Here is a 230,686-nt window from a genome sequence, read left to right as displayed (position 1 = left end):
GAGTATATTGATTGCTTAAATCAAGTTCAATTAGAAGCTATTCAAGCATTCTTAGAACACGCTAATGATTTGATTGAAAATCATGCTTAATAAATCACTAAGCTGCAAACAACCCATTTTTTCCTATTTTTAATAAATGCAGGCTTGAAACTTTTCCAAAGTAAGAGTTTCAAGCCTGTTTTTTTATGTGTTTATACAATGAATACAGCATAAAAGCTGATCGTTTTATTCTTCACATGCTTGTATAAAAGAACATAGTATATTTCATGACCATCACCCGTGTTAAGGAGGCGATCTTTTGGTAACCTTGAGCTATCTCCATATTTTATACATTACGCTATTATTCGTTATGCTCTGCCTTATGGCGTTCCGTAAAAGTATAGTACTGCCCTGCATCATCGGCATACTCATAGTTGGCGGTTTTGCTACCCAAAGTGTAATTGGCAGTATTCAATCATTATTCAACGCATTAATCTGGACTGGCAAAGAGTTCTGGAGCATTATCGCTGTAATATCCATTGTAGTGGCAATGTCCAAATCCCTTTCTGCACTCGGCGCAGATGTGCTAATGGTTCGTCCTTTTGTACGTTACATGAAAAACCGTAGTGTCACGTTCCTTTTGCTTGGTTTTGCCATGTTTGCTGTTTCCATTTGTTTGTGGCCCTCGCCAGCAGTTGCACTTGTAGGAGCCGTTATTCTCCCCCTCGCTCTCGAGACGGGCATACCCGTAGTATGGGCAGCTGTAGCAATGAATCTATTTGGCCACGGGATGGCTCTTTCGGGAGACTTTTTCATACAGGGAGCGCCCACCATAACTGCCAAAGCCGCAGGCACAACTGTTGGTGCTTTAATACAAGAAAGCTTTGTGCTCTGGGCCGTGATGGCTGTTGTTACTGCTACGGTAGCGTTTATTATGTTCCGGAGAGATGTTAAAAATCTTCCGCCGGTGACTGTAGACCGTTCTTCCATCCAGGCGGAAAAAGCAAAGCCTGCTGCCGTAGCAATTGCCATTGCAACCCCAGCTTTGTTTTTATTAGATGTTATTCTTATGCTCATTTTTAAATTGCAGGGTGGCGATGCAACCGCCCTAGTAGGTGGTACTGCACTGATTATCCTTGTTGTAGCTACCTGCCTGAATGGTGGAATTATAAACGCCTTGGAGAAAGTCATAGACCATTTAAAAGAAGGCTTTGGCTTTGGTATCGATATTTTTACTCCCGTTATCTTTATAGCAGGTTTCTTCTTCCTTGGCGGTGAAGATTGTGCGAAAGCCGTTCTTGGTTCACAGACCGGCATCATGAATGATATTGGCCTTTACCTTGCGCAAAACGCACCCATGTCTCGCATTCCCGTTGTATTGGCGGAAGCAATGGCTGGGTTTGTAACCGGGCTGGATGGCTCCGGCTTCTCTGGGCTGCCTATTGTGGGTACAACAGCAGCTACCTTCGCACAGGCCATACCTGTGAATAAAGAAATGCTCGCAGCTCTTGGCCAAATTGTTACAATTTGGGTAGATGGCGGTACACTGATCCCGTGGGCAGTAATTCCTGTTGCAGCCATTTGCGGGATTCGTCCTGAAGAATTGGTACGTAAAAACCTTATTCCTGTATTCTCTGGGCTCGCCGCTACAATTATCGTTGCCTGCATCTTAGTTTAAATAGATATAAGTAACAAAAAGCCACCGGAGTTATCCGGTGGTTTTTTGTTTTGGTAGTATTCTGTGACCATAACAATCAAAATAAAATAGCTTATGGTTTCCAATGACTTAATATTAATTCATTTCGTCCACAGCCGTTTTTCCAGCAATTCGTCCAAAGGTAAAAATATCAGTTAACGCATTACCGCCAAGACGGTTGCCTGCATGAATACCTCCAGCAACTTCTCCCGCTGCATAAAGATGTTTAATCGGTTGGCCGTTTTCATCTAATACACGGGCTTCTGTATCAATTCTAAGTCCGCCCATGGTATGGTGAACCGCTGGCTTTCTTGGTGTTGCATAGAATGGAGCTTTCTCCACCTTTAAGCTAAAGGTGTCCTTATGGAACTCAGGGTCAAACCCTGCATCAACATAGGAATTATATTTATCCACCGTATCCCTTAGGACTGATGGCTCCATACCAACTTTAACTGCCAGCTCTTCTATGGTATCCGCTCGAAATAGGGTCCCTGCTTCTACCTGGCGGTCTATCTTTTCCTGACTTGTATTGGCTGCGGTTTTCTTTATCTCATCATCCGCAATGAGGTAGAACAAACTACCTTGGTCAATGGCTGCTTTTGTTAATACATCTCTACCGGAAAATTCATTGATAAAGCGTTTCCCTTCGCGATTGACGATTACAAAGTTTTCCGGTGGTACCTGCAACCCACTGAACAGCTCGCCCGTATCCGGGTCAGATACTGGCATCATCTGAGTAAAGCCCATTCCCGTCAGCGCCGCTCCTACGGATTTACCAAGCATGATACCATCACCCGTCATGGCGTAGGAATTGGTGGTTCTTATGTCATCATCAATATTACTCCAGTAGGTGTTATATTCCTTTAACATCTTTGTATTGGCACCAAAGCCACCGCTCGCAAGAACGACTGCTTTTGCATGAACCGTAATCTTCTGTCCATTCACACCGGTTGCTATAACTCCTGTAATTTCACCGTTCTCTATAATAAATTCCTTTACTGGACTGTCTGTTATAATCTTTCCGTTCTGCTCTTCTACATATTTATGAAGTGCAAGGATGAACGCAGTACCATAGCTTTTAACAGGCTTATGACCGCGGCGCCATAATGCACCAACGGGAGCAAATACAATGCTCTTATCATACTCAACGCCGATTTCCTCGAGCCATTTTACACTCTCTAAAGCTCTGTCTGTCAGAATTTTCACCAGGTCGTATTGACCATATATGGTATCGCCATTTAAATCTGTTCGTTTGCCGCCAAAATAGGTCTGCATTCTGTGAAGAAGAGGGGAATCAAACAAATGACCTTTACCGGTACCAAACTTGTTTTGGTAAGCAGCAAATTCTTCTTTTAAAGCGCGGAAGTCTTCGAGATATTCTGCATGGATTTCGCTTTCATCGGTATTTAGCAGTGACTCAATGGTATGTCTTTCTCCTGGATTCTCATCAAACATGCTCTGCCACTCTGGATCTGCCGCATTCACAGGGCCACCGGAACGAATGGTATTACCGCCTACCGACGGATATTTTTCAAGAACAATAACACTGGAACCATTCTGCAACGCGGTAGCCGCTGCACTTAGGCCCGCACCGCCTCCACCTACAACTACAACATCACAAGTGTATTCTTCGTCTTCTCTGTTACGGCTGCTGGCTGGTTTAGGACGTCTCTTAAGAATATCGGGATTTACTCCGGCAAGCTTCACTGCTTTGGCTACACCATCAATAACTGCATTGCTGGTTTCTGATGCACCAGAGAGAGCATTTACATTTAACGTTTGTCCCTCAAGAATTTTATCTGGAATTCTTATAAAAACTACATCAGCAATGCCTTCTGTTTCACCTTCAGTATCTATGTGAATGCTTTCAATTCGTTTTTCACTAAAGGAAACTTTCATAGGTAGATTTCCGCTGTGGCCGATTGCACTAACCTCATATTCACCAGGTTGGAAGGAGAACTCCTCTTCCTCATTGAGCTGGTTGGCTATTTTTGCAAAGCGCATGAAGCGAAGGAAGCAAATCTCAAGAAAATCTATGGTGCCTTCATTGTTAAGATTACCGGCGTCATCAAATGCCTTACTTGCACTGCCGAGTAAAAACTCGTAGCCTGGCATTACATTGGCATCCACACCTGGTGCGTCAAGAATCTGACGAAGATGGAGCTGTGCACGAGAGGACCCCTGAGTTCCAAGGGAAGCACCAACAATCATCACCGGCTTGCCTGCAAGTGGATGAAGATCAAAGCTCAACCACTCAATTAAGCTCTTAAGACCGGATGGGATGGAATGATTATATTCCGGAGTAGCAATAATAACACCATCACATTCCGTTATCTTATCGTTGAACATCTGTAATACTGGGCCATAAGACTGATTCTCCGATTGGTTAAACATAGGAACATCTGTAATCTCTAAAATTTCTATGTCAGCCTTCGTTTCAAAGTGCTTTTTCATAAATTGGAGCAGTTTTCGATTGTAAGATTTTTTTGAATTCGTTCCAACAACAGCTATAAATTTCATTGGTACTTTTCCCCCTATTCTTGCCAAGTATATTTTTTCGCTTTTTTATTTAAAGCTTTCTCTTCCAATAACTTGGATGTAATTTTCGTAAACAGAACAAACTCTCTGAAAATTTCTTCAAGCTCTAATAGCTTATCTGCATAAATGAGTTTGCCTGAAATATCAAATGCGCCCTGTGATTTTCCTAATAGAAACTCGCTGCTTGGCATAATTCTGGCTGCAAGCTCGGGGGAATCTAGTATCTGTCTTAAATGTGCCTGTGCTCTTGAAGAACCAAGAGTACCATGAGATGCTCCCACAATTAATACAGGCTTGTCCGTAAGTGCCTGACTTGTGTAACTAATCCATTCAAGTGCACTTTTTAGAACGGCTGGAATAGCGTGATCATATTCTGGGGTTGCTATAATGACTCCATCCGCATTCAAAATTTTAGCAGATAGCTCTGTTACCTTTTCTGGAACTTCAGAATCTTCATCCGGTTCCATAAAAGCAGGTAAATCCTTAATTTCATAGACTTCAATCTCTGCTTCAGCAGAAAAATGCTTCTGCATAAATTGAAGCAGCATACGATTGGTAGACATATCTGAATTCGTGCCTACGATAGCTAAATATTTCATAGTATTCCCCTTCCTGTACATTCGGCTTTCACATTAAATATATGTTTGTTATTATTTTAATATATTGTATGCATATTATCTAATAGTAATTTATTGAAGTTTAATAACTAATTTGTTATAATCAAAACAAATTAAAAAAGTATACTTTTTTTAAAGGAAGAAATGAAATGTCTAAATATTCCTCTCAGGACATTCTGTATTATATTGATGCCATTTTAAAATACAGCAATTATAGTAAGGCCGCGAAATCACTTTACATTTCGCAGCCTTATTTGACGCAGGTAATTAAAAGGGCAGAAAGCGAGCTAAACTGTGAGCTGATTATGCGCAACAAACTGCCCTACCGATTAACCGAGCAGGGGAAAATATATTATCAGTATTTAACTTCCTTAGAAAACAAATACTCTCGGCTACTTAAGGATATCTCCGATGCATCCAATATTGACAGAACAGTCATAAAAATAGGGGTGCTTCCCAGTCTAGGTACCTACCTTTTGCCTCTTTTTATCCCAGAATTTCTGGAAAAGCACCCGAACTGCAGAATTGAGCTTACAGAGGTTTTACCGGAAAAAAGTGAGAGGCTTACTCAAAACAATGAATTGGATTTTTGGATTGGACAAAATTCACGAAATATATCTCCGAACCTAAACTCCGTTAGCTGGGGAAGACACAGGTACCGAGCCATAATTCCCCGCTGCTGTGATCTTTATCAAAACGAAACCGCCGTTATTCCAGAAGGAACCATCGACATAAGTAAAATTTTATGCCAAAGATTGGTACTAACCTCCAAGGGGTCTGCCATAAGAAAACAGATTGATCAATTATTAAATATTTATAAGGTGGAGCCGAACATTATAATGGAAAGTACAGATATTAACACTGTACTTAAGCTGGCTACCAGTAATTTAGGGCTTGCCATTGTACCAGAAAGTGTTCATGTTAAGGAGGTCCCATCTAAATACAATATATATCCCATACCCATTGATGAACTGAGCTTAGATTACTTTATGGCATATCACACGGAAAAAAAACTAACCGATATTGAAAATGACTTAATCGATGCCTTTTTAACACATGGGCAGAGCCAATCCTTTATAGGAGACTGAAATGACTGAGCATACGAAAATCTTATATCTTATGGGAACAAAAATCTCCCTTTATGTTAAGGCAAAAGATCCTGAAATTCTGGTAAAAAAAGCGGAAGACCTGCTGAATCATTATAATGAAGTGTTTAGTGCCAACAGGGATGACTCACAGCTTGCCATGTTGAAAAGAAAAGCTGCATTTGCACCCCAAAGGGTAGATAATGAGCTTTATGAGCTGATAAAAATCGGAAAAAAGCACAGTCTTTGTGAAGGCTCTTATTTGAATATCGCAATCGGACCATTGATAAAGTTATGGAGAATCGGCTTTGCCGAAGCACATGTACCAGAGAAAGATGCGATTGAGAACGTGCTAGAACTACTGAATCCTGAGAATATAGAGCTGGACGATAAAAAGAAAACCGTATTTTTTTTAAAAAAAGGCATGGAGATAGACCTAGGAGCCATCGCAAAGGGTTATTTTGCGGATAAAGTCATGGCACTCTTTCGGCAAGAAGGAGCCATCTCCGCAATGGTAGATATGGGAGGCAATGTTCTCGTTTTTGGAGAGCCTCCATCCCATGGAGGTGAGTGGAACGTAGGAATACAAAACCCATTTTTGCCAAGAGGAAATGTGGTCGCAATCGTGAAAATAAAAGACCAATCCGTAGTAACGTCAGGCATATATGAAAGGGTATTAGAAAAGGAAGGTAGCAAATACCACCATATCTTTGACAGCAAAACAGGCTACCCGATGGAAAGTAATATTGCCTCTATCACTTTCGTTGCCGACTCCTCCCTAGACTGTGACATCAACACCACAAAGCTATTTGGATTCGATGCGGCCTCTATCATTCATAAAGTGAATAAAATGAAAGATATGGGAGCTATTGTAATTACTAGAGATGGAAAACTAGCTTATACCGACAATCTTAGAGGAAAAATAGTAATAGGTACAGAAAAACGAGATTAATAGCGTTCAAAGATGACCTTACTATGGCGAATAATGCCATATTTCCTTCTATTTTAACATTTATCTCACTGGTTTTCGCTTTTCTTTCAATTTGCGGGGCTGAAACCAAAGATTTAATGTGGGATGAGAGTATAGATAGGGGTATGGCATAAAAATCTTCGCTTTGGCGGCTTGCTTTTAATCATGAACAGTATTATTTTAATTTTAAGAGAATTAGCTTGTGTCTATGCGGTTACTATTTTAGAACTTCTTTCCATTCTCATCATATTGCTTTATTCTTATATATTTAATAAAGTAGGTGGCTAAATTGTGTAAATGCATTTATTGTAATAAACAAATAGAACAGCCTTATTCAATCACTGCAGGTATAAACAAAGAATTGCTACATTATTGCAGTAACGAGTGCGTAAATCGAACACAAGCTTCTTTTCGATTCCTTAACCGATCTAGGCCATTTTTTACGGTTGGTATTATTATCTCAATCATTTTGATTTTAGTATCCGCTATTTTTTTAACTATTTCAAAAATGTGGATTGGGAGCATACTTTTGGGTACAGGCTTCGCATTATTGGGTCTAACTGTTTTAATAATGCCTCTAGCCACCCCAAAAACATTTTCCATGTTTGGCATTAAAAAGACGTTAATAATTACTCGATTCGTCGGTTTATGTATTATTATTATTAGCCCTCTCCTTGTTCTTTTTTTATTATGAATTTCGGTTCATGTACAGTTTTGAGAGATTTTTAGCACGATTTCCCTGAGTCGAAACGAAAAGCCTTATGATTCTTTTAAATATCTCCTGACGGAGGTTACAAAACATTTGGATGAAAAAGGCAATCGTTACTGCAAAGTTACTTTCGTGGTCGGTAAAACATCTAATTAAATGCAGAAAACCACTGTAAAAACAGCCGCTCGTACGAGCGGCTGTTTTTACAGTGGTACTCAATATGGGAAGATGTATTAAAAAATCACCCTTGGCTCTTTGAAAATGGAGCAAACAAATTTTACTATAACTCTATTTCACCATTTTTTATAAAATGTCCTGGTAAATTTAAAATAAAATAAAGCCACAAGGTATTACCCTTATGGCTTCTACTAATGGTGGAGAATAGCGGGATCGAACCGCTGACCTCCTGCATGCCATGCAGGCGCTCTCCCAGCTGAGCTAATCCCCCATAGGCTGCTCTGCAAAAAACACTGTTTTTCGCTGAACTGCCTGACTATAATACCATGATACGCCTAAAAAAGCAAGGGCTTTTTTAAAAATAATGTCTTTTTATGTATTCTTCCAATCACATATAAAAGGCTTTATTAAATATTACAGAAACAATTCCGGCTCTGCCCTACGAGCAAAACCTTCTTCCAATTCATGCTGATGATATAGGTACCCTTCATCCGTATAGTATTTAGCTCCTTGAGGGCATTTCTTAATGCAGGCTCCACATTTAATACAGATGCCGGTAAATACACGAACATCCTCAAAGGAAATTGAGCCCATGGGACACACCTGCGCACACAACTTGCAATCATTGCAAGCTTCGCTGGTTTGGGGCTTAACCTTTCGAATATCGACCGGGGTGCCTTTTCTGTCTCTCGGCTGATAATAGCCACGATATGGGTACGGTACTCCCTCTACCGCGATGAGAGGTAGTTCTTCCTTAGTCAGCAGTTTTTCAGCAATGCGATGACCAAATTCCACAGCCAAAGACAAATCTTCCGCATCAGGTCTTTTGGCTGCCAAAACACGAGAAAAAGAGTGTTCACCGATAAAAGCAGCAGCCGCTATTGGGTGAAAACCCGTTTTAAGTAGCAAATCACGAAGTTCTATCAAAGCATCGTCATAATTCCGGTTGCCATAAAGCACTACTGGAACTGCCATAGCTTCGTTGCCTTGCAGAGTGTCTAAAAACTTTAGTAGAACATTTGGCACTCGTCCTGCATATACTGGAGTCCCGAAAATTACCAAATCGTCTCTTTCAAACACCAGTGGACACTCTCGGCCTTTGGGTAGGGTAAAATCCTTACAGCTTACAGGTAAACCCAACTTCTCCCCTACTGACTCTGCTATTTTCCTTACCGTTTTTTCTGTGGTACCCGTAGCACTGAAAAACACTGCCTTTATTTTTTTAATCTCACACATTTTCCTCGCTCCTTATTATGTATAAACGTATCTTCCACACTCTTTATGTCATTATAGCACATTTCGTCATTGTGTATTTTTTAAAACTGTAGAACAATTGAATTTTTATTCTAAAAGCTTCATAAACTAATTATATCACACCATTTTAGCTTCTGCCCTTATCATTCGAATTAACAAATCTGTTTTTATGGTAATTTTCACTGTACTTTTGCCACTCTATTTGTTGAGTAATGAATAAGCCTATAAATTTTGGGGCAAAACTTTATACATACTATCTAAGTGGTAAAAAGGAGGTTTTTGAATGGGTATACTTGCTTGGATTATTATTGGTGCTCTAGCCGGCTGGATTGCAAGTAAATTTATGGATACAGATGCCTCAATGGGCGCATTTGCAAACATTGTAGTAGGTATTGTTGGCGCCATGATTGGCGGCTTCATCATGAACATGCTTGGCGGGGTTGGAATCACCGGGTTTAACCTATGGAGCCTACTGGTCTCTGTGATTGGTTCCGTTATTCTATTGTGGATTTTAAGAATGTTCAAAAACCGTTAACACACAAGTTTACACTTTGAATAAAGAGCAGGTAAGGGGCAAACGGAGTTTATCCGGATGCCCCTTACCTGTTTTATTTTAGCTTGATTTGTCATGTGACTTGAATTCACTCTATTTTAATCGCATCACAAAGCTTTCTTTTTCTATATATGGAAGATTGGATTTTATGCCAAATCATGGTAAGATAGAATTATTATTTAACTCATATTTTAAGATTCATTATAGGAGGTTTCAATATGTTTTCTGAACTGCTAAAGAAAAACCCGACTCTCTCCCTGTATCCGGTTACGCATGAATCCTTCCGTCAATATGGGCGAATTGTTACAGAATATGATTTTTCTTCCTGGCTGCAAACAATGGCGGAAATCGCAGTTCCCGATTCTGGCAATATGTATGTGGCTGATGAACCAAGGCTTTCGAAATCGCCCTTGGCTGACGCTGTAAAAGAACGATTAAACGGTTCTATGCCAATTCAGGTTGGTTATTGCAATGGCAATGGGAGTCAATTAAATGCGCTGGAATACCATAAAACTCCCGAGCTAAATCTTGCTGTAACCGATCTTGTGCTTTTACTGGCAGATGTGCGAGATGTTGAAAACAACACACTTGATACCTCTTTGGTGAAGGGATATTACTTGCCCGCTGGAACAGCATGTGAGCTTTACGGTACCACACTTCACTTTGCACCGTGTAAGGTAAGCGACAAAGGATTTCAGTGTGTTGTGGTATTGCCCAAAGGAACCAACCAGCCACTTAAACAACTGCCCGCAAAAGCAGACGGAGAAGAAAAGCTGCTATGGATGCAAGGAAAATGGCTTATCGCTCACCCAGAAAGTGAATTGGCGCAAAATGGAGCCTATGCTGGCTTAACTGGAGTAAATCTATTAGTTGAATATTAAAAATCACTTTATATATAACATTTTAATTTTTATATTTGGGTTGAAAATCGATAACATTTTAGCTATCTACATAAAATAAATTTTCAAAATAACAAAGAGAAGCCAGTGGCTTCTCTTTGTTATTTTCATTTAGTTATATTAAAGTGATTAAACAATAATCTCATATCTAATATCTCACAGTATGGTACGCAAACAACGAGGCCATCATTAGGTAATCATCACATATACAAAGGCCGGTAATAGATATGCAGATATAATATCGTAAACTCCATGTGCAATAATGAGAGGAGTGATACTCTTTCTTTTGGAAAGGAACAAATAGGTACATAGAATGATGGTATTCAATGTTATATTAAAGGCTTCTCCAAACACAAAGCGAACTGGAGGCCAGTGAATCATATAGAAAATGATACAGTTAAAAAGAATTACGATTATCTTATTATTTGTAATCTCTAAGGATTTGTGTAAAATAAATCCACGCACCATAAGCTCCTCTGTAAATCCCACGCAAAAAATACAGTAAAGTGACATTATGCCAATATGTATCCAATCAGGTGGTGATGCAAACATCTTGTAATCCATACCCATCAAAATCAGAGGAATTTGCTGAACAATAAACATTAATATTCCTATAAGTATACCAAATACAATCTCTTTGAAAGTGATCCCTTTGAGTCCGATACTGCTCAATGGTCTCTTTTCTATTTTGATAACGTAAAAAAGAATGATGGAAGCGACTAAAAGATAAAATACAACTCCAGTCCATAATCCATCAATCTTTAGTAATTGCCCCACCCAATTATTAGAAACACTCAGAAGCAAAACTATAAAATAGCAAGCTATTATTTCGATTCCTGCCCTCATTCTTGAGCTGTTTGAATCAGTCATATTTTTCATTTATACCTCCTTTATTGTATTCAAGTATTATATTACCATATTATTCCTAACTGCGCCATGCTTGTTATTCTTTCCCCTCTATTGAAAGGAAAAACGCTCGGTATTTGATAGAGTTAGCGATAGCTGAGGTGTTTAACGGTTTACCCTTTTCATTCAATCTCTTATTTGTATTACGGGCGGGTGCTTTGCTACATGAAAATACCGCCCCGGCACAAAAAGTGCTGGGGCGGTGATTTTTACAATTTGAAATTAGAACAAGCCAGAGATGCGGCCGTTTTCATCCACATCAATGTTTTCAGAAGAGGGCTTCTTCGGCAAGCCAGGCATTGTCATAACATCGCCGGTTAGAGCAACGATAAAGCCTGCACCAGCAGAAACCTTCAGGTTTCTAACGATAATCTCAAAGCCTTCGGGAGCGCCCAGAGACTTTGCATCGTCAGTAAAGCTGTACTGCGTTTTTGCCATGCAAATCGGCAGGTTGCCAAAGCCAAGCTGCTCGAGCTGCTCAGCCTGCTTTGCAGCAGGGCCAGTCAGCACGGCGCGGCTGCCATGGTATACCTTCTGAACGATCGCATTGAGCTTATCTTTAATGGAAATATCAGCATCGTACACATAGCTGAAGTTGTTGGGCTGCTCGCAAAGGCGAACCACTTCTTCTGCCAGCTCAACGGCACCAGCGCCGCCCTTTGCCCATACTTCACTGAGAGCAACCTCAACACCCAGCTCTTTGCACTTGGTGCGAATCAGCTCGAGCTCAGCCTCGGTATCAGTGGGGAAACGGTTGATGGCTACTACGCAAGGCAAGCCATATACCTTAGTAACATTTTCAACATGGCGAAGCAGGTTGGGCATACCATTCTCGAGAGCTACGAGGTTCTCGTTGTTCAGGTCTGCCTTAGCAACGCCACCGTGATGCTTCAGTGCACGAGCAGTTGCAACAATAACAACCGCACTAGGAGCAATACCAGCCATACGGCATTTAATATCGAGGAACTTCTCAGCGCCCAAGTCAGCGCCGAAGCCTGCCTCAGTAACTGCGTACTCGCTCAGCTTTAATGCCATACGGGTAGCCATGAGAGAGTTGCAGCCATGAGCGATGTTTGCAAAGGGGCCGCCGTGAATAAAGGCAGGAGTGCCTTCCAGAGTCTGAACCAAATTGGGCTTAACAGCATCCTTCAGCAGTGCGCACATTGCACCCTGTGCCTTAAGCTGGCCAGCGGTAACAGGCTCATTGTCATAGTTATAACCAATAATCATTTTGCCCAGTCTATCTTTCATATCTGTAATGGAAGAAGAGAGGCACAGAACAGCCATAATCTCAGAAGCAACTGTGATGTCGTAGCTGTCTTCACGAGTAAAGCCGTTGGTACGCGGGCCAAGGCCATTAATAATGCTACGCAGCTGGCGGTCGTTCATATCTACAACGCGCTTCCAAGTAATACGCTTGGGGTCAATGCGCAGCTCGTTGCCCTGGTAAATGTGGTTGTCTATTAGAGCAGCCATCAGGTTGTTTGCAGCACCAATTGCGTGGAAATCGCCTGTAAAGTGCAGGTTGATGTCCTCCATGGGAACAACCTGAGCATATCCGCCGCCTGCCGCGCCGCCCTTAACACCGAAAACCGGGCCGAGGGAAGGCTCACGCAGAGCAACAATTGCCTTTTTGCCAATTTTGCGAAGGCCATCGGTAAGACCAACGCTAGTTGTGGTTTTACCCTCGCCTGCAGGGGTGGGGTTAATTGCGGTTACAAGAATCAGCTTACCGTCCGGTTTGTCAGCCAAATCACTGAGAAGCTTATAATCTACCTTTGCCTTACCGCGACCATACACCTCTAAGTATTTCTCGTCGACGCCTGCGGTCTTTGCAATTTCACGAATGTCTTTCGCTTCGTACTGCTGTGCAATTTCAATATCAGATAAAAAGCCCATTGTTATAATTCCTCCTGATTCTTAGTTAATTCGGCCACCGAACTCTTTGCTGCCCGCCACTCGCGGATCACTCCGTGTTCGAAACCAGTCTTTATTCCAAAATACCACACCGTTTACCGCGTTACAATAAGCAAATTACCGTAAAGCGTCCAATTTGACGATTATAAGACGTAAAACACCATCAATAACAGACGCTAGTTTGAGCAAAAACCCAGCGACAATGCAGCTTAAGCGACAAATCAGCATGTTTGGCACTAACTAAAAGTGCAGAACCCTTGCGTCGAAAACAAAAGGGTGCTGCTTTTATTTCCTGTGCGAAAAGGACGGTAAATGAATCATTCCAAATTGCTGTAAATAAAAAGCTACCCAAATTTTAGCCAATCGATGAATAAATCACGATCCAAAAGACACCTGCGCCACCATTATGCGCACAGAAGTATTCCCAGTACCTAGAATTTTTACTCGCAATGCGGCATTGTCCCCTGCAATTTCTACGCGGGCGGCATCATAAGAAGCGAGAGAGACGCTTTGTTCTCCTGTTGTTAAGTCAGCACTCCCCTGAACACACCAGCACAACAATACGCTGCGCTTACCCATGCTTTCGCAAAATAGTTCCGCAGACTGACCCGCACCAACAATTAGTGCATAAGAATTCCCGCGGCAAACACCCTTTCGCGTCATCAGGTTATAGTCTACTACTTTCCCTTGGCTGCGAGTATACCATGCACCGTCAAATGCATCACATTCCAGTGCATGCAAAACTACCGGCTTTTTGCTTTCATTATAATATAGTTTAAGTTCTCCCTCAACGGGCGCAATAATACGCTCATAATCTGGCAAGGAGGTAAATTCGGATTCTTCCAGCTCCACCGTGGCAGAGCTTAGACGAAAATGAAAATCACGGTTCGCATACAACGCACCTGGCGGGTCAATAATAATTTGTGTTGTTTTTCCACCTGACCATTCACTCACAATATAGTCTTTTGATTCGATTTTTTCTAGTTTAGTCATATAAACTCCCTCTCCTTCTGAAAAACGCTTGGAATAAAGACGGTTTTCTTACACTATATCCGTTCACTCGTCTAATAAACGTCATAAAGGGGTATTGTTGTTCTAAAAAAGCGATTTGGGTGGTTGCACTTGCTTTCATCTTCTATTATGATTGTCTTATAGCAGATTTCCGCTGCCGGATTCCCGTTTTCAGCGCGGATACATCCAAACATAAAAATTCAAAATAAGAAACGGAGCCGATCATTATGATGAACAAAATTTTGGAATGTGTACCAAACTTCAGCGAAGGACGCGACCTTGAAAAGGTTGAGAAAATCGTCTCCTCATTCCGCGGTAAAGAAAATGTTAAGCTGCTTGATTACAGCACCGATAAAGACCACAACCGCTGCGTTGTCACTGTAGTAGGCGAACCCGAAGCCCTGCGTGATGCGGTGATCGAGGCCATTGGAGTTGCCACCGAGCTAATCGACATGACCAAGCACGAGGGTCAGCACCCCCGCATGGGCGCAACAGACGTTGTTCCCTTCATCCCCGTTCGCAACTGCACAGTTGACGAAGCAAGCGAAATTGCCAAACAGGTTGGCGCTGCCATCGCTGAGAAATTCGGCGTGCCGAACTTCTTATATGAAAAGACCGCTTCTGCTCCCCACCGTGAGAACCTCTCTGAGATCCGCAAGGGCCAGTTCGAAGGAATGGCTGAGAAATTGAAGGATCCCAAATGGACTCCCGACTTTGGCCCTGCACAGATTCACCCCACTGCTGGTGTAACTGCTGTTGGCGCTCGTATGCCTCTGGTTGCTTTTAACATTAACCTCGACACCCCCAACCTAGAAGTTGCTAACCAGATTGCTCGTAAGGTTCGCTTCATTGGTGGCGGCTTCCGTTATGTTAAGGCAATGGGCGTTATGCTCGAAGACCGCAACATCGCTCAGGTATCTATGAATCTGACCGACTACACCAAATCTGCTGTATACCGCGTATTCGAGACCGTTAAAATGGAGGCTCGCCGTTACGGTGTAAATGTAGTTGGCAGTGAAGTTATCGGCCTTGTTCCCATGGCTGCTCTGGTTGACTGCGCTGAATATTATCTGCAGATTGAAAACTTCAACATGGAGCAGGTTCTTGAAACCCGCCTGTAAGCAATAACTGGGAGGTTACACATTAATGGAAATGAAAGATATGACCCTTGAGGTCTTTTGTGCCACTACTGCATCCAACGAGCCTGCACCCGGCGGCGGAAGTGTTTCTGCCTTGGCAGCTGCTCTTGCTGCATCATTAACCGAGATGGTTGCCCAGCTCACAATTGGTAAGAAGGGCTATGATGAAGTAGCAGACGAGATGAAAGCAATTGTTCCGGAAGCTGCCGCTCTGCGCGCCGAGCTTTTGGATGAAATCACCCGCGATAGCACTTCCTTTAACGCATATATGGAAGCAATGACTCTGCCGAAGGATACGGACGAGCAGAAGGAAGTACGCAGAAACGCAATGCAGGAAGCTTTGAAGAAAGCTGCCGAAGTACCGTTGCACGTTGCTATTACGGCTGCTAAGATTATGCCGATGGCTGCAACCATGGTGAAAAAGGGTAACTCCAATGCTGTAACCGATGGATTGGTTGCTGCAATGATGACCCGTACCGCAGTTTTGGGCGCACTGCTCAATGTAAAGATTAACTTGGGCTCCATTAAAGATGAAGCTTATGTGGCTCAGATGAATACAAAGATTCATGAGATTGAGACTGCTATTATTCGTGACGAGGCCGCTGTTTTAGCGGAATCGCCTTTGAAATAAGTTTACTACCACAATCCTTTACTTTTATCACACGAAGAAGCGGCCGGAATTTTCCGGTCGCTTCTTCGCATATAAAAACAAATTGAATGCTAGAATAGACTCTCTCATATTTAATTTTCAAATGCTCCCCTAAAAACAGTTTTGCTTTACTCTTAGTTCCATTTTATAAAGTTGAGTTTAGTGTAACGTAATCCAACAGAAATCGCAATCCCTTCTCGAAAGTGAAATTGCTGCTCGAATGTAAATCAGAAACTGATTTCATGTGTTTTATAATTGAGTTAAATTGCTCTTATCCTTATCATTCTTTTTTGGGTTTATTTTTTCAAACTATTCGTTTCGCCAGTAAGAACTTACCACAATACATCTGGTTTTTGTGTAAGCTGCATGTGCTGAAAGTCTTTTATTTCTCAAAAGAAAACTCCAGATTACGCCACATACCAACCCGAAGCCCCAGATTTATGCTATGCTCGGAAATAGATTCATCAAAACATGTTGTGTTTTTAACACCCAATAATTGGAAAAAAGACGCTCTGATTGCCCTATATAATCATTAAAACTTGCTGTTAAAATAGTGCTTTTTTAATTAATCCCATATAATTCTCTCAGAAAACAAAGATGTTAATTTAGAAGTTTTACAAGCGACACTTGCAAAAGCCTAGATTCTATGTGCTTTTTCATCGATTTAAATAAGATCGAAATAAAGTAATAGAAGCGATAGAATATAGTTCTCTTCACCCTACAAATAACACATCATAGCCTTAACTTGCTTTTGGAAGATGTACTTTAAAAATCGTCAACATTCGCTTGTATTCTCAATTTTTTTGACGTATTTTGAATTTTATAGTGGTAATAAATGGCAATTTGTAATTATTATAAGACGCTCAACTATGTTGGTAAAAGATACTATTTTAGTAAAATAAAACAAAAACCTAGGAATAAAGCCATATTTGCTATTTGTTAACTTATTAGCACGATAAAATAGCATCTTATTTCCGTCTTATAAATATAGGCAATTAAAGACTAGCTGCAAGTGTTAATTTAAGAATTATTATAGCTAATTCATGCCAAACTATATAAGATTATGCTCATATAAATATCTAAATCTGCTCATTGATAAAATAGCATACGTGCTTTTTTAATGTGTTTATGCAACCCATTTGCTTCTCCAATTCATTTTCTAGCATTCCGAACTCAATTTATCAATTTATTGATTTAATTAGTTAACTCAATAACCAAATGAATTAATAAAGCAATTTTGGAATATTTCTACTATTTTTCATCTATTAAAAAGTGCGTTTTTTGATTCTTAAGTAGAAGTAAACAGACGCCACATCATTCATCAAGACCCGCATTCCAACTGGTGTTTCCCTTGTTTTTTCGGTATAAAAAGCATGAAAGTAAAATAACAACTTCTTTCTGTTAATCAATATTTTCAATTTTTTTATACCAAACCTCTTCTCTTTTGTATCTTTTCCCCGTAAAATAGGAATGAAAGTATTTTAGAGGCATTTCTTTATGCCGTATTCTCGGTATCTTCACGCTGAAACTTTCTCTGGTAAAATGCTTTTCATCATTTTTTGCCATCGGCATAGTTTTTAACTGAGATTACTTCTTTCTGGATTTCAGTTTTAAATAGCAATTTTTGCAGGCTGTTTTTCGTAATGGCGAAAGAACTTAGTTAGACGTTTCTTTGACATGCAAAGTTGTATAATCTGGTCAAAGTTCAGCAAGTGATTTGTGTGTGAGTTGCAAGTGAATCAAAATGGTAAAAGGAGATTGTACATTATGAAAACAGTAATTTTGACCGGCCAGGATTTGACCCTGGAAGAATTTGCACTGGTTTGCCGCGAGGACGTGCCTGTTGCATTATCCGAACAAGCAAAACAGAACATCATTGAATCCCGCAAGGTTGTAGACCAGATTCTTGATGAAAACCGCGTAGTATACGGCGTAACCACCGGCTTTGGTAAATTCAGCGATGTTGTTATCAGCAACGACGAATGCAAGCTGCTGCAAAAGAACCTTATTATTACCCATGCAGTTGGCGCTGGCAACCCCTTCCCCCGTGCCGCGGCTCGCGGAATGCTGCTCCTGCGTATCAATAATATGGCTAAGGGCTTTTCCGGCATCCGTATGGAAGTTGTTGATGTTCTGGTTGACATGCTCAACAAGGGCGTTACCCCTCAAATTCCTGAGAAGGGCTCTTTAGGCGCTTCCGGCGATCTGGCTCCTCTTTCTCACATGGTTCTTCCAATGATTGGTCTTGGCAAAGCGGAGTACAAGGGTGAGATCCTCGACGGTGCAGAAGCAATGAATCGCGCAGGCATTAATGTAATTGAACTGAGCGCAAAAGAAGGCTTGGCACTCATCAATGGTACACAGGCTATGACCTCTACCGGCGCATTGACTGTATACGATGCACTCGAGCTGCTAAAGGTTGCGGATGTTGCTGCTGCTTTGAGTTTTGAAGCTCACAACGGTGTAATTGATGCTCTTGATGAGCGTATTCACGTTATTCGCCCCCACAAAGGCCAGTTGGATACCGCAAGAATTCTCAAGCAGCTTCTTGTCGGAAGTAAGAACACCACCCGTCAGGGCGAAATTCGCGTTCAGGATGCTTACTCCTTGCGCTGCGTACCGCAGATTCATGGCGCCAGCAAAGATGCGATTAACTTTATTAAGCAGAAGGTTGAAATTGAGATTAACTCCGTTACCGATAACCCGATTATTTTGAAGGATACCATGGAAGGCATTTCCGGTGGTAACTTCCACGGCCAGCCCATGGCTCTTCCCTTCGACTTCTTGGGAATTGCAGTTGCTGAGCTCGCTAACGTTTCTGAGCGCCGCATTGAGCGCCTCGTGAACCCCGCACTGAGCGGCCTGCCCGCATTCCTTACCAAAGATGGCGGCGTAAACTCCGGCTTTATGATTGTTCAGTACTCCGCTGCTGCTCTGGTTTCTGAAAATAAAGTTCTGGCTCATCCCGCCAGTGTTGACAGCATTCCTTCTTCCGCTAACCAGGAAGACCATGTTAGCATGGGTACCATCGCAGCTCGTAAAGCTCGCGATATTCTGTCTAACGCTCGCCGTGTATTGGCAATGGAGCTGATGTGCGCTTGCCAGGCAATTGATATGCGTGGTGATAAGGGCATGGGCGCTGGCACTAAGCCTGCTTACGAGACCGTTCGTGCTTTGGTTTCTAAGTTGGAAGAAGACCGCCCGCTATACGAGGATATTAACCTCTGCGAAAGCACCATTATTGATGGCAGCCTGATTGCTAACGTTGAAAAAGGCGCATCTGCAATCGAGCTGTAATTAATGCTCTAATTTCTTTCAAAGATGGAACCGAACACCGCTGTCATTCCGATTCGCTGCAAAAAGCCTCTTACAACAGAGACTGCGTACACATTTGAAGCGTGGAAGAACAATATGCGTTACGTTGCCTACACTCTTTGCCTTGGGAATCAACCTAGGGAGTGAGCTGTGTTCGGTTTTTCTTAACCCCCCCACATATTCGTGCGGATGGCCCTTTAAGCAATGCGATTTCATAGCATACACAAATAAACGCAACGAAAGGAGAAATGAAGCGCAATATTCCGCTGTGTTTGCTCTCCGGTAAGCTTTAGCAACACCGGAACTGAGAAAGCAATTTTTTCTTTCTCAGGTTGTGCTCTATGAGTCGTGATACACGCTAATTGGGCTTGGCATAAAAGAGGGGATTAATAACTGTATGGTAATACAGGGTTTCCCTTACCCAAAACAAGAGGAGGTTATTTTATGGTATTAACAAACCCGGTACTTATTGCCGTTGTTGTTCTGCTTGTCCTGTGCTTTTTAAGAGTTAACGTTTTGCTTGCTCTGTTTGCTTCTGCTGTTACCGCTGGTGTAGTTGCAGGTATGGGCGTTCCCGCAACAATGACAACTTTTATTACTGGTATTGGCGAAGACCCGGAAACAGCCCTGTCTTATGTGATGCTCGGTGGATTAGCCGCGACCATCAGCTACACAGGCGTTTCCGACATTCTGGCGGTTAAAATCGCCAAGCTGGTCAATGGTAAGTCACTGGTATTTGTATTTTTCCTTGGCTTTATTTCCTGCTTCTCGCAGAACCTGATTCCGGTTCACATTGCGTTCATCCCGATTCTGATCCCCCCGCTGCTAATCGTTATGAACAAAATGAAGATTGACAGAAGAGCAGTTGCTTGCGCTCTTGCGTTTGGTCTACGCGCTCCTTATGTTGCAATCCCTGCTGGTTTCGGTCTTATTTACCACGGTATTATTGCAAACAACATGAGTAAGAACGGCATGACTATTGATAAAATGGATGTGTGGCGTCACACATGGCCTCTTGGCGTAGCCATGCTGATTGGCTTCGTGCTGGTTGTATTGTTCCTGTATCGTAAACCCAGAGAGTACAAGAATGTGGAAGGCTTTGCAGTTGATCTAGATACTGTTGACACCAAAATGACCTTTAAGCACATCTCTGCAATTGTTGCTGCTGTTGTTACTTTGGTTATTCAGTTGGTATTTGGTTCTCTGCCTTTGGGCGCTCTGGTTGGTTTGGGAATTATGTTTGTTACCAAAGCAGTTGCTTGGAAAGACATGGATAAAATCATGGACGAAGGCGTTCAGCTCATGGGCTTCATCGCATTCGTTATGCTCGCTTCCAACGGCTTCAGTGCTGTTCTTCGCGACAGCGGCGGTGTAGACGCGCTCATTAAGAGCTCCTTGGTCTTCATTGGCGACAACAAGTTCCTCGGCGCACTCATCATGATGCTCGTTGGCTTGTTCATCGTTATGGGTACTGGTACTTCTTTCGGTACTGTTCCTGTTTTGGCAGTTCTGTATGTACCGCTTTGCGCATCACTGGGCTTCAGCATTGGCGCAACCACTCTGTTGATCGCTTCTGCTGCTACCATCGGTGACACTGGCTCTCCCGTTTCCGATACTACACTCGGGCCGACGGCTGGACTCAACGCAGACGGACAGCACGATCATATTTGGGATACGTGTGTTCCAACGTTTATTGCATCCGATATTCCGATTTTCGCTCTTGCACTCGTTGCACCTTTCATTATGTAATCGGAATATTACAAACCAAAGAGCCATGGAAGAATTCTTCCATGGCTCTTTTCATTTTATGATGCTTAGACTTATTTATTTTTAAGTCTAGATTATTACTAATAATATCAACAGCCTTAAAATTCTCTTTTAAAAATACATAAATCTTTCTTGTATGAAAGAAGCTCAGCCCTTTGGAGTCAATTATTCACTTGGATATAGCAAGCAGAAAACCACCGGTTATACCGGTGGTTTTCTTATTTCCTCTTATGAAGCTTCAAGATTGAAGTCATCATTAAATTAATTATAAAAGGGTAAAATGATTTACTTCTTTTCCATCAGCTCAACGTCCAAGCCTTCCAATGCACGGTTCATGGTACGAACGGCACACATTTTACCACACATGGAGCAGCTATGCTGGTCTTCCGGCGGAACACTTTCAAAATAGGCTCTTGCTTTTTCACCGTCCAGTGCCAGTTTAAACGTCTCTTCCCAATCGAGCTTTCTTCTTGTTTCACTAATCTGGAAGTCGGCTTCACGGGCATGAGGAACGCCTTTTGCAATATCTGCCGCATGAGCCGCAATTTTGGAGGCAATAATGCCCTCCTTTACATCCGACAAATCGGGTAAACGCAAATGCTCCGCCGGTGTTACATAGCAAAGGAAATCCGCACCGTTAGCAGCCGCAATTGCCCCGCCAATCGCAGAGGTGATGTGATCATACCCGGGCGCAATATCGGTTACAAGAGGTCCAAGCACATAGAACGGCGCACCATGACACAAGCGTTTTTCGAGCTTCATGTTAGCGGCTATCTCATCCATAGCCATGTGCCCCGGGCCTTCAACCAATACCTGTACTCCGCGCTCCCAAGCACGCTTGGTTAAATGCCCCAGTTCGGTCAGCTCAGCAATTTGAGATGCGTCTGTTGCGTCTGCAATGCTGCCTGGGCGCAGTGCATCACCGAGGCTAATGGTTACATCATATTCGTGCAAAATCTCTAGTAGCTCATCGTAGTGCTCGTAAAAGGGGTTTTCATTTCCCGTCATCTTCATCCACGCAAATAATAGGGAGCCGCCGCGAGAAACAATATTCATCTGGCGCCGCTCCCGCATAAAAATATCTACCGCTCGGCGATTGAGCCCCGCGTGAATCGTCATAAAATCCACGCCCTCTTCCGCATGGGCACGAACCACCTTTAAGAAATCCTGCGCGGTAATTTCTTTCAAGTCTTTTTCTAAGTAACCAACCGCATCGTAAATCGGCACTGTGCCAATCATGGCGGGAGAGGTCTCAATCAGCTTCTGCCGAAAGGTATGTGTCTTACCATAGTTACTCAAATCCATAATGGCTTCTGCGCCAAAATGTTCTGCAAGCCGCACCTTTTCCATTTCCACCTGGTAATCCACACAATCGCCAGATACACCAAGGTTTACATTAATTTTTGTGCGAAGCCCTTGCCCAATGCCATACGGGTGCAAAGAGGTGTGCCGAATATTCGCAGGAATAACCACCTTGCCTTCTGCTACCAGTTTTAAAAGCTCCTGTTCCGTTCTATACTCTTCCTGCGCTACCTGATGCAACTCTTTGGTGACAATCCCTTGACGGGCAGATTCCATTTGCGTGAAACGTTTCATAATTTCAACCTCTTTCTTCTGTTAATCCATGCAGGTACAAATCATAAAAATGATGAGTCGGACCACAACCCTTCCCAATTTGCAAGGAATGACGGATTGCGGTTGTAACATACGCTTTCGCCCGTTTCACAGCCTCTTCCATGGAATAGCCCAAAGCCAAATTGCTGGCGATTGCAGAGGAATAGGTACAGCCTGTTCCATGCGTGTTATTGGTGTGGATACGTTCTTCACAAAACCGGTAGAAATTTTCGCCGTCAAACAGAATATCGAGGGCATCCCCCTCTGCGTGGCCTCCCTTAACCAATACATTTTTTGCGCCCATTGCATAAATCTGTTTTGCTGCACGCTCCATATCCTGCGGCGAATGAATAGACATTCCGGTAATCGTCTCCGCTTCGGGTATATTCGGCGTAAGTAAGTCTGCGAGTGGCAGAATCTCACGAATCAGTGTATCCATGGAATCCGGTTGCATCAGTGGGCAACCGTTTTTCGCTAGCATCACCGGGTCAATCACCACATTTTTGGGCTTGTATTCTTTTAATTTTTTCGCAACAGCCAGCATACAATCCGATTTAGACAACATCCCTACCTTTACGGCATCGGTGCCAATATCCTGGAACACGGCGTCAATTTGCTTTGCAATCATATCTGGCGTAATGTCTTGCACGTCGATTACCTCGCTCGTGTTCTCTGCTACAACAGACACAATTACACTCATTCCAAAGGTTCCATGGGCGGAGAAGGTTTTCAGGTCTGCTTGAATTCCTGCTCCGCCACTACAATCAGACCCTGCTATGGTTAATAGTTTTTTCATTTTGTTCCCCTTTCTGTCACATAAAAAAGGATGCCGCCGACTGGCAAGCATCCTTAAAATCGATGTTTCGCTTCCCTACGCCAGTGTTAACTAACAGGTTCAAAGGGTCAGGTTTTAACCTTCTCAACTCCGAAGAGTCCCCCCGCAACAGATTCAGTTGTAAATAAAAAAAGTGCTTTCCCTTGTGAGGAAAGCACAGATTCATTCGTACTCCGTTTGCTTCCCTGCGCCAGTATTAACTGACAGGTTCAAAGGGTCAGGTTTTAACCTTCTCAACTCCAAAGAGTCCCCCCGCAAGTATTCGATTGCTATAACGTTAGCATGTAATTTCTCATATGTCAATACTAATAAGAATCTTGCAATTAAAGCCGGAGCGTTTAACCCCAAATTTCCTTTGCAATTTCTTGTACTAATTGCAGCTTCGCCCACTGTTCTTCTTCCGTTACCTTATTGCCTTCTTCGGTAGATGCAAACCCGCACTGCGGGCTCAGGCAAAGGCGGTCAAGCGGTACATATTGCTCCGCTTCTCGAATGCGCTTTATAATGGCAGCCTTCTCCTCCAGCTTGGGAGATTTGGTTGTAATTAGGCCTAATACCACCAGCTTATTGGCACTCAAGTATTGCAGCGGCTCAAACCCACCGGAGCGTTCGTCATCAAACTCCAGATAATAGGCATGCACATTCTCATTTGCAAACAATTCTTCGGCAACAGCCGCATAGCCGCCGCTGGCTGCCCAGGTAGAGTGATAATTGCCGCGGCAAACATGAGTGGTAAGAATTAAATCTTCGGGTAATTCTGCAATTGCTGCATTATTGAGGCGAATATACAGTTTCTTCAACTCGTCTGCGCTAGCCGTTCCGTTTGTTCTGGTAGCCCAATATTTTGCGTCGCAGAGCATGCCCCAAGTGCAATCGTCAAGCTGAAGATTACGGCAGCCCTCTTTGTAAAGAGCCAAAATAAAGTCGTGGTATGCTTGCGCTAAATCACGGAACAAATCTTCACGGTTTGGGTAAATGGTGTTCAGGTGCTGTTCATTTTCACCACGTACCAATTCTGCTAAAAACTGCGCCGGAGCAGGAATGGTTTGGCGGGCAATTGCTCTCTCCCCAACAACGCCATTTAGAAAACGATAATGTGCTAAAAATGGATGGTCTACAAAACGGATCTTACCAACCACTCTTGCAGAATCTGCTCTGGTTTCTTCCCCTTGGAACAAGTACCCACGCTCCATTGTCACATGGTCAATGCCCTCAAATCCCCACATAAAATCAAGGTGCCAATAGCTGCGGCGGTATTCTCCGTCCGTTACCGCCAAAAGGCCAGCCTCTAGTTCTTTTTGAACAAGCTCCTGAATGCAGTTGTCTTCTACCTCAGTAAGTGCTTCTCTGTTTATGCTACCCTCTTCATACTGTTTTCTCGCGTTTTTTAGGCGTTCTGGTCTTAAAAAACTGCCAACAATATCTGCTCGATAGGGTGCGTGCTTTCTCTCTGTAAGGCTCATAAGGTTATCTCCCTTTCTTATGTGAAAATGATGATTGATTAATAAAGTATTTCTTTTGGAATGCTGCAAGTATAACACAGATTCCGGCATCTGAATAATTCATATGATTTGTGACTAGATATAGAATAAAACTATACCTATTCTTTTATTCTACCGAAAAGAACCATAGGTACAATAAAAAAGCCTGCCAAGGAATGTTTTTCACACGCACTTGGCAGGTAATGTAAAACTTATTCAAAATCGGGAAGCTCAACAATGCACTCATCAAAAAATTGAACGGGGCCGCCCATACGGCAAGCAGTAACTTTGCCATTTAAAACAGTGGCTGAGGCTTCAATTACACCACCGGGCTGCTGCAACGTAAATCGGCGTGTGCCCTCCCCCATTTGAAGTGCCAAAAAAACACCAACTGCCATAGAACCACTCCCACAGCTGCTTTCCCAAATAAGGGAATCGGTATCACAAACATACACAACCGGAACCATTTTTTCTCCGTTTAGGAACATAACTCCATATGCACTGGCCTCTGCGGCAGTACGAACCTTTTCTATCAGCCTGCGCACAAATTCATCATCTTTGGTTTCTCCAGGAACAATGGTATGAACGATACCGTCAAAACAAACAACCGGGTATTCCTGACCTAGACATGAGACCGAGCGGATGGAAGCCGGGAGCGGCATTTCTGTTTCGCACCGGCTTTTCTCTTGGTCTACCTCAACCGTCAAAGGGTGCTGGGCGCCGCTAATTTCTACCGTTACCGTTTTTGGTTTCCCCGGCAAAAGCATGCTGAGCAGGTACCCGTAGCTGCGTGTTGCGTTGCCGCAAAACTCGCCGCCCATCATTTGAATTCGACCCTGCCCACCCATGCGTGGTGGCACCTGAAAGGCTACTTGCTCAGCGTGGAATTGCTCCATAGACAAAAGCTTAGCAGCAATAGCGGCGTACAGCTCTTGCGGCACCTTACTCATTACAAAAATCGTGATATTACCTGCGGGATCGGCTACTCTGATCGAAAGTTTCATTCAAAAGCCCCTTTCCTGCATACCAATATTTCACTGGTATGTTTTATCCAGTATAGCATATCACGACTACGTCTTATTTGCGTTTAAATCATAGGGTCGGCAATCTCCAAAGGCAAGTGTAACTCATAGGCGCCCGGCAGGTGACCCATATGTTTTTCCGCGTTTTCGCAGCAAGCCTCAAAGCCCTCGGGTATTTCCTCCGCAAATTCCTCGGGGTAATTCTTAATAAGTATTGCTTTGATACGCTCCAAAATGCCCAAAGACATAGGAGAAGCCAGCATTTGTGCGTGCCTTACCGCCTCTGCAAGCAACGTTTTTGAATCTTTAAAGTTCCCTTCTGCCGCATACAAAAGTGCGCAATACGATTTTGTAATGCCGCGCCCCACTAAAATGCTGGAAGAATCATACAGCTTGTTCGCTGTAAAGAAACGGTCTGCCGCTTGCTCTTTCTTTCCCATAGCAAGCAGCGCACGCGCCTGATTCGAATAGAATGTGGGGTTTTTGGGGAATTTGCGGTCGCTGCAAATATCCAGAGCACGGTCGTAATACTCTAATGAGCGTTCAAAATTCTGCTGCTTACGCTCAACTTCACCCAAATAATTGTAACAAGCGGCAAGATTAAGCACATAGTTCTGCGCATCCAATGAAGCCGATTCAAAGCGATTAATCGCTTGGTTAAGCTGTTCCCGGCTCTCATCATAACGGCCACACATGAGTAAATACAGCCCATACAGGCGGCACTCGATAGCATATTCAATACCATAGCGGTTTGCCTTTGCAATCTCCATGCTTTTCACAATATTTTCGCGCATCAGCTCGTTGTCCCCCACCTGAATTCCATAGAAGGTAAGCTGGCGCAGGCATGCAATATGAATTTGCGGATGATCTTCTAAATACTCGGTATGTGTAAGGCTACGGTGAATGGCATCCAAGCCCTTTTTGTATAGTCCCTGAGAGATGCAATATTTACCAATCACAAGGTAGAGCCAAGTTTCCATCTCTGCAAAATCCAATACATTCGGTTGGTAATTGTAAAGGCGAATCAGCTCAGCGGTCAGCTCATCAAAATATTTTGTGAGCTGTTTCGGCGCTTTTAAAGCTGTATCCTTCTGTAATTGCAAAATGGGATATAACTCATAATTAAATCGAGAATAATCCGACAAGCTTAAAATCTTATATTGCAGTACCTTTGCATCGTTGCCCGCCTGCGCATAATGGTAAATGACACGCTGGTACCAGCTATTATTGCGAACAAGCTCCTGCGCCTGCTCATAATAGTTGGCAACGCGAGCATGCAAAAGCCTGCGCTTCGACGGAGAAAGCTGCGAATGAACAAAATCCTGCATTTTCGCATGGCGGAACTGAAAACGAATCTGCCCGTCCGATACTCTTTCGCGAATGAGGCTTCTCTGTTTTAAATCATCCGTCAATTCAATAATTTCAAGCGTATTACGATTAAAGATATATTCGATGATGTCCAGCGTAATCGATTCGGGGCAAACGGAAATCGTATCCAGAAGCTGGCGGGAATCCGTTGAAAGCTCCTCCAAACGGGCAAGCAGAATATCCTGTGGATTCGTTGGCATATGGCTTCCGGCAGCGGCAGAATCTTGCGTTAAGTAGCTCATCAGTAAATCGAGGAAAAAGCCGTTGCCCTCGGAATCCTGATAGATATGGCGAATAATTTGGTCATTGAGCGCATCCGGCCCCAAACGGTCAACTAAAATATCTTTAACTACCTGCTCGCTGAAAGGCTCGAGCAAAAGCTGGGTTGCGAACTTTTCACGCAGTAGCGCATTGAGCTGTTTTTGCAGCTGCGGCGTTTGTACATCCAGGCAAGTGCAAATGCACATAATATTAGGGTTTCTTTCCCGAATGATAAGCGAGAGCAATTCCAGACTGAGGTTGTCCATAAATTGAATGTTATCAAAGAATAGAATAATGGGAGTCTCTTCTCCCACCAAAGAAAATAGCTTGAGCACACTGTTGCGTGTGGTGCGGTAGTTGTAAGAAACCATAATATCTTCCGGCACTTGTACCGAAAGAGGGTGATTCCCAAACAGCGGGAAAAGTGTATTAATATGGTTCATGTAGTTTGCAGGAACCGTAATATTATGGCTGCGGATATGCTGGTCTAGTTGCAGCATAATCGTATTCCAAGGCTGGAGAATGAATTCCCTTTCCTCCTGAAAGCAGATGGTTTTCAGTACTATGCAGGAATCCTCACCGATGCTGTCAAAAAAATGGTTGATTAGGTACGTTTTTCCAACTCCGTTGTCTCCCAGAACAAAAATATCCGTGGGAGTACCAAGTAAAAACGAGCGGTAGGACTTCATTAGGTACTGCATTTCTTCCTTGCGGCCAATGATATGCACCATCGGTTGCTCGGGCTCGTCGGTGCTCGATTGTGTCCACCCGCTGAGAAGGTCGCGGTGCAGCTGAGAAAGCTCAGCGCACGGTGCAATGCGTAGCTCGGTATTGAGCAGTTTACTAATGTTTTGGTACACCTTAATTCCTTTATAATAAAGGCCATTACGGTGGTAACACTCCATCATGAGTTGATATACACGCTCATCTAGGGGGTCTTTCTTTACGTATTTCGCAAACAATGTTTCCGTTTCCGAAACATCCTTGCTCGCAGCCTGAACAATACTGTCGAACAGCTGGCGGAGGTAATACTCCTTGAGCTCGGTTCGCTCCATATCCAGCCAGTTTTCAAATACATCTGCGTTTTTCAGGCTAAAGCCCTGCATCAGTTCGCCGTCGCACAATGAAAAATCATGACTTTTCATAAAATTATCGTAATCAATATCATAGCTTAGCTCTGGGTTAAGCGTAAGAAGATGTTTTTTGGGAGAAACTATTAGCTCTAAATCAAACGTCTTTTTAATCGTATACAACGTGTGGCGCAAATTCTTCTTTGCTACCTGAGAGTCATCGGAATCCCACAGCAAGTTTGCGGCCTGTTCCCTCGAAATTGTCTTCTTTAAAGCCAGGCAATACAGCAAGGCCTCTGCTTTTTTGAACGGCAGCAATACCTGTTGCCCGTCTAACAATACTCTGGGGGTCTGTAAAAGCTGAAAAGAAATAGTCGGCATAAGGAAAACCCTCTTTCTCATTATCAACAAAAAAACGGAATAGATTGAATAATTTTTATACTATGAATTTTATTATACACGAACTTTCATAAAAAAGCATCTATGAATTCAATTTTTTTTTAAAGATACCTGCCTATTATAGACGTTATTTAGACATTGCTGTGTTAGTATGTATTTGCAAAGGAGGTTCTACCATATGAACAATTTTGAGATCGGTAATGCTATGACAATCAAACTTGACCCGGTTCTGCCGGAATATCCCACCTTTAAAGAGGGTGTTCGCCGCGCACCGAAGCGTGAGTTGACCTTGAATGAAAGAGAGATCAAACTCGCACTGAAAAATGCACTGCGTTATGTTCCCGAAGAGCTCCATGAGCAGCTTGCTCCTGAGTTTCTGGAAGAACTGATGACACACGGCCGCATTTACGGCTATCGCTTCATGCCGAAAGAGCGCATCTACGGAAAGCCCATCGACGAATATAAGGGCAACTGTGTAGAAGGTAAAGCGTTCCAGGTTATGATCGACAACAACCTTGACCATGCCGTTTCTTTGTACCCCTACGAATTGGTCACCTATGGTGAGACCGGCCAGGTCTGCCAGAACTGGATGCAGTATCAGTTGATGAAAAAATATCTGGAAGCGCTGACTGACGAGCAGACGCTTGTTATGATGTCTGGTCACCCGATGGGCTTATTTAAGTCTCACAAGACAAGCCCCCGCGTAATCATCACCAACGGTCTGATGATTGGTATGTTTGACAACCCGCACGATTGGGCGAAAGCCACAGCGATGGGTGTTTCCAGCTATGGCCAGATGACTGCCGGCGGCTGGATGTATATTGGACCGCAAGGCATTGTTCACGGCACCTTTAACACCCTGCTCAACGCAGGCCGTAAGGTTCTGGGCATTGCACAGGACGGCGATTTGAGAGGCCACCTGTTTGTTACCTCCGGCCTCGGCGGCATGAGCGGTGCCCAGCCCAAGGCTATTGAGATTGCAGGCGGTGTTGGCATCGTAGCGGAAGTAGACGCTTCCCGTATTGAAACCCGCCACAGCCAGGGCTGGGTTGGCAAAGTAGCCGAAACCATTGAAGATGCTTTCGCATGGGCACAGGAAGCAATGGATAAGAAAGAAGTTCTTTCCATCGCATACCACGGCAACATTGTAGATTTGCTGGAATACGCTGTGAACCACAACGTTAAGATTGAACTGCTCTCTGACCAAACCTCTTGCCACGTTCCTTATGACGGCGGCTACTGCCCGCAGGGTATGACCTTTGAAGAGCGTACCGAAATGCTTGATAAAGATAAGGATGCTTTCTGCAAGAAGGTTGACGAGTCTTTGATTAAGCACTACCACTTGGTAAAAACGCTGGTTGAGCGCGGCTCTTACTTCTTCGATTACGGCAACGCATTTATGAAAGCTGTTTTCGATGCCGGCGCAAAAGATATTGCAAAAAATGGTGTAGACACAAGCGAAGGCTTTATCTTCCCCTCCTACGTGGAAGACATTATGGGCCCGATGCTGTTCGACTACGGTTATGGCCCGTTCCGCTGGTGCTGCCTCTCCGGCAAACCGGAGGACCTGCATAAGACCGACTTGGCAGCTATGTCTGTTATTGACCCGAACCGCCGCGGCGCAGACCGTGACAACTATATTTGGATTCGTGACGCAGAAAAGAACAAGCTGGTTGTTGGTACACAGTGCCGCATTCTGTACCAGGATGCTCTCGGCCGCCGCGACATCGCTCTGAAGTTCAACGAGATGGTTCGCAATGGCGAAATCGGCCCTGTTATGCTTGGCCGTGACCACCACGACACCGGCGGAACCGATTCTCCCTTCCGTGAGACATCCAACATTTACGATGGTAGTAACGTAACCGCTGATATGGCGATTCATTGCTACGCCGGTAACGCAGCACGCGGCATGAGCCTGATTGCTCTGCACAACGGCGGTGGTGTTGGTATCAGCAAGTCTATCAATGGTGGATTTGGTATGGTGCTTGACGGCAGTGAGCGCGTAGATGCAATTCTGGAAGCTTCCATTCCGTGGGATACCATGATTGGTGTTGCTAGAAGAAGCTGGGCTCGTTGTGAGCACTCCATTGAGACTGTTGCAGAATACAACGAAATCCGTGAGGGTCAGGATTATATCACCATGCCCTTCATCGCTTCCGATGATTTGATTAACAAAGCTTACGATAAAATTGTGAAATAAGAAACCGGAGGAACCAATCATGAGCAAAAAACTGATCTGCCATGCTGCAGAGCTGGTCACTTGCGCTGGAAAAGGACCGAAATACGGCAAAGATATGTCCGACGTCGGAATCATTCATGACGGCGCTGTATTCATCGATGGCGACAAGATTGTTGCTGTTGGTACTACGGAGCAGCTTAAGCAACAATTTAGCGGAGTTGACTACGAAATCATCGACGCAACAGGCAAAACGGTTTTGCCCGGATTTGTGGATTCTCACACGCACTTTGTTTTTGGCGGTTACCGCGCGGATGAATTTTCGTGGCGCCTAAAGGGCGACAGCTACATGTCCATTATGGAACGCGGCGGCGGAATTAATGCGTCTGTTTCGAAAACCCGCGCGGCTACACTGGAAGAACTCGTTGAAGTTGGCCGTGATCGGCTTAACGGTATGCTAGAGTTTGGTGTAACCACCGTAGAAGGTAAAAGCGGATACGGCCTTGACAAAGACACGGAGATTAAACAGCTTCGTGCTATGAAAGAGCTGAACCGCACACATTGTGTGGACGTAGTCTCCACTTTTATGGGTCCTCACAGTGTTCTGCCGGAATACAAAGGCCGTGAGCGTGACTTCATCGACTTCCTGCTTCATGAAGTAATGCCTTTGGTGAAAGAAGAAAACCTGGCTGAATTTGCGGATATTTTTACAGAGCAGAATGTTTTCTCTGTGGAAGATTCCCGCTACTATATGACTGAGGCGAAGAAGATGGGCTTTAAGCTCAAGATTCATGCCGATGAAATTGTTCAGCTTGGTGGCGCAGAGCTTGCCGCCGAGATGGGTGCAGTTTCTGCTGAGCATCTTCTGCAAAGCTCCGACAAAGGCATTGCCGATATGGCAAAGGCCGGCGTAATTTGCAATGTTTTACCCTGTACTGCATTTTGCCTCAAAGAGCCTTACGCAAAAGCTCGCAAAATGATTGATGAGGGCGCAGCAGTTGCTTTGGGCAGCGACCTGAACCCTGGTAGCTGCTTTACAAACTCGATTCCCCTAATGGTTGCTCTTGCCTGCATTTACATGGGCTTATCCATTGAAGAGGTCATTACCGCTCTTACTATAAACGGCGCAGCCGCAGTAGACAGAGCAGACCGAATCGGTAGCATTGAGCCCGGCAAACAGGCTGATATTATTGTTCTAAAATACCCTTCTATTCATTTCATGCCCTACCACACTGCTATTAACCTGGTCGAAACCGTTATGAAAAACGGCGAGATCGTCCATAAACGGTAACCCTCTCCTATAAAGTGAAAAACTCGGCGGAGTGACAATCTGCCTGAAGCTCCGCCGAACTTTTTCTCTAAATCTCTTTAACTTAAACTTTCTAAATTTGCTAATACGTTCATGCACAAATTGGTGCTTGACTTCTGCCATGGAGCAACATTTTCCTAGTTTTTTTGGCGGCCGGAATACCCGCCAAAGAATGCTAATGATGTTGCTCCTCCTTTATATCCAAAATCAATTCCAGAAAAATGTAAGGTAACCCTCCCCTGCTGCATTTTTAAACTGCCGGTAAAACCGGTGGTTTTTTATATATAGAGTGTAAAGCTATTTCTACTTGAGCCAACGCCCAGGTACTTTTCGTATTACATTCAGGTCTTGGAAGCAGCTCTATCTTGTGAAAAAAACTTTTATCTCATTGCTTATATTATTAGTGTGTAACCACATTCTGTTATGAGCAAAAAGCTGCTTTAAGGCAGAGTAACCGTTTTAATACTCACCTTTTGAGTACTACATAGAAAAAACAATATAATTTTAGACAGAAAAAGGCAGCCCCGCTGGTCTGCTGGCTGCCTTTTTCTGTGAGTTATTTTATGGTTTATGGTAAAAAGTTCTTGTACGCTAAATTAAATTATTCGTTTTCGCGGCTTTTCTTAATCTGCTCTTCAATTTGACCCATGGTGTGCAGCATCATAAGTGCGCCGAGACGAACTGTAATTCCGGAAGGGTCAAACGAAGGAGCGATTTCTACCAAATCTGCCGCGACGATACGGCCCATTTTGGCCACCCCGGAAATGATGTCACACACCTGGTCAAACAGTAGGCCGCCGGGATACGGCGACGCCACGCCTGGAGCAATCGACATATCGAAACCATCAATGTCAACGGTTATATAATAATTTTTTGCTTTCGGTACTCTGGCAAGAATGCCTTCTACACCAATATTATTGGCTTCGCGAGAAGAAATCAAAACACTGCCATAAGCCTTAGCATCCTCGAAATCTGTTTTTTTACTGCTACCAATTCCACGCAGACCAATCTGAATCATAGGGCCAATGTGCTTCATTTCAGACAAACGGCGCATTGGGCTGCCGTTACCTAAACGCAGTGGGCCTACATGGTCGTTCCAGTCTAAGTGCGCGTCAAACTGCACTACGCAAATTTCTTCGCCAAGCTCTTCGAGTGCTTTACCTACCGGCGCACTTATTGAATGGTCGCCGCCAAGTATAATCGGCACTGCTCCGCGCTTGACAATTCCACGCACACCGTCTACAATAGCGTCGAAAGTATGCTGCGGGTCTGCTTGCAGAATATCTGCGTCGCCGCAATCCACAATCTTTAAGGGGGCGGCCAACCGCTGGCAATCGTGTTCAAAATCGTAATAACCTACTTCGCCGCGGCTATACTGAGTAGAAGCCTCTCGAATACGGCGCGGGCCTAACCGGGCGCCGCTCATATACCCTACAGCGAAATCAACAGGTGCACCCATAACAGCAATGTCTGCATCTAGCTGCTCAAGATCAGTGCATATGGGGTATTTGCCAAATGAGCATATTCCGGTAATGGGAAGGTTTAAACGTTGCTGCATTTTAGTGTTCCTCCTGTTAATCGTTCCAAATTTCAGTTGTTATTTTTGTAAGCTCTTCTGAACTTGTATTAATTATAGCATTAAAAATGAGAATCTGTACAGCCAACTCGTTTTGTGGTATAATCCATTTGCTTAAATTTGTTCGGTAAAGTGCGTTTTGCACTTAACAAAATGTTTGCGCGAAAAAGGAGCCGGGTTCCATGGACCAAACGGATATAAAAATAATGAATATTTTGCAGGTGGACTGCAAAACACCTATGCGTGAAATTGGGCGCCAAGTTGGCTTAACTGCGCCCGCTGTTTCGGAACGCATAGCACAGCTGCGCGATTCCGGTGCAATTCGTGCCTTTCGTGCCAAATTGGATTTTGCAGCGGCAGGCAAAAAGCTTTCTGCCTATATTATGATAAACGTTCCACCGGACACATATGCAAAGTTTTGCACTTTTACACAGGAGAACCCTGCCATTACGGAACACCACCATATCATAGGGCCTTACAATGCACTGCTAAAAATTCATGTTACCGATTCAGAAGAGCTGGAAAGCCAATTGGCAAAAATTCGAGCCTTTGGTATGTCGCAAACTGCGGTGGTACTGAAAAGTTATTTTGATCAAAAGCCTTTGCCTGAATAAGATTATGTTTACGTTTAAAAGCGCGAGTTACCACGACTTTCAAGTGGTTCTTGCGCTTTTTTGTTATTTTGTCCTATTTTAGACAAAATATCTGCTTTTAATTCTTATAAGGATGTTACACTCATATACTCTGCGTTACAATGGCTCCGAAAGCTGTGCTGAATTAGGCGCCGTATCCACCGGAACGGCAGCTTAAAACTCACTCTTTCCATATGATAAGCGCATTTCGCGCAAATTTTTGCGCCGCATCCCCTAAGGAGCGGCAGTAAGGAGAAAAAAATGCAAACAAGTACCAAAGCCCTATCCCAACCATCCTTTAGCGCACTACGGCTTACGTTGATGGGAATGATGATTGCCCTAACCGTCATTCTGCTCAACACACCACTGGGAGTCATCACACTCCCCATGATTCGCATTACAATCGCCCATATGCCAATTCTCATAACCGCAATCCTCTTTGGCCTAACCGAAGGACTTATTGTTGGCTTTGCGTTTGGCGCATGCACCCTATTCATCGCCTTAACTTCACCAGTATCTATTTTAGACCCCTTTTTTGTAAACCCGTTGGTTTCCATTCTTCCCCGTGTTCTTATTCCGGTCACTACATATTACTGCTATCAAGGGCTGCAAAAGCTGTTGCCAGCTTTCCGTGGAAAAGATACACTCTCCGTTACTGTTAGCTTGGCAATTGGAAATCTAACAAACACCTTTGGTGTTTATGCCATGCTGTACCTGTTATATGCAGCGCAAATCCTTGAAAAGACCGGTACCCCTGCGCTTCATTTAATTCTTGGTCTTATTTCAACCTCTACTGTAATTAAATGTGTAGGAATTATGCTGATTGGCACTCCCCTCATTTTGGCTTTACAAAAAGCGATGAAGCACTTGCTACGCTAAATATAAAATAGATTCTAGCAAAAAAAGAAGAGATATAGGCAGTGGAATACTATAATCCACTGCCTTTGTCTCTTCTTTTTAATGTATTTGCTTTAACAACGTTTTTGCTTGTTCATATACATAAGATGGTCTATTTTTGTTAAAAAAGTTGATGCAGTTAATTGGTCATTCTTGGAAAAACACTCCGAGCCAATTGTGAGGCTAATTTTATAAGGTACCAATTTCTTTTCATTAAATAAATCCACATTTTGGTACAGCCGCTTGAGTAAATCGTTCATTTCTCCCCGGTTTAAGATTTCTAGTACAATAACAAATTCATCGCCGCCATAGCGCGATATAAAATCGCGACGACGGAAGGTTTTCCGTAGAATTTTTGCCACATAACGAAGTGCTTGATCGCCGCTGTCGTGCCCATATACATCATTAATATTTTTAAAGAAGTCCAAATCAATCATTAAACCCGCTAAAAAATGTTTATCTCTGCTTTTTACTTTTACAGCAAGGTAATGGTCTAAATAACGCCGATTGAATAGCCCGGTTAAATAGTCTGTTCTTAGTTGGTCGTTTTGAATGTTAATATACAGCAACAATATTGACAGTGTGGTGCAGGCCCATATCAAAACGCCGCTCGGCAATACGAACTGAATCAATGCACCGACCCCAGGGAAAAAACCGAATAGAAATAAGCTGATATATTCCTTATCATTTAATCGTTTGCGATTTACAAATAACAGCAAGCAGGTAATCAAAACATAAATAATACAGATGACTAATAGAATAATGACGTACTTTCCCCGGTGATACGCATTGTAACCATCAAAAACAAAGTAGATATTACCGAAAATACTGATAAAGGATAAAATAAAATTTAAAGCAATCGGAATTAACAAATATGGAAGTAATTTTTGAATGTGAGGCCAACTGCCATATATATAAAAATCCACATATAGAAACCAAAGCAAACAGATAATTGGGTTAAGTGAATTATATATTACCATTACCGCCATCGACAAGAAGCGATACGTTAGCCCAGGCCTTCCATCAAAAAGCCACATTAACGTATCCAATATAATCATAACGCCTACGGAACAGATGATGGATAGAAAAAGCCGTTGGTCTGGGTAATACTGGCGGTCTTGACGATACACATTTCGAAATACAAAAAGCAATATAATAAGAGCATAACAATTCAGCACAAGATATTGAATAATTAGATTCACTGGAATGACGACCCCTTCCAGGCAAATTTGTCTTGTTTTTTACCTCATATAAAAAACAGTAAGGCGTGTATTTTTTATAGTATGATAATAACAGTTTTATACAAATATTGCAAATGAATTTTCAAAAATTATGTGAATAAGATATAAAAAGTTAACGATAATAATGGTTTTTAAGAATTTTTGCACAAAAATTTTAAACTTTTCTGCTGTAAAATGCTTTTTCAGTTTTAATTTTATAAAAGGATTTAATATTTTAGGTTGACAAAAGCAGAGTGACCCACTATGATTTAAAACATACATGATTTATATGATATTGTGTTTTCTTCAGTATTTTCGAGAATATTGAACTCAGTATAAAACTCAAATACTGCAATAGCCAATATAAAAACGAGGTGTGACCATGCGAACAAACAAAGAACGCTTAATTCAGCAATTTACTCAGCTCATACATATTAACAGTCCTTCTCTAGGGGAACGGCAAATGGCCGATTACCTGACGCGTGAGTTAACTACTTTAGGTCTTACTGTACAAGAGGATGACGTAGGAAAACAATTAGGCGGTAACTGTGGAAATCTATATGCGTTTTTAGAAGGCGAAAGCAGCTTGCCTCCGATTCTTCTTTGTGCTCATATGGATACCGTTGAACCCTCCATGGGGAAGAAAGCAATTTTAGAGGACGGCGTTTTTCACAGTGATGGAAGTACCATTCTTGGTGCAGACGACTGTTCCGGAATTGCCGCTATTTTAGAAACGCTCCGCGTGATTCAGGAACAAAATCTGAAGCACCGCCCCATAGAGATTCTATTTACAATCGCAGAAGAAATTTACTGCAAAGGCTCAAAGCATTTTGATTTTTCTAAGCTTCACTCCAAAGAAGCCTTTGTGCTCGATTATTCCGGCCCTACTGGCGTTGCTGCCTCGAAAGCACCAACAATTCTCTTCTTTAATGTAGCGATTCACGGGCTGGCTTCTCATGCTGGCTTTGCACCCCAGATGGGGATACATGCAATACAAGCGGCCTCCAAAGCGATTGCCAAGCTTAAGCTTGGGCAAGTTGATTCTGAAACTACCCTGAATATTGGCACCGTGCATGGTGGAAGTGGGAATAATGTGATTCCCGATCTCTGCGCAGTCACCGGTGAAATTCGAAGCTACTCCCATGAAAGAGCACTCTCTCTGGCAAAAGAGGTACACAAACAATTTGAGACTTCCGCCGCTGAAATAGGCGCAAAGGTAGAATTTGAAGAAAGCTTTGCTTGCCGTGCCTATGAGGTCGCTAGTAATCATCCCATCGTAAGTCTTTTTGAGAATGCTTGCCTAAAACTAAATGTGACTCCTGTCTTGGAAAAAACGTTTGGGGGCAGTGACAACAATGTGTTTGCCGAAAATGGAATCACGGGGTTAGTCGTGTCCAGCGCAATGTACCAGTGCCATTCGCTCAATGAATACGCACCTGTAAACGAATTGATTCAGCTGGCCGAGCTAACGCAACTGCTAGTAACTCTAGAAGATTGAGAGAACCCTATTTATGAAAAATCCGCTGAATTACCAAACCACGGAATACGATTGCGGGCCTACCACACTACTCAACGCCCTTAGCTACTTATTCCGGCGGGAAGAAATCCCGCCGGATATCATAAAACATATTATGCTTTACTGCTTGGACTCCTACAATGGTAAAGGAGAATTCGGCAAAAACGGCACATCACGAATGGCTATGATGTTTTTAAGCGACTGGCTGAACCAGTTTGGTAAGGTAAAGAAATTTCCCATCCATTGTGATTACCTGACTGGGCACGAAGTGTGTATTCACCAGAATAGCAAAATTGTTTCTGCTCTTCAGCAAGGCGGTGCAGTGGTTGTTCGGCTGCGATATGGCTACTGGCATTATGTACTTTTAACAGCCGATAATAAAGATAGTATTTCTCTATTTGACCCTTACTACCGTAAAAAGCCCTTTCAAGTAGATGGCATTGAGATAATTACGGACATGCCTTTTAGCCAAAATCGCCGTGTAGCCAATGCTCTTTTAAACAATTCTGGAAAAGGCCCCTATGCACTTGGTCCCATCGATACCAGAGAGGCGATACTATTCTTCAATACTGAAACACAGAAAACTCCGACGAAGACCATAGAATATTTTATTTGATATAAAACGAAGTCTGTTCTTTACCAACGAATAATAAACTACAGCCTTACCAATTGCTTGCAAAAGAGCCTTGTTTCTTTTATAGAAACAAGGCTCTTTTAAATATTATTCAGTTTATTCAGTTTTACAGATTTCTTCCATCCGAAGCCCATTCTGGCATAACGGATTTTGGTTCTATAAGAGTACGAATATGCCCTACATAAACATAGCGGAACATCAGCAAGCTTGCCGCTAGTGAAAACACCTCTGCGATTGGGAACGAATACCAAACGGATTCCAACGAAAGATGTGCCAATAAATAAGCAGCGGGTAGCAGCACAATCATTTGGCGCAGCAAAGAAATCGCAAGGCTGTATATTCCTTTTCCCAAAGCCTGGAATACCGTACTAAATGTAATGCCAATGGCGGCAGGAATGAAGCAAAGACTAATAATGCGTAGGGCAGGAACACCAATGTGTATCATTTCAGGGGATGCCTCAAAGATAAGGAGCAGCTGCTTTGGGTACACCCAGAAAAGGAATACACCCGCAGCCATAATCAGCGAGCTTACCACCAGGCCAATGCGAATGGCTTTTACCATTCTATCTTGCTTTTTCGCTCCATAGTTATAGCCTAAAATTGGCATCATTCCCTGCATAAGACCGAATACTGGCATAAACACAAACGATTGCAGCTTAAAATAAATGCCAAACAGCGTTACTGCTGTATCCGTAAACCGAACAAGAATGAGGTTCATCCCCATTACCATGACCGATGCAATAGACTGCATAATAATTGTGGGGATACCTACGGCGTAAATATCTCGTACTATTTTAAAATTGAAGTGAAAATTGCGGAAGCTAACCTTTACTTCGTGTTTTTTCTTCAACAAAACGGTCAAGGATACTGTCATGGCAATGCACTGCGCAATTACGTTTGCAATTGCCGCACCGGGTACCCCCATTGCAGGAACACCAAACCAGCCAAAGATGAAAATCGGGTCTAAAATCAAGCTGGTTAATGCCCCAATCAATTGGAACACCATGGGGTAAATCATATTGCCGGTAGCCTGCAACGTTTTTTCTACATTGAATTCAATAAACACTCCGAAGGAAAAAATACAAATGATTTGAACAAACCTTGTTCCATCTTCAATTACCGTTGGGTCTGTTGAAAATCCTGAAATAAATTGCCGGGCAAAAAAGAGACCAAATAACGCAAAAATAATCCAGTTTACAAAAGCAAGTAAAATACCGTGCGTTGCTGCACTGCTTGCTTCCTCCCTGCGGCCTTCCCCCAAGCGGCGTGAAACAAGTGAGTTAATACCAACAGCGGTACCAATACCAAAGGCTACAAGCAGGGTCTGAATGGGAAATGCCAGCGACACTGCATTCAGGGCTTCCTCACTGATTTTCGCAACGAAGTAGCTATCAACAATATTGTAAAGGGCCTGAACCATCATAGAGAACATGGCGGGCACAGCCATACCGGCAATAAGCCCTCCTACCGATGCTGTTCCCATTTTATTTTCTTTTAAATCGCTATCAATTGTTTGCATGTATACACTCCTGGCAGACGTTTACTTTTAAACTCGCTAAAAGAAATAAGGGCATTCCCAAACTACAAGTTACCTTTTTTTGGCAGTGTCAGCAGGGAATTCACTTTACTTCTAGACCTGTCTATGCTATAATTTTAGTTCACAATATGAATGATGGGAGGTTGTCAGTTTGAGTAACGAAAACGGAAAAGAGAACACCACAAATTTCCCCACCTACCGCGGAAAGCCTCTGGTTCGCTGCGGAGATGTGCTTTATTATGGAAGCATGAAAGATAAGTATGTGGTAAAATTAGAAATCAAGAGCAAAAAACGCGTGCTGGATATGGATGTTGCCGATAAAGTCGGCATTCAGTTGATGTATACCAACCCCGACATTCGCGCCCGCAAGCAAATTGTTAAATCCAGTGAAAAAGAGGGGCTTTATCTGGCAATGGATATTGCCGATGCTTGGCTTCAAAGGGCTCTCTCAGAATAACCTAAATTGTACCTATCCGTACACTCAAATGCAATGAAACGTTTGAAACCGCCGGGAATGCTCCCGGCGGCTTTTTTTGTCTAAATTAGCACGCTCTGTCACGCGCTGGCTTTAGGCCTTTTCAATTTTACCAATATCACGGCGGTAATGGGCACCTTCAAAATGAATTCTGGAAACCGCTTTATATGCTTTCTCCAATGCCTCTTCCAAGGTACTACCTGTAGCGGTCACACCCAGTACACGGCCGCCGTTTGTTACAAGCTCATTTCCACGAAGCGCTGTACCGGCATGGTATACGGTTGCACCCTCTACTTGAGCCTCTTTATTCAGCCCGCTGATTACCATCCCTTTTTGGTACTGTGCAGGGTAACCGCCAGAAGCCATTACCACACAGGCAGCCGCCTGATCAGACCACTCAATCTCTTGCTGCTCCAAACGCTCATCGATTACCGCTTCCATAATATCAAGCAAATCGCTCTTCAGGCGAGGTAAAACAACCTGCGTTTCCGGATCACCAAAGCGTGCATTGTACTCAATCACACGCGGACCCTTGGGAGTGAGCATCAGGCCAAAATACAAGCAGCCTTTAAAGGGATGTCCCTCTGCGTTCATCGCCTCGATGGTCGGCAGGAAAATGGTCTCCATGCACACGCGAGCAGTTTCGTCATCGTAAAACGGATTCGGGCTAATGGTACCCATGCCACCGGTATTAGCGCCCTTGTCGTTGTCTAAGGCGCGCTTATGGTCTTTGGAAGACACCATTGGCCGTACGCATTTGCCGTCCGTAAATGCCAGAACCGAAACCTCCGGCCCGGTAAGGAACTCTTCGAGCACAATGCGACTGCCGGAATCCCCAAAAATTTTTTCCTCCATCATAGAGCGAACTGCCTGTTCGGCTTCGGCATAATCCTGCGCAATGACAACACCCTTGCCAAGAGCAAGCCCGTCCGCTTTAATTACAACCGGGTAGCTGTTTTCACGGCGAATCTCCGAAAGTGCGGCTTCCGGCTCGGTAAACACCTGGTACCCCGCCGTAGGAATGTTGTATTTCTGCATCAGGTTTTTGGAGAACACCTTGCTTGCCTCAATTTGTGCTGCCGCCTGATGGGGGCCAAACGCACGAATTCCAACTGCTTCAAGCGCGTCTACCATTCCGGCTGCAAGCGGGTCATCCGGTGCAACAACCACCAAATCTACCTGATTTGCTTTCGCGAACTCGACAACTCCGGGAATATCCGTTACCTTTATATCCACACACTCTGCATCATGCGCAATACCGCCATTGCCGGGTGCACACCAAATTTTTGTAAGCTTGGGGCTCTCTTTTAGCTTGCGCACCAACGCATGCTCGCGACCGCCGCCGCCAATTACCAGTACCTTCATAGTTTCACACGCTCCTGTTTTAAACTCATGGCAATTCGCCATTGGAGTATTCCCCTACCGGGTGAGGGGGAACCCATGTTGTTTGGGTCTTGGGATCAATTAGTGGTGGAATAACCGCAAGCCGGTAAATACCATGGCAATGCCATACTTATTGCAGGTTTCAATAACATTGTCGTCTCGAATGGACCCGCCGGGCTGCACAATAAACGAAACGCCACTGCGGTGAGCGCGCTCAATATTATCTCCAAACGGGAAGAATGCGTCGGAGCCAAGCGACACACCGGTAATACCGGAAAGGTAGCGGCGCTTCTCCTCACGGGTTAGGGGCGCGGGGCATTCGGTGAAGAATTGCTGCCAAATGCCGTCTGCCAATACATCCTCCGCGTCGTCCGAAAGGTAAACATCGATGGTATTGTCTCGGTCGGGTCGGCGAATATCTGCACGGAAGGGCAAACCAAGCACCTGCGGGTGCTGGCGCAAATGCCACAAATCTGCCTTATTACCAGCCAAGCGGGTGCAGTGAATACGAGACTGCTGCCCAGCTCCCACGCCAATAGCCTGTCCATCCTTGGCATAGCACACGGAGTTTGACTGCGTATATTTTAGGGTGATTAAAGCCACCAAGAGGTCACGCTTTGCTTCCGGTGTAAACTCCTTGCAATCGGTAGCAAAGTTTGTGAGCAAAGCATCATCAATGACTGCGTTATTACGCCCTTGCTCAAAGGTGATTCCAAATACATCCTTGTGCTCAACAGGAGCAGGAACGTAATCTGGATTTATCTGTATCACACTGTAATTGCCCTTGCGCTTTGTCTTTAGAATCTCTAATGCTTCTGCCGAATAATTGGGAGCAATCACACCGTCCGAAACCTCACGGGAGATGAGCTGGGCAGTCTGCGCATCGCATTCATCGGAAAGAGCAACCCAATCCCCATAAGAGGACATCCGGTCTGCGCCGCGCGCTCTGGCATACGCACATGCGAGCGGAGAAAGCTCTAAGTCATCTACAAAGCAGCTTTTTTTCAGTTCGGGAGACATTGGCACAGCGACCGCCGCACCCGCGGGGCTAACATGCTTAAACGATGCTGCCGCAGGAAGACCCGTTGCCGCTTTCAACTCTTTCACGAGCTGCCAGCTATTGAGCGCATCCAAAAAATTAATATAACCCGGTCTGCCATTGAGAACCGTAACCGGCAGCTCTCCGCCATCCTCACGGTAAATACGAGAGGGTGTTTGGTTGGGGTTACAGCCATATTTGAGCATCAATTCCATTTTTGTCTCCTCCCCTTATTGATTCTTATTGATAATACGGGATTCTGTTTCGCCGTTCGAAAGACGAATGCGGCGGGTAAATAACGAAACCCGATTTTCTACATTGAGAGAGTTCCAAACCTGCTGGGTAAACTCCTCGAGCTCCTGCGGTATATGAACACAAACCGGTTCACCCTGAAAGGACGGAATGGGGCTGCCGTCGCAGCGGTAGGTATGTATGAGGTGCCCTTGTCCGCTCGCCGGAGTTTCATATTCAAAGAACATGCGCTGAGCCGAAGATGGGTTACCGCCAGCACTTTTTAGGATAGACAAACGATAGGCAAACTCGGTACTAGCATTCATCCAACCTGAAATACGAGGTGTAAAATTTGGCTCATCCGGTTCAAAGGTGCGGCTTCTCAGTGCATCCTCAAAGGTTTCGCCACGGCGCAGGTACTCATACACGGTATCGGTTTGATCGCCGTTCGTTACAATCACCTCAGAGCCAATCACGCGCACCGGGGAATAAATAATAAGTGACGGGTCAGACAGCTTCGATGGGTCAAAGGCCTGTGTACGCAGCCCGTCGCCGTCGCGCACGAACACGCGGTTGCGGCTGTTTTCACTGCGCCCCATAATAAAATAGGCAATCAGCGCATGTGTACCCTGTGGTGATTTGCCAAGAATAATACCGCGCCCGGGGTATCCATTGCCCATAAGGGCCTGTTCTATCGTTTTGGTTGTCATTCGGCATCCTCCCGTTGTTCCTTATTTATTTGCATTACACGATTACCGACAACGGAAAGTCGGCCATCACAGAACATTGCCACTGCGCGGGGCAGAATGTTCCATTCTGCTTGCTCCATCACCCGCTTTTGCAGTGTTTCTGGAGTGTCATCGTCCTGAATCTCGACTGCTTGCTGAAGAATAATCGGCCCGCCATCGCACACCTCATTTACAAAGTGAACGGTTGCTCCTGTTACACGCACGCCACGCTCCAAAGCAGCGCGGTGAACACGCTGACCAAAGTAGCCCTCCCCGCAAAATGATGGAATCAAGGAGGGGTGAATATTCATTATCCGGTTGCGGTAACGGCCAATTACCTCATCCCCAATGATTGTCATAAAGCCGGCGAGCACTACCAAATCTGCCTCATAGCGCTCTAAGAGCACCAAAAGGGCGTGGTCATAAGCGGGCTGGTTTTCAAAATCGCCCCGGCGCAGAACCTCACCGGCTATGCCTGCCTGCTCTGCGCGGGTAAGGGCATATGCATCTGCTCTGCTGGAAATGACGCACGAAAGCCGCCCACCGGGGATTTCTCCCCGGCGTTCGGCATCTATTAAAGCCTGCAGGTTGGTTCCTCCGCCGGAAACCAGCACCACAATATTCAGCATAGAACAACGCCCTCCGTGCCCTGCTCCACCTGACCGATTACATATACTGTTTCGCCCGCTTCACGCAGTAAGGCGGCAGCCTTATCCGCTTCTTCACGAGAAACAACGATGCACATGCCAACACCCATATTAAAGGTATTATACATATCGTGCTCCGGAATATTGCCAACGGATTGCAACAAATGGAAAATCGGCAGAGAAGGCAACGCGGCTTTCTCGATTTTGGCGGTCATTCCCTCTTTCATCATACGCGGTATATTTTCATAGAAGCCGCCGCCTGTGATGTGTGAAACCGCTTTTACGTTACAGTTCTTTTGCAGATTCAGCACAGATTTTACATAAATCTTCGTAGGAGTGAGAAGCTCTTCTCCCAGTGTTCTGCCAAGCTCTTCTACGTGGCGTTCTACATTGCCGGAATCCAAACGGAAAACTTTACGCACTAGAGAGAAGCCATTGGAATGCACACCTGAGGAGGCAAGACCCAAAATAACATCTCCGGCCTGCATCTGCGAGCCGTCAATAATCTTCGAACGGTCCACCATTCCAACGCAGAAGCCGGCCAAATCGTATTCATCCTCGGGGTAAAAACCGGGCATTTCTGCTGTTTCGCCGCCAACCAATGCACAACCAGACTGCACACAGCCCTCAGCCACACCGGCAACAATTTTCTCAATTTTCTCCGGCTGATTTTTTCCCACTGCGAGGTAATCGAGAAAAAACAGTGGCTGCGCGCCTCCGCAGATAACGTCGTTTACACACATGGCAACACAGTCAATGCCAATGGTGTCGTGGCGATCCATTAAAAAAGCAAGTCGCAGCTTTGTTCCTACACCATCCGTGCCTGATACAAGCACAGGCTCCTTCATCCCGGTTAAATCGGGGCAAAACAGCCCACCAAAACCACCCAAACCAGACAAAACACCGGGTGTGGTTGTTCTGGCAACATGGCTTTTCATCAACTCTACCGCACGGTACCCAGCGGTTACGTCTACCCCCGCTGCTTTATAGCTTTCGCTAAAACTTTTCATACCCTTCCCCCTACTTTAAATATCCTAACAAATTGATTTACAGAGCATTTACAGCCGCTTGAATGGCATCGTCTTTCTTAGAAACTTCCTCCGCCATTTTTTGCTTCATCTGCTCGAGCTTTTCGGCCAATCCATCATCCGAAAGAGAAAGCATTTGAATTGCCAGCAAAGCCGCATTGTCTGCTCCGTCTATTGCAACCGTTGCAACCGGCACACCACTGGGCATTTGCACGGTAGCAAGCAGAGCGTCAAGACCATCGAGCGTGGAACACTTAATCGGAATCCCAATTACCGGGAGTGTAGTGTGTGCCGCAAGCACACCTGCAAGATGCGCCGCCTTGCCTGCCGCAGCAATAATAACGCCAAAGCCCTCTGCTCTCGCATTTGTTGCGAACTCCGCCGCCATCAGCGGTGTTCGGTGCGCCGACATAACATGCACCTCAGTAGGTACCTCATATGCTTTGAGCCGCTTAATCGCGGCGGAAACAACCGCAAAATCACTGTCACTGCCCATAATAACTGCAACTTTTTTTCCACTTGACATGAAACAGCACTCCTTTTTTCAAATCATAATACTTGATGCCTCAACTGCCAGAATAAAAAGCAAAAAGCAGACCACACCCAAATGGGTGCAGTCTGCCCTGTTTAATCAGAAGCCCGGTTTTGTCCGGCATATTTTTTCAGACTGGTGAAAATCAACAGAACCGATTTCATGCCTTTCCCTCCGGTCTCTCCTGAGTAATCCATCTCCTTCAGTTTAGGTTAAAAAGAAGTAAAATGCAATAGACGCAGCTTCAAAAATCATAAGTTCGTAAGGTTATCATGAGCTTTTCTTTTGAATTACCAGCTATTTTGTCTATTTTGCGCGGTCTTATTTTTCACTCTGCGGATCGCTAGTGAAAAGTTCTTTCATAGAAGTTGCAAGACCGGCCAAACCTTGAATTTCGGAAGGAATAATAATCTTAGTTGCCTTACCGTCAGCCGCTTTTTCAAACGCCTCCAGCCCCTTAAGTGCAATAACACGGTCACTGGGAGCTGCGGCATTTAACAGCTTCAGGCTGTCTGCCAATGCTTCCTGAACTGAAAGAATCGCCTTCGCCTCACCTTCTGCCTCCAGAATATGAGCCTGCTTCTGCGCATCCGCCGCAAGAATAACCGCTTCCTTCTGGCCTTCTGCAATCAAAATCGCGCTGCGCTTCTGGCCTTCTGCATCCAAGATAATGGCACGGCGGTCACGCTCTGCCTTCATCTGCTTCTCCATGGAGTCCTGAATGGCAGGCGGCGGCAAAATGTTCTTAAGCTCCACACGGTTTACCTTAATACCCCAAGCGTCCGTAGCTTCATCCAGAACAACACGAATTTTCGTATTGATGACATCACGAGAGGTCAGTGTGGTATCCAGCTCCAGCTCACCAATAATATTACGCAAAGTGGTGGCACTCAGGTTTTCAATTGCAGAAATTGGGCGCTCTACGCCATAGGTGTAAAGCTTGGGGTCTGTAATCTGAAAATAGACCACGGTATCTATCTGCATCGTTACGTTATCTTTTGTAATAACGGGTTGCGGGGGGAAATCAATTACCTGTTCTTTTAAAGATACTTTCTTTGAGATACGATCCAAAAACGGAATCTTCACATGCAAACCGGTTTCCCACGTTGCGTGGTAGGCACCAAGACGCTCCAAAACATAGGAATGTGCCTGCGGCACAATCTTAATGTTAGAAATAATAACAATAAGAACAATTAAAATGAGCGTTGCAAAAACAATCCATCCCATAGGGTAACCTCCTCTAAAATATAGCATTTATACTTCGGGCACTACAATCAGCTTTACGCCTTCAATACGCAGCACCTGAATACTACTTCCTTCTGGAATTAGCTCTCCTCTTTCGGAACGAGCAGACCAAACACTACCCATTACGGTAACCTGGCCTACACCTTTTTCATTATTTATTTCGCTGATTACAATACCAGATTTGCCAATATAGCGGCCAGCATTGGTATCTACCCGTTTACTGTTGAGCAATTTTTTAACTAAGGGGCGGGTAATTGCAAGTGTAAGCGTAGTTACAATTGCAAACGTACCGGTTTGAATCCAAATGGGCGCGCCCAAAAGGTTTGCGATAAGCGCAGCAATACCGCCTACAACCATCCAAATAGAAACCAATTGAACCGTTACAGCCTCTAAAATGGCTGCACCTACAATTACTGCTAGCCAAATAAAGGGATAATATGCCTCCATTGTAACACCTCCCGAAGAGTACGAAGCTGAAAGCCAGCTTCTCACTTGGAAAAGCACTCATTTTCCACAAAGGTACTTTCCATATGCTTACTTACATTGTTATGGTTTTAGTTTACCATAAATGCTCTTTGAAAGCAAATTTCAGTATTGGTGTCATTCGGGAATACCCTCAAATTATTTCTATTATGTTAGTCATTTCCGTCTTATTTACCGTTTTAATACTTTTATTAAGAAACAAAAAAGCTGTTTAGTCTGCCGCAAGAGAGGAGCCAATGGTTTGGTTCTCCCTCATTTGCAGCTTATGGTAGCTCTCCGTTACTTCGTTTATAAACTCCTGTTCAACCTCGGTAAGCTTTGTATTGCGCTTTGTAATAATACCAAACAGTATTTGCTCGGAACAGTTCATAAGCGGAACAGACACCACTCCATACAAGGAGTTTTGGTCAGAAAAGGCAGAAATACCAATGGTATAAAAGCCACCGGTAGAGATTAGATTCATCTGCTCGGCACGGTCATTTACATACACAATGCGAGAAGAATCGTTTAAATCCAGGTGGAGATTTTCAGTGGTGATATGGTAAATAAAATCCTCAAATTGCCCTAAGTAGCGCACAAAACCGTAATTCTTTAGCTCGGTAATATTGATACTTCGGTTACCGTCAAGCAACTTGTGGTCACTTGAGATACAAACATAGGGCAAAAACATTGCCAACGGCCGGTACTCCAACTCTTTGTCTTCAAATAGCTTTTGCATCATGCTTTCATCATGAGACGCAAAGTGAATAACACCTACATTCGAGCTACCATTAATAACATCTTCAATTACATTCATGGTGGAGTCTTCATTTAATCGGTAAGAATAATGCTCTAAATCCCAATAGCGGCAACAAACGCGATTAAAGCACTCCGCCGTATGCGAAAACTTCGTCATAGAAATGCTCATTATACTCTTGTCCGCCTGAATCTCATTCGTTAGCTTTTTCAGGTTTTCAATTTCTTTTAAGATTACCTCGCAGTGCTTTAAGTATTCTTTCCCGTTTTTTGTAAGCACACACCCTTGTTTGGTACGCTGAAATAGCTCAAAGCCAGCCTCCTCCTCCACCTCTTTTATAATGTGGCTGAGGTGTGGCTGAGATACATACATCACCTTAGCCGCCTGATTGATGGAGCCATAGGCCGCAACAGCTTGAAAGTATTTTAAATACTTTATTTCCATCAAAAGCTCCTCCTTCTTAAACCTCATTACTTATTATAATAAAACAAATATTCTTTAAAATTAATTATTTGATAGAAAATCATGTAATAATAATAACAATTATGTCGATTCATGTGTTTATTATACACTTTATTCGCATTCTATTGTAAAGATATCATAAAAAGATAGCACTTATGTATTCTTACTTATAGGAATTCGCGATAGGCACTATCATGATTAACAATTACCCAAAATTACCCAGTTGTGCTACTATAATAATATTCCATAAAAAACAGTTCAGTCAAGGGGTAATTTTATGTTGATGATACAATCAGTGGATTCCATTTTACAAGATGCATTGATTTACGGCAAAAAATATCTCCCAAGCGGAAAAGTTGCCAATTATATTCCGGAGCTTGCCAAAGCAGACCCCTCGCATTTGGGAATCTGCCTGATGCTCCCGGATGGCAGCACTTACCAAGCAGGTGATTTTCAGGTTCCGTTTACCATGCAAAGCATTGCAAAAACCTTTTCGCTCATACTAGCTCTAAAAACAGCAGGCTACGAAACGGTCTTTAGTAAGGTGGGCATGGAGCCAACCGGAGATTGTTTTGACAGCATTGTTCAGCTTGAAACCAAGCAGCTCCCTCCGTTTAATCCCATGATTAACGCCGGGGCAATTGTAACCGTTAGCTGCATCAAGGCGCAAGACCCATTTGAGGAATTCCTCGCGCTTGTTCGTCAGCTTTGTTTTAACAATACCATTGCGTTAAACGAATCGGTTTACCTTTCTGAAAAACGAACCGGAATGAGAAACCGTTCCATTGCGTACCTACTGCAAAGTGACCAAATACTGGAGGGAGAGCCCGAACAGGTATTGGACCAATATTTTCACATGTGCTCCGTAGAGGTTACAACAGTGGATTTAGCCCGGTACGCGTTAATTTTGGCAAACGATGGTCTAGACCCCATTACGGGAACACAAATGCTGGAGGAATGGATTGTACGCATTGTAAAAACATTAATGCTAACCTGCGGTATGTACGATGAATCTGGCGAATTCGCAGTCAAGGCAGGAATCCCATCCAAAAGCGGTGTAGGAGGTGGAATTGTAGCGACAACCGAGCAAGGCATGGGAATCGCGACCTATGGGCCGGTTCTGAACCAAAAGGGAAACAGTATAGGAGGAACACACATGCTGGAGTATCTCTCCAGTAAATTAAATCTGCATTCTTTTGCAAGCAAAACATACACTGCGGTGTAAATTAAAGGGGTAATAATATGAGTTTTTTTGCGGAACAACTGAATCAACTACTGAACACAACCAATGGCTTTTTGTACGGCAGCGTTCTGCTGGTTTTACTTCTCTTTACGGGCATTTACTTTTCCATACGCACTCGCATCGTTCAATTTCGTATGGCGGGAGAAGGAATTCGCCTTTTATTTCAGGATAACGATAACAAAGAATCAGTATCCGGCTTTCAGGCACTAATGGTATCCTGCGCCTCGCGTTTGGGCGTTGGTAACATTACCGGTGTAGCCTCAGCGCTAATTTTGGGTGGCCCGGGTGCCATCTTCTGGATGTGGATGACAGCGGCTTTGGGCGGCGCCTCTGCCTTTGTAGAAAGCACGTTAGCACAGCTTTACAAAGTAAGAACACCGGAGGGCGGCTTTCAAGGAGGCCCCTCGTACTACCTAGTAAAAATATTCAAACGCCGCTGGGTGGGTGTGGTCTTTGCAATCTCTTTGATTATCACCTTCTCCTATGGCTTCCAAATGCTGCAAGCGAATGCTGTAACTGCTTCTCTGCAGCGCAATTTTGGGAACTCTCCGTGGGTAGCCTATGGCTCCGCCATTATTATGACTCTTCTCACTGCCTACGCAGTATTCGGCGGCCAAAAAATCATCGCCAAGGTCTCTGAAGTAATTGTTCCAATTATGGCTGTTGGCTTCTTGCTCGTAAGCTTAGCGGTTATTGTCTTGAACATACAGAGACTCCCCCATGTATTCGGCCAAATTTTTTCTATGGCTTTTAACTTTGAATCCGTTAGTGGAGGATTCTCCGGCACAGCAATCTCTATTGGCCTGCGCCGTGGTTTGTATTCAAATGAAGCCGGTATGGGTAGTGCGCCCAACGCTGCTGGTACCGTAGACGACACGCACCCCGCAAAGCAAGGGTTGGTTCAAATGCTGGCAGTACATATTGATACCCTTATTCTCTGCACGGCAACTGCACTTCTCATTCTATGCCCCGGCGTTTCTTGGGACGGAAAAGACGGCAGCTACGCTATGCCTTTGGTACAGGCAGCGGTTGAATCACAGTTTGGTGCATTCGGTCTTTGGTTTGTTTCTATTTCGGTCTTCTTCTTTGCGTTTGGCACCATCATTGGCAATGTGTATTATGTAGAGACCAATGTGTATTACATTTGGCACCGTGCCCCCTCCACACTGTTCCGTTTGAGTATTGTAGCTGCGGTTTGCATTGGCTGTTTGATGACTGCAGAGCTAGCTTGGAACGTAGCAGATTTCACAATGGCCATTATGGTTTTATTTAACTTCCCCGCTTTGATGATTCTGGCTAACACAGCCATTAAGGTGTTAAAGGACTACGAGTCACAGAAAAAACAGGGCAAGGAACACATCTATTTTTACGCTCCCAGTATTGGAATTCACGATACTGACTGCTGGAATGAAAAAAGAGAGTCTCTTCCTGAGTCAGAACCAGTTGAAGTTTCTTCCAAGGGATAAATAACTTATTTACCGAGTATGTTACGATCCGATTACTAGCTTTTTACATATTTTATGAAAGCGCCGAGAGTATCGACTTCTGTATTTCTTTCGATATTTCTTGGGTACGCTTTACTCCGCTAAGCAATGCAGCATTGAATGAATCGCCTTTCTCTAAGCTACGGATAATTGCCTCCGTAATGCCCCCTTTGGTAATCATTTTATCTATATATTGCTTCTTTTCTACATCGGACTCAAAATTAGGAAGAACGCTGTTTGCCCAATGATATAGCTCCAAGAACAGAGGGTATTCCACTTTAAGCGTATTTAAAGGCTGCTGCGCATCAATTTGGTCTGTTTTTAATAGTGCGGCGGGCATACACACGCCTGCAGTAAATACATCCAAATCCTTTTCATCTGCACTTTTCACGTACTTCAGGCTCATAAAGCGTAATAGTTGCTTTAAATTATCCTGTTCAGGATACATAGAGGCAACACCATTGTTCTGCGCAATGGTGTCGGGCCCGCTGAACATCATTCGGTAAGCATGACTACCTAATACAGATTGAAGCAAATCAATAGGGACGCCTGCCATACAGGAGGCAAGGAGGGTCTTTTCCGGTACCGCCATGCCCTTTAGCTCTAAAATATCTTGAGGACGAATCGTAATCAATACAATGCCTGCTTGCTCAAAAATCGTTTGATTAGAAGTAAGGTTTTGCAACAAACCCGATGCTTCTAAATTTTCAAGGGTCTTTTGGCTTCCTCTGCTAGAAATCAAAAGGTTTTCTTTTTCCAGCCCATGTTTTAAAAGTGACTGGGCAATCGATTGCCCCAGATGCCCACAACCGATGATTCCTATTTTATGGCGATTGAGCAATTGTATATTTGATTCACCCATCGTATTTTTCACTCCACTTCTCATTTATAAATATAAGCAAAAAGGCGATACCTTTCGGTATCACCTTTTTTACATGCAAGTGTTTGCTATTAGTACATACCACCCATGCCGCCATCAGCGGGCATTGCGGGAGCCGCTACGGGCTCTTTCTTGTCTGCCACCAAGGATTCGGTAGTCAGAATCATTGCAGCGATAGAAGCGGCATTCTGCAGAGCGGAACGAGATACCTTAGTAGGATCAACGATGCCCTGTGTAATCATGTCGCCATATTCCTGAGTGAGTGCGTTAAAACCGTAGCCAACCTTATTCTCTCTCTTCAGGTTTTCAACAATAACAGAACCCTCGAGACCTGCATTTGCAGCAATCTGGCGCAGGGGCTCTTCCAGAGCCTTCAGAACGATCTGCACACCCGTCTTTTCGTCACCGGTTACAGTATCCATCAGCTTCTGTACAGGAGCAATTGCATTGATGAGCGCAACGCCGCCGCCGGCAACAATGCCTTCTTCCACAGCAGCCTTGGTAGCTGCTAAAGCATCTTCAATGCGCAGCTTCTTATCTTTCATCTCAACTTCGGTGGCAGCACCAACTTTGATGACTGCAACACCGCCAGCAAGCTTTGCAAGGCGCTCTTGTAGCTTCTCACGGTCGAAGTCGGAGGTTGTGGTTTCCAGCTGAGAACGAATTTGAGCAACTCTGTCTTTAATTTCATTGGAGTTGCCTGCACCATCAACAATGATGGTGTTCTCTTTGTCAACCTTTACCTGGCGAGCACGGCCCAACTGAGCAATGGTGGTATCCTTTAGCTCAAGACCAAGCTCTTCGGAGATAACCTGACCGCCGGTTAAAACAGCGATGTCGCGCAGCATCTCTTTTCTTCTGTCGCCAAAGCCGGGAGCCTTTACACCAACGCAGGTAAAGGTGCCACGCAGCTTATTGAGAATCAAAGTGGTAAGAGCCTCACCCTCAATGTCCTCTGCAATCATAACGAGCTTCTTGCCAGACTGTACGATGCTCTCGAGCAGAGGCAAAATCTCCTGAATGTTCGAAATCTTCTTATCGGTAATGAGGATATAAGCATCATCGATAACAGCTTCCATCTTATTGGTATCGGTAACCATATAAGGAGTGATGTAGCCACGGTCAAACTGCATGCCCTCTACAACCTCAGAGTATGTTTCAGCAGTTTTAGACTCTTCAACGGTAATAACACCGTCAGAGCTTACCTTTTCCATTGCCTCTGCAATCAGCTTACCAATATATTCATCTGCAGAAGAAACGGTTGCAACTCTGGCAATATCTTCAGAGCCAGAAACCTTCTTGGAGTTATTGATAACAGCCTCAACCGCAGTATCAACCGCCTTCTGAATGCCTTTGCGCAAAATCATGGGGTTTGCACCGGCAGCCAGATTCTTCATGCCCTCACGAACCAAAGCCTGTGCAAGCAAGGTTGCGGTAGTGGTACCGTCACCAGCTACATCGTTGGTCTTGATTGCAACTTCTTTCACGAGCTGTGCGCCCATATTCTCAAAGGGATCTTCTAGCTCAATCTCTTTTGCAATGGTAACACCATCGTTCGTGATGAGGGGTGCGCCAAACTTTTTATCGAGCACTACGTTGCGGCCTTTCGGTCCCAAGGTAATTTTAACGGTATCGGCCAGCTGGTTTACGCCGCTCATCAGAGCTTTTCTGGCTTCTACATCGAAAATAATCTGCTTTGCCATACTGTATTCCTCCTAAATTTAAATATTAAAATGATAAATCATTCCACAACAGCAAGAATATCGGACTGACGTACAATGGTGTACTCTTCACCGTCGATTTTCACTTCTGTTCCGGCATATTTGCTGCTAATCACCTTATCGCCCACCTTAACGTACATGGTAACTTCTTTGCCATCTACCATACCGCCGGGGCCTACTGCGATAACAGCTGCAATTTGGGGCTTCTCTTTTGCGGAGCCAGCAAGCAGGATACCGCTTTTGGTGGTTTCCTCTGCTTCTTCCATTTTAATCAGAACTCTGTCGGAAAGTGGTTTGATCGTCATTTCCTATTTCCTCCTTATAAAAAATCTAAATGATTGATTTGGTTTAGCACTCAATATCCTCGAGTGCTAAGATTTATTTTAGCCGCTGCTCCCATAAAAATCAAGAGGTTTTTTCCTAAAAACGGGAATTTCATAATTTTTTTACAATTGCTTGTCTTCTAATGAGCTTAGCTTTCCTCTCAAATTTTTCCCGATTCATCCAATGGCAATAAACTTCAATGATTACAACTAGAGTAAAGTATTTAATTTTGGCGTATACGCAATTTACTTTAAAAGAAATGAAACTGGAGTTGCCATTCGATGTGCAATAAAAATCCAGAATTCCATGCGGGATTCTGGATTTGAATTAACCTATATTATGCTTTAAAATAGCTAAACAACTGGCACTTAATCATACCGTTATACAGCTTACGGCGTTTGTCCGCAGGGCGGCCAAAGCAACCTTCAAAGGTTTCATCCGGGCTGATAATATGGTAGCTCCAGCCACGCTTGGGTATAAAGTGCTTACCCATTTCTCGGTACAGCTCTTCAGCAGCATTTAAATCGAGCAAACGCTCCCCGTAGGGCGGGTTGCATATTACACAGCCACGCTCTCTGTCCTCCGCAAAATCACGGATGTCGCGCTTTTCTGCACGAACGTGGGCAATGACACCAGCTTTTTTTGCGTTTTCCAGTGTGAGGGCTACCGCAGCGCCATCAATATCGTAGCCAGTTGCTAAGAACGTGCTGTCGCGCTTTACCAAATCCTGCGCGCGCGCTTTCTCCTGCACCCATACACTTGGGTCAATCCCTTTCCAGCTCTGCGCTGCAAAGGTACGCTGCAAGCCGGGTGCAATGTTCATGGCAAGCATGGCAGATTCAATTAAAATCGTGCCCGAACCACAGAACGGGTCATACACGTGCGAATCTGGCCATAGGCGAGCAAGCTTTGCCATGGTTGCGGCCAGCGTTTCTTTAATGGGTGCTTCTGCCGCGTTGGGGCGATAACCGCGCTTATGCAGCCCCACGCCGCTCGTGTCGAGCATGACGCTGACCGTATCTTTTAAAATGAGGAATTGTACTTGATACATATCGCCCGTTTCTTCAAACCACGGTACACGGTGTTTCAGCTTCAGGCGTTCCACAATGGCCTTTTTAATAATAGACTGGCAGTCCGGAACGCTGGAAAGCTGCGAGCTAAGCGAACGCCCCTTTACTGGGAAGCGGTCTTTTTTATCGATCCACTGTTCCCAAGGCAATGCCTTTACCCCTTGAAAGAGCTGCTCAAAGGTAACGGCACGGAACGTGCCGAGCAGCACGAGCACCCGCTCACTGTAACGGGAGCAAATATTTGCCCGCGCCAGTATTTCGGGGCTGCCCGCAAATACTACTCGCCCGTTTTGCGGCTCTACCTGCTGTGCACCCATGTCTCGCAGTTCTTCCGCCACGAGGCCTTCTACACCAAGCAGGCATGGGCATACCAGTTGAAATTGATCCATTGTGTTTCTCTCCGTATTCTGAAAAAGTATAGTAATAAACTCTAAAACAAGATACCAGTGCGCTTTTCTCCCACAAGTGGTGAAATGCCCTAAGCTATCTGTCATTTTATAAATATAAGGGTAAGGTTTTCATCTTACCCAAGAAATAAAACGGAGACCGCAGTCTAATACGGCCCCCGCTGACTCACTCTATTATTCCACGTCTGGCTCTAATAAACCGTAATCGCCATTTTTGCGCTGGTACACTACGTTAATCTCACCCGTAGTACCGTTGCGGAACATGTAAAACTGATGCCCCAACAGGTTCATCTGTAGAATTGCCTCTTCCAAGGTAAGAGGTTTTACGGGGAAATGCTTGGTACGTACGACGCGATATTCATCATCTTCTGCTGAAGCAGGCTCAGCCTCCTCAGGGATTTCCAACACGAGCTGATCCAGTGCCGCAGAATGAATCTGCTTGTCCAAACGGGTCTTGTTTTTACGAATCTGACGCCCTAATGCACTAACGACCTGATCAAGCGCATCGTTCATTTCAAAATCGGTAGCTTCTGCACGATAAATCATGCCTTTGCTCCGGATGGTGATTTCAACCGTCTGGCGGTTACGCTCCAACGTTACCACCACATTGGCATCTGCGTCTTCATCAAAAATCTTGTCAAAGCGAGAGAGCTTTTTTGTTGCTAGGTTCTTAAAATGATCTTTCAGTGTTACCTTACGTCCAGTAATTGTGATATTCATGTACGCATCTCCTTTGCAAATGGAAATCGCTGAGTTTTCGGAACAAATTCCTGAAAATTCACCCGAACTCTCTGAATGTATTATAACATAACTACTGAAAAAATAGAAGTAGTTCGACAGAAAATGATTATTTTTTTATGTGTAAAATATGAGTTATCCATTCCTGTTAAAAGAAACCACAGCTTAAAGCAAATCTTATTTTACTGAATCGAATGATAAATCACAGCCCTATTTATGCTCCCATTTTTTCCATTCAATATAATCATTCTATTAATAATAGTACCTGTATACGCTACCTTTGCTCTATCGTTTTTTATATTTAAATAATCACTTTTTTATGTCGTGTTACATGGCAACCTACATTTACTGCAACCGGCAAACCAGCAATATGGGTTGCATAGGTTTCAATATTTACCCCCAGTGCAGTTACGTCCCCACCAAACCCTTGCGGGCCAACGTTCAGCTCGTTTACGGCTTTGAGCATATTTTCTTCCAGCTCGCGGTAAAATGGGTCATTATTCGGTTCATCCAGCGGGCGGCAAAGTGCTTTTTTAGCCAGCTGTGCGCACAGTTCAAAATCACCACCGATACCAACCCCCAGCACAACAGGAGGACAGGGGTTTCCGCCTGCCAGGCGGACGGTTTCGGTTACAAAGTCGATAATTTGCTGTGGCCCAGCGGCTGGTGTCATCATTTTCAAGCGGCTCATATTTTCACTGCCAAAGCCTTTGGGGCAAGCAGTAAGGGTTACACGGTCACCCGGCACAATGCGGGTGTGCAATATGGCAGGGGTATTATCCTCCGTATTGATGCGACGAAGTGGGTCACCCACGACAGACAAGCGAAGCAAGCCCTCGACATAGCCGCGGCGAACTCCCTCGTTTACAGCATCTTCAAACGAACCGCCGGTCAGGCAAACCTCCTGCCCTATCTCTGCAAATACGACCGCCATTCCGGTATCTTGGCAAATCGGTAGATTCAAACGCCTTGCGGCATCTAAGTTCTCGCACAAATCCTCTAATATAGATTTACCAAGCGGGTTGCTTTCTTTTTGAACCGAACAGCGGATGCAGCTCTCCAAATCACCGGACAGCTCACGGTTCGCTTCGATAAACATGTTGCGCAACTCGTCGCGGATGAGGGAAACGGAAACCTCTCTCATATCTTTCAAACTCCTTTTATCGCACCGAAAAGGCACGCACAAACCGTTATTTTAAAGTACACGCTTGCCGGATACAAATACCATTTCGGGTTTTGTACTAATTTGCAGCGGGTCTTCCCGGAAAATCGAGAAATCGGCATCCTTGCCCGGCTCCAACGAGCCTACACGGTCATCGATATGGCAAATTTGCGCCGGATTAATGGTTATGGCACGAAGTGCTTCCTCTCGGTTTAACCCCTCACGAACCGCCAAACCGGCACAAACCGGTAGATATTGAATGGGAATTACCGGGTGGTCTGTTACAATTGTGATTCGCACGTTGGTCTCTGCCAAAATACCGGGGCAAGCAGGAGTCAGATTTTTTAGCTCCGGCTTTGAACGGTCACATAAAATAGGGCCGCACAGCACCGGTACATCTTCCTCCGCCAAATCCTCAGCGATAAGGTGGCCGTCTGTTCCGTGAACAATCACATAATCAAGGCCAAATTCGCGCCCCAGTCGCATAGCCGTGAAAATATCATCTGCACGGTGTGCATGAAAATGAACGGGAAGCTCGCCTTTCAAAACTGGCATTAAGGCCTCACATTTCATGTCGTATTCCGGAGGATCTATTTCTTCATCCTCACGAGAAAGCTCCAAATCCTCTAAATAGCGGCGGGTTTTAAAAAGCTCCTCACGTATCAACGCAGCCGTTGCCATTCGAGTCGATGGGCTTTGACTTTTACTGTGATAAATAGATTTGGGATTTTCACCCAATGCCATTTTCATTGCAACAGGTGCTTGTACTAGCATCTTATCAATGCGCCGTCCCGCCGTTTTAATTGCAGCAAGCTGCCCACCAATGGGGTTCGCACTGCCCGGGCCGGTAACAACGGTGGTAACACCCGCCGCACAGGCTTCTTCAAAGCAGCGGTCCAGAGGATTTACGGCATCAATACCCCGCAAATGCGGCGTTACCGGATCGGTATCCTCGTTACCGTCATCCCCTTCAAATGCCAAACCATCCTCCCACATACCAAGGTGCGTGTGGGAATCAATAAAGCCGGGGTACACGCAAGCACCTTCGACGTCAATTACCTCTTCTCCTTCGGTCGCCGGCGCAGGCATCTCACCCACAGCGGCAATTTTACCGTCACGTACCAGCAAATAGCCGTTGGGAATCGGCTCACCTGCCATAGTATAAATCATTGCATTTTGAATTAGCATGTATTACCTCCATATATGGGCAAATACCCATACACATATTTTCGCACAAAAAAGCGGAGTGTAACCACTCCGCCTAAGACCGTCGAGAAAGTCGCACAATTGCAAAACCAAACCGTGGCTTTGCGTTCCTGCGCTGGCTGTATCATACAAGCGCTCGTTACATAAAGCAAGTATGCCCAAATCGAGTCACTTGCGGTATGTATTTTCAGAGGCTTCACAAGGGGTTTTTATCGGGAAGGTCCACCATGTTTTGTAAAGCCGCCGCGCTTGGAATCCATGCACCTTTTGAGGTCGGTCATCTTTTCATCGCTGGATTGCTTGAACCGAGACATCATTTCCTCAAAGCTGGATGCTTCTGGTTTTTTACTGGCCTGCCACTCGTAGCTGCCCGGCCTGCCGGCGGGACGCGGCCCAGAAGGACGCGGCGCATAACGACGAACGGCCGGTCCATTGTCGCGAGGCGGCGGCGGAACAGCCTTTTTCATAGAAAGACTCACTTTACCATCATCGCTGATGCTCAGCACCTTCACCTTGACCATCTGATTTTCCGTTACATAGTCTCGGATTTCTTTCACGAAGGTTGGAGCTACCTCAGAAATATGAACCATCCCGGTTTTGCCTTCGGGAAGCTCTACAAAAGCGCCAAATTTTGTAATCCCAGTAACCTTTCCTTCAAGAATTGTTCCTACCTCAAGTTGCATACAGTAATAATATCCTCCTCTTAAATTCAGAGCCGTTTAATTCCCCGCAATATTTACAAAAACACGTTCGCCGGGCTTGGCATAATCCAGCCCCTCCCGCACTACGCGCTCTATGTACTCGTCGCTAACTCCGCTTCCCGAAGATAAACCGTGCTTAATATCTTCGTTTTTGATTTCTTGAATTTGAATCTGCTGCTTTAGTTCGGCTAGCTGACGTTTTCGTTCACTAATCTGCATTTGCTGATTCACAAGAGCAACTGCTATGTAAATTGCAAAAACAAAAATCGCAAATCGAAGCAAAAGGCTTTTCTTTTCTTTTTTTGCTTTCAGCACCCTCATAAAGTCAAACAGCCTCCCTCTTCTGCAGTCCGCTATAATGGGGTAAATTCAGAATCTATATAGCTGATTATACACTATTCGGCGGGGAGGTTTCAAGCGGTTTTTTTCTTTTCTTGCGAAATCTTCCGAAATTTAAAGGTTTTGCTATCACTTTCCAAATTTTTACGCACAGATTTTTAACTCGGTGGAATACCCAACGAAACAAACGGCCAATTGGTTGAAAAACCCAGCGCATGAAAAAGTTTTTCATTGCCTTTAAAATTCGCAGCAAAAGTTTTGCCAAACGAAATGTTATTTCGCCTAGCGTTAGAAAATAAACGCACATACCAATTGCTTCACCTGCCAGCAAATAAAAGCGAATTTCTCCCCAATTGACCGCAAGAGCCAAAAGGAAGCTGGCAACCGCTGCAATAAAGCACACAAAAATATCTTGCCAAATCACTTGGTGCTTCTCACTGCGCGCAAATACCCGATAGATTCGAAATACATCGTAAAATGCACCAAGTGCAAAACCAACCGCCAGAGCAATGAGAAAGCCCTGGCCTTGCTCCTCCAGAGTAAGACCCAACGTGTATCACCCCACTATCGGAACATCTTTGAGAATAGGCCGCCCCCACTACTTTGCTTTTGGTCTGTATAGGTTACAGAAGAGATTTCCCCTGTAATAGTAAGCTCCCCCGTTTCGGTATTGAGCTTTCCTATTTGCAAATTGCGGCCCCGAATTACAATTTCGCCTAAATCTGTATAGGCTACCACTGTTTGATCGTCAAAGCTGTCTACATTCGAAACTCCTGTTGCAGTGAGTGATTTTCTGTTATCCACAATCAGGCTATGAGGCGTATGCACCGTTTTGGCTGCTGGCTTTTTGTCTTCCGCCATGATCGTACCCTCCCGACAGTATAGATTATCACCGTTCCGCATTCCTTGCGTTTTTGCCCACTATGCATCAGGCAAAGCACCTGGTTATAACAGCGGATGGACTATTCTACATATATGCGCGTAGGGAAGGACATATTCTAGGCGAAGCTTAGGAAAGCGCCTCATACATTTCGGCGGCTTCACCCTTCGGGGCAAATTCACTTACACGTACTACTCGAACCTTTAGTGTACGCGCACCAAGCTGCAGCTCGATTAAATCGCCCTCTTTTACTTCGTAAGAGGCACGAGCCACTTTGTCATTCACCAATACTCTGCCTGCATCGCACGCTTCATTTGCAATGGTGCGACGCTTTATTAAGCGAGAAACTTTCAGGTATTTATCCAATCTCATAAAAGAAATCCTTTCTAAGCTTTATAGTTATACTCTATCTAAAAATAAACCGATTATTATAGTACAAACCTTATGAAGATAATACAAAAGGCCACGGCAAACGCTTAACGCCTGTCCGCAGCCTTGTAATTCATGAAAAGAATTATTTATCGGTAGCATCCTTAAATGCTTTACCAGCTTTAAAAGCCGGAATTTTGGACGCAGGGATTGTGATGGGGGAATTGGTTCTGGGGTCGCGGCCTTGTCTTTCATTGCGAGAGCGAACTTCGAATGTACCAAAGCCAACCAGCTGTACTTTCTCTTCGCTTGCTACGGTCTCAATAATCACGTCGATCATTGCGTTTACTGCGCTGTCGGCATCCTTCTTGGAAATAGCGGCTTTTTCTGCCACTGCAGAAATTAATTCTGTTTTGTTCATAAGATTTGTTACCTCCAAAATTTTATTTTACAGTCTGGTTTTCCAGCTGGGGAATGGTACGCTGTTTTACTTCACACCAAAGCTCGTCCAACTCTTCTGGCGATAAAGTGTTCAGTCGCTGTCCTCTTTCCTGCGCCAATTCTTCTGCTGCGGTAAAGCGAGCAATGAATTTGTTACAAGAAATGGTAAGCGCCTGCTCCGGTTCCGTGTTTAGGTGCCGGGCCGCATTCACTACTGAAAACAAGAGATCACCGACCTCCTGCTGGCAGTCTTGCACATTACCCTTCCGGATCGCCTCCTTCAGTTCCGCGGTTTCTTCCTCGACCTTTTGCAGCGTCTGCCAAACATCAGCAAAGTCATACCCCGATTTTGCCGCTTTTTGCTGCACCTTGGCACTGCGCATCAGTGCCGGCAATGCAGGAGAAACGCTCTCTAGCACCTGCGCCTGAGTGGTTTGGTGCTTCGTGCGCTTTTTGATGGCATCCCAGTTCGTGAGAACCTCTGCGGTATCCTGGACATGGACATCCCCAAAAACATGGGGATGGCGAATAATTAGCTTTTTACAAATGCCGTCGGCAACCTGATCAAAACGAAACCTGCCTGCTTCTTCTTCCAAATCAGCATGGAAGACAACCTGAAGCAGCACATCTCCCAGTTCTTCCTGTAAAAGCTCCGCATTCTCAGTGTCGATTGCCTCAACCACCTCGTACGTTTCTTCTATCAGGCAAGCCCGGATGCTGTGATGTGTCTGCTCCCGGTCCCAGGGGCATCCCCCGGGCGAACGGAGAATTCTGACAATTTGCAGCAAGTCTTCAATCGTATAAGTTTCTTTTCTTTGAAAATCCAACCTCACAGGTCCTTTCCTGGAATATAGCCGGCGAAAACTAGTACTATATTACCTTATCCATCCATGTTTTTCAAGTATTTTTGCAATTTTTTGCCCGTTTGGCAGCATCAAAATATCATCTCTGCAAATCGCTCGCAAACACAGCAGGGAAAGTGAATAAACCAGCACTGCCGCACCTACTCCTCCGAGCGTGGAAACATTCTCAGAAAGCACGTGTGAAAGCAGCCCTCGTGTTGACCACGCAGCGGCACAACACAAGACAGAAGCAACGAAGGGTTTGCCAAAAATAGATAAGAAATCCGGCAGAATTCGTGTCTCACGGCACAGGCAAATTAGCGCGGCAACCGTAAGGAAGAAATAGCAGGCCAGTGTACCTGCTCCCGCACCCAGCACATTAATTTTCGGGATGCCCACCAAGTAGTAATTGAGCGCTACCTTGATGGTAAGACCAACGGCAAGTAGTTTAACGGGTAAATCAACACGACCCACGGCTTGCAGCATACTGTTCACCGGTGTGCTGAACGACGCAAAAATCGCGCCCACTCCCATTATGACCAATACATGAGACGTAATGGGCAGTGACGGACGCGCACCAAACACCAAGCGTGCCACAGGCCCTGCCATAACGGCAAGCCCCATGCCCGCAGGGATGCTAAATAAAGCCGTGACCCGCAGAACCGCTTCCATACTTTTCTTTAGGTGCTTTTTTTCACCGCGGGTATATGCGGCGGTTACATTCGGCAGTGCGCTGATTCCAAACGCCTGTGTAACGGCAGGAACGAGCATAAACAGGGTAAGCGCCATTGAAAAGCAGCCAAATAAAAAGTTGGGGACGGTATCTGATTCAATATTGATTTGTGGTATCATTCCCTGATACATGGAAAGTAATACCTGCGGATTTTCTTCCATCACGTTATGAATTCTTGTCTGCAAAAACGTGGTGTCTACCATAGCAGCTACATTAACCGCCATTGCGCCGACTCCGATGGGAATAGCGGTTCGTACTAAGCGAGAAACGGTTTTACGCATGCTGCGCGGCGGCGGTGAGTTCCTTAGATTTTCTTCGGTAATGCCGTCACCCAACAGCTTATGGCGGCAAAACAAAAAGAGAAAGCTTAACAGAGAACCAACAGTAACGCCAAGAATTGCTCCAGCAGCCGCATAAGGGAGCACCGCACTGCGGGCATAATCACGAGAGGCCGCGGTTACACCAAATACGGTGCCTAACGCTTCATACTCCTTCATTCCCCTGTGCAGTACCCAGCAGGCAGCAGAAAGCCCAACCGTGAGCTTACTCAGCGCCTCAATTATCTCAGAAATTGCAGTGGGATACATATTCCGTAGACCTTCATAGTATCCCCGATAAATCGCTGTTAAACAACTGAATAAAATTGCCGGAGCCAGTGTGTACAGTGCAGGAAGAGCATTTTCATTGCCGATAATACTCGCGTAGGAAGCCGCACCAAAAACCATAAGCAAAAAGCCAACCGTACCGGTTCCAATAAAAATGGGCGCGGATGCACGGTGAATGCGCCGTATATCGCGGTAAGCACCGCGGGTGCTACTTTCTGATACCAGGCGAGAAATCGCAATTGGGAACCCCGCCGTGGCCAGGCTGTAAATTGGGCCATAAAAATTATAGGCGGTATTAAAATACCCCAGACCATCCTCCGTTATAATCCATGTGAGCGGTACCTTGAATAAGGCGCCGATTAGCTTTACAATTAAAATGCTCGCGGTTAAAATCAAAGCGCCATGTAAAAAGCTTTGACTCTTCCTGCGGGAAGCTTTCCCCATATCAGCACATCCATTCCCTAAAATCTGTCCTTTCGAAAAATATATTAATGCGTGGGAACAGTTATGCCGCAGAAAACGTATTGGGATGGAATGCAGTAGGTCAATTCATGAACACGCCCAGCGATTCCATTCATTTTCAAAGATTATGTCCGATATAATATAAAAAGAAATATATATTATCAGGAAGGTGAAAAACCATGGGTATGACCGTTTGCTACACACAGGTAACCCCTACCCTGCTGAACACGCTTCGGGAGATTGATGACCCCGAGAAAATGTTGGAAGAGCTGGAGTCTTTGGAAGAAGAAGTGGAATGCTGCTACCTCGACAAAATGTGGGATGGCCTCCACTGCTTTTTAACCGGTGCCTCTGCCAGTACCCCGATAGAAAACAACTCGCTTAGTGAAGCAGTGTTGGGCAAAGAGACTTTTTTCGAAGATGAGGAAGCGGATTACATGGCATACCTAATGCCGGAGGATGTAAAGAAAGCAGCAAAGGCGCTTGACGCAGTGGAGCTTGAGTCAAGTAAGGCGGCTTTTTCACCTCAGGAATATCACGAGAAGGGTATTTACCCCAATATTTGGCTACAAGAAGACTGCGACAGCCTTCTGGAAGAATTGGTCGAAAACTTTGAAGGGCTAAAGAAATTTTACCGTACAACCGCTGAAAACGGAAAGGGAATCATTATCAGCATCTATTAACCCATTTGCCCTATTGCAATACGCGATAGAACAAAAAAAAGCAGACTTCACTACCCGAACAACGGGAGTAAGTCTGCTTTTTATTCATTCATCAATACAGCGGGGGATTACAGTTGTGCGGAGGCTTCCTGAATTTGCTCTTCGAGCGCCTTCATTTGATCCTGAAGCTCATCAATGGCTACCATTGCTTCCGCTACCAAATCCGCAGGATCGCTGTCTGCTTTTTTGGCATCGTATACTGCTTTACCCAAAGCCTCATACTTTTTGTTGATTTCGTTATTCAACTCGGCCGCACTGATTTTCAGTTTGGATACATCCACAAGCTGCCCGGCTTTTTTCCCGACCGCATTCGCTGCCGATTTTGCATTAATGACAACATCTTCAAAAAGGCCCATCGTAGACACGCTCCTTTGTTTTTTGTTTGATTCGATTATACCATCTATTTGGCTAACAATGCAAGAATCTGTCCGTAAACAAATTATAAATAATTCGAGTACAAACTGTGATGAAAACACCGTTTATTTCCATTATTCCACGGTGCTTTGATAAATACTCCCGCCAATGAATTCACGCAAAATAGAATTTTCAGGCACTAAGCTTTCATCCATTGGCACAAACCGCTCCAATTGCGTAAGCAGGTAACTGATGTAATGGTAATTGGGGTGCTCCGGTGAAATTTCACGAAGAAGCGGTATTGCCTTACGGCGCAGAATGCAGGGCTCATACATGTGAATGGAATTAATTGTAATATTACTCACGCTCTTAAACGGGCGAATGTAATTGTTCTCGCCATCCAGAACATTCTGCCACATAGAGAGTGTACGCTCCGGGCCGGCACCGCGAAAGCTAAAATCGCGCACGACTCGGCGGATAAAGCGTAAATCGTTATGTGTAAGCACCACGCCCGCGCTGTCTTTAATATCTTGCTTTACACTGATATACAGCTTGAGCAAACGCTCCTTTGGCAAATGGGCGCTAATACGTGGATTTAGAGCATGAATTCCCTCAAAGATGGCGACGCCGTTTTCCGGCAGCTCTACCGGCTTTGTTTGACCGGTAGGCAGGTGAACCGAAAAATCAAAAACAGGCACTTCGCAGCGTCCCGATTCAATGAGGTCCATCATACAGCTTTCCAAAACGGGTACGTCGAGTGCATCTACCGACTCATAGTCGTGATCCCCATTTTCAAGCAGGGGAGCCTGGCTCTCTCCGCGGTAAAAATCATCCAGCGAAATGGTCGCACAGCGAATCCCACGACTCTGGAGCATCTCTTTCATCACTTCCATCGTAGTGGTCTTTCCACTGCTGGAGGGCCCCGCCAGCAAAATAATTTTGTTGCGCTCCGGGTTTTCTGTAATGGTATTTACAATGGAGCCCAGGTAACGGCGGTAGGCCGATTCAATTTGTTCGATCATACCAACCGGATCGGTTTTAGCCGCCTCGTTAATCTGTTCAAGGTGATCGACATACTTAACGTAGCTATTTGCGAAATAGTTCATACAGTTCTTTCACCTGCTCCTTTCTTGCAATCATTTCCTCATGTCTGCTTACATATTCATACGGAAATTTGAAATTAAAAATACGTTTTAATGTATCGGAATATGGATCCTTTACTTTGCTGACTGCACCTGCGCCGCAAGCGAGAATGGTATGGGTTTCATCCATAATATACACGTTATAGTCGCTGTAACAACCGGGCTTTGCCCAGCCGGTGTTCTCCAAATTACCTACCATGCGGCTTTGCCGATATAAGTAGTATGGTTCATATCCGGTTGCAAACAGATTTTTCGCCGTATCATCAAGCATTTGAGCGGCGGCTGCGGCATCGGGGTCAAAGCCTTCCCGCTCCGACTGATTCAGCCGCGAGGAACGCTTGAGTGCAAGCGTATGCACGGTAACGCTCTCTGGGTTCAGGTGCAATACCTGCTCAAGCGTATTGCGGTAGCCCTCCACCGTATCGCCCGGCAGACCCACAATTAAGTCCATATTAATATTGTCAAAACCCATTTTGCGAGACAGCTCAAAGGCGGAGAGTGTTTCTGCCGTATTGTGGCGGCGGCCGATTCTCTCCAAAATTTCATCGTTCATGGTCTGCGGATTGATGCTGATACGTGTCACACCAAATTCTTTAAGCACCTGCATTCTCTCTGGTGTTACTGTGTCTGGCCGACCGGCCTCTACCGTAAATTCACGGCAGGATGAGACCGGAAAATGCGTGCAAAGTGTGGAAAGCAGCACTCGAAGCTGCTCCGGTGACAGGGTCGTTGGCGTACCACCGCCAATGTAAACGGACTCCAGCTTCAGACCAAGCTCATGCGCCACTTTAGCCGTATGCTCCAGCTCTTTACACAGCAGCGAAACATACTCGGGCATAAGGCGAATTGCCTTATCTACCGATTGAGACACAAATGAACAGTATGCACACCGCGTGGGGCAAAACGGAATGGAAATGTACAGGCTGTAAGATTCCGGTTTCGAACGGCAAAGGATTTTCTGCTCGTTGTCCATCGTTACTACGCTAAGTTTTGTTTTATCTGGAGTGACTAAAAAGCCAGACTCAAAATGCTGTATTGCTTCTTCTCGACCCATTTGTTCGCACAAACGGCGCAGAAGCTTAATGGGTCTTACACCGGTTAAAATACCCCACTGCGGGCGGTAACCACAGTGCTCGGCAAACAGCTCAAACAGCATAACTGCCATGAGGCGCTCCGCTTCTTTGTCCATTTGTAAAATAGATTCTGGGAACGATTTACTGTCTTGCAGCAAACGGCCACCCATATACAGACGAACGGTAATTACAATTTGTCCGTCTTTTTGCTGTATGCCCGTATATACGGTAGTCTCGCTCTCCGGCAGAGCCTCCGTAGCTTCAAATATTGTTTTAATCTCATCATAAGGCAGAAACACCCGACACAGATTTTCCATTTCGTAATGGTATGGGTGTCCGTCAACCAATAGAACCATTAATAAAATTCCTCTTCATTCATAAACGGATTATATTTTCTTTCTCTCTCTAAGGTAGTGGCGGGACCATGACCAGGATACACATAGAAATCCCCATCTAAATCAGAGAGCTTTTTCAAAGACTGCATCATATCGCGGCCGTTACCGGTAGGTAAATCGGTTCTACCCATGGAGCCGCTAAATAGTGTGTCGCCGCTAAAAATCGCATTATTCACAATAAAGCAGCAGCTACCTACGGTATGACCCGGTGTGTACAGCACACGAATTTTCAGGCTGCCCAGCTCGATAATTTCACCGTTTTCCAATAGTTGGTCGGATTCAAAATTCTCGTGCTGTATGGAGGGTAGCATATTCCCCTGGCTAATGGCAGGGTTGCTCGTACAGGGGGCATCTGGGCGAGAGATACATACCTTGCAACCGGTTAGCTCTTTGACTCTCGGCACACCATCAATATGGTCAAAATGGCCGTGTGTTAATAAGCAAAGCGCTACCTTCTCGGCGGGCAGTGCACGAATGGCTTCATCCAGCTTTGCAGAGATAAAGCCGGGGTCAATCACCGCTGAAAGTCCGGTTTCTTCATCGGTGAGCAAATAGCAGTTTTCTTCCAGTAAACCGCCGGTTATTGTTTTGATTTTCATTGGCCGATTCTCCTTCAGTTAGTCGATACGCTTGAAAAAGTAAATTACGACGTATATGCCAGTTTCTTCCCTTGCAACAAGCAAGGGAAGAAACCATAAAAAGCTATAATAAATGCTTTGCTTTTACGAACGGCGAACAGACAAAATGCCCTCAATGCTGCTAATCTTCGAAATAACACCGGCAAGGTGATCAATTCCATTGACGGTAATGGTAGCCGAGATAATGGTCTTTCCATCCTTTGTTTCACGCGAGTTCAGAGAGTGAATAAACAAGCGTAGAGTAAACATTTGCTGGGTGAGGTCTGCCAGTAAACCTGGGCGAACCTCTGCAACAATTTCGAGAGTGGATTTAAATTCTTCCTTAACCTCGCCACCCTCCCAATGGGCAGCAACCCAGCGCTCCGGTTCCGGCGATTCTGCAATATTCCTTGGTACGTTGGGACAAGAACGCTTGTGAACCGACACACCAAAGCCACGAGTGATAAAGCCGATGATTTCATCCCCCGGAAGCGGGTTACAACAGCGTGAAAACTTAATTAGGCAGTTTTCCATACCATCAATCAGCACACCGCCCGCTGCCCGCTTTACAGGGCTTTGGGGCTGCTTGCGCTCCAGCGACTGTACTGGTTTTTTGGTTTTGAGGTACTCCTCACGCAGGCGAGGCATGCTCTTCCAAAGCTGAATACCGCCGTAGCCAATCGCCGCATACACATCATCCATGGTATTGCAGCTTACCTTGCGGCCAATGCCAAGCAGGTAGTTTTTCAGCTCATCATCGGTAAATGCGATGCCGTTGCGCTTAAACTCGCGCTCAACCTCCGCTTTGCCCTCCTGGATGTTTTCGTCTCGGCGTTCGCGCTTGAACCATTGGCGAATTTTGTTGCGCGCCTCACTTGTTTTTACAATTTTGAGCCAATCACGGCTGGGGCCATGGTTAACCTCTTTGGTTGTGAGGATTTCAATAATCTCGCCGTTTTTCACTTTATAATCAATGGGAACAATGCGTTTGTCTACCTTTGCGCCAATCATACGGTTACCAACCGCACTGTGAATCGCATAGGCAAAGTCAATTACCGTTGCCCCCAAGGGCAGGTTGATTACCTCACCTTTTGGTGTAAAGACAAACACTTCTTCCGGTACAAGGTCAGACTTAATATTTCGAACAATATCGGTTGCATCGCTGTCCTTTTGGTTTTCGAGCATCTGGCGAATCCACGCCAAGCGGTTTTCAAGGGAATCGCCCTTGCCCGCAAGGCCAAGCTTATATTTCCAGTGTGCCGCGATACCGTACTCTGCCGTATGGTGCATCTCCCAGGTACGAATCTGCACTTCAAACGGGATTCCCTCCGTGCCGATTACGGTAGTATGAAGAGACTGATACATGTTGGGCTTAGGGGTGGAAATATAATCTTTAAAACGGTTTGGGAGCGGTCGGAACATATCGTGAATAATACCAAGCACGTTATAGCAGTCATTCACGGTATCTACAATTACGCGCACTGCATAAATATCGTAAATTTCATCCATGTTGCGTCCCTGCATAAATACCTTGCGGTAAATGCCGTGAATGCTCTTCACACGCCCTTGCAGGTACACATTGGGAATCATACGAGAAATGCGGTCATACACCAAGGTTTTTGTGTTCTCAATAAAATGGTCACGATCTTTTTTACGCAGCTCCAGTGCATTTTCAATCTCTTGGCACGCAATGGGGTCAAGGTAGCGCAAAGAGAGGTCTTCAAGCTCTTCCTTAATGGCACGAATACCGAGGCGGTGCGCAATGGGTGCGTAAACCTCCATGTTTTCCAGTGCCTTGTCTCGCTGCTTTTGCGGGGTCATGTACTCCAGTGTACGCATATTATGCAGGCGGTCCGCCAGCTTTATGATGATGACGCGAATGTCTTCCGACATGGCAATGAGCATTTTTCGAATGTTCTCTGCCTGCTGTTCCTCTCGTGAGGAATACGGAATGCGCCCAAGCTTGGTAACACCGTCGATTAGATTTGCAATATTGACTCCAAACTGCTTTTTAATTTGGTCAAGCTCTATGGAGGTGTCTTCTACAACATCATGCAAAAGCCCTGCTGCTATGGATTCCGAATCCATACCCAGCTCAACCAGAATACACGCGACCGATACAGGATGAATGATGTAAGGCTGACCGGAAAGGCGCTTTTGCCCCGTGTGGGAGTTTTCCGCAAGCCGGTATGCCCGTCCGATCAGATCCAGATCAAAATCGTGACCGCTCGTTTCCATCAATTGCAATAGATCATCATAGGTTTTTGAAGTTGTATCAGTCATGTGCAACACCATCTTCTTTGATTTGGTTAATATCACATAATATTGGAGACTCGAGCAAATTGACTTTATTTTCTGTTTCGCACAGCTCAATTTTCAGCTGCTCACCGCTTTGCTCAAGCATTAGCAGGCCACGCTCCGCAAAAACCTCCAGTGCGGTTAGCAGCCGTGCATAACCCATTTTGCCGCCGTCAAGCCGGTAAAGCAGCAGTGCTGCTCCACCAGACCAACCGCCACGCTCACGCAGAAAACGGTACAACATTGCAAAATCTGTGTAATCTGGCAATAGCTCCTGTGCGTCTTCGAGCGTAAGGTCGTCTCCTCTTTTATATTTTTCAAATGTTAGCTTTCCCCGAATGAGGGCATCTGTATCCAATGCGGTCAGCTTCATGTCTCGAATAAAGACAGAAAGCTGCATTTCACCGCGGTATTCCTTTGCATCCAGCGTTACAGCTAAATCCAATTCATCTCCCGGTTCATAGGGAAACAGCTTTGCAGGAGTATGGAACAGCATGCAGTTTTGCACCGTACCATCCCTCGAAAATGTAAGCCGCAGGTGTTTTCCTTCCCCTACCGCGGTGATTTTTTCAAGCTTCATCGAATAAAGCCCAAATAGTGGCGGAGGGTTATCGGTTCCAAATGGTTCAAGCGCCTGCAATAGCCCCGGCAATTGCGGGGTAAGGGTAGCAGGCCGTAGCTTGCAATCAATGCGCAGGGTAGGAATTGCCGCCGGAACCGTTGCCGCATAGCGGTTCACAGCCACACGGAAAGCTTCAATATTTTCGGTAGGCAAGCTGATACCCGCCGCCATGGGGTGCCCGCCAAACTTTGTAAAAAGCTCGGAGCAGGAGCAGAGCGCCTCAAACAGCGAGAAACCGTCTACACTGCGGCCAGAACCTTTTGCTTGTTCCTCAGAGTGAGAAATAACCATACAAGGCTTACCGAAATGGTCGACCAAACGCGCCGCCACAATACCAATTACACCGTGGTGCCACTCGCGCCCGGCAACCACCAAAACTCGGTCGTATAAGCGCTCCGGGTGTTCTCTTAAATCTTCGAGAGCACTTTGGAATAATTCGGATTCAATTTGTCGACGACAATCGTTATCATCACAAATTTCTTCCGCCAACTCACGGGCTTCATCGGGGTCTTCGCTCACCAAAAGCCGAACGGCTCTGCTCGGTGAACCAATACGGCCCGTTGCGTTAATACGTGGCACAATGGAAAAGGCAACGTTACCGGCGGACAGTTCCCGCCCAAGCATTCCTGCGTGTTCCAGCAGCTCTCGAATACCAAGACGATCCGATCGAGATAACAACTGCAAACCCTTTCGCACTAAAACTCGATTTTCACCCGTGAGTGGTACAACGTCCCCAATGGTGCCAACCGCAACTAAATCCGCATAGTTTTCAAGCAGACCTTCTAAATCGCAATCGTTCCCCTCCAGCGCCATAATCAGCTTAAAAGCCACACCAACACCCGCAAAATGCTTATAGGGAGAGGTGTCGTCTGGTCGGTGGGGGTCTACTACTGCAACTGCGTCTGGCAGCGCCTCCTGCACTCGGTGATGGTCGGTAACAATCAACTCCATGCCAAGTTCTTTTACATATTCGGCTTCTTTTATAGATGCAATTCCGTTGTCTACGGTAATGATTAAATTTACCTGCCGGTTATGCAAAAATTCCACAGCGGTTTTGTTCAGGCCATAGCCCTCTCCTTCCCGCTCAGGAATATAATACATCACATTGCCGCCACAAGACTCCAAATACGAGTATAAAATGGCTGTGGCAGTCACTCCATCTGCATCGTAATCTCCGTAGATTGCGATTTTCTCAAAATCATCCAGCGCACGGCGAATCCGTTCTGCTGCAACATCCATATCTGCTGTTAAAAACGGGTCGGAAAGCTCCGACCTTTCACCCAATAATTCTTCTATCTGATCTCGCTGGTGTGCGCCCCGTATTTCCAGCAGCATTGCTAAAAAAAACGGGAGACCGTATTCCTCTGCAATTTGCGCCGCACGCTCTTTGTTTAGAGGAGACACCAGCCATTTTTTTAACCTCAATGTGTTCACCTGCCTCATGAAAATTAATTGTACCATTTTGCGCCAGAATATTCAATCATTTGACAAAAATACCACGAGCCAATTGCAAAGAACCAGCCCGATATAAAAATGAACTTACATTTAAACAGATGGTGCGACTTTTATGGGTGATATTCTGTTGCCAGATTTCATTCTGGCAGGGGTTCGGCACGGGTGACGTAGGCAGATTGCGCTGTCTCTATTTCACCCGTAATAAAACGAAAGATGCTTAAAAATACTTCTACCACAAGTAAAAGACGAGAACCGGTATGTTATTAACTCTTAAACCCCATAAAAGCAAGCAGGGTCTACCCTCTATCTTAGAGACAGTAAACCCTGCTTCGTATTGGCAGCCAAGTCATCATAGCGTTTTAAAACGCCTTAGACCCCTACCTTTGCGTCCCCATGATTCATGGGTTTGCCTTTTTAATTATTATTTAAGTTACTTTGTCTTCCTCACGCCGTTTTCATCAACCTCATAGCCGTCCACCTTGGTGCTCTTGGCAAGAGAGCCATCAGCGTAGAAGTAATACCATTTGCCATCAATCTGGAGCCATTTACCGGCAACCAAAATGCCGTAGGTATCAAAATAATAGCGTTCCATTTTTCTCTTTGATTGGATGTCTTTCCATCCGGTAGCAGAACTGCCATCGGAAGTCAAGAACAGCCATTCACCTTTTGCGTTCTGCTTCCAACCGCTTGCAAAGGCGCCGCCGATGCTGTCAAAGCAGTAGATCTTACCATGAATCGTCTGCCATCCAGTGAGAGCTTTTCCATTTTGAAAGAACATCCACTGGCCGGAATCATTTTTCACCCAACCCTGCGCGGTACTACTGAAAGCCGTAAGCTCTACAAAGCGCTTCAGCACTGCTGAAAGCTCGGCACGGGTAGCCGTTCCCTGCGGGTCATAGAAATTGTTGTTTTTCCCGTGAATGATGCCTGCCATCTGGATGCGCTTTACGGAAGGAGCCGCCCACACACTAATCTTAGCATTGTCTGCAAAGAGGTTTTGTGTGTGAACTTCTGGCAGTTTGAATCCGATAGCCGTAGCATACCTGTCCATAATAACCGCCATCTGCTCACGAGTCACAAGACCGTCCGGCGCGAATTTACCGTCCCCAATTCCGGTCAGAATGTTATTTTTCACGCTCCATTCGATATAACCCATGTAATAGGCATCCGCATTTACGTCGGTAAAGCTAGATTTCTTATAGGCACTTATATCGACATTCGACAAACGTCCGAGCGCTGTTACAAACATTCCCCGTGTCATGGAGCTATTGGGGCTGAACGTGGTGGCACTGGAACCGGTCAAAAGGCCACGATTTGCAACAAAGAGAATGTCGTCCTTTGCCCAATGACCGCCTATGTCGGTAAAGTTGAAGCTCGATTTGTAGGCTATGCCGTACGTAGAGAAGTGGTTGGTGGAAAACACCACCGTTCCGCGTTTTGCATCATAGCTGGAACCAGTAAGGAGAGTTGCTTTCCCATTGGTGTCTACATAGACGGCGTAAACATTGCCCGCAATCTCACCCTTTTGCAGGGTATAGGGAATCTCCACGCTGACGCTGCCGTTGCCAAAGTTAGTCACGGATTTACCTCCGCCATAGAGTGCTTTGAGGTCATAGGTGGGGCGGTTTCCGATGGCGGCCTTTGCATCACCGGATAGCTTTGCATTGTCCATACGGGTTGCGGTAAGCTGTACATCGGCATTTGCCTGCCTATTAATCTCCGTCACCGCCGCATGATTCATGCCGATGGTAAGGTCGGGTCGGTCAATGACCAGCTCTACGCTCGCAATGTTGTTACCAATCACCTGCTCCAGCGTGGTCTTGGGCAAATTGACTGTAACTGTGTTTGCATCCTTACCGCCTGTGGAGACATGAATCATTGCTGTGATGTCACCTGTATTCACACCCCTTTTCACGGCTTCTGCTTTTGCGTTCGCAATGGCATCGGTGATATTCTTGTCGGTCAGGCCGACACTAGCATTGCCTTTATTATCCACCGTGGCCTTATTTTCGGAGGTGCCGGTGACTGCCTCGGTGGGCTTCGTGTCGACGGACTTGCTCGGAGTGGAGCTACTGCTGCTGTTCCCATTGCCACCAGTTCCACCCGTATAAGGTGTAGCCGTGATGGTAATGGTTTTCTCCCCGGTTTTATCACTTTGACCGCCTTTTAATACTGTAACGGTAAAGGTATAGCTGCCGTTTGTACCGGTGGGATTTGCAGAAGTTCCCGCAAGCGGTGCGGTGTAGCTAACTTTATTTATGATAACGGTAATATCGCTGTTATTGACTGCCGTTACCGCGGTGTTTTTCACAGACGCTATAATAGCGTCCTCTTCGGCTGCCGCGGTCTGCGTTATGGTAACGTAGTTTGCGCCCTGTGCGGCAGATTTCGCCCCAGCGATAATTGCAATATCCGGGTCAGGTGCAATATTCATGGTGATAGAAAGGCTCTTGCTGCCATTCACGCTGCCCTTAGAGAGGGCAACATCATACTTCCCGGTAGTGCTGTTGTAGGTGACGGTTGCGGTTACCCCTGCGGCATCGCCGGTAAGCAGGCTGCTCACGTAAGCTTTTACAGCAGCTGTTTTTGCAGCTTGGTCTGCACCGAAAGCCACATTAACGGTTCCGTCAGCCAGAGCGTTTTTTGCCGCAGCAACGGCCTGTGCATTAGTAACACCTGTATAAGGCGTTGCCGTGATGGTAATGGTTCTCTCCTCGGTTTTATCACTTTGACCGCCTTTTAATACCGTAACGGTAAAGGTATAGCTGCCGTTTGTACCGATGGGATTTTCGGCAGTTTCCGCAAGCGGTGCGGTATATTTAACTTTATTTATAATGATGGTAACACCACTGTTATTGACTGCCGTTACCGCAGTGTTTTTCACAGCCGCTTCAATAGCGTCCTCATCGGCTGCCGCAGTCTGCGTCATGCTAGCGTAGTTTGCACCCTGCGCGGCGGATTTAGCCCCGGCGATGATTGCAATATCCGGGTCAGGCGCAATATTCACGGTCATAAGAAGGCTCTTGCTGCCATTCACGCTGCCCTTAGAGAGGGCAACATCATACTTCCCGGTAGTGCTGTTGTAGGTAACGGTTGCGGTTACCCCTGCGGCATCGCCGGTAAGCAGGCTGCTCACGTAAGCTTTTACAGCAGCTGTTTTTGCAGCTTGGCCTGCACCGAAAGCCACATTAACGGTTCCGTCAGCCAGAGCGTTTTTTGCCGCGGCAACCGCCGCTACATTTGGGTCAACAATCACCGTGTAGTTGACCGTGTTTGAGGTTGCGGCTTTGTTGAGAGCATTTCCGGGGTACTCAGCGGTTAGTGTGTACGTGTCCGCAGCGGACGGCCTCCAAATATAGGTAGCCACACCTTTATCGTTCAAATTCGCCGTGCCGAGGGTCGTCTCTCCGCTCTTGAAGGTAATCGGCTGCCCGTTTACAGCCGTTCCTGCATAAGAATCCGTGAGGGCTGCTGTCAAGGTGACGTTGTTCCCCGCAGCTTGCGGGCTTACGGGAGACACCGTTAGCGCAAGCACAGTTGTATATCCGACTACTTTGAACGTTATCGCATTGGATGTAATTGTTTTTTCACTGCCGCCGTCGTTGTAGGTTACATAATAGCGTATCTGACGGGTAGCTGCGGTGTCAAGCGGAATATAGCCTGCCGTCCAAGGTACCCAAGCGCCGGAGTTAACAGAATTCTCCCAGCCTTGTGCCGTGATGGTATAGCCGTTAGGGGTTACAGTAGGCTTATAGGACTCAAGGTCACTCATCACAAGGTGACGCCCCGCCGTAAAGGAATCCGGAATAGACAGCGTGCCGATGGTGGGGGAAGATGCCACAAGCTGCACGCTATTGGATGCACCCTTTTGTATCAAGTAGCTGCTATTATCACTGAAAAAATATCCGCTGCAGTCATTAAATATTGAATCTGAATTTGCGACTACTATCGGACTGCCGACCGTAGGTACAGACTCTGCCGTTACCCCAATAGAAGCACCGCTAACGAGTGGGAAGTCTATAAAAATCTGTTTGCCGGTTGGTATCACCGCATTGCGTTCAACGGAGGAAGCTGTCAGAGTGTTACCTTTTACAACTACGCTGCCACCTGCCCTGAAATGTCCGCTGACATAAACGCCGCCGTTTGCACTTTTATTGCCGGTTATGCTGCCGCCCTTCACGTTGAAGGTGCCATTTGAAGTATAGACGCCGCCACCACAAACTGCCGCTTCATTGTCGGCAACACTGCCGCCCTGCATATTAAAAGTGCAGTAAGCCGATATGCTTACACCACCGCCGCTGCTTGTGGTCTTGTTGCCGGTGATGTTGCCGCCCTGCAAGGTGAATATGCCAAGCACATACACACCGCCACCGGTATCATCGGAGGTATATCCCCCGGTGATACAGCCCTGCTTTGAAACATCAGCCGTGCTGCTGTCCTTGATGGTCAAAGAGCCTTTGACAATGATTACATTGCCGTTTTCAGTTGCCGTCGTTAGCCCTCTGTCAATATCATTTCCATTCATATCAAGGATGGTGGATTTACTTTGATCAAATGTCAGAGGCCATGTATTGTGGTTGTCCTTGTTGATATTATCCAAAAGCTGAATGTATGTACCAGTGTTTAAGTTTGCATAACTTATGGCATCGGCCAGTGTGCCTTGTGTCCACGTTGTTGGTACGGCGTCATCGCTTCCCGCCACGCCCCACTGGACTTGGGGGGCAAAGGGAAGGGAATCCGGCTCAACGGTAACATATGGAAAAGCGGAGGCGTCGGATGCGGAAATAAACATCATAGAGTTTTCGCTATCGCCACCTTTAATATTAAAATTTTCAGCGGTCAGTATGCCGGTGAGCGCTTTTCCGTTAGCGCCAGCGCCTGCTAAGGTGACCCTGGCACTGCCTGTGACGGTAAGATTGCCGTCGACGCCCGACTCTTCGCCCATGCCCTCTGCCCTAAGGCTGGCCGTGCTTTTTGCCGTGATGGTCAGTTCACCGGATGCCTTGAGGCCGGGCGAACCGGAGCCGCTTTTCAGAGAGTTTTCGCCAATGAGGGTCAGATTCACCCTCGCACTGGTCGACATATCAAGGGCACAAGCACCGGCCATGCCCCTCACATCAATACTCATATTGTCCAAAGTGATGTTCGCTAGTTGATCGGCTCCCACCTCGATTTTCATGCTAGTGGTCTCGCCGCTGATGATATAATTTCCTCCGTTGCTGATGATGATGGTGTCGGAGCTAAGATCCGGCTCAAAGTCGCTGTCATATTTGACCGTAATGCCGTTGAGAGATATGGTTTTCATCTCTGCCTGCGCCAGCGCCACTGCAAGGGGCGGCATTTTACCCACCGTCACGGTGATTTCCGGCAGGTCGGCACTTACGGTATAGCCTTCCATCACTGGCGTAAAAACATAAACGTCGTTTTTGTTTCCGTCATATTCCGGATCGGCTGTCCATGTAACCGGAATCTCCACGGTTTTTTCTTCCCATTTCGAAGCGGTTGCTACCTCTTGTTGCGGTTCCTTTGGCTCACTCGTTTCCGCCTGTAGGGCAGAGCTGGTGGTTGCCGTTGCCGGATTGTCCGACGTAGCCGTCGCCTCTGGCTCGCCCGAACCCTTTACAGGTTCCTCCGTTGCAGTCGGTATTTCAGACTGCAACGAATCCTTTACAGGTTCTTCCACCGTACCGCTGTACGCGGGCACAGCTGATTCCTCCGTTGCAGTCGGTATTTCAGGCTGCCCTGAATCCTTTACAAGTTCCTCCACCGTATCCCCATCGTTAGGCACAGCTGTTTTTACAGTTGCCGTCAGCATTTCCGGCAGCTCCAAATCCTCAATTGCTGTGCCGGTTGGTACCGACTTTTCTGTTTCGTCAAGCGGGGCAAATGCGATAATTTCTCCGCTCGCACCGGATGCGCCCGCATTCTCTGCCATCGCTGAAATCGGCAGCTGCGTCAGCATCATACACAGTGCCAGTGCGAAGCTCAATAAACGTTTTTTCATTCCCTTGTTCCCTCCTGTTTCAATTGCTTTTTGGGGTAATAGCACACACCCACATCCAAAGCCCGGGGCTTGTCCAGATGAAAATCTGCGTAGCCGCAGTACCAGCAGGTTTTCTCCACCGCACCGACGCGGGGAATAAAGGCCGGGCAAGATTGCCTTGGCCATACGTTACCCTCCGCGTTGGGGGCGGAAAGAACCTGATCATCTTTGCGTCGGTCATTTTCAGTCATAAAAATTGCTCCCTTTTGCTTTGTGATTTCCTGAATGCAGGATAGCACAAAGCATAAGGGAGCAACCAAATTTTACCTAAAAGTCATATTTTTCTACTTAATGTTTGAGGATGAACAAAAATTTCCTCTTGACAAAGGAACTTATTGTGCTCAGATTAGCAACCGCACATTAAAAATACCATTTTCCACCTGATAGAGAAGCTCACCGCCATTTTCCGATGCAAAGGCTCTTACACTCTCGCCTCCCCAACCATGCCCCTCCTCCCGGGCAGTGGGATAGCCATCATCATTTAGCAAGACCTCACCGGAATACGGATTCTCCACCTCCAAAATAAGCTGACCGGTGTACACAGCACGGACACAGAGAATGCGTTCCTCTTGGGAATCAAGCTTTTCACAGGCGTGTATGGCGTTTTCCATCAGATTGGAAATCGCCATACAGAGAGCCAACTCAGAGAACGGCAGCTTTTCGGGAATATCCAGCCTCAAATCACAACGGATTCTCCGCCCCTCCGCCAATGCCGCATAGTAGCTTACGGCAGCGTTTACCGTAATATTATCACAATAGCGCATTGGCTTTTGCGGTAAAGCGGCAATCTGCCGGCGAAGCAAGGCGGCGGCATTTTCCACATCGCCTTTTTGCATTAGCTCCAAAAGGGTAGCGTTCAGGTGACGCTGATCGTGCTGTACAACGTGCATTTGCCCTACCGCTTCTTCCATAAGAGAAAGGCGCTGTTTCATTGTCTCGCCGGACAGCTCCAACAAGGCCTTGTCCTGCTTTAGGCGGTATTCTGCGCCCACGCTTTTAAGGCTGTGAAACACTGAGCCATATGCAGCCAACGTTACAAGGATGAGCCAAAGCAACGGCACGGTTTGTATCGTAAGTGTCTGCACAATATTATCGCTATTGAACATAAACCACGAAAATGCCAAAAAGGCGCTGCCGGCCACATAGAAAAACACTGCCCAATGTTCTGCCACTTGGCGGTAAAGGGGTCGCAGAACCTTGCGAAACAACAGAATAACAGCCGCAAAAAGGAACAACCGCAATACGGTATTTGTATATGCAGGATAAGGTAAGTACCTTGAAAAAATAAAGCTAAGTATCACCACAATAAAGCTTACGTTTATTACAGTGATGTATGAGAACAGCCACTGCATGAAGCTGTCTCGAAAAAAAGGCCGTGCTGCAAAACACAGTAGCGTGAACAAGACGACATCAATCTTTGCAAGCAAGGTAAGATTGCCGGTGGTATAGCAAAAAATCGCTGTCGATAGATTTAATGTAAGTATTGCGAGCATAACAAGGTTTGTAACTTTACGACTGTATTTGGGCTGCAAAAGAGAAATTAACAGCACCACGTTCATGGCAGCAGAAACCACGCCACGCAAGAAGTTTGCATGAAATAATTCCATGATTCATTACTCCTCCCTGCTCAGGCGGTAATTCAAGTAGGCATTTCGTACGGTGGAATACTGCCTTGCGGAAACAGGCACAAAGTCTCCATCACGCAAATAAAAGCCCTCTCGCGTTAGCTTCTCTACGCGACTCATATTGAGCGCAAAGGAGACATGGGGAGAAAGAAAGCGCGCATCACGCAGGAGGGGTGCGATATGCTCGGCAAAGCCGCAGGCAAGCGTGGTCGTTTCCACCTGTTCGCCATTAATAAGCGTATAGCGCACAGCGTGATTCTTATATTCGCAGAAAGCAATTTGATCTGCGGATAAGGTACGCAGACCCTTCTTATTTTTCACAGTAACGGTAATTTCCCTGCCGAAATCCACCTTGGAAAAAGCCAACTCTAGTGTGGAAAACAGAGCTTGCTTTTCCACAGGTTTAATCAAATAATGCAACGGATTGACCGCATAGGCATCGAGCGCATAGCCCGGCTCGGTGGTAATGTAGACAATCTGCGCCTCCCGGCTGATACGGCGGATGCTTTGGCCCAACTCCAGACCGCTGTGCATAGGCATGACAATATCCAGTATGTAAACATGAAAGCTCTCAGTTTCAATTGCAGTGAGCAAATTATCTGGATGAGAAAATGTTTTCACCACTGCATCCCATGGTTGAATGTTAAGATATTCTTTGATGTATTCGCAAAGGATGTCCAGCTCCCTTGGCTCGTCGTCACAGATGGCAATACGCAGCATAGCGGTCACGTCCTAACGGTTTAATCATTCTTTAGGTAGAAGTCTTTTTAGGTATCGGTGGGATTCGCGCAAGGCCGCCCGAAACGGGATACCTACCCAATCGCCTTGGCAGTATTGAGGTACGCACCGTTCGGATACACCCCATTTGTAAGGTGTCTTCCCATTCAGAGAGATACCCCTGCAAACTGCTCAAGCGTTGCCCCTCCACATGGATCATTAAAGGCCTATTCTAATTGTATACGAATATAGGTATCGTTTCAATTTGTTACTCCTATTTTTTTATTTTGCTTATTAAAAAGAAGCTTGAGGGTTCTAAACCGTACAAGAAAAACCGTCCCAGCTACCAACTAATTTATAAGTATTCAACATAGTTGGCAGAGTTTAGGGAAAGAAATTTGCCGTAGGACTTAAAATCCTACGGCAAATCTTAAAAACTTAAAATAATCTTATTATCCCGTCGCTTAACCTAACATTTCTTTTTAACCCTTTTGTTAAGTATGGGTGCTACATAGTCTGTTCACCAATTCTTCGACATCCCCATTCTGAATAAACGGCCGTACCTGCTTGATTGTATCAAAGGGCAAATCCCACCAACTTGTTTGGAGCAGCTTATTTATGGTCGCTTTATCAAACCGTTTTCGAATTTCCTTAGCGGGAACACCTCCCACAATGGTATACGGGGGAACATCCTTTGTTACCACCGCCCGTGCTCCTATGATTGCACCATCTCCAATATGAACACCAGAAAGTATCGTGGCTTCATATCCAATCCAGACATCATTGCCAAGCACAATATCTCCCTTGTTGTCCCATGCACAAGCAATATCCTTTTGTTCTAAACCCCATTCTTCAAAGAACAGGGGAAACGGATAGGTGGATAACGATTGCAACGTATGGTTGGCACTGGTGAAAATGAATTTTGCTCCACAAGCAATGGAACAAAATTTACCAATCACCAAACGGTCATGATTAATGGGGTAATGGTACAGCACATTATTGGTTTCAAAACCCCTTGGGTCAGATACAAAATCGTTATAAATGGTATAGTCGCCAACCAGGATATTGGGGTTTGTAATCACGCTTTTCAAATAGATTGTATTCGTATCATTGGTACGTGGATACACTTTTTCACCTGGAATAGTCATAATAATTCTCCTAACATATTTTTGTTAATCAACTATTCCAGCTGTTACAATGCACCTTTTCACGCAATCACCTGCTTTTCGTTTTATCAGTCAGCTTTTTATAGATTGTTTTTTAATTCTTTGATTAACTCTTTTACATCGCCATCAAGCAGGGGGAATTCCAAATTGAGCTCTTTTAAAGTTTTTACAATAGTACTTAAAACAAAGTAATCGCGAAACCAGCGGCGGTTGGCAGGCACCACATACCAAGGGGCTTCCTCTGTGCTGCAATGGGAGAGCACATCGGAATAGCAATGCTGGTATTCGTCCCAAAACTTTCTCTCTTTTAAATCGGCGGAGGAAAACTTCCAATTCTTTTCTGGATTCTGGAGCCTCTCCTCCAGCTTTTTCTGCTGAAAATCCTTCGAGATATGCAGAAAAAACTTGAGCAAAATTGTGTCGTTATTGACAAGGTAGCGCTCAAAATCGCGAATTTCATCAAACCGACGATCTGCGGTTTCATCATCGATGCTTCTGTGTACGCGAGTAACTAGAACATCCTCATAATAGGAGCGGTTAAAAACTACAATGTCTCCCCGCTTGGGCGTTTTTTGGTGAACCCGCCATAAATAATCGTGATTCAGCTCCAGAGGAGTAGGCTCTTTAAAATTTTCTACGTAAAAACCATTGGGGTTAATTCCGGAAAGCGCTCTGCGCACGGTACCATCTTTGCCACTGCAATCCATACCTTGAAGCACAATTAATAACGCATGCTTTTTTGAAGCATAGAATTTTTCTTGCAACTCTTTAAATTCTTCGTGAAGCTCTTTGCTCTTTTCTTCAACCTCTTCCTTTGAAAGCCCGGCCGTATCGTCTGGGCTAAAGTCTTTTACATTGACGGGTTCTTTGCTGGAGCAAACCGTAAATTTATCAAACAACCATACCCCTCCTTCACATTCACGGATTAAACCGTATGAAATTAGACCCATTATATTCTTTTGCTCCTGGTTTCTCAATATGCAGAGAAATTATGTAAGAAAGCAATCAACATAAATGGTATCAAAGCTAAGCTGCAACTCTTCCCCTTTTTTAGATTGAAGTGGAAATGTCGATTAAAGTTGTCTGTGCCTTTTATACACTTTATTCCGGATAATAAATAACCATTTGAAGAGTACAAAGGGTATTCTCTGCATTTTGGTAGCTATGCGGCTGGTCCGCCTGAAAACGAATGGAATTCCCCTCAGTCACAAGGAACGTTTTCCCCTGTAACTCTACCGTTAATTGACCTTGGTATACAGTTAAAAATTCTTGTGTCCCCTGCAAATGAGGCTCCGTTGATAAATAACCGTTCACATCTAACTCAACCGAATAAATTTCAAAGCGACGTGCGCTATGAAATGGAAAAATGGAGTAAATCCTCACCTTTCCATCGTCTTCAATTAGTGGGGTTAACTGGCCTCGATCCACTAGCTCAACATTCGCTTCTTGATAATGAATGAACTGGGAAAATGAAATTTTAAGTCCGTTCGATATTTTCCATAAAGTAGAAACAGTGGGATTCACCTCACCGCGCTCGATTTGCCCCAGCATACTTTTACTCACACCAGACAGCTTTGCGAGATGGTCTAGGCTCAATTTTTTCTGTTCACGAACTCTTCTTAAGTTTTCAGAGATAACAGCATTTAAGTTATCCAAATGGCTCCCCTCCTTCTTGACACTATACTGCACTTAATGTATTATTATATCGCACGATATAATATACTATTCGTTATGTGCAGTATACCACATATAATTGGAGGGAGAAAGCCAAGATGACTAACGTCACCGCTTTTTTATCGTACATATTCATATTAAATCTGTCGCCAGGTGCAAATACAATTCTTTCTATGACAAATGCAAGTCAGTACAAGCTTAAAAAAAGTGTTACTTTTAACTTGGGTATAGGTGTAGGGGTATTCTTCGTTATGCTCCTATGCAGCATCTTTAGTCTAACGCTTTTGGAGATTGCTCCAGCGATTGTGCCTGCAATGAAATGGCTAGGAGCAGGATACATTTTATGGCTGTCATGGAAAACACTAAAAAGTGAACCCAAGCAAGGTGTAACTGAAAAAAAGAAAGAGCATCTTTTCATCAATGGAATGCTATTGCAATTTATAAATCCGAACACCTTCTTATACGGCGTTTCCACTTTTTCTATGTTTATAACGCCGTATTACCAATCGAAGATTATTTTGCTTTTCTTCTGCCTTTTTCTTTCACTCTCAGCTTTCATTGCGACCGGATTATGGACTGTGTTTGGCTTTACTTTTCAAAAGGTGATTCTCTCGCATGGTAACATCGTGCGCATAGCTATGGCGGCACTTCTCATTTACTGTTCTTTTGCGGTTCTTTTTTCTTAAACCGAGATTGCGAAAAGTACTTCTCCATGCTACTATGTAAAAAAACAAACCACAAATTGGGAGGTTTACCTATGGAGCAATTTCAGAATGTTACGGTAATAAAGAAAGCCAATATTTATTTTGACGGTAAAGTAACCAGCCGTACCGTGCTGTTCGAGGATGGCACACGTAAAACACTTGGCATTATGCTACCCGGCCAATATGAGTTTGGAACAGGTGCCAGTGAGCTTATGGAAATCCTAGCCGGTACAGTTAAGGTGCTGCTGCCCGGGGAAACAGAGTGGCAAAGCATTTCGGCAGGAGAGAGCTTTTCGGTACCTGCTAATAGCAAATTCCAAATTGAGATGCAGGAGCCGGTGGATTACTGCTGCTCTTACGGAGCAGAATAAACCAAGTATATAAAAATACTGGAGGCTTTTCGCATGGGTCTATTTTCTTCCCGTTGGCAGGAGGTCTATTTTAGCACAAATATGGAATCCTTTTTTCGGGGACAAAACATACTGCGAGAACACGGCATACCGTTGCGCACAAAAACAGAGAACCGCACTTTGCGAGAATCCATGAACAACCTGGGAGGAAGAAGCCCTATGCAGACCAGAGTGCGCTTCGATTCGGAGAGCGGGGATACCTACCGGATTTTTGTTGCAGAAGAAAACGCCGCTTCCGCTCGGTTTCTTCTACAAAACAACGAGATAAATCCGCAATGAACGGACGCAAAAACGCACCGGTTTTCCGGTGTGTTTTTTACTTTGCTTTTTTAAATATTAAAAATGATGTTATGCTTGCTTTCATCACTTCTTGGATTGATAAAAATATAGAAAAGAGGGAGCGGAATCGCAATGGATTCCGCTCCCTCTTTTAAAATTGGCTTTTGAATTAAAGCTATAAATTTAAGAAACTTTTACAACGCCAAATGTTGTATTTTCACCGTTAACATCCCATTCCGCGGTGTAGCCATCTACTTCGCCAAGGCGAATCTCATCGGCAAGCACTTCACGGCTGATCTCCTCACGATTCTTCCACAGAAGGTCGGCAAGCTTATCGTTCCCGTTCTGGAATACCACAATTCGGTCTGTAACCTCAAAGCCAGCATCCTTACGCATTGACTGTAGCTTGCTAATCATTTCGCGTACAAAGCCCTCTTCCACCAGCTCGGGAGACAGGGTTGTATCGAGAACAATTGTCACGCCCTTATCGGACATCGATTCAAAGCCTTCTTTTTGCACGGTTTCAATCAGCACTTCTTCCGCCGTGAGAGAAGTTTCTCCGGTAGAAATGGTGAGCGAAATAGAACCGTTTTGGTCAAGTTCCTTCTTTGCTTTAGAACCATTGAGTGCCGCCAATGCCTCGCGAACCTCATTGATTTGCTTACCAAACTTTTTGCCGAGCAGCTTGAGCTGGGGCTTAAAGCGGTAATCTGAGAAGTCAGACGCATCCGACACAAAATGAACCGATTTAATGTTCAGCTCTTCCCGGATAATCTCGCGGAAATCCTCGCCCAAATCACGCTCCGCATGAATAAAGAGAGTTGCTAAAGGCTGGCGGATTTTCATACCGGCTTCGTTTCTGGCGGCACGGCCTAACGTGACAATCTGCATTGCCTGCTTCATGTCCTCTTCCATCTTCGTGTCTACCATCGCTTTATTGCACTCCGGGAAGTTGCACAGGTGTACGCTTTCAGGTGCCTTGGGGTCAATGCTGCACACAAGGTTGCGGTAAATCTGCTCTGTCATAAAGGGAATCATGGGAGCCGCCGCCTTTGCTACGGTAACCAGAGCGGTGTAGAGCGTCATATAGGCACTGATTTTATCCTGAGTCATTTCTTCCACCCAGAAGCGCTCACGGCTGCAGCGCACATACCAGTTGCTCATATCGTCTACAAATTCCTGAAGCGCACGAGCCGCTTCGGGAATGCGGTAATTCTCCAAATGACTGTCAACATCACTCACCATGGTATTTAGGCGAGAGAACAGCCATTTGTCTAATAACGTTAACTTCTCTGTTTCGAGCTTATACTCAGTAGCGTCGAACTCATCAATATTGGCATACAGAACAAAGAACGCATACGTGTTCCACAAGGTAGAGAGGAACTTGCGCTGACCCTCCACCACAGCCTTGCTATAAAAACGGTTCGGCAGCCAAGGTGCAGAGTTACTGTAAAAATACCAGCGAATCGCATCCGCACCGTACGTTTCGAGTGCCTCAAATGGGTCAACTGCATTGCCCTTGGATTTTGACATCTTTTGTCCGTTTTCATCCTGAACGTGACCCAACACTATGACATTGCGGAACGGGGCCTTATCAAACAGCAGCGTAGAAATAGCCATGAGTGAATAGAACCAGCCGCGTGTCTGGTCAACTGCTTCAGAGATAAAGTCCGCTGGGAACTGCTCGTGGAACAGCTCTTTATTCTCAAAGGGATAATGATGCTGTGCAAACGGCATAGAGCCGGAATCAAACCAGCAGTCAATGACCTCTGGTACACGGTTCATCTGCTTGCCGCAGTCTGGGCAGGTAATGGTAACCGCATCAATATAGGGGCGGTGCAGTTCAATATTCTCTGGGCAATTGGGCGACATCTTTTTGAGCTCTTCGATGCTGCCAATTGCATGGCGGCAGCCACATTCGCATTCCCAAATATTGAGCGGAGTACCCCAATAGCGGTTGCGGCTGATGCCCCAATCCTGCACGTTCTCGAGCCAATCGCCAAAGCGACCTTTGCCAATTGACGGGGGAATCCAGTTCACAGTATTGTTATTGCGGATAAGGCTTTCGCGAACCGCGGTCATCTTAATAAACCAAGATTCTCTGGCGTAGTAAATCAGCGGAGTGTCGCAGCGCCAGCAGAACGGGTAGCTATGCTCAAACTTGGGTGCAGAAAACAGCAAGCCCCTCGCCTTGAGGTCATCCAGAATCATGGGGTCGGCATCTTTGCAGAATACACCAGGCCAAGTAGTTTCCTGTGTCATTTCGCCTTTGCCGTCTACAAGCTGAACAAAAGGCAAGCCGTATACACGGCCTACGCGAGCATCGTCTTCACCAAATGCGGGTGCAATATGAACGACGCCAGTACCGTCCGACAGCGTAACATAACGCTCACAGGTCACAAACCAGCACTTTTCTTTGGGCTGTACAAAGGGGAATAGCGGTTCGTACTCCTTGTATTCCAAATCGGTGCCGACAAAGCTTTCCAGAACCTCAGCTTCTTCACCCAGAACGGTGTTAACGAGTTCCGCCGCCATGTAATATATGGTGTCGTCTTTCTTTACTTTTACATATTTCTCATCGGGATTCACGCAAAGCGCAACGTTGGAAGGCAAGGTCCACGGAGTTGTTGTCCATGCCAGAATGTAAGCATCTTCATTCTTCACCTTGAATTTTACAACGGCGGAGCGTTCCTTTACATCCTTATAGCCTTGTGCCACCTCATGGCTGGAAAGCGGGGTTCCGCAACGAGGGCAGTAGGGGACAATTTTAAAGCCTTTGTACAAAAGGTCCTTTTCCCAAATTTCCTTTAACGCCCACCACTCCGACTCAATAAAATTATTGTCGTAGGTAACGTAGGGGTTCTCCATATCTACCCAAAAGCCAACCGTACGAGAGAAATCTTCCCACATGCCCTTGTACTTCCAAACGCTTTCTTTGCATTTGTCAATAAAAGGCTCTAGGCCATAGGCTTCAATTTGGTCTTTGCCGTTAATATGAAGCAGCTTTTCCACTTCCAGCTCAACGGGCAGACCGTGGGTATCCCATCCAGCCTTACGCGGTACTTGCTTGCCTTTCATCGTTTGGTAGCGGGGCAGCAAATCTTTAATAACACGGGTAAGCACGTGGCCAATGTGCGGTTTTCCGTTTGCGGTGGGCGGGCCATCATAAAACACATAAGGCTCCGCTTTGCGGCGGGTCTCCACACTTTTTTCGAATACTTGGTTTTCTTGCCAATACTTTTCTACTTCTTTTTCGCGGTCCACAAAATGCAGGTCTGTGGATACTTTTTGATACATGGTTGTACCTCCTACAATATTACAATCAAAACACACCATAAAAGAATTAACATAATAAAAGCCTTCGTCCAAAATCAGGACGAAGGCTCACTTCGCTATACCACCCTTTTACATACTACCATATGCTATCCCTATAACGGGGGAATCCCGGCACAGCCTACTGTAAATTCAGCCTGCAGCTCCAAAGTGATTTTCGTCTTTTACTACTCTGGCCGGGCTCACACCCTCCCCGGCTCGCTTTGCATTTGGTAAAAAGCTTACTGTCTTTGTCACAGCCTTTTGGTTATTCAGATACTGCTCTAAGGCTACCACCAAACAGGTAATTTGTCAAGAATTCGGCGGCAGTCTTTTCCCCCGCTTTATTTACAGTATTGGCTGCAAAGGCTAAGAATTATACTGCACCATAAATTCAATTCTTTTGGTGTTTCTATTGACAAAAACCACTCCAGAAACCATACTATTCCTAAAAGTATGTACTCCCCAAACTCTACAAAGCGTAGGTTGCTTTAGAATACCTGCTCCAGTATTCTAAAATAATATAGATAGAACAGTAAAACCAATTAGGATACTACACTTGTTCTCTATACCACTATTAAGGGAGAATGGCGATATGATACAGTATGTAACCGGAACCACCATAAAATACTTGCGCGAGAAAAAAGGCTACACCCAAAAGCAATTAGCGGAGCTGCTCACGGTAAGCGACAAGGCGGTTTCGAAATGGGAAAACCAACGAGGCCTGCCAGATATTTCACTGATTGAGCCGTTAGCCAAAGCGTTGGGCGTTTCAGTCGCCGAGCTTCTTTCCGGCGAGCAAATTACAAACAGCAACCGTGCCGGCAATATGCTGCGCACCTGTTTTTATATTTGTCCGGTATGTGGCAACGTGATTCATTCACTTGGTGAAGGTTCTTTTACCTGCTGTGGAATCACCCTGCCAGTTCAAGAAGCCGAAGAAAGTGACGTACCGCATTTACTACAAATACAGCAAATTGAAAACGAATATTATATTACGTTGAACCACCCCATGGAGAAAGACCATTATATCTCGTTTCTGGCACTCATTTCTCCCGACCAAATTCAGTTAAAGAAGCTGTACCCCGAGCAAAACCCGGATGCTCGCTTTGCAATTACAGGCTCAGGGGTGCTCTATGTGTATTGCAACCAGCATGGCCTGTACCGAACTGAGATTTCGTACCAAAGGAGAGCCAGATAATAACGGCTCGCGTTTATAAAAACCTGCATGATGTAATTGAGCTAGAGAAGAGCTGAATGAAAGCTTTCGCTTTTTAAAATAACTTATGATATAATTTAAGTGTTATTAAGGCTCTGGCAGATATATTGCTCCCAGAGTCGTAATCCAGCGACCCTATCCACACAAAAGGAGGAGTTCTTATGGAAAACACTGTTTTTCTTTCGATTAGCATGTTTGATGCCATTCAAAGAATTGACGATATTATTGTACGTGGAAGCTTTACTGGTGAACAGATTGACAGCTATACCTTAAATGCAGGAGGCGCTGGCCAATGTGTGGTACTGATTTATGAAAAGCACTACTGGCGCGCGAGTAACCGCCTGACCCTCACGGTAACGCTGGATAGTTTTGCGAGCAGAACCCGCATGCACTACGTTGGCGGCGGAGGAGGAGAAGGTATCTTCCGTTTTGACTGGGGGGCGGCAAACAGCTTTGAGGCATCCTTACTGGAAGGATTGCAGGACGTAATTATATCTTAAATTCATTGCTTTCTTTAAGTAAACCTATTTTGTTTTGCAAAGCCCGAATTCCAATTGCATTTCGGGCTTTGCAGATTCAGTAAAAAAAATCCTCAATTCCTCTTGTCATTCAAATATAAATCTGCTATAATCCTTTTGTTAGTCACTTCTAACTAAACGATAGAATTGTTTTCTTCCGTATCGCAATTTAAAAAAGTTATTATCTGGCTACCCTCTTATACAAAGAGATACAATTGCAAAATCGATAAACTATCGAAATAGATTACATGCGGTAAGCGATGCCAATCTTAAGTTAGTTATCACTAACCCAAAAATACTGCTTTACTGCAAAAAACAAAACAAAGGAGACATACAGGAATGGCAACAAGAAGAGGCCCTCGTTTTAAAGAATGCCGCAGATTGGGAGTAAATGTTTGCGGACACCCCAAGGCCATGAACCGTGCAGGCGCACCAGCATTTAACAAAAGAAAGAAAGTTTCAGAATACAGCATTCAGCTTACTGAAAAACAAAAGGTGAAAGCCTATTACGGAATTTTAGAGAAGCAAATGCTTCGTTATTACCGCGCTGCGGAAAAAACCGCTGGTAAAACAGGTGATGCTTTGCTGCAAACTCTTGAGCGCCGGTTAGATAATATGGTGTACCGAATTGGTTTTGCCAACTCCATTCGTTTGGCTCGCCAGCAGGTAACGCATGGTCACATTCTGGTAAACGGCAAAAAAATCTCTATCCCCTCTTATTCCATTCAGGTGGGTGATGTGATTACACTGCGTGAAAAATCCAGAAGCAATGGGCTGTTCCGCACCAATTTCCTCGAAGGCAAAGGCTTTGCCGTACCGTATATTGAACGTGATTTCAACGCATTTGGCGGCAAGCTGACCCGCCTGCCCAATCGCGAAGAAATCCCTGTGGAAGTCGACGATCAGTTGGTCGTTGAGTATTATTCGAGGTAATCGCTATGCGCAGCCCGGCCTGTAAATACCAGCAGCCCGACTTCTGGGAGTGGACACTTGGGAAGCAGGATGTATGGAACGACTTATTTGTGCCGCCGGAACAGCTTCGGCAGCCTGTATTTGTGAATGCCTGCGTTGCAGATGAGCAGCGTGTTCTGCTTGACAACAATTGGGCCTGCTACCCAAACACGGAATCTATTTTGGGCTTTGTGCAGTATATTTTTCTTCCTACTGTGTTTTACTATGTGCTTCACCCAGAAAACGACCGCCTCATGGTACCAATTCAATCTACAACGGAGCTTTTAGAGATGGTCTATTCCTCGGAATCTCCACACCGCCTAGCCATGAGCGGCTTTGTATTTGAGCTAAGCTCTATATGGCAGCGCAGCGGAGAGCAGCAAGAACTGGCTTTGCGGCATTTTTGCAGTCGCTTTAACCACTATTGGCAGCAAAAGGGCTTGCAGTTAAGCCTCAATATCTTTTGCTGTGCACAGGAAGTTGCCCTTTACTTAAAGGAGCTTATTTGGTGCGAAGAGCTGTTTTTGGAAGAATTCGGCTATTCTTACGCTCAGCTAGACGAACTGTGCAGGCGTTTTGAAACAGAACCATTTGCGAAGCATTTACTGCTGAACTGGTTAAACACCCGGGTTAGCAGCCTTACTTAGTTTACAACCTAACCTTTGATAAAAAGCTGAAAAACAAGGCTCGGCAGAGAAATCTGCCGAGCCTTGTTTTATTCCATGTCAAATTCTAATTCTATTTATTCTGTTTTACTAAAAAAACTTTCCCCACTTTTTTAAACCAGTTCATAGCATCGATGGTTAAATAACCAATGAATTCAAAATGAAAGTCACGCTTTTGGCTTTGCGCTAAAGATTGCTCTTTCACACTGCCCCGTTTTTGCAATATCCAGTGCCAAACACGCTTTAGCAAATCAACTGCAAAAAATAGAATTACTAGTAGTGCTAGTGTTTTATATTCCAACCAACGTATTTGGATAAAAAAGAACAAAACTGCCGCTAGCAGTATAAAACCGGTAACCCTGCCTATCTGTTTTACGCTCATGCAAATCCGTCCTCTCCTGTATAGAAAACCCAGCTTCATGAGTGCTGCTTACAAAACAGTATAGCATCGGTGATAATTTCATCATTCGAATAAAGAAAATGAAATATAAATATTTTTTATTAAGTAGGAGAAAGAAACTTTAGCCCAACGACTCCGCTGATAATCATCATGACACACAGCACCTGTGGCAGAGTAATGGCCTCGCGAAACCAAACAATACTAAAAATGAGTGTTCCGGCTGTCCCGATTCCCGTCCAAATTGCGTAAGCAGTACCAATTGGCAATTCTTTTAACGAGAGCGACAAAAAATACATACTCGCTATTAGCCCTACTATTGTGACCGCACTTGGAACCAGTTTGCTGAAATTCTCAGACATTTTCAGCCCCACTGCCCATACTACCTCAAAAAAACCAGCTACCAATAAAAATACCCACTGCATACTTACATCTCCTCTCATTGTTTAAAAAAAGCCCAGGAAATCATAAAGATCTCCCAGGCTTTTATCCTTCCGTGAACACAGTATCTTCTGTGCGTTTTATCTTGGTCCAGCCCGGTAACACCGCGGAACCCTATAAAACTTTATTTTAGTATAGCAAAAAGAATAGAGTATGTCAATTACTCATTGGGTCTATTTTTCTCATATAATAGCCGCAGACCCTCCAACAGCAAGTTGCAACAGTACACAATGTCGCGGCGGCAATACGATATAATATCGCGAGACAGCCCACCGGTAGCAATTACTTTGCATTTCACGCCAAGCTCGTCTTCAATTCTGTCACACAGCCCGTCTATCATCGAGGCCTGTCCGTATATCACACCAGAGCGCATGCAATCAACCGTATTGTTGCCGATTACGTTACTCGGTGCTTCCATGCTAATGGCAGGAAGCTGCGCCGTGCGCGCCGTGAGCGCTTCTAGGCTGATTCCCACCCCGGGAATCACACAGCCACCTAGCATACTGCCGTTCGAATCTATAACAGAAACCGTGGTTGCCGTACCCATATCCCAAATTATGCAAGGGCCGCCATACAACGCAATCGCAGCAACACAGCCAGCCACGAGGTCTGCCCCCATGCTGGGAGGGTTCAGGCGAACATCTAACTCCGTAATGGTATTATCATCTACCACAACGGGTTTTATTTTTGTTAGCTTTTGAATGGCTCTTGTTATATAAACGGTAACTGGCGGAACCACCGAACCGATGATTGCACCGGTAATATCTGTTACCTTTACATCGTATATGTCAAGAATATCGCGCAATTCAATCGCATATTGGTCTTCCATTCGGCTGCGATCGGTTGCCATTCGCGATACAAACCGAAGCTTTTTCCCTTCGTAACCACCAATTGTAATATTGGTATTGCCGATGTCCAGCGTTAAGAGCATGAGTTTAAACCTCCCCTGGTTTTTCACGAAGGTTATTATACCCAAATACGACTAAATACGCAATACCCAAATCGGTTCTCCTACCGCATTCCCACTGTTTTTCTTACCAAAAAATCATTCAATTTGTTTTATATTCTAAATTAGAATTAACTTGCAAAAAAAGGTGCAATTTATGCACCTTTTTAGCACCTTTTTTAAATTGTAAAATGTATTTTTATAAGAACAATATGCGAACTGCCCAAACGGATGCTATATAGCCGACTAAGTCCGCTGTAAGTGCCGCAGGAATGGTATGTCTGGTCTTTTTAATCCCCACCGCACCAAAATAAACAGCAATGGCATAAAAGGTTGTTTCGGTTGAGCCGTTCATGACGGAGGCCACTCGCCCAACAAAGCTATCAGGCCCATAGTCCCGGAACAACTGTAACAATAGCGCATTTGAACCGCTGCCGGAAACCGGGCGCATAAGTGCCAGCGGCATAACCTCTGGGGGCAACCCGAGCGCCAATGCCGCAGGGCGCAACGCAGATGAAACCAAATCCAATGCGCCGGAAGCACTGAGCATATTCACCGCCAAAATAAGCCCCACAAGAGAAGGCAGTATATCAAAGCACGACAGGGCACCTTCCTTGGCTCCGCTTACAAACACATCAAACACCGGAACCTTTCGGACAAACCCGAAAATAAGAATAAAGAAAATAGTGGCCGGTACCACCATGCTTCCAATATCAGCCAAGCCTGTCTTCCCGCCTTTCCAGCAGTTTTGCGGTCAAAATACCCAACCCCAAAGCAATAATGGAGGCAAGCCAAACCGCCGGTACAATGTCGAAGGGTTGTGCAGAGCCATACTGCTGCCGCAGAGTTCCCATAAATGTGGGTACCAGCTGAATGGATGCCGTATTAATTACTACAAACATAACCATATTGTTGTCAGCTTCCGTTTTTCTGCCGTTTACCCGGTTCATTTCTTTCATTGCGGCAATGCCCAAGGGTGTTGCCGCATTACCCAAACCAAGCAAATTTGCGGTTATATTCATGCAAATAGCCTTCATTGCCGCACTGTCTTTCTGGTATTTGGGGAACAACGGACGTAATATCGGGTAGAACATCCGGCTTAGAACTTTCGTGAGTCCCCCCTCATCTGCAATCTTCATCAGCCCCGTCCAAACACACATCATCCCCAACAAAACAATGACAAGCTGTACCGCGCTTGCCGCACCAGAAAGCACTGCGTCTGAAAGCTCTGGCAGCCTACCAGTTAGTAAAGCGCACACACAACTAAACAGAATCATTCCTGCCCATATGTAATTCATCATAATTCTTCACCCGTACATACATATGTAGCATATTTGTATTCCATACCCCAAATATCTCATCCCTGCTCGCGAGGGAAAAAAGGTAAAATATTAAGTGTAAATACACAAATTACTGTAATAAAATTAAAGAATAATTCACTGTTTATTGATTGACTTAAATGCCAAAAAAAGGTATTATTAACACGCAATATTACATTATATTGGGACTGGGAACGTTTTGGTGTTAGTGTAAGCATTTGTGTGAGAAGTTAAAGTGAAGTATTTGTGGAGTGAAAAAAGATAGGATTAGGAGGAATCAACATGAAATCTACGGGGATTGTTCGGCCGGTTGATATGTTCGGGCGTATCGTACTGCCAAAAGAACTAAGATCCACCTTAGGTATTACAGAAAAGGATTCATTAGAAATCTTTGTGGAGGATTCTGCAATTATTTTAAAGAAGTATCAACCTTCCTGTATTTTCTGTGGGAGTATGGATCGCATTTCAAAGTATAAGGACCATAATGTATGTTTTAACTGTGTGGAGCGTTTGTCGAAAAGGCTGGATGAAGAGGCCGAATAAAAACTTTTGAATTCAAAAGCAAATAAGCCCTCTAAGCGATGAATCAAAATTTGGACAACCTATACTGAAAGTACATGAAAACTTACCGTTCATGATTTTACTTGACTTTCCGAATTTCGCACGGTATAATGGGGCTACAATTTAAAACCCATGAGGGAGTAGTTTGCATACGGTTGTATGCGGCAAGTCAACATAATGGCTATTTTAGTCTGGCTTGCCTTAATTAACGAGACTCATGTATAACTTTATTGCTATACATGGTTTCTCTCAATTTGTATTTAAACCCAAGTATAGCGGTACAGCTATACTTGGGTTTTTTGTTTGTAATAATATTTTTATTAACGGAGGAAGTAGAATGGGTATTACAGCCTTAGTTTTTTCACTGGGCGCAGTTGTCTTGGCGGAAATGGGAGACAAGACACAGCTATTGGCAATGGCTTTTGCTGCAAAGTACAAAGCCTCAAAAGTTATGATTGGTGTGTTTCTTGCCACTATTTTAAACCATGCGCTGGCCGTGGCCGTAGGCCATATGTTAACACAATTTGATACGATTCAGGTTTGGATTCAGGGAATCGCCGCTTTGTCGTTTATCTTCTTCGGTCTTTGGACCATTCGTGGGGACAAGCTGGAGGGTGAAGAGAACAGAACCAGCAAATATGGTGCTATTGCCACTGTTGCCATAGCTTTCTTTATTGCTGAAATGGGTGACAAAACACAGCTCACTACTGTGGCTCTCGCCGCAAAATTCCCCACCAATCCGCTTTGGATTTTGGCTGGTACCACCATCGGAATGCTCATTGCAGATGGTATTGGAATTGTAATTGGCGTTGTATTGTGTAAGAGAATTCCCGAGCGTACCGTTAAGCTAATCTCTGCTGCGGTATTTATCTTCTTTGGCTTCCTCGGCAGCTATCAGGTAATGAGAAGCGATTTGGCCTTGGGCACTGATGTGATTATGCTGGTTATGACATTGCTTTACGCGCTTACTGCTGCCTGTACTCTATACCTCATTAAAAAAGAAAAAAGTGAAGAAGCAACTGATTCTCTCCCGGCAGCGTGCTGTCAGGTAAACGAGAAAATCTAACCTTTTTTCTCGTATCATCAATCTCTATTTTAATTTTATATTTTTTAAATGCAGAGCCCGGTAGTTATGATACCGGGCTCCTTTTTATTCTAAATTAGCAATTATTGACGATCTTCATTCTCAATCGCTTATCATAGTAAAAATATAAAATATTCTTAAAAAATGGAATGAATGAATTTTCTGATTGCAAAAAGAGAGATACAGAGCCAGTTTTATAAAAGATTTATTAAAAATTGCTTTTAGAGTTATTGATTTTTACTTCTTAAGCTGTTATCCTGAAAGCAGTATTCAAAACAAAGAAGCGTGAATCTTCCACAGGACAGCATTTGTTGATGCAATTTGCAAAAGGAGTGGCTCAGTTGAGGGAAAATGCAAAACCAATATGGAATTGGCAGACCCCTCACCGCCAACAGCTTGAGACTCTGGCAGAAGACTCTTACCAAGAATTTAGTCAAAGGCTCCTTCCTGGTACCTCAAACATTTTAGGAGTACGCCTCCCTATTCTGCAAGCTTTGACAAAGCAGATTTTGAAAGGAGATTGGCGTGATTACCTTTCGAATGCAACGGATGAAACATTTGAAGAAATTATGTTGCAGGGTCTTGTGCTTGGCAGTGCCAACGCAGACACCAATGAGCTTCTTGAGCGAACCGCGAATTTTGTGCCTAAAATAGACAATTGGTCGGTATGCGATAGCTTTTGTGCTGGTTACAAGCTGGCAAAAAGACAACCGGAAGTCGTTTGGAACTTCCTCTTACCATACATTTCGTCCGAGCTTGAATTTGAGTGCCGCTTTGGAGTAGTAATGCTGCTTGATTATTACACCAGCGAAAAAGACATACCGCGCACACTCATTCAATTAAGCCAAACCAAAGCAACCGGTTATTATTCCAAAATGGCGGTTGCATGGGCAATCTCTATTTGCTTTGTAAAAAGCTCGCAGGCTACGCTCCCTTATTTAAAGAAGCCGGTTTGGGATGATTTTACTCATAACAAAGCAATACAAAAGATAATCGAGTCCAACCGTGTACCATTGGGCAGCAAGAGTCTAGTACGTAATTTGAAACGCTCTGTATAAGTTCGCAGATTTTTACATAGAAACAATGATGATGACAAAGGAGGCCTATTATGGAACCGCAGTTAGATCTGGCAATTGACTGTACCTACGCCGATTCCGACATGCCGATTCAACAGCTATACTTTAACGTATATCGTCAGATTTACATTAAGCACGGAAAAATAAAGCTAACGGTTAACGGAGCAAATTATATAATTTCTGCGGGACATATGTTCTTTTTCAGCAATTTGGATGAATGCTCCTTGGAGGTTCTGGAAGCACCGTACCAACGTTACCTTGTAACCATTCAGCCTCTGAAAATCCATCATATTCTGTACGATAGCCCCCTTATGTCTGTTTTTCAGCACCATTCTGACGAGGGCTTCCCCACTTTTGATTTAACAGATTGCCAAGAAGAAGCTGAAAATTTATTTGAAAATATGGTTCGTGAAAGCGCACGTTTTCGCCCTTACCGCGGTGATTATATGGTGTCTTTTTTACAGCAGTCCCTTATTATGGCATATCGCCGCTCAGAAGGGCAGTTTTCTTCGTATGACGGCAGGCATTCTTCTCATATTTACGAGGTTAAAAAGTACTTAGAAGAACATTGCCTGGAGGACATTCAAATTAAGGATTTGGCGGAGCAATTTTATATTAGCGTATATTATTTGTCGCACAGCTTTAAAAACATGACTGGGTACAGCCCCAAGCAGTTTTTGCTAATGAATCGGCTCTCTTACGCCAAAGACCTGCTTTGGAACACCAAAAAACCAATTGCTCAAATTGCGGTAGAATGTGGTTTTGGAAATGCCAATAACTTTATTCGTGCCTTTAAAAAGCATACAGGAGCTGCTCCCGGTAAATTCCGCTCTTCTACTACATCTAGCAATCAATTATAATCTTAAAATTAATATTAGACGCATCAAAAACCCCCGCCATATGGCGGGGGTTTTCAATATCTCATTTCTATTTACGGTAATAGCCTACCAAGAGAGCACCGGGGCCTGCATGGGTACCTACCACGCTTCCCATAATCAGGGTTTGCCCCTCTCCCAGCTCCTGCTTGAGCAGTTCCAAATCAGATGGATTAAAGCTGTGAGAATATGCAATCGGTTTAGAGGAGTCGAAATCTGGCAGCTCACGCAAATGACGAACGACAAAATCAAGTGCTTTTTTCATGCCACGCTCTTTTCCAATTACCTCAAGAACGCCGTCCTTTACCATGATAATTGGTTTAATGCCAAGCAGATTGCCCAGCGTACCTTTGGTGCTGGAAAGCCGCCCACCCTTTACCAAATACCTCATGGTATTGAACACCGCGAGCATTTCAACATGCTTTGTTAACTCGGTAATATGCTCGGCAATTTCTTTTCCGCTCTTCCCCTCGTCACGCATACGAACGGCTTCATTCACGAGCAGAGCCGCACCTGCCGAAACGGTTAAGGAGTCAATTGGGTAAATATCTTCCCGCCCACACTCTTCCTTTGCAATAACAGCAGACTGGTACGTTCCGCTGAGCTTTTGCGCAATGTAAATCCCTACAATTTCATCGTTTGGGTATTCTGCGTATACATCCAAAAAGCTTTGGGGGCTTACCTGCGTAGTAGTAGGCATTTCTGCCTCGGTATTCAGCATATCGTAAAACTGTTCTTCAGTAATGTTATATTTATCAATAAACTGGCGATCGCCAAAATGCACCGTCAGCGGAACAATTCGAACTCCAAGGCGCTCGGCCTCCTCCCTCGATAGGTCTGCTGTGCTGTCAATTAATATTTGAACGCTCATACTGTCAATCCGCCTTCCTTTTTGTCTTCAAAAAAACGACTTAATATTTTAGAGATGCCAGAAGAGAACGAAGGCTTTCTTCGTTTAAAGAATTACCAATCATTTGAACCATCTCTTTGTGAAACAAGCGGTGCTGAAGCTCTGCACGCTCCCCCTTGGGGGTCATAATAATCCAAACAAGGCGGCGATCTTGCTCGCTGCTCTGGCGTTCTAGGCACCCTTTTGTAACTAACACACTAATCGCCGTAGTAAGCGCACCCGTGCTGATGCCAAGCCTTGCCGCAATTTTAGACATCGTATTCTGCTGTATAGGCTGCATTTGTGCTACGGCCTCCAATATGTGCAGCTCTTTCATGCTCAGGCCGGTTGTATCCCCGGTAGAAAGTGCCGCTTCCTCATATTGCAGTATTCGGTTAAAGGTCTCTACAAAGAAGTAATTTAACTCCTCCTGCTGCTCAGAATTCACGAAATAGTGCTCCTTATAAAACTTTTAATATAAAAGTATTTTACCGGAAAATAGAAGCTTCTGTCAAGTAATCTAAAATATTACTTTACTTGTCGTAGTAGTTGTGCTATACTCAAACTACTTCAACAGACGTAGTAATAAGAGGAGGGCAAAATTTTGATTAGCAGCGACATTATGCGCGGCTACAACGATATAATGATTTTGTTTCTTTTGCTCGAACACGACTCCTATGGGTACGAAATTTCGAAAGAGATTCAAACACGCACCAACGGCGTTTACAGCATGAAAGAAACAACCTTGTATTCGGCGATTAATCGGCTTGAGAAAAGCGGTTTTATTGCCAGCTACCACGGCTCTGAATCCTTTGGAAAGCCGCGCACCTACTTTACCATTACGAATGCCGGGCGAGCATATTACCGTGAAAAATGCAGCGAGTGGAAGCTCACCAGACAAATTGTGGACTATTTTACCAGTGAGAAAGAGGAGATTAGCAATGAGCATGGATAAGATTCGCAATTATGTAGAGAATTCCTTTGCATCCCTGCCCCGCACCAAAGAGGTCGCCGAAGTAAAAATCAACATTATTGAGAGCATGGAAGAACGGTATGAAACGCTCTTAGCAGAAGGAAAGAATGAGAACGAGGCACTGGGTGCCGTTATTGCAGAATTTGGCAGCATTGATGAAATTCGGCAGGAGCTAGGGATTGAGGAAGAGCAAGTTGACTCACCTTTCATCGAAGAAGCTTCCTCCCACTCCATCCCCGAAGACCTGATTCGTGCCTACGCAGCGTTTCGCAGCCAGTTTGCCATTGCCATCACAACCGGTGTTATTCTCTGTATTCTTGCGGTGGTGATGTTCCAAGTATTTGAATCTATTTTTGGAAGTGGAGCAATATCAATTGCAGTCTTTTTGCTATTGGTTGCTGTTGGGGTAGGGCTCTTCGTGTATTATGGGATGCAAAAATCCTATTGGGATGAACAAATCGCCTATTACCAGTCGGGCAGCTTACCGGCCTCCCAATTCACACCTCCATCTGCCGCGAAAAAAGGCGAGTCGCTTGCCGAGCGTCTTAGCGGTGCAATTATGCTCCTTGCCACTGCTTTTTTCCTGCTAATTGGTTTCTTGTTTGATATGTGGCACCCAGGCTGGGTAGTGTTCCCCATTGCTGGAGTTCTGTGCGGTGTTGTTTCCGTGTTAATGGGAGATAAATCTTGAATTGCAAAAAATAATTTGAAATGTCCTCTTGACAATCGAAAGGCTTTCGAATAATATGATAGCAACAGAAAAAATGCTTTGATAGGGACACGAATGCGGAATACCGCCCTTACAGAGAGCTGCCGGTTGGTGCGAGGCAGTGGGCGCCCCACAGGACATCACCCTTGAGCAGACGGCTGAACCCATAAAGGGTAGTAAGCTGAGTCCGGGTTTCCTCCGTTAATGGGAAGCATATTGTTAGATATGCAGTGAGAAGCTGCCAATAAGGCAGTAATACAGAGTGGTACCGCGGGAGCTTAACGCCCTCGCCTCTGGGATAACCAGAGGCGGGGGCTTTTTTATTTGCCTTTCCGCCAATACAAAATGGATTACAGGAGGAAAAGAACATGCTGTTAACTGGCGCGCAGATTATTATGGAATGTTTGCTCGAACAAAATGCCACCACCGTTTTTGGGTACCCGGGTGGGGCGGTATTAAACATTTACGATGCCCTGTATGAGTACCGGGAGAAAATCAATCACATTGAAACCTCTCACGAACAAGGTGCTGCCCATGCTGCGGATGGATACGCACGCGCCAGCGGAAAAACAGGTGTTTGCCTTGCAACCTCTGGCCCCGGCGCAACCAATCTTGTAACCGGCATAGCTACCGCCTATATGGATTCCGTTCCCATGGTAGCCATTACTGGTAATGTAACCATTGACCTTTTGGGGTTAGATAGCTTTCAGGAGGTTGACATCACCGGTATTACCATGCCGATTACAAAACACAACTTCATTGTAAAAGATGTAAGCGATTTGGCCTCTACCCTACGTGAAGCATTCCGAATAGCAGAAAGCGGACGCAAAGGCCCTGTGTTAGTTGATATTCCCAAAGATGTAACAGCGCACAAATACGAATTTACACCTCTGCCGCTCAACCAGACCCATCAAGCCACCACACTGGATGAAAGCCGATTTGAGCAAGTATTGGAGTTGCTTTCCCAGTGCGAGCGCCCCTACGTTTATGCCGGCGGCGGTATTATTTCAGCCGAGGCGTCGAACGCTCTGCATGAGTTTGTTGAACTACTGGATGCTCCTGTCTCCTGCTCTTTAATGTGCCAAGGCGGGTTCGACCAAACCAACGAGCGTTACCTTGGAATGCTCGGCATGCACGGAACAGTTCCCTCTGCAATGGCCCTTAAGGAATGTGATGTACTCTTTGCTGTGGGCACCCGTTTTTCAGACCGTGTGATTTGCAATGCGGACTTATTCGCGCGCGGCTGCCGCGTGGTTCACATTGACATTGACTCCGCAGAGTTCAATAAAAACATTAACGCAGACTTTCGCCTGAAAGGCGATGCCCGCAGTATCTTAGAAAAGCTTGTTCGCGAGCTTAAACCCGCTAGCCACCCCGAATGGATGGAGCAGGTAAAGGCGTGGAAGCAGGAGTACCCACTGGTTCAAAAATCCAACTGCGAGGGCGGAGTAACGCCTCAATACCTGCTTGAAACCCTGGCAGAACTGGGCGGCGAAGACCTTATTCTTTCTACCGAAGTTGGACAGCACCAAATGTGGACGGCACAATACTTTCCGTTCCAGAAGCCTCGCCGTATGATTACCTCTGGAGGGCTTGGAACCATGGGCTTCGGCCTGGGAGCGGCACTTGGTGCGCAAGTGGCAAAGCCTGAGCTGCGAGTGGTAAACGTAGCGGGTGACGGCAGCTTCCACATGAACTGTGCCGAACTGTCAACTGCCGCAAAGTACAACATTCCCATCATTGAGCTTATCATGAACAACAATGTTTTGGGTATGGTACGCCAATGGCAGAAGCTGTTTTACGATGGTCGCTTTTCTCAAACCACACTCAACAAACCCACCAATTATGAGCTGTTGGCAGAGGCCTTCGGTTTAAAGGCCTTTACCATTCGCACCTGCCACGATGTCGTGCCTGTTTTAAAAAAGGCGTTGGAATACAAAGGGCCGTGCCTCATTAATTGCCTCATCAACAGTGATTTTAACGTTCTCCCCATGGTACCGGCAGGCTCTGCGGCGGAAGAACTCATTTTAGAAATGGACGAAAAGGAGCAGCAGCAATGAGTGAAACAAAAGCAACCGAGTACATCTTGTCGGTACGTGCAAAAAACACCCCCGGCGTTCTTCTGCGTATCTCCGGTCTGTTCAGCCGCCGGTGCTATAACATTATCAGCATTGTGGCTGCTCAAACAGAGGATGAGCAGTATTCTGAAATGATTATTGTCGTGCAAGGCGACGACCGTATTGTGCGTCAGGTAGACAAACAGCTTAGTAAGCTGGAAGAAATTGAGCAGGTCACCGTACTGGAGCGAGACAGCGCCGTTGTGCGTGAACACCTGCTGCTGCGTGTTCGCCGCACACCGGAGAACAGTGAATTCCTTGTTACGCTTGCAAATGCCTTCCACGCATCCATTCTGCAGGTATCCCCCACCACAATGATTTTAGAACTGGTAGGTGACGCCACAGCATTAAACAGCTTAATTGAGCTGTGCAAGCCGTACCAAATTGAGCAAATTCTGCGCACCGGAGCAATGGCCATGAGCACACAAGGGGGAGAACCATGCTAACCTTAGATAAAATATACCATGCCGCATTTGTACTAAAAGATGTTATCCGCCAAACCGATTTAATCTATGCTCCAAAAATCGGCGACGACTGCGAGGTTTACCTGAAAACAGAGAATCTTCAGGTAACCGGCTCTTTTAAGGTTCGCGGTGCTTACTATAAAATGTCCCGCCTAAGTGAGGAAGAAAAGGCACAGGGAGTAATTGCCTGCTCCGCTGGGAACCATGCGCAGGGCGTTGCTTTGGCTGCATCTCGAATCGGTATCCCCTCCTGCATTTGCATCCCCAATTCCGCCCCCATTTCCAAAGTGGAGGCAACCCGTTCATACGGTGCCAAGGTGGAGCTAGTAGACGGCGTTTACGATGATGCGTACCGCCGCGCGCTTCAAATTCAAGAGGAAAGCGGCAGCACCTTTATTCACCCGTTTGACGACGAGGATGTAATGGCGGGTCAAGGAACCATCGGGCTTGAAATTTTAAGCCAATTACCAGATGTTGACGCAGTGATCGTACCGGTTGGCGGCGGCGGGCTAATCTCCGGCGTAGCGTATGCCATTAAGTCACTCAACCCAAACTGCAAAGTATATGGCGTACAGTCCAGCGGTGCTCCCTCTATGGTGCAGGCTCTGGCGCACCACCAAGTGGAATGTCTGAATGGCGTATGCACCATTGCAGATGGAATTGCTGTAAAACAGCCGGGAGATTTAACGTATTCCATCTGCGACCAGTATGTGGATGAAATTGTAACCGTAACCGATGATGAAATTTCAACTGCCATTTTGACCCTCATCGAGCAGCAAAAGCTGATTGCCGAGGGAGCCGGTGCCGTTTCCGTGGCTGCTGCCCTGTTTAACAAGCTGGATTTAAAAGGTAAAAAAGTGGTGTGTCTTGTTTCTGGAGGAAATATTGATGTTACGATTCTCTCCCGCATTATTAACCGTGGTTTATTAAACGCCGGTCGCTCCTGCGATATGACTCTCGAGTTAATTGACAAACCCGGCCAGCTGAAAGAGGTCTCGGCCATTATTGCCGATTTGGGCGGCAATGTGGTGGCAGTTCGCCACGACCACTCCGGTGAAGGAAGCGACATTAACGGCTGCACCCTGCGTATTGTAATGGAAACACGAAATCACCAACACATTGCCGAAATCCGCCAAGCCCTCCAGTCCGCTGGGTACCGCATGGTAGAGCATTAAGCATGTGAAACAAGCTACAAAAAAAGGCGGTTCCTCACTCCTTACGGTGCGGGAACCGCCTTTTTTCTGGCAGCCAAAGAAAACCGGTTGCCTGAATAAACAACAGAACACATCAGTCTTTTTTGTATTTCATTCTGGTAGCCATTCCGCCACGAATATGGCGCTGGGCTTTGTTGATCTCCAGTACATTCTTTACTTCTTTGTACAGCTGCGGATCAACATACTTCAGACGTTCCGCTACATCTTTATGTACAGTAGACTTACTAACGCCGAATTTTTTCGCGGCTTTGCGAACGGTCGCGTTGTTCTCTATGATGTATTCTCCCAGCTCTACGGCTCGCTCTTCTACTATGCCTTTCACAGCTCTGCCTCCCAAACTAATCTGATTGGTTATAGATATGCGGCCGTGAAACAGAATATGAAAACAACCTGCGAAGAAAGCAGTTTCTTTCTTTCATACTCTCTATAAATCTTCTTCCCAATTGTAATTTGCCAGTTTGTATGTTATAACTAACAAGGAAGATACCACCGCAATCTATAAACCAGAAAATGCACCTGCATACTTTACAGCTTTACACACGGAGGTTTCATTATATGAAAGTAAGTCACATCATTATGAAAGTCAGCAATTTAGAAAAAGCGGTGGAAGAATACCGCAAAAGGGGATTTACCGTGGAATACGGTACCAAAAATAAACCTTACAATGCCATACTTTATTTTTCAGATGGCCCTTACCTTGAGCTCTTGGCGTCCACCGGTATGCCAGAATTTGTAAAGCGCGTGATGCGCTTGTTCGGTAAAGCTAAACTGGCAGAGCGTATGGACATATGGGATTCTCACGCTGAAGGGCCTTGCGGACTTGCATTGGAAACATATGAAAAAAATTTAGACCGAGAAAAAAAGCTATTGAACCAGGCAAACGAGCATTATGTGGAAATCCCCTCCCGCAGAAACGATACCAAAGGGCGAAAGCTTCGTTTTACTTGTCTTTTTCCAGATAATCTAAACATACCATTTCTCATGACTTATTTTAATATTGACCCTAAGCCACAAAATTTTGTTCACCCCAATGGTGCAAAAAGAATACGCAGTGTAGCTTTTGGCACGAGCAAAGAATACATGCCGCTTATTTGTGCCCTGTGCGACGACCCCATACTGGTTTTATTTGAGGGAAATCACATTCATAGTATTGAACTCGAATATCAACAAGGTGAAACACGCTTGCTGCCTTAAAACAAAAAAGCACCGGAGCAAACTCATATTGAGCGCTCCGGTGCTTTTTTATATTTGTTTTTTTCTTTTAATTTGCAATGGTCATATAGATATAAATTTTATCCGTGCTTTATTTCTAAATACGCTTTCACCAGCCTTACGCACTGATCCCAAGAAAGCTGACTGCTGTTAAAGCTTAAATCGTAATTATCCGCGTCTTTCCAATGTTTGCGAGTAAAATATTCATAGTATTCTGCACGGCGCTTATCAATCTTCTGAATCAAGCGGCGCAGCTCTGCATCTGAAAGATTGGGATGAAACGCTCTTGCCCTCTCAACGCAGGACTCCATCGGCGCATGAACATAAAGCTTTAAAACATGGTCCATATCACGCAAAATGTAATCTGCACAGCGGCCTATGATCACACAAGACTGCTGAGCCGCTAGCTCGCGAATCACTTTAGACTGCAATTGAAACAAATTGTTGTTTGACACAAAATCTTCGCTGTCTGGCGGAATCAGCTCACCGGAATACGATTTACGAAATGCCTTCCACAGCATAGTACCTTTTATGGTTTCATCCGCTTCTGCAAACAGTGTTTCGTTAATTCCGCTTTCGTCGGATGCTAAGCGAAGCAGCTCCCTGTCGTAAAACGGAACACCCAATTCTTCCGCTAGTAATTTGCCGATGGTTCTGCCACCGCTGCCATACTCACGTGCAATTGTAATCACAAACTTATTCATCGTATCACTCTCCTGCCTGATTCCAAGGTATATTATCTATTTCCAGTATAAGGGATTCTAAGGCCATGGTCAACACCAAAGCAAATGATAATTCCAATACAGTCTTTTCATTGTTGTTACTTTTCTTGCAAAAATTTCCCTCGCATGGTAAATTATACTTATATTTATGTCAAATAAAGTGTAAATTATATATTTTTAAAGGGAGCGTGTTTTTATGAAGAAATACAAACTGCTGACCTTGGTCATCGGTTTCGTATTGGCTGCAACGTTTTTCTCCGCACCTCGTGTATTTGCTGCATCCAGTGATTTTAAAATCTCGAATGGTGTGCTCACCAAATATTCTGGAACCGATACAACCGTAAAGATTCCCAACACAGTAAAGGAAATTGGGGATAACGCGTTTTCGGGGAATAATCGTGTTACTTATGTTACCATTCCAGACTCTGTACATACGATTGGCGATAAAGCTTTTTATGATTGCGGCCGTCTAGCCACAGTCAATATCCCAAGCAGTGTAGAATCCATTGGTACACGTGCTTTTTCAGATAGCCCGAAGCTTCGCTATGTTACGCTACCCAAAAAGCTAACAGAAATCAGCAGCGGACTTTTCAGCGGCTGTACTTCTCTCAACGACATTTCCATTCCTTCCAATGTAACCTCGATTAGTGATGCTGCATTCTACAATTCCGGCATTACAAGTATATCCATTCCGCCAGATGTAAAGACTATTGAAGAGAACGCATTCAGCTATTGTTCCAAGCTTACCAGTGTAAGCTTTCGCAATGGCCTGACTAGCATTGGTAAAGAAGCGTTCAGCTATTGCAAATCTTTAACCTCTGTTTCTCTTCCCCGTTCCATCTCTGAAATGGAAGATTCTGTATTCACCTACTGCACTGCGTTAACTAGCGTTAGTTTGCCCGATGGCATGGAGAACCTGCCCGAAAAAACCTTCTTTAACTGTACTGCATTAACTAATGTAAATATGCCTCGCTCCTTGTATTCGATTGGAGAACGTGCATTTTACAACTGCCGTGCTTTAACAAACATTTCTCTTCCCTCTATGCTGGAAGAGATTAAATCTGAGGCTTTCTCGTATTGCGTGAATTTGCAAACCGTGAAATTGCCCCAGTACCTCTCCACCTTAGAGGATGGTGCTTTCTCGTACTGCTCGCGTTTGCAGTCTGTCAATATCCCCAAAGAGCTGGTTACAATTGAAGACGATGTATTTGCGTACGATCAAATGCTTAGCACCGTTACCATTGAAGATGGATTAAAAGGAATTGGTGACGGCGTTTTCTATGACTGCAACAGACTGTATACTTTGGTTGTTCCAGACAGTGTACTGGAAATCGGCCGTAACGCTTTTTCGGATAATACCACACTACGTGGTTCCTCAGACTCTTACGTGCGCGCTTATGCCAACAGCAAGGGCTACAAATTCAAGCTTACTTCTGACTATTCTTCCGATATTCCTGCTGGAGCAACCCCAAACCCAACTCCCAATCCGAATCCGGGATCAAATACAAATACCGACTTAACGTATAACGGCGTAAATTATGCTGGCTCCGTAATGATTGATACTAATTTTTACACAATGGCGCCCGGCAACATTTACGATATTGGCGTGTCCTTGGCAGGCAACGCTTACACCAAAACCATTAATGTTTATTCCAGCCGCACTGGTATTGCCACTGTGCATAGGCTGGCGAACGGCAATTACCGCGTAACGGGAAAAACTCCCGGCACCTGCTACGTTGTGGTAGATGTTATGAGCGGCACAACTGTACTGAACCATGTTTCCATTCGTTTCGATGTAGCAAACAATGTGGTACAGCATGGGCAAGCCGCCCGTAACCGCAGCTACTTTAACTAGTATTTTTCTGTAAATGCAGAATATGGGGCGCAGCACCTGCGGAGTTTCCGTAGAGGGCTGCGCCCCATTTGCTATTATGTTCTGAAAGCTTCCGGCAAATCCGGAAGCTTTTTGCATACATTGCATAGACTTTTCAAAATCACTTTACTTTTTGGGTGTAACCGAGTAGAATAAAAAACATTATTTCAACCGCTTTCTAATACTACCATGCTAAAGCGAGAGGTTTATCAAAGGAAGGACTGTTTATTATGAAAAAATTATTGGCTCTTTTCCTCGCACTTACGGTATCTGTTGGCATTACCGCCTGCGGCCAAGGAAATCAGTCCGCTTCATCTGCGGAGAACAAAGACGAATCCTGGAGCAAAATCCAAAAAGCTGGGACACTGGTGCTCGGTTTGGATGACGCGTTCCCGCCTATGGGCTATAAAGATACAAAAACCGGTGAGATTATTGGCTTTGACATCGACCTTGCCAAAGAGGCCAGCAAGCGCCTGGGCGTAACACTCAAGCTTCAGCCGATTGATTGGAACAACAAGCAGGCAGAACTGGACAACGGCAACGTAGACTGCCTATGGAACGGTTTTAGCAAAACCCCGGAGCGTGCAAAGGCCATGGCTCTTAGCATTCCCTATATGAGCAACAACCAGATTATCCTGGTTAAAACGAGTTCCACTTACCACTCTTTAAAAGATTTAAGCGGCAAGGTGGTTGGCGTACAGAGTGACTCTTCGGCAGAAACAGCACTCAACGCCGTTGAAAATAAAGAATTTAAGGGTTCATTAAAGGACATTGTTAAAATTGATGATTATACCAAGGCCATTTTAGAAATTCAGAACGGAACCATTGACGCAATTTCTATTGATGAAATTGTTGCCCGCTTCTACCTGAACAATCAGCCGGACGCATTCCGTATTCTGGACAATGGCGGAACCCCCATTTCACTCGCTGCAGAAGATTATGTAATTGGTATGCGTAAAGACGACACGGCTTTGAAAGAAAAAGTGGATGAAACACTCAAAGCAATGGCTAAAGATGGAACCATGAAGAAAATCTCTGAAAAATGGTTCGGAGAAGATGTTACTACTGTAGATGTAAAATAACCAAGTCAATGCAATTTGCTCCCGGAGGTCTTCGTTATGAATTATCAGGTGCTGTTAACAGAAATGTTTCAGGCAACACTGATGTCGTTGCAAATTTTCGCTTTCACCTTAATCGTCTCGCTTCCCTTGGGACTTTTGGTGGCGCTGGGCAGAATGTCGAAACTCAAAATCGTCAATCTGCCTGTGCGCATCTACATATTGATTATGCGCGGAACCCCACTCATGCTTCAATTGCTGTTTATGTTCTACGCTTTAAAGCCCCTACTTGGTATACAGCTCGACCGTGTTTTGGCAGCGGAGGTAGCTTTTGCACTGAATTACGCTGCCTACTTCGCTGAGATTTACCGCGGAGGTTTGGAGGCGATCCCAAAAGGGCAAAGTGAGGCTGCAAAGGTATTGGGCTACACCAAGCCGCAGGCTTTTATCCACATCATTTTGCCGCAGGTAATCAAGCGGATTACTCCACCAATGGGTAACGAATTTATCACACTCGTAAAAGATACATCCCTCGCGCAGGTAATTGGTGTTGTTGAGCTGTTAAAAGTCACTTCGCAATGGGTATCCAGCGCGGTAGATATGACTCCTCTGGTGATTGCCGGCGTATTCTATTTGGTTATGAACGGTGTTGTTACCCGAGCATTTACCATGCTGGAAAACCGGCTGAGCTATTACCAGTAAAGGAGGAATTCCCATGAGCCAAACCATTTTAACCGCAGAAAACATTCGTAAGAGCTTTAATGGAGAGGAAATCCTCAAAGGAATTTCCCTGGAAGTAAAACAGGGTGAGGTTCTTGCCATTATTGGGCCATCCGGCTCCGGAAAAAGCACTCTGCTTCGCTGCATATCGCAGCTTGAAACAATCGATTCCGGGAGTATCTCCGTTAGTGGGGACGTTCTGGTGCAAAACGGAGAGGATGGAAAAGCCGTTTACGCATCTCCTGAGCAGTGTCGCAACATTGGCCTAAAGCTTGGTCTCGTATTCCAAAATTTTAATCTATTCCCGCATTACAGTGTACTGCGCAACATAACGGATGCTCCCGTGCGCGTTCTGCAAAAAAGTCAGGAGGAAGCAAAAGCAACCGCAATGGAGCTTTTGCAAAAGATGGGGCTTTCTGAAAAAGCAAATGCCTACCCACACCAGCTTTCTGGCGGGCAGCAACAGCGCGTCTCTATTGCCCGGGCAATGGCGATGAATCCAGAAATTCTATTTTTTGATGAGCCTACCTCCGCACTCGACCCGGAGCTTACGGGTGAGATTCTTCGTGTCATGCGCCAGCTTGCCGCAGAGCACATGACAATGGTTGTGGTTACGCATGAAATGCAGTTTGCACACGACGTAGCCGACCACGTTATCTTTATGGATGGTGGAATTGTGCTGGAAAATGGCACGCCAGATGAAATCTTTGCTCATACTCAAAATGAACGCACTCGTGCGTTTTTGTCTCGTTTTACGGAGTAAAATTTCTATTTATTCACTACAATGCTTACAAGTGCAACTCACAAGTGATACAATCTTCTAACCCAAAGAGAACACCCCTGCCTTTTGGCGGGGGTGTTCTCTTTGGGTTAGCTAAGCTTTAAGTAACTTTCTTTTAACCACAAGCTTCTTCATTTTATCGTTAACTTGCTAAGAAACGAAAATATTTCATAAATCATTGGTTTGGCTCATCATTTTCCCTTGCAAGTTTTTATATGCTGCTTTATTTTTTTAATTGCCCAATCGTAATGGCTTGATGTTGTAGAAACACAGTAAGCGCCAACTGCGTTAGAGCCTACCCAATCAAAATGACCTTTTTCAAACAGTTCTTCATTGGAAAATGCTTTAATCATTTCCAACACTTGGTTATGGCTTTCCAATAGCATCTTTTTGGAATCCTCATACGACGTTGACTGGTGCTTCTCCCAAAAACTAACATTCATTTGCCCGTAGGTCTTCCAGTTATACGGTGCCAGTAAAAACGGCTTTGTCTCCCCTTTACGGTTTGCTTCAACCCAATGGAGAAGCAGTTGGTGCCACTCGTACAAGTGGATTAACACATCCCTTAGATTTTTATCTCTGTCCCAATGTGCTTCTTTCTTATTAAAAGTATCACTATATTGAAATGCTGCGGTCTGTTCTTCCATTGTCATAGAATCAATTAAATTCCACATCTTTTCGAATTGAGTCGTCGCATCTGCAATTAAATCTGATTTCGTAGTAGCTCTTGCCATTTTTAATCTCCTTTTCTATTTTCTATGTAATTAATATAACATGTTAAACATGACAACAGAGTGTCATATTCAATTAAAAAAGAATCGGGGTTTCATTTTTAAATCTTACTTAAATAATAACAGCTTAACTACATTACCTCAAACACAAATATGCCTGTATGTAATATTGCAGTTAAGCTGTTTATTATAATGTTATTAATTTTAGAGTTCAGATTAATTCTATTCTTAAAATCACCTAAAACCCAATAGATACTATATTGTTAGCAATTTTATTCTGCGTCGTCTGCGTTTTCCCAGTTGTGCCATACGTTCTGCACATCGTCGTTATCTTCTAGATTATCGAGCAAACGCTGCATTTTGGTAATAGAATCTGGGTCTGTGAGTGCGGTGTAAGTAGTGGGAACCATTTCTACCTCAGCAGAAACAAATTCGTAGCCCTTGCCCTCTAAATCCGAAAGCACGGCACTAAAATCAGCCGGTTCGGTGTAAATCTCAAATACATCCTCATCCGCCTGAAAATCAGACGCGCCAGCCTCTAAGCAATCGGTCATAACAGTGTCTTCGTTCAAACCCTCACGCTCAATAATCAGAACGCCTTTTTGTGAGAACATGAAAGAAACACATCCGCTTGTGCCGAGGTTGCCACCAAATTTATCAAAATAGTGGCGCACATCTGCCGCGGTACGATTCCGGTTATCCGTTAAGGCTTCCACAATTACGGCTACGCCGTTGGGACCGTAGCCCTCATATACAATGCTTTCATATTTGTCGCCGTCGCCATCGCCAGCCGCTTTTTTAATAATGCGCTCAATGTTATCATTCGGCACATTGGCAGCTTTCGCTTTTGCTATGCAGTCCTTCAGCTTCGCATTGGCTTTGGGGTCTGGCCCTCCACCCTCTTTTACCGCTACCGCAAGCTCACGCCCGATTTTAGTAAAGATTTTGGCTTTGGCACCATCTATTTTTTCTTTCTTTCTTTTAATGGTACTCCATTTTGAATGGCCTGACATACTAATAAGCCTCCTGTTAATAATCGCTTTGATCTATTTATCATATCAAACAAGCTTAACATTCCACTCAGATACTCGGAACCAATAAGCTGAATGATTCCATATTCCATTAGGCGTTAAATGCGTTTCGAGCGCATACGCCGTGGATATTATATCACGTTTTATTGGTCATAGCAAGCGCCGCCGCCTGCGCTTTGTCTGCAATTTCAGCGGGTATTTCGTCAATTCCGGTGAAATCGGTATGAGGCCATTCCACAACTTGCTCCAGCTTTGTATTCATAACGGTGAAAGCAAGTTCCAACTGGCGAGCCATCATGTGCGCACCCTCTGCATTTTGGGAACCATATGCCGTAAGAAGCACTGCTGTTTTGGGTTTGAGAATAGACGGGCGAATCCCCATTGCAAAGCGAGCCTCAAAATAACGCTGCCAGCGGTCCATAACCGCCTTACATGGCGAGGGAAAGCTCAAATGGTACACAGGCGCAGCAATTACAAAGTAATCTGCCGCACGAAGCTCACGGTCAAACTCGTCTAAATCTGAAAAGATACATGCTTCTCGTGTCTGACAGTAGCCACAGGCGGTACAGGGGTGATAGTTCCCCTTATAGGCATCAAAAGTAGTGATATGAACAGAATTGGTATCTACCTTTTGCAAAAAAGCATCCAACAACTTTGCTGTTGCACCGTGAGGTCGCGGAGAACCAAATAACACCAGCATATTCTTCTTTTCCATAAAGCGGACAACGCCTTTCTTTCCATAATGAATCGATTGTAGCATGCCCACTTTTCTTACGCAAGGCAAAAGTTTGTTAGAAATATGAAATTGCCGTATAACCGCCGGTATGGTGTAAAAGCTAGAACAAGCTTTTAGACTTGTACGGAAGTATAAAGTGTGTTATACTTGACTAACAAAATAAGAAAAAGGAAGTGTTTTCATGTTTGAGCAAGTAAAACTTTCTTATGATTTCAGTGCTTTGCAGCCTACCATAGATGAATTAACTATGGTAACCCACTATACAAAGCACCATGCAACGTATACGAAGAACCTGAACGCTACGATGGAGCGCTTACCCGAGCTTGCTGGAGAAACCATTGAGCAGATTTTATCTCATTTAGAGAATATCAAAGACCCTGCTTTACGTACAGCCATTCGTAACAACGGTGGTGGTTATTACAATCACAACTTGTATTTTGACACCCTCTCTCCCAATGGGCCGCGCACTCCCAGTGGTAAGCTGGCAGCGGCAATTGACCGCACCTTTGGTAGCTTTGAGGTTATGAAGGAAAAGCTGGCTGCTGCTGCTGTGGGGCAATTTGGCTCCGGCTGGGCATGGCTCTCCGCAAATTCAGAAGGTGATGTTATGATTTCGTCCAGCCCGAATCAAGACAACCCGATGATGGAGACCCGCGGGGAATGGCGGCCGATTCTTGGCATTGATGTTTGGGAGCACGCTTACTATTTAACGTATAAAAATCTGCGTGCCGATTATGTAGACGCACTCTTTCGAGTGGTAGACTGGGGCAAGGTGGATGAGTATTACCACAAAATGATTGACTAAAAGCATGTAATCCATATTATTCATTTAAAAAGACGGCAGAGGGATTCTCCTCTGCCGTCTTTTCTATCGTGCAAAAATATGTGGTACAAAAAACCGGAAACCCCTAAAACTTTTAGGATTTCCGGATGAACTGTGCCTTGCAAACAGGGCAGGTTACTTCAATTTTACCGCGTCCTTTCGGAACACGAAGCCTGGTTGTGCATTTGGGGCATTTAAAGTAGCGGTACACTTTATGGTCCTGTACAAACTTTTGCTTGGAATGGAACCATGCAGTAACCTTGCTCCAATATTTTAAAAACAACTGGTTTTCGGCATAGCGGCGAGGAAGATTGCGAGAAAGTATGCGGAACATACTCCACCCAAAAATCAAATAGGCCACCAGCGTCAGCGGATAGAAATTAATTAACCGAGAAAGCATAATGAGCAGCATATACAAAACGAGGCTTCCAACCATCAATTGGTCGCCGCCGTAGCGCCCATACATCGCTCTCCGAATTCTCTCCAACACGCTCGATCACCCCTTTTCTGTCATACAATATGTTGTACTCTGATACAATAATATCCACCGGGTATTTCTTTGTCAAGAAGTATCCATCAGTATTTACATTCTGTACTTATTTTACCTCTATTGTTTCCACTTCTGTCATATTTTTAGGGCAATTCAAAACGACGCTCTCCACACCATCCATCTTTTATTCCGAAAACACAATATGTATAAAAGTCATTTATTTAGCGCAAGATGAGAATTAAATGAAAAATCGTTACAGAATATTCATGATATGTTTACGAAATTTGCAGAAAACTGTTTTGACGTCGCTTTTAATTTAGAGTATAATTGTCTCACTTTCCAGCATACGATTATTCAGATGAATGCAGCATAATGGTATGCCTCTTTGTAGAGTAAACCGGCAGCCTCTACAAAACGTGTGCTTTTTTAGCCGGTTATCACAAAGGAGGGAACGATTCTGTTTGACAAGCTTCAGCTCACTCGTTTAAAGCCATTAATTATGTTTTTCATTGGGTATACCATCTGTTTTTATCTTTTCGCATTAACATTGGGTTATACCTTTCCCTTTGTAGCCGGTTTTTTATTGGCACTTTTGGTACAGCCTTTGGTACGCTTCTTAAAAGAGAAGCTGCACCTAAGACCAGGGTTAGCCTCTATACTCGTAACCCTGCTCTGTTTTATCGTCCTGTTCGGTTTAATGGCTCTCACTGGCTACTGGCTTGTAACAGAAATTACGACTCTGGTAGTAAAGCTTTCCTCCATAGACACCACAAAAATAATTAAACCACTCAATGATTTAACTGGCATTCTCGGTATTTATGTTGATCGAATCGATTCGGAATTTATTCGCCAAAACCAAGAGCAGCTCATTAAGTTTTTACAAAGTGGTGCAGGTTTCATTACCTCCGTACTAAATACCGTACTCATGATTTTAACCTCGCTGCCCGGCATACTCACCATGTTTATCGTCATGATTTTTTCCACCTATTTTTTCTCGAAAGATATGCCGGTCATCAAGCGCCATGTGGCTTCCATTCTCTCACAGAATACCGTAGTACACATCCGCTCTGCTTCACAACATAGCCTTACCATGAGCGGCAGGCTCATCGCTTCCTTTTTGCTCATTTATTTCATTACATTTTTAGAAACTCTTTTGGTTTTTTATTTACTGGGCATCCCCTACCCGCTCGTTTTGAGCTTGGTAGTTGGCATTGCAGACGTTTTGCCTGTGCTTGGTCCGGGAACTGTATATATCCCGCTGGCAATCATTAGCCTAGTTAACGGCGATTATTTCACGGCAATCGCCTTACTAGTGGGTTGGCTCCTGATTTCTACCATTCGTCAAATTATCGAGCCGAAAATCGTCTCTGCCTCTATTGATGTTCACCCGCTTGCCATGCTCTCTGCCATTTATTTTGCCTTGATTTCAGGCAGAATTAGCATTCTAATTTACATGGTGCTGTTTTTCGTACTGTACCAGGTTCTTTGCAAAACCGGTGTATTGCCCCGGATTTTTGTTTCGGAGGCGGATATGGACAAGCAAGAGAAAATCCCCATCCCTCCGGTTCCGAAAGAGAGCCCCAACACCCCGCCCCCGGCGGATTTCTAATTGCTTACAGAATTGTAATACAAATTATGCCACGCACTTCTTGACAGTAGGAAGTGCGTGTGTTATATTCAAACTGTACTAATCGAATTAATACACATTAATACACTGAGAGGTGAACCGGATGTTTCCGCTGGATTACAAAAGCAGGCTGCCCATTTACGAGCAGCTAAACAAATCCATTTCTAAAATGGCCGCTTTGGGTGCTTTGGAGCCAAATGAACAGCTGCCGTCCGTTCGCACGTTGGCCCAAGACCTTGGGATTAATCCAAACACCGTGCAAAAAGCGTATCAAATGCTCGAGCAAAATGGAATTATTTACTCGGTTCCGGGGAAAGGTTCTTATATCTCACCAGATCTTTCCGTCTTGTCGCGGCAAAAGGCAAGAGCAATGGAAAAACTAACGGAAGTGATACAAGAAGCTGCCGATAACGGAGTAACAAAACCGGAAATGATAGAACAGATTGAAATACAGTTTAACGGGAGGGGTTCTGAACAATGATTGAAGTGAAATCACTGGTAAAAAAATTTGGCAGCAAAGCTGCCCTAGACGGAATTTCATTTACCATAGAAGCGGGCTCTGTGTTCGGGCTTGTTGGCAGCAACGGCGCGGGTAAATCTACCTTACTACGCAGCCTTGCTGGTATTTACCAGCCGGAGAGCGGCGAAATTTTGGTGGATGGCTTAAAGCCTTTTGAAAACAGCACGGTAAAGAGTAAGCTATTCTTTATTTCAGATTACCCTTATTTTTTCGCGCAATCCAATATGAAAGAGATGGCAGACTTCTACTCCAAAACGTACCCCACTTGGGATGCTCAACGGTATGAAGAGCTGTGCACACTCTTCCCGCTTGACCAGAATGCCCGTATTATTAACATGAGTAAAGGAATGCAGCGCCAAGTAGCATTGATTAATGCACTCTCCGTGCGTCCGGATTACCTGCTGCTCGACGAAATATTCGATGGCCTGGACCCCGTTATGCGCCAACTACTCAAAAAGCTTGTCTCAAGCGAGGTTTCTGAGCGTGGGATGAGTGTGATTATCGCCAGCCATAACCTTCGCGAGCTGGAGGATTTGTGCGACCACGTTGGCCTCATGCACAAGGGTGGCGTCGTGTTTGAGCAAGAGTTAGACGCACTCAAGCTGGGCATTCACCGTGTGCAGGCAATCTTTAAGCCGATGCCCCTGCAAGAAGCATTGCAGGATCTTGATATTATTAAGCAGGACACACGCGGTTCGCTTGTAAATTTTGTAATCCGTGGGAAAAGAGAAGACATTCTTGAGAAGCTAAATGCTTTGAACCCTGTGTTTACTGAACTGCTTCCCCTTACCTTGGAAGAGGTATTTATTAGTGAAATGGAGGTGGCCGGTTATGACATTGAAAACATCCTCAAATAACCTGCGCGGCGAATTAACTCATACCTTTCTTTGGGAGCTGCGCCATCGCTTTGGTCTAATTGCTTTATTCTGCGGCCTACATTTTGTAACGATGCCGCTGGTCGAAATTCTTGCAATGAATAACGCTCAGCGTACGAATATGGACAGCGGTTATATTATAGACATGGGCAGTCGTTTTATGAACGTGCTCAAAGTGGTACTCCCGCTTTGCACCGTGTCTCTTTCTTTGTTGGCTGCTCTGCTGATTAGCGTTCTATCTTTTCAATACATGCACCAAAAGCGCAGTGTAGATTTATACCACTCTCTACCTGTTAACCGTACGGCAATGCTGGGTGGTCGTATATTGTGCGGCCTTGTAGTACTGTTTATTCCCCTGGTGGTAAACTTTGCACTCACACTTTTAATTGGTGCTGTGTACAAAATTGCACTTGCTGAATATCTCGGCTTTTTTGTTAGCTCGCTAGGCTGGATATTCCTCATGTCGTGTGCATCGTTTCTCTTCTGCACCTTTATGGCGGTTTGCAGTGGAACCACGTTCGACATGGTTATCTCCATTGTTGTTGTAAATGTTACCTACCCTCTCATGATTATTCTTGGCCGCCTTACTGCTTCTATGATTATTCCCGGCCTGAATAACGATATTGATTTTCAGTCGGTATTTTATTCTGCGCTTTCTCCCTTTGTAGCCTCTTACTTGCCGCTGGTTTACGGCAGTATTAGCGAAGAGGGCTTCTCCTCGGTTGCATTCCTAGCTTGGTGGAGCATTATCACCGTAGTGATGATTCTTGCCTCACTGTACCTGTACCGCATTCGTAAAAGTGAATGTGCAGAAAGCAATTATGCATTCCCCATCCCCAAAACCCTAATTCGCTTTGTTGCAACTACCGCTGCCGGCTTGGCAGGAGCATTGATCTTCCATGCAACCTTCAACTCCTTCCCCAGCTTCTTTATTGGTTTGCTTGTTGCTTCTGTTATTGCACATATTATTGCCGAGGCAGTGTATGGGCGCGGCTTTAAAGGACTGAAAAAGAGCTTTGCTTATTATGCAGTCTTCTTAGTTGGTTTTGCAGCCTTTTACGGAATTTGCGCCACTGGTGGATTTGGATACGACACCAAGCTCCCGAAGGCAGAAAATATTGACCATGTGCAGGTAAAACTGCAATACAGTAGCAACGTCCGCTATGATTCAAATGGCTTCAGCGTTATGGATGAAAAGGGTCACAAGCAAATTGCCTGGATTCCCCAAACGATAAAGGAGCCTGATAATGTAACTAAGGTAGTGGCACTTCATAGCCTTATCATTAACCAAACTCGAGATAGTGGTTACCCCTATCGCTTAATGGATTACAAATCTTCGGATGTTGAGTTCACCTACCAAATGAAAGATGGTACGGAGCTTAAACGTACTTTTTCAACCGATATGATTTCAAATCACAATAAGCAGTTTGATGAAGCAATGAAAAATGTATCGGACTTAAAAGAATATAAGCAAAGTGGTAACGCCTTCTACTACTTGACGCCTGAGATGGTGGAATCCATACAGATTATGGATAAAGAAGATGGCGAGCATGTGTTGGTACCTGATAAGGCTAAGCTACAGGAGCTCATTGATGCAATTCAACTCGATGTTGGGAATAATCCTGAATGGGGCTCCGGAAATTATAACGAACAGTTATGGATTGATTTTCGTTCTCGCGCCTTTTTACCGCAGCCCGGCAGTGAACTGCAAAAGAGGATTGGTGCGTACAATGGCAAGGTACAGCTTTCCATCCCCGGCTTTAGCGTAAATAAGGATACACCTCATGTTAAGGCAGTAATTGATAAATACGGTTGGGCAAAAGTCACTTCCACTCCTTCTTCAAACAGTGACTCTACACCAGCCACCACAGTATCAAGTAAATATACCAATCATATCTTAAGCGATAGCACAATAGTTTTTCAGACGGCACGCTAATCAATTACTCATAAAAAACTGGGGTACGGGTTTCTTCGCACTCCAGTTTTTGTATGTTACCGTATCGTCAATACTATTACAGATTTTTCTTTAAAGCAATGTTGTAATTTATGATTAGTTTATGTCTTTGATTAAAGAAATTTACAGCAAGGCTTTTTGAGGGCAAATTAGATATTATCGCATTAAAATAACGGTCTGCCGAGCTTCGGCAGACCGTTTATGTTTCATTTCAGATTTTATGTGCAAACCGCAGGCACTGCCTGACTTTTCGAGCTTTTATAATCGACAGGATACATGTTATAAACGACTTCCTCTTTTGAAACCATGGAAATCGGAATCCTGGGCACTAAACTATGCAATACTTCAATAAACCCGGTAGATGCAAACCCTGCCATGCCGGTTACCACATGTACCGCACCAATTTGGCGAATAAAACCTGCTGCAACCAAGGGACTGTCATCTTGAAATATAATCGTCATTTCGGCGCCTGCTTCCCGCGCCGTTTGATACAGGTATTCCAGTTCCTCGCTGCACGCACCATACCCAGCGGACTGCGGTTGAACACATAAAACCTGCATAGGAAGCGCCTGTTCTTCGGCAAGTTTTTTTCCCACTCGTATTAACCGATCACAATCGCGTTGGCCGGTAACACACACAAGAACAGCCGCCTTCGTTTTTTTCACCGCTTCCCCTCCCTTCTTAAAATTAGATTTGGAATGCATCTTAAGTATACGATATTTTTAAAGATTATCAATAGATAAATTGTGAACTAAATGTAAAAATCGTTGTATATTGTCCACTAAATCCGGTGTTTTTATAAAGTTTAATTCGTAGGATAAGCACAAACAAGCTCAAAAATCGGCGCGTAGTGGAGGACAACTGTCCTCCACTACGCGCCACTTGATAGATTGTGACTTTGTGTTGAATACACTTTTATTCCATCACTAAAAAGCACTACTATAAGCACGAATAACTCACATTCTCAGTAGCCAAAATTATGATTTACAATGATAACTTTTATGCGCCCTGCTACCCGCTGTCTTGTTATCAAAACAAAATCATTGCAGATTCTTTCTTCATGCTTGCAATCCACACAACGGTGCAGCTTTGTGCAGGGGGTGTTTTTTTTCAGCCGTAAAGCATCCAGGGGTGCCGCAATCTGCCGTGTTCTTTGAATGGCATCTTCCACTGTCTTTGTAAGCTTGTTTATCCCTACAACAACAATTACCTGATTCGGCCCATACAGCATAGGAGCAACTCGGCTGCCGTTGCCATCAATATTAAACAGCTTCCCATCTTCCGATATGGCATTGGTACCGGTTATAAATGTATCTGCTGCAAAGTTTTGCAGGTAGATGCTACGTTTCTCTTCGGATGTAAGCCCTGACTTATGCTTATCGTAAAAAACATAATTCCCTGCCCGCAAAAAACCGAACACGCCGGTCTGTTCAAGCGTAAGCGAATCACCACAGCCTACACTGCTTCCCTGCGGAATCAATGTTTTTAGCAGCAATACTAATTCCTCTGTATTCTCTACAAAATAGCCCGCCATATTATTCTTTTCCAGATTTTGAATCGTTCTTTGAATCTGCAAATCCATAACGTCATCCTCTCCCAAAGCTTTCGATTCTTTTGTATATCATAGCATGTTAGAATTAAAAACAAAAGCTGGCCATAAGGCCAGCCTTCTAATTTGGAACGTCTATTATTTTTACTTGTACGACGAATCAAGCTGTTGTTCCAGCTCTGAAAGCGTTTGCACTGGCGAGGAACATGCTCCATTTTGGCAAAGATAATATTGTACTCCCTGCTGTGGAAGCGGGTATTCTGCCGTAAATGGAGCAATAGACGCAAGCTGCTCTCCATTTTTGTTATGCTTTAATAGAACTGTTAGATTGGGTAGAAAGTGCTGGTGTAGAAAATTACATATCTCTTTCAAATCCGCTTCCGACTGCGCCGTACAAATAAGCTCTTGGGAGGGGTAAAGCACGCCAGTCAGCGCAATGAGAGACATCCCATAACCGGCGGGGTATTCCTTTACCCAGCCAGAAAGAAATTGAAGCTGGCGTTCACTCGCCTGCCGCCAGTGCTCCTCACCAGTGAGAGCAGCAAGGCGCACAAAGACTTCAGCGGCTACCGAATTTCCGGATGGAATTGCGCCATCATACACCTCTTTCGGCCTACTAATGAGTTGCTCGCTATCTTTGGCATACAAGAACAGCCCGCCTTGCTCTTCATCAGCAAACAGCTCTAAAATTTGCTCGGCGATTTGCTCGGCACGTTTTAGGTAATCCAACTCAAAGGTCGTGCGGTACAGCTCTAGCAAAGAGAAAGCATAGAAAGCATAGTCATCGAGCTGACCGTCATGTGCCGCTTCTCCATCCCTCCAACGAACAAGGAGTCTGCCGCGCTCGTCTACCAGATTTTCTTCCAGAAAGCACTGTGCTTTTTGAGCCGCATTGAGGTATTCCGGCTCACTAAGCAGTGCGCCTGCTTTGGCAAGTGCGGCAATCATGAGTGCGTTCCAAGAGGTGAGCACCTTATCGTCACGGTGAAGCTGCGTTCGTTGTAATCGGTAATCATACAGCTTTCTGTACATCTGTGCGATGCTCTCTTCCTCCTGCTCGAATTTTTCCTCCTCCAGTAGATTCAGAATGTTTTTCCCCTCAAAATTGCCGGTGGCGGTTATACCAAAGCGGTCGCAAAAACGTTCCGCATCTTTTTCGCCGAGAACATCTCGAATTTCTTTCGGAGTGAACACATAGTATTTGCCCTCTACCTTATCGCTGTCGGCATCCTGCCCGCAGTAAAAACCACCCTGTTCATCACGAAGCTCGCGAAGAACATAATCAAGGGTGCGCTTTGCAACATTGCGGTAAAGGGGTCTTTTCGTTACAGCAAACGCTTCTAAATACGTGTACGACAAAAGGGCATTATCATAGAGCATCTTTTCAAAATGAGGAACCAACCATCGTACATCGGTAGAATAGCGTGAAAACCCACCTCCAATATGATCAAACAGTCCTCCACGGAACATTTGAGTCAATGTGTGCTCTGCCATAGAAAGAGCATCCGGATTCTCTTCCAAAACCGAATATCGGAGTAAAAACAGCAGATTATGCGGGGTAGGAAACTTAGGTGCACCGCCAAAACCGCCCCAACGCGAATCGTAGGAGCTTTTGAATTGTTCAATTGCATCTTGCAGAAGGTTGTGTTCCGGCATTATGGCATCCGGTGAAACAGCTGCCTGCTCATTTAAATACTTAGTGATTTCTTCCCCGGTGTGCAGCAACTGCTCCCGGTTCTTGTCCCACTGTTCGTGAATAAACGTAAGCAGTTCTAAAAGACCGGTAGCACGCATAGAAGAATGCTTTGGCAGATACGTTCCCGCCCAAAACGGCTTTTGCTCCGGTGTCATTAAAATTGTCATAGGCCAACCGCCGGAGCCAGTGATTGCTTGGCAAACTGCCATATATACGGCATCAATATCCGGCCGCTCCTCTCGGTCTACCTTTATACAAACAAAGCTCTGGTTCAGCACCTCGGCAATCTCGTCATCCTCGAATGACTCATGTGCCATCACATGGCACCAATGGCAGGTAGAGTAGCCAATGCTTAAAAAAATAGGCTTGTCCTCCTGCTTTGCTTTTTCAAACGCTTCTTTACTCCACGCATACCAATCGACTGGATTGTTTGCATGCTGCAAAAGATAAGGACTTTTTTCATGAATTAAGTGGTTGCTTTTATTTTTAGTTTCCAACATTATTACCTCTTCGTTCCATATTATCTCTTTATTATACCTAAAAAAGGAAAAGATACCACCCTTTCCGGGCAGTATCCTAACATTTGATTTCTTTAATAGGGTATTTATCAAAATAGCACATCATATTCATACCTTTTTTTGCATTTATTACGTTAACCGTATATAATCATGTTGGAAAAATGAAAGGATAAAACAGATTATGTTACAATACATTCCGGCTCCAAAATGTGAAACATATCGTATCCCTGTTGTAACAAGATTAAACCATATGTGGTTGATAAGGACGGTTTAGAAGTATGAAACGAATATTTTTTGTAGAGGATGATTTGAGCTTAATAAGCGGTCTTACTTTCGCTATGAAAAAACAGGGCTACGAAATAGAGCTTGCCCGCACGATTCATGAAGCGCAAGGTCTGTGGATAAAAGGGACATACGACTTGGTGATTCTTGATGTGTCGCTGCCTGACGGTTCGGGCTATGATATATGCAGAAAAATCCGTGAAACCTCTAAAGTGCCGATTATGTTTCTTACTGCTGCCGATGAAGAAACGGATATTACCATGGGGCTAGACATAGGCGGTGACGATTACATCACAAAGCCTTTTAAACTAGCCGTATTCTTGTCAAGGATAAACGCCCTGCTCCGCAGAAGTGAAAATTTCAATCAGGCAGATACCGAATTGAATTCGAACGGGATAAAAGTACAGTTATTAAAAGGGGAAGTTTATAAAAACAAAGTACTGCTCGACCTGACAGCAAGTGAATATAAACTGTTGTGCTTGTTTATGGAAAATCCCGGCATTGTGCTTTCTCCAGAACGGATTTTAAGCAAGCTATGGGATTGTGACGAAAACTATATAGACAGTAATACGCTTACGGTTTATATTCGCAGACTTCGCACAAAAATTGAGGACAACCCGGGAGATCCCCAAAAGATAATGACAGTTCGGCGCATGGGGTATAAATGGAATACGATTGATTGAGGATGGCTATGAAAATACTGGTAAATCGAAAAATCAAATCTCTTTTTGGGTGGATGTTACTGCTGATAGTAGCATTCACCCTGCTTTCAATGGCTTTTATAGTATTTGAGATAGAAAACGCAGCACTTTATATTTTGGCATGCTCTTTCCTAATGAGTGTTCTGATATTGACCGTTATTTACAGATATTTTAAAGAACAAAATGGAATAATGGAAGCTGCCGTTTTGCAAATCAGAGAATATATTTTAGGAAATAAGAATGCACGCCTAGAGTGTAATGATGAGGGTGAGCTATATAGGCTCTTCCATGAAGTAAACGCACTGGTTGCTATTTTAAACGCCCATGCTGAAAAGGAAGAAAAAGCGAAAACATTTATGAAAGGTATTATATCCGATATTTCTCACCAGTTAAAAACACCACTGGCGGCTCTCAATGTCTATACTGCTATTATTCAGGAAGAAGCAAAGGGGATGCCTACGATTCAGGAATTCACTTCCCTCTCTGAACAAGAGCTTGACCGGATTGAAGTACTGGTACAAAACCTTTTGAAGATTACAAAACTGGACGCTGGAGCAATCACATTAGAAAAAGCCATTGAAAATGTGCCGGATATGATGAGAAGTATTGAAAAGCATTTTTTCTACCGCGCAAAGCAGGAAGAAAAGCAGTTGCTGTTATTCGGTAACGATACGGTTACCTTGTTTTGTGACCGCAACTGGTTTCTGGAAGCAATCAGCAACATTGTAAAAAATGCTTTTGACCACACAAAAAAAGGAAGCTCTATTCGTATAGAGTGGAAGCAGTTTGCGTCTGTTGTTCAAATCATCATTGCAGATAACGGCAGTGGAATTCATTCGGAGGACCTATACCATATCTTCAAACGGTTTTACCGCAGCCGCTTTTCAAAAGATACACAAGGAGTCGGGCTGGGCTTATCCCTTGCGAAAACAATTATTGAAGCACATAACGGCACAATACAAGTCAATAGTGAGCTGGGTGTGGGCACGACCTTTACCATAAACTTTCTAATTCCTACAAAATAGTAGGCTTGGTGTCATCCGTTCGTAGGGTTGATGTGATATGCTGTCACCATCAAACAGAAGAGGTGTTTATTGTATGGACTTATTAGAGGTAGTAGGTATTTCAAAAACATATGGCAGTGGCGAAACAGCCGTACATGCCTTAAAGAACGTGAGTTTTTCGGTTCCAAAAGGGGAATTTGTCGCAATTGTTGGCGAATCCGGCTCGGGCAAAAGCACACTTCTGAATATGTTGGGCGCATTGGATACGCCTACTTCCGGCAAAGTATTTATTGACGGCAAAGACACTTTTTCTATGAAAGAAAGAGCGCTCACCATTTTCCGCAGACGGAACATCGGTTTTATCTTTCAGGCATTTAACCTGATCCCAGAGTTGACCGTTGAGCAGAATATCATTTTCCCTGTGCTGTTGGATTATCAAAAGCCGAATCAAAAGTATTTGGAGGAGCTTCTCTCCGTACTCAATTTAAAGGAACGTCGCAATCATCTTCCCAGTCAGCTATCTGGTGGTCAGCAGCAAAGAGTTGCCATTGGCCGTGCACTTATCACCCGTCCTTCCCTCATCCTTGCAGACGAACCCACGGGGAATTTGGATACGCAGAACAGCAGTGAGGTAATTGCGCTGTTGCGGGAGGCATCAAAAAAATACGAACAAACCATCATCATGATTACACATAACCGAAGTATCGCGCAGACAGCCGACCGTGTATTACAGGTATCGGATGGTGTTCTCGTCGATTTAGGGAGGTGTAGTGAATGAAAAGCTACCTTAGCCTGATTCCAATATCTACAAAAGTACATAGAAAGCAGAATCGAATGACGCTTCTATGTATTATTATTTCGGTTCTTCTTGTGACGGCAATTTTCAGTGTTTCTGACATGCTGCTTCGCACAGAGACCACATTTATGCAGGAGAAGCACGGAAGCTGGCATATTAAACTAGAAAACATCTCACAGGAGAATGCAAATGAAATCAGCCAGCGGTCCGACGTTAAGGCAATTGGCAGCACAGCGGTATTTAATTCGGATGCAGACAAACCATATTTTATTGGCAAGCGGAAAGCAACCTTGTACGGAACCGATAAAACCTATATAACCCAGCTTGCAAACGCTCTGGAAGAAGGAACTTTCCCACAAGCAGATAACGAGATTATGCTCAGTGAAAACGCAAAACTTGCTTTGAATATGCAGCTCGGCGACCGTGTGACTTTGCACACTCCCGCCGGGGATACTGACTTTAAGATTTCCGGCTTTGGGTCTGACGATAAAAAAAATTATCAGGGACAAACCTTTTTGGTTGCCGTATATATGACCAAAAATTCCTTTGATTTGCTTATGGCGAAAAATGATATTTCAGTCTCCCCCTCTTACTACGTGCAATTTGAGAACGCAGCGAAAGCTGCAAAGGCAATACCCGAACTGAAAAAGTTATACAACTTACCAAAAGACTGTATTTCTGAAAACACTGCACTTATGGGGATTTCAGGCCAGAGCAATAACAAAGCAATGGGAACTATTTATGCTACTGCGGGAGTTTTATTTGTACTGGTATTGCTAGCCGGAGTATTGATGATTTCTGGTAGCCTGAACAGCAATGTAACACAACGGACTAAATTTTTTGGTATGTTGCGTTGCATCGGCGCAAGTCGCCGGCAAATCATTCGTTTTGTTCGTTTGGAAGCACTAAACTGGTGTAAAATCTCTATACCAATTGGTATCATAGCAGGCACAGCAGTTAGTTGGGGAATTTGTGCTTGGATGCATTACGGCATTGGTGGTGAGTTCATCACCACCCCGGTATTTGCTTTTAGTCCGATTGGCCTCGTTAGTGGTGTTCTCGTTGGGCTTATAACGGTACTACTGGCAGCGCAATCTCCTGCAAAACGCGCAGCGAAAGTTTCTCCGGTAGCGGCAGTTTCTGGCAATGTTGAAACTACGCCCTCTGTACAGCACAAATTGAAACAACGTATTGGTAAAATCGAGTGGGTGCTTGGTATCCATCATGCAACCGCTTCCAAAAAAAACTGGGCATTAATGACCGCTTCATTTGCACTTAGTATTGTATTGTTCCTTTGCTTTTCCATCGGGCTGGATTTAGCGCGTGGGTTATTGCCCACCTTGCGGTCATGGCAGCCAGATATTACTCTTAACGGTTATTCCAATGCACTTGTAATTGAAAAAAATCTGACCGATGAAGTTAGCAATATTTCAGGTGTGAAACAAGTTTTTAGCAGTTCTTATAAGACTAAAATTCCTGCTTCTTCCTCCCGACAGGGCATTGACCATATCAATCTTCTCTCCTACGATGACTATCTGCTGAATAGCGCAAAAGACAGTGTGGTGCAAGGAGATTTGTCTGCAATTTATGGTGACAGCGACAAGGTTATAACCGTGTATAATAAAGATAATCCGCTAAAAATGGGAGATACCATTCAAATTGCAGGACAAGAGGTTCAAATCACAAGTACCATTTCGGATGCCCTGTATCCCAGTGAACTGCTTGTAATATGTTCGCAGAAAACCTTTGAACGGCTGACCGGAGAACAGAAGTATACAATGCTTGGCATACAACTCAACGAAAAGGCCAACGACAAAACGTTACAGCAGATCAGTAACCTTACTGCAAGTGATGTGATTTATGCGGATCAGCGGGAAAGCAACAAGGAAAGCAATACGACCTTTTTAGCGTTTCAGTGTGTCGTATATGGATTTTTAGGTATCATTAGCATGATTACCATGTTCTATATCATTAACAGTATTTCAATGAGTGTTTCGGCACGAGCAAAACAGTACGGAGCCATGCGTGCAGTCGGAATGGACGGCAGACAGCTTACCCGTATGATTGCCGCAGAAGCCTTTACCTACGCCATTTCTGGTCTTGCAGTTGGTTGTGGAATTGGTCTCCCATTCAGTCGTTTCCTTTATATCAGCCTGATAACACGATACTTTGGAACTGCATGGCATTTGCCGGTAACAATGCTCTGCCTTATCCTATTGTTTGTTGTTGTTGCTGCTATTGTTGCGATTTATGCCCCGGCTAAACGAATTCGTGAAATGGCAGTAATTGAAACAATCAACGAATTATAATTGCTTATTGATTTAACACATCGCAATTCTGCCGGAAAACGGTATAAAACCTACGTCAAACAACACACTCCTAAAGAAGCAGGGACTTTGATAATCAAAGCCCCTGCTTCTTAATTTTTTAATTCTTCTTCATTCAATATGAATGAGTTGAAATATGTGTGATGACAGACATTTTCACACTGCGTTCTTAACAATCTTCTGGCAAAAGCGGTAGAAGATTAGGTAAGCCATCGCCATTGGCAAGCTCGTTGCAAGAAGGTACTGCGTATAAGACATTGGAATAACAAAGGTTAGCAGCGACGGGATTATAACCACGGCGAGCAAAAAGAATTGCCATACCATCGTTGCCTTTTGCCGCCCAAGTGCAATAGCAGAGTTTGTAAGCGGCGTCACCACAAAGCGCACCATAAACAATGGAATCAAATATCTGAGATATTCCGCCATGGGTGTCCATTCCTCTCCTAAAAATCGAGAAATGATTGGTTCACCCCACAGCAGTAAAATCCCGAACGGGAAGATAGAAACAATAAGTAGCCATTTTGTCACAGTAGAAAATGTTTTACTTAGCTTTTGGCCGTCGTGCTTGTCTACGGAAGCTCCCCGCAGGAACACCTGTGAAACCGCACTGGAAACCAGTGTTAATGGTTGGGCGAGAAGACGGTTGATTAGGCTGTAATACCCGTTCATCACTACTCCGTAATTCATCTGAGTAAACACACCCATCATGTTTATGGCAAGGTTGTTAGCGATAGCGCTCGGTAGCATATATTTTGGGTACGCCATATTTTTACGCGCCACCTTCTTTAAAAAAGAGAGGCAGAACATCGAGCGATGAATTCGACCTTTCAAGGTCATCAGCATGCGTAAGTTACCAAAGAAAAATGACAAGAACTGCCCAATAATTAACCCCCAATAGCCAGCACCTAACAGGGCTAGTCCAATTTGAGAGACGACCATCACCGAAACACGGATGATGTTGGAGATTGAAATCACCTTGTATTTTTCAAACCGAACATTGTAATAATTGAGTGCGGTGGTAAGACCGCAGATGAAAGTCGTAAGAGGAACCATCCATAATGTATTTTCCGCGCCGCCCGTGAGACGCAGCGCAGCACCGAGAGATGGGATAAAGGGCCATATTGCAAGGCCTATCAGCGCTGAAAACAAAACCGCCAGTGCCGCGCTAAGCACAAAAGCGCCGCCCGCCTCCTCGTCGCTGTCTACCACCACAACAGCGTAATCGTAGCGAAAACAGGCGATTTGCTGCGTGATACTTGTAATCGAAACATAGATGCCGTAAACTCCTTGCAGTTCTGGTCCGTAGAGCCGGCTCAAAAGCGGCAGGAATAGAAACGGAATCAATTGAGCCGCTGCCGTGCCGCTGCTTAGCACCGCAACGTCTTTTAAAAAATGATTATTTCGTAGCAATTTTATCTTAGATTGTATAAATGACAAACTATAACCTCCAAATATATTGAAGAACTTCGTTCAATCCAGCTCAAAAATTAAGATATATATGGTAATTCAAACACGTCTTCCTGTTTTGATTCCATTATGTTTCTCCTATTTGCTTCAAAATAAAAAACTTAAAAAATTCATAAACGCAGCAAAATATACTACTAGAGCTCCTGTAGAAGTGAAATAGGCCTTATATTTACTTTTATCGGATTTCATTTGTATCCAAAGCTTTTTCACATTTGCTTTTATGGAAAGGTCACGCAGGCTAAATTTCTGTCGAGCAGCATAAAGAAGAAAGCACATAATACATAACACAGCAAATAAAGCCCAAAGGAGATAAAAACGGGGGGATGGGATGCCTTCGTAAAAGGGAAACAGGTAGGTCATCACCACCATAAAGCCGTTATGCGCCATATGCAGAAGAATGGGCCACAAAATGCTGCCGGTTTTGGCGCAGAGAATGCCGGCGCAGAATCCTAGTAAGAGAGCATAAAGCACTTGGAACCTGGCACCATGCATGAGAGCAAATATAACGGAAGAAGTAATTACAGTAAACATCGCCCCGTATTTTTGCATATATTGTAAACCAATTCTTCGGAATAGAATTTCTTCATTCACAGGGCCTAGAATGCAGGGACCAATGATTGATATAATTAAATATAAAAAAGGCTCTGGCTTAAATTCATCCGGTGAAAAACTCTTCAAATAAGGAATACTCAATAAAAGGATCCCATATTCAAAGAAGAAAAGAGATAACATTAAAAGGATGCTGTCAATTACTGGCAGCTTAGAAGTCGTTCGCTCTCCAACAATAATCTGTTTCGGGGTCTTCCGGAAAAGACGGCTACCTATTGTAAGAGCAAATAGCAGTGAGAAAAATGGTAATAAAATATTCGTCATATTATCCAATATCGAGTTATTAATAACTTTTTGTAATATACCAATGATTATTCTAGCAAAAAAAAGCATGTAAGAATAAGAATAATGAAGCGATTTGCAAAGGAAACAATTTCATCCAAGTTTTCTTTGTCTTCTTGGGTTTTCATATTGATTTGATTTTGTATCATTGCAACCTTTCCCTTCTTCTTAAAATTATATTTATTATAGCATTATTATTGTATTAATCTATATCATAATCTGCTTTTCCTTTTTCTTTTTCTTTTTGATAAGTGATAATCAGCAGTACATTTTGATGACTTGAAAGACAAGTCAATATTTAAAAAATTTACGCATTGATTTACTCAATTGTATTCCACTTGATTATACAAAAAAGAGATAGATATCACCTTTACAGGCAGTATCTATCTCTTTTTTGCAAAGTATTTAAAGCTATATGAGATTATTAGTCATCTGAATTTTCTTTATTTGCGGTCTCTAAGCTTTTCTTGTTTTTAAATAGGTAAGGATGCAAAAAGCAAAGAAGACCACTAATGGATGCCGCAGGAAAAATAACCTTGGTTATTAACTCAAAGGATATAACCAAATCGGGATTTCCAGTGATAAATCCAATCATAATACCAATCGCCTGACCAAAGACACACAGGAGTCCACCGATAAAGAATATTAAAAATCCAATAAAAATGACTGTTTCATATAATTTCTTCATTCAAAACACCTTCCATCACAATATGATATTGGAACCGCTTTGTTTTCACGAATTAATTTAGTATGGTATGGGCAGTACGCCAAGGGCAACAAAGCAGGCGAGCACTGTAATTGGTACAACAAACCAGACAATTAGCGGAACAAATATCTTTGGCGGGTTTGCTCCCGTAAGGCTGCAAGCTACAAATAATGCTCCTGAAGCCGGTGGAGAAGCGCCTTCGGTGGATGCAACAATCAGTAGGCCAATAGCAGCAGCGAGCGGATCAATCCCTGCGTACACCAAAATAGCGTGGGAGATTACTCCAACAGAGGTCAGGGTAGCAGTGGAAGAAAGCGGGCCTGCAACAACTGCAACCAAAACAAATATGACAAAAACAGTCAGTACCTTTGAAAGATTCAGAACATCAAGGATTTGAGCGATATCATCGGACAATCCCAAATTAGAGATAATATTGCTGGCGGCAAATACAAATAGAAGAAGGCCACCAATACTGGTAAATTCGGGAATCAATTCCTGAATAAAGTTTTCTCTGGATTTTAAATTGATTTTAATGTTTTTCCAATCCAATAAAAGGATGATAAGCGTCATTAAAATGGGAATCCAAACAAGAATGCTGATGCTGTCAATAGCTTTATCCCAAATTTTAGACTTTGCAGTGACCCAATCGGCAAACGGCCCCATTGTGAGCAGTACCGGAATGATGGCACCTAAGAAAATGAAAGCATTTCTCCCGTATTCATGAAATACCACAGAGATTGGCTTAAGTTCTTCATCATGCACAGGTGGCAGAAGATTTTGCTTGTGAATCTGATAATAAATATAAATAATTCTCCATATAACCTGGTAAATACCTGTCACAAATAACGCAACGTAGATTTGCCCTTCCGATACCAAATTCGCCACGGTAGGGAAAGCCAGCACAATAAACATGGAGGAGCTGGGAGGGAAACCAGCTCCCAACCCGCCGTTTGCGGCAATTAAGGTTGCCGCACTTTCCTTAGACCAACCGGATTTTATCAACCATTGTGCAGTAAAAGCTCCGGATGTGGCAGCATTGGGAGTGTTACCACCGGACAAACACCCTAACACCGTAGACAGCGCAGTGTTAACGTAGGCAGGGCCACCTTTTAGTTTGCCAAACATGCGATTTAAAATATGTAGCATGCCTTCCAGCACGGTGGACTTACGCAGTATAAAGGACATAAACACGAATGCCAAAGAGGCAAACAGCACTTCATAGTTTAATGCGTATTTTAATCCTTTATAGAGTAGAGTAGGAGCATTTGCCCCTCCAAACAAAGCGACCGCTATCATGCCTACAAACATAGCCTCGCCGATATTTCTCTTTAAATTAACGCTCCATACAATAATGATTGCTATGAATACAATCATAGCCGCAAGACCAGGACCCATATGAATTCTCCTTTTCTGTGTAGATTGATATCTATCAGCATTTGAAAATTAATGCGTCGCATTTTATGAGGTTTTATTAACCGGGTCTTCTTTCGCTTACTAAAAATACAAGTGATTTTGTTATCGATACTCAGGCTCATAAATAAAATCCGGAGCACAATAGACAATGTCGCCATCTTTAATAGTTAGCTCGGGCTTAAGCATGCGGTCGGCCTCAAATACGCTGCCCTTCCAGTCACGGTAGACTTGGTGGAGCTCTTTCCAGTCGAAAATCGCAACGTCTGCTTTTGCGCCTTCGGACAGACAACCAATTTCGCCAGTCATCTTCATCAGTTTAGCTGGTGCACTGGTTGCCATTTGCACTACCTGCTGCATGGAAATCCCCATGCAAATATAGCGGGACATCAGGTTGGGCAATGAAAAAATAGTACGCCGGTACATACTTCCAAGCACCAAATCTGTACTGCAAATATCTGCGATAAAACCCTGTTCCATCGCGGCTTTCATCACATCATAATCACCATGTTTACGGCCTTCGGCAGTATCGAACCAGATGCCGCGTTCTCGCGCTTTGCGAACGCATTCATACAGCTTTCCGTTTTCATCGATAATGGTGTTTTTTGCACCCTGATACACATGCTCGAAAATATCACCGGGGCGCAGTGTTTCCAGTACTTCGCAGGTAGAAACCGGAAGATTGGTGCAGTGCACTTCTACCGGGCAGTTTATTTTTTCTGCAATGGCAACCGTAGCCCTAAGAGGTGCAATGCCCAGACCCATAGCCAGTTCTTCGCTCTGTCTGATTTTCAGGCCAAGAATATTGTCTTTGTTTTCTTCGTAGATTCGGGCAATTTTTTCCGCATTAAAGTATTTGGGGTCGATACACTCGTGGTAACTGGTGGTAACGAGTCCGGCCGAACACATTTGCAGAAAGCTTTTAATGGTCACCTTGCTTCTCTCTATGACAGAAGAGCGGAACATCCGGTAGTTCGAAACTCCCGCTGTTGCATCCACAGCACTTGTCACTCCGGTAGGTAGGTAAGCAACATCTGGGTAAATTCCAATATCAGACCCCTCGGCAAACATATGCGCATGCGCATCAATCAGCCCGGGGAAAACATAGCGTCCCACAGCGTCAATCGTGTGTTTTGCCTGCTCACCTTCTTCATATCTAGTAATTTTACCATTATAAATGGCAACTGGCTGAATGCCGTCAATCTGATTGAGAGGATCAATTACGTGCCCATTGATAATTAATAAATCCAGCATTTTGTTCCTCCTTTTCCCTCCAATATAATTTTGCTGTGCAGAAATACAAAATGATTCTGTATTCCCGCACAGCAGACTTAGCAAATACTCAGTCCGCTTTCATCTGACCTCTCATATAAGCCAAAATAATAGCGATAATCGAAGTCACTGCGGACACCATACTGGCCGGAACCGCAATGGCTTTGGACAGCGACACGGACAGTGCTCCATTTAATGTAATAACAGCAAATCCCTGCGCAAGAACCATAAGTATCACTGCTACAAAGAAAATGACTGTGGTAATCACACAAAGCGCATCTAGAACTCTTTCTGCCGTTTTCATGGCAATCCTCCTTTCACAACTATTTAATGATAGGCAGTATTCCAACCGCTACCAATGTGGCTACCCCAATCAACGGAAGAACATAGTCGGTGATGAGTGGTACGAAAATAACCTTGGGATCTTCTACCTCGGCTAACCCGCAAGAAATGAAGATTGGGGACGAGCTAGGAGGAGAGGCACCTTCCGTAGAAATACAGATCATAAACACGACTATCGCGGCAATCGGGTTTACGCCTGCACCTACCAGAACGGAGAATGCGACGGAACCCACGGCAGCTGTTGTGGCAACGGCACTCAGCGGACCAGCTACCAGTACGATCATGATGCAGGTTAGAATAATCATAACCAGATTCGGCAGGGTAAGAGCTTCCAAAAGCACCTTAAGGTTTTGATCGAAACCAACCATGGTCAGTACATTACTGGCTGCAAGAGCAAACAAAAGCACGCCGCCAACGGTTGCAAAAGTAGACTGGCAGCCCTTGAGCAGCCCTATCCATTCACTGCCGGATTGGGGCAGACTTTTCCTGCCGACAATCAGGCAGATGATGCTGACGACGACGGGAACCCACAGAACAATGTTGATGGAAGAAACACCCGCTTTGGCAAAGGATTTTGCAGCAGTCAGAAACTTTGCGATGGGACCCATCGTTAGCAGCAGGGGGATCGCGATACCGGCAATCATCAGTAAAGAAGACCAGTTTTCATGAAAGGATTGACTGATCGGCTTAATCTGATCCTCTGGAACTGCCTGAACGTTGTATTTTTTGGCATACAGCCATACCCGGATTAACCGATACACGAAGGTCCACGCTCCGCCGCACAGCACGGCAATATAAGCCTGCCCAACTGTCATTGCAGCTGCAACTGGGGCAAGACCCAATAAAAGGAACATGGCAGTACATGAGGGCATGGACTGCCCAACACCGGCGTTGCCCGCGTTCATAGTAGCCGACACCTCTTTGGGCCAGCCGCTTTCTTTCATCCACGGGACGGTAATCGCGCCGACCGTTGCACAGTTTGCAATTGCATTACCGGACACCAAACCAAATAAAAAGCTTGCGCATACAGAAACATAGGCCGCGCCGCCTTTAATACGGCCTATCATGGAATTTAACAGCTCAACCAGGCGAGCAATCATTCCCGTCTTTGTCATAATAACTGACATCAGCAAGAACAGCATGGTTGCAAGGAATGAGCTTTCTTTAGAGGCTGAAAGCAAAGCCTTACCTAAGGTGCTTGGAAAAGCCGAAAATCCGTTGAATAACGCTACAATAATGAAACCGATGCCCATACACTCAGCGATATTCCTTTTCAGAACAAGCATCCAAAAAATGATTGCTACAATATAAATGATAAATGCCCAAATGCCGACCCCAATTCCCAAAAACATGGGTCATACCCTCCCTTTTAACCTTATCCTATACATTTTCCTTGAATGATTTCCACATTCTTCTTCACTAGAGTATCTTCTACCCACTGGCGCTTTGCCGTACCGTTTTTAGCGGCAGTCACCTTGCTGGCATCCAGTTCCGCATATTTTTTCGCATCTTCCAAAATCTGAGCCGCATCAGTTCTTGGAATAATGATAACGCCGTCACGGTCACCCAAAACAATATCGCCGGGATTAACGGAAATATTGCCGATGGAGATCGGCACGTTTACCTCACCGGGGCCTTCTTTGTAAGGGCCGCCAGGAGTAGAACCGGTGGCATACAGGAACATCTCCATTTGAGACAGCTCTTCGATATCACGGATTGGGCCATCCAGCACGATTCCCTGCACCTTGCGGGTGCACTGAGCATAGACCGCCATGATCTCCCCCATCAGGGAGTGGGTGCGATCCCCCTCGTTCGATACTATTATCACGTCATTAGGGCCGGCCATATCCAAAGCCTTATGCAGCATCAGGTTGTCGCCGGGGCGAGCCTTAACAGTTAAAGCTGCACCAACCATAATTGGCTTACTTGGGCTACTAATCAGGCGAATCTGGGAATTCAGCGCACAAGAACGCCCCATTGTGTCCGCTACATTCGCCGCTGGCAGAGTGCGAAAGCCCTCCATCACTTCTGCATCCGGTAAATCACGTTCCAGAAAAACTCTGTTACCTACACTCATGTTCTTTTCTCCTTTCAAATTATGAATATTTATACTTCAGTCGGAATCAAATCTTTTAGTTCAGGAACAACTGCTTTTAGAGGCCTTTTGCAGAAGAAATCATCAATGTTCTGCGCACAGACCAAAGACGCACGGCTGGAGGCTTCTTTTGTGGCGGCTCCAATATGCGGAGCAGTCAGTACATTGTCCATTTGTAGCAGTGGGTTGTCTTGCTGGAAAGGTTCATCCCAAAGAACATCTAGTGCAGCTCCGGCAATCTGTTTTTCCTCCATCGCCTGAATCAGTGCCGTCTCGTCAACAATGGAGCCACGGGCGGTATTAATTAGGAACGCAGTTTCTTTCATCATCGAAAACTCACGCTGACCAATGCTGTGAATCGTTTCCTTCGTGGCGGGAACATGAACAGATACATAGTCGCTCACACTGAAAATTTCATCTCTGTTCTGTGTCATCTTAATATAATCCGGCAGTTCCCCACGGTGGAACGGATCAAAGGCAATCACCTTCATATCGAACCCCATAGCCGCCTTTTGAGCTACCAGTTTCCCAATATTCCCCAGACCAACAAGACCCAGCGTTTTTCCGTTCAGTTCCGTTTTGGGAAGCTTGAATTTTGCGTAGCTATAATCCTCCTGATAGAGCTTTTGAACCAGCTTGAAATTGCGAGAACAGTGTAGCATGTAGAAGATTGCCAGCTCCGCCACCGAAATGCTGTTCACACCAGGTGCGTTCATCACCAGAATATTATTCCGGCGTGCCGCCTCTAGATCAACTCCGTCGTACCCTGCTCCGTGCCGGGCGATGACACGCAGATTGGGTGCCGCATCTAAAATTCTGGCGGTTATTTTTGCGGTTCGAACGATCATGGCGTCACAGCTTGCAATATCCGAGAGAATATCTTCTTCGCTGGGTCCTTTCCCATCAATTATTTCGTAACCATGCTCAAGTAAGTAATCGTATCCCTCTTTCAAAATAGGCTGTGGCAATAGTACCTTATAGGCCATTATGTAAGCCCCCTTTCTTTTTCACCTAGATATCTACGCAATTTCCGTGCCAAGTTATTGGATTTTAATATAAAAACGAAAAAATTCGACAAAAGTCGGATAAATCCTACTTTTATTTATTTTATAACATGCAGAAGATGCTTGCGCTTTTATTGATTATTATATAAAAGCATGATATAGTTTTCATATGAATTTCAAAATTGAAATTCATATGAAACGGAGGACTCGCTTATGAAGGAAATTAGGGATATCATGATTTTTTCCGCATCGGATGTTTTTACCTCTGTCGCGCGGCAAATTATTCTAAGGCGCCGCCTAACCGGTAGGGTGGGGATTATTGAGGGAACTGGAAAGAATACGATTCGCAATGCCAAAGAGGCCGTATCCTCCGGCGCGAGGGTGCTAATTGCCAGGGGGCGCAATGTGCGTCTTTTAGAAGAAAACGTGTCCTGCCCGGTGGTGGATGTTCCTTACCTTTATGAAGAAATCTACGAATCGGTACATATGGGTAACTTCGCACCGGAACAAATTGCCATGATTGGCTTTGATAACGCTTATGATACGATGCTGCGCTTTCAACGAATTTCTGGTATGAACGTGCAGGTGTTCAACCCGGAATCTACGGACACCATAGAACAAGATGTGATTGGAACCCTTAACCCCGGAACCCGGCTATTGATTGGTGGTTTTTCCGTAAAGCTGGTGGCGGATGCCCACCAACTGCAACATGTTATGCTGCGGGTGCATTCCAATAACGTGGAGATTGCCATCGACCGCGCACTGAATATTTTAACGTCTCTAGAAGCAAAGGATGAGTATCTCCAAACAATACTGGCCACCGTAAATGGGACTCCAGACGCTGTGCTGAACTATTCCTGTTCGGGGGATCTGCTCTTTTTAAACGATAATGCTAAGGCTCTGTTTCACAACCAGCCTCCAGAAGAAATTCTTCGGCTTCTCTTCCCGGAGCAGGAAATTGAGCAGGTTTTAAGCCAGAAAAAACCTTCACAAAAATCCATTGTCAAATTGTTTGATCGGGTATTTTTGGTAAACTGTAAGCCGATTATTGTAAATGCACAGATAAAAAGCGTTGTCGTCATTGTGGGCAGCGGTAACAGAATCCAGTCCGCAGAAAAACAAATCCGCATGAAGCTCAATGAAAAGCACCCCACTGCCAGATACACATTTGACGATATCATTGGCAAAAGCGTTTCTATTCAAGAAACGATTCGGCTTGGGAAGAAATATGCCCGAAGTAACAGTGCCATCCTAATATCCGGTGAAACAGGAACCGGTAAGGAGGTTTTTGCGCAAAGCATTCATACCTCCAGCAACCGTGCCGCCGAGCCCTTTGTTGCCATCAACTGCGCCGCACTGCCGGAATCCATTTTGGAAAGTGAGCTGTTCGGTTATGTAAAAGGTGCTTTTACGGGAGCCAACAAAGAAGGGAAAATGGGATTGTTTGAGTTGGCTCATGGCGGCACTGTTTTTTTGGACGAAATAGGCGAAATGAACATTGATGTTCAGGCAAAGCTTCTCCGTGTGCTACAGGAAAAAGAGATAAGCCGGTTGGGAGACCATAAAATCATTCCGATTGATGTACGGGTGATTAGTGCAACCAATAAGAATTTGGAGGAACTGGTTCGGGAACGAAAATTTCGTGAGGATTTGCTTTATCGCCTGAATGTTCTGGAGTTAAACTTGCCGCCGCTGAGAGACCGAAAAGAAGATATTCCAAGCCTGATTGAACATTATACGAGTAAAAATTGCCCAGAGATTACTTTCGGCAAAGAGGCAATCTCGCTACTTCAGCAGAGCAATTATCCGGGGAATATTCGGCAGTTTTTTAATCTCCTTGAGCGCACGATTACACTCTCGGATAACACCTGTATTTTACCGGAACATTTGGAGGGAATCATACGCCGGCGTACAGCAGGCCACACTCAGCTGACAGCCGTCGCCCCTACCTCAACTGATATAGATATTGTTCAGTACGAGCGAGAAAAAATAAAAGAGGTATTGCAAAGAAGCGGCGGAAACCGTGCACAAGCGGCGGCAGAATTAAAAATAAGCACTACCACATTGTGGAGGAAGCTAAAAAAGCACCATCTTATCCCTTAGAATTTCGCGCTGCGTTTAATAATGAATATAAAATAATCTTATATCTTTAGTTATCACCATCATGCACCTCTAAGTCGCGTGATGGTGATTTTATCTTTCTTACTAAAACCAACTAGTAATCAAAAAAATACTGCGACGCGCTTTGCACCTGTGGTATAATACAATTACTACCATAAAAGATGGAAGAGGTACTTATATGGATATGATTACAGAGCTGGCAAGGGAATTTCACCTTACGCAGGCACATGTTGGCAATATTGTAGCACTCATTGATGACGGCAATACCATTCCGTTCATCGCACGGTACCGAAAAGAGATGACTGGTTCCTGCGATGATCAGGTTTTGCGTGAGCTGTCTGACCGTTTGCTATACCTTAGAAACTTGGAAAAACGCAAAGAAGAAATATTAGAGAGTATTACCGCGCAGGGAAAACTGACGGACGCGCTCTCCCTCGCTGTTCAAAATTCGAAAACCCTTTCAGAAGCAGAGGATTTATACCGCCCCTTCCGTCCCAAGCGCCGCACCCGCGCCACCATCGCGCAGGAAAAGGGCTTGCGCCCATTAGCTGATCTCCTTATAGAGCAGTCTCTACGCGGAAAAACGCCGGAAGAATTGGCTGTTCCTTTTATCAATGAAGAAAAGGGTGTAACAAGCTGGGAGGAGGCCGTACAGGGTGCTCAGGATATTCTTGCAGAGGATTTCTCAGATGATGCTGAAATGCGAAAAAAGCTGCGGCAAATCATCCGCAGAGAGGGTATTCTAGCTTCGCGCGCCGCTCAAGAAAACCCGGTATACGAAATGTACGCCGAATATTCGGAGCCGGTGAGCAAAATACCAAGCCACCGTATTTTAGCAATAGACCGCGGTGAAAAAGAAGAATGCCTGAAGGTAAAGCTGGAGCTCAACGACGCAAATGCTTTAGCCGCTTTATGCGAACGTTTTGTGAAACCCGGCGGCACTACCTCCCTATGTGTGAAAGAAGCCGTGGAGGACTCTTGGAAGCGCCTGATTTTCCCTTCCTTGGAACGTGAAATCCGCAATGAGCTTACACAAAGAGCCGCCAAGCAGGCAATTTCTATGTTTGCACTCAATTTAAAGCCCCTGCTACTCCAACCACCAGTAAAAGATAAAGTAATACTCGGTTTTGACCCTGCTTACCGCACCGGCTGTAAAATTGCAGTAGTAGATGCAACGGGCAAGGTGCTTGACACAACCGTGGTCTACCCCACCGCTCCTCACAAAAAAACAGAGGAAGCCAAACGGGAGCTAAAACGTTTGATTCAAAAGCATGGTATCACCGTTATTTCCATTGGGAACGGTACTGCCTCAAAGGAATCGGAAATATTTGTTGCTGAACTGCTGCGTGAAATAGACGAGCCGGTCAGCTATATGGTGGTTAGTGAAGCGGGAGCCTCGGTTTATTCGGCGTCGAAGCTGGCTGCGGCAGAATTCCCGGAATACGATGTTTCTCTGCGGAGTGCAGTGTCGATTGCCCGCAGATTGCAGGACCCATTAGCAGAGCTGGTGAAAATTGACCCCAAGGCCATTGGAATTGGACAATACCAGCACGATATGCCCCCTGCCGAGCTGGATAATGCCCTTGAGGGTGTGGTAGAAAACTGCGTAAACAGCGTAGGTGTAGATTTGAACACGGCATCTGTTTCTCTTTTGACCCATATTTCAGGCCTGAATGAAACCGTAGCGAAGAATGTGGTTGCTTTTCGAGATGAAAATGGGCCTTTCCAAAACCGTACCCAGCTCAAAAAAGTGGCGCGCCTTGGGCCCAAAGCGTATGAACAGTGCGCCGGATTTTTGAGAATTCCCCGTGGGAAGAACATTTTAGACAATACCTCCGTTCATCCGGAATCCTATGATGCAGTTTCAAAGCTGCTTGCACTGCTTGGCTTAAAGCCCTCCGACCTAACCATGGAGGGCGTAGAAAGCATAGTACAGCAGGTTGAAAAAATTGGCTGGAAGCAAGCCGCCGAAGCCTGCGGGGTCGGCATCCCCACTCTGACCGATATACTTTCAGAGCTGCAAAAACCGGGGCGCGATATTCGCGACGAGCTGCCGCCACCGTTGCTACGAACTGATATTTTAAGCCTTTCAGACCTAAAAGCAGGAATGGAGCTCACCGGAACTGTGCGCAACGTCATTGATTTTGGCGCGTTTGTGGACATTGGCGTTCATCAGGATGGGCTGGTACACATTTCACAAATGTCGGATCATTTCATCAAGCACCCCTCAGACGTAGTGAAGGTTGGCGATATTGTCACTGTAACTGTTCTTAGCGTAGAGGAAGCAAAAAAGCGAATCTCTCTTACCATGAAGAAACAATCTGTTTAAATAAATAGAGAAGCACCGGTGTTGCCGGTGCTTCTCTTCTTTCATTCAACCCAAAATTGCTTTTCAGGCTCTATTCTTAATCTGTTTTCTCCCAATTGCTTTCAAAGCTAGCCTGCTCACTGATAAAATCCAGATACACTTTAGAGCCAATGGAGCAGGTATACCGAACCGTGCAGGAAGCACTTTCGTGAATCATGCGGCTCATACTGCCATTCTGCGGAGCATGGAGCGAGTGCGAACTACTCTTTAAAAGCTGTATTTTCAGCATTAAATCCCCTTGCCGCAGTAAAATATCATTTTCGCCCACATACAGCAGTCTTGCTCCACAGTATGTGGCGATTCGGTACTCTTTTCCCTCATAATACAAAAATCCAACACAGCCGGTAAAGCTTAGCGGACCCCATGGAATGTCTGCCACAGAAAACATGATGCTGTTTGTTTCAAAGGCACAGTGCGTCCACAAGTAACGGCTGGGGAACGAGCGCCCACGGTCGCCTTCCAAATAGCCAGAGCCATTCTTAAAAGTATATTCTTTCTTGTTTATGGTGAGTGTGCCATTTACTTGGTGAAATAAGCTAAAAACACTGTGGCGGCATTCCATACCCGGCAAGCAGCAAAACGGCCCCATAATATCGTAGGCAGGCGGTGTTATCGGGCTAAACCACAGCACGCCGAACATTGTGCATTCCGGCGTTTGAATATCAATCCCAATCCCCTGCTCTGAAAATAAACATTTCCCTAATCGAACGGGCAGCTGCATTCTTTTCCCCTCGCAGGTCTGGTCCGAAAAATCAATATTAAACGTATCTTCGTTTGTAATGACTTGTAGAGAAGCAGAGCGATTGCCATCCCGGTCTGTGTGAAAAGCTGGGATAAGTGCAACCGTTTCTTTTTCATTTTGCTGCTTAAAATACCAGCCCTCAAAATAGCCATTGGAGTGGCTGTTTTGCAAGTTTAGCATGTGGGTATCTCCTCCAAATCGGTTTGCGCAGGGCCATCAAGCAAACCTCCCTTTGCATCGAACCGGGAGCCATGGCAAGGGCAATCCCAGCTTTTTTCATCTGGATTCCATTCTAACTGGCAACCAAGGTGCGGACACTTCACCGAAACAGCGGTTACGTCCTCTTCCCTTTTTTTGTAAACGCCTACCTTTTTCCCGTCCGCTATCACAACTCCACCATGTCCGTTTGGCAGCATGTGTGCCTCCGCTGTTTCTGGGTCTGGCAAAGAAAATGTTTGCTTGGTGATTCCCTTTACCGCTTGTCCCATTCCGGTTAAAAAGTTTTTAGCAGATGCGGAAGGTGTAAAGCGAAGTGGTGAAAATACCGGGGCAAACGGATTCTCTTCCCCGGCAATTTGGTCTGCCAATAGAATGGCAGACACCATGCTGCTTGTCATTCCCCATTTTCCAAAGCCGGTTGCCACAAACCAGTTTGGTGTTGAGGAAGAAAACTGACCAATATACGGCACACTGTCGAGCGTCATGCAGTCCTGCGCAGACCACTGGGTAATCTCTTTGCTTTGCGGGTAAAACCTTGCAGCAGCATCCCGCAGAATTGCATATTGCCCACCTGCTGAATTCTCACCGGTTCGGTGGTCACCGCCGCCAAGTAAAAGGGCTTCTCCGCTATTGCGAAAGGATAACCCCCGCTCGCTAATGCCAAGATACATGCCGTCGAGCTTTGCTGCGTTTTCCAGTGCCAACACATAGCTGCGCTCCTGGTACATACGCATAAAGTAATAGCCGGGCACGTTAATAAACGGGAAGTGTGACGCAAACACAATCTTTTCTGCCGTTACCGTACCCCGATTGGTTACTACCTTATTTTCTTCTACCGTTAAAACCTTGGTATTTTCATACACGGTAACGGATTCCGCCATCGCCCGTAAGAACTTAAGCGGATGAAATTGAGCCTGCCCTTCAAACTTCATGGCTGCTGCCACCTCAAATGGCAAGGTGGTTTGCTGCGTTACTTGCGCATGAATTCCTGCCTTATAAGCACAATCTGCCTCTAGCTCCAGTACGGAGCAATCTTCCTTTTCCACTGTATACAGGAAAGCCGGGCGTTCCTCAAACTCGCAGTCGATTTGACGCTCTGTAATTAACTTTTTATACCTTGCGATTGCCTGCTGATTTGCTGAGGCATATTGCTTCGCTTGTTCTTCATTAAAGTTTTGGATAAGCTTTGTGTAAATAAGATGGTGCTGCGATGTAACTTTGGCTGTGGTATTCTGGGTTTGCCCGCTCCCAATTCGGTTTGCTTCCAAAACAATGGATTCTATTCCTTTTTCTTTCAGCAAACTGGCGATTAATATGCCAGCTAAACCGCCGCCAATAATGGCTACTGGTACAGTTAGATCTTTTGAAAGGGTGGGGCGTTCCTTTATTTGCGTAGTCTCTCTCCATAAAGATTGCATATTTTCACCTCTATCAATAGATTGTGCAAAAATATGGAAAATAATCATATACCACTCGCTGATAAGAAGAGAAAGCATGGTTGCATCCCGTTTTTTAAGCTTACCAGTCAATAAAAAATCACCTGCCGCAAAGGGCAGGTGATTTTGATTATTACGCTTTTTTTACAGGACGAACATATTTAAAGAAATGCTCTGGATCATAGTACAAATAAATCATTCTATCGGGAGTCGTATCCATGCAGTAACCGGTGCCTTCATAATCGAAGTTTGCCATTGTCTTTTCCATCAATTCTTCAACACTTCGATTCTCCTGCTCATAATCAAATGGGCCATGCTCAAAAACAACGTATTCTGCTTCGGGAACATCCATCATCAACATTTGTGAGGGTACTTCACCATCATAATCGATGGGAAGACGTACCCCGTAGCATTCGGTGCGAGGAATCCCCCAATCGCAGAGTCGGCCTTTCGGATCAATCATATAGGCCATGATTTGACCACTGCTGCCATTTGATTTGTTCCCGACATCTTCGTCCAGTTTTCCCTTAATGCTATCCAGCAAGCCGCAAATGGTGTCGCAGTCTTGTCCCGGAATCTGGCTCTGCTTCTGCCAAAAATCCCAATACCCATTGCTTTCATAGTTTTTCACGTGCAAAAATTTATGCGCAGGAATGGTAATAAAATAAACTTTAATTTCTTCGGAAGATTTTATCATACCGATTTCTCCTAAACCAAAAAAGTAGCGGTCAAATGGTTGTATTTTCGTGCGGAGAGTGACGGGCATCGGTTTTTTACGGTATTCACTGGGTGCAATGCCATAGGTTCGCTTAAAAGCTCTGGTGAACGCTTCATGAGATGAAAAACCATAGTCAAACGCAATATCTAAAATGCTTTTATCACTATCTCGAACCTCTTTGAGCGCAAAAGCTAATTTGCGATTCCGCAGGTAATCCCGAAACTGCATACCCGATATTTCTTTGAATTTTCTCGTTGTATGAAATTCGGAATACCCTAGCTTTTGCGAGAGAAATCGCAGTGTGATTTCTTCACTGTTGCGATTTTGAATGCACTGGTCTATTTCATCTACAATCACTTGAATTTGCTTGTGCCACTCATACATTCGTTTTTACACCTCACCATTTCAACCGCTCTACCGTTATTATAAGGCAAGCAAACTTACAATGCTTGATTTTACTTGCTCATTTATTATTTTCACATAATTGATACCCTGACCCTACAAGGTACCTTGTTCCTTACCATTCTGCCCATATTCTCTGCCCTTGTTATACCTTAATGGGAATAATGATGTCAATAAGAAAAATTCTTTTGAAAAAGGCTTGACTTCCACTACACTCAAAGAGGTATAGTAGAAGTACGAAAATGAAAACGGAGGTTGTAAACATGCAATTTGATTATTACGTTCCCACCAAGATTTTATTTGGTAAGGGCCAGCTTGCAAACCTGCACTCCCAAAAACTACCGGGACAAAAAGCACTCATCGTAATTTCCTCCGGTAAATCGACCAGAGAGAATGGTTACCTCGCGAGAGTTGAAGAAGAATTAAACCTTGCTGGAGTCTTACATATCGTATTTGACAAAATTCTTCCTAACCCCATTAAAACCCATGTAATGGAGGGTGCGGCACTGGCACGCAAGGAAGGCTGCAACTTTGTAATTGGCCTTGGCGGCGGAAGCAGCATTGACGCTGCAAAAGCAATTGCGGTTATGGCAACCAATGAGGGGGACTATTGGGATTATGTGACCGGGGGCTCCGGCCAGAGAAAGCCCGTACCGAATGACCCTCTACCCATTGTGGCAATTACCACCACGGCTGGAACTGGAACTGAGGCAGACCCGTGGACGGTTACCACCAAGGAAGAAACCAACGAAAAAATTGGCTTTGGTTACGAAAAAACATTCCCCGTGCTTTCGATTGTAGACCCAGACCTTATGCTGACCGTTCCTCCCCACCTTACAGCATACCAAGGGTTTGATGCACTATTCCACAGCACCGAGGGCTATATAGCCAAAACAGCAGACCCCATCAGTGACCTTTACGCACTCAAATCCATCGAGCTTATTGGGAAAAGCCTTGCAAAAGCGGTGGCAAACGGAAAAGATGAGGATGCCCGTGCCGACGTTGCACTGGCCAATACCCTTTCCGGTATGGTAGAATCGCTTTCTTCCTGTACATCTGAGCATAGTTTGGAGCATGCTTTGAGCGCCTTCCACCATGAGCTTCCCCACGGAGCGGGCTTAATTATGATTAGCAAGGCGTACTACACGCACTTTGCGAATATTCACGCCTGCGACGATCGCATGATTGCCATGGCTAAAGCACTCGGCAAAACCGATGCCACCAGCGCCATGGACTTTGTGGACGCTCTTTGTGCTCTGCAATCGGCCTGCGGTGTTGCAGAACTGAAAATGAGCGACTATGGAATTGACGGGAATAACTTAGAAAAATACGCAGCCAACGCCAGAGAAACCATGGGCGGCTTATTTCTGGTAGACCCTGCCCGCCTAAGCAAAGAAGACTGCATTCGCATTTATGAGGAGTCCTTTCGTTAATCATAAAGTGGCTTAGATAAACAAATATGTAAGTAAAAAGCTGTGACGTTATTCTAATCGACGGTCAGTACTTTAACCTACCTGCAAAGAGGGGTGTTTCGATTCTAACGAAACACCCCTTTCACTATTCATAGAACTAGATGAAAGCAACCAAACGATGCAAGAACTTACTTTAGCACCTGCTTTTTGCCAACCGAATTATTTTGAAAGCCACAATGAATCGCTTGCTCCGGGCAAGCCTTTATGCAGTCTCCACAACGAATACATTCCAGCGAATTCGGCGTTTGAAATGCGGTTATGTCCATTTTACAGGCTTTTGCACATTTTCCGCACTGGGTACACTTCTCTTCATCCACGGAATATCGGTAAAAACTGATGGGATTAAATAGCGAGTAAAACGCACCCAATGGGCACAAATAACGGCAGAACGGGCGAAAAATAAGAATAGATGCCAGTATGACAGCAATTAGAATCAGCATCTTCCACCCAAACAGAAAACCAACTGCACTGCGCAATGAAGTATTGGTCAAAAGCAATGGGATACCGCCCTCCAGTGTTCCAGCCGGGCATATATATTTGCAAAAATAAGGAGTCGAAATCCCAAACGCATTCACGGTTAGAATGGGAAGAAGAATGACAAAGAAAAGTAAAATTACATATTTTAGCCATTTTAGTACCGCATTCACCTTTTTCGCTACTTTTTTCTTAGGAGTAGGAATGCGATGCAGCAATTCCTGAAACCAGCCAAACGGGCACAGCCAGCCGCACACAAAGCGACCCAAAAGAATGCCCACAAAAACCAGAAAGCCCAGAATATACATTGAAATGCCGTAGCGAGTACTCCCCTCTACCGCCTGCATTGCACCAATAGGGCAAGAGCCAAGGGCACCCGGGCAGGAATAACAATTCAGCCCCGGCACGCACGCATTCTTCAGCTTTCCTTTATAGATTCTACCTTGTAGAAAGCCTTGTACATTTGAGTTGGTTGTAAAGGTAACAAGCGCCTGCACCCACGTTCTCTTATCCAATTCCAATGCACTCCAAACATATTTGTACCGCTTTTGTCAGAACAGTTCGATTCTCTCCATTCCATAAGCCGGCCGCCATCATCACAACTGCCGCGGCGGCAATTCCCCAACGCAAAATACGAGGATTCTGATTTACACGCTCCATGGGTTGCCACCCCTTTCAACTATAATTCATCTTTACGGTGCGGTAAGCTCACTGCTTTCCGCACTCTCCGGCTCAGACTGAGAGCGAGAACTTTCGGGTGCCAACAGGGTGCTTAGGCGCGCCTCCAACTCTTCCTGGTATTTTTCTGCATTGCGCTTGCCAACAACGGCTTCCCCAACAATTTGGCCGTTGCTATCTATAAACAGCGTTGTGGGAACACCGGACACATGGCTATCCATATATTCCAGCAAAGCCTCATCCGGCAGCCAGTTTTCATAAGTTGCGCCTGCTTTGGCAATTATCTGTTTCGCCGTTTCTTTATTTTCATCGCCAGAAACATCGGTTACTATACCTACCAACCGGGTTCCCTCCGGCATGCTTTTATTTAACTTTTCTAAGTCTGGCATTTCCTCTATGCAGGGGCCACAGAAGGTTCCCCAAAAGTTCACCATCGTGAGCCGGTATTTTGCAAACGATTCACTGCTTACTGCATTCCCGTTTAAATCGGTCGTTGAAAAGCTTGGGAACGTACCGGTATCTGCGGCTTCCCGGTACATAAGGGCAATGCTCTGGCGTATGGTTGGCAGCAGCGTTAACACACGTTCGTACTCTTTTTTCGTGTCATCATCCATACCGGTTGCGTTCGGCTGGGGCGCTGCATAAACATATATTACGCCACCCTTACGCCCAACCTCTTCTGTATTGGCCATGCCAGTAATTTTATCTGCATTTAAGCCCTTTTTCACCCAAGCATCCCAAGAGTTCTCATCGTAATACTGAAGCACAAATAGTGGTACCGCAGCTTTATCTGGCTGAAAGACCAGAGACGTACCCTCTTTGGGAAGATACTCTCCCGTTTTTTTACTAAGGTCTAACTGGGTGTACGAAATGGTGCGGCTGGTAAGCTCTTGCTGCGGCAAATTAATACTAATGCCCATAATTGGGTCTGTATACGTCGTATAAGATTCTGCTTTTTGAGGAGGCTTAGCAGAATCACAGGCAGCGAGTACAAAAAGGAAAACCGCAGCTGCCACAATGAAAATCATCCCTCTTTTTAACATAACTTATTTCCCCTTTTCTAAGCTAGATGAATATTACAGTCACACCATTTGCGCAAACCAACGGTTTCACACGCATTTTTAAAATTGTAAGACACCAAGTACAGTTATTCCACAATTGAAAGGTGATAGCCCTATATTACCATGATTTTTCCGGTAAGAAAATACCTGCGGGTAAGGCTAATTATTTTTTATTCCAAAATCTGGTATAAATTTAATATTTTAAAAAAGTACCGCCTGAAAACAGGCGGTACTTTTTGCATTATTTCTTGTGAATCGGGAAGCACATTTCCGTTATCCATTCATCCGGATTTTGCGATTCAGAGGGACTTACATGGTATATGCTAAACATGGGGCCTGCAAAATCATATCCATTATCCCTAATCCAATTAGCTACCTCTTGGTTCACCTCACGAATTTGTTCGTACCCTCCCTGAAATGTTGCGGAGGCAAATTCCATAGCAGGTACGGTTTTAAACACAACCTGTTCCGTGCTCTGGTAGGTTCCCTTTACTGAGATTTGAATCTCTACATCCGGGTTGGCATCCATATGCTCTTTGTCATGGAAGATGGCAAGAGCGTTTCTGTCGTTTGTTTGCTGTACTTTTTGGGCTGCTAATTCTTTACCTAACAGTTCCCATAAGATTCCCTCTTTGTCATAAGCGGGGATCACCTTCCGCAAGCTCGCAACATATCTTTCGGGCAATTCTTTACATACTACCGTGTATTCCATTGCATTTTCATCCTTTCCAAGTCGCTTAATTGCTGAATCCAGCAGCAGTAGCTGCCTGCTGACCTTCTTCTCCTCTTCCAGAATTTCAGCCTTTTTTAAAAGAAGATACTGCACAAACGCCGCCGAATCTTGATACGTTTTCATTATTTCAGCGATAACCGAAAGCCCGAAGCCCATCTCTTTTAAAGCCTGAATTCGGTTGGCTGTTACAAGCTGTGCTTCATTGTAATACCGGTAGCCTGTGGAGGAGTCGATGCTTTGCGGCATGAGCAAACCAATTTCATCGTAATGCCGCAGCATGCGGATACTGATTCTGGACAGCCTTGAGAAATCGCCTATTTTCAGCATGATGGTTCCCTCACATATATGTGTTTTTTTGAGCTCATACATAGTATAAAGCATCTCATAGTGTGAGAGTCAACTGTTTTTTCAGCTTATTTATGGATTCCGATTTTATCTCTTGTACGGGAATGGTATAATAAGTAAAATAAATACCAGCTGTTTCACACAAAAGAATTCTATGGGGTGATACTATGCAAAAGAAAATACAGGGTAACATGCAGCAATTTGAGAACGCATCCGACATTCAGGGCTTTGATATTAAGCTAAATAAAGAAAAGGTATCGCGAATTGACCGGTTGGTCGACAATTACGAGCAGAAGATTGCTTCCCGGCTGGATGAGGAATACGAAACAAACACAAAACGCTCTGACCGTATTGCGGACAAAGTGGCTGCCTTTGGAGGAAGCTGGACGTTCATTATTCTGTTTGGCGTTTTTTTGGTATTATGGATGCTCATTAATATTTTGCCATTTTTGCCGTATCACTTTGACCCCAAACCTTTTATTTTACTCAATTTAATTTTATCATTTATTGCTGCTTTTCAGGCTCCTCTTATTATGATGAGCCAAAACCGCCAAGCGGCGAGAGATAAGCATGAATCCATCATCGATTTTGCGATTAATTACAAGGCCGAAAAAGAAATAGATGACATGCAGCGGCATTTGCACCATATGGAGGGGGAACTCAAAGAAATAAAAGAACTCCTGCTCCATCTACAACAGCAAAACGAGCAGGAGCCAAAGCAATAAGAATATAAATCTTGACCATGCACATGTTAAAGCATAAAAAAACAGCTCAGTCGCGATTGCGACTGAGCTGTTTTTTATTACACCAGACCGAAGAGACGAACGGTACCCGCTACAAACATACACAATGCAATTCCCGTAACGGTAGGTATGGCAAAGGACGCAAAGGTCCATTTTAGGCTCTGTGTTTCTTTACTTATCGTTAGGCACGTTGTGCCACAAGGCCAATGCATTAGGCAGAATAGCATGGAGCAAACCGCCGTCAGCCAAGTCCAGCCGTTGGCCACCAGCAGATTCCGCAGCTCCGAGAGGTTTTCAAGCTCTGTTAGTGTTCCGGTAGCCATATAGCTCATGATGAGAATGGGCACTACAATCTCATTTGCCGGGAAGCCCAATATAAACGCCATTAAAATGTAGCCGTCTAGACCCATTAGTCTGGCAAACGGGTCGAGGAACGCGGCGCAATGGGCCAGAATGCTCATCTCTCCAACGGTAATATTGGCTAGAACCCATATTACCAGCCCTGCCGGCGCAGCGACTACAATGGCACGCCCAAGAACAAATAGAGTACGGTCAAAAATAGAACGCACAATTACCTTGCCAATTTGCGGGCGGCGGTAAGGCGGAAGCTCTAGATTAAAGGAGGATGGTAATCCCTTTAATATGGTTTTGGAAAGCAGGCGTGAAATCATGAGTGTCATAAATACGCCCAGAACAATCACAGCGGTGAGAATTAAGGTAGATACAACAGACTCAAATGCCCCGCCGATTGCACCGGCAAAGAACATTGTTATAATTGCAATAAGTGTTGGGAACCGCCCATTGCACGGAACAAAGTTATTGGTAAGAATCGCAATAAGGCGTTCGCGTGGAGAATCGATGATGCGGCAGCCAATCACGCCGCAGGCATTGCAACCAAAACCCATGCACATTGTGAGCGCTTGTTTGCCGTGTGCCTGCGCTTTGCAGAAAAAGTGGTCAAGGTTAAACGCAATGCGTGGTAGATAACCAGAGTCCTCCAATAAGGTGAACAGCGGAAAAAAGATGGCCATAGGTGGCAGCATGACAGAAATAACCCAAGCCAATGTTCGAAAAACGCCATCTACTACAATCCCACGAAGCCAGTCAGGAGCCGATAGCCAAACAAAAAGATTCACCAATGGCTGTTCCAAAGAGAACAACGCTTTAGAGAGAAATGCAGACGGAACGTTTGCGCCGCTAATCGTAATCCAAAAAATACCGAACAGCATTGCCAGCATAATGGGAATTCCGGTTATTTTCGAGGTTAAGATACGGTCAATCTGGCGGTCGCGCTCGGCATATTTTTCTTCTTCAAATCGCACCGTCTCGCGGCTGATTTCCTCGCAGGTTCGAACGATTCGAATCACCACTTCATCGCGAAATTCCTCCTGCGGTATTCCGACATTCGCTAACGCCTCTTTCGCCTGTGTTACTTTCTCTACTATTTCCTCCCGCTCTAGCAGGTTAAAGCCAAGGTAGTTTTTCATGGAAGAAAGCAGACTATCGTCGTTATCTAACAGTTGCAGTGCCACCCAACGGCTGTTTACCGCACCTTGTAGGACTTTATCTACATCTGGTTCGATAAGTGAAATGGCATTCTCCATCTCATCACTGTAACGAATGCGTAAAGGGGATGGAATTTCCTTCGTCTGCGTAAGTGCCTCTATGGTATCCATCAATTCCTGAAAACCTTTACCTGACCTTGCACTCATACCCACAACCGGAATCCCCAATTGTTCGGAGAGTTCTTTCAAATTGATTTTTATTTTCTTCTTTTTTGCTTCATCTAATAGATTCACGCAAAGTATAACGTGTTCGGTAATCTCCATCGTTTGCAATACCAAATTCAGGTTGCGCTCTAAGCAGGTAGCATCTGCTACAACTACTACCGCATCGGCACCACCAAAGCAGATGAAATCCCGTGCGACTTCTTCCTCCGCAGAATTGGCAATCAGCGAGTACGTTCCGGGAATATCCACCATAATGTAATTGGTTCCATGGTGTTGATATTTCCCTTGTGCATTGGCAACCGTTTTCCCCGGCCAGTTGCCGGTATGCTGATTCATACCGGTTAAACCGTTGAAAACGGTGCTTTTCCCAACATTCGGATTTCCCGCGAGCGCAATTACCTTATCCTGTTCGGTCTCCTTTTCAATATGTAGACCGCAGTGGCTCAGTACGCCCGCTCCCGTAGATGCGTTCGTTAATCCCATTCAAAAATCCTCCCAAAAAAATTTGGCGGTACAGGAAGCAGGTTGTTGCCGCAGATACTAAGCCGCTGGCACCGTGCTTCCCGTATCCCGCTTCATTTAAGATACAGAAACGACAATTTTCTCCGAAACGTCGGAGCGTAGTGCAATGACAGCACCGCGGATGAGGTAGGCTACCGGATTGCCGGAAGGACTCCGATATAACGGCTCTATTTCAGTTCCGTTAATTACACCTAGGTCAAGCATACGCCGTCTTGTAATTCCATCTGAAGTGAGCATAGCAACATTTGCCTTACTGCCTACTGGCAGCCGGTCAAGTGTAATTTGGTTGCAGTTCATGAATTTAGTTCCTCCTAAAACAGGCTAAGGCTCTAGCATAAAAGCAGCCTTAAAAACTGCTCTTCATACTTATATTTGAGTCAGGCCACTTCTTCGGCCGAGTCAGTGTGGGGCAAAATTGTTTCCCTGCGCTAATATATGATGCCTAAATCAATTGTGTTACGAATATACTGTACTATTGCGAAGAAAAAAGCAGCGCTGTACTCCCCTGCCCACGGTAGGGGAGTACCCCTATATTTATTTTAAAAAAGATTTATCTCATTCTTATGAATAAGAAAATACGATTAAGGGTTTGATTCTATGAACAACAGCAGCAATTCTGATTTTAGAACCGTAAGAGGATACCAGCTTGCCAGCCAGCAGGATGGTCAACTGCTGACCCCTGCACTGGAAGATTACCTCGAGATGGCGTACCGCCTTTATCTTGAAAATCATTATCTGCGTGTGGGGCAGCTTTCGGAACTGCTGAATGTGAAGCCGTCCTCCGCGTCGAAAATGATTTCTAAACTTGCTACACTCGGTTATTTAAAATATGACCGTTACGAAGTAATACTGCTCACTGAGCAAGGGCAAAAAATGGGAGAATACCTTTTGGAGCGGCACCGCACAATTGAAACCTTTTTAAACATATTAGGCAGTTCAAACGCTTTGGAAGAAACCGAACTGATTGAGCATACCCTAAGTCCATCTACAGTGTTAGATATTGACCTGCTCAACCGATTTTTTCAGGAGCACACAGAGATACAAAAGCAGTTTATAGACTACCAAAAAAAATCTCGTATCGACCTTAATAAAGAAGAACAAAACTGAGTTAAATAAAAAGCCACCGGGCTATAAGCTGGTGGCTTTTCATTTGCAGTGTGACCCACTGTTTAGAAACAAATTGACTTAATGCGGGCAAACGGTTTTACAAAGTAAGGTTTAAAAAGTACAAACATATTTTGAAAAGCCCATAGAATAGTGATGCACTGGGTACGCCTGAATTTAGGACAGCATAATATAAATATGATGTTCTAATGAAAGGAGAAAGCCAGGATGGCAAATGCCGAGTTACATGTAGAACTAACATCAGCTACTCCTATCGACGTAGGGGCAAGAGTGGTATTTGATAGATTACTTTATTCGTACGGAGATATAAATTATAATAGCTCAACGGGTGAAATCACCTTTTTGGAAACAGGAAGATACCTTGTAAACTGGTGGATTGCAACACAATCCTCTGCCTCAGCAGAAGGTACTTCTTTTTCTATCGTCTCTTCAAGAGGAGGATCTCCATTAATAGGCAATTCTCCGTTAAAAACAGGAGAAGTATCTGGGGTAGGTATTATTTTTGTACCCGTTGTGCCAACCACCATATCCTTGATTAATTCCAGCTATCATAAAATATATTTGCCAACACAAACTTCTTTGCAAGGTACATTAGTAATTACCTCTGATAACCCAAGTTCAATCGGGCCCACCGGTAGAACCGGAGATACTGGCCCCTCTGGGCCTACCGGACCCACTGGCGCGGACGGTGCGATAGGTGCAACCGGACCTACCGGTCCCACTGGCGCTGACGGCGCGATTGGAGCCACCGGACCTACCGGTCCCACCGGCGCGGACGGCGCAATTGGCGCCACTGGGCCTACCGGTCCCACTGGCGCGGACGGAGCGATTGGAGCAACCGGGCTTACTGGCCCCACAGGCGCTGATGGCTCAATTGGTGCAACCGGGCCTACCGGTCCCACTGGCGCAGACGGCGCGATTGGAGCCACCGGGCCTACCGGTCCCACTGGCGCAGACGGCGCAATTGGTGCGACTGGGCCTACCGGCCCCACTGGCGCTGACGGTGCGATTGGTGCAACCGGACCTACCGGTGCCACTGGCGCTGACGGCGTAACTGGAGTGACTGGACCTACTGGTCCCACTGGCGCTGATGGCTCAATTGGTGCAACCGGGCCTACCGGTCCCACTGGCGCTGATGGCTCAATTGGTGCAACTGGGCCTACTGGCCCCACAGGCGCTGATGGCTCAATTGGTGCCACCGGGCCTACCGGTCCCACTGGCGCAGACGGCGCGATTGGAGCCACTGGGCCTACCGGCCCCACTGGCGCTGATGGCTCAATTGGTGCGACTGGGCCTACCGGTCCCACTGGCGCTGATGGCGAGATTGGTGCAACCGGGCCTACCGGTCCCACTGGCGCTGATGGCTCAATTGGTGCAACTGGGCCTACTGGCCCCACAGGCGCTGATGGCTCAATTGGTGCCACCGGGCCTACCGGTCCCACTGGCGCAGACGGCGCGATTGGTGCAACCGGGCCTACCGGTCCCACTGGCACTGACGGTGCGATTGGTGCCACCGGGCCTACCGGTCCCACTGGCGCTGATGGCTCAATTGGAACCACTGGGCCTACTGGCCCCACTGGCGCTGACGGCGTAACTGGAGTGACTGGACCTACCGGTCCCACCGGTGCAGACGGCGTAACTGGAGCGACTGGACCTACCGGTCCCACAGGCGCTGATGGCTCAATTGGTGCCACCGGGCCTACCGGTCCCACTGGCGCTGACGGTGCGATTGGTGCGACTGGGCCTACCGGTCCCACTGGCGCTGACGGTGCGATTGGAGCGACTGGACCTACCGGTGCAGACGGCGTAACTGGAGCAACCGGGCCTACTGGTCTCTCCGGCGGTGACGGTGCGATTGGTGCGACTGGGCCTACCGGTCCCACTGGCGCTGACGGTACGACAGGAGCAACTGGACCGACCGGCCCCACTGGCGCAGACGGCGCAATTGGAGTAACTGGGCCTACCGGTCCCACTGGCGCTGATGGCTCAATTGGTGCCACCGGGCCTACCGGTCCCACTGGCGCTGATGGCTCAATTGGTGCAACCGGGCCTACCGGCCCCACTGGCGCTGATGGCTCAATTGGTGCAACCGGGCCTACCGGACCCACTGGCGCGGACGGTGCGATTGGTGCAACCGGACCTACCGGCCCCACTGGCGCTGACGGCTCAATTGGTGCCACCGGGCCTACTGGTCCCACTGGCGCGGACGGCGTAACTGGAGCGACTGGATCAACCGGTCCCACTGGCGCTGATGGCTCAATTGGTGCAACCGGGCCTACCGGTCCCACTGGCGCGGACGGTGCGATTGGAGCAACCGGGCTTACTGGCCCCACTGGCGCTGACGGCTCAATTGGTGCCACCGGGCCTACTGGTCCCACTGGCGCTGACGGCTCAATTGGTGCCACCGGGCCTACTGGTCCCACTGGCGCTGATGGCTCAATTGGTGCAACTGGGCCTACTGGCCCCACAGGCGCTGATGGCTCAATTGGTGCCACCGGGCCTACCGGTCCCACTGGCGCGGACGGTGGGATTGGTGCGACTGGGCCTACCGGCCCCACCGGCGCTGACGGTGCGATTGGTGCAACTGGGCCTACTGGCCCCACTGGCGCGGACGGCTCAATTGGTGCAACTGGGCCTACTGGCCCCACTGGCGCGGACGGCTCAATTGGTGCAACTGGGCCTACTGGCCCCACTGGCGCGGACGGCTCAATTGGTGCCACTGGGCCTACTGGTCCCACCGGACCAACTGGACCTATTGCTCCCGGTAATGCCATACTAGCTTTTACAAGCCGTGCAGCATTGGAACTAAAATCGGATGTAACTGGAGACGCAGGAATTCCAGCTATTATCGGTACTTCGGACTATTCTTTTACTAATTCAAATCTCACCTCAACAACACTGATACTAAGCCCAGACGAGGTATCAACTTTGGCTATATCGGTATCAGCACCACGTGATGGCTCTATTCTTTCAATGTCTGCATTCTTTGCTTGTTTTCAAGATACTACAGTTGGAGATGGGGCCGCGATTACGCTAGAGGTGTATGCATCCAGTCCACCCAGCAATACTTTTACAGCTACGGGTGTTCGTATCGTTTTTCCACTTGCAAGCACACTAGTATTAGGCGACAGTATGACAATGACCACGGTTATGGACCCTGCTATATTAATAAATGAATCAACACTCTTTTTTTTGGTTGCAACGTTAACAACGAGTGCCACTACAGGCGAAGCTAGCCTCCTCGCTATTATAAATGCATCTCTCGCTATCACTTGAATCATACGGTGGTAAAATAAAGATAAAAAACCTTCTGCAAATTAGCAGAAGGTTTTTTACTAGCCTATTTTTATATTAAAGTAAAAATTTATAAAGCTATGATAACCCATGCCATAAGCCGGGTAATTAAGGCGCTGCAAGAGGCAAATCCGCCCCTAGCACCTCATCCCGCCACGGGATGGAAGGTATGGCACCTTTGCGGGAAACTGTCAGAGACGACGCAATCGATGCAACTCGCAGGCATTCCTGAGGTGAATCTCCCCTTGCAATTCCGGCAAAGAAATAACCGGTAAAGGTATCTCCGGCAGCGGTAGTATCCACTACGGGTACGTTGTAAATACCGTGGGTGAACCGCTGGAGATCAGCCTGATATATTACGCCATTTTTTCCAAGAGTCAAAACCGTGTGAAGCTGCGGATACCGCTTTTGAATCTGCCCTAGTATGGCATCCGGCTTCTGTTCCCCTGTAATCTGGTAACCTTCTACCTCATTTAACAGCAGCCAATGAATCTTACTAAGGTCACAGCATTCTACTGCTTCATCATATGGCGAAGGATTCAAAGCAATTTTCATTTTCCGCTGCGCTGCGAGTTCTATCAGGTAATCGAGCAGATTTATTTCATTTTGCAGTAAAAGCAAGTCGCCCTCTTCAAAATGAGAAAGTACTTCATCGATATATTCTTTGTCGTTCTTTCGGTTGGCTCCACCAAACAGAACAATGCTATTCTGCCCTTTTGCGCTAACCTGAATAATCGCGTTCCCGCTTCGCTCCTCCACGGTGCGGAGAAGTGAAATATCTACATGATTCTCTTCACAGGTTTTCCGCAACATTCCACCGTCTTCCCCCAGCATACCGGCGTGAAAAACGGATGCACCGCCGCGAGCAAGGGCAACCGACTGGTTTAAGCCCTTCCCGCCGGGGTAAACGTTCAACTGAGAAGAAGAAATCGTTTCACCGGGACTTACAATGTGCTCCACTGAATAGACAAAATCAATATTGAGCGAACCGAAGTTCAGTATTTTCATTCGGTCTCCTCCTAATTTGTATCAAACGCAGCTTACATATGCTCATATTGGATGGATGAATGACATCCTTTGGATGGATTTGAAACAGTGGTTCAAACATCCACAATTAATTCCATGAGTGGTGCATGCTGCTGTGCGCCATAAACGTCTCTATCAAAGCAAGTACCCGACGAAATCCGGCGAGCAAATGTTATTTTAAACCCGAGCGCCGGGTCAAAAAACACAATGTTGGTAATCAGACTTTCAGGAATGTGATAGAGCTGCGCAACGAGCGCACGAGTAATAATTCCGCTTTCTTCAATTTTTCGATATATTTTCGCATCGTCGAACAGGCAGTCTAACGTAATCTCGAAAGGTCCGCTGTTTTTGGAGCGCAGCACCTTCGCGCATTCATACAGTCGTTTCTTCATCGTTCGCCGCCTCCTGTCCATTCTTCCATGGGGAACATCTCTTCCCCATCCCGCACATCCATCAGATGGTACAGAGAAAACTCGTACACCCGGCCAAAGGGAATGTCGCTGGGAGCAAACGGAAACGCCAGATTCCCCGCCGTTGATTTGCGCCCCTCGTACCCGTAATGCAGAAAAGTAGAGCGCACCGAGGAGCAAACGGTATCTGCCAGCTCCTGCGTTTTGGCAATCACCTCAAATACGACACCCACCTCGTGGGGGAGATCTTGGCAGGGCTCCATTTCTCCCATCACGCCATTGATGCCGTAGTTGATAAAGTTGATTTGATATTCCGTTTCGTCCAAATCCCCGTAATAGTCGCGTACCTGCGCTTTTACTTTATCTTCCACTTCTCCCAACTGGCCAATCAGGAGTGGGTCGCGGACACCGGCCACAACAAAGGTGCGGAATGCCACAGGCATAGCCCCCTCCAGCTTAATGCGATAAGGTGAGGTGCTTTCAATCTGGCTACCGGTAACAAAAACGCTTCGTCCATCCTCCAGCTCAGTAAAGGTACAATGCTCCAGATTCAACACGATTCCGGGGCCGTGCAAAAGGAAGGGATGATCTTTTTCATAAAAGGTGTGCGCCGCAACAGACGTCTTGGTGCAGACCCGGTCTTTGGAAAGCGGAGTGACAATAAAGCCGTCCTCACGGATGATGCCGAGCATGCAGTCCTTGGTAGTGCCGGGCTGCGCGCACAGAGCCGCGCATTCCAGAATTTTGCCCGCGTGGTAGCCATAGGCCAAATCGAACCCATGGAATACAGCCACGGCGGCAAACGGCGAGGGATCATAGGCACGACCACAGACGATGATGTCCGCACCCTGTTCCAACGCCCGCACGATAGGTTCATGGCCCATCTGCGCCACTATTCCTGTTGTTTGCTCAATGCGCTCCTGGGTGAGCTCACCCACGGTAAGGCCGAGCGGGTCAACTTTCCCCTCGCTCAGGCGCTGCGAGACGACCTCTTTATCAATATCGGCCCAAATAACAGCGAGCTTCCGGTGCTGAAGATGATGTTCATTGAGAATCTCCTCAATGATTGACAGCGTCCATTCCACATGGACGCGCCCACCCGCTCCCCCGGCTGAACCAATTACCACCGGAATGTTGGCCTTAGCACCGTTTGTAATCATAATTTCCAAATCTTTTTTGCAGGCGCGGCGGCTCACAATCGCCACCCCCGCCCCGAGCTTGTGGGGGCCAGCGTCTGTACTGCCCGCATCTACCACAATCGCATCTGGATTCATCGCCATTCCATTTAGAAACGAGCTTTCTGGGAATCCATAGCCGAGAATTCCGCAAGGGGAAAGTAGTTTTAGCTCTCTCATGTTTATTCCTCCTTCACGGTGAAATCTCCATAGGCGGTGCGGCCAATGTTCAGCGAACCGCAGCCAAACATGCCGTATTGGTAAGCTTCATCTTTGGCGGAAAGCATTTCTTTCCCGTTGACCAAGAGGGTAACCGTATCCCCCATGGCTTTCAGAGAAAGCACATAGGTTTGATTCTGCTCCCACTCGAACGTGGTGCTACTGAGCTCACGGTAGCCGAAATCGTTTTTATAGAGCTTTACTGTTCCATCCGGTGCAAGCCCGCCGGCATAGCCGCGCATGGCGCCCTGCGCACGGATGGTAAGCAAGTGGGTGTCTCCGTTGAGCGGTGTAATCGGAGCCGTAACCGTATAATCCTTTGCATAGTAATTGCCCGCATAGGCAAAGGCAGGCTCGCAGCGCATTAAAAGCAGTTGGCCCGCGTCAAGATCCCACGCGCCGTGGTCGAACGAGAATGGTGTTACGCAGCCAAACTCTGTTTTCTGCTTCGCAAGGGCAATGCGATACTCGCTCTTCCCGGTGATCGAGAAATCATCCAGATACAGCATACCGAGTGTTTTGGACTTTGCGGGAGAGTAGCCCTCAATTACGATTCCTACTTCGTCCACCATATCGCCGTCGATATCTGGAATACGGAAAGAAATATCGAGCCATTTCCCCTGTTCTAGCTTAATGTAGCCCTGCAGGTGGTCTTTTTTGTCGCTGGTGGTGCGCACATAGGGCGCAATCCCGATGGTCTCCCAGCCGTTCCACTGGTCAAGATACAGCTTCATGGTAACGGTCTGGCCGGGGTATACGGTCGGTGTGAAAACAGGGCTGTATCGTTCATCTGAAAAATCGTCGCGGCGGTAGAACGGCTTATAAAACAGCTTGCACTGATGCCCCCGCTCCATACGGTCTACTAAAACCTTTAAAGAACCGGTGCCACTGGCTGCCTGCTCGGTAGAATGCCAAGTGCGGCAAAAGAATGGGTCCGATACACGCATGTTATGCGTGGAACCGGGCAATTCAAAATCAAAATGCACCTCTCCCTGGCAATGAGAATCACAGATTTCAGCGGGAACCTCTTCTCCTGCAATACGGTAACCCAGAGCAGCAACCTCCTTACAATAGGTAGGAGCATCTAAAATGTTCAGGTAACCGGAAATACCAGAAAGCACAAGGCCGTCGTTCATCGGTCCGCGGTAACGCTCCGGCAGACCCTCAATACCGCAGGCCACACCAAGAACGGTGCCGACGTTTCCTGCGTTGCAGTCGGTATCCCACCCGCACATGGTTGCAATTTCAACCGTACGCGCAAAATCGCCCTCCCCATATGCCATTGCGAGGATGCACACGCCGGCGTTTGGAATAATATGGCACACTCCGCCGTACTTATCGTAGCCCCAGTCATCCACCAGCATTTGATGGCAGGCTCTCCAGTCCTCCGGATGCTCTGCGTAAAAACGCAGCACCGCATCGGATACCTTTCGATACAAGGAGTCTTCCGGAATTTCCGCAAATCCCGCATTCATAATCTCATGGATGTCGCTGGTTTCAAAAGCCTTTGCAATTGCGGCGCAGAAGAAGCGCGCACCATAAACGCCCTCGCCGTCATGAGAAACGCTGGCGGCTGCCGCACCATATTCCGCCGCGCGGTGCGGCTCGCAGGGGTTGACTAGCCCCCATGTATCAATGAATATTTGCCCGCCAATTTGCTCTGCAATTGTTTTGCCGTTCTGCTGAATCGAACCGGAACGCGGAGCAGGAATACCCGCTTTCAGGTTCAGGTACGCCGTGTGTTCGGTACTGCGGCCATAGCCACCCCACCAGAACATGCCCACACCCTCACGCGCGTAATTGAGCCACGCCCTTGCTACATCCTGCGGCTCAAGGGGTCTGTCAACAGCATCATCATTCAGTGCTCTCAAAAAATAGACCGGGCCGTTTACATCATCATCGGCCGCAAAATTCTTGAAGTCCTTTACATAATCTGTAATGTCTCCGTATGTATTTCGGATGCGCTCGTAAGTCCAAATGGTTGGTTCCACAGGGGCACCGAGCCGAATACCGATGTTCATCCCTAAAAAACCGGAATAAACCTTTTGAAGATAATCCTTGATCATTTTTGTAGCCTCCCAATCGTTTTACCTTAGGATAGTAAATGCCACTTTAAAAAGCTGCTAATTTCGTTCCGTGTCTTTAAGTGGGGAAGAAATCGCCGTTTTCACGTTGCGTTCCTTGAAAACAGGACGCGCTTTTAAGCAACCGGTTACTCTGTATTATACCCATTCTTTTCTGGCTTTTCAAGGGGCGTTATCCCTAAAAATACAATGATTCTATGGTTAATCTCCTTAAAAATCGGGTGATTACAGGGGATAAAAAAGAAACCGCTTGCTTTTTGTTTCTTAATTTGTTTATAATAGGACTAAATAACATCAGGCGGCAACTGTTTTGCTTGCCTGATTTGGCCGTTTGGAGGGAAAAGCATGCAAAAGTACAGTATTGCAGATATTGCGGCGATTTGTGGAGTTTCAAAAGCGACCGTTTCCCGTGTCATCAATAATAAAGCCACCGGCGTGGGTGAAGAAACCAAAAAGCGGGTTCTTACTACCATAAAAGAACTGAACTACCGCCCCAACACCCTGGCTCGCAGCGTAGCTACATCCTGCTCCGGAGTAATCGGGGTTGTGGTACCGGACATATTAAATCATTTTTTTCCAGCCCAGGTGCGCGGAATCAGCGATATACTGGATAAAAACGGATATTCCATGTATCTTGGCAATTCGGATTTTGACCCAGAAAAGGAAAAACACCACCTGTTATCGATGGTGGATAGACGGGTGGATGGGATTATCCTTTGCTCTGGTGTTTCGAACGACACATTTTTGGCACAGTTTTCAAAATATAATATTCCCCTTGTACTAATGGGGCGCAATTTCGATCACCATGTATGTGATGCCAGCATCGCTAGTGACAGCGAATACGGAGCCACGCAGGCCATGCGCCAGCTGTTATCCACTGGAAATCGCCGTATTTTATATATGGACGGGAATGCAGGCGTTTCCGGTGCTGTTCAACGGCATCGGGCTTATGAACAGGCTTTGAAAGAAGCCGGAATTCCGATCGATAAGCGGTTAGTCCAGTTTGGCGAATTCTCGGCGCAATACGGTAGAGATACGGTAACACAGCTGATAAAGGATGGGCTTGATTTTACCGCCATTTTCTCAGGCAGCGATATGATCGCCATCGGCGCACTAAAGGCATTGAAGGAAGCCGGCAAACTTGTACCCAGCGAGGTGGAAGTCATCGGTTTTGATGGAATTGAAATCTCTGAAACCTATGACCCTGCCCTTTCTACCGTAATAAAGCCACGTAGAGAAGCAGCAGAACAGGCAGCCACCATGCTGGTTTCGATTATTAACGGTACCATCGGAAGCATGCGCCACATGACGATTCAGCCTACCCTAGTTCTTCGAGAAACTACCAAAAGGTAACCGGTTCCTAATAATCCCAATTATTAAAGCGGATATAATATCAGTTTACAACCACGTTTTTGTGTTATCGTGTAAATTGTATATTATATTCGCTTTATTTTTGTGCTATAAAACGATTGCTTGTGTAAAATAAACCTTGTATAATGAAATCTATTAGATTAACCGGTTTCCCAAACTGCTTTTGCATATCATTATTCACTTTTGCGCCTAACAAAAAAGACTATTCTTCGACAAAAAGTGAAGCACATTATTCTCCCATTACAGGAACCACGGAGAGATTGCAATCATATTTTACTGTTTTGTATTGAAGATTAGCATTACAGCTGCGATTTATGGTTAAAGGAGGCTCTCTTATGAACAACCAACAGCTGGCTCGCCGTGACCAATGGAAAGCAACCTGGAAACAAATGCGTGCCGACAAAATTTTGTATGTGCTCATTGCGCCGACCATCCTCTATTTTATTATTTTTCGAGTGTGGCCAATCTGGAACATGCGTATGGCTTTCTTCAATTACAAAGCTAGGGGTCCGTGGGAATGGGCAGGACTCAAATACTTTCATATGGTTTTTAGTACGTCTGCATTTACCGACATTTTGAAAAACACACTGATTATCAGCTTCATGAAATACATACTGTTATTCCCATTCTTCGTTCTGTTTGCCATCCTGCTAAATGAAATTCGAAGCCGCCGGGCACGCAACATGATTCAGGCTGTGTCTTATCTTCCTCACCTTTTGTCATGGGTTGTGATTGCAGGTATTTGGATTTCGTTCCTCAATCCTTCAACCGGTGCGGTCAATCAGGTGTTTGGGTGGTTTGGTGCAGACCCCTACGATTTTATGACCAGCAAAGGAGCAATTCGATGGGTGCTCTTCTTCTCGGAGGCATGGCGCAGCCTCGGTTGGGATTCAATCATCTTCTTTACCGCAATTATCAATATAAGCCCCGACCTATTTGAAGCAGCAAATATGGATGGCGCAAACCGCGCACAGACCATTCGGGCGATTATTCTGCCAGCTTTAATCATCCCCATGACCACCGTGTTTATTTTAAACCTGGGGTTCTTTATGACGGCAGGCTTTGACCAGGTGTTTAACTTTACGAACCCGGCAGTCAACAGTGTGGTTGATATTTTAGATACTTATATTTATCGCCTTGGTCTTGATAACGGCCAATACTCGCTGGCTTGTGCAGTGAGCCTGATTAAAGGCGGCGTAGGAATTATTCTGGTACTGCTCACCCATGTCACATCGAAACGCTTGACCGGGCAGGGCGTATGGTAACACCGGGGCGTACATTCTGTTGGAGGTGTTTGTATTGAAACAAGCAAAGCTACGTAAAAAATTTCATGTGGGTCAGCTGATTTTGATCCTCATTATGGGTTCGTTTATTCTGACCATTTTAATTCCGTTGCTGCATATTGTTGCAAAATCTTTCTCCTCTCCTTCTCTTTCCCCCATGATGAAAGGGCTCGACATTATTCCACAAGGGTTCAGCCTCATTAACTACCAAATTATTTTAAGTAACCCCGTATTGGTGCCCTCTCTTATGACCTCTATATTCATCACTGTGGTGGGTACGGTGCTAAACATGCTTCTTACCATTTCGGCGGCCTATGTGCTAACCCGGCCGAACCTGGTGGGCAAACGGATTTTTATGATCTTCTTTATTATTATGATGCTGTTTGACCCCGGTTTGGTACCGGAATACTTCGTGGTAAAGGACTTAGGGCTAATCGGCAGCCGCTGGTCTGTCATTCTCTCCCTTGCCGTCAACGTTTATTACCTAATCATCATGATGCGTTACTTTGAAGAAATCCCGCTTTCTATTTATGAAGCCGCCAAAATTGACGGTGCGGGCCATATACGAACCTTGTTTTCCATTGCAACGCCCTTGTGTCGGTCCGGTATTGCAACGCTGACCATGTTCTATGCCGTACTTCGCTGGAACGAGTATCTTCGCTCCGGCGTCTACATCAGCAAGCTTAAAGACAGTGTACTACAGGTAGTTCTGCGAAAGTTCCTGGTGGAGGGAGACACCACCACGCTAATTGGCGCGCAGAATCTGCTCAACTACAATGAGCTGGCAAAGATTGATTATATGGCATTGTCTTATGCGGTTATCGTGATCGCGATTATCCCGATTCTCGTGCTATTCCCACTGGTTCTAAAGTACTATACGAAAGATGTGATGGCAGGGGGGGTGAAAGGCTAATCATTTCGATTATCCCTATAACTACTGCCGGGAATTAGAAACAATCATTAGGAGGAGAATCATGAAAAAGAGAATTGCGCTTTTATTGGCCATGACGATGGCGGCTACAGCCTTTACGGGTTGCGGCAATACCACTAATACACAATCGGGCACCACCTCCCAGCCGCAGTCAACCACCGTAAGCAACGACGTTTGGCCGGCCATTGGCAGCAAAGATGCTCCTGTTACGGTAAAGGTATTGGTGAAGGATGTATTGCCAACAGAGGAAGACGTTATTGCCTTGTGTGATGTGGTCGAGAAAAAAATGGCAGGCCACGGTCAATACATTGATCTTCAGTTCGTTGAACCCCCGGCTGGCTCTTACGCCACCGCTTTGCCGCTTGCTATGCGCACCGGCGATGTTGACGCAGACATTGTGTATTTTCAGGGCGGCGGCGACCTGCCTATTGCACAGGAGGGGTTGCTGGAGGATTTAACACCGTATATTCAAAGCTCTACTTACGTAAAAGACCTCATGCTGCCCGTCAACCAGTCTCGCTTAAAAAATTACCCTTATCTTCTTTGGTTGGCACCGGCGCGCACCTATGTTCCGGTGATGAAAAAAGAGTTGACTACAAAGCTTAGCAGCTATGATGCGCTCGTGAAAGACCCAACTATCGATAATTATCACGCTCTGTTTACAGAGATGAAGGCAAAAGGCCTTGTAAAGTATGCGATTACCGCCGATGACTCCAACAACGCAGGGGAAGGCAATATGCGTCGCCTCAACGCCTTCTTCAACCAGGCGTTTGGCGTGAAATCCACGCTTGTGAAAGAGGATGGCCGCTGGGCTTTCTCCAGAGCCACGGAATCTGAAAAGAAAAAACTAGAATTCTATGCTTCCCTATACAAGGAAGGCCTGCTCGATTCGGAATACCTGACGAACACCTGGGATGTGCTGGAACAGAAATTCTATGAAGGCAAAGCCGGCATTATCTCTGGCACCGTTGGCGATGTTATTCAGATTTATAACAACAAAATGTCTTCCACTACCGGCAGCGACCTTGTGGTTCTCCCCCCTGCAAAGGGTGTGGCGCAGGGCTTCCAAGCTGTTGATGTTACAAAGGAAGAGCGCGGCTTTGCTTTGAATGCGGAAAGCAAAAATAAGAATGCAGCATGGGCATTTCTGGAGTTTATGGCTAGCCCCGAGGGTCGTATCATCGACAAGTGCGGCATCGAAGGGAAGCACTATAAAGTTGAAAATGAGAAGATTGTCTTTACCGACAAATATCCTGAGTGGTGGTCCCGCATTTGGGTTACAACAAACAAGTTCGAGCCCAACCCGCCCCTGGCACGCCCCGTTTATACCGACGCGGCACAAAGCTCTCTCGATTTGGCAAACCAGTATTATGTGGAGGATGTTAATGTACTGATTCCAGAAGAGCTGGCACCGCAGTGGGACGCTATGAAATCTTTGTATGATGAGTATTCTGCCGATATTATTCGCGGAACCAAGCCGATTTCTGCTTTTGATGAATTTGTAACGAAATGGAATAAGGCTGGAGGAGACAAATTTGCGGAATACCTGAAAACAAAATTGGGATAAAGAAACACTAACAAGTGATGGAGGATTTATGATAACAAGATCTGAACTCGCCGGTAACCCGGCTAAAGCGTTTGACAAAGCGTATGGGGCTCTTTCGGGCCTTGCAATCGGCGATTCGTTGGGAGACGCTGCACGCAAACCAGAAAATCGTGCGAACTATGGCATTACCACCGACTTTAACAAGGGTGCTTCCTGGAGCACGGACGATACGGAGTTTGCACTTCTTACCGCGAAAACTCTCATCGGCTGCAGCGGAAACTTAACCAGTGAAATCGTGGTTGATGCCTGGCTTGAGGACGTGGCTGTACAGGATGAGTTTAAGCGCGGCGGCGCCAGTGAGATTGAGGCAGCCAACAATTTGCGCAAAGGAATCCGCCCACCGTTTTCTGGAAAATACAATGCATTCCATATGAGCGATGGTTCGGCTATGCGGATTGGCCCGGTAGGCATCATTTGCGCCGGTGACCCGGAACGAGCCAGCGCCATGGCAGAAATAGACGCTTCGGTCAGCCATTACCGAGATGGAATCTGGGGAGCGCAGGCTGTGGCAGTAGCGGTATCTCTTGCCATGGTCGACGCAACCATGGACGAAATTTTTAGCGCAGTGATGAAGGTCATTCCCGAGGAATCTTGGTTCTTCCGTGCTATGAACCGCGCTTTCGAGATTGTTGATGATGCCAACGGCTCTATTATGGATGCATGGATGCCTCTGCACGACGAGCTTTACACCAGTAGCTGGGCCACTACGGCAGAAGCGCTTCCCTCCGCCTTTGCATGCTTACGGATGCGCAACGAAACTTTTCGCGAAGGCGTAGTGTTAGCAGCCAACTTTGCCCGTGATGCGGATACGATTGGTGCGGTTGCCGGAGCGATTCTCGGCGCAAAGTACGGGGCTTCTTCTATCCCGCCCCATTGGGTGGAAAAAACACGGTACCCTACCGGAACCTGCCTGCAATTTACCAATGGACTGGATATTAAAGAAATGGCCGGCGAGCTCGCCAAGCTCATTCGTTAAGGTACATTCCTCTCTGGTTCCCTGAACATAAGAACTGCACTCTCACCCACAAACCGTTGGGCTTTTCAAAACAAAACGGCAGCAAAGTGAGTGTTTTATCACCCTTTCAATGGCCTAAGAAGCTATGTCATTGAAAAGTGATTCCGAACAGTGAAACAAATAATTGATTAAAGTAGCCGAAAGGGCTTGTTGTCTGCGAATCGCAGGCAACAAGCCCTTTCATTTTTCTTTAAATCACCTAGAGAAATGAGTATTCCGCTTTGAATTGCTCCATTGTAAAACATAGTGCTATTTTTTAAGGCAAAGTACTCACGGTCGCTTTACAAATTTTCAAGTTATTATAAATATAGGGGCACTCATGCACTATGATTTCGTTTGCAGCTTTACCATGTGGCTATAAATACCTTGTTGACTTAATAGCTCTTGTGGATTGCCCTGCTCGGCCACTGTGCCTTCGGAGAGAACCACGATTTTATCTGCACCGGCAACGGTACGCATTCGGTGCGCAATTACCAACACCGTCTTATTCTTTACAAGCTCGGAGATTGCAGACTGAATCAGCGTTTCGTTTTCTACGTCTAAAGAAGCCGTCGCTTCATCGAGCAGAACAATGGGTGCATTTTTCAGCAATGCTCGCGCGATGGAGATTCTTTGGCGTTCCCCGCCGGAAAGAGTCGCTCCGTTCTCACCAATCATTGTATGGTAACCATTTGGCATTTGAGAAACGAAAACGTCGCAGCAGGCAGCCTTTGCGGCGGCAATCACTTCTTCGTCCGTTGCGTTACGCCTGCCAATTCGAATATTCTCCATCACTGTATTGTTAAAGAGAGTTACATCCTGAAAAACAATGGAATACATGGAGAGGAGCGTTTCGGGGTCTACCTTTGAAATATCTTTTCCACCAAGTGTTATGGTGCCTTGAGATACATCCCAAAAACGCGCAGCAAGGCGTGAAACCGTCGTTTTTCCGCCACCGGATGGCCCGACCAGTGCGGTGACCTCTCCCTGCTTTGCTGTAAAGGAGACTCCCTTCAGTACATCCTCTTCCTCGTTGTAAGAAAAAGAGACATTATCAAAGGTAATATCGCACCCATTGGGGTGGAAATCCGTTGAGCCTGTTTGCACGGGGTGATCTAGAATTTCGTTCATGCGCGCCACATGAGTACGGGTAGAAAGAACCGCAGCAAAATTCTGCAACGCTGCCTGGAAGGGGTCATACAGGCGAGACGCCACTAATAAGAACAAAAAGAAGGTTAGTACATCGAGCGAACCATCCATCAACAAAATGGAGCCCGTAAGAGCAACCGTTGCAATTCCTATTTTTAGAATCAATTGAGCGGTTACAACAAAGAGAGCGGTTCCCAGCTCCGATATGATTGCTCTCTTCTCTACCGCTTTAATTTTTTTCTCCAGCCCTTTTAAATAATCTTGCTCTGCATTATTGGATTTTAAGTCGCGTACGGTTTCTAAGCATTCCTGAATCCCATCTGCACACGCCATTTTGGCATTCATCTGCTTTTGATTGAGTGCATCTTGTACCCGAACAGAAAACGCAACAATCAAGAACGAAACCGGAATAACCCAAAGAGACGCCAAAGCCATACGCCAATCAAACGCAAACAGGCTAATTGCAATCACTACAGTTGAGGCTATTGAGCCAAACAATACCGGAATATAATGGGAGAACGACGTTTCTAAATAAGCGCAGTCTGCCATAATGGTACTCGTTAAATCTGCTAAATCCTTTTTTCCAAAGAAAGAAAGTGGTATTTTACGCAGTTTTTCCGCAAGAGAAATACGGCGAACCCCACTTTCAATATAGGTGGCAAGATAAGTGGTGTTATATTGAAAATACGAGGTAATAAAAATCAGTGCTAAGCAGAATACAACACCAATTACATAATAGCTGGTATTGGGAGTTGCACCGGTAAGCAAATCGCGCACCAATGTATACATCAACCCAACGGGGAACATGAACGCAAGGTCGCGGACGAAGCAGGCAAAGCTCCCCAAAACCAAATCTTTTGCCCCTTTTTCAGACAAAGCAAACGCTCTTTGCATTTTCTTTAGCATGTTACAGCCTCCTTCGCGACCTTCCATTTTACGGAGGTTTGGTAGTTGCTCCACATTTCTGTGTATAAGCCGCCTTCTTCTAAAAGCTGCTGGTGTGTACCACTTTGCAGAATCTTGCCATCCTTTAATACAAAAATCTCATCTGCATCTACAACTGTGGTGAGGCGGTGGGCAATCATTACCACTGTTTTCTGTTTGGAAAGCTCGGAGAATGCTGCCTGTACTCGGCTTTCATTATCCGGGTCTGCAAATGCGGTCGCTTCATCCAAAATAACAATCGGTGAATCTTTGAGCATCACGCGCGCAATGGCAATGCGCTGCTGCTCACCACCAGAGAGAAACACGCCTTTTGTACCAACAATGGTATCCAGCCCGTTTGGCATCTTCTCAATAATATCCATACATTGTGCCGCCTTGAGCGCTTTTAGAACTTCTTCTTTGCTGGCGTTGGGCTTTGCAAGGCGTACATTATCTAAAATAGAAGCCTTTAAAATCCGGCTATCCTGAAATACAAACGACACGGTTTGCATCAGCTCTGCCTTTGAGATGCTGCGAATATCGACACCACCAATTAGAATACAGCCGGCGTCCACGTCAAAATAGCGAGCAATGAGTGCCGCAAGGGTTGATTTTCCTCCGCCCGAGGGGCCAACCAGCGCAACGGTTCTCCCTTTCTCTATTTTGAAAGAGACACCGTTAACCGCCTGATTTTTGCCATCGTAGCTAAAACGAACATTTTTCAGTTCTACAGAGGAATCCTTTGGGTGAACTGGTTTTTCTGCCTCTTTGAGCGGCTCTATCTTTAGTACGCTGTCAATCCGCTCCAGTGCATCGTTAACTATCATCCCGTTCTCACTTAGAAACATAATCTTTGTTAATGTAATGGAAATAACCGGTGTAATAATAATATAAAAAATGAGGTTAATTAGAAACGCACTCGTTACTCCACCTTGTGTGAAGTATAGGCCTGCACCAATTAAAAACACAAATACACCGTTAATAGCGGTGGTATATGCCATCATGGTCATGCGCAGTTCTTTGGTATAGGTAACAACCCATTTTTTATAGTTGTCTATCGCATCTTTAAAGCGCTTAAAAGAAAATACCGTTTGTCCAAAGGTTTTTACCACTGGAACTCCACGCACATATTCCACTGCCTCGTTCGACATATCTTCTAGAGAACCCTGATATTCCTTTATTCTGTGCTGCATTTTTGCACCAGTCATACGCATCATAATTAAAAACGCAATGAGTACCGGTAAAATGCTTAATAACCCAAGGCGCCAGTCAAAAAAGAAAAGAAGCCCAAGCAGCCCAACTGGAGTAGCCAGCGCGCCTGCTTTATCTGGTAGCTGGTGCGCAAGGTAGGTCTCCGTAGCTGCAGTTGAATCATTAATAATCTTTCTCATCTTGCCGCTTCCAAACTCATCCATAAACCCTAGCGGAAGCGTTACTATATGGTTCATAAGCTGTATGCGTATATTGGCCGCAATTCGAAATGCTGCTAAGTGTGAGCTCATTAATGCCGCAAAATAAACAAAAAGTGACAGTGTGGCGAACAGTACTGCCATCCACCCGTAATGCGCAAGGTTCTGAGCAGATGAAAAATCCGGTGCAACCTCCAGCACTTCTTTAATAATCAGCCAAATGTAGATAAATGGCACCAATGCTACCAGTGCACTAAGTGCAGATAAAAGCCAAGACGAGATGGTTAAATACCGGAATTTACCAGCATAGCCAAGTAGCCTTGAAAGATTGGATTGTTTTTGCAAATTGTTTTCCTCCTTAAATAAGCAGTTCACAAGAGCTTTTTAAATAGGACTGGTGTATAAGTCTTATAACGATTACCCCAATGAAACACAAGCTGTGTTTTTCAAACGATTTAAGCTGTTACTAAGCCTAATTTACGATTTGACTCCAAACAGTTCTTCTTGAAGTTAGATACAGCTAACCAGCCTGCGCGATTTCACGGCATTGGCAACCGATTGCTCTCCGTGCCTTTTATTGTAGCGAATTCCAAGCCGACAAATCTACTCTAAAACGTTGCCTGATGCTCCATTTGGTCAAAAACATCTTTCAAAGCCACACCTTGATTTTATAATCGGATATGGTATGATAAAGCTAATTTAGCGAAGGGAGTTCAATTATGTTAAAAAACAGAAATAAAATACGAGTTATCTTTTGGGTTATTTTAATCGTAACTTCCTTTCTTTTTGGTGTTGGCTTAGCTGCGTTCGAACCGAGCGATGAAGTAAAAAAGTTCTCTATTATCGTATTCTTGTGCTTTGTCGCAATTTCTGCTACTATATTGAACCTTTTGTGGTTCCGTGCATTTAATTTAAAACTTGCCTCGCTGCATTCAATTCTTTTAGAAGAGCATGATGCAGATCGTTATATTGCAGAGATAAACGAGTTAATGGAGGATAAAATATCACCGCAGATGCGCAGCGTATTGCAATTAAGTCTAAGTGCCGCTTATTGTGAAAAGAGAGATTTTCTGAAAGCAAAAGAGCTACTCTCCTTGATTAACCCCCAAAAATTAAGAGGAACAAATCGCACGCTTTACTGGGCTGATTATGCTTACGTCCATTTTCATTTAAAAGAAAACAATAAAGCAATAAAACGAATGATAGAGCATCAAGCTGAGTTTGACAAAATTCGTACTCATTCGAACTGGGGCGCACTCTTATTGATTTTGCAAATATTCAAAGAGCTTGCGGAAGGGAATCTGAAAAAGGCACAATCTCTTTTGGAGCAGGAACGACCCAAATGGGAAACGGAAAACAATAAAGATGATTTTGAGTACCTAGAGAAACTATGCCAAAATAAGTAAGGTGTAAATATATAACAAGAAAGAAAGCAGGATGTTTAAAAAACAAACACCCTGCTTTCTTCATTCCACATTATTATGGTAAGCTCCTCATAATAACGGATCTATTTTCTGAGAATAACAAAACCACCTATGTCATAAAATGTCAATTCATGTTTTTAAAAATATATTTTATCAATGTCCACAAAACTCGACAGATTACATGTTGACATAACACTAAAAAAATTCTATTCTTAAGGCGTAATTACTAGTTTTGAATTGTTAGAAACAGCCAAGCCTGAGACTTTTGGCATCTATCTCGATATTGCCGTTAGCCTGAAAACAGAATAATTCTCCGTATTGGCAGCCGAATGTTGGTTCTGTATGGAGGGCTAATTATGACCAGATTACTCCAATTACAAAGGAACTGGTCATTTTTATAATTATAGACGAAGGGAGGGAAAAAACATGGACTATTTAAGTCGACCATCCATCACATCTACCTCATAGAAAGGAGACTCATCATGATGAAGTCAGCTACACACCCAATCGTAGTCTGTAAAAAAATTCATGATACCGTTTTTACCAAGGACAAAGAAAAAATTCGTGAAACAAAAACAGTACAATACTATTTACCCTCATTCCATTTTAAATCTATTTTAAAATTTCTAGAGATATTACTTCTTATTTTGATTGTTGCTGCTATTATTGCAGGAAAAAAAGAAGAAGTTGCTCCAATAATGAATTTCATACTGGAACAACTTCCCTAAGTAAAGCGGTGCTTACCCGATACACATTACGCTACTAATGTGTATAAACTATTTTATTATTAACATAAAATTCATAAATTGTCAATGTGATTCCGCAAAAACATTCTAAAATAAGTAAGGGTTACGAAATTTTCGTGACCCTTTCTTTTGTGACTAGATAATATTCGAGTTAAATAAAAAGATAAATGGATAATATACCTGCTAATATTGCCCCCAGTGTGTTGCTAATTAAGTCCATATCTGTATCTGCTAAACCATGCTGGTGCTTTAAAGGTTTAGGGCTTTTCGAAGCCGTATCAATGATAAACTCTAATATTTCAAATAACGTTCCAAGTGTAATGCCAATAGCAGCTATTAGCAAAGCCATGTATCCTTTTCCGCCTTCAATAGGCCCCCATATATTTTGCAATATGGAGTAAAAAAGCAGAGAAAATGTAAAAGCACCAAAGCAATGGAGATAGCGGTCAAAAATTTTACTCCTATGGTAAAAATTCAGGCTTTGCCCAAATACGGTATGACCAATTAAAGTAATCATAAAAAATATAAGAATAAAAGGATAAATTGAATACTGAAATTTTTGATTAAATACAATAAGGAATATGGCTATTCCAATTAATATTACATTTTGTATTATTCGAGCATACTTTTTGTTTTTTGCAGCATCATAAATTGTAAATAACTCTGCTAACACAAAAAGAACGGTACATATAAGCAAAAAGGTTTCAATCATTTTTTACTCCTTATTTTCTATTTATAAATATTGTTCCTCTTATTTAAAAAGAATATCCTTTTAATTAAAGGCGAACACAGAGTTTCTTCATTTGCTTTCACTCATCACAATAAAGATTGGAGCCTTTCTATGAAGCTACAAAACAAATTCATTTTTCTTGGCATGCTGGATGTGCTGTTTTTTGTTTTACATGATTTTCTGGGATGCATTTTAATAAAGGGGTATAACCCCATTACCTCTTATATTAGTGTATTAACTGCGGATGGAACCCCTCACTCTGGCTTTCTTCGCACTCTAATTCAGCTATATCAATTCTGTTTTCTCGTTTTTTCTGCTACTCTTTGTTATAAAGCCTTTAAAGAATACAGTTTGTACACAAAAATCGGGTTTGTTTTGTTGTTTCTCGTCGCTTGCGTCTCTATTTTTACATTCGGCGTATTTCCTATGACGATGGAGTCTTCGATTAATCCACAGAATATTTTGCACCTGCTTTTGATTTTATCAATTATTATCCTAACAAATCTATCCCTTTTTCTTTTGGCGTTTGGGTATTGGAAAAAGGAAAGAATACTTTCGCTTGGGAAAATGACATTTACAGTTGCAATCATTTTTTTACTATCGAATCTGTTTCATTTAACGGCAATTGCGCTGCACTGGAATGTACTAGGGCTAATTCAAAGAGTGAGTGCCTATTCCTTTTTAACCTTTACCTTTTTGCTCTCTTATTTTTATGTGAAAAGGCAAACGCATTTTACTCCATCTTCTAACTTCTAAGATAACAAAAAAGAGATTCTCTAATTTGAGAATCTCTTTTTATGATAGCTTATTGCTTATTTTAATAGAATCTTTTTGAATTGAATTTCAGTTTACGTTCTCTTCATTACCTTTTCAAAACGGAAAAAATACTCGCTGCTCTCAAAATTAGCGGCGGGTATATGAAGGTCAAGATGATGTGGGTTATAAAATTCAACAATATGAAAACCACATTTATTGATATAAAAGTGTATGTTCCTTTTTTCAAAGTATGGTGTATGTGTTTCCCAAACCTCTGTTTCTGGGTGCAGTTGTTCAATCGCTTTCCATGCGGAAAGACCAATCCCCTTGCTATGGTCACGACTATGCTCATTTGCTCTGATAAACAATAGGTCCAAAGAATTGCGGCGGGTTTTCGGGTCAATCACAAGTACCGTTCCACCCACAATAGAACCGTCCAATAAAATGTGGTAGGTCTCTGCCCCCTTGGCATCCATCGACTCCTCAATATCCGTTTGGGGAATCACCTCTTGTGTGGCCTCACCGAATTCCTCGACAACGGCAACGGTGAAAGCATCCTGCAAATCTTTGATGAATTTTTCACGGTCACTCTCACCAATCGGTACCAGTGTAATTTTCTTGTTTAATATATTTCCCATCTACTTTTCACCTCAATTACATCTTTTCCCATTGATTATAATTACGGGATATGAATTGCATATTAATGAAATGCAATTGGTCTATATCTTCCATTGCTCTATTTTACTAGTTTTTGCAGCACCAAAACTCCGCTCTAACGATAAAAGGGACTCCCTGTTGTAGACAGGGAATCCCTTTGCTGTTTTAGAAGACAAATTGCACTTTAATTAAAAATGAGCTCAATTAAAACATCTGCGCGGCGAATTATAACATACGAAACTTTAAAGCAAGAGCAAACAATCACCTTTTAGTTCGTCTCCGCTCCATTTTATCTGCGCAAAACTCCCTCCCGCATGTTCGCTTATTCGGTTAATCCATTCCACCTCATTGCTGGCTTTTGCCTTTAGGATGGGATTGGTTGTATGGGTACCATAAAGAGACTGATTGACAACCCACCATTTCGTAGCAATACCGGCACGCTTTAAATCCTCCTCCAAACGCAAAGCCTCAAAAAAAGGAGTGGCTTCCGGTAAAGTTACAATAATTACCTCAGTTTCTTTCGATTTTAAGCGTGGCAGCAAATTTTTTACCGATTCAGGGATTTCCCCCTTCGTGCGTTGAATCTCGTGATGATAGCTTTGCGTGGATTCGAGCAATAACAACGTATGACCTGTGGGTGCGGTATCAACAACCACCACCTGCTCTTTGGCCTTTTCCACTACTTCTGCAAAAGCACGGAACACGGCGATTTCCTGTGTGCAGGGGGAACGCAAATCCTCTTCTACATAGGCTATGTCCTCTTCACTCATGCCTGTGCATCTAGCCTTAGAAAGCACCTCCGCCTGGTACTTTTCCAGCTCGGCACATTCATCAATATGGCTCATTGTAATGCCGCTTGAATCATCCAGAACAAATTTAAGGTGAGCGGCTGGGTCTGTTGTGGTTAGGTGAACACTCTTCCCTCTCTTTGCAAGCCCCATCGCAATGGCTGCGGCAACAGTGGTTTTGCCCACGCCCCCCTTACCCATTGTAAAAATGACTCGCCTGTCTTGTGCTGCCAGCTCGTCAATTACGGTATGAAGAGAAGGAATATGAGCCGCGCGCAACGTTTCTTCGGAACATGTCATATGGTCTGTATGGAGTAGGGCGCGCACATTTGCAATGCCAGATACCTGATAGGCGCGCAATGGCACACCGTAAATTGAAAGCAAACGTAATTTGGGGGGCATTGCAGCAAGAGCGGCCTGTTGTTTCTGGAATAAGCGAAGAGAAACTTCATCATCGTATTCGGTTAGAACACCGTTAATAACCAGGATTTGATTGTGAACACCTATTGCAGATAGCTCACCGGATGCGCGTTCTGCTTCTTTCATTGGCGCTGTTTCTGGCCGTGAGACAAGAATGAGGGTCGTTAAATTCACGTCCGCCAGCGTTTCCACCGCCTGCTTATAGATTGCTTTTTTGCTGTCTAACCCAGAAAGCTGGCCAAGACAGGAGGCTCCGTGCGTGCTTTCGCTTATAAAATCACTCCATGCAGATGGCAACTGAAGCATCCGCAGTGTATGACCGGTAGGGGCTGTGTCGAAAATAATGTAGTCGTATTCCTGCTGTACTTTTCTATCCGTAATAAAACCAGAAAATTCATTAAACGCCGCGATCTCAACTGTACAGGAGCCAGAAAGCTGCTCCTCCATACTGGAAATGACCGCTTCGGGTAGTTTCCCCCGATAGGGTGCAATCACACTTTCGCGGTATTCTGCGGCGGCCTGTATGGGGTCAAGATTCGCAACAACAAGATTAGGTACTTCAGCAATGGGTGTTCCCTTGTTTGAAAGCTCCAAAGAAAAAACATCTTGCAGGTTGGAAGCCGGGTCGGTACTAATCAGCAGTACTCGCTTTCCATTGTCAGCAAGCGACACCGCCGTGGCGCATGCAATACTGGTTTTTCCTACACCACCCTTGCCAGTAAAAAACAGGTACTTGGTCAGCATGGTCTTCAAAGGCTGAAAAAGCTCCATCAGCACCCTCCTTTACAATGGCAGGAGCCAGACTTCTTCTTTGTTATTTTCACTTTGGTAGTCTCGCTCGTTTTCCTAAAGATGCTTTCCGGTAGCTCCAAAAGCTTCGTAAATTCTTCATTGGTTGGGTAACGGCCGGTAATAACAATATCACCGTCAACTACAATAGCGGGTAAGCCTTCCACTCCCTTAGCATTAATAAACGCGTTAATGGTTTCGTCAGTAACAAACTCCATGGGCGCGCTGTTTAGATTATAGCGCTCGACCTGTATACCATGCTTATTCAGTGTATTTAGCGCAGTGGAGATTCGCAGTAATTCCGGGTCAACTCCAACACCGCACAAACCGGTAGAACAGCACATCGCAGGCTCAAAAATCTTCATTTTCTTCATATCCAATCTCCTATTCTCAATAACAAAACCTGTTTCTATCATTTGGCACGCTGCTCTTGCAATTGTCATTCACAATAATCACAGCATTCTTTATTTTGCTTACAAATGCAATTCTCGGTATCTGAAGTAATATGGCAAAAGAATTGCTTGGTTTGCTGAATCACATCTGTATTCAGAGAGTAGTACGTCCATTTCCCTTCCCCTCTGCCTTTGACGATTCCACATTCGCACAAAAGCTTCATGTGATGTGACAAGGTAGATTGAGACATTTCAAACTTCTTTAAAATTTCACAGGCACATAGTTCTCCACAAGAAAGCATATCTACAATCATTGCTCGTTTGGGGTCTCCCAGTGCCTTAAAAACCTTTATATTTTCCGAATAGTAATCCATAACAACACCTCAAATCGAATTTGTTCGATATGTTACAGTATATGCACCAAATCGAAAAATGTCAATATGTACATCACTCGAGTATAATTTCATTTTTTATAATAGAACTTCGATTTCACAATAAAATCTTTATTATAAAATCTTTTGAAAACCATACTAAGAACAGCAGAATCATCGACGCTTCCTCTCTTTCCAACCCTCGGGAATTATGTTACAATGAAAAAAATTTAACTTACGTTTTCATTGGACATAAGAGGTATGTTGGTTCTCTGTACACCCGTGTATTTTTCATTCTTTTGTATGGCATGCGAAAGGTGGGTCACCCATGCACGACAAGCTGATTTTTCAGGTAAACCGAGAGATTACCGAGGCACTAACCTCCCTCCGGTTGGCCGTTCTTCCAAACCGAAAGATTACTCTGGATCGATTTAAGAATCCGAATTGGATTGAGGGACTAGCCACTCTATTCCCTATTCGGGAACGACTTCGCTGCACAAACGTGCTGGATTTATGCGCTCCAGTACTGAACCAGCTGTGCCCGGATGCACCAGAGGAAGGCTGGCTTCGTTTTTCTTACCAATATATTTGCAGTCTCATGTTTCCGAAAAACGGGTTTGCGCCAAAAGCAGACCAATATGCACAGGGGGCTCAAATTTACCTTACCATACTCCATATTCTATTAAATTATGAGCGCGCCGCCCTTCTGTTTGACCCCATGGTGGATTTTCAGTTTCTTTCGGAAGAGGAGTACGGCCAGTGCAACAGCGCAAAAGAATACCGCCGCCTAATGAACGCGTGGCAGGAGGAATTCCTTTACGAGCTGATGCGCATTGGAGTAGAGGTAACTCCCTACCAAACGCTAAGCCATATTGCTGGTGTACACTACATTGCGATGATTGCCGCTCGTGGCCTTAAGGAGGCTGGGGTAGAGGTAGATTTGACCCTCATCTCTGGAGCAGCGGCTACACACGATTTTGGTAAATTTGGCTGCCGCCCCGGCGAGCGAGTTCCCTATTTGCACTACTACTACACCGACCAATGGCTTCTTGCACGAAAAATGGATGGAATTAGTCATATCGCCTCCAACCATTCCACGTGGGATTTGGAGCTTGAGTCACTTTCCGTAGAGTCACTTCTTTTAATCTACGCCGATTTTCGGTCTAAGCAAATTCGGGATGCGAATGGGAATGAAGTTACGATTCTTTACCCGCTCGATGAGTCGTACCAAGTCATATTATCAAAGCTTGAAAATGTGGATCCCAAAAAGCGCAGACGGTATGAATTTGTGTATGAGAAGCTCCATGACTTTGAGAACTATATGCGCAGCCTTGGCGTAGATGTTGATTTAACAGGGCACCAGCAGTGCCCTACACCCCACAAGGACCCTGCGCTGATGAATCCGGAAGAAACATTAAACAGCCTTATCCTTTTGTCCGTAGAGCACAACCTGCAACTGATGCACATGCTCTCTAATGAGCAAAAATTTGGCAATATTATCGAGGAGGCTCGCTCCGCTAAAAGCTGGCGACATTTGCGCGCGTACCTCAATGTGTTTGAGGAGTATTTCACCTATCTTTCTGTGAGGCAAAAGACACAAGCGTTGTCTTTTCTATATGAACTACTCATCCACCGTGAGGGCGATATAAGGCGCCAAGCGGGCAGCCTGATGGGTCAAATCATCGCGCGTTTTCATTTGGTTTATCGTAAAGAAATTCCCGGGGATGCGGAAAACGACCCGGCAGAGGAAGTTCCATTTACCTTATGGGCGCATTATTTGGATAAAATTATTTTCCCCGACCATAAGACCACCCCGCAGGAGCGCTCTCACATTAGCTACGCATTGAAGCTTTTGGTTGGGGCAATGCTGAATTATGCTCGCCCCGGAGATATTCCCCGCTTTTTGGGTGCTTTGCTCAACTACTATGAGTATTCGGAGGAAATCACCTCCGACACTGCGTTTACTCTGCTGGATGCTATCCGGAATCTCCCTGCCCATTATTACGGTGAGGAAACGCGGGGCAAATTGATTAACTTTGCCGCTTGCTTTGCTTCTTGCGGAGAGTTACGGCTCGTTATTGTCTCCCTTGAGTTTTTGCGGGAGGTACAGCGTTCTCTTCCTCGCAGCCACCCGCAGATGACACGCATCGTTGAGGTTACACGAAATTTGCACTCTAAAGATTTGACAACCATCTTTCTTCAATGCAAAATCTTACGCCGAGCAGGAGAAGATGTTACCAATCTTGAGCATACGCTGTACCACACGGATATTACCAGCGAGGTCTTTCTGGACAACCTGAAAATCGCCACTCCGTGGGTTGTTAAAGTGGCTGGTGTAGAGCTATTGCGAGACCAGGTGGAGCATGGCCTGAAAACACATGTACTGCATATTGCTACTCATTTTTCCAATCTAATCAAAGTTTCGGAGCGAGTGGTGGTTCGGCACACCGCTGGTTCGGCTCTGGTACGAACTCTGCCTATTCTGCGACGCGACCAGCGCAATGAGGTTGTTGTGGAGCTTGGGAAGGGTTTGGAAATGGGGCAGTACGAAATTTCGAAATATATTCCTGAGTATTTGGGCAAGACTGCCCTGTACCTACACCCGAACGAACTAAACGAGCAGGTGCTATGGCTTAAGGGATTGCTCGGTTCCTCCAGTAATTCCGCTGTTTCTGGAGCGCTCAACACTATTGGTGTGCTGCTTCAGTACTACCCCGCATATCGGGAACGATTCCCCGAGTCGGAATCGGCCTATGAAGCCCGGCGGCAAGAGCTGCTTGGACTGTTGCTCCAAGGGTTGGCTCATTACCGGGAAGAGGTTCATCAGGAAGCCCTACTGGTTGTTGGTAAGCTACTGTTTGAATCAACCGTGCTCAACATGGAAGAAAAAGGACGTCTATTTTCACTGTGTTACCGCAAACTGCTCTTCCTGATGCAAGAGGTGCCGGGTCACAGCAGTCTAACCTTCTTCTACCGTGCCGCTGCACTTGCTCATATTAACCGCTTTATTGCAGTGCGAAGATTGGATCACGGTCCCTTTACTTTTGACAAACCCCGCAAAATTGCATTTTTTCCTGGCACCTTCGACCCCTTTACCCTTTCTCACAAGGGCATTGTTCATGCCATTCGAGATATGGGCTTTGAAGTGTATTTAGCGGTCGATGAGTTCTCTTGGTCGAAAAAAGCCCAGCCCCATTTAATCCGCCGGCAAATTGTCAACTTGTCGGTAGCCGGAGATTTTCACGTTCACCTATTTCCAGATGATATTCCGGTTAACATCGCCAATCCCGATAATCTGCGGCAACTGGTGGAGCTGTTCCCGAAACAGCAGGTTTATGTAGTTGTGGGGAGTGACGTGGTGCTCAACGCATCGTCCTATCGGGCGCAGCCAGTGCCCTATTCCATCCATCAGATGAACCATATCATTTTCCGCCGCGCGGGAGAAGCGGAGCTGCCCCGTGATCTACCAATCAACGGAAATGTAATTCAGTTGCAGCTGCCTCCCCACCTGGAGGACATCAGTTCAACCCGTATCCGGGAAAACGTGGATTTGAATCGGGATATTTCCACCTTTACTGACCCGGTTATTCAAGATTTCATTTATCAAAATGGTCTTTATCTTCGAGATACTCCCGACAAACCCCTTCTCTATGCTGGGGATTTGGAATTCCAATGGATTGACACTCCATCCCCCGCACTGTTGTGCAGTCTAACTGCCGATTATCCAAATGGGGAGGAGGTGTGTGCGGCAATTCTGCGCCGACAAGATCGCATCTTGCTGCTGCGCCGCACCGGTCATGAGCGCCACCTCGGGTTTATCAGCTATCGCCTATTGACAACCTCGCAGCTTTTCTCTGCGCTGGAGGATCACGAACTGGCAAATCGAATTCGTCTTCGTTCCGCCGGTAACGTGCTTTTCATTACCGCACTAAGCGCCGATACGTCAGAAAAGCACAAGGATTATGCTCAGCTTCTACTCAGTGAATTGTTCGCTCATGCACTGGAGCAAGAATACGTTTATGCTGTTTTTCGTCCCCACGATAACCGCATTCCAACGCAACTCGAAGACACACTGGCTCGGCAGGGCTTTGTCTCTCGAGAAGGAGAAGCACCAATTCGTGAGGTGGATATGCACGCCCCTACTGTGCTCATTCAAAATCTGGAGACTACGATTCAAGAGCCGCTTTGCCGCAATTCACGGGTACTGTCATCCATTCGTCGCAACCACGAGCGGCTTCAGTACGCACTAACCGGCCTGTACCCGGGTTCTTTGGTTCTAACACTGTCTGCCGACATCATCCACCACCGCCTGCTGGAGAAAATTACGGCTTATAACAATGTGCCCTCCATACCGATTGTACCGCGCAAACTGGGCGAAAATATGTGTGTTCCATTTGGCAAGCTGCTTCGAGGGAAAAGCGTTCCCAACACCGTAACCAAAACCATTCATACCGACCGCGTATTTTCCCCAGACCTTACCGAAACAACGATTGAAGCCTTCCCCTATTACGCCTCGATTCCCTGCCAGATTCGCACCATTAAATCCTTTAATCGACCGGTGATTTTGGTAGACGACCTCATGCACCCCGGCCTGCGTATGGGAGTACTCGACCCCATCCTGCGTGAGGAGGAGGTTCCTATCCGCATGGTGTTGGTGGGTGTACTGTCGGGTTATGGCAAAGATTTAATGCATTCGTGGGAAAGGCCGATCGACAGTGTTTACTTTCTTCCCCGGCTACGTCAGTGGTTTGTGGAATCCACCTTTTATCCCTTTATTGGCGGGAACACCGTGCGTCGTTCCAGCTTCCCGGTTCCCGGCCTTTTACCCGGCATCAACCATATTTTACCTTATGCCTCCCCTTCTCACTTGTCTGAGTGCGGTCGTGAAGCGGTGTTTTGCTTATCTCGTACTTGCCTAGAGGCGGCACACGATGTCATCTCTACACTTGAGCAGGAATATCGTATTCTTTATGGCAGGAATTTGACATTATCCCGATTGGCAGAGGCCGTTATTTTACCCTTGTGCCCGGACAAAGGCACCTGCTTGAGCTATGACCCCAATTTGTCCGCATCGGTTTACCTCAAAAATGATTTAGAACAGCTGTTGCGTGAATATTTATAATTACGGCATGCTGGGGGTTTCCCCTCTTCCCGTTTTTATGAAATACAATACTTTTTTGGAAGGTGATGCTATGTATTACTACAGTTATAAGGGTGCTAACCTCGTATCTCTTACCCCTCAAGACGGCTTTGGTTCGCCCATAGCTCCGGTTACAGAGGGCAGACTCTTTGCTCCCGTTTCTGGGGATGCAGTTTTGGGCAGAGGCTCTTTTCGTGTAGACCACCCGGGGCAGCTATTTGCACCCCACGGGCTGGAGGTGTTGGATGCCTCCCGCATGACTGAAGTAGAAGTGGATACCCCCACTGTGGCCGCTATTGCTGAAGGTCGCCTCACCGCCATCAACACCGGCCGCATTGGTTGGGAAGAACTGCTCAATGCCGCTCCAAAAACCGGTAAGCGGCGAGTCAATATCGTGGCGATTGGGGATGTTGGCTCTACATTACTCACCGGACTAAAACTAATGGGTGGAGACGTCATTTCCTCCATCGGCATCTGTGATGTATCGGATCAAATCACCTCCCGCTGGGAGTTTGAGATGGGTCAGGTCGCAATTCCGTGGGATTACGACGCCCTGCCTGAAGTTGAAATTGTCTCCCCTGACCGCATTTTTGACTGTGATGTGTTTGTTTTTGTTGCCTCCAAGGGCATTCCTCCGGTCGGCTCTCAGGTAAAGGATGTGCGTATGGCTCAATTTGAGGCGAACGCCGCCATCGTAAAGCACTATGCTAAAATGGCTCGTGACGCTCAGTTCCAAGGCTTGTGGTGCGCTGTGTCAGACCCTGTGGATCCCTTAGCCAAAACAGCGTATTTGGAAAGCAACCGTGACGAATCTGGCGTTTGGGATGGCAAGGGCCTGCGACCTGAACAGATTCAGGGCTTTGGCCTTGGCGTGATGAACGCCCGGGCTGCCTATTATGCAAAGCGAGACACGAGATTTTCCTCTTTTCTGTCGGAAGGGCGTTCCTTCGGCCCTCATGGCACTGGACTTTTCATTGCCAATTCCATCGAGCACTATGATGAAGAACTTTCTCAGGAACTGACACACCTTACAGTGACAGCTAATTTAAAAATGCGTGAGCTGGGCTTTAAGCCCTATGTGGCTCCTGCCTTATCCTCCGGTGCGTTGTCTCTGCTGCTCGCCTTGCGGGGAGAATGGCACTGCGGCTCTGTATTTCTGGACGGCATTTATATGGGTGTGAAGAATCGATTTACCCCGGCTGGTATTGAAACCGAGTTGCTTCCCCACATTCCAGATGAACTGTTTAGCCATATTCAGGAGGCGGCACAGCACTTAAAAGAAATTTTATAACTGCTTAATAAAGAAGGTATTGGAATGTCCTTGATAGTAATCTATCCCCATCCGGACGTTCAAGGAGCAGACATACGTCTGGACGAAATATTGCGTCACGCTCTGGAAGGGCGGCAGACCCGCACTTTACGCCGTGCAGAAGAGCTAACCAACCTGACCGGAGAGCGTCTCCTGTTTGCCTTACCGCTTGGAGATACCGGCACAAACATAGAGTATGTAAAGCTGTTGGCTCGCCTGCGCCGGGAACCCGAGCTGCTAAAGGGCTGCACAGCAGGATTAATCGTAGACGGAACCTCACCTTTGTATACCAAATCGGAGGCGACTGAGCTAACATTGGCAGCAAATTTGGCAGGCTGTGCATTTTTGGGACGCCCACTGGTGGAGGGCACCGGTTCCCTCGTGAACTTTAAGGTGCAGGCAAAACAGCTCAATACCGATTTATTGGGAGCTTACCGAGCAGCTGCCCGAGAGCTTGCCGACCGATTAGAGAAAGAAAGCTTCCCCAAACCGGAGAAGCCCGAATTATTGGTACTACACGCTTCGAACCATCATACCTCCAACACAATGGCACTCTGGAGTGAGGTGAAGACTCGCCTTGGCGATGCGTTTATTGTAACCGAAATCGGGTTGCGCAACGGTACTTTGTCTGATTGTTCGGGCTGCCCCTATACCATGTGCCTTCACTTTGGTGAGCGAGGAGGTTGCTTTTACGGTGGCGTAATGCAGGATGAGGTGTACCCCGCGGTGCGCCGTTGCTCGGGAGTAGTAATGCTGTGTCCCAATTATAACGACGCTATGTCCGCAAATATGACCGCCTTTATTAACCGCCTTACCGCCTTGTTCCGCCAAACACGCTTTTACGACAAAGCGCTTTTCTCTATCGTGGTGTCCGGTTATTCTGGAGGGGATATTGTAGCGCGGCAGTTGATTGCCGGAATGAATATGAATAAGTCTTTCTATCTCCCCAGCCAGTTTTCCATGCTGGAGACCGCCAATGACCCCGGTGAGGCGTTATCCCTGCCGGGAATTGGAGAGAGACTCGACGGTTTTTCCTCCCGAATCCGCGGCACTCTACTCAATTAAAGCATTTAAAAAGGGAAACTCTGCTTCATACAGAGTTTCCCTTTTTTTGTTGATAGAAACGCCTTGACCTACAACTACAATACCTCAACTTTTGTCGGTTGCATTTACCACAGCTCAAGATAGCGGTGGTGTGAAGAGACAATACTTGACTAAAAGCAATCATCTCTAAATCGCATCGCGAACAGAGTATAGGATTTGAATCACAAAGCCAATTTAGTAATACAGCTACATAACATATAAAAAATTGATAACAAAAAACAAGCCCAATTCAATGAGCTTGTTTTTTTAGAGTGATAAATAGGTTTTAGATGAATTTGAACAACTGTAAAAATGCGATAACACCCAGTAAAGTCATGATAATGCTGCTTACAAGTGTTAATGAAAACCAAGCGGGTTTGAGTTGATATTCCTTTGGCAAGCTTTTTTTCTCAGTCCAAAGAAGTAAGAGTCCTACAAGGCCGATTCCAAAAACACTGCCAATTACAGTTGCAACCTGAAGAACGAATGTATAAGTAATATTCGTCCATGCCAATAAAATACCGCCGAAAATGCAAAATACTGCAACCCATAAACGAGTTTTAAATTTGTTTTCTTGCTTTTGAATGGCAGGGAATACCGGAGAAAAGCATGCACGAAATGTTGCGGGATATACCTGAGTGCTGAGTGCTACAAGACCACCAAAGAATGCGCAGAAAATAGCAGCCTTATATAGTAATACCAGACCAGGAGAAATGACTGAGAAGAAGTGAGCTTGATTTTGAATAATCTCGTCATTGGAAGGAACAACCTGCATTCCATTGGTTCCAAGTACAACGTTACCAAGAATCATGAATATGGAACCGACGAGCCAAACTGCGGTAAAGGAAGTAACGTTATCAATTTTAACAGCTTTCAGCCACCCTTTGGCATTTGAAACCGTATTCTCGTCCTCCGGAAGCGGAATCATCTCTTTGCCAGATAAGTTTTTCAGAGATGACTGAATGTCTGAAATACGTTCATTCCCATACATGCCCCAGTTCTTTTCGCTCATTGTACCCATATAACCGAGATAATCTTGGATTCCACCGCCAAGGATGCCAACTGCGCTGACAATCTCTAGCAGAATGGGTCCGGAAAGAATTTCAGGTCTTTTGGTCTGCACCCATTCAGGATACCCAGCCGGGATGGTTGGAACGAAACCCTGTAACAGTGCGAGCCAGTCTGGATTAGATACAAAGATTGCTATCAAAGCGAAAATAACCAGAATAAGAACAATACCAGTGGATACTTTCTCCATTTTTTCATAACTAAAAAATACGAATAAGAATCCAACCAGTGCCCAGATTGTACCGCAAAGTACGGTATAGCTTGTGTTTAATCCAAAGGTCCAGCAGGTCCATTGCCCCAACACCTTAATAAAGCCGCAGATAGAGGATGGGATGGCTATGGCAGCCACAATACCCAAGAAAATAGCGACCCAGTTTTTAGTGCCTGGTAGAATCTGTCCCCATCGTGTAGCGGGGTGTTCTCCGGTTAATGTTGCAAATTTGGAGCCAACGAAAACTACGCTTCCTTTCATAATTGCACACAATAAAAAGGTCCAGAGAAGAGAAAATCCGAATAGCGAGCCTTCACGGCTGGCAAAGAAAATTTCTCCGTTTCCAATTGAAGCAGATGCCACAATAATTCCTGGGCCAAGGTAACGTAAAAGATCTTTGAATTTGCCGGCTTTTAATTTGGGATCGGGTTCAGGCATTGTCATTGCAACAGATTTCGTTTTTGTATCTGTCATTAAAAGCACTCCTTTTCATTTTTTTCGTACTGTAACAAAGGCAAATGAAAGTTGAAAAATCGCTAGCCTGCAAATTCGTTCTACCAATTAATAAGATACCCCTCTGAAAAATGAGCTTGCATGGTGAACGTATACTCGGTTATACCAGCGCAACAACGTTCAAAGCTTCTACCGCTATGGCAAATATTTGCCGGGATCCCGCAAGTTGTATTTCAAGTAACCAAAGGAATATAACAATTACTGCACGACAATAAAAAGCAATTGAGCCTTTCAGGACGGGAACACTACCTACTGCGAGCATGAACTGCGCAGCAGGACTCTTGTAAATTGGGAGATTCTTTTTTCTCCTCTACAATCCGCATTAACTCTTGACGCATCGCTTCAACTGGTGCTTTTTTCCCGCTCCAAAGTTCAATTTGTGCAACACCCTGATACAAAGACATCCCTAATCCGTTTTGTACACAGCAGCCTTTTTCTTCCGCATCCAGCAAAAACTGAGTTTTTGCTGGATTGTAGCATGCGTCAAAGTAGAACTGCCCAGCTTGTATGTATTCTTTTTGCAGAGGACTGCGGCCGATGCTGTCCCCCATTCCCACCCCGCTTGCATTGATTACTACATTGCAAACGGCCAACTTTGAAAAATCCTCATGGTGCACAAATTCAGCCACCGGAGCAAAATTTTGATTAATGTCTTCAACCAGAGCTTTTGCACAGGGCTCAAAAACATCTGTAATATAAATCTTTTGGGCACCATAATAGGCCAAAACCGAACACATGGCGCGCCCTGCTCCTCCGCCGCCAAAGCAGAAAAACACACTTTGATCTACCTTGACACCTGCCTCCTGCGTTAAAGAAGTATAAAACCCGATTCCGTCAGTGTTATAGCCAATTAACTTACCATCAGGGGTTTTAACTACGGTGTTGCATGCCCCCATTTTTTGACATAGTGGATCCAACTCATCGAGATAGCGCAGTACCCGAACCTTGTTGGGTTTTGTAACAGCAAAGCCCGCAGTATTCATATACCGCAGTCCATTGACAATATCTCCTAAATGCTCTTTATCCGCTTCGGTATAGAAATAAATCATATTGAGGCCTGCCGCTTGATACCCTACGTTCTGCATTTGAGCTGCAAAGGACTGTGAAAGTGGCGTACCGATGAGGGTAATTATTTTTGTATTAACATCAATTATCATCCTGTAACCTCTTTTTCATGTAAAGAAGAAATAAGTGCTACGTAACCATTACACACCTTAATCTTAAGAAAGTTTATGAATTGCAGAATATGTGCAAAGGCACTTATAACCTAAAAACAAACTGGAATTTCTTAATCCATGTTATTGGTAGCAAAGTACGCTTTTGCCTTATTAATGCAGTTTCTAGCATGACCAGCCGCTCCGAATTGCTTAATATATTCTAAATTAGGCAACTCAATGGAGATAGGTAGGTTTGGCATTGCCTGTATCATTCCACAAATATCCATAATTCCATCCCCTGGGTAAAGTCGAGCTTCCCGAGCGATGTGTAATAAGAAGGGATCATTAATATTACCTGCAACACAATCTCCATCCAAACAGTTGGGACCGTCACACAAATGAATAAACCGAAAATATTTTGGATTTGTGCGAGCCAATTCTGCGGCTGTCACTCCTGCACGCCCGGCGTGAAGAATATCCACTAGAAGGAACAAGTTATCACGTTGTAACTCATCAACCAGTGTAATACCCTCTTGCAAATTGCGAACTCCAGCCCATGGTAAGAATTCAATGTTATAATTCAGTCCATAGCGAGCCGCCATATCTGCAATTAGCCCTGCCTGCTCCATATAAAATTTACGATCTCGAACCCAAACGCTACCAAGCACATCCGTAGCTCCCAGCTTGGCAGCCGCTTCAAATGCAGGCTCATACTCATTGATGTCAATGTCTGGCCGAATACGAGCCAGCTCAATATCCAAAAGAGAGATATCGTATTCTGCCAGTGCTTCCTTTACTGCCTGAAAAAGCTGGATGTCTTTATGTAATAAAAATTCTGGTTCACCGGGCAAATGCATGGGAATGGTTCGCAGACTGACATAGTCATACCCTGCTTCTTTTGCGATTCTAATCTGTTCTATAGGATGAATTCCTGGAATCGTTAAGCAGGCCAATGAATAGGTTCTCATTCTAAATTCCCTCATTCTAATTAAAATAGGCTGCCACAACAAATGAATTGCGACAGCCCCCCTAATCCATTACTTATGAGATTTTGCGTGGGAAGGGCTAACATATTTGCCGTTTTCCTTTTTCACCAATCGGCCGTTGTCAACCAACTCGTTAGGAGAATAAATATCGTTAATGTTCCAGCAGCCAGGGGTTGGAACCACAATATTTTCCATGGGAACATCCAGCAAATATGGCTCGTCGGCTTCCAAAGCCTCTTTGAGTGCAACAGAGAAATCGTCGGCAGATACTACTTTTCTGGATTTTATGCCATATCCCTGCGCAATGACAGACCACTCAGGAGTATAACGCTCTCCGTCGGGAGTATGAAACACGGTACCAAAACGGGTATTATAGTTCGCGGCCTCAAGACCGGCAATTGTGCCAAACGCGGCATTGTTCATAACTACCCAAACCACATTGATACCATACTCTTTGGCTGCAGCCAGCACGGATGGATTGGTACCAAAGCCGCCATCACCAATTAGCGTGATTACCTTTTTGTCGGGAGCAGCCAGCTTAACACCCAACAAAGCAGCGGAACCAAAGCCCATTGTAGCTAGACCGGAGCAGTGGTGAATCGAGCCGGGAAGCTCAATATCGTACTGCTGTGCCATGCCGTTTTTATTCCAACCTACATCCGTTACGATGATGGCATCGCTAGGTAAAAGTGATTTCACGTCCCGCAGGATGCGCTGAGGCGTCATGGGGAAACGCTCATCATCGCAAATGGGTTGGTTTTCCTCTTTAAAATGGGCTTTTTCTTTTGCAATCGTTTCACGTAATTCTGGATTACTACGGCCCTCCGGGCAAAGTAGCTTTACTTCCGCCAAAATTTGCTTCAAGGCGGGCTTCAAATCTGCAATCGCTCCAATATCCACAGGATAATTGCGGCCAATTTCACTGGGGTCTATGTCAATTTGCAAGAAACGAGTTCTCTCAGAATCAAAAGTAACTCCCTCATACCAGCTGGAACTGTCTGCCTCGGCCAAACGAGTGCCCAGAGCCAAAATGACGTCTGCCTCGGTGGTCATTTTATGGGTTAGTTCAAAACCCCAGAAGCCAGTCTGACCCAACATTAAGGGGTGAGTATCGGGAACACAGCCCTGCCCCATTAACGTGCGGGAAATCGGAATATCCAAATACTCTGCCAAAGCGGCAAGCTCATCGGAAGCACCGGAGGAAAGAATGCCACCGCCTGCGTGGAGAACAGGCTGTTTTGCAGCTACCAATCTACTAGCAATTTCTTTGGCAACATCGGGATCCAGAGCGGGCCGAACCGTAACTCGACTATCACGATAAGTACGGGCAAAATACTCTGTATCAATTTCCTGCGAAAATATATCCATAGGTACAGAAATCAGCACAGGGCCGGGGCGGCCGCTTTCTGCCAAGCGAAATGCCTTATCCAGAATTTCAGGCATCATCTCGGGAGTATCCACTCGCCAAGCGCGCTTGACAAAGGGCTTATAAATGTCGTATTGGCTGCCGTCACAGTGCATGTTTACTTCTTGGTGGGGGTGTTTGCCATAATAGTAGCTGGGAACGTCTCCAGCGATGACCACCATTGGAATAGAATCCAGAGCGGCGTTTAGCACACCGGTAGTAGCATTGGATAGCCCAGGGCCAAGGTGGCACATCACTACGCTTGCCTTTTTGGTGATGCGTGCGTAGCCGTCTGCTGCAGTAGATGCAATCTGCTCATGGCGAACAGAGATAAATTTCAATTTTGAATCTTTGAGTGCGTCAAGCATAGCAATCACGGTATGGCCGCAAAGGCCAAACACATATTTTACATCTCTGCGCTCAAGATAATCGACAATTTGGTGAGATAAAAGCTTTTTCATATAGTAAGTACATCCTTTCCAACATTTAGTAACGATTCAGATTTATGTCATGTGAATTTGGACAGGAGAGCTAATTCGGTGGCTTTATTCTAAACAAAGTTAGGCAAAAAGTCCAATTGATGATTTTAATGACCAGCAAAAGATTTTTAATAAGGTCCCAATGGTGACTTTTAGAGCCATGCGTGGTATTCTGAATATAAGTCAAATTTGGGAGGGTGTTTTATGACCATACAACAGCTAAAGTGCTTTTCCGTTATGGCGGAGGTTCTTCACTACACCAAGGCTGCCAACCAGCTTTATGTCTCTCAACCTAGCTTAAGCTACTCCATTTCGGAGTTAGAAAAGGAATTGGGCTTTCCGCTGTTTGAACGCAGAGATAATAAGACGTATCTCACCCATTTCGGAGAGTCTATCTTACCCTATGTGAGGGTGGCTCTCGATAAGCTGGAGGCAATTCAAATAAAAGCCTATGAACTGGCCGATCCTTTCACAGGCTCGATTAATTTAGGAAACATATACAGCATCAGTTTTGACTTTATCCCCCAGCTTTTAGAGCGCTTTTATACCAACAAAGAAAATGGTAACATTACCGTTAGCTGCGTTCAGGGTGTAAATCGCCTGCTCATCGACAAATTGATGGAAGGATCTCTTGACCTGATTATCTCGGGAGAAAGCCGAGAACAAGACCTGATTAGTACGCAAATTTTCACTCAGGAGTTAAAATTGATTGTACCCCAAAACCATCCGTTGGCTGGAAGAGAGAGCGTCTTAATCAAAGATTTAAAAGACGAGGGCTTAATCTCTTTGGGGCCGAACAGCAATATTACCGGGCATATTTCTGCTTGCTTCCGAGAACGTGGTCTGGAGCCTAAATTTGTACTTAGTGTAGCGGAATGTTCTGCTATGGGGGCGTTTATTAGCTCTGAAATGGCGGTGGCAATCGCTCCTGTGGTTCCGTCCTTCCACAGCAACAATGTTTGTATTATCCCCTTTGCCCAACCAGACAACGAGCTGCTGGGTCGGAAAATTTATCTGCAATGGGTGAAGGAACGGTATTTACCCCCCACGGCTCGTAGACTGAGAGATTTTATTGTTGAGGAATTCGTAGAGAACAAATAGAACACGATATGTGGCTCCCCTAAATCATGAAGTAAAATATGGAACTGCTATAAAAACGGCAGATAAATCCCCCTTAGCATCGCGCGTTTTACGATGCTAAGGGGGATTTATGGTAGATTATAAAAATATTTTTGTTTTCACTAAAATAACGGTATTTTACATGAAGATTATTGAGAGATATACTTAAGCTGTGGATTTGGAATAATCGGATTTGTGAATAACATTCGGGAAAGGAGTTTGTAATATTACTATGTCTAATCTATCAAAGACAAAACAAATTACCATTTTGCAAACTAGCTTTGCAAAACGAGAGGATACGGTAGCATATCTGCAAGAAAAATTGCCGGGTGTTCGGGTAACGTATATTACCGATGACACCGTTTTGGCTGATGTTCGTGACGCTGGCACGCCCACCAAGGCTGTCATCGAGCGCACGATGCTTTATACAATGGCAGCCGAAAAGGCTGGAGCAGACCTAATCTTGTTCTCCTGCTCCACTATGGGAGATGTGGCAGAGCTATGTCAAAAATTTTCTTCTGTCCCTGTGGTGAGAATTGATGAGCCGATGGCTCGTGAGGCCGTCTCTCTTGGCAGCAAAATCGCTCTTATCTCCACTTTAATGACTACTCAGGCTCCTAGCCGCCGGCTGATTGAGAGACTCGGCCAAGAAGAAGGCAAAGAAATGCAGATTCACTCTGTTGTTCAGCAGGAAGCATGGGAAGCCCTCTCCTCCGGCGACGCAAAGCGTCACAACGAAATTTTGCTGGAAGAAATCTGCAAGCTAGACAGCATGGGCTACGATGCGATTGTTATGGCACAGGTAAGCATGCGAGCTCTTCTGCCTGACCTGAAGGATGTAAAAACTCCGCTGCTATGCAGTTTTTATTCCGGGCTGAACATGGTAGTGGAACGGATAAAGGGGTTGTAACTATGGAAATGAAGACAAGAGATATCCCCGCTCTGGAGGCTATGTGCAGCCAACTTCGGCAAGATGTAATTGCCATGGTGAGCAAGGCGGGTTCGGGGCATCCCGGTGGCTCCCTTTCAGCGGCAGAATACGTAACCGCTCTCTATTTTGACTCATTAGAAAATATAGACCCGAAAAATCCCCGTAAATATGACCGTGACCGTTTTGTTCTCTCTAAGGGACACTGCTGCCCCATTTTATATTCTGCGCTGGCACGAAAAGGGTACTTTGACGTGTCGAATCTGACTAAACTGCGAGAATATGGTTCTATTTTACAGGGTCACCCAGACATGAATAAGACACCCGGCGTTGACATCTCCTCCGGTTCCTTGGGCAACGGACTCGCGGTTGGGGTGGGGATGGCTTTATCCGCCAGAATGAAGAAGCTGAACTACAGAGTCTATGTCATGATGGGTGACGGTGAACTGCAGGAAGGCATGGTTTGGGAGGCAGCAATGTGCGCCGCCCACCATAAAGTAAAAAACATCATTGCGATTGTTGACTGTAATAACCTGCAAATCAACGGCACCATTGACGAGATTATGAGTGTAGAGCCCTTGCCCGACAAATGGCGGGCTTTCGGATGGAAAGTCATTCACGTGGCAGACGGCAACGATATGGAACAAGTTTTGGCTTCTCTTGATCAGGCGAAAAATACGGAAGGCCCAGTGGTGATACTGGCTAAGACAGTAAAGGGCAAGGGCGTCTCTTTTATGGAGAATGTGGCGGCATGGCATGGTCAGGCCCCCAACGCAAAGCAAGAAGAACAAGCTCTTGCTGAATTGAAAATGGGAGGCGGGCAGTAATGGGAATCGCAACAAGATTTGCTTTTGGCAAAGAGCTGACAGAGCTTGCGGCAACAAAAGACTTCGTAGTGTGTAACGCAGATACCAAGGCCTGCGCCTTGGAGAATTTTGGCAAGCTTTACCCAGAGCGGGAATTTTCCATTGGCATTGCAGAGCAAAACCTAATGGGTACAGCGGCAGGCTTTGCTAGCTGTGGAAATAAGGTCTTTGCTTCCACCTTTGCTGTTTTCACCAGTATGCGTGCCTGCGAACAGGTGCGGCAATTTATTTGCTACCCCAAACTGAATGTAACCGTAGTTGGTACCCATGTTGGTCTTCAGGTTGGGGGCGACGGAGCCACACATGCCGCGATTGAGGATGTGGCTATTTTTCGAGCCATGCCCAATATGACAATTGTGCAACCCTCCGACGAGGTATCTGCTAGGGCAGTCGCCAAAGCAGCCGTTGACTTTGAGGGACCGTTGTACATTCGACTTCACCGCAATCCGGCGGATGACATTCATGACCCGGCCTCCTATGAGTTTAAGCTAGGCAAGGCAGACACCATTGTGGACAATGGCAATGATGCAGTTGTTTTCGCCTCTGGCATTCTACTATCTAAAGCAATGGAGGCAGCCAAACGCCTTCGTGCGGAGGGCATTGGTGTTAAGGTAATTGAAATTCATACCATAAAGCCTTTGGATGAAGAAGCAATTATCAAGGCCGCCAAAGAGACTGGTGCCGTGGTCACAGTAGAGGATCACAATATCATAGGTGGATTAGGCTCTGCAGTTGCAGAGGTATTGAGCGAAAAAATCCCCACTCCTATGAAGCGTATTGGTGTGCAGGATCGATTTGCTTCCTCGGGAGATGCTGAGTTACTTTACGCTGAGCACAAAATGTCGGTACCAGATATTGTTTTTGCTGTAAAAGATGTAATGTCTAAAAAAAATTCCCGCTAACTTAATTGAATTACTGGATTTAAAAATTAGAATCTACCCAATATACAAGTGGAGCATGAATGAAATTTGATTGTATGCACCACATACATTTAGTCTGCACCTAATACGAGCAACGATGGTAAAAGAGCCGGTTAATAAAACCGGCTCTTTTGACTTGCAGATTGCATTTGCTTTTCGTCTGGGCATTGAAGCGATAGTATATATTCGCAAATTAGCTTGCAGATGGTATTGACAATTAAATAGAATGTAAGTAGAATTTACAGTAACGATTTAAAGTGATAAATTGAACAACATCTTGAAGAGCGCTGTGTTATAAGTTCATTTGTTGGGCAGCTTTATAAGAATATGGTAAGAGGTGAAATGAATGAGTGCAGTTACTATAAAAAACGTAATAATTGGAGAAGGAATCCCCAAAATTTGTGTTCCCATTGTAGCTAAAACGAAAAAAGAAATTCTTGAGGACGCGCTGGACATCACAAACAATCGGGTAGATATTGTAGAGTGGCGCGTAGACTGGTTTGAAAGTGCCCTAGATATTGAAAAAGTGAAGGATGTTCTTGAGGAACTGTCTTCTATTCTAGGTCAAATTCCGCTGCTGTTTACGTTGCGAACCGCAAGAGAAGGCGGTGTAATTGGCCTGGATGCGGAAACTTATCTGCAAATCAATCAGGCCGTCGTAGCAACCGGCTACGTGGATCTGATTGATGTAGAGGTATTGACTTGGGATGCAATTGCGCCAAAAATAATAGAAAGTGCCCACGCGGCAGGTGTGAAAGTAATTGGATCAAGCCATCAGTTTGACAACACACCTTCGAAGGAAGAAATGGTCAACCGGATGAGAAGCGCACAGGATTTGGGAGCCGATATCTGCAAAATCGCGGTTATGCCTCAAGACGAGATAGACGTTATCAAGCTATTGGAAGCTACGGTCATTATGCGACAGAAATATGCGGAGAAGCCTCTCGTTACAATGTCTATGGCTAAAACAGGGGTTATCAGCCGTGTTACTGGCGAGATATTCGGGTCTGCACTGACTTTCGGTACAGTAAAAAAAGCATCTGCACCTGGGCAAATTGATACCGAAAGACTCTATCATATTTTGCAGGAAATCCACCAAATCATTTAAAGTGTTAAAACAGATTACTTTAAAAAGCACTTTCCAATTCTTTCTGAAACTAAAAGGGTCGACACTTCAAAGTGTCGACCCTTTTAGTTTCGGACAAGGCCCTTTTATCTTTTACAATTTCTTTTCTAATTAAATCTCCAGATTAAAATCGCCAGATATTTCAAAACTCAAGGTTAAAGTTCTTAATTTGAACAACCTTCTCTATTGCCCTACCTAAATTAAAATAAAAAATTAAGCTTGAACAAAATTGAACTTGTTCAAGCTTAATACGTTTGGTTGCGGAGGCCAGATTTGAACTGACGACCTTCGGGTTATGAGCCCGACGAGCTACCGGACTGCTCCACTCCGCGATATTTTTGCAACCCTTCGTGAGCGCTTAACTATAATAACATCGCACACCTAAAAAGTCAAGCCTTTTTGAAAAAAATGTTAAATTAATGAAAAAGGCCTTTTTAATTTGCTTGTTCCCTCTCTTGGTTTGTGCTATACTTTTTTAAAATTTAGATGCAATGCAGTTAGGGAGTGCTCCGTAATGGTATCGATTCGAGAATATCAAGACAAAGATATTTCTATGTTAACAAAAATCTGGAATACAATTGTGGAGGAGGGGAATTCCTTTCCTCAAACTGATTCTCTCTCACTGGAGGAAGCGATAGATTTTTTTGCGGAACAAAGCTTTACCGCAGTGGCAGAAGAAAACGGTGTGATTATGGGATTATATATCCTACACCCAAACAACGTGGGGCGCTGTAATCACCAAGCCAATGCTGGGTATATGATACTGCCGTCATACAGAGGGAACGGAATAGGAACACTTCTAGTTCAGCATTCCTTAGAGAAAAGCAAAGCTCTTGGTTTTCAGCTTCTCCAATTTAATGCTGTAGTAAAAAGCAATATTCACGCTATTCGCTTATACCGCAAATTAGGCTTTGTAGAAATCGGTACCGTCCCACTTGGTTTTCGGATGAAAGACCACACCTACCAAGATATTATTTTATTTTACCATACGCTGTAACGCTTTTGCCACAACAAAACGTATGAGTATAGTCTCCTTCCTATTCCCTTCACTAAATTAGGTATAGAGAAGGAGTTTTTTATTGCAAAATTACAGTAATACAGGTTTAAATAATGCAATCTGATAAGAAAATTCAAAAAAAATCATTTTATTTCCTTAAAATAGATTGACTAAAAAATAACAACGTGATAAAATTCAATTATTCAGTTATATGCTTGTATCTATGGGGGCTTCATGTTTTCAATATAAGTATACTAACTATACAATTAACCCTAGTCGTTATATTTCCTTCTGTACAACATCTGAAATGTTGTTTTTAAACTGCTTATGACACACTTTTCCCATATATATTAAGTAATGAACCCCCAAAAGGGCCCGTCTATATTAGATGGGCCCTTTTGGGGGTTCAGGATATTTTACTGTTTACTATCACATCGCAGGGATGGCATAAGCCAATTTATTGGGGGGAGGGGACATCATGCAATTATTAAGCTGTTTTGATTCCTTCCTGAGTAAAATACGCATCAATTGATTCCAAATCATAATATTGTCCATTATGTATGAAACCGAGGTGCAAAAATCCGGGGTTATATTCCGCTCCATCTTTTTGCGCCGGTACAATGCATAACTCAATTAAATCGTTATGACTGACCTGTGTCAGCTTTCTGTCCAGCTCTTCTTTTGTTACCAGTATTCTCATTGGTGTTATACATCCTTTCTATTTATCACTCATTTTCTGTCTTTTATTATATCTTATCGATATGGTGAATCTTGTCAAATTATACGTTTATTTCCTGAATACATTAAAAATGGAGGTTTTATGAATATTTCGGCGATTAATTGTAATTCTTTCGTTAACAATGCCTAATATGCCAAAATATGCCACGAATCACTAGCGAAATATCTCTACAAATCAGTAATTTTGATTTTTACTATTCTTTTTAAGACCTTATTTCGACTGTATAAAATTCGAGTTTTTTTGCATAATTGTCGAATCTTCCGAATCAAATGAAAAGATGTCGAAAAAGTTTTTGTAACCTTGTTGACAAACAAAATAGCCCATGCTATAATACTCAAGCAGTCAAATGGTTGCAAAAAAAACATGCGAGAGTGGCGGAATTGGCAGACGCGCTAGATTCAGGTTCTAGTGAGCGCAAGCTCATAGGAGTTCAAGTCTCCTCCCTCGCACCAAACAGATTAGAAACAAATGTTTCTAATCTGTTTTTTTGTTTTCTACTTATCTTCAGGTAAAATAGGCCATTCTTGCCGTAAAAGCGGTGCTTTTTCATTTTATATAGAACTGTATTGCACCTCCCTTTTTCTGTTATAATAGTCTTATAAGAAAAAGAAATGGCTTTTTGTATCATCAGTATAGAATGGAGGCAAAAACGATGTCTGAAATTTACTTGGCTGGCGGTTGCTTTTGGGGAAGCGAAAAATATCTTTCCTCCATACCCGGGGTGCTTTCAACACAAGTTGGGTATGCGAACGGCTTAACACAGTCTCCCACCTACGAACAGGTTTGCAACCAAAACACGGGGCATGCCGAAACGGTAAAGGTTATTTACGACCCGCAAACGCTTTCTTTGGAGTATTTATTGGAGCTATACTACGATTCTATTAATCCCTTTTCGCTGAACCGGCAAGGCGGTGACGTTGGCAGCCAATACCGAACAGGTATTTATTATACCCAGGCAAGTGATTTACCGGTTATAGAAAAATCGCTTCAGCGGCTGCAACAGAAACACGATAGAAAAATTGCAATTGAGGTAAAGCCGCTTTCCAATTATTCTCCGGCAGAAGAGTACCACCAAAAATACCTTGATAAAAACCCCGGCGGCTACTGCCATATTGCTCCTGAAAAGTTTGAGAAAGCCAGCCGTGCTGTTATAAACCCCGCTCAATACCAACTGCCGAGTGAAGATACGCTTCGCAGCAAGCTAACCGACTTGCAATACAAAGTCACACAGCAGCAGGCGACGGAGCCTCCCTTTCAAAATGAGTTTGACCACGTATTCCAACCTGGTATTTATGTAGATATTACAACCGGAGAGCCTCTCTTCTCTTCCAGCGATAAATTCGATTCCGGGTGCGGCTGGCCAAGCTTTGCCAAGCCCATAGACCCCAATGTGGTGCAGGAGAAGTCTGACCTTACGCATGGAATGATTCGCACAGAAGTAAAAAGCCGTGTTGGTGATGCGCACTTGGGTCATGTGTTCCCGGACGGCCCTAAAGAGCTAGGTGGGCAGCGCTACTGTATTAACAGCGCGGCACTTCGGTTTATCCCCAAAGAAGAGATGGAAAAAGAGGGATACGGGCATTTGCTCCCACTCATTTCAGAATAAAGTTCTTTTCTATATACCAATTAAAAAGGCACTCTGATTTAGCTTCCGCTTTTTCAGAGTGTCTTATTTTTTATATAATAGTCTATCTCAAAGAAAAAAATCATTTTTTATATAAACGGTGTAAGGGTAATCCATATGATACCCCAGCTTTTCTGCTAAAGCAACGGAACGCAAATCGTGCGCATCCCAGCTAGGGTATAGACCACGTTTTAGGCATTCTAAAATCAAACCGGCTCCACAGGCAGTTGCAAGCCCTTTTCTTCGATACTCCGGGTTTGTATCGATTTCAATTTCGAGGCCACCTGAATACACACAGTAAGAGGAAGCACCGCTCACCGCTTTTCCTTTATATGTTACTACAACTCCTAACCCTTTCTGGCGGTATTCTTCATAACTGGGGAACTGGGAGCACAAATCCCGGGACCAATCCTCCTCTAGTAAAGAGTGGTATTGCTCTTCTTCAATAAATTCCAGCTGATAGCCCTCATCTAACACATCAATATAGCCATTTAATCGTTCTGGAGAAAACACATCCGGCTCTTTTCGAATGGCATATCGTGTTGCTTTGGTTACACGATTTCCCCACACCGATTGGAGTATTTGCTCCCATTCTGCATTTTGCAGAGCTATAATTGGCGATGCAGCTTTTGCTGCCAAAGCTGCCTTTGGAACACCCGCAAAGAAGCAAAAATCCCCTACCACTATTTGAGCCGCAGACGGATTTTGCTCATCATCCGTAAGAAAATAACCCATACAGCCATCCAAACAAGAACGAATCATCGCTTTTTCCCAGCCTGAAAAAATGGATGCTATCTGATTTAACTGCGCCATTGTGCCCCCTCTTTCAACTGGAATTTATATTCATTATAATTAACACAAAGTATAGCATAGAATGGTAATTGAATCCAGACCATAAAAAAAGACCTCCTGTATATAACCAGAGGTCTTTTTTATTTATCCGCCTATCCACTCTCCGCCGTTTACGTGCAGGGTTTGGCCTGTCATATAACGGGAGTCATCACAAGCAAGGTACACATAGGCCGGAGCAATCTCAAAGGGCTGACCCGCTCGCTTCATAGGAGTATTCACACCAAAGGACTGAATGGCTTCCGGCGGCTGAGAACCGGCAGCCGGCTGAAGCGGAGTCCAAAACGGGCCGGGTGCAACCGCATTCACGCGTATTCCCTTTTGCACCAAATTCAGTGCCAGCGAACGCGTGAACGACACAACCGCTCCCTTGGTGGCGGAATAATCAATCAAATTTTCGTCCCCGCGGTATGCAACGACAGATGCCGTATTGATAATGCTATCTCCTTCATGTAAATATGGAAGAGCATATCTCGTTAGAAAAAAGTAAGAATACACATTGGTAGCAAAGGTATTGTGCAGCTGCTCTGTGGTAATATCCGTAAAGTTTTTCTGCACGAATTGAACGGCGCAGTTATTTACCAATACATGAAGCCCACCGTATTGCCGAACAGTTAGCTCCACGACCTGTTTGCAGGTATCTTCACTGCGAAGATCGCCTTCCAACAACAGGCACTGGCCTTCATATTGCTCTTCAATGATTCGCTTTGTATCCTGCGCATCTTTGCGCTCATTGAGATACGCAATGGCAATATTCGCGCCTTCTTTGGCAAAAGCAACCGAAACCGCCCTGCCAATTCCACTATCCCCACCGGTAATGAGTGCCGTTTTTCCCTTTAGCTTACCACCTACCCGGTACTCCGGGTTCTCAAAAATCGGCAGCGGCTTCATCAAGTATTCCATGCCGGGTTGTACCGTCTGTTGTTGGGATGGAAATGCGACCGGTTCTTCTTTGCAGACTTGTTTGCTTGCATAGTACGGATAAATCGGATACATAAAGCAGAACTCCCTTTCCCCTCAAGCTATTTCTATCACCATATATACTACGGAAAGACAAATTTTAAGCCTGTTTGACAGTGAGCAGAGATGAAGAGAAAAAAGTGGCACCCCTGCGAAAACAGGAGTGCCATATAAAAGGGAAATCGATGAAAGCTAATTAAAGGGTAACACCATCTTTAAAGATGGGCAAGTCACGCTTGTCCAGCAGTTCAGACTTTGCATGTTTTCTGCCGGAAGCAACATCAACAATAAAGTCGAAGAATTCCCCGGCAACTTCAGTCATGCTTTTGCCTTCCAAAAGCTGGCCGGCATTAAAATCAATCCATCCAGATTTTTTCTGGCTGAGTGCTGTGTTGCTTGAAACTTTAATCGTGGGAACAGGACAAGCAAACGGAGTGCCACGCCCGGTGGTAAACAGCACGATATGCGCACCCGAAATTGCCAGCGCTGTGGAGGCGACCAAATCATTTCCGGGGCCTTGCAGCAAGTTTAATCCCTTATGGGCAACCGGCTGTGCATAACCCAAAACATCCACTACTTTAGCTGTACCACCCTTTTGGATACACCCGAGGGATTTATCCTCCAATGTGGTAATACCGCCGGCTTTATTGCCGGGGGACGGGTTGGAGTCGATCTCCTCCCCATAACGCATAAAGTACTTTTTAAAATCGTTGATTAAATCAACTGTTTTATCGAATGTTGCACGGTCTTTTCCGCGATTCATCAAAATAGTTTCCGCACCGAACATTTCGGGAACCTCAGTTAAAATACTGGTTCCGCCCTGTGCCACCAGCAAATCGGAGAAAGCACCGACCAGCGGGTTTGCGGTGATGCCGGAGAATCCATCCGAACCGCCGCATTTTAGACCAATTACAAGGTCAGACACACTGCATTCTTCCCTGCGGAATTGTGAAGCATAACGACACAACTCTTCCATGAGCTGTACGCCAACCTCAACCTCATCTTCAAATTCCTGGCAAACCATGAACTTCACACGCTCAGAGTCATAATCGCCAATCATTTTCTGCATTTGCTCCATGGTGTTGTTTTCACAACCAAGGCCAACAACCAACACCGCACCCGCATTGGGATGGTGAATCATTCCCGTCAACGCTTTTTGCGTATTGGTATGGTCATCGGAAAGCTGAGAACAGCCATAGGGGTGTGTATAACAGAAGATGCCGTCCAGCTCTGGGGTTAAATATTGCTGAGACTGCAATTCTATCTGTTTTACAATGGAATTCACGCAACCAACCGTTGGAATAATCCAAACCTCGTTGCGAACACCCACTTTTCCGTCTTTTCTGCGGTAACCCTCAAAAGTTTTGGGCGCAATCGCTTCCAATTCATGAAAATCGGGAGTATAAGTGTAATCCAAAAGCTCGCCGAGCGTTGTTTTTACATTGTGGGTGTGTACCCACTCACCGCTTTGAATGTTGCGAGCCGCAGTACCGATGGGAAAGCCGTATTTTACAATCGGCTCTCCCTCGTTCATTTCTTTGAGTGCTATTTTATGGCCGGGTGGCACATCGTTTGCCACCTTCAGCTCTTTGCCATCTACATCGAGCACCGTTCCCGCAGGGATCGGCTGCAATGCAACAATAACGGTGTCTTTGGGGTTAATCTGATAAAACTGCTTCATAAAAGGCTCCTCCGCTTATTTTCCCAGCAGCTTTTTCACAGCGGCTGTCATGCCGTTCGCACGAATGTCTTCCAAGTTTGCAGTTACCTGCTCTGCAAAATCGCCGAACTTGGCCAAATCCTCGCCCCAGAACTCCTCATGGGAAGCAACCGCTTTCACGTACTCTGCAACCGGTAGCTTGCAATGCTTCGCAAAGAAATCCATAACCGGCTCATCATCCTTAAAGCGGTAAGGCTCACCGTCACGCAGGCAGACCATTACGCCGTCTTCCAGCTTTTCAATGGTATAGAAAGCGAGCAGAGCAGCAAAGGAGAAGGTAAGGAATTTCGGTGCTTTACCATTCGCTGCAAACTGGTCTTTAAAGGTAGGCAGAATACGAGACTTCCATTTGGAAACGGAGTTCAATGCGATGGAGAGAATCTCGTGGTCTACAAACGGGTTGTCAAAGCGCTCGAGTACAGAATTTGCAAATGCCTCTGCCTGTTCGCGAGGCAGCTTTACGGTAGGCACAATTTCATCGAATACGGTGCGCTCCATCAGCTCGCGGCACAGGGGATCCTGCATGGCGTCGCGAACAATGTTTTTGCCAGTAAGGTAAGCTGCCAAAACGCAGGAGGTATGCGCACCATTGAGAATACGCACCTTTCTCTCACGGTATGGCTTCTGGTTATCGGTAAAGATAACCTCCATTCCGTCTTTTTCAAGGTGGTCAATCGGCAACTCGCCAGAAATATCTTTGTCGCTCTCAATAACCCAAAGTGCAAACGGCTCGCCGGCATCGAGAAGCTCGTCCTGGTAGCCAAGCTCTTTTTCGCAGATTGCATCGGCTTCCCCTCTGGGGTAACCGCTTACAATACGGTCAACCAAGGTGCTGCAGAACACACAGCTTTCAGCTACCCAGCTCTTAAATTCATCGCCAAGCTGCCACAAATCAATCAGGCGGTTTACGCAGTCGCGCAGCTTTCCGCCGTTATTCTCAATCAACTCTACCGGCAGCATAATGAGGCCCTTATCTTTTGCACCGTTAAACGCGGTGTAACGCTCATGCAAAAATTTGGTGAGCTTGCCGGGGTAGGTATTGGGAGGAGTTAGCTCAAAACGGTCAGTCTCATCATATACAATGCCTGCCTCTGTTGTGTTTGATACGACAAAACGCAGACTGGGGAGCTTTGCCAATGCGGCATATTCCTCATATTCACCGTAAGCATCTACAACCCGATTGATGCAGGTGACCACACGGTTTTCAACAGATGGCTCGCCGTTTTTGCGGCCGCGCAGAGAAACCGTATAAAGATTATTCTGCTTGTGAAAACGCTCCAGAGTACCGAAAGAAATCGGCTTAACCACGGCAACGTCACCGTTAAATGCGCCTTTTTCGTTGGCTACATCAATAAAATAGTCCACAAAGGCTCTCAAAAAATTTCCTTCGCCGAATTGTACGACCTTTATTTCGCAGGGTGTGCGCGAATGAAGCTCCTGAATCTGTTTCATAACAAAGATGACTCCTTTTCACAATGTAAGTGCTTACATTTTTTATTTTAACATTTGAGACTCAAATGTCAATAGGTTTTTCAAAAGCTTTTGGATTAATTGGTTATACACCAAAAAAACCAATTTTAATCGAAATATTTCTTGATTTTTTAGCTACAAAAGGATATACTCAATTGTAAGCCCTTACAAAAGAAGGTGATACCTGCTCTTATGAACATTTATGATATTGCTCAGCGCAGTGGTGTTTCCATTGCGACGGTTTCGCGCGTTATGAACGGCAGTCCCAACGTGAGTGCCGCTACACGTGAAAAAGTATTGGCCGTGATTCAGGAGGAAGAATATATACCGAACGCTTTTGCGCGCGGCCTTAATTTAAACTCCATGAAAATCATTGGAATATTGTGCACCGATATTGCAGATACATTCTACGCAAAGGCAGTTTCTTTAGTAGAAAGCCTTCTGCGGCAAAATGGGTTTGATGCATTGCTGTGCTGTACTGGGAACGACTTAGAAGACAAAAAGAAATACCTTGAGCTGCTTTTGGCCAAACGAGTGGACGCTGTGATACTCATTGGCTCTGCATTTAAAGAAAATGTAGATAATAGCCATATTGAAATTGCTGCCAAGCAGGTTCCCGTTATTATTATTAACGGGCTGGTAGAGTTGCCCGGAACCTATTGTGTTACGTGTGATGAGCAAGCGGCCGTTGCACAAAACGTAGCTCTTTTAAATCGCCAAGGGTACAGTGATATTCTTTATCTTTACGATATTTTAACTTACAGTGGCTGTTCTAAACTCAACGGCTACCGGGATGGCCTAAAGCAGTGCGGCATTCCTGTAAATGAAAGCCTGATTGTTCAGGTACCAAAATCCATTGAGCAAGTAAGGCGCCGTGTTCTTACTCTGTTTGATTCGGGTATTTCTTTTCGAGCTGTGATGGCGTCGGAGGACCTACTGGCGATTGGCGCTATGAAAGCACTGCAAAAACTGAACCTAACGATGCCAGTCATCGGCTTTAATAATTCCATTTTATCGGAAACCTGCTCTCCCTCCCTTACGAGTGTAGATAATATGCTAGACACACTCTGCCCCGCAGCCATTTCTATGCTCACCGGGATTTTGGACGGTAAAAGCGTTCCACAGAAAATGGTGATTTCTGCTACGCTGGTGCAGAGAGATACCTTTCAGGCTAACCCACAATAAAAATGGGCATTCACCGAACGTTCGGTCAACATCCTTGTAAATCTGCCCCACTCTTTTGCAAGGATTCATATACCATGCTGATGAAACAAAAAACTGGAGGCTTAAATCATGAAAAAATTTATGGATGAAGATTTCCTGTTGAGCAATGAAACGGCAAAAACGTTGTACCATGACTACGCAAGCAAAATGCCGATTATCGATTATCATTGCCATATCATTCCGCAAGAAATTGCGGAAGACCGCAAGTTTGATAATATTACGCAGGTTTGGCTGGGAGGCGACCATTACAAGTGGCGTTTGATTCGCTCCTGCGGTGTAAATGAAGACTTGATTACCGGCAAAGGCAGCAGCGACCGTGAGAAGTTCCAGCAATTTGCAGAAAGCCTGCCAAAAGCAATCGGCAATCCCCTCTACCACTGGACTCACTTAGAGCTCCGCCGCTACTTTGGGTATGACGGTGTTCTGAATGCAGACACAGCCGAAGAGGTTTGGAACCTGTGCAACAAAAAGCTACAGGAAGATGGCATGAGTGTTCGCGGCCTGATTAAGCAGTCGAACGTGCGAGCCATTGCAACAACAGATGACCCCATCGATTCCTTGGAATGGCACCAAAAAATTAAGGATGATCCATCCTTTGACGTTAAGGTTGTGCCTGCATGGAGACCGGACAAAGCCATGAATATTAATAAGCCTGGTTTTGCGGAGTATATGCAGCAGCTTTCGCAGGTAAGCGGCGTCTCTATTCAAACCATTGAAGACGTTCGCGCTGCGCTGGAAAAACGCATGGAGTTTTTCGACAGCATGGGCTGCCGTGCCTCTGACCATGGCGTTGATTATATTATGTACAATCCGGCTACGGATGATGAGCTAAATGCCATATTGAAAAAAGGCCTGAATGGCGGAGCACTTACGCAGGAAGAAATCGATCAATATAAGTATGCCATTCTTCTGTTCGTTGGCCGCAAATATGCAAAGCTTGGCTGGGTGATGGAGCTGCATTACGGCGCACTGCGTAGTGTAAACGACCGTATGCTTGACCGCATTGGCGTTGACAGCGGCTTTGATTGTATTGCTACCTACTGCTGTGCAGACACGGCAGCAAAATTCCTCAACGAGCTGGACAAAACCGGCGAGCTTCCCAAAACTATTATTTACCCTCTCAACCCCACAGATAATGCAATGGTTGGCGCACTAATCGGGTGCTTCCAGGGAACGGAAGCCGCAGGCAAGTTGCAGCAGGGCTCCGCTTGGTGGTTTAACGACACCAAAACTGGCATGATTGAGCAGATGACCAGCCTTGCGAACCTGGGTGTTCTCGGTACCTTTGCTGGAATGCTCACAGACTCCAGAAGCTTTTTATCTTACACCCGCCACGAATACTTCCGCCGCATTCTATGCAACCTGATTGGCACATGGGTAGAAAACGGCGAGTACCCGGATGATATTCCGTACCTTGGCAAACTGGTACAGGATATTTCATTCAACAACACCAATCGTTACTTTGAATTCAACGTTTAACCTTTTTCATATTCCTTCTGTTAGAAGAGCCGCCGCAATCATTTGCGGCGGCTCTTCTTTAAGCTAACAAAACCCCATCCGGTTAAAAAAGCGGGATGGGGTTTTCTAGGATAAAACAGCTTATTCTATTGGGCTCGTTTGATATGGCATCGGGTTGTTTCGCCTCTGTGAGAATCGCTCGAGGGCGGTTTGAATCTCTTGCTCACTGAGCGAAAATGGAACTTTCACATTTTCCTCTAATCCATCCATAGCCACTCCGTCAAAAGCATACAACTTCTTTTGTAGTCTCCATAAAAGCTCCAGTTCTTTTTCATCGAAGTCAGCAAAGAGGTCTGCCATTAAGTCTACCGAGATTTTGCCTGCGCAGCTTAGCATTGTTTGCATACCTAGCTCGGTTACACACACATTCACTGCACGCTTGTCTTTTTTGCTAGGGCCAATTGCTACAGATCCCTTTTTCTCAAGGCTAGAAACCAATTGCGTAATATTTTGCTTGGTACTGCCCAACTTATTTGCGATGTTTACAATTGTTGTTTCCTCTTCCGGTAAATGGAGTATCGCCAGAACCGTCATATATTGCCGAGACGTAAAAGGGGTACAGTATTTGTCCCCGGCTGTTTGTAATTTGTTTGAAACAGAAATAAGGCTTGAGTATACTTGCTGCGTTAAATGCAGCAGTCGCATTTCTTTCTCATAATTCACTGCTATGACCTGCCTTTTGAAAATTGGACATCTATGCCGCAACTACTGCACCAATTTTCCGCATTGGTGTTAGAGAATTAGTTGCGCAAGATATTGTATCGTTATACAACGACACTATACGTTTATCAATCCTTATAAAAGGAGTATAACGCTGAATGCTCAAACATTCGCATTGCTCGAACCCTTCAAATAAGAATGCTTTATTATTTCATTGCTGAAAAAATGCAATGGTTTTTTGAAAGGATTCATATTGTCCCTTGGCATTTCCCTCAATGGTACCGCCGGAGGTAAATACTCCGCCATTCATTGGCATTTCTAAGGTAATGCTGATAGGAACCACAAAAGGAACAGGTATCGGGTGGCCCATATCTTTATAAGGCAAAATCTGTACTGAATGCGAGTACTTGTTTTCTTTGAGCACTTGCAGTATTTCTTTGCAGGCATCGTAGCTGTTCCAAATATTATCCTTTTCCCCGTAAATTAATAGAAAATCCGCTTCCGAATTCTCGATTTTTATTCTGGCTTCTTCGCGATTTTCTGCTTTCTCAATGCTTTTTTGATAGGTGCTGGCAAAGCCAAAGGGACCCCCCTCCTGCACCGCTTTTTTCTGCTCTTCAAAGAATATTGCATTATCTACTGGAATAAAAGGAATCGATTTTCCCTGATAAGACCAACTGGAAGCATTCTTGCCGCTCGCGAGGCCATCAAGTGCCTGAAAGCAATATACATGCGGTTCGACTGCGGCAACTTTTTTAATTTGAGGATAACGGGAAGCCAGCAAAAGTGCTAGTTCACCGCCCTTTGAGGTACCGTGTATATAGATTTCTTTCGCTTTTGTGATTTCATTATTCTCTAACCACCGGAAAATGGTTTCAAAGTATTCGAGCGGGACTTCTTCTAATTTTTCTGGCAGCCCCTCTGCCCCAAAATACGGTACGGTTAGCACATTGAATCCCCTGGAGGCAATCGGAGCCGCCATTAAAGAAAGGGCATCCAATTGGCCATCCGACCCACCTAGCATTAAGATTGTTTTCTTAGCAGGTGTTTGGGGGTAAAATAGCACACCGTTAAATTCCGCGTGAATCGGCTTTACAATAAGATTATCGCTTTTAAAACGACGGGTAAGCAAAACTTCACGCTTTTCTGTGGAAGACTCCACTCGTAAATTCATCAGGATGGGTTTTTCAATGCTAATTCCTTGTACAATATTATTCCCTGCAGATTTTGATTGTTTTACTGAATAAATCAGCCCCATACTGTCTGCCGTATGATAGCTTCCCTCGACCGGAACCGCTTCATCAAAATCCACTGTGCCAGATTCATCCACTTGGAAAATAGCGTAAGACGAAAATTCCTCGCCACTACACCAAGGCAGCTCCATAGTAAGGCTTGCCTTTAACTGAGTATTAGCTGGTAGCTCCGAAACGCTAATATGTACTTTTTCATCCACAAAGGCTTCTTTCTTATCAATCGCAATTTTCATCCTTGCTCTCCTTAACAAATAGATTAATGAGGATTCTCTACAATAACCATAACATTGTCTTTATTAAGCGTAGTATAGACCGCATTCTCCATTTAGTCAATATATTTATTAATTAATTTAAAATAAAATAAAAAGCTTGCTGTCTATACCTCCAGACAGCAAGCTCTTACTTTTCACTTCATTAAGTGTATTTATTCATTTTTAGAGAAGAAAATACCCTTCACATCTTGATTCAGAACCGGTGAGGTTACGCAGAGAATCAGCTCTTCCAATGCGGCTAGCGTAGCAAACACGCAAAGAGTTGTTCCGGCGTTAACCCCCAAAAAGGGATAGCCAAACGGCAGGCAAAATAATAGCAGCCCCGCTGCTTTATTGGCATAGGTATGCAAAAAAGCAAATTGCTTATACCGAACATAGTTAACCGCAAGGGAGCAAAGTTTAATTATCGCTATTCCTGCAATCCAACCAAAAAGCCAAATCGGCAGTTTCATTGCTGGAACAAGTCGAAAGAGGAGCACCGCAGTTAATAGAAAATCTGCCACACTGTCTAGCCTTGCTCCTGCAGGGCTGGTGCATTTAAGCTTTCTTGCAAGGTAGCCGTCGAGCATATCGGTAACACCGCAAATGCCGTACAGCACAAAGAACGGTATAGATAAAGGCTCTACAAATAACAGTGGAACGCAAAGAACGATTCGCAGTATCGTGAGCGCGTTCGGCAGATTTTTCATAAAGGGTTATCCTTCTGAGGGCTGTTCCCTCCAGCCCTTGCAAACATCCACCCAGCCAAGAGCACGAGAGCACTCCAGCAATTCTTCACAGGTAAGCTCAATAGCAGAATTGGAGGTTCCGCATGCCGGGTACACCGTGGTAAAACGACGTAAGGATTCATCCAGATACACCTTTGCACCGTCGGGATTATCGAATGGGCAAATTCCACCAACACGGTAGCCTGTTAGTTCCTCTGTTTCTTCCGGTACAAGCATTTTGGCTTTTAAGCCAAAGTGACGCTTGAATGCAGAATTATCAATCTTCCCGTCCCCTGCGGCGACAATTAAGATACAACCGTTTTCATCCTTTAACGAGATGCTCTTGGCAATTCTGGCAGGCTCTACCCCCAGCGCTTGTGCGGCAAGCTCTACCGTAGCGCTGGAAACCTCAAACTCCTGAACCTTATCGTCTTTTCCAAACTGCTGTAAATAATTCCGAACCTTTTCCGTACTCATGGTTGGTAACGCCTCCGTTTTAGCACATTAAGAGCGCTGAGCCCTCATTTCCAAATACTCTTCATACGTTGTCATGCGGTCAACCACACCGTTCTCGGGCAGAATTTCAATAATGCGGTTTGCAACAGTCTGCACAAACTGATGGTCGTGAGAGGAGAAGAGAATAACGCTCTTAAACTCAATCATACCATTATTCACTGCGGTGATGGACTCCAAGTCAAGGTGATTGGTGGGTTGGTCAAGCAACAGCACATTCGAGCCGAACATCATCATGCGCGAAAGCATGCAGCGCACCTTTTCACCACCGGAAAGTACATTTACCTGCTTAAGCACATCTTCACCAGAGAAGAGCATCTTGCCCAAGAAACCACGAAGGTAGGTTTCGGTTGTATCCTTAGAATATTGCTCCAGCCATTTTAAAATGCTTAAATCACAGTCGTTAAAGAACTCTGTGTTATCTTGGGGGAAATACGATTGAGAGGTACTAACACCCCATTTGAAGGTACCTTCGTCCGGCTCAAGCTCTTCCATCAAGATTTTAAACAGAGTGGTAACAGCAATCTTATTTTCTGCTAAGAATGCAATCTTGTCACCCTTGTTTACACGGAACGATACATTGTCGAGTACCTTAACACCATCAATGGTCTTACTCAGGTTTTCTACCGTCAAAATTTCTTTGCCAGGCTCACGGTCCATGGTAAAGCCAACGTAAGGGTAACGACGGGAGGAAGCCGGCATTTCTTCCACGGTGATTTTATCAAGCAGCTTTTTACGAGAAGTAGCCTGCTTGGATTTCGATTTATTTGCAGAGAAGCGCTGAATAAACGCTTGCAGCTCTTTAATTTTATCTTCATTTTTACGATTCTGGTCACGCATCACACGCTGAATGAGCTGGCTTGACTCATACCAGAAGTCGTAGTTACCCACATACATGCGGATTTTAGTAAAATCAATATCAACAATATGCGTACAAATATCATTGAGGAAGTGACGGTCATGTGATACCACAATAACGGTACCCATGTAATCCATCAAAAAGTCTTCTAACCAGTGGATGGAATCGACATCCAAACCGTTGGTAGGCTCGTCCAGCAGAATAATATCGGGCTGGCCGAATAGTGCCTGTGCCAGTAAGATTTTCACCTTTTCTGTTTCTGAAACAGAGCTCATCTCTGCATACAGCAAATCTACTGAAATCCCCAAGCCCTGCAAGAGTTTAGCGGCCTCGGTTTCCGCGTCCCAGCCATTCATTTCAGCAAATTCAGCTTCCAAATCCGCTGCCAAATTACCGTCTTCTTCTGAGAAATCCTCTTTTGCGTATAAGGCATCCTTTTGCTTTGAAACCTCATACAGTCGCGGGTTGCCTTGCAAAACCGTATCAAACACCGTAAAGGCATCAAATGCGTAGTGATCCTGCTTGAGCACCGACATGCGCAGCTTCTTGTCAATTACAACTTCGCCCTTCGTCGGTTCCAGCTCGCCAGACAGGATTTTTAAAAAGGTCGATTTTCCCGCGCCGTTTGCGCCAATCACACCGTAGCAATTGCCCGGGGTAAAGAGCAGGTTAACGCCGGAAAATAAATTCTGTCCGTTAAAGCCCAATCCCAATTCGGATACTGTTATCATGTTCTCGTTTCCTCCGTTATTCTATACCGGCGCGCATATGCCGCCCATTCTATACAAATACCGTTCTATTCTATCATAAAATACCACAATTTCAAAATTTTATTTCCATCTTCGTTACAGCCAACGAACGGGCATTGTTTTTTATACCTGTACTTGTGCAAAACGGCGGGCTTTTGTAAGGCTTTATCAGTAGAAAGCAGCACAATTTTATGGAACAAAAAATGATTTATTTAATACTATTCATTTAAATTCCTAGTAAGTAAATACGGAATACGAAGGATTATTTTTCGAACTTATAATGTGCAGAAGCACCTTCAATTCTATCTAAAAGATTTTTTAAAGCAAAGGTGGTTTCTTCGCTGATGAGATGCTCCATTTTACAAGCGTCTGCGCTAGCTGTTTGTTCATTAACATTGCAACAGTCAATCAACAATTGTCTTAGTAATTGAAACTTTGCAGAAAGAATCTGCCCCTGCTTTTCACCTTCCTGCGTAAGGCAGATTTCACCGTGCAAAGGCTTTATAACAAGCCCTTCTTCTTGTAACGCAGTAACGGCATGATGCACACTGGGCTTTGTAACACCCAAATAATCAGCAAGGTCAATGGAACGCACGAACTTCGTTTGTTCCGACAATCGATATATCGCTTTAAGGTACTCTTCCTTGGAGGGACTGATTTTTTTACCCATCACTGTTTCTCCTTTTATGAATTACAAACAAAAGTGTATACATACCATACGCTTGAATATGCTCATTTGTCTTTCTCTCTGTTTGTTTCATCCGTATTCCTATTTTCTTCCCTATCGGTAAAAGATTGGAATGACGGCAGCATTGGACAACCATAAAGGTAAAGCGGAAATGAAATACAGGAGAGATAAGAATTGCAAACGGCACAGATTGTTTTTTCCTCCTCTTCCATCTCCTTTTGCTTTCTCATATCTTGAGTAACAGAATCGATTTTTTGTGATTTATTCTTTTTAATGTTAGTACCTCCTAACTAAAAGTGATTTAAAAAGTGTATGGATACCATACACTTTGCAAATCTTTTATTCCTCAAAACTTTCTTCAAAAAACTTGATTCGATGAATGAAAGAGGATAAAAAACTGCTTAAAAATTTTATTTCTTGGTCAGAAGCATGATTTAGTTCTTCTTCTACCATACTATTCAAAACGGCATGGTACTGCAAATGGTTGTTATGTGCCGTTCTCCCCTTTTCCGTCAGATTCAAGGAATATCTCGATAAATTAAGCTCATCAATCTCTTTTGTAACCAGAGCCTTTCTCTCCAATTTTTTCAGGATTTCGGATACCGCTCCTTTTGTCACTCCCAATATATCCGCCAAGCCCCCCACATGAATACCGGGATGCTCGGCGATTGCCATTATTACATGTATTTCAGAGTGGAAAATCGGCACATCCGTTCCGTAATATCGAGTCTTTTTATCCAGATCAACTAAGGCTAATGCTAAAAAAAGGGATTGGTTCGCAATTTGAAGTTTGTCATTTTTCATGTCATTCATATCCATAGTATATGGTTGCCATACGCTTTTGTCAAGTCTCTGTAAATCCTCTGTATATTGTGGATTTTACAAATCACTGAGGAAAGTGGAATGACTCAAAACGCACGGACTAGCCGTATGGCAAAGGAATTTACAGCTCTGGCTTTTGCTACTTGAAAAAATGTTCTAACCATGATATATTGAATAAAAGATAACGCAATGAAAAAGGAAAGTACCCAGTTTTTCTCCGACCAGAGAGAGCATGCCATGGGCTGAAAGCATGCTTGCGGGTGAGTATTGGAGAAGTTCCCTTTGGAGCGGCGCTGCTGAACGTATTAAGTAGGCGGCGACGGCAGGCACCGTTAAAGGCTATATAAGAGTTTGATGATTTCAAAAATCAGGGTGGTACCGCGGAGGAGTTTTGCCTTCGTCCCTTTTTCGTAAGGGGCGAAGGCTTTTTTTATTTTTTCCGTTATCAATCCCATTCTAAAATGACACCGAAAGGAAGAATATTCATGAAGCAGCAGCTAGATGCCATCCGCGACAGTGCGGTAAAAGAACTGGCTCAGGCAAAGGGACAGCAGGTTCTGGAAACACTTCGGGTAAAATACCTGGGCAAAAAGGGCGAGCTGACCACAATTTTAAAGCAAATGGGCGGCCTAAGTGCAGAAGAACGCCCGGTTGTAGGCCAAATGGCAAACCAGGTTCGTGCAATGATTGAGGAGGAGCTTACAAAGCGCGCCGCCGATTTAAAAGAACAAGTCTTACAGGCACGCTTGGAGCAAGAAAAGCTAGATGTCACTCTTCCCGGTAAGCACCACGAGACCGGTGCAAAACATCCTCTTTCCATTGTACGCGAAGAAATTGAAGAAATATTTGTTGGAATGGGTTTTGAAATTGTTGACGGCCCCGAGGTTGAGTACGATTACTACAACTTTGAGGCATTGAACATTCCCAAGAACCACCCCTCCCGTGATACACAGGACACGTTCTATATTAACGACAATATTGTTCTGCGTACGCAAACCTCACCGGTACAGGTTCGCGTCATGGAAAAGAAAGAGCCTCCCATTCGCATCATCTCTCCCGGTCGTGTGTATCGTTCCGACACGGTAGATGCAACCCACTCCCCATTATTTAACCAAATTGAAGGGCTTGTTGTAGACAAGGGCATCACCTTTGCGAATCTAAAGGATACGCTCGAAACCTTCGTGAAGCGTTTGTATGGGGAAGACTCCGTTGTTCGCTTCCGCCCGCACCACTTCCCATTTACAGAACCCTCTGCTGAGGTGGATGTGCAGTGCTTTAACTGCCACGGTGAGGGCTGCCGCCTATGCAAGGGCGAGGGCTGGATTGAAATTTTGGGCTGTGGCATGGTACACCCCAAGGTGCTTTCCAACTGCGGAATAGACCCTGAGGTATACAGCGGCTTTGCGCTGGGTATGGGCCTTGAGCGTGTGGTCATGCGCCGTTACAGCATAGACGACCTGCGTTTGTTCTATGAGAACGACATTCGATTCTTAAAGCAGTTTTAGGAGGTGAGCCAATATGAATCTTTCAATGAAATGGTTAAATGAATTTGTACCAATGGACCCCATGCCAATGCGTGATTTCGCAGAAGCGGTTACAATCTCCGGCTCTAAAGTGGAAGAATACCATACAGAGGGTGCCGATATTGATAAAGTCGTGGTAGGCCGTGTGCTTTCCATTACCCCCCACCCCGATTCGGATCATCTACTCATTTGCTCGGTAGATGTCGGTCAGGCAGAGCCGCTCCAAATTGTAACTGGTGCGCAAAACTTAAAGGAAAACGACCTAGTACCCGCAGCACTGCACGGCTCTACTCTGCCAAACGGTATTAAGATTAAAAAGGGCAAGCTGCGCGGTGTAGAAAGCTTTGGTATGCTGTGCTCGCTAGGCGAGCTTGGCCTTACGACTGGTGATTTTCCGTATGCCATTGAAGACGGCATCTTTGTTTTGCAGGAAGACTGCAAGCCCGGCGACTCCATTCAGGAGGCCATCGGCTTTAACGATACAAAGGTTGAGTTTGAAATTACCTCGAACCGCCCCGATTGCTTCTCTGTGATTGGCCTAGCTCGTGAAGCCGCCGCAACCTTCCAAAAGCCGCTTAACCTGCACACTCCGGTGGTTAAGGGCGGCAACGGAAGCGGTAAAGAGCTGTTGAGCGTTGCGATAGAGGCGAACGACCTTTGCTCCGTTTACAGTGCACGTATCGTTAAAAATGTTCGGGTAAAGCCCTCTCCCCGCTGGCTGCGCGAGCGCCTGCGTGTGATGGGCGTAAGACCCATCAATAATATTGTAGACATTACAAACTATGTCATGCTCGAGTACGGCCAGCCCATGCACGCCTTTGATTTGCGCTTTGTAGAGCAGGGCAAAATCTGCGTTCGCCGTGCAAAAGATGGTGAGGAAATCACTACGCTGGATGGTGTGGAACGCAAGCTGAACCAAAGCAATTTGGTGATTGCCGACGCAGTCAAGCCCATCGCCGTTGCCGGTGTAATGGGCGGCGAATTCAGCGGAATTATGGACGATACAACCACTATAGTGTTTGAGTCTGCCTGCTTTGATGCCGTATCCGTTCGTTTAACCGCAAAAGCGCTTGGAATGCGAACCGATTCCTCTTCGCGCTTTGAAAAAGGACTTGACCACAATAACTGCCTGCCCGCATTAGACCGTGCTTGCGAGCTTGTGGAACTACTCGACGCAGGTGATGTAACGGACGATGTGCTGATGGATGGTAAGATTCATGTTCAGCCCTTGCGCATTCCGCTCGAAGCAGACTGGATTAACCGTTTCCTTGGCTGTGAACTGAAAAAGGAGCAAATGGTAGAGATTTTAAACCGCATTGGCTGCCAAGTGGAAGGCGAAACTGTGGTTGTTCCCACCTTCCGCCCCGATTTACAGCACAAAGCAGACATCGCGGAGGAAGTTGCCCGTTTTTATGGGTATAATAATATACCAAGCCAAACTCTTCCCGGCGGTGCGCAAGGTAAATACAGCGCACGCCAGCAGTTTGATGCTGCGGTGAACAACACCATGCTGGCTTTGGGATTGAGTGAGATTACCACGTATTCGTTTATCAGCCCCAAATATTACGATAAAATTCGGATGCCTGCAGATTCGCCCCTGCGCCGCTCCGTCGTGATTTCAAACCCGCTTGGGGAAGACACGAGCATTATGCGCACGGTGGCACTGCCCTCCATGATGGAGATTCTCGCAAAGAACTACAACAACCGCAACGCTGCGGCTGCTTTCTTTGAACCCGCCAGAGAATACCTGCCCACCGAGCCGGATAAGCTCCCCATTGAGCGCCGCGTACTGGTTGGTGGCCTGTATGGGAACGATGCCGATTTCTTTACGATGAAGGGCATCGTGGAAGATTTGCTTAAGGAATTAGACGTTACCGGGTGGGACATTGCCGCCACCTCCAACGAACCTAGCTACCACCCCGGCCGTTGTGCCATTCTTACCATCGACGGTGATAAATTGGGTGTTATGGGTGAAATTCACCCGCAGGTACAGGAGAATTACGGCATTGGTGAGCGTGTGTACAGCTTTACGCTTGATATGGACGTGATGTACGCACATGCCAGATTAGAGAAGCAGTACACTCCTCTGCCTAAGTTCCCGGCAGTTACCCGCGACTTGGCACTCATCTGCAATGATGAAATTCCGGTCAACGACCTGCAAAAGGCCATCATTCGTGGCGCAGGCAAACTGCTTGAGAACGTTCGCCTGTTCGATGTTTACAAAGGCGAGCAGATTGAAGCCGGTAAAAAGAGTGTGGCGTTCAGCTTGGTACTACGCTCCGGCGACGGCACGCTGAATGAAGAAACCACCGGTTCTGTTATGAAAAAGGTGTTTGCAGAGCTAGAGAAAATCGGCGTAAACCTGCGGTCTTAATTTGGGATTCGTCATACTTTATTCCCAATTTTGTAATGAATTCCTCTTGTTTTCCACCGTGAAATATTGTATGATTACGTTACTGGAGGTGTATCCATGTTCGATAAAACGATGACTTTTTCCTTTCCCGGCGACCGTGAGGAGGATATTAAAAACATTCTTACAACCGTCTACGATTCCTTAAAAGAGAAAGGATATAACCCGATTAACCAAATCGTAGGGTACATTCTCTCCGAGGATCCTACGTATATTACGGCGCATAACAATGCCCGTAGCCTCATTCGCCGCATTGACCGTGACGAGCTGTTACAGGTACTGTTAAAATCCTATTTAGGGGAATAATATAACAGCAAAACTTTGCGGCACATTTATATAATTACAGGAAAGCCAGCGCTCAGCGCTGGCTTTCTATTTTTTGCCTATGCAAAATTATTTACCATGGTAGCCAAAATGTTTCTCTGCGCTAATCGACTTTTTTTCCAAACTTTGATGCACACCTTCACTGGATGTGTCATAAGCTATGCAGCTCCATAGCTCCACTCTCTTAAAAACACAAAGGCGGACACCGCCAACAGTATCCGCCTTTGTGTTTTACATATCTATAAGGGCTTATGAACAAATGAATAAAAGATTTTAAGTATCACAACATGCAAGCCACTCAAGGTTCCAATTCATTTTCATCATAATAATTGACGTTAGAAAGGTACGATTCCCAATAAGGTGGCGATTACCAACGCAGTGATACCTGCCGGCCATAAAAACATAATATTGTACTTAATGTGTGAGCCAATTGATGTTTCAGATAAACCGATGGTTACATAGGTCGTTGGGTGACAGGGGCTAATTACCGCTCCATAAGAAGCACCCAGCATAAATGCCGTACCTACCTCTACCGCTGAAATACCAAAACCTGCTGCTATTTGGACCACGACTGGCATTAAGCCAAGGTACAACGAATTAGAGCCCAACGCCATAATTAAAGGAACACCAAAAAATGCTAATATCCAGTGCATATGGGGAGCAAGAAAACTCGGCAATACTTGAACCAAAACGGTTGCCATTGAGCCAATCATTCCAGACTCTTTTGCTATACCAAGAAAAATACCTACCGAAAACAATGTAACCGTCATAGGAACGGCTTCTCCGCCAAGCTGCTTGATTTTTTTGCGCTGTGTTTTAGCAATGGGATAGTTTACAATCAGGCCAATAGCAAGAGCCACCATAAACAGAATGTATTTAGGAGAAACACCAGTAAACAAGCTGCTAATCAATGCTAAGGTTAATATAACATTGAACACATACTTCTTTCTGCTAATAGCCTCTTTCTGTTCTTCTTCCTGCTCTATTTCCACATGCAGTTTCCCACTGTCTGTTAGGCCCGCACCTGTTTTCTTTTGATACCAGATATGTGCAAATACCAGAACGGGCATTAGACAGACCAAAATCATGATACCAGGAAATGCCTGTGCATATAAGTCAGGCAGCTCCACATTCAAACCCGTGGCGCAAAGCAGGGGCGGGCCCGCCCAAGGAGTAAGATTCATAAAAATCGATGCCGCCATCAAACCAATAATAGATTCTTTGCGCATATTGAGCTTCTTTACAATCGGCAAAAATGCCGGGATTACGATTAAAGCAGTGGTGCTTCCACCACCATCAATACTGGCCACCACTGCAGTAGCAGCAATTGCAATACACACAGCAGCCACACTGTTCCCCGTCTTTTTCATCATGAATTTTACCATCGGGTCGAACAACCCAATATCACCCATCATGCTGAAATATGTAATAGAGAACAATAGAATCAATGTATTATTGATAACTGAAGACATGCCCGAAACTATGAATTTACTGATTTCTGGTATGCCAAACCCAGCACATAGTGCAGCGATAATTGGCAGAACAATAAAAGCAACCGGAGCAGATACCTTTTCCTGTATCAGCAGGAACATAATCGTTATAATTAACAAGGCTCCAATTAATGCTAACATAAACAAAACTCCTCAATTCATTTCGAATAACAGACACCGAGATTCTTTTTCAGGACAGCATGATAAGAATATTTACAAATAATCTTCTGTTCCCCCTCCTCAATTTTTAATCTTTTTAATTACCGCACTTATCAAAGCCCCTTCGTTCAATTTCTCGACCATCTATTTATAAAAAGCGGAAACCTTTAGTTCCCGTTCTCAATAAACTCCTTAAATTTATCGGTAAGCGTATCAATGGTATCTGCCCACTCATTGGGGTCAATAAATGGGTTGCTGTCGGGATTCTTCTTTAGAAGTTCCAATTTTTCCAAGGTTTTGTTCTGTGCTGGGTGATTTCCCAGCGTAATATCAACCAATTCATTTCGCACCTTTTGCAGGGAGTTCAAAAAGTCCCGACGAGCAGTAAGGGGCCTGCCAAGCTCTGTGAGTGCTTGCTGGTAGAGTGTGTTAAACCCCATTCCTCCAAAATAGCCAATGTGGTACATTTTTTCATGGTCCTCCATATCAAAGAAGAAGGACATCACACCATCCGAATGACCAGGTGTTTCAACACAACGAATCGAAATATTGCCAAGCTGAATGATTTGGCCGTCCGCTAACTCAATATCCGGCGTAAATGGATACGCATACGGATTGGGGCTGGCATGCATAAATACGCGCTCCGGATATTTTCGGAATACCTCTGCACCCGCTCTGCTGATTACAAGCTTGCAGCCATACAGGGTTTTAAAATCATTTGCCGCACCAATGTGGTCGAAATGCTCATGAGAATGAATTAGGTATTTAATATCACTAGGGGAATACCCGAGCTCCCACACAGCTTGCACCATTAAATGAACGGTATGCTGAAACCCGGAATCAAAAACAATTAATCCATCACCCGTATCAATTAAATGAGAGCAAACCTTTTGATCGCCAATATAGTACAGGTTATCTATGATCCGAAAAGGATGTACATAGTACTTACTGGGGTTTCTATAATAATCTTCATATTTTGTAGCCTGTATTTTTGAGATTTCGGCATAATTTACTTTGTACTTTTCTAAATCCAATTGAGTGCCCACCTTTATAATTTAAATAAAAATTAATAACCATTTGCTTGTGTTTTATTATAATTCGACTTCTTTCATAACTCAAATTCATATATCTTTATATTTCATAGCTAAAAAGAATAAATATGGTACTATATATAAAGAAACGGCATTTCATTTGTTGAATTAATAAAAAAAGCCACCGACCAGAAAGTCAGTGACTTTTGAAACATTCTATTCTTACTTCTACTCCGAAAAGACAACAGAAGCAAAAACTACTTTGCAGCCAATCTCATTCAATTTTACGGTTATGGCATTCCTTTATTATTTGTACAAGGGTCTTTTCAGGGTAACTCAGATCTCTTCCCTTCTGAGATACAACCGCAATTCTCATAATCGCATTCTCATCTTCTGTACAAAGGTATCTATGTGTTTGCTCTACATTACCTGTATTATACGGGATGGACGGAACTAAGGCTATGCCCAGACCCATTCTCACAGCCAATAAGATTAAATTAACCGTCATAATCTCCAGTGTAATAGGAGGAGAAATATCGAATTGCTTAAAATAATCGCGAGCATATCGTCCCGATTTTAAGTTTTCACCCGCGATAACGAATGGTTCGTTCATCCAGTACCTGTTCTCTATGAACGGAAAATTTCGGTTTTCCTGTTGCTTTGCCATCGTAATAATAGGAGAATCTGCTGGGACTGCTAATACCATTTCTTCTTCGCCAATCAAATCATAATGAAGATGTGGCTTCTCCTCCGAGTAATTGATAAAGAGAATATCTTGTTCCCCTTGCTCCAGCTTTTTTAACAAACTAGCAGTACTATTAAAATCGATTAGTACCTTAATATGGGGAAATTGCTCTTGAAATTTGGGCAAAACCATCGAGATAATGAATTCGCCCCGGCTGTAGGGTGCGCCTAAATGAATTTCACCATGTTTGTGGTTGACCAGATTATGAATATCGTCCGCAATTTGTTCCTTTAAGTTTACAATGCTCTGAGCCTTTTCTACGTAACATTTCCCCGCAGGGGTTAAAGAAAATTGCTTTCCCATACGGTAAAATAATGGTGTGCCCAATTCTTCTTCCATTTTTTGAAGAAATTTGCTCAATGAAGGCTGTGAGATGTAAAGGCGGTTAGCTGCCTTTGTAATGCTATTTTGCTTCGCGATTTCCAGAACATATTCAAAATCTCGCACATTCATGACAACCGTTTCCTCTCTTCTTTGTGGGTATAAAAGCTACCTAACAGAATAGGAGATATTCGGTTTTATGTCAAGAATGAATATCAAAAGCCACTCTAATAAGCAATAGAGAGGGCCGTGAATCATGATAGATGGCAAGCTTTGGCTCTACTATAAAAACGAAAAGACGAACACTGAAACAGTGTTCGTCTTTTCCACATTTATAAATTAGCTTGCTGCTATATTCGATTACAGTAAACCCATCAAATTAAATGAAAGAATTAAACCGGAGAATACAATCGAAACGGTTGAGCAGAGTTTAATCAAAATATTGAGGGACGGTCCAGAGGTATCTTTAAAAGGATCGCCAACCGTATCGCCTACCACAGCCGCTTTATGGCAATCGGAGCCTTTTCCGCCATGGTGACCAGCCTCAATGTATTTTTTAGCATTATCCCAGGCACCACCGGCGTTGGACATAAATACTGCCATCGCAAAACCGGTAACGGATACACCACCCAAAAGACCAACAACACCTTCCGCGCCCAAAATAAGGCCGGTTAGTATTGGTACAATAATTGCCAACAAAGCGGGGGCAACCATTTGGCGCAATGCGCCTTTTGTGCAAAGACTAACGCAGGCTTCATAGTCAGGCTCTGTTTTGCCTTCCATAATACCAGCGATTTCTTTGAACTGGCGGCGAACTTCCATAACAATAGACTCTGCAGCAATCTGCACTGCACTCATGGTAAAGGCAGAGAACACAAAGGCAAGCATAGCACCAATAAACAAACCAACCAACACAGTGGGGTTGGTTAAGGAAAGATCCATTGTAAATCCTTTTTCGTTCACAATATTTACATAAGAGACTAATAGTGCCAAAGCAGTTAAAGAGGCAGAACCAATGGCAAAGCCCTTACCTGTTGCAGCCGTTGTATTACCAAGGGAATCGAGTGCATCGGTACGCTCGCGCACCTGCTCGGGCAGGCCAGCCATCTCGGCAATACCGCCAGCATTATCTGCAACCGGGCCATAAGCATCCGTCGCCAGTGTAATGCCCAATGTGGAAAGCATTCCCACAGCGGCAATACCAATGCCGTACAGGCCCAAGTTGTAGCTGGTTCCTCCACCAGCAGCAAAGAAGCTGATGATAACTGCTGCAACAACAATGAGGATAGAAGCCGCAGTGGAGCGCATTCCCAAAGACAAGCCGCCAATGATTACGGTTGCGGAGCCAGTCTCAGACGAAGCGGCAAGATCTTGAGTGGGCTTATAAGTATCAGACGTATAGTATTCTGTAAAATAGCCAATCGCGCAGCCACCAATCAGGCCACACAGAATTGCTACATAAACGCCCCAACTTCCAACAGTGTAATACGTTAGGGGAGCTGCGGCTACGGCAGACAATACCGCCGCCAAATAAGTACCAGTGCGCAGGGAAGTAAGTAGTGATTTTTGGGTTGCATCTTCCTTTGTTTTTACAAAGAAAGAACCAATAATGGAACAAGCAATACCACACACTGCAAGCAGCATCGGCAAAAGCATTCCAGCAAACCCATAACCAGCAGCAGCAGCCAAAGCAAAGGTGGCTAAGATAGAACCAACATAAGACTCATAGAGGTCTGCACCCATTCCAGCTACATCGCCTACATTATCGCCAACATTATCTGCAATGGTAGCGGGGTTACGGGGGTCATCCTCCGGAATACCGGCTTCTACCTTACCCACCAAGTCAGCGCCAACGTCTGCCGCTTTGGTGTAGATTCCTCCGCCAACACGCGCAAACAGTGCCATAAAGGAAGCACCCATGCCGTTCATAACCATAATATTACCAAGCTGAGTTGCATCGGTAATATTAAAACCATAATGCAGCACATGGAACCAGATGGAAATATCTAATATTCCCAAGCCTACCACAGTAAAGCCCATAACCGAGCCGGAAGAAAACGCAACACGCAAGCCCTTATTTAAGCTTTCAGAGGCAGCCTGAGCTGTACGAGCATTGGCGTTGGTAGCTATTTTCATACCGATAAGGCCTGCGAGCATCGACCAAATACCGCCCGATAGAAAAGCGAACGGTGTAAATTTCGAGAGCATTTGACCATCTGTAAAAAATGCCATTCCTAACAGAATAAGAAATACAACCACAAACACTTTCGCTACCGCAGAGTATTGCTGCTTTAAATACGCATTTGCACCTTTACGAATGGACGCCGCTATCTTTTTCATTTCAGCGGTACCCTCTGAATATTTCATTACTTTTTTTTCTTGCATAAATGCAAAAAAAATCGCCAGGATAAACCCGACAAAACCAACCCAAAACAAATTTTGCATTGGGATTCCCTCCTTTTTTCTTCTCAAGTCCTAAACAATTGATGAAACAGTTCAGTTTCTTCTCTTTTCTCATAATGGAGTTGCCGCTTTCCTCCTTTCATATAAATGTTGATAGTTATTTTCGTAACAAAAAAAGGATGGATGCTTCAAACGAAGCCTCCACCCTAAGCTACAAATCTTGAAAACAGCTATCATAAATACATGAAAACTGCCCAACCGGAAAAGAGATATTTAATTGTGCTAATTCTACAACTTTTATTTCTTTTTGTCAACAGTTTTCAACAAGCTTTCGCAATATTTATTGATTCCATTTTGGGATAAATGTTAATTTATTTCATTCCTACCAAAAAATAATGAATAAAAAAAGCCCGCACAAGCAGTATATCTCACTGATGGCAAGCTTTTTACTCTTACTATGGATTAGGCCTTCTCTGTACGTCTTCTGCGGGGCGCTGACCCGCTCCTCCAAGGTTTTTTGGGAGATTTAGACTTATTGTAATTCTCATGCCTGTTGTTTTCTCTTCTAGAATTACTTTCTTTGAGTTGCTTTTGAGGATTTTGAAAATCTGGGAAAAGCACTTTTCCGTCTAACGAACAAGGCGTGATGTTGGCTTTGGTATTTCTCATAATCATATGCAGCTTGCCACGCTCTCTGGGGTAAATAAGCGTATATGCAACGCCGCTTTGATTTGCACGGCCGGTGCGCCCAATACGGTGCACGTAGCTGTCTGAGTCACCAGGAATATCGTAATTGATAACAACGTCGATTCCGCCAACGTCAATACCACGGGCGGCAACATCGGTCGCTACAAGTGTTTTCACCCTACCATTGCGGTACCGCTGCATAACCTGGTCGCGCTGTCTTTGGCGCAGGTCACCATGAATCGCTTCTGCTGGGTGGCCAGCCTCAGTGAGCTGGTTCGCAAGCGTGTCTGCCATCACCTTTGTAGAAACGAAGATGAGCGAAAGCTCGTATTGCTTTTTCTCCATTAACTGCATTAGGCTAGAGAATTTTGCATTTCCTCGTACCTCGCAATAAAACTGTTCTACCTTTTCTACTTTATTTACACTTTGCCCAATGCGAATATGCTGTGTTTCTTTTTGGTACTGCTCTGCAATTTTTTTAATTTCGTCTGACAAAGTAGCAGAAAACAGAACGGTTTGCCGCTCCTGCGGTACACACTCTAAGATGGAGTGAATATCTTCACGAAAGCCCATGTCCAGCATTTGATCTGCTTCATCAAGCACAATGCTGTTTACACGGTTTAATCGGGTGGTCCTTCTGCGCATGTGGTCCATTAAGCGGCCAGGGGTCGCAACCACAATTTGCGGGCAGCGCTTGAGCGCCATAATCTGCCTTTGAATGGGTTCTCCTCCATACAAAGCCAAAATACGGATGCCCTTCTTGAAAGTAGACATCTGTTTTAATACACTGCAGGTTTGCAGAGCCAGCTCGCGTGTAGGGCAGAGAATTACCGTTTGAATTTGGCGGTTTTCGGGGTCCGCGTTTTCTATAATCGGCAGACCAAACGCCGCAGTTTTTCCGGTTCCGGTTGGTGCCTGAACCAATAGATCCTGTTTTTCGAGCATGGGTGCGATTGCCGCTGCCTGTACAGGAGAAGGGTCTTGAAATCCCATTTTTGTGATGCCTTGCAATAGTTCCGGTGTAAAACCAAATTGATCAAAGTTAGTAATAATCATAATCTCCATTTCTTCTATATGTTTCTTGTTTGTAAACAAAAGAAAAGCCGCCATATCCAATTAGGAAATGGTGACCTCTCTGCTTGCGATGGTCTTAAGCTAATTTCACGTTTGCAGCACGCAGCTTTTTGCTGTTTTTCGGGTCCTGCTCTGTGTCGAAAGTTACCTTATCGCCTTCGTTCAGGTTCTTATATCCCTCAGACTGAATGGCAGAAAAGTGAACGAATACATCTTCTCCTCCGTCATCATTCGAGATAAAACCAAATCCCTTTTCGGAATTAAACCATTTAACTGTACCAGAATTCATATGAGTGGTACCTCCATTTTTCTATTTGCACCTACCACTGCACAAAAAAACACACATTTTTATAACTCATGAAACGAATCAATGACTTACAAAAACATGTGAGACAATGTAACATTTTTAGAATACCTTTTAAATGTAACACACATTGTCTCTTTCGTCAACTTTTATTTTAAAATAGAATATTATTTTTGAGTGCAATCTATAAAATAATTACTTATTTTTTATGAAAATTAATTAGGCTTTGATTGCCCACCGCAATTTTGCCGAGCGAGCACGACTATTGCGATTGCACTCTTCTAAGGATGGACGAATAATCTCTGTTGATATTTCACGGTACACCCCTTCTCGGTGCAACGCTTTGAATGACTTTTTAACGAGCCTGTCCTCACCCGAATGGAAGGATAAAATGGCGACTCGTCCCCCCTTAGCTAATACATTCGGCAGCTTTTCTAAAAACTCATATAATACTTCAAATTCGCTGTTTACATCAATCCGCAAAGCCTGAAAGGTTCTTTGGCTCGATTTACGAATGACCTCTGTGCGCTGATCCTTTGGTACAAACTTTAGAGCTTCTTCAACGACAAGACGAAGCTGAGTGGTTGTTTCAATGGGAACGCCTTTTCGTAATTTAGTTACAATTGTATTTGCTATTTGCGCCGCATACGGTTCATCTGCATTTTCAATCAGCATGCCCTCTAGTTCATCGCGCGTTAACTCTTTTAAGCGTTCGGCACCCGAGATTCCTTTTTCAGGATTCAGGCGCAAATCTAACGGGCCTTCCCTTTTAAATGTAAACCCTCTGTCGGGATTATCAATTTGCATGGAAGAAAGCCCTAAATCGGCTAACACAAAATCAAAAGGGCCTGCCTCTGCGGCAACCTGATCTATATTGGCAA

200 protein-coding genes, 3 tRNA genes, 4 riboswitches and 2 other annotated features (2 of these 209 only partly in view) are annotated in these 230,686 nt (G+C 44.9%); of the genes, 80 read left to right on the top strand and 123 right to left on the bottom strand.

Annotated elements, in window-relative coordinates:
• Both CAN90_RS06765 and CAN90_RS06760 read left to right on the top strand, forming a co-directional pair.
• Positions 1-90: the end of a MarR family winged helix-turn-helix transcriptional regulator gene (locus tag CAN90_RS06765; protein WP_085833085.1), read on the top strand. 363 nt of this gene lie to the left of the window's left edge; the window shows 90 of its 453 coding nt (coding positions 364-453); its start codon lies beyond the left edge, outside the window; it ends in the stop codon at positions 88-90.
• A gap of 208 nt (positions 91-298) precedes the next feature.
• The gene (locus CAN90_RS06760) at positions 299-1,657 is read left to right on the top strand and encodes a hypothetical protein (RefSeq protein WP_085833084.1); all 1,359 of its coding nucleotides are present in this window, start codon (positions 299-301) and stop codon (positions 1,655-1,657) included.
• A 114-nt stretch (positions 1,658-1,771) separates the two neighbouring features.
• Here the strand turns inward: CAN90_RS06760 and CAN90_RS06755 are convergent, their stop codons facing one another.
• Both CAN90_RS06755 and CAN90_RS06750 read right to left on the bottom strand, forming a co-directional pair.
• Complete coding sequence (locus tag CAN90_RS06755; protein WP_085833083.1) at positions 1,772-4,195, bottom strand: flavocytochrome c; 2,424 nt, start codon at positions 4,193-4,195, stop codon at positions 1,772-1,774.
• A 14-nt stretch (positions 4,196-4,209) separates the two neighbouring features.
• Positions 4,210-4,812: an NADPH-dependent FMN reductase gene (locus CAN90_RS06750; protein WP_085833082.1), complete on the bottom strand. Its 603-nt coding sequence runs from the start codon at positions 4,810-4,812 to the stop codon at positions 4,210-4,212.
• A gap of 167 nt (positions 4,813-4,979) precedes the next feature.
• On the opposite strand from CAN90_RS06750, the gene CAN90_RS06745 reads away from it, so the two are divergent.
• Together CAN90_RS06745 and CAN90_RS06740 are read left to right on the top strand one after the other, a co-directional pair.
• Positions 4,980-5,918 carry a LysR family transcriptional regulator gene (locus CAN90_RS06745; protein ID WP_085833081.1) on the top strand — a complete coding sequence of 313 codons (939 nt, stop codon included), beginning with the start codon at positions 4,980-4,982 and terminating at the stop codon, positions 5,916-5,918.
• 1 nt (position 5,919) lies between these two features.
• On the top strand, positions 5,920-6,867 hold the full coding sequence (locus CAN90_RS06740; protein WP_085833080.1) for an FAD:protein FMN transferase: 948 nt from the start codon (positions 5,920-5,922) through the stop codon (positions 6,865-6,867).
• A 1,099-nt stretch (positions 6,868-7,966) separates the two neighbouring features.
• Here CAN90_RS06740 and CAN90_RS06735 read toward each other — a convergent pair.
• A tRNA-Ala gene (locus tag CAN90_RS06735) sits at positions 7,967-8,042 on the bottom strand.
• 143 nt (positions 8,043-8,185) lie between these two features.
• Positions 8,186-9,007 (bottom strand): EFR1 family ferrodoxin, encoded by an 822-nt coding sequence (locus CAN90_RS06730; RefSeq protein ID WP_085833079.1) that lies wholly within the window; start codon positions 9,005-9,007, stop codon positions 8,186-8,188.
• A gap of 301 nt (positions 9,008-9,308) precedes the next feature.
• Between CAN90_RS06730 and CAN90_RS06725 the strand changes: the two genes are divergently transcribed.
• Both CAN90_RS06725 and CAN90_RS06720 read left to right on the top strand, forming a co-directional pair.
• Positions 9,309-9,560, top strand: coding sequence for a GlsB/YeaQ/YmgE family stress response membrane protein (locus tag CAN90_RS06725; protein WP_085833078.1), 252 nt, complete (start codon positions 9,309-9,311; stop codon positions 9,558-9,560).
• A 236-nt stretch (positions 9,561-9,796) separates the two neighbouring features.
• Positions 9,797-10,459: a DUF4867 family protein gene (locus CAN90_RS06720; RefSeq protein ID WP_085833077.1), complete on the top strand. Its 663-nt coding sequence runs from the start codon at positions 9,797-9,799 to the stop codon at positions 10,457-10,459.
• A gap of 207 nt (positions 10,460-10,666) precedes the next feature.
• On the opposite strand, the gene CAN90_RS06715 is transcribed toward CAN90_RS06720, so the two are convergent.
• The 3 genes from CAN90_RS06715 to CAN90_RS06705 all read right to left on the bottom strand — a co-directional run bounded on the left by CAN90_RS06715 (position 10,667) and on the right by CAN90_RS06705 (position 14,293).
• Positions 10,667-11,356 carry a CPBP family intramembrane glutamic endopeptidase gene (locus tag CAN90_RS06715; RefSeq protein ID WP_085833076.1) on the bottom strand — a complete coding sequence of 230 codons (690 nt, stop codon included), beginning with the start codon at positions 11,354-11,356 and terminating at the stop codon, positions 10,667-10,669.
• A 249-nt stretch (positions 11,357-11,605) separates the two neighbouring features.
• On the bottom strand, positions 11,606-13,282 hold the full coding sequence (locus CAN90_RS06710; protein ID WP_085833075.1) for a formate--tetrahydrofolate ligase: 1,677 nt from the start codon (positions 13,280-13,282) through the stop codon (positions 11,606-11,608).
• A gap of 393 nt (positions 13,283-13,675) precedes the next feature.
• The gene (locus CAN90_RS06705) at positions 13,676-14,293 is read right to left on the bottom strand and encodes a HutD/Ves family protein (RefSeq protein ID WP_085833074.1); all 618 of its coding nucleotides are present in this window, start codon (positions 14,291-14,293) and stop codon (positions 13,676-13,678) included.
• A 245-nt stretch (positions 14,294-14,538) separates the two neighbouring features.
• Here CAN90_RS06705 and ftcD point away from each other — a divergent pair, with 245 nt between their 5' ends.
• From ftcD to CAN90_RS06685, 4 genes are all read left to right on the top strand, one after another.
• On the top strand, positions 14,539-15,432 hold the full coding sequence (gene ftcD / locus CAN90_RS06700) for a glutamate formimidoyltransferase (RefSeq protein ID WP_085833073.1): 894 nt from the start codon (positions 14,539-14,541) through the stop codon (positions 15,430-15,432).
• Positions 15,433-15,457: 25 nt separating this feature from the next.
• Positions 15,458-16,081: a cyclodeaminase/cyclohydrolase family protein gene (locus tag CAN90_RS06695; RefSeq protein WP_085833072.1), complete on the top strand. Its 624-nt coding sequence runs from the start codon at positions 15,458-15,460 to the stop codon at positions 16,079-16,081.
• A gap of 1,785 nt (positions 16,082-17,866) precedes the next feature.
• Positions 17,867-19,396, top strand: a complete 1,530-nt coding sequence (gene hutH, locus CAN90_RS06690; RefSeq protein ID WP_085833071.1) for a histidine ammonia-lyase — start codon at positions 17,867-17,869, stop codon at positions 19,394-19,396.
• A 462-nt stretch (positions 19,397-19,858) separates the two neighbouring features.
• Entirely contained in the window at positions 19,859-21,163 is a 1,305-nt protein-coding gene (locus tag CAN90_RS06685) for a Na+/H+ antiporter NhaC family protein (RefSeq protein WP_085833070.1), read from the top strand.
• Between the two features lie 303 nt (positions 21,164-21,466).
• Here CAN90_RS06685 and thiC read toward each other — a convergent pair whose 3' ends face one another.
• The 5 genes from thiC to CAN90_RS06660 form a co-directional block, all read right to left on the bottom strand.
• Entirely contained in the window at positions 21,467-22,777 is a 1,311-nt protein-coding gene (gene thiC, locus CAN90_RS06680) for a phosphomethylpyrimidine synthase ThiC (RefSeq protein WP_085833069.1), read from the bottom strand.
• 4 nt (positions 22,778-22,781) lie between these two features.
• Entirely contained in the window at positions 22,782-23,591 is an 810-nt protein-coding gene (thiD, locus tag CAN90_RS06675; protein ID WP_085833068.1) for a bifunctional hydroxymethylpyrimidine kinase/phosphomethylpyrimidine kinase, read from the bottom strand.
• Between the two features lie 54 nt (positions 23,592-23,645).
• A riboswitch (TPP riboswitch) is annotated at positions 23,646-23,745 on the bottom strand.
• A gap of 49 nt (positions 23,746-23,794) precedes the next feature.
• A riboswitch (TPP riboswitch) is annotated at positions 23,795-23,894 on the bottom strand.
• Positions 23,895-23,968: 74 nt separating this feature from the next.
• A complete protein-coding gene (locus tag CAN90_RS06670) occupies positions 23,969-25,093 on the bottom strand; it encodes a 5-methyltetrahydropteroyltriglutamate--homocysteine S-methyltransferase (RefSeq protein WP_085833067.1) in 1,125 nt (374 codons plus the stop codon).
• Positions 25,094-25,323: 230 nt separating this feature from the next.
• Entirely contained in the window at positions 25,324-26,115 is a 792-nt protein-coding gene (locus CAN90_RS06665) for a histidine racemase CntK family protein (protein ID WP_085833066.1), read from the bottom strand.
• A gap of 83 nt (positions 26,116-26,198) precedes the next feature.
• Complete coding sequence (locus CAN90_RS06660) at positions 26,199-29,213, bottom strand: AAA family ATPase (RefSeq protein WP_085833065.1); 3,015 nt, start codon at positions 29,211-29,213, stop codon at positions 26,199-26,201.
• 196 nt (positions 29,214-29,409) lie between these two features.
• Between CAN90_RS06660 and CAN90_RS06655 the strand changes: the two genes are divergently transcribed.
• Together CAN90_RS06655 and hutI are read left to right on the top strand one after the other, a co-directional pair.
• Positions 29,410-31,431: a urocanate hydratase gene (locus CAN90_RS06655; RefSeq protein ID WP_085833064.1), complete on the top strand. Its 2,022-nt coding sequence runs from the start codon at positions 29,410-29,412 to the stop codon at positions 31,429-31,431.
• 19 nt (positions 31,432-31,450) lie between these two features.
• Positions 31,451-32,698 (top strand): imidazolonepropionase, encoded by a 1,248-nt coding sequence (hutI, locus tag CAN90_RS06650; protein WP_085833063.1) that lies wholly within the window; start codon positions 31,451-31,453, stop codon positions 32,696-32,698.
• Positions 32,699-33,317: 619 nt separating this feature from the next.
• Here hutI and CAN90_RS06645 read toward each other — a convergent pair.
• On the bottom strand, positions 33,318-34,274 hold the full coding sequence (locus tag CAN90_RS06645; protein ID WP_085833062.1) for an agmatinase: 957 nt from the start codon (positions 34,272-34,274) through the stop codon (positions 33,318-33,320).
• A gap of 200 nt (positions 34,275-34,474) precedes the next feature.
• Here CAN90_RS06645 and CAN90_RS06640 point away from each other — a divergent pair, with 200 nt between their 5' ends.
• Both CAN90_RS06640 and CAN90_RS06635 read left to right on the top strand, forming a co-directional pair.
• Complete coding sequence (locus CAN90_RS06640) at positions 34,475-34,906, top strand: Lrp/AsnC family transcriptional regulator (protein ID WP_085833061.1); 432 nt, start codon at positions 34,475-34,477, stop codon at positions 34,904-34,906.
• Between the two features lie 279 nt (positions 34,907-35,185).
• Entirely contained in the window at positions 35,186-35,803 is a 618-nt protein-coding gene (locus CAN90_RS06635; protein WP_085833060.1) for an ECF transporter S component, read from the top strand.
• 92 nt (positions 35,804-35,895) lie between these two features.
• Here the strand turns inward: CAN90_RS06635 and CAN90_RS06630 are convergent, their stop codons facing one another.
• Positions 35,896-37,023 (bottom strand): GGDEF domain-containing protein, encoded by a 1,128-nt coding sequence (locus tag CAN90_RS06630; RefSeq protein WP_143750806.1) that lies wholly within the window; start codon positions 37,021-37,023, stop codon positions 35,896-35,898.
• A 400-nt stretch (positions 37,024-37,423) separates the two neighbouring features.
• Between CAN90_RS06630 and CAN90_RS06625 the strand changes: the two genes are divergently transcribed.
• On the top strand, positions 37,424-38,539 hold the full coding sequence (locus CAN90_RS06625; RefSeq protein ID WP_085833059.1) for a M20/M25/M40 family metallo-hydrolase: 1,116 nt from the start codon (positions 37,424-37,426) through the stop codon (positions 38,537-38,539).
• Between the two features lie 13 nt (positions 38,540-38,552).
• The gene (locus CAN90_RS06620; protein WP_085833058.1) at positions 38,553-39,173 is read left to right on the top strand and encodes a peptidase C39; all 621 of its coding nucleotides are present in this window, start codon (positions 38,553-38,555) and stop codon (positions 39,171-39,173) included.
• A 124-nt stretch (positions 39,174-39,297) separates the two neighbouring features.
• Here the strand turns inward: CAN90_RS06620 and CAN90_RS06615 are convergent, their stop codons facing one another.
• On the bottom strand, positions 39,298-40,710 hold the full coding sequence (locus CAN90_RS06615) for an MATE family efflux transporter (protein WP_085833057.1): 1,413 nt from the start codon (positions 40,708-40,710) through the stop codon (positions 39,298-39,300).
• Positions 40,711-40,879: 169 nt separating this feature from the next.
• Here CAN90_RS06615 and CAN90_RS06610 point away from each other — a divergent pair, with 169 nt between their 5' ends.
• A complete protein-coding gene (locus tag CAN90_RS06610) occupies positions 40,880-41,185 on the top strand; it encodes a hypothetical protein (protein ID WP_085833056.1) in 306 nt (101 codons plus the stop codon).
• A gap of 111 nt (positions 41,186-41,296) precedes the next feature.
• On the opposite strand, the gene purD is transcribed toward CAN90_RS06610, so the two are convergent.
• The 9 genes from purD to CAN90_RS06565 all read right to left on the bottom strand — a co-directional run bounded on the left by purD (position 41,297) and on the right by CAN90_RS06565 (position 49,699).
• Complete coding sequence (gene purD, locus CAN90_RS06605; protein ID WP_085833055.1) at positions 41,297-42,568, bottom strand: phosphoribosylamine--glycine ligase; 1,272 nt, start codon at positions 42,566-42,568, stop codon at positions 41,297-41,299.
• Between the two features lie 99 nt (positions 42,569-42,667).
• On the bottom strand, positions 42,668-43,840 hold the full coding sequence (locus CAN90_RS06600) for a phosphoribosylaminoimidazolecarboxamide formyltransferase (RefSeq protein WP_085833054.1): 1,173 nt from the start codon (positions 43,838-43,840) through the stop codon (positions 42,668-42,670).
• Between the two features lie 15 nt (positions 43,841-43,855).
• Positions 43,856-44,566 carry an IMP cyclohydrolase gene (locus tag CAN90_RS06595; protein ID WP_085833053.1) on the bottom strand — a complete coding sequence of 237 codons (711 nt, stop codon included), beginning with the start codon at positions 44,564-44,566 and terminating at the stop codon, positions 43,856-43,858.
• Positions 44,563-45,213, bottom strand: a complete 651-nt coding sequence (gene purN / locus CAN90_RS06590; protein ID WP_085833052.1) for a phosphoribosylglycinamide formyltransferase — start codon at positions 45,211-45,213, stop codon at positions 44,563-44,565. The genes CAN90_RS06595 and purN overlap by 4 nt, the downstream gene beginning before the upstream one ends.
• Entirely contained in the window at positions 45,207-46,241 is a 1,035-nt protein-coding gene (gene purM, locus CAN90_RS06585; protein WP_085833051.1) for a phosphoribosylformylglycinamidine cyclo-ligase, read from the bottom strand. The genes purN and purM overlap by 7 nt, the downstream gene beginning before the upstream one ends.
• Before the next feature lie 37 nt (positions 46,242-46,278).
• Positions 46,279-46,785 (bottom strand): 5-(carboxyamino)imidazole ribonucleotide mutase, encoded by a 507-nt coding sequence (purE, locus tag CAN90_RS06580; RefSeq protein ID WP_085833050.1) that lies wholly within the window; start codon positions 46,783-46,785, stop codon positions 46,279-46,281.
• A gap of 327 nt (positions 46,786-47,112) precedes the next feature.
• Entirely contained in the window at positions 47,113-48,018 is a 906-nt protein-coding gene (locus CAN90_RS06575) for an SPFH domain-containing protein (RefSeq protein WP_085833049.1), read from the bottom strand.
• Between the two features lie 27 nt (positions 48,019-48,045).
• Complete coding sequence (locus CAN90_RS06570) at positions 48,046-48,483, bottom strand: NfeD family protein (RefSeq protein WP_085833048.1); 438 nt, start codon at positions 48,481-48,483, stop codon at positions 48,046-48,048.
• A gap of 247 nt (positions 48,484-48,730) precedes the next feature.
• The gene (locus CAN90_RS06565; RefSeq protein ID WP_085833047.1) at positions 48,731-49,699 is read right to left on the bottom strand and encodes a LysR family transcriptional regulator; all 969 of its coding nucleotides are present in this window, start codon (positions 49,697-49,699) and stop codon (positions 48,731-48,733) included.
• Positions 49,700-50,012: 313 nt separating this feature from the next.
• On the opposite strand from CAN90_RS06565, the gene glsA reads away from it, so the two are divergent.
• Positions 50,013-50,942 (top strand): glutaminase A, encoded by a 930-nt coding sequence (gene glsA, locus CAN90_RS06560; RefSeq protein WP_423236548.1) that lies wholly within the window; start codon positions 50,013-50,015, stop codon positions 50,940-50,942.
• Between the two features lie 17 nt (positions 50,943-50,959).
• On the top strand, positions 50,960-52,426 hold the full coding sequence (locus CAN90_RS06555) for an alanine/glycine:cation symporter family protein (RefSeq protein WP_085833046.1): 1,467 nt from the start codon (positions 50,960-50,962) through the stop codon (positions 52,424-52,426).
• Between the two features lie 52 nt (positions 52,427-52,478).
• Here CAN90_RS06555 and CAN90_RS06550 read toward each other — a convergent pair whose 3' ends face one another.
• The 15 genes from CAN90_RS06550 to CAN90_RS06480 all read right to left on the bottom strand — a co-directional run bounded on the left by CAN90_RS06550 (position 52,479) and on the right by CAN90_RS06480 (position 65,306).
• The gene (locus tag CAN90_RS06550) at positions 52,479-53,306 is read right to left on the bottom strand and encodes a pyrroline-5-carboxylate reductase family protein (RefSeq protein WP_159450362.1); all 828 of its coding nucleotides are present in this window, start codon (positions 53,304-53,306) and stop codon (positions 52,479-52,481) included.
• An 89-nt stretch (positions 53,307-53,395) separates the two neighbouring features.
• A complete protein-coding gene (gene groL, locus CAN90_RS06545) occupies positions 53,396-55,027 on the bottom strand; it encodes a chaperonin GroEL (RefSeq protein WP_085833044.1) in 1,632 nt (543 codons plus the stop codon).
• A 38-nt stretch (positions 55,028-55,065) separates the two neighbouring features.
• Positions 55,066-55,350 carry a co-chaperone GroES gene (locus CAN90_RS06540; protein WP_085833043.1) on the bottom strand — a complete coding sequence of 95 codons (285 nt, stop codon included), beginning with the start codon at positions 55,348-55,350 and terminating at the stop codon, positions 55,066-55,068.
• A gap of 356 nt (positions 55,351-55,706) precedes the next feature.
• The gene (locus CAN90_RS06535) at positions 55,707-56,828 is read right to left on the bottom strand and encodes a THUMP domain-containing class I SAM-dependent RNA methyltransferase (RefSeq protein WP_085833042.1); all 1,122 of its coding nucleotides are present in this window, start codon (positions 56,826-56,828) and stop codon (positions 55,707-55,709) included.
• Between the two features lie 192 nt (positions 56,829-57,020).
• Entirely contained in the window at positions 57,021-57,566 is a 546-nt protein-coding gene (hpf, locus tag CAN90_RS06530) for a ribosome hibernation-promoting factor, HPF/YfiA family (RefSeq protein ID WP_085833041.1), read from the bottom strand.
• 319 nt (positions 57,567-57,885) lie between these two features.
• On the bottom strand, positions 57,886-58,728 hold the full coding sequence (locus tag CAN90_RS06525; RefSeq protein ID WP_085833040.1) for a fumarate hydratase: 843 nt from the start codon (positions 58,726-58,728) through the stop codon (positions 57,886-57,888).
• Between the two features lie 51 nt (positions 58,729-58,779).
• Positions 58,780-59,934, bottom strand: a complete 1,155-nt coding sequence (locus CAN90_RS06520) for an amidohydrolase (protein ID WP_085833039.1) — start codon at positions 59,932-59,934, stop codon at positions 58,780-58,782.
• Positions 59,935-60,161: 227 nt separating this feature from the next.
• The gene (locus CAN90_RS06515; RefSeq protein ID WP_085833038.1) at positions 60,162-60,635 is read right to left on the bottom strand and encodes a S1 RNA-binding domain-containing protein; all 474 of its coding nucleotides are present in this window, start codon (positions 60,633-60,635) and stop codon (positions 60,162-60,164) included.
• Positions 60,636-60,671: 36 nt separating this feature from the next.
• Positions 60,672-60,974, bottom strand: coding sequence for an FtsB family cell division protein (locus tag CAN90_RS06510; protein WP_085833037.1), 303 nt, complete (start codon positions 60,972-60,974; stop codon positions 60,672-60,674).
• Between the two features lie 67 nt (positions 60,975-61,041).
• A complete protein-coding gene (gene yabQ / locus CAN90_RS06505; RefSeq protein ID WP_085833036.1) occupies positions 61,042-61,542 on the bottom strand; it encodes a spore cortex biosynthesis protein YabQ in 501 nt (166 codons plus the stop codon).
• Between the two features lie 14 nt (positions 61,543-61,556).
• Complete coding sequence (gene yabP / locus CAN90_RS06500; protein WP_085833035.1) at positions 61,557-61,853, bottom strand: sporulation protein YabP; 297 nt, start codon at positions 61,851-61,853, stop codon at positions 61,557-61,559.
• Between the two features lie 148 nt (positions 61,854-62,001).
• Complete coding sequence (locus tag CAN90_RS06495; RefSeq protein ID WP_085833034.1) at positions 62,002-62,244, bottom strand: RNA-binding S4 domain-containing protein; 243 nt, start codon at positions 62,242-62,244, stop codon at positions 62,002-62,004.
• A 142-nt stretch (positions 62,245-62,386) separates the two neighbouring features.
• Positions 62,387-62,662, bottom strand: a complete 276-nt coding sequence (locus CAN90_RS06490; RefSeq protein WP_085833033.1) for an HU family DNA-binding protein — start codon at positions 62,660-62,662, stop codon at positions 62,387-62,389.
• Positions 62,663-62,684: 22 nt separating this feature from the next.
• Positions 62,685-63,509, bottom strand: coding sequence for a nucleoside triphosphate pyrophosphohydrolase (gene mazG, locus CAN90_RS06485; RefSeq protein ID WP_085833032.1), 825 nt, complete (start codon positions 63,507-63,509; stop codon positions 62,685-62,687).
• A 48-nt stretch (positions 63,510-63,557) separates the two neighbouring features.
• Complete coding sequence (locus CAN90_RS06480; protein ID WP_085833031.1) at positions 63,558-65,306, bottom strand: putative polysaccharide biosynthesis protein; 1,749 nt, start codon at positions 65,304-65,306, stop codon at positions 63,558-63,560.
• 197 nt (positions 65,307-65,503) lie between these two features.
• On the opposite strand from CAN90_RS06480, the gene CAN90_RS06475 reads away from it, so the two are divergent.
• A complete protein-coding gene (locus tag CAN90_RS06475) occupies positions 65,504-66,007 on the top strand; it encodes a YfbM family protein (RefSeq protein ID WP_085833030.1) in 504 nt (167 codons plus the stop codon).
• Between the two features lie 107 nt (positions 66,008-66,114).
• Here the strand turns inward: CAN90_RS06475 and CAN90_RS06470 are convergent, their stop codons facing one another.
• From CAN90_RS06470 to CAN90_RS06410, 14 genes are all read right to left on the bottom strand, one after another.
• The gene (locus tag CAN90_RS06470) at positions 66,115-66,402 is read right to left on the bottom strand and encodes a hypothetical protein (protein WP_085833029.1); all 288 of its coding nucleotides are present in this window, start codon (positions 66,400-66,402) and stop codon (positions 66,115-66,117) included.
• Between the two features lie 132 nt (positions 66,403-66,534).
• Positions 66,535-67,506: a nucleoside kinase gene (locus tag CAN90_RS06465; RefSeq protein ID WP_085833028.1), complete on the bottom strand. Its 972-nt coding sequence runs from the start codon at positions 67,504-67,506 to the stop codon at positions 66,535-66,537.
• Positions 67,487-68,971: a coproporphyrinogen dehydrogenase HemZ gene (gene hemZ / locus CAN90_RS06460; protein ID WP_085833027.1), complete on the bottom strand. Its 1,485-nt coding sequence runs from the start codon at positions 68,969-68,971 to the stop codon at positions 67,487-67,489. Before hemZ ends, CAN90_RS06465 begins: the two co-directional genes overlap by 20 nt.
• On the bottom strand, positions 68,971-69,609 hold the full coding sequence (locus tag CAN90_RS06455) for an MBL fold metallo-hydrolase (protein ID WP_085833026.1): 639 nt from the start codon (positions 69,607-69,609) through the stop codon (positions 68,971-68,973). The genes hemZ and CAN90_RS06455 overlap by 1 nt, the downstream gene beginning before the upstream one ends.
• Before the next feature lie 123 nt (positions 69,610-69,732).
• Positions 69,733-71,910 carry a RelA/SpoT family protein gene (locus CAN90_RS06450; RefSeq protein ID WP_085833025.1) on the bottom strand — a complete coding sequence of 726 codons (2,178 nt, stop codon included), beginning with the start codon at positions 71,908-71,910 and terminating at the stop codon, positions 69,733-69,735.
• Positions 71,903-73,981: a single-stranded-DNA-specific exonuclease RecJ gene (gene recJ / locus CAN90_RS06445; RefSeq protein ID WP_242953591.1), complete on the bottom strand. Its 2,079-nt coding sequence runs from the start codon at positions 73,979-73,981 to the stop codon at positions 71,903-71,905. The genes CAN90_RS06450 and recJ overlap by 8 nt, the downstream gene beginning before the upstream one ends.
• 354 nt (positions 73,982-74,335) lie before the next feature.
• Positions 74,336-74,423, bottom strand: a riboswitch (cyclic di-GMP riboswitch).
• Between the two features lie 9 nt (positions 74,424-74,432).
• Complete coding sequence (locus tag CAN90_RS06440; protein ID WP_085833023.1) at positions 74,433-80,006, bottom strand: S-layer homology domain-containing protein; 5,574 nt, start codon at positions 80,004-80,006, stop codon at positions 74,433-74,435.
• Positions 80,003-80,236 carry a hypothetical protein gene (locus CAN90_RS06435; RefSeq protein WP_085833022.1) on the bottom strand — a complete coding sequence of 78 codons (234 nt, stop codon included), beginning with the start codon at positions 80,234-80,236 and terminating at the stop codon, positions 80,003-80,005. Before CAN90_RS06435 ends, CAN90_RS06440 begins: the two co-directional genes overlap by 4 nt.
• Positions 80,237-80,386: 150 nt before the next feature.
• Positions 80,387-81,652, bottom strand: a complete 1,266-nt coding sequence (locus CAN90_RS06430) for a sensor histidine kinase (protein WP_085833021.1) — start codon at positions 81,650-81,652, stop codon at positions 80,387-80,389.
• 6 nt (positions 81,653-81,658) lie between these two features.
• Positions 81,659-82,390 (bottom strand): LytR/AlgR family response regulator transcription factor, encoded by a 732-nt coding sequence (locus CAN90_RS06425; protein ID WP_085833020.1) that lies wholly within the window; start codon positions 82,388-82,390, stop codon positions 81,659-81,661.
• Positions 82,391-82,421: 31 nt separating this feature from the next.
• Positions 82,422-82,583, bottom strand: a complete 162-nt coding sequence (locus CAN90_RS13585; RefSeq protein ID WP_159450361.1) for a hypothetical protein — start codon at positions 82,581-82,583, stop codon at positions 82,422-82,424.
• A gap of 298 nt (positions 82,584-82,881) precedes the next feature.
• Positions 82,882-83,535: a CatB-related O-acetyltransferase gene (locus CAN90_RS06420; protein WP_085833019.1), complete on the bottom strand. Its 654-nt coding sequence runs from the start codon at positions 83,533-83,535 to the stop codon at positions 82,882-82,884.
• Positions 83,536-83,633: 98 nt separating this feature from the next.
• Positions 83,634-84,452, bottom strand: a complete 819-nt coding sequence (locus CAN90_RS06415; RefSeq protein WP_187138312.1) for a PPK2 family polyphosphate kinase — start codon at positions 84,450-84,452, stop codon at positions 83,634-83,636.
• Between the two features lie 202 nt (positions 84,453-84,654).
• Positions 84,655-85,209 (bottom strand): helix-turn-helix domain-containing protein, encoded by a 555-nt coding sequence (locus CAN90_RS06410; RefSeq protein ID WP_085833017.1) that lies wholly within the window; start codon positions 85,207-85,209, stop codon positions 84,655-84,657.
• Between the two features lie 116 nt (positions 85,210-85,325).
• Between CAN90_RS06410 and CAN90_RS06405 the strand changes: the two genes are divergently transcribed.
• From CAN90_RS06405 to CAN90_RS06395, 3 genes are all read left to right on the top strand, one after another.
• Positions 85,326-85,913, top strand: a complete 588-nt coding sequence (locus tag CAN90_RS06405) for a LysE family transporter (RefSeq protein WP_085833016.1) — start codon at positions 85,326-85,328, stop codon at positions 85,911-85,913.
• A gap of 71 nt (positions 85,914-85,984) precedes the next feature.
• A complete protein-coding gene (gene ppnP / locus CAN90_RS06400; protein ID WP_085833015.1) occupies positions 85,985-86,302 on the top strand; it encodes a pyrimidine/purine nucleoside phosphorylase in 318 nt (105 codons plus the stop codon).
• A 33-nt stretch (positions 86,303-86,335) separates the two neighbouring features.
• The gene (locus CAN90_RS06395; RefSeq protein ID WP_085833014.1) at positions 86,336-86,620 is read left to right on the top strand and encodes a putative signal transducing protein; all 285 of its coding nucleotides are present in this window, start codon (positions 86,336-86,338) and stop codon (positions 86,618-86,620) included.
• Positions 86,621-86,803: 183 nt separating this feature from the next.
• Here CAN90_RS06395 and ileS read toward each other — a convergent pair whose 3' ends face one another.
• Entirely contained in the window at positions 86,804-89,917 is a 3,114-nt protein-coding gene (gene ileS, locus CAN90_RS06390) for an isoleucine--tRNA ligase (RefSeq protein WP_085833013.1), read from the bottom strand.
• 610 nt (positions 89,918-90,527) lie between these two features.
• On the opposite strand from ileS, the gene CAN90_RS06385 reads away from it, so the two are divergent.
• From CAN90_RS06385 to CAN90_RS06370, 4 genes are all read left to right on the top strand, one after another.
• Positions 90,528-91,133: a helix-turn-helix domain-containing protein gene (locus tag CAN90_RS06385; RefSeq protein WP_085833012.1), complete on the top strand. Its 606-nt coding sequence runs from the start codon at positions 90,528-90,530 to the stop codon at positions 91,131-91,133.
• 179 nt (positions 91,134-91,312) lie between these two features.
• Positions 91,313-91,651: a DUF6054 family protein gene (locus CAN90_RS06380; RefSeq protein ID WP_085833011.1), complete on the top strand. Its 339-nt coding sequence runs from the start codon at positions 91,313-91,315 to the stop codon at positions 91,649-91,651.
• Between the two features lie 357 nt (positions 91,652-92,008).
• Entirely contained in the window at positions 92,009-92,602 is a 594-nt protein-coding gene (rpsD, locus tag CAN90_RS06375; RefSeq protein WP_085833010.1) for a 30S ribosomal protein S4, read from the top strand.
• 5 nt (positions 92,603-92,607) lie between these two features.
• Positions 92,608-93,267 (top strand): hypothetical protein, encoded by a 660-nt coding sequence (locus tag CAN90_RS06370; RefSeq protein ID WP_085833009.1) that lies wholly within the window; start codon positions 92,608-92,610, stop codon positions 93,265-93,267.
• 91 nt (positions 93,268-93,358) lie between these two features.
• Here the strand turns inward: CAN90_RS06370 and CAN90_RS06365 are convergent, their stop codons facing one another.
• The 5 genes from CAN90_RS06365 to CAN90_RS06345 all read right to left on the bottom strand — a co-directional run bounded on the left by CAN90_RS06365 (position 93,359) and on the right by CAN90_RS06345 (position 96,370).
• Positions 93,359-93,667 carry a hypothetical protein gene (locus CAN90_RS06365; RefSeq protein ID WP_085833008.1) on the bottom strand — a complete coding sequence of 103 codons (309 nt, stop codon included), beginning with the start codon at positions 93,665-93,667 and terminating at the stop codon, positions 93,359-93,361.
• Positions 93,668-93,786: 119 nt separating this feature from the next.
• Complete coding sequence (locus tag CAN90_RS06360; protein ID WP_085833007.1) at positions 93,787-94,107, bottom strand: DMT family transporter; 321 nt, start codon at positions 94,105-94,107, stop codon at positions 93,787-93,789.
• 48 nt (positions 94,108-94,155) lie between these two features.
• Positions 94,156-94,252: riboswitch (guanidine-I (ykkC/yxkD leader) on the bottom strand.
• Between the two features lie 31 nt (positions 94,253-94,283).
• Positions 94,284-95,054, bottom strand: coding sequence for a type III pantothenate kinase (locus tag CAN90_RS06355; RefSeq protein WP_085833006.1), 771 nt, complete (start codon positions 95,052-95,054; stop codon positions 94,284-94,286).
• A 214-nt stretch (positions 95,055-95,268) separates the two neighbouring features.
• On the bottom strand, positions 95,269-95,790 hold the full coding sequence (locus tag CAN90_RS06350; protein WP_242953590.1) for a spore maturation protein: 522 nt from the start codon (positions 95,788-95,790) through the stop codon (positions 95,269-95,271).
• On the bottom strand, positions 95,783-96,370 hold the full coding sequence (locus tag CAN90_RS06345; RefSeq protein WP_085833005.1) for a nucleoside recognition domain-containing protein: 588 nt from the start codon (positions 96,368-96,370) through the stop codon (positions 95,783-95,785). Before CAN90_RS06345 ends, CAN90_RS06350 begins: the two co-directional genes overlap by 8 nt.
• Positions 96,371-96,670: 300 nt before the next feature.
• Here CAN90_RS06345 and CAN90_RS06340 point away from each other — a divergent pair, with 300 nt between their 5' ends.
• The 4 genes from CAN90_RS06340 (at position 96,671) to CAN90_RS06325 (ending at position 99,969) form a co-directional block, all read left to right on the top strand.
• On the top strand, positions 96,671-96,931 hold the full coding sequence (locus tag CAN90_RS06340; RefSeq protein ID WP_085833004.1) for an AbrB/MazE/SpoVT family DNA-binding domain-containing protein: 261 nt from the start codon (positions 96,671-96,673) through the stop codon (positions 96,929-96,931).
• Positions 96,932-97,286: 355 nt separating this feature from the next.
• A complete protein-coding gene (locus CAN90_RS06335; RefSeq protein WP_085833003.1) occupies positions 97,287-98,015 on the top strand; it encodes a TMEM165/GDT1 family protein in 729 nt (242 codons plus the stop codon).
• Between the two features lie 359 nt (positions 98,016-98,374).
• Positions 98,375-99,091: a DNA alkylation repair protein gene (locus tag CAN90_RS06330; RefSeq protein WP_242953589.1), complete on the top strand. Its 717-nt coding sequence runs from the start codon at positions 98,375-98,377 to the stop codon at positions 99,089-99,091.
• A 50-nt stretch (positions 99,092-99,141) separates the two neighbouring features.
• Positions 99,142-99,969, top strand: coding sequence for a helix-turn-helix domain-containing protein (locus tag CAN90_RS06325; RefSeq protein WP_085833001.1), 828 nt, complete (start codon positions 99,142-99,144; stop codon positions 99,967-99,969).
• A 67-nt stretch (positions 99,970-100,036) separates the two neighbouring features.
• Here the strand turns inward: CAN90_RS06325 and CAN90_RS06320 are convergent, their stop codons facing one another.
• Both CAN90_RS06320 and CAN90_RS06315 read right to left on the bottom strand, forming a co-directional pair.
• Positions 100,037-100,855 carry a DegV family protein gene (locus tag CAN90_RS06320; protein ID WP_085833000.1) on the bottom strand — a complete coding sequence of 273 codons (819 nt, stop codon included), beginning with the start codon at positions 100,853-100,855 and terminating at the stop codon, positions 100,037-100,039.
• A 40-nt stretch (positions 100,856-100,895) separates the two neighbouring features.
• Positions 100,896-101,321 (bottom strand): MarR family winged helix-turn-helix transcriptional regulator, encoded by a 426-nt coding sequence (locus CAN90_RS06315; protein ID WP_242953588.1) that lies wholly within the window; start codon positions 101,319-101,321, stop codon positions 100,896-100,898.
• A 156-nt stretch (positions 101,322-101,477) separates the two neighbouring features.
• On the opposite strand from CAN90_RS06315, the gene CAN90_RS06310 reads away from it, so the two are divergent.
• From CAN90_RS06310 to ilvA, 5 genes are all read left to right on the top strand, one after another.
• Entirely contained in the window at positions 101,478-101,828 is a 351-nt protein-coding gene (locus CAN90_RS06310; protein WP_085832999.1) for a PadR family transcriptional regulator, read from the top strand.
• Positions 101,815-102,537: a permease prefix domain 1-containing protein gene (locus tag CAN90_RS06305; RefSeq protein ID WP_085832998.1), complete on the top strand. Its 723-nt coding sequence runs from the start codon at positions 101,815-101,817 to the stop codon at positions 102,535-102,537. Before CAN90_RS06310 ends, CAN90_RS06305 begins: the two co-directional genes overlap by 14 nt.
• 69 nt (positions 102,538-102,606) lie before the next feature.
• Positions 102,607-102,853, top strand: a binding site (T-box leader).
• Positions 102,854-102,923: 70 nt separating this feature from the next.
• Positions 102,924-104,615, top strand: a complete 1,692-nt coding sequence (ilvB, locus tag CAN90_RS06300) for a biosynthetic-type acetolactate synthase large subunit (RefSeq protein WP_085832997.1) — start codon at positions 102,924-102,926, stop codon at positions 104,613-104,615.
• Positions 104,612-105,118, top strand: coding sequence for an acetolactate synthase small subunit (ilvN, locus tag CAN90_RS06295; RefSeq protein WP_085832996.1), 507 nt, complete (start codon positions 104,612-104,614; stop codon positions 105,116-105,118). The genes ilvB and ilvN overlap by 4 nt, the downstream gene beginning before the upstream one ends.
• Positions 105,112-106,311 (top strand): threonine ammonia-lyase, encoded by a 1,200-nt coding sequence (gene ilvA / locus CAN90_RS06290; RefSeq protein ID WP_085832995.1) that lies wholly within the window; start codon positions 105,112-105,114, stop codon positions 106,309-106,311. The genes ilvN and ilvA overlap by 7 nt, the downstream gene beginning before the upstream one ends.
• Before the next feature lie 112 nt (positions 106,312-106,423).
• On the opposite strand, the gene spoIIID is transcribed toward ilvA, so the two are convergent.
• Positions 106,424-106,672: a sporulation transcriptional regulator SpoIIID gene (gene spoIIID, locus CAN90_RS06285; protein ID WP_009066041.1), complete on the bottom strand. Its 249-nt coding sequence runs from the start codon at positions 106,670-106,672 to the stop codon at positions 106,424-106,426.
• 233 nt (positions 106,673-106,905) lie between these two features.
• Here spoIIID and CAN90_RS06280 point away from each other — a divergent pair, with 233 nt between their 5' ends.
• On the top strand, positions 106,906-107,544 hold the full coding sequence (locus CAN90_RS06280; RefSeq protein WP_085832994.1) for a VOC family protein: 639 nt from the start codon (positions 106,906-106,908) through the stop codon (positions 107,542-107,544).
• A 98-nt stretch (positions 107,545-107,642) separates the two neighbouring features.
• On the opposite strand, the gene CAN90_RS06275 is transcribed toward CAN90_RS06280, so the two are convergent.
• Positions 107,643-108,266 carry a cytidylate kinase-like family protein gene (locus tag CAN90_RS06275; protein WP_085832993.1) on the bottom strand — a complete coding sequence of 208 codons (624 nt, stop codon included), beginning with the start codon at positions 108,264-108,266 and terminating at the stop codon, positions 107,643-107,645.
• Between the two features lie 214 nt (positions 108,267-108,480).
• On the opposite strand from CAN90_RS06275, the gene CAN90_RS06270 reads away from it, so the two are divergent.
• The 4 genes from CAN90_RS06270 to CAN90_RS06255 all read left to right on the top strand — a co-directional run bounded on the left by CAN90_RS06270 (position 108,481) and on the right by CAN90_RS06255 (position 112,698).
• Positions 108,481-110,139, top strand: a complete 1,659-nt coding sequence (locus CAN90_RS06270) for a leucine-rich repeat domain-containing protein (RefSeq protein ID WP_085832992.1) — start codon at positions 108,481-108,483, stop codon at positions 110,137-110,139.
• Between the two features lie 248 nt (positions 110,140-110,387).
• The gene (locus tag CAN90_RS06265) at positions 110,388-111,239 is read left to right on the top strand and encodes an amino acid ABC transporter substrate-binding protein (protein ID WP_085832991.1); all 852 of its coding nucleotides are present in this window, start codon (positions 110,388-110,390) and stop codon (positions 111,237-111,239) included.
• A gap of 36 nt (positions 111,240-111,275) precedes the next feature.
• Positions 111,276-111,917: an amino acid ABC transporter permease gene (locus CAN90_RS06260; RefSeq protein WP_085832990.1), complete on the top strand. Its 642-nt coding sequence runs from the start codon at positions 111,276-111,278 to the stop codon at positions 111,915-111,917.
• 13 nt (positions 111,918-111,930) lie between these two features.
• Positions 111,931-112,698, top strand: coding sequence for an amino acid ABC transporter ATP-binding protein (locus CAN90_RS06255; RefSeq protein WP_085832989.1), 768 nt, complete (start codon positions 111,931-111,933; stop codon positions 112,696-112,698).
• Positions 112,699-112,907: 209 nt separating this feature from the next.
• Here CAN90_RS06255 and CAN90_RS06250 read toward each other — a convergent pair whose 3' ends face one another.
• The 3 genes from CAN90_RS06250 to CAN90_RS06240 form a co-directional block, all read right to left on the bottom strand.
• A complete protein-coding gene (locus CAN90_RS06250) occupies positions 112,908-113,450 on the bottom strand; it encodes a ClbS/DfsB family four-helix bundle protein (RefSeq protein WP_085832988.1) in 543 nt (180 codons plus the stop codon).
• A 269-nt stretch (positions 113,451-113,719) separates the two neighbouring features.
• Positions 113,720-114,460 (bottom strand): YebC/PmpR family DNA-binding transcriptional regulator, encoded by a 741-nt coding sequence (locus CAN90_RS06245; protein WP_085832987.1) that lies wholly within the window; start codon positions 114,458-114,460, stop codon positions 113,720-113,722.
• Between the two features lie 154 nt (positions 114,461-114,614).
• Positions 114,615-115,193, bottom strand: coding sequence for a flavodoxin family protein (locus tag CAN90_RS06240; protein WP_085834303.1), 579 nt, complete (start codon positions 115,191-115,193; stop codon positions 114,615-114,617).
• 202 nt (positions 115,194-115,395) lie between these two features.
• Between CAN90_RS06240 and CAN90_RS06235 the strand changes: the two genes are divergently transcribed.
• Positions 115,396-116,019 (top strand): superoxide dismutase, encoded by a 624-nt coding sequence (locus CAN90_RS06235; protein ID WP_085832986.1) that lies wholly within the window; start codon positions 115,396-115,398, stop codon positions 116,017-116,019.
• 112 nt (positions 116,020-116,131) lie between these two features.
• Here the strand turns inward: CAN90_RS06235 and CAN90_RS06230 are convergent, their stop codons facing one another.
• Positions 116,132-116,527 carry a hypothetical protein gene (locus tag CAN90_RS06230; RefSeq protein ID WP_242953587.1) on the bottom strand — a complete coding sequence of 132 codons (396 nt, stop codon included), beginning with the start codon at positions 116,525-116,527 and terminating at the stop codon, positions 116,132-116,134.
• Positions 116,528-117,026: 499 nt separating this feature from the next.
• Between CAN90_RS06230 and ytvI the strand changes: the two genes are divergently transcribed.
• The 4 genes from ytvI (at position 117,027) to CAN90_RS06210 (ending at position 121,485) form a co-directional block, all read left to right on the top strand.
• Positions 117,027-118,136, top strand: a complete 1,110-nt coding sequence (gene ytvI / locus CAN90_RS06225; RefSeq protein WP_085832984.1) for a sporulation integral membrane protein YtvI — start codon at positions 117,027-117,029, stop codon at positions 118,134-118,136.
• A 121-nt stretch (positions 118,137-118,257) separates the two neighbouring features.
• Positions 118,258-118,635: a GntR family transcriptional regulator gene (locus CAN90_RS06220; protein WP_085832983.1), complete on the top strand. Its 378-nt coding sequence runs from the start codon at positions 118,258-118,260 to the stop codon at positions 118,633-118,635.
• Positions 118,632-119,531 carry an ABC transporter ATP-binding protein gene (locus tag CAN90_RS06215; RefSeq protein ID WP_085832982.1) on the top strand — a complete coding sequence of 300 codons (900 nt, stop codon included), beginning with the start codon at positions 118,632-118,634 and terminating at the stop codon, positions 119,529-119,531. The genes CAN90_RS06220 and CAN90_RS06215 overlap by 4 nt, the downstream gene beginning before the upstream one ends.
• The gene (locus CAN90_RS06210; RefSeq protein WP_085832981.1) at positions 119,506-121,485 is read left to right on the top strand and encodes an ABC-2 transporter permease; all 1,980 of its coding nucleotides are present in this window, start codon (positions 119,506-119,508) and stop codon (positions 121,483-121,485) included. Before CAN90_RS06215 ends, CAN90_RS06210 begins: the two co-directional genes overlap by 26 nt.
• Before the next feature lie 236 nt (positions 121,486-121,721).
• Here CAN90_RS06210 and CAN90_RS06205 read toward each other — a convergent pair whose 3' ends face one another.
• The 3 genes from CAN90_RS06205 to CAN90_RS06195 all read right to left on the bottom strand — a co-directional run bounded on the left by CAN90_RS06205 (position 121,722) and on the right by CAN90_RS06195 (position 125,248).
• Positions 121,722-122,168 (bottom strand): adenine nucleotide alpha hydrolase family protein, encoded by a 447-nt coding sequence (locus CAN90_RS06205; RefSeq protein ID WP_085832980.1) that lies wholly within the window; start codon positions 122,166-122,168, stop codon positions 121,722-121,724.
• Positions 122,169-122,467: 299 nt separating this feature from the next.
• Positions 122,468-123,085, bottom strand: a complete 618-nt coding sequence (locus CAN90_RS06200) for a lactate utilization protein (protein WP_085832979.1) — start codon at positions 123,083-123,085, stop codon at positions 122,468-122,470.
• A gap of 111 nt (positions 123,086-123,196) precedes the next feature.
• Positions 123,197-125,248, bottom strand: coding sequence for a thioredoxin domain-containing protein (locus CAN90_RS06195; protein ID WP_085832978.1), 2,052 nt, complete (start codon positions 125,246-125,248; stop codon positions 123,197-123,199).
• Positions 125,249-125,544: 296 nt separating this feature from the next.
• Here CAN90_RS06195 and CAN90_RS06190 point away from each other — a divergent pair, with 296 nt between their 5' ends.
• From CAN90_RS06190 to CAN90_RS06175, 4 genes are all read left to right on the top strand, one after another.
• Positions 125,545-126,231: a response regulator transcription factor gene (locus tag CAN90_RS06190; protein WP_085832977.1), complete on the top strand. Its 687-nt coding sequence runs from the start codon at positions 125,545-125,547 to the stop codon at positions 126,229-126,231.
• 8 nt (positions 126,232-126,239) lie between these two features.
• On the top strand, positions 126,240-127,274 hold the full coding sequence (locus CAN90_RS06185; protein WP_085832976.1) for a sensor histidine kinase: 1,035 nt from the start codon (positions 126,240-126,242) through the stop codon (positions 127,272-127,274).
• 73 nt (positions 127,275-127,347) lie between these two features.
• The gene (locus CAN90_RS06180; protein ID WP_085832975.1) at positions 127,348-128,031 is read left to right on the top strand and encodes an ABC transporter ATP-binding protein; all 684 of its coding nucleotides are present in this window, start codon (positions 127,348-127,350) and stop codon (positions 128,029-128,031) included.
• Positions 128,028-130,358 carry an ABC transporter permease gene (locus tag CAN90_RS06175; RefSeq protein WP_085832974.1) on the top strand — a complete coding sequence of 777 codons (2,331 nt, stop codon included), beginning with the start codon at positions 128,028-128,030 and terminating at the stop codon, positions 130,356-130,358. The genes CAN90_RS06180 and CAN90_RS06175 overlap by 4 nt, the downstream gene beginning before the upstream one ends.
• A 174-nt stretch (positions 130,359-130,532) precedes the next feature.
• Here the strand turns inward: CAN90_RS06175 and CAN90_RS06170 are convergent, their stop codons facing one another.
• From CAN90_RS06170 to CAN90_RS06130, 9 genes are all read right to left on the bottom strand, one after another.
• The gene (locus tag CAN90_RS06170) at positions 130,533-131,813 is read right to left on the bottom strand and encodes a lipopolysaccharide biosynthesis protein (protein WP_085832973.1); all 1,281 of its coding nucleotides are present in this window, start codon (positions 131,811-131,813) and stop codon (positions 130,533-130,535) included.
• Positions 131,814-131,930: 117 nt separating this feature from the next.
• Entirely contained in the window at positions 131,931-132,716 is a 786-nt protein-coding gene (locus tag CAN90_RS06165; RefSeq protein WP_159450360.1) for a CPBP family intramembrane glutamic endopeptidase, read from the bottom strand.
• Positions 132,717-133,158: 442 nt separating this feature from the next.
• Positions 133,159-133,422 (bottom strand): hypothetical protein, encoded by a 264-nt coding sequence (locus CAN90_RS06160; protein WP_085832971.1) that lies wholly within the window; start codon positions 133,420-133,422, stop codon positions 133,159-133,161.
• A gap of 57 nt (positions 133,423-133,479) precedes the next feature.
• The gene (locus tag CAN90_RS06155; protein WP_187138311.1) at positions 133,480-134,835 is read right to left on the bottom strand and encodes a TRAP transporter large permease subunit; all 1,356 of its coding nucleotides are present in this window, start codon (positions 134,833-134,835) and stop codon (positions 133,480-133,482) included.
• Positions 134,836-134,955: 120 nt separating this feature from the next.
• The gene (locus tag CAN90_RS06150; protein ID WP_085832970.1) at positions 134,956-136,104 is read right to left on the bottom strand and encodes an amidohydrolase family protein; all 1,149 of its coding nucleotides are present in this window, start codon (positions 136,102-136,104) and stop codon (positions 134,956-134,958) included.
• An 88-nt stretch (positions 136,105-136,192) separates the two neighbouring features.
• Positions 136,193-136,426: a hypothetical protein gene (locus tag CAN90_RS06145; protein WP_085832969.1), complete on the bottom strand. Its 234-nt coding sequence runs from the start codon at positions 136,424-136,426 to the stop codon at positions 136,193-136,195.
• A gap of 19 nt (positions 136,427-136,445) precedes the next feature.
• Positions 136,446-137,816 carry a TRAP transporter large permease subunit gene (locus CAN90_RS06140; protein WP_085832968.1) on the bottom strand — a complete coding sequence of 457 codons (1,371 nt, stop codon included), beginning with the start codon at positions 137,814-137,816 and terminating at the stop codon, positions 136,446-136,448.
• A gap of 23 nt (positions 137,817-137,839) precedes the next feature.
• Positions 137,840-138,541, bottom strand: a complete 702-nt coding sequence (locus CAN90_RS06135; protein ID WP_085832967.1) for an RraA family protein — start codon at positions 138,539-138,541, stop codon at positions 137,840-137,842.
• 29 nt (positions 138,542-138,570) lie between these two features.
• Complete coding sequence (locus CAN90_RS06130) at positions 138,571-139,545, bottom strand: hydroxyacid dehydrogenase (RefSeq protein WP_085832966.1); 975 nt, start codon at positions 139,543-139,545, stop codon at positions 138,571-138,573.
• A gap of 231 nt (positions 139,546-139,776) precedes the next feature.
• Here CAN90_RS06130 and CAN90_RS06125 point away from each other — a divergent pair, with 231 nt between their 5' ends.
• Positions 139,777-141,666, top strand: coding sequence for a sigma 54-interacting transcriptional regulator (locus tag CAN90_RS06125; protein WP_085832965.1), 1,890 nt, complete (start codon positions 139,777-139,779; stop codon positions 141,664-141,666).
• Between the two features lie 196 nt (positions 141,667-141,862).
• Entirely contained in the window at positions 141,863-144,013 is a 2,151-nt protein-coding gene (locus tag CAN90_RS06120; RefSeq protein ID WP_085832964.1) for a Tex family protein, read from the top strand.
• A gap of 76 nt (positions 144,014-144,089) precedes the next feature.
• Here the strand turns inward: CAN90_RS06120 and CAN90_RS06115 are convergent, their stop codons facing one another.
• The 3 genes from CAN90_RS06115 to CAN90_RS06105 all read right to left on the bottom strand — a co-directional run bounded on the left by CAN90_RS06115 (position 144,090) and on the right by CAN90_RS06105 (position 147,551).
• Positions 144,090-144,974 (bottom strand): hypothetical protein, encoded by an 885-nt coding sequence (locus CAN90_RS06115; RefSeq protein WP_085832963.1) that lies wholly within the window; start codon positions 144,972-144,974, stop codon positions 144,090-144,092.
• On the bottom strand, positions 144,968-146,431 hold the full coding sequence (locus CAN90_RS06110) for an FAD-dependent oxidoreductase (protein WP_085834301.1): 1,464 nt from the start codon (positions 146,429-146,431) through the stop codon (positions 144,968-144,970). The genes CAN90_RS06115 and CAN90_RS06110 overlap by 7 nt, the downstream gene beginning before the upstream one ends.
• 151 nt (positions 146,432-146,582) lie before the next feature.
• The gene (locus CAN90_RS06105; protein ID WP_085832962.1) at positions 146,583-147,551 is read right to left on the bottom strand and encodes a helix-turn-helix transcriptional regulator; all 969 of its coding nucleotides are present in this window, start codon (positions 147,549-147,551) and stop codon (positions 146,583-146,585) included.
• A 281-nt stretch (positions 147,552-147,832) separates the two neighbouring features.
• Between CAN90_RS06105 and CAN90_RS06100 the strand changes: the two genes are divergently transcribed.
• Positions 147,833-149,002 (top strand): iron-containing alcohol dehydrogenase, encoded by a 1,170-nt coding sequence (locus tag CAN90_RS06100; RefSeq protein WP_085834300.1) that lies wholly within the window; start codon positions 147,833-147,835, stop codon positions 149,000-149,002.
• A gap of 167 nt (positions 149,003-149,169) precedes the next feature.
• Here the strand turns inward: CAN90_RS06100 and CAN90_RS06095 are convergent, their stop codons facing one another.
• From CAN90_RS06095 to CAN90_RS06085, 4 genes are all read right to left on the bottom strand, one after another.
• The gene (locus CAN90_RS06095; protein WP_085832961.1) at positions 149,170-150,030 is read right to left on the bottom strand and encodes a 4Fe-4S binding protein; all 861 of its coding nucleotides are present in this window, start codon (positions 150,028-150,030) and stop codon (positions 149,170-149,172) included.
• Positions 150,023-150,175, bottom strand: coding sequence for a CD1871A family CXXC motif-containing protein (locus CAN90_RS13700; RefSeq protein ID WP_187138310.1), 153 nt, complete (start codon positions 150,173-150,175; stop codon positions 150,023-150,025). The genes CAN90_RS06095 and CAN90_RS13700 overlap by 8 nt, the downstream gene beginning before the upstream one ends.
• A 32-nt stretch (positions 150,176-150,207) precedes the next feature.
• The gene (locus CAN90_RS06090) at positions 150,208-151,236 is read right to left on the bottom strand and encodes a TlpA family protein disulfide reductase (protein WP_085832960.1); all 1,029 of its coding nucleotides are present in this window, start codon (positions 151,234-151,236) and stop codon (positions 150,208-150,210) included.
• A gap of 259 nt (positions 151,237-151,495) precedes the next feature.
• Positions 151,496-152,314 carry a MerR family transcriptional regulator gene (locus tag CAN90_RS06085; protein WP_085834299.1) on the bottom strand — a complete coding sequence of 273 codons (819 nt, stop codon included), beginning with the start codon at positions 152,312-152,314 and terminating at the stop codon, positions 151,496-151,498.
• Positions 152,315-152,499: 185 nt separating this feature from the next.
• On the opposite strand from CAN90_RS06085, the gene CAN90_RS06080 reads away from it, so the two are divergent.
• Complete coding sequence (locus tag CAN90_RS06080; protein WP_085832959.1) at positions 152,500-153,057, top strand: DUF1003 domain-containing protein; 558 nt, start codon at positions 152,500-152,502, stop codon at positions 153,055-153,057.
• A 77-nt stretch (positions 153,058-153,134) separates the two neighbouring features.
• Here CAN90_RS06080 and feoB read toward each other — a convergent pair whose 3' ends face one another.
• Together feoB and CAN90_RS06070 are read right to left on the bottom strand one after the other, a co-directional pair.
• Entirely contained in the window at positions 153,135-155,288 is a 2,154-nt protein-coding gene (gene feoB / locus CAN90_RS06075; protein ID WP_085832958.1) for a ferrous iron transport protein B, read from the bottom strand.
• A 96-nt stretch (positions 155,289-155,384) separates the two neighbouring features.
• Positions 155,385-155,624, bottom strand: coding sequence for a FeoA family protein (locus CAN90_RS06070; protein ID WP_085832957.1), 240 nt, complete (start codon positions 155,622-155,624; stop codon positions 155,385-155,387).
• A gap of 300 nt (positions 155,625-155,924) precedes the next feature.
• Here CAN90_RS06070 and CAN90_RS06065 point away from each other — a divergent pair, with 300 nt between their 5' ends.
• Positions 155,925-156,434: a metal-dependent transcriptional regulator gene (locus CAN90_RS06065; protein ID WP_085832956.1), complete on the top strand. Its 510-nt coding sequence runs from the start codon at positions 155,925-155,927 to the stop codon at positions 156,432-156,434.
• Positions 156,435-156,659: 225 nt separating this feature from the next.
• Complete coding sequence (locus CAN90_RS06060; protein ID WP_085832955.1) at positions 156,660-159,728, top strand: hypothetical protein; 3,069 nt, start codon at positions 156,660-156,662, stop codon at positions 159,726-159,728.
• A gap of 126 nt (positions 159,729-159,854) precedes the next feature.
• On the opposite strand, the gene CAN90_RS06055 is transcribed toward CAN90_RS06060, so the two are convergent.
• From CAN90_RS06055 to CAN90_RS06040, 4 genes are all read right to left on the bottom strand, one after another.
• A complete protein-coding gene (locus CAN90_RS06055; protein ID WP_085832954.1) occupies positions 159,855-160,754 on the bottom strand; it encodes a ribokinase in 900 nt (299 codons plus the stop codon).
• A 92-nt stretch (positions 160,755-160,846) separates the two neighbouring features.
• Entirely contained in the window at positions 160,847-161,164 is a 318-nt protein-coding gene (locus CAN90_RS06050) for a DUF4387 domain-containing protein (protein WP_085832953.1), read from the bottom strand.
• Complete coding sequence (locus tag CAN90_RS06045) at positions 161,161-162,537, bottom strand: acyclic terpene utilization AtuA family protein (protein ID WP_085832952.1); 1,377 nt, start codon at positions 162,535-162,537, stop codon at positions 161,161-161,163. The genes CAN90_RS06050 and CAN90_RS06045 overlap by 4 nt, the downstream gene beginning before the upstream one ends.
• A 2-nt stretch (positions 162,538-162,539) precedes the next feature.
• Positions 162,540-164,642, bottom strand: coding sequence for an ADP-ribosylglycohydrolase family protein (locus CAN90_RS06040; protein WP_085832951.1), 2,103 nt, complete (start codon positions 164,640-164,642; stop codon positions 162,540-162,542).
• Between the two features lie 363 nt (positions 164,643-165,005).
• Here CAN90_RS06040 and CAN90_RS06035 point away from each other — a divergent pair, with 363 nt between their 5' ends.
• From CAN90_RS06035 to CAN90_RS06015, 5 genes are all read left to right on the top strand, one after another.
• Positions 165,006-166,013: a LacI family DNA-binding transcriptional regulator gene (locus CAN90_RS06035; RefSeq protein ID WP_085832950.1), complete on the top strand. Its 1,008-nt coding sequence runs from the start codon at positions 165,006-165,008 to the stop codon at positions 166,011-166,013.
• 353 nt (positions 166,014-166,366) lie between these two features.
• Positions 166,367-167,296, top strand: a complete 930-nt coding sequence (locus tag CAN90_RS06030; RefSeq protein ID WP_085832949.1) for an ABC transporter permease — start codon at positions 166,367-166,369, stop codon at positions 167,294-167,296.
• 34 nt (positions 167,297-167,330) lie between these two features.
• Complete coding sequence (locus CAN90_RS06025; protein ID WP_085832948.1) at positions 167,331-168,227, top strand: carbohydrate ABC transporter permease; 897 nt, start codon at positions 167,331-167,333, stop codon at positions 168,225-168,227.
• A gap of 61 nt (positions 168,228-168,288) precedes the next feature.
• The gene (locus tag CAN90_RS06020; protein ID WP_085832947.1) at positions 168,289-169,812 is read left to right on the top strand and encodes an extracellular solute-binding protein; all 1,524 of its coding nucleotides are present in this window, start codon (positions 168,289-168,291) and stop codon (positions 169,810-169,812) included.
• A 28-nt stretch (positions 169,813-169,840) separates the two neighbouring features.
• Entirely contained in the window at positions 169,841-170,827 is a 987-nt protein-coding gene (locus tag CAN90_RS06015) for an ADP-ribosylglycohydrolase family protein (RefSeq protein ID WP_085832946.1), read from the top strand.
• Between the two features lie 363 nt (positions 170,828-171,190).
• Here CAN90_RS06015 and CAN90_RS06010 read toward each other — a convergent pair whose 3' ends face one another.
• Together CAN90_RS06010 and CAN90_RS06005 are read right to left on the bottom strand one after the other, a co-directional pair.
• Positions 171,191-172,900: an ABC transporter ATP-binding protein gene (locus CAN90_RS06010; protein ID WP_085832945.1), complete on the bottom strand. Its 1,710-nt coding sequence runs from the start codon at positions 172,898-172,900 to the stop codon at positions 171,191-171,193.
• On the bottom strand, positions 172,894-174,672 hold the full coding sequence (locus tag CAN90_RS06005; protein ID WP_085832944.1) for an ABC transporter ATP-binding protein: 1,779 nt from the start codon (positions 174,670-174,672) through the stop codon (positions 172,894-172,896). The genes CAN90_RS06010 and CAN90_RS06005 overlap by 7 nt, the downstream gene beginning before the upstream one ends.
• 374 nt (positions 174,673-175,046) lie before the next feature.
• Here CAN90_RS06005 and CAN90_RS06000 point away from each other — a divergent pair, with 374 nt between their 5' ends.
• Together CAN90_RS06000 and CAN90_RS05995 are read left to right on the top strand one after the other, a co-directional pair.
• Positions 175,047-175,733, top strand: a complete 687-nt coding sequence (locus CAN90_RS06000; RefSeq protein WP_085832943.1) for a hypothetical protein — start codon at positions 175,047-175,049, stop codon at positions 175,731-175,733.
• Between the two features lie 500 nt (positions 175,734-176,233).
• Positions 176,234-176,479, top strand: a complete 246-nt coding sequence (locus CAN90_RS05995; RefSeq protein ID WP_085832942.1) for a hypothetical protein — start codon at positions 176,234-176,236, stop codon at positions 176,477-176,479.
• Positions 176,480-176,648: 169 nt separating this feature from the next.
• Here the strand turns inward: CAN90_RS05995 and CAN90_RS05990 are convergent, their stop codons facing one another.
• Entirely contained in the window at positions 176,649-177,209 is a 561-nt protein-coding gene (locus CAN90_RS05990; protein WP_085832941.1) for a DUF2238 domain-containing protein, read from the bottom strand.
• A 129-nt stretch (positions 177,210-177,338) separates the two neighbouring features.
• On the opposite strand from CAN90_RS05990, the gene CAN90_RS05985 reads away from it, so the two are divergent.
• Entirely contained in the window at positions 177,339-177,983 is a 645-nt protein-coding gene (locus CAN90_RS05985) for a DUF998 domain-containing protein (protein ID WP_085832940.1), read from the top strand.
• 92 nt (positions 177,984-178,075) lie between these two features.
• Here the strand turns inward: CAN90_RS05985 and CAN90_RS05980 are convergent, their stop codons facing one another.
• From CAN90_RS05980 to CAN90_RS05965, 4 genes are all read right to left on the bottom strand, one after another.
• The gene (locus CAN90_RS05980; protein WP_085832939.1) at positions 178,076-178,621 is read right to left on the bottom strand and encodes a GNAT family N-acetyltransferase; all 546 of its coding nucleotides are present in this window, start codon (positions 178,619-178,621) and stop codon (positions 178,076-178,078) included.
• Positions 178,622-178,882: 261 nt separating this feature from the next.
• Positions 178,883-180,619, bottom strand: a complete 1,737-nt coding sequence (gene arsA / locus CAN90_RS05975) for an arsenical pump-driving ATPase (RefSeq protein WP_085832938.1) — start codon at positions 180,617-180,619, stop codon at positions 178,883-178,885.
• Complete coding sequence (gene arsD, locus CAN90_RS05970; protein ID WP_085832937.1) at positions 180,619-181,011, bottom strand: arsenite efflux transporter metallochaperone ArsD; 393 nt, start codon at positions 181,009-181,011, stop codon at positions 180,619-180,621. The genes arsA and arsD overlap by 1 nt, the downstream gene beginning before the upstream one ends.
• 65 nt (positions 181,012-181,076) lie before the next feature.
• Positions 181,077-181,403: an ArsR/SmtB family transcription factor gene (locus CAN90_RS05965; protein WP_085832936.1), complete on the bottom strand. Its 327-nt coding sequence runs from the start codon at positions 181,401-181,403 to the stop codon at positions 181,077-181,079.
• Positions 181,404-181,728: 325 nt separating this feature from the next.
• On the opposite strand from CAN90_RS05965, the gene CAN90_RS05960 reads away from it, so the two are divergent.
• From CAN90_RS05960 to CAN90_RS05950, 3 genes are all read left to right on the top strand, one after another.
• Complete coding sequence (locus CAN90_RS05960; RefSeq protein WP_085832935.1) at positions 181,729-186,522, top strand: cytidyltransferase-related domain protein; 4,794 nt, start codon at positions 181,729-181,731, stop codon at positions 186,520-186,522.
• A gap of 70 nt (positions 186,523-186,592) precedes the next feature.
• On the top strand, positions 186,593-187,831 hold the full coding sequence (locus tag CAN90_RS05955; protein WP_085834298.1) for a lactate dehydrogenase: 1,239 nt from the start codon (positions 186,593-186,595) through the stop codon (positions 187,829-187,831).
• Between the two features lie 24 nt (positions 187,832-187,855).
• Positions 187,856-188,914, top strand: a complete 1,059-nt coding sequence (locus tag CAN90_RS05950; RefSeq protein WP_085832934.1) for a flavodoxin family protein — start codon at positions 187,856-187,858, stop codon at positions 188,912-188,914.
• A gap of 304 nt (positions 188,915-189,218) precedes the next feature.
• On the opposite strand, the gene CAN90_RS05945 is transcribed toward CAN90_RS05950, so the two are convergent.
• From CAN90_RS05945 to CAN90_RS05930, 4 genes are all read right to left on the bottom strand, one after another.
• Positions 189,219-190,685 (bottom strand): Nramp family divalent metal transporter, encoded by a 1,467-nt coding sequence (locus CAN90_RS05945; RefSeq protein WP_085832933.1) that lies wholly within the window; start codon positions 190,683-190,685, stop codon positions 189,219-189,221.
• Positions 190,686-190,969: 284 nt separating this feature from the next.
• The gene (locus tag CAN90_RS05940; RefSeq protein ID WP_085832932.1) at positions 190,970-191,881 is read right to left on the bottom strand and encodes a shikimate dehydrogenase family protein; all 912 of its coding nucleotides are present in this window, start codon (positions 191,879-191,881) and stop codon (positions 190,970-190,972) included.
• Positions 191,882-192,012: 131 nt separating this feature from the next.
• Positions 192,013-192,849, bottom strand: coding sequence for a sugar phosphate isomerase/epimerase family protein (locus CAN90_RS05935; protein WP_085832931.1), 837 nt, complete (start codon positions 192,847-192,849; stop codon positions 192,013-192,015).
• 69 nt (positions 192,850-192,918) lie between these two features.
• Positions 192,919-194,733, bottom strand: coding sequence for a thiamine pyrophosphate-binding protein (locus CAN90_RS05930; protein WP_085832930.1), 1,815 nt, complete (start codon positions 194,731-194,733; stop codon positions 192,919-192,921).
• A gap of 222 nt (positions 194,734-194,955) precedes the next feature.
• Between CAN90_RS05930 and CAN90_RS05925 the strand changes: the two genes are divergently transcribed.
• The 5 genes from CAN90_RS05925 (at position 194,956) to aroD (ending at position 199,692) form a co-directional block, all read left to right on the top strand.
• The gene (locus CAN90_RS05925; protein WP_085832929.1) at positions 194,956-195,852 is read left to right on the top strand and encodes a LysR family transcriptional regulator; all 897 of its coding nucleotides are present in this window, start codon (positions 194,956-194,958) and stop codon (positions 195,850-195,852) included.
• A 250-nt stretch (positions 195,853-196,102) separates the two neighbouring features.
• Positions 196,103-196,780 carry an aspartate/glutamate racemase family protein gene (locus CAN90_RS05920; RefSeq protein ID WP_085832928.1) on the top strand — a complete coding sequence of 226 codons (678 nt, stop codon included), beginning with the start codon at positions 196,103-196,105 and terminating at the stop codon, positions 196,778-196,780.
• A gap of 8 nt (positions 196,781-196,788) precedes the next feature.
• Positions 196,789-197,625, top strand: coding sequence for a 1-deoxy-D-xylulose-5-phosphate synthase N-terminal domain-containing protein (locus tag CAN90_RS05915; RefSeq protein WP_143750840.1), 837 nt, complete (start codon positions 196,789-196,791; stop codon positions 197,623-197,625).
• The gene (locus CAN90_RS05910) at positions 197,625-198,566 is read left to right on the top strand and encodes a transketolase family protein (protein WP_085832926.1); all 942 of its coding nucleotides are present in this window, start codon (positions 197,625-197,627) and stop codon (positions 198,564-198,566) included. Before CAN90_RS05915 ends, CAN90_RS05910 begins: the two co-directional genes overlap by 1 nt.
• 364 nt (positions 198,567-198,930) lie before the next feature.
• Positions 198,931-199,692, top strand: coding sequence for a type I 3-dehydroquinate dehydratase (gene aroD, locus CAN90_RS05905; protein WP_085832925.1), 762 nt, complete (start codon positions 198,931-198,933; stop codon positions 199,690-199,692).
• Between the two features lie 273 nt (positions 199,693-199,965).
• Here aroD and CAN90_RS05900 read toward each other — a convergent pair.
• Positions 199,966-200,042: transfer RNA gene (locus tag CAN90_RS05900), tRNA-Met, on the bottom strand.
• Between the two features lie 182 nt (positions 200,043-200,224).
• Between CAN90_RS05900 and CAN90_RS05895 the strand changes: the two genes are divergently transcribed.
• Entirely contained in the window at positions 200,225-200,707 is a 483-nt protein-coding gene (locus tag CAN90_RS05895; protein WP_085832924.1) for a GNAT family N-acetyltransferase, read from the top strand.
• Between the two features lie 487 nt (positions 200,708-201,194).
• On the opposite strand, the gene CAN90_RS05890 is transcribed toward CAN90_RS05895, so the two are convergent.
• The gene (locus CAN90_RS05890) at positions 201,195-201,407 is read right to left on the bottom strand and encodes a hypothetical protein (RefSeq protein ID WP_085832923.1); all 213 of its coding nucleotides are present in this window, start codon (positions 201,405-201,407) and stop codon (positions 201,195-201,197) included.
• 404 nt (positions 201,408-201,811) lie between these two features.
• On the opposite strand from CAN90_RS05890, the gene CAN90_RS05885 reads away from it, so the two are divergent.
• Both CAN90_RS05885 and msrB read left to right on the top strand, forming a co-directional pair.
• Positions 201,812-201,898, top strand: a tRNA-Leu gene (locus CAN90_RS05885).
• Between the two features lie 200 nt (positions 201,899-202,098).
• Positions 202,099-203,052: a peptide-methionine (R)-S-oxide reductase MsrB gene (gene msrB / locus CAN90_RS05880; RefSeq protein ID WP_085832922.1), complete on the top strand. Its 954-nt coding sequence runs from the start codon at positions 202,099-202,101 to the stop codon at positions 203,050-203,052.
• 87 nt (positions 203,053-203,139) lie between these two features.
• Here msrB and CAN90_RS05875 read toward each other — a convergent pair whose 3' ends face one another.
• The 4 genes from CAN90_RS05875 to CAN90_RS05860 form a co-directional block, all read right to left on the bottom strand.
• A complete protein-coding gene (locus tag CAN90_RS05875; RefSeq protein WP_085832921.1) occupies positions 203,140-203,883 on the bottom strand; it encodes a GNAT family N-acetyltransferase in 744 nt (247 codons plus the stop codon).
• A 123-nt stretch (positions 203,884-204,006) separates the two neighbouring features.
• Complete coding sequence (locus tag CAN90_RS05870; RefSeq protein ID WP_085832920.1) at positions 204,007-204,915, bottom strand: SDR family oxidoreductase; 909 nt, start codon at positions 204,913-204,915, stop codon at positions 204,007-204,009.
• 160 nt (positions 204,916-205,075) lie between these two features.
• Positions 205,076-206,560 carry a UxaA family hydrolase gene (locus CAN90_RS05865; protein ID WP_085832919.1) on the bottom strand — a complete coding sequence of 495 codons (1,485 nt, stop codon included), beginning with the start codon at positions 206,558-206,560 and terminating at the stop codon, positions 205,076-205,078.
• Between the two features lie 15 nt (positions 206,561-206,575).
• Entirely contained in the window at positions 206,576-208,051 is a 1,476-nt protein-coding gene (locus CAN90_RS05860; protein ID WP_085832918.1) for a tagaturonate reductase, read from the bottom strand.
• 210 nt (positions 208,052-208,261) lie between these two features.
• Between CAN90_RS05860 and CAN90_RS05855 the strand changes: the two genes are divergently transcribed.
• Both CAN90_RS05855 and uxaC read left to right on the top strand, forming a co-directional pair.
• Positions 208,262-209,254, top strand: coding sequence for a LacI family DNA-binding transcriptional regulator (locus CAN90_RS05855; RefSeq protein WP_085832917.1), 993 nt, complete (start codon positions 208,262-208,264; stop codon positions 209,252-209,254).
• Between the two features lie 108 nt (positions 209,255-209,362).
• Positions 209,363-210,772 (top strand): glucuronate isomerase, encoded by a 1,410-nt coding sequence (gene uxaC, locus CAN90_RS05850; protein WP_085832916.1) that lies wholly within the window; start codon positions 209,363-209,365, stop codon positions 210,770-210,772.
• A 120-nt stretch (positions 210,773-210,892) separates the two neighbouring features.
• On the opposite strand, the gene CAN90_RS05845 is transcribed toward uxaC, so the two are convergent.
• From CAN90_RS05845 to CAN90_RS05810, 7 genes are all read right to left on the bottom strand, one after another.
• Positions 210,893-211,474, bottom strand: a complete 582-nt coding sequence (locus tag CAN90_RS05845) for a MarR family winged helix-turn-helix transcriptional regulator (RefSeq protein WP_085832915.1) — start codon at positions 211,472-211,474, stop codon at positions 210,893-210,895.
• Positions 211,475-211,682: 208 nt separating this feature from the next.
• Positions 211,683-212,957 carry an acyl-CoA thioesterase/bile acid-CoA:amino acid N-acyltransferase family protein gene (locus CAN90_RS05840; RefSeq protein WP_085832914.1) on the bottom strand — a complete coding sequence of 425 codons (1,275 nt, stop codon included), beginning with the start codon at positions 212,955-212,957 and terminating at the stop codon, positions 211,683-211,685.
• A 191-nt stretch (positions 212,958-213,148) separates the two neighbouring features.
• Positions 213,149-213,685: a CDP-alcohol phosphatidyltransferase family protein gene (locus tag CAN90_RS05835; protein WP_085832913.1), complete on the bottom strand. Its 537-nt coding sequence runs from the start codon at positions 213,683-213,685 to the stop codon at positions 213,149-213,151.
• A 6-nt stretch (positions 213,686-213,691) separates the two neighbouring features.
• Positions 213,692-214,180 (bottom strand): YbaK/EbsC family protein, encoded by a 489-nt coding sequence (locus CAN90_RS05830; protein WP_085832912.1) that lies wholly within the window; start codon positions 214,178-214,180, stop codon positions 213,692-213,694.
• Positions 214,181-214,207: 27 nt separating this feature from the next.
• On the bottom strand, positions 214,208-215,806 hold the full coding sequence (locus CAN90_RS05825) for an ABC-F family ATP-binding cassette domain-containing protein (RefSeq protein WP_085832911.1): 1,599 nt from the start codon (positions 215,804-215,806) through the stop codon (positions 214,208-214,210).
• A gap of 280 nt (positions 215,807-216,086) precedes the next feature.
• Positions 216,087-216,494, bottom strand: a complete 408-nt coding sequence (locus CAN90_RS05820; RefSeq protein ID WP_085832910.1) for a metal-dependent transcriptional regulator — start codon at positions 216,492-216,494, stop codon at positions 216,087-216,089.
• Between the two features lie 357 nt (positions 216,495-216,851).
• Positions 216,852-217,331, bottom strand: coding sequence for a MarR family winged helix-turn-helix transcriptional regulator (locus CAN90_RS05810; protein ID WP_423236544.1), 480 nt, complete (start codon positions 217,329-217,331; stop codon positions 216,852-216,854).
• Positions 217,332-217,514: 183 nt separating this feature from the next.
• Positions 217,515-217,742, top strand: a binding site (T-box leader).
• Positions 217,743-217,819: 77 nt separating this feature from the next.
• Between CAN90_RS05810 and pheS the strand changes: the two genes are divergently transcribed.
• The 3 genes from pheS (at position 217,820) to CAN90_RS05795 (ending at position 221,573) form a co-directional block, all read left to right on the top strand.
• The gene (gene pheS / locus CAN90_RS05805; protein ID WP_085832908.1) at positions 217,820-218,839 is read left to right on the top strand and encodes a phenylalanine--tRNA ligase subunit alpha; all 1,020 of its coding nucleotides are present in this window, start codon (positions 217,820-217,822) and stop codon (positions 218,837-218,839) included.
• Positions 218,840-218,852: 13 nt separating this feature from the next.
• Positions 218,853-221,231, top strand: coding sequence for a phenylalanine--tRNA ligase subunit beta (gene pheT, locus CAN90_RS05800; RefSeq protein ID WP_085832907.1), 2,379 nt, complete (start codon positions 218,853-218,855; stop codon positions 221,229-221,231).
• 96 nt (positions 221,232-221,327) lie between these two features.
• A complete protein-coding gene (locus tag CAN90_RS05795; protein WP_085832906.1) occupies positions 221,328-221,573 on the top strand; it encodes an IreB family regulatory phosphoprotein in 246 nt (81 codons plus the stop codon).
• A gap of 353 nt (positions 221,574-221,926) precedes the next feature.
• Here CAN90_RS05795 and CAN90_RS05790 read toward each other — a convergent pair whose 3' ends face one another.
• The 7 genes from CAN90_RS05790 to rsmH form a co-directional block, all read right to left on the bottom strand.
• Complete coding sequence (locus CAN90_RS05790; protein ID WP_085832905.1) at positions 221,927-223,222, bottom strand: SLC13 family permease; 1,296 nt, start codon at positions 223,220-223,222, stop codon at positions 221,927-221,929.
• 185 nt (positions 223,223-223,407) lie between these two features.
• Positions 223,408-224,274 (bottom strand): MBL fold metallo-hydrolase, encoded by an 867-nt coding sequence (locus tag CAN90_RS05785; RefSeq protein WP_159450359.1) that lies wholly within the window; start codon positions 224,272-224,274, stop codon positions 223,408-223,410.
• Between the two features lie 271 nt (positions 224,275-224,545).
• The gene (locus tag CAN90_RS05780) at positions 224,546-225,469 is read right to left on the bottom strand and encodes a LysR family transcriptional regulator (protein WP_085832903.1); all 924 of its coding nucleotides are present in this window, start codon (positions 225,467-225,469) and stop codon (positions 224,546-224,548) included.
• A gap of 228 nt (positions 225,470-225,697) precedes the next feature.
• On the bottom strand, positions 225,698-227,782 hold the full coding sequence (locus CAN90_RS05775) for a sodium-translocating pyrophosphatase (protein WP_085832902.1): 2,085 nt from the start codon (positions 227,780-227,782) through the stop codon (positions 225,698-225,700).
• 420 nt (positions 227,783-228,202) lie between these two features.
• Entirely contained in the window at positions 228,203-229,483 is a 1,281-nt protein-coding gene (locus CAN90_RS05770) for a DEAD/DEAH box helicase (RefSeq protein WP_085834296.1), read from the bottom strand.
• Between the two features lie 94 nt (positions 229,484-229,577).
• Positions 229,578-229,790 (bottom strand): cold-shock protein, encoded by a 213-nt coding sequence (locus tag CAN90_RS05765; RefSeq protein ID WP_085832901.1) that lies wholly within the window; start codon positions 229,788-229,790, stop codon positions 229,578-229,580.
• Positions 229,791-230,024: 234 nt separating this feature from the next.
• A protein-coding gene (rsmH, locus tag CAN90_RS05760) for a 16S rRNA (cytosine(1402)-N(4))-methyltransferase RsmH (protein WP_085832900.1) crosses the window boundary here: on the bottom strand, positions 230,025-230,686 show its 3' portion. 388 nt of this gene lie beyond the right edge of the window; the window shows 662 of its 1,050 coding nt (coding positions 389-1,050); its start codon lies off the right edge, out of view; the stop codon is at positions 230,025-230,027.

The sequence above is a fragment of the Clostridium merdae genome, assembly GCF_900176635.1.
Taxonomy (GTDB): Bacteria; Bacillota; Clostridia; order Oscillospirales; family Acutalibacteraceae; genus Faecalispora; species Faecalispora merdae.
Note: the sequence above shows the minus strand (reverse complement) of the source record. Positions and strands in the feature narration are given on the sequence as shown.

Coding starts and splice junctions, on each gene's coding strand:
- CAN90_RS06065 (WP_085832956.1), top strand. CDS start 155,925: ATGAACAACAGCAGCAATTCTGATTTTAGAACCGTAAGAGGATACCAG.
- CAN90_RS05835 (WP_085832913.1), bottom strand. CDS start 213,685: ATGAAAAATCTGCCGAACGCGCTCACGATACTGCGAATCGTTCTTTGC.
- CAN90_RS05980 (WP_085832939.1), bottom strand. CDS start 178,621: ATGGGAAATATATTAAACAAGAAAATTACACTGGTACCGATTGGTGAG.
- CAN90_RS05895 (WP_085832924.1), top strand. CDS start 200,225: ATGGTATCGATTCGAGAATATCAAGACAAAGATATTTCTATGTTAACA.
- CAN90_RS06475 (WP_085833030.1), top strand. CDS start 65,504: ATGGGTATGACCGTTTGCTACACACAGGTAACCCCTACCCTGCTGAAC.
- CAN90_RS06100 (WP_085834300.1), top strand. CDS start 147,833: ATGCAATTTGATTATTACGTTCCCACCAAGATTTTATTTGGTAAGGGC.
- CAN90_RS05955 (WP_085834298.1), top strand. CDS start 186,593: ATGTATTACTACAGTTATAAGGGTGCTAACCTCGTATCTCTTACCCCT.
- CAN90_RS06455 (WP_085833026.1), bottom strand. CDS start 69,609: ATGAAAATCAAAACAATAACCGGCGGTTTACTGGAAGAAAACTGCTAT.
- CAN90_RS06615 (WP_085833057.1), bottom strand. CDS start 40,710: ATGCAAACAATTGATAGCGATTTAAAAGAAAATAAAATGGGAACAGCA.
- CAN90_RS06510 (WP_085833037.1), bottom strand. CDS start 60,974: ATGAGGGTGCTGAAAGCAAAAAAAGAAAAGAAAAGCCTTTTGCTTCGA.
- CAN90_RS06050 (WP_085832953.1), bottom strand. CDS start 161,164: ATGAAGAAACGACTGTATGAATGCGCGAAGGTGCTGCGCTCCAAAAAC.
- CAN90_RS06335 (WP_085833003.1), top strand. CDS start 97,287: ATGGGTATTACAGCCTTAGTTTTTTCACTGGGCGCAGTTGTCTTGGCG.
- CAN90_RS06405 (WP_085833016.1), top strand. CDS start 85,326: ATGACTAACGTCACCGCTTTTTTATCGTACATATTCATATTAAATCTG.
- CAN90_RS05925 (WP_085832929.1), top strand. CDS start 194,956: ATGACCATACAACAGCTAAAGTGCTTTTCCGTTATGGCGGAGGTTCTT.
- feoB (WP_085832958.1), bottom strand. CDS start 155,288: ATGGGATTAACGAACGCATCTACGGGAGCGGGCGTACTGAGCCACTGC.
- CAN90_RS06280 (WP_085832994.1), top strand. CDS start 106,906: ATGAAAGTAAGTCACATCATTATGAAAGTCAGCAATTTAGAAAAAGCG.
- thiC (WP_085833069.1), bottom strand. CDS start 22,777: ATGAAACGTTTCACGCAAATGGAATCTGCCCGTCAAGGGATTGTCACC.
- hpf (WP_085833041.1), bottom strand. CDS start 57,566: ATGAATATCACAATTACTGGACGTAAGGTAACACTGAAAGATCATTTT.
- CAN90_RS05830 (WP_085832912.1), bottom strand. CDS start 214,180: ATGAGTACGGAAAAGGTTCGGAATTATTTACAGCAGTTTGGAAAAGAC.
- CAN90_RS06240 (WP_085834303.1), bottom strand. CDS start 115,193: ATGGAAAAGAAGAATATGCTGGTGTTATTTGGTTCTCCGCGACCTCAC.
- CAN90_RS13700 (WP_187138310.1), bottom strand. CDS start 150,175: ATGGAGCGTGTAAATCAGAATCCTCGTATTTTGCGTTGGGGAATTGCC.
- CAN90_RS06600 (WP_085833054.1), bottom strand. CDS start 43,840: ATGGAATTGATGCTCAAATATGGCTGTAACCCCAACCAAACACCCTCT.
- CAN90_RS06450 (WP_085833025.1), bottom strand. CDS start 71,910: ATGACTGATACAACTTCAAAAACCTATGATGATCTATTGCAATTGATG.
- ilvA (WP_085832995.1), top strand. CDS start 105,112: ATGCTAACCTTAGATAAAATATACCATGCCGCATTTGTACTAAAAGAT.
- CAN90_RS05790 (WP_085832905.1), bottom strand. CDS start 223,222: ATGTTAGCATTAATTGGAGCCTTGTTAATTATAACGATTATGTTCCTG.
- CAN90_RS05795 (WP_085832906.1), top strand. CDS start 221,328: ATGTTCGATAAAACGATGACTTTTTCCTTTCCCGGCGACCGTGAGGAG.
- CAN90_RS06385 (WP_085833012.1), top strand. CDS start 90,528: ATGATACAGTATGTAACCGGAACCACCATAAAATACTTGCGCGAGAAA.
- CAN90_RS06165 (WP_159450360.1), bottom strand. CDS start 132,716: ATGACGAATATTTTATTACCATTTTTCTCACTGCTATTTGCTCTTACA.
- CAN90_RS06660 (WP_085833065.1), bottom strand. CDS start 29,213: ATGCCGACTATTTCTTTTCAGCTTTTACAGACCCCCAGAGTATTGTTA.
- CAN90_RS06120 (WP_085832964.1), top strand. CDS start 141,863: ATGGATATGATTACAGAGCTGGCAAGGGAATTTCACCTTACGCAGGCA.
- CAN90_RS06645 (WP_085833062.1), bottom strand. CDS start 34,274: ATGCAGCAACGTTTAAACCTTCCCATTACCGGAATATGCTCATTTGGC.
- CAN90_RS06535 (WP_085833042.1), bottom strand. CDS start 56,828: ATGGATCAATTTCAACTGGTATGCCCATGCCTGCTTGGTGTAGAAGGC.
- CAN90_RS06265 (WP_085832991.1), top strand. CDS start 110,388: ATGAAAAAATTATTGGCTCTTTTCCTCGCACTTACGGTATCTGTTGGC.
- CAN90_RS05875 (WP_085832921.1), bottom strand. CDS start 203,883: ATGGCGCAGTTAAATCAGATAGCATCCATTTTTTCAGGCTGGGAAAAA.
- CAN90_RS06490 (WP_085833033.1), bottom strand. CDS start 62,662: ATGAACAAAACAGAATTAATTTCTGCAGTGGCAGAAAAAGCCGCTATT.
- CAN90_RS06435 (WP_085833022.1), bottom strand. CDS start 80,236: ATGACTGAAAATGACCGACGCAAAGATGATCAGGTTCTTTCCGCCCCC.
- purE (WP_085833050.1), bottom strand. CDS start 46,785: ATGTCAAGTGGAAAAAAAGTTGCAGTTATTATGGGCAGTGACAGTGAT.
- CAN90_RS06035 (WP_085832950.1), top strand. CDS start 165,006: ATGCAAAAGTACAGTATTGCAGATATTGCGGCGATTTGTGGAGTTTCA.
- CAN90_RS06340 (WP_085833004.1), top strand. CDS start 96,671: ATGAAATCTACGGGGATTGTTCGGCCGGTTGATATGTTCGGGCGTATC.
- CAN90_RS06235 (WP_085832986.1), top strand. CDS start 115,396: ATGTTTGAGCAAGTAAAACTTTCTTATGATTTCAGTGCTTTGCAGCCT.
- CAN90_RS06200 (WP_085832979.1), bottom strand. CDS start 123,085: ATGGATTTGCAGATTCAAAGAACGATTCAAAATCTGGAAAAGAATAAT.
- ytvI (WP_085832984.1), top strand. CDS start 117,027: ATGTTTTTCATTGGGTATACCATCTGTTTTTATCTTTTCGCATTAACA.
- CAN90_RS05770 (WP_085834296.1), bottom strand. CDS start 229,483: ATGATTATTACTAACTTTGATCAATTTGGTTTTACACCGGAACTATTG.
- CAN90_RS06640 (WP_085833061.1), top strand. CDS start 34,475: ATGGACCAAACGGATATAAAAATAATGAATATTTTGCAGGTGGACTGC.
- CAN90_RS06250 (WP_085832988.1), bottom strand. CDS start 113,450: ATGGCAAGAGCTACTACGAAATCAGATTTAATTGCAGATGCGACGACT.
- purN (WP_085833052.1), bottom strand. CDS start 45,213: ATGCTGAATATTGTGGTGCTGGTTTCCGGCGGAGGAACCAACCTGCAG.
- CAN90_RS06425 (WP_085833020.1), bottom strand. CDS start 82,390: ATGCTGCGTATTGCCATCTGTGACGACGAGCCAAGGGAGCTGGACATC.
- arsA (WP_085832938.1), bottom strand. CDS start 180,619: ATGGAGCTTTTTCAGCCTTTGAAGACCATGCTGACCAAGTACCTGTTT.
- CAN90_RS05775 (WP_085832902.1), bottom strand. CDS start 227,782: ATGCAAAATTTGTTTTGGGTTGGTTTTGTCGGGTTTATCCTGGCGATT.
- CAN90_RS06255 (WP_085832989.1), top strand. CDS start 111,931: ATGAGCCAAACCATTTTAACCGCAGAAAACATTCGTAAGAGCTTTAAT.
- purM (WP_085833051.1), bottom strand. CDS start 46,241: ATGAAAAGTTTTAGCGAAAGCTATAAAGCAGCGGGGGTAGACGTAACC.
- CAN90_RS06750 (WP_085833082.1), bottom strand. CDS start 4,812: ATGAAATATTTAGCTATCGTAGGCACGAATTCAGATATGTCTACCAAT.
- CAN90_RS06215 (WP_085832982.1), top strand. CDS start 118,632: ATGATTGAAGTGAAATCACTGGTAAAAAAATTTGGCAGCAAAGCTGCC.
- CAN90_RS06620 (WP_085833058.1), top strand. CDS start 38,553: ATGAAAAATCCGCTGAATTACCAAACCACGGAATACGATTGCGGGCCT.
- hutI (WP_085833063.1), top strand. CDS start 31,451: ATGAGCAAAAAACTGATCTGCCATGCTGCAGAGCTGGTCACTTGCGCT.
- pheT (WP_085832907.1), top strand. CDS start 218,853: ATGAATCTTTCAATGAAATGGTTAAATGAATTTGTACCAATGGACCCC.
- CAN90_RS06625 (WP_085833059.1), top strand. CDS start 37,424: ATGCGAACAAACAAAGAACGCTTAATTCAGCAATTTACTCAGCTCATA.
- CAN90_RS06550 (WP_159450362.1), bottom strand. CDS start 53,306: ATGGGTGAATCAAATATACAATTGCTCAATCGCCATAAAATAGGAATC.
- CAN90_RS06440 (WP_085833023.1), bottom strand. CDS start 80,006: ATGAAAAAACGTTTATTGAGCTTCGCACTGGCACTGTGTATGATGCTG.
- CAN90_RS06325 (WP_085833001.1), top strand. CDS start 99,142: ATGGAACCGCAGTTAGATCTGGCAATTGACTGTACCTACGCCGATTCC.
- CAN90_RS06520 (WP_085833039.1), bottom strand. CDS start 59,934: ATGCTAATTCAAAATGCAATGATTTATACTATGGCAGGTGAGCCGATT.
- groL (WP_085833044.1), bottom strand. CDS start 55,027: ATGGCAAAGCAGATTATTTTCGATGTAGAAGCCAGAAAAGCTCTGATG.
- CAN90_RS06420 (WP_085833019.1), bottom strand. CDS start 83,535: ATGACTATTCCAGGTGAAAAAGTGTATCCACGTACCAATGATACGAAT.
- pheS (WP_085832908.1), top strand. CDS start 217,820: ATGAAGCAGCAGCTAGATGCCATCCGCGACAGTGCGGTAAAAGAACTG.
- CAN90_RS06040 (WP_085832951.1), bottom strand. CDS start 164,642: ATGATCAAGGATTATCTTCAAAAGGTTTATTCCGGTTTTTTAGGGATG.
- msrB (WP_085832922.1), top strand. CDS start 202,099: ATGTCTGAAATTTACTTGGCTGGCGGTTGCTTTTGGGGAAGCGAAAAA.
- CAN90_RS06160 (WP_085832971.1), bottom strand. CDS start 133,422: ATGAAGAAATTATATGAAACAGTCATTTTTATTGGATTTTTAATATTC.
- CAN90_RS06245 (WP_085832987.1), bottom strand. CDS start 114,460: ATGTCAGGCCATTCAAAATGGAGTACCATTAAAAGAAAGAAAGAAAAA.
- CAN90_RS06275 (WP_085832993.1), bottom strand. CDS start 108,266: ATGAATAAGTTTGTGATTACAATTGCACGTGAGTATGGCAGCGGTGGC.
- CAN90_RS06720 (WP_085833077.1), top strand. CDS start 9,797: ATGTTTTCTGAACTGCTAAAGAAAAACCCGACTCTCTCCCTGTATCCG.
- hemZ (WP_085833027.1), bottom strand. CDS start 68,971: ATGGTTCTATTGGTTGACGGACACCCATACCATTACGAAATGGAAAAT.
- CAN90_RS06685 (WP_085833070.1), top strand. CDS start 19,859: ATGGTATTAACAAACCCGGTACTTATTGCCGTTGTTGTTCTGCTTGTC.
- CAN90_RS06480 (WP_085833031.1), bottom strand. CDS start 65,306: ATGGGGAAAGCTTCCCGCAGGAAGAGTCAAAGCTTTTTACATGGCGCT.
- CAN90_RS06395 (WP_085833014.1), top strand. CDS start 86,336: ATGGGTCTATTTTCTTCCCGTTGGCAGGAGGTCTATTTTAGCACAAAT.
- CAN90_RS05940 (WP_085832932.1), bottom strand. CDS start 191,881: ATGATAATTGATGTTAATACAAAAATAATTACCCTCATCGGTACGCCA.
- CAN90_RS05960 (WP_085832935.1), top strand. CDS start 181,729: ATGCACGACAAGCTGATTTTTCAGGTAAACCGAGAGATTACCGAGGCA.
- CAN90_RS05985 (WP_085832940.1), top strand. CDS start 177,339: ATGAAGCTACAAAACAAATTCATTTTTCTTGGCATGCTGGATGTGCTG.
- ppnP (WP_085833015.1), top strand. CDS start 85,985: ATGGAGCAATTTCAGAATGTTACGGTAATAAAGAAAGCCAATATTTAT.
- CAN90_RS06705 (WP_085833074.1), bottom strand. CDS start 14,293: ATGACTAAACTAGAAAAAATCGAATCAAAAGACTATATTGTGAGTGAA.
- CAN90_RS06260 (WP_085832990.1), top strand. CDS start 111,276: ATGAATTATCAGGTGCTGTTAACAGAAATGTTTCAGGCAACACTGATG.
- CAN90_RS05920 (WP_085832928.1), top strand. CDS start 196,103: ATGTCTAATCTATCAAAGACAAAACAAATTACCATTTTGCAAACTAGC.
- CAN90_RS06305 (WP_085832998.1), top strand. CDS start 101,815: ATGAGCATGGATAAGATTCGCAATTATGTAGAGAATTCCTTTGCATCC.
- CAN90_RS06730 (WP_085833079.1), bottom strand. CDS start 9,007: ATGTGTGAGATTAAAAAAATAAAGGCAGTGTTTTTCAGTGCTACGGGT.
- thiD (WP_085833068.1), bottom strand. CDS start 23,591: ATGAAAAAACTATTAACCATAGCAGGGTCTGATTGTAGTGGCGGAGCA.
- CAN90_RS06180 (WP_085832975.1), top strand. CDS start 127,348: ATGGACTTATTAGAGGTAGTAGGTATTTCAAAAACATATGGCAGTGGC.
- CAN90_RS06135 (WP_085832967.1), bottom strand. CDS start 138,541: ATGAGTGTAGGTAACAGAGTTTTTCTGGAACGTGATTTACCGGATGCA.
- CAN90_RS06635 (WP_085833060.1), top strand. CDS start 35,186: ATGCAAACAAGTACCAAAGCCCTATCCCAACCATCCTTTAGCGCACTA.
- CAN90_RS05840 (WP_085832914.1), bottom strand. CDS start 212,957: ATGAAAATTGCGATTGATAAGAAAGAAGCCTTTGTGGATGAAAAAGTA.
- CAN90_RS06495 (WP_085833034.1), bottom strand. CDS start 62,244: ATGAGATTGGATAAATACCTGAAAGTTTCTCGCTTAATAAAGCGTCGC.
- CAN90_RS06665 (WP_085833066.1), bottom strand. CDS start 26,115: ATGAAACTTTCGATCAGAGTAGCCGATCCCGCAGGTAATATCACGATT.
- CAN90_RS06150 (WP_085832970.1), bottom strand. CDS start 136,104: ATGCTGGATTTATTAATTATCAATGGGCACGTAATTGATCCTCTCAAT.
- CAN90_RS05765 (WP_085832901.1), bottom strand. CDS start 229,790: ATGAATTCTGGTACAGTTAAATGGTTTAATTCCGAAAAGGGATTTGGT.
- CAN90_RS06515 (WP_085833038.1), bottom strand. CDS start 60,635: ATGCAACTTGAGGTAGGAACAATTCTTGAAGGAAAGGTTACTGGGATT.
- CAN90_RS06360 (WP_085833007.1), bottom strand. CDS start 94,107: ATGCAGTGGGTATTTTTATTGGTAGCTGGTTTTTTTGAGGTAGTATGG.
- CAN90_RS06195 (WP_085832978.1), bottom strand. CDS start 125,248: ATGTTGGAAACTAAAAATAAAAGCAACCACTTAATTCATGAAAAAAGT.
- CAN90_RS06190 (WP_085832977.1), top strand. CDS start 125,545: ATGAAACGAATATTTTTTGTAGAGGATGATTTGAGCTTAATAAGCGGT.
- CAN90_RS06540 (WP_085833043.1), bottom strand. CDS start 55,350: ATGACGATCAAACCACTTTCCGACAGAGTTCTGATTAAAATGGAAGAA.
- ilvN (WP_085832996.1), top strand. CDS start 104,612: ATGAGTGAAACAAAAGCAACCGAGTACATCTTGTCGGTACGTGCAAAA.
- CAN90_RS05870 (WP_085832920.1), bottom strand. CDS start 204,915: ATGTATCCGATTTATCCGTACTATGCAAGCAAACAAGTCTGCAAAGAA.
- CAN90_RS06710 (WP_085833075.1), bottom strand. CDS start 13,282: ATGGGCTTTTTATCTGATATTGAAATTGCACAGCAGTACGAAGCGAAA.
- CAN90_RS06130 (WP_085832966.1), bottom strand. CDS start 139,545: ATGGCCTATAAGGTACTATTGCCACAGCCTATTTTGAAAGAGGGATAC.
- CAN90_RS05780 (WP_085832903.1), bottom strand. CDS start 225,469: ATGAATGTGCGAGATTTTGAATATGTTCTGGAAATCGCGAAGCAAAAT.
- CAN90_RS05915 (WP_143750840.1), top strand. CDS start 196,789: ATGAAGACAAGAGATATCCCCGCTCTGGAGGCTATGTGCAGCCAACTT.
- CAN90_RS05865 (WP_085832919.1), bottom strand. CDS start 206,560: ATGAAGCAGTTTTATCAGATTAACCCCAAAGACACCGTTATTGTTGCA.
- CAN90_RS06575 (WP_085833049.1), bottom strand. CDS start 48,018: ATGGGATGGATTGTTTTTGCAACGCTCATTTTAATTGTTCTTATTGTT.
- purD (WP_085833055.1), bottom strand. CDS start 42,568: ATGAAGGTACTGGTAATTGGCGGCGGCGGTCGCGAGCATGCGTTGGTG.
- ftcD (WP_085833073.1), top strand. CDS start 14,539: ATGATGAACAAAATTTTGGAATGTGTACCAAACTTCAGCGAAGGACGC.
- yabP (WP_085833035.1), bottom strand. CDS start 61,853: ATGGCGGAAGACAAAAAGCCAGCAGCCAAAACGGTGCATACGCCTCAT.
- CAN90_RS05910 (WP_085832926.1), top strand. CDS start 197,625: ATGGGAATCGCAACAAGATTTGCTTTTGGCAAAGAGCTGACAGAGCTT.
- CAN90_RS06345 (WP_085833005.1), bottom strand. CDS start 96,370: ATGATGAATTACATATGGGCAGGAATGATTCTGTTTAGTTGTGTGTGC.
- CAN90_RS06030 (WP_085832949.1), top strand. CDS start 166,367: ATGAACAACCAACAGCTGGCTCGCCGTGACCAATGGAAAGCAACCTGG.
- CAN90_RS06020 (WP_085832947.1), top strand. CDS start 168,289: ATGAAAAAGAGAATTGCGCTTTTATTGGCCATGACGATGGCGGCTACA.
- CAN90_RS06430 (WP_085833021.1), bottom strand. CDS start 81,652: ATGGAATTATTTCATGCAAACTTCTTGCGTGGCGTGGTTTCTGCTGCC.
- CAN90_RS06125 (WP_085832965.1), top strand. CDS start 139,777: ATGAAGGAAATTAGGGATATCATGATTTTTTCCGCATCGGATGTTTTT.
- CAN90_RS05810 (WP_423236544.1), bottom strand. CDS start 217,331: ATGGATATGAATGACATGAAAAATGACAAACTTCAAATTGCGAACCAA.
- hutH (WP_085833071.1), top strand. CDS start 17,867: ATGAAAACAGTAATTTTGACCGGCCAGGATTTGACCCTGGAAGAATTT.
- CAN90_RS06070 (WP_085832957.1), bottom strand. CDS start 155,624: ATGAACTGCAACCAAATTACACTTGACCGGCTGCCAGTAGGCAGTAAG.
- CAN90_RS05935 (WP_085832931.1), bottom strand. CDS start 192,849: ATGAGAACCTATTCATTGGCCTGCTTAACGATTCCAGGAATTCATCCT.
- CAN90_RS06220 (WP_085832983.1), top strand. CDS start 118,258: ATGTTTCCGCTGGATTACAAAAGCAGGCTGCCCATTTACGAGCAGCTA.
- CAN90_RS05855 (WP_085832917.1), top strand. CDS start 208,262: ATGAACATTTATGATATTGCTCAGCGCAGTGGTGTTTCCATTGCGACG.
- CAN90_RS06695 (WP_085833072.1), top strand. CDS start 15,458: ATGGAAATGAAAGATATGACCCTTGAGGTCTTTTGTGCCACTACTGCA.
- CAN90_RS06185 (WP_085832976.1), top strand. CDS start 126,240: ATGAAAATACTGGTAAATCGAAAAATCAAATCTCTTTTTGGGTGGATG.
- CAN90_RS06080 (WP_085832959.1), top strand. CDS start 152,500: ATGCAAAAGAAAATACAGGGTAACATGCAGCAATTTGAGAACGCATCC.
- CAN90_RS06380 (WP_085833011.1), top strand. CDS start 91,313: ATGGAAAACACTGTTTTTCTTTCGATTAGCATGTTTGATGCCATTCAA.
- rpsD (WP_085833010.1), top strand. CDS start 92,009: ATGGCAACAAGAAGAGGCCCTCGTTTTAAAGAATGCCGCAGATTGGGA.
- CAN90_RS06570 (WP_085833048.1), bottom strand. CDS start 48,483: ATGGAGGCATATTATCCCTTTATTTGGCTAGCAGTAATTGTAGGTGCA.
- CAN90_RS06210 (WP_085832981.1), top strand. CDS start 119,506: ATGACATTGAAAACATCCTCAAATAACCTGCGCGGCGAATTAACTCAT.
- CAN90_RS06670 (WP_085833067.1), bottom strand. CDS start 25,093: ATGAGCCTTACAGAGAGAAAGCACGCACCCTATCGAGCAGATATTGTT.
- CAN90_RS06055 (WP_085832954.1), bottom strand. CDS start 160,754: ATGAAAATACTGAACTTCGGTTCGCTCAATATTGATTTTGTCTATTCA.
- CAN90_RS06745 (WP_085833081.1), top strand. CDS start 4,980: ATGTCTAAATATTCCTCTCAGGACATTCTGTATTATATTGATGCCATT.
- CAN90_RS06555 (WP_085833046.1), top strand. CDS start 50,960: ATGAGTTTTTTTGCGGAACAACTGAATCAACTACTGAACACAACCAAT.
- CAN90_RS06565 (WP_085833047.1), bottom strand. CDS start 49,699: ATGGAAATAAAGTATTTAAAATACTTTCAAGCTGTTGCGGCCTATGGC.
- CAN90_RS06045 (WP_085832952.1), bottom strand. CDS start 162,537: ATGAGAGAGCTAAAACTACTTTCCCCTTGCGGAATTCTCGGCTATGGA.
- CAN90_RS06595 (WP_085833053.1), bottom strand. CDS start 44,566: ATGACAACCAAAACGATAGAACAGGCCCTTATGGGCAATGGATACCCC.
- CAN90_RS06085 (WP_085834299.1), bottom strand. CDS start 152,314: ATGCTGAAAATAGGCGATTTCTCAAGGCTGTCCAGAATCAGTATCCGC.
- CAN90_RS06370 (WP_085833009.1), top strand. CDS start 92,608: ATGCGCAGCCCGGCCTGTAAATACCAGCAGCCCGACTTCTGGGAGTGG.
- CAN90_RS06060 (WP_085832955.1), top strand. CDS start 156,660: ATGGCAAATGCCGAGTTACATGTAGAACTAACATCAGCTACTCCTATC.
- ileS (WP_085833013.1), bottom strand. CDS start 89,917: ATGTATCAAAAAGTATCCACAGACCTGCATTTTGTGGACCGCGAAAAA.
- CAN90_RS06715 (WP_085833076.1), bottom strand. CDS start 11,356: ATGAAAAATATGACTGATTCAAACAGCTCAAGAATGAGGGCAGGAATC.
- CAN90_RS05950 (WP_085832934.1), top strand. CDS start 187,856: ATGTCCTTGATAGTAATCTATCCCCATCCGGACGTTCAAGGAGCAGAC.
- CAN90_RS05945 (WP_085832933.1), bottom strand. CDS start 190,685: ATGACAGATACAAAAACGAAATCTGTTGCAATGACAATGCCTGAACCC.
- CAN90_RS06015 (WP_085832946.1), top strand. CDS start 169,841: ATGATAACAAGATCTGAACTCGCCGGTAACCCGGCTAAAGCGTTTGAC.
- CAN90_RS06115 (WP_085832963.1), bottom strand. CDS start 144,974: ATGCTAAACTTGCAAAACAGCCACTCCAATGGCTATTTTGAGGGCTGG.
- CAN90_RS05860 (WP_085832918.1), bottom strand. CDS start 208,051: ATGAAACAGATTCAGGAGCTTCATTCGCGCACACCCTGCGAAATAAAG.
- CAN90_RS05965 (WP_085832936.1), bottom strand. CDS start 181,403: ATGGATTACTATTCGGAAAATATAAAGGTTTTTAAGGCACTGGGAGAC.
- CAN90_RS05890 (WP_085832923.1), bottom strand. CDS start 201,407: ATGAGAATACTGGTAACAAAAGAAGAGCTGGACAGAAAGCTGACACAG.
- CAN90_RS06525 (WP_085833040.1), bottom strand. CDS start 58,728: ATGAGAGAGGTTTCCGTTTCCCTCATCCGCGACGAGTTGCGCAACATG.
- CAN90_RS05995 (WP_085832942.1), top strand. CDS start 176,234: ATGATGAAGTCAGCTACACACCCAATCGTAGTCTGTAAAAAAATTCAT.
- CAN90_RS06470 (WP_085833029.1), bottom strand. CDS start 66,402: ATGGGCCTTTTTGAAGATGTTGTCATTAATGCAAAATCGGCAGCGAAT.
- CAN90_RS06145 (WP_085832969.1), bottom strand. CDS start 136,426: ATGAAAACGGCAGAAAGAGTTCTAGATGCGCTTTGTGTGATTACCACA.
- arsD (WP_085832937.1), bottom strand. CDS start 181,011: ATGAAGAAAATGAAGATTTTTGAGCCTGCGATGTGCTGTTCTACCGGT.
- ilvB (WP_085832997.1), top strand. CDS start 102,924: ATGCTGTTAACTGGCGCGCAGATTATTATGGAATGTTTGCTCGAACAA.
- CAN90_RS06755 (WP_085833083.1), bottom strand. CDS start 4,195: ATGAAATTTATAGCTGTTGTTGGAACGAATTCAAAAAAATCTTACAAT.
- CAN90_RS06655 (WP_085833064.1), top strand. CDS start 29,410: ATGAACAATTTTGAGATCGGTAATGCTATGACAATCAAACTTGACCCG.
- CAN90_RS06355 (WP_085833006.1), bottom strand. CDS start 95,054: ATGCTCTTAACGCTGGACATCGGCAATACCAATATTACAATTGGTGGT.
- CAN90_RS06320 (WP_085833000.1), bottom strand. CDS start 100,855: ATGAGCGTTCAAATATTAATTGACAGCACAGCAGACCTATCGAGGGAG.
- CAN90_RS06140 (WP_085832968.1), bottom strand. CDS start 137,816: ATGTTTTTGGGAATTGGGGTCGGCATTTGGGCATTTATCATTTATATT.
- CAN90_RS06000 (WP_085832943.1), top strand. CDS start 175,047: ATGTTAAAAAACAGAAATAAAATACGAGTTATCTTTTGGGTTATTTTA.
- CAN90_RS06105 (WP_085832962.1), bottom strand. CDS start 147,551: ATGTATGAGTGGCACAAGCAAATTCAAGTGATTGTAGATGAAATAGAC.
- CAN90_RS05930 (WP_085832930.1), bottom strand. CDS start 194,733: ATGAAAAAGCTTTTATCTCACCAAATTGTCGATTATCTTGAGCGCAGA.
- CAN90_RS06090 (WP_085832960.1), bottom strand. CDS start 151,236: ATGTTAAAAAGAGGGATGATTTTCATTGTGGCAGCTGCGGTTTTCCTT.
- CAN90_RS05820 (WP_085832910.1), bottom strand. CDS start 216,494: ATGGGTAAAAAAATCAGTCCCTCCAAGGAAGAGTACCTTAAAGCGATA.
- CAN90_RS06740 (WP_085833080.1), top strand. CDS start 5,920: ATGACTGAGCATACGAAAATCTTATATCTTATGGGAACAAAAATCTCC.
- CAN90_RS05825 (WP_085832911.1), bottom strand. CDS start 215,806: ATGATAACAGTATCCGAATTGGGATTGGGCTTTAACGGACAGAATTTA.
- CAN90_RS06465 (WP_085833028.1), bottom strand. CDS start 67,506: ATGAACTATTTCGCAAATAGCTACGTTAAGTATGTCGATCACCTTGAA.
- CAN90_RS06175 (WP_085832974.1), top strand. CDS start 128,028: ATGAAAAGCTACCTTAGCCTGATTCCAATATCTACAAAAGTACATAGA.
- uxaC (WP_085832916.1), top strand. CDS start 209,363: ATGAAAAAATTTATGGATGAAGATTTCCTGTTGAGCAATGAAACGGCA.
- CAN90_RS06365 (WP_085833008.1), bottom strand. CDS start 93,667: ATGAGCGTAAAACAGATAGGCAGGGTTACCGGTTTTATACTGCTAGCG.
- CAN90_RS06110 (WP_085834301.1), bottom strand. CDS start 146,431: ATGCAATCTTTATGGAGAGAGACTACGCAAATAAAGGAACGCCCCACC.
- CAN90_RS06725 (WP_085833078.1), top strand. CDS start 9,309: ATGGGTATACTTGCTTGGATTATTATTGGTGCTCTAGCCGGCTGGATT.
- CAN90_RS05990 (WP_085832941.1), bottom strand. CDS start 177,209: ATGATTGAAACCTTTTTGCTTATATGTACCGTTCTTTTTGTGTTAGCA.
- CAN90_RS06270 (WP_085832992.1), top strand. CDS start 108,481: ATGAAGAAATACAAACTGCTGACCTTGGTCATCGGTTTCGTATTGGCT.
- CAN90_RS06155 (WP_187138311.1), bottom strand. CDS start 134,835: ATGGGTCCTGGTCTTGCGGCTATGATTGTATTCATAGCAATCATTATT.
- CAN90_RS06010 (WP_085832945.1), bottom strand. CDS start 172,900: ATGCTAAAGAAAATGCAAAGAGCGTTTGCTTTGTCTGAAAAAGGGGCA.
- aroD (WP_085832925.1), top strand. CDS start 198,931: ATGAGTGCAGTTACTATAAAAAACGTAATAATTGGAGAAGGAATCCCC.